Source organism: Mesorhizobium sp. KR9-304 (assembly GCF_040049215.1).
Taxonomy (GTDB): Bacteria; Pseudomonadota; Alphaproteobacteria; order Rhizobiales; family Rhizobiaceae; genus Mesorhizobium_K.
Genome location: NZ_JBDZDN010000001.1, coordinates 502,170 through 731,025 on the forward strand (window position 1 = coordinate 502,170; position 228,856 = coordinate 731,025).

Genomic DNA, 228,856 nt, shown 5'->3' on the forward strand with positions numbered 1-228,856 from the left:
TCGGCCTGATCGATCGGGAAAGCGGCCTGTTCTTTGCAGGAGACGCCATCTATCGCGGCACGCTGGTAGACGACCTGCCCCATAGCGACAAGTCGGCATACCGCGAGACGATGGCCCGGATCGCCGCGCTCGACGTGGCGGTCGCCCATGGCGGGCATGGCGAGGCCCTGTCCGCGCAAGAGATGCGCGAAATCGCGATGGCCTATCTGGCAGCCGCCTGACGTCAGAGGACCTTGCCGGGATTGAGGATCCCGGCAGGATCCAGCGCGGCCTTGATGGCCCGCATCGCGGCAAGTTCGCCGGCGCCGCGGCTATGGCCCAGCCAGTCGCGCTTGAGCGTCCCGATGCCGTGCTCGGCGGAGATGACGCCGCCCATGTCGCGGACGATATCGTAGGCGATGCGGTCCACCGCATGCACATCCGCATCGGAATACCCGGGCACCTCCACCATTATGTGAAGATTGCTGTCGCCGATGTGGCCGAAGAAGAACGAGCGTGCCGACGGCAGCGCCTCGGCGATTGCCACGCGGCAGGCTCGCGCGTAGCTGTCGGCGGAGGCGATCGGCAGGCTCACGTCGAAATTGGCGATGTCGGGCAGATGCGCTTCGGGAAGCGCGCCTTCACGTACTTCCCAGAACCGTCGTGCATCCGCGCGCGACCGTGCGACAAGTGCGTCGAAAATGATCCCGTCCTCAAAGGCACGCTCCAGAAGTGTTTCCAGACCGCCCCCCTCGGTTTCGACAATCACCGTGAAGGGGGGGATGTCGGCGAAGAGACGCCGCCCACCGCATAGTTCGAAATAATCCGCCCACATGGCTTCGAAGGCGCATAGCGTCACCTCGGTCCGAGCCAGGCTCATCAGGGCGAGCACGGCATCGTAGCCTTCCAGGGCGCAGATTGCCGTCTCGACGTTCTTCGGCAAAGGACGCAGGCGCAGCACCGCGCGGGTTATCACCGCGAGTGTGCCTTCCGAGCCGGCGAGGAGATGACGCAGGTCGTAGCCGGTGTTGTTCTTCTGCATCCGCGACAGGTGCGACAGCACGGTCCCGTCGGCCTGCACCGCTTCCAGTCCGAGCAGGTTGTCGCGCACGGTTCCGTGCCGGATCACGCGCAATCCGCCGGCGTTGGTCGCGATGTTGCCGCCGATCTGGCAGGAGCCGCGAGCGCCCAGGTCGATCGGCAGCAGGAAGCCCGCATCTTCAGCGGCGTTCTGTGCCGTTTCCAGCACGGTTCCTGCCCGTATAATCATGGCCCCGGCAAAGGGATCTATCTCCTCGACGCCATCAAAGCGCGCGAGCGAAAGGGCCACGTCTCCGGGGCGGCAGTTCGCCCCGCCGGCAAGCCCTGTCATGCCACCCTGCGGCACGACCGGCTGGTGATGACGATGGCAGATCTCCAGCGCCATTGAGATTTCCGCGACCGAACCCGGTCTCAACAGGGCAAGAGGCAGATCGCGGCCGGTAGCACTTGCGTCGGAGCGATGAGCGATTGCGTCGAGCGTAGGACCCGTCAGGCAGGCCTCGGGTCCGAGAGCAGCTTGCAATTCGGATATGGCGTCCATCCCGGCAATCCTTTGGCGATCGTCGATGTCGCGCCATCGCCTAAGCCATACCGGAGCACCTCACAAGCGCGATGCGTCTCCATCGCCTTTTACACCGCGATGCTGCTTGGCATCGCCGCATGCGCGGTCGAAATCTCCGCGCTGCGCTCGACGCCGTCGCCACGGCAGCGCTAAGGTGCGGAAATGAAGCACCCCATGCTGGCGCGTCTCACCGACTGGTTGATCGTCGTGTTGCTGCTCGCAGGCTGCTCGCCGACGATCGGGCGCACGTCGGTCGATGCTTCCGCATACACGACGATGGGTTGCAACGACTTGAACGACGCGCTGGCGAATGTGGCCAAGGAGATTTCGCGGACCGCCATCGATCGCGGCAGGGTCGCTCGGACTGAAATTCCGAACTGGGTGCCGGGCGGCACACGTGTCGCCACGGCCGTCACCGACCGCCAGACCGCCAAAATCGAGAACCTCCAGGAGCAGGAACGCGCGATCGCCGCGGCGAGAGACCAGGCCTGCGCGAGACGCTAAGCACCCCGACCCACGCCACCTCTCCTGACACGATGAGCTTGCATCGATCTCGCGAGCACCTAGATACCGCCAACACCGGGCGAGCCCAGATGCCTTGCCGTCATGTTGCACTGCAATGCACACTGTGCCAGCCTGAGCCAGACCAAGCGCCATGAGGGATGCATGAGCCGACAGCAAAACGTCTCCGCAGTCGTGCCGAAATTCCAGCTTCGATATCTCGCCGTTCAGGCAGGCCTGCTCGCCGGGATGTTTTTCGCTGGACAGGCGGCGGCGCAGCAGGAGCCGCCGGCCGTGACGGCGGCCAAGCCCGTCGTGAGGGATATCGTCGAGGACGATGAATTCGTCGGCCGCTTCGAGGCGGTGGACGAGGTTGCGATCCGCGCGCGCGTCGGCGGCTATCTCCAGGAGGTCCACTTCACGGATGGCGCGATCGTCAAGGAAGGCGATCTGCTGTTCACCATAGACCAGCGCCCCTTCCAGGCGGCGCACGAGGCGGCAAAATCCCGTGTCGACGTGGCCACCAGCCTGCTCGACTTCACCAAGCTGCAACTGCAGCGCGCGGAGGAACTCGCAAACAGCGGCAATCTGTCGACCGCCACGCTGGACGACCGGCGGCGCGAAAACCTCGCCGCCGAGGCCGGGTTCCAGGGCGCGACGGCCGATCTGAGGACCGCGAGCCTCAACCTCGAATTCACCGAGATCAAGGCGCCGCTTTCAGGCCGCATCGACCGCCGCCTCGTCTCGGTCGGCAATCTCGTGCAACCCGACGCGACGCTCCTCACCACCATCGTGGCGACCGATCCGATCGACTTCTATTTCGACGTCGACGAGCGGCTCTACCTGGCCTACGCGCAGGACGCGCGCCAGCGCGGCGGCGCCCTGCAGGAAGGCGCGGGTGGGCTCGACGTCACCGTGCGGATCGCCGACCGCAACAACGCCGCCTTCACCGGCAAGCTCGACTTCGCGGAGAATCGCATCGATTCCGCGACCGGCACGGTCAGACTGCGCGCGCGCTTCGGCAATCCGGACGGCGTGCTGCAGCCCGGTCTGTTCGGACGCATCAACGTGCCGGGCTCGCTTCCCTACAAGGGCGTCATGCTTCCCGACGAAGCGATCGGCGCTGACCAGGACCGCCGCATCGTCTATGTCGTCGACGCCGAAGGCAATGTCAGCGCCAAGCCGGTGCGGCCGGGACCGCGCAATCACGGCTACCGCGTCATCCGCGAGGGACTGACCGGCGACGAGACCGTCATCATCAACGGGCTGATGCGGGTACGGCCGGGCGTCAAGGTGAAGGCGGAGATCGTCACCCTCCCGCCCGAAGCCGAGGGGGCCGGAGCGCCGCAATGAACTTCTCCCATTTCTTCGTCGACAGACCGATCTTCGCATCGGTCCTGTCGATCGTCCTGCTGATCGTCGGCGGCATTGCCTATACCCAGCTGCCGGTCGCGCAGTATCCTGAGATCGCACCGCCGACAATCGTCGTCCAGGCGAGCTATCCGGGCGCCGACGCCGAGACCGTGGCGGCCACCGTGGCGACGCCCCTCGAGCAGGAGATCAACGGCGTCGAGGACATGCTCTACATGTCGTCCTATTCGGCGGACGACGGGTCTATGCAGCTCACCATCACCTTCGAACTCGGCACTGACCTCGACCAGGCGCAGGTACTGGTGCAGAACCGGGTCGCGACGGCCGAGCCGCGATTGCCCGAGGAGGTGCGCCGGCAGGGCGTCGTCACCAACAAGAGCTCTCCCGACCTGATGATGGTCGTGCACATGCTGTCGCCCGATGACACATACGACCAGCTCTATGTCTCCAATTATGCGCGCTCGCGCGTGCGCGACATCCTGCTGCGCCTCGACGGCGTCGGAAACCTCATTATCTTCGGAGAGCGCGAGTATTCGCTGCGCATCTGGCTCGATCCGGAGAAGCTTTCAGCACTTGGGATGACGTCGGGCGACGTCGTTCAGGCGCTGCGTGAGCAGAACGTTCAGGTCTCGGGCGGCTCGATCGGCGCGCCCCCCAACGATACCGGCACGGCCTTCCAGTACACCGTCACCACGCAGGGCCGATTCGAGGACGCGCGCGATTTTCGCTATGTCATCGTGAAGGCGACCGAGGACGGACGGCTGATCACGCTACGGGATGTCGCGCGCATCGAGCTCGGTGCCAAGGACTACGTCACCAACTCCTACCTCAACGGCAAGAACGCGGTGGCGCTCGGCATCTTCCAGAGGCCGGGCACCAATGCCCTCGCCTCAGCAGACGAGATCAAGGCGACAATCGCGGAGCTCGCCAAGGATTTTCCGCCCGGGCTCGCCTACGACATCGTCTACAACCCGACCGAATTCATCGCCGAATCGATCAACGAAGTCTACAAGACGATCCTCGAGGCGATCGTGCTCGTCGTCATCGTCATCATCGTCTTCCTGCAGTCCTGGCGCATGGCGATCGTACCGATCGTGGCGATACCGGTTTCGCTGATCGGCACCCTGGCGGTGCTCTTCGCGCTCGGCTTCTCGCTCAACATGCTCACGCTGTTCGGCCTGGTGCTGGCGATCGGCATCGTGGTCGACGACGCGATCGTCGTGGTCGAGAACGTCGAGCGCAACATCCGTCTCGGTTTCGATCCCAAGAGCGCAGCGCATCGCACGATGGACGAGGTCGGAACCGCGGTCATCGCGATTTCGCTCGTGTTGATCTCGGTTTTCGTGCCGACGGCGTTCATTCCCGGCATCACCGGTCAGTTCTACCTTCAGTTCGCGATCACCATCGCGGTCGCTACCGCGATCTCGGCGTTGAACTCGCTGACGCTGTCGCCGGCGCTCGCCGCCGTGCTCTTCAAGCCGCATGACGCGCATGCGGCGCCGCCACGCTTCTGGCCAGCACGGGTGGGGCGCGCTTTCGCCGACGGCTTCAACAATGGCTTCGAGAGGATGGCCTCGGCCTATGCGCGGCTCGTCCGCTTTCTCGTCGGCACCTGGACGGCGCTGCTTGCCATGCTCGCCGTCTTCGGCGCCCTCCTCTATGGCACGGTGTACATGGCCCAGACGGTGCCGACCGGCTTCATCCCGACGCTCGACCAGGGCTATGCGATCGTCGTCGTGCAATTGCCGGACGGCGCCTCGCTATCGCGAACCGATGCCGTGGTGCGCAAGGCGTCCGAGATCATCCGCAGCACGCCGGGCGTGAAGGACGCGGTCGCCTTTGCCGGCTTCTCCGGCGCCACCTTCACCAACGCCAGCAATGCCGGCGTTATCTTCGCTGCTTTCGACTCGTTCGAGCATCGGCTGGCCGCCGGCCAGTCGGCGGACCAGATCATCGGCACGCTGTTCGGCTCGCTGCAGTCGATCCAGGAGGCCTTCATAATCGCCGTGCCGCCCCCGCCGGTGCCCGGCGTCGGCAATTCGGGCGGCTTCAAGATGCAATTGCAGGAGCGCAACAGCGCCGACATGCGTCCAATCCTGCAACTCGCCTACGAAATCGTCGGCAAGGCCAACCAGACGCCCGGGCTGTTCGGCGTGTTCACCACCTTCTCGGCGTCGAGCCCGCAATTCTTCCTGCAGATCGATCGCGACAAGGCGCGCATTCTCAATGTCGAGATACCGCAGATATTCGAGACGCTGTCGATCAATCTCGGCACGGCCTATGTCAACGACTTCAACGCCTTCGGTCGCGTCTACCAGGTGCAGGCGCAGGCCGACCAGCAGTTCCGCATCGACCGAGACGACATTCTGAGGCTCAAGGTTCGCTCGGCCAACGGTGCGCTGGTGCCGCTCGGCACGCTGGTCGAGATCCGCGACGTCGCGGGACCGACCCTGGTCCAGCGCTACAACATGTACGTCTCCGTGCCGGTGCAGGGCAACGCCGCGCCCGGCGTCTCCAGCGGCGACGCGCTGACCAAGATGGAGGAGATCGCGGCCCAGACCCTGCCGCAGGGTACGTCCTTCGAGTGGACGGAGTTGGCCCTGCAAGAGAGGCAGACGGGAAACACCGCCATCTTCATCTTCGGCCTGTCGGTGCTGTTCGTGTTCCTCGCGCTTGCGGCTCAGTACGAAAGCTGGACGATGCCGTTCGCCATCATCCTGGTGGTGCCCCTCGGCGTGCTCGCGGCTTTGCTTGGCGTGGCCTTCCGGGGGCTCGACAACAACGTGCTCGTACAGATCGGCCTCGTCGTGCTGATCGGGCTGGCGGCCAAGAACGCCATCCTGATCGTCGAGTTCGCCAGGCAGGCGCAGGAGCGCGGCGAAACGGTCGTGGAAGCCGTCGCCGAGGCGTGCAGGCTGCGGCTCAGGCCCATCCTGATGACCGCCTTCGCCTTCATCCTCGGCGTCGTGCCGCTGGTGATCGCGACCGGCCCCGGCGCCGAGATGCGCCGCTCGCTCGGCACCGCCGTCTTTTCCGGCATGCTCGGCGTGACCATCGTCGGCCTGTTCCTGACGCCCGTCTTCTACGTCGTGTTGAGGCGGCTGTTTCCCGTGCGCGTGAGGCCGGGCGAACCGGTAATCGAAAGCCATCCCGGATAGGGCGCATGGGCGGGATTTCGCAATAATATCAGTAATTTGTTTTTTCTCAGCAATCCAGGATTGCATTGCGGAATATTACATTAGCGGACGCTGCATGAACTCCGGCTTAACCATATGGTGCGATGACGTAATAGCGTCGGGTCGCCTGGCGTGATCCGATCCCTTCGCGGTGGACCACCCTCCGCATGGCCGGCGCCGCCCACTCCCAAGCCCCCAGCTAGGCGCCGGCCCTCGGCGGGGCGCTTCTCCTTCCAATGCAAGCGCGGCCATTTGGCGGCCTCCGCTTTAGCGGTTTGCTCACCGTGCCGGGGAAACTCGCTAGCGCTTGCGACTTCGCGGTTTGCCAAAGCACTGCATCTGTTAAGCTGCCGCATCTTGGCGGAGGCGGCGATGCGTAAAATTCTCGTGGTTGCGGCGTTGTTCCTGGCAGGCGCCTCTTTCACGGCGGCCTATGCGCTGGACAGCGGCGCTGCCGCGCCGGTGGTGGTGACGCCGGTGAAGTCGACCAGCGTGACCTCGACTGGCCAGGCCATCGTGCTGCCGCAGGGCGATGTCGAGGTGACGGCCTCGATTTTCGAGATTGCGCCGGGTGCGAAGCTGCCGGTCCACAAGCATCCGTTCCCGCGCTACGCCTATGTGCTTGCCGGCACGCTCAAGGTGACCAGCGCCGAAACCGGCAAGAGCGATACGTTCAAGGCCGGCGACTTCATCGTCGAGATGATCGACCAATGGCATTGGGGAACCAACATCGGCGCCGACCAAGTCAAGCTGCTGGTCGTCGACCAGGTCGTTGCTGGCTCACAATCGACGGTCTTGAAGCAGTAGGCCTGCGAAGAGGCTTTGCTCGATCCTACAATATCCGCTTGCCGAAGGCGGACATAACAAAGCTCAGCGTCTCCGCCGTGACACGCTCGTCGAGCGAGGCGGTCAGCCCCGACACGTCCATCGAGATCATGCCGGCGCTCAGCGCTATCAGTTCCATTGCCTGATGCGTCTCGCGCACCGTCATGCCGCCGGAGCCTTCGGCCCAGCCCGATATTTCGGTCGCCGCAGGCGTATAGCTGACGTGGAATCCGACGGTGCCCCTGGTAGCGATCCTTATCGCCTCGCGCATGACGTCGCGCATACCCATCGCGTCAATGTCGGCCATGGTGAAGACAGTCACGCGCGACTGCTTCAGCACGGCGGCCTCGGCAGGGCTTGCCTCGCGCAGGCCGAGCAGCACGACGTTCTCCGGCGAGAGCTGCGGCTGCAGCGGGCCTTTCTCGTCCATCCGCCCGAGCGCCTGCGACAGCACCGAATTTTCCATTGCCGCTCCGGCGGCATCGCGCTGCATTTCGAGTGCTGCCCTGGAATCGATTCGGATCAGTCCGAGCGAATGCGTCTCGCCCACCGTCGCGGCGAGCGCCGAAAGCGCGATCCGCCTGTCCCCACCGGCCGACAGCCGCATCAGTCCCGCAGGCAACCGCGCGGCATCACCCGGCTCGACGACGTCGTACTCCATCGCCTCCAGCCGCGCGCCGACACCCTGCTTCGCCAGCACGGCCGCGGCCCGGCGGTCGGCGACGATCTGCACCATCTTCCGGCGCGGCGCGATCTCGACGTCGTGCATCGGCACTTTCTCGACATATTCCGAGGTCATGGCGGAAAGCATGGCTCCGTAGCTCATGCGGAAGGAAACGCGATCACCGACCCCGACAGGCGGATCGGCGTCGTTCACATCCATCACCAGGTGGTCGCTCGACGCACCGAGTACTCTCGTGCCCTTGTGGATCGGCGTCAGCCCCTCGACGAGCACGTCCTCGCGGCCGATATTGGCGATCGCGCGCAACCGGTCGCCCTCATCGGGGAAATAGGGCTGGTTGCCGAAGGCGTCGTAGCCCGACTGGCCGATCGGCCGCGACGGTTTTTTCTTCACCTCGATGACATCCGCCGTCAGCCGGCACGCGTCGAATTCAAGCGCTTCCCACGGTTGTTCGCGGAACGTCTCTATCCCGCCCTGCAGGATCGCCTCGCCAACCCTCAGATTGTTGATGCCTGCGGGCAGCGTGCCATCGAGCAGCAATTGCAGCGACGAAGACGCGCCGCCGGAAACGAAGTCGAGGCTGATGCCCGCAAGCCGCTCGATCTTGTAGGCGTGGGCGACGAGCTGGCCGAGATTGTCCGGCGTCGGCATGATGGCGCCAAAGCAGCCGAGATTGGTGCCTATGCCGGCGATCCGCACGCCCTTCAGCTCGAGCGTCTGCTCGACGGTCGGCAGGAGGTCGTTCGGCCAGATACCCTCGCGCAGGTCGCCGAGGTCGACCATCAGCATGATGTCGTGCACTTTGCCCATGCGCTCGGCGATGCGCGAGATCTCGCGGATGATGGCGAGCTCCGACTGCAGGCTGATATCGACCGACCGCACCACCTCCTCGGCTCGGGCGACCGGCGGGCTGCGCAACAGCATGATCGGCGCGGCTATGCCGCTGTCGCGCAGCCGGCGGATGTTTTCGAAGCGCGATTCGGCCAACCCGACGACGCCGCCGCGCAGCATGGCGCGCGCCACCTGTGGCATGCCGCAGGTGCCCTTGGTGACACCGAACACCTTGACGCCTGCCTCAGCGCACCGTGCGGCGACGACGCGCGCATTGCGCTCGATGCGGCCCAGATCGATGGCGACTTCCGGTCCTGACATAGAAATCTCAAAAGGTGTGTTGCTGCCGGACAACCTCCCCGGCGCCTTCGGCAGCAATGAAGCAGCAGTCGGCGCAGGACGGCAAGAGCAGCCGCCGCGGAATGGTGGCGCCAGATGGTTCTGGATTCATTCAGCCGATTTTGCTAGCGAGCCGGCATGAAAAACCGTTTGCCGCCAACCTGGTCCAAACATCTTAGGACTGCCCAGGGCTCGGCCTCCAAGCCGCCAGTCCACGGCCCGACAGACGACCAACTGCTCAGCCAGGCGGTCGCTTTTCGCGAGCGCGGGCAGTTCCGCGAAGCCGAACAACTGTGCGTAAAGATTCTGCAATCCAATCCACACCATCCGCAAGCGCTCTATCTGGCCGGAACGCTGGCATTCGACAGCGATCAAACCGACCTCGCCATTTTGTATCTCAAGAAGGCGGTCAAAGAGAAACCCAAAGATCCCTATTTCAACCTCGCTCTCGCCGCTTCCTACGAAAAGGCAGTTGACTACGAACTAGCGGTGCAGTCGTTCCATCGTGCGCTGGCGGCAAAGCCGAATCTCGTCGGGGCGCTTTGCGGCCTCGGGATGACCCATGTCAAGGCCGGCAACGCGGAACTCGCCTTGCCCTTTTTCGAGAAGGCGCTCCGGATCGACGCCGACTTCAAGGGGGTTAGGATAGGCTACGCCGATGCGCTTACCAGCCTTGGCCGCATGGACGAGGCAGCGGCCTATCTCAAGGAAGCCATCGCTCGGCGCGCATACATGCCCGCTGCCTACCGCGCCCTGGCCGCCTCAATCAAATTTACCCGTGAGCCCCCCGAACTCAAATCGATCATCGCCGAATTGGCCAATCCGGCGCTTGCTCCTGTTGAAGCGACGCATCTTCACCAGGCGGCCGGCAAGATACTCAACGACCTCAAGCGTTACGACGAAGCGGTCGATCATTTCCAGCAGGCCAAGCAGGTTGCCGGACGCGACTACGATGTCGCGGCTTATCGCCGTTGGGTCGACGCCATGATTGACCTGTTCAGCCCCTTATTGCTGAAAGCGAAGACCGGCCTCGGTGATCCATCGGAAGTCCCTGTCTTCATCCTCGGAATGCCGCGATCCGGAACGACTCTCACCGAGCAGATTTGCGCCAGCCACCCGAGCGTCCACGGCGCCGGGGAAATCTCCAAGATGTGGCACCTCGCCATGTCCATCGGTCTCTCCCGCGCGTCGGTCGGAGCCTTTGGCGAATCTGTCCTGGCCATGGGCAAGGATCGATCCCGCGCCTTGGCAGCGGACTATCTCCGTTTCGTGCGGAAGTCATCTCCCGGCGCTCTGCGCGTTACCGACAAACTGACTCACAATTTCGAGCTGATCGGCCTCATCGCGCTGATCCTACCCAATGCACGCATCATCAACTGTCGCCGCGACCCTATCGACAACTGTGTCTCGTGCTTCACGACCCCCGATTTCAACGACAAGCACGGCTACAATGCGGATCTCGCCAAGCTCGGCCTCTACTACCGGGAGTACGACCGCCTGATGCGCCACTGGAACGCGATCCTGCCCGGTCGTATCCACGAGGTCCGCTACGAAGCGATGATCGCCGACCCCGAGGTCGAAACCCGGCGCCTGATCGACCGTCTCGGTCTACCCTGGGATGACGCTTGCCTGCGCTTCAATGAAAGCAATCGCACAGTCGCGACCCCGAGCCGCTGGCAGGTTCGCCAACCCGTCTACAAAACCTCGGTGAAGCGCTGGAAGAATTACGAGCACAAGATCCAGCCGCTGATCGAGGCACTCGGCGACCTTGCGGAGGTCTAGCCTCGTAGAGCAGCCCCTGCGGGTCGATTTCAGGCTCGCGGCCGGCGACGATGTCGGCAAGTTCGATCTGGATTCATCGGGCCAATTTTGCTAGCGAGCCCGCATGAAAAATCGTTTGCCGCCCACCTTTGCCAAACATCTAAAGACACGATCTCTGGCTGCGGCTCAGCCAACTCCACGGCCATTCAGCGACGATGATCTCCTCAGATTGGCACTCCTGCGTCAACAAGAGGGTCGGCGTAGGGAAGCCGAGCAGCTTTGCATCAACGTTCTGACGCGCAATCCAGGCAATGCGCAGGCGCTTTATCAGGCAGCCACACTGGCCCTTGATGCCAGGGACCTTGGTTTGGCAATCGATTATCTTAGGCGTGCCATTAAGGCAAAACCCACGGACGCGTTCTTTCACGTGGTTCTTGCCGAAACCTATGAGAACAAGGATCAGTTGGAGGCGGCGCAACGACATTTCCGTCAAGCGCTGGTCCTGAAGCCTTCTTCGGTCGAAGCTCTCTGTGGAGAGGGACGGCTGAACGCCAGAGCTGGCAATGCCGAGCTTGGCTTGTCATTCTTCGAAAGGGCCTACGGGATCGACCGCAACCATCGACTGGTCAGGGTAGGCCTCGCTCAGGCGCTGATGAGCCTCGGCCGAATGGAGGATGCGATCAAGCATCTGGAAGCCGCGATCGCCCGGCGGCATCATGTCGGCTGGGCTTGGCACTCCCTCGTCAGCGCACGCGAGTTTTCGGGTGAGCCGCAGGAGCTTCGGCGCCTCGGCGAAGAGCTTTCCAATCCGTCTTTGCCGAGATCCGAGGCGATTTGGGTCCACTATGCCATCGGGAAGATCCTGAACGATCTGAAACGCTACGACGAAGCGGTCGACCATTTCCAAGAGGCGAAAACAATGGCCGGCCGCGGCTTCAATCTCGAAGCGTCCCGTAGCTACTACGATTCGATCATAAGGACCTTCAGCCCCGAATTACTCGGTTCCAAGACAGAGCCAAACGAATCATCCGAGGTACCGGTATTCATTGTCGGCATGCCGCGATCCGGAACAACTCTCGTTGAGCAGATTTGCGCGTCTCATCCAAGCGTCCACGGTGCAGGAGAGCTGCCGACGTTGGGGCGGTTAGGCCAGATGGCGGGACTAACGCGGGGATCGCCAGACCCGTTCAGCAAATTGCTCACCGCGGTGAATTCCGAGCAATTGAGCCGGATGGCAACGGCCTACCTCGTCGATCTCAGAAAAAACGCACCCGAAGCCCTGCGTATCACCGACAAAATGCCGAGCAATTTCGAGTTGATTGGCTTTATTGCGCTGCTGTTTCCCAACGCACGTATCATTCATTGTCGTCGCGACGCCATCGACACGTGTGTGTCATGCTTCATGACGAACTTCGACGTCAGACACGGATACAATGCCGACCTCACCAATTTGGGTCTGTATTATCGCGAGTACAACCGTCTGATGCGTCACTGGAACACCGTACTTCCCGGTCGCATCTATGAATGCAGCTACGAGACGCTCGTTGCGGATCAGGAAGCAGAATCCCGCCGCCTCATCGAGTTTCTGGGCTTGCCTTGGGATTCGGCTTGTCTGCAGTTTTACGAAACGGACCGAACCGTGTTTACCGCAAGCAACTGGCAGGTGCGCCAGCCGGTCTATACGTCGTCCGTCAAGCGCTGGAAGAACTACGAGCACAAGATCCAGCCGTTGATCGAAGCACTCGGCGACCTGGCCGAGATCTAACCCCTGTAAAGCAGCCCGGCCGGGTCGATCTCCGGCTTGCGGCCCGCCACCAGGTCGGCGAGGAACTGGCCGGAACCCGCCGCCATCGTCCAGCCGACATGGCCATGGCCGGTGTCGAGATAGAGGTTCTTGTAGCGCGCCTGCCCGATGACGGGCACAGAATTCGGCATCATCGGCCGCAGCCCCGCCCAGACCTCCGCCCGCTTCTCGTCGAAAGCGCCGGGAAAGAGGTCGCGCGCGGTGTGGAACATTGTGGCGAAGTCGCGCGGCCTATGGCTGCGGTCGAAGCCGGCAAACTCGGCGGTGGAGGAGAGCCTGAGCCGGTCGCCGAGCCGCGAATAGCCAATCAGCCGGTCCTCGTCGGCGCCGCCCATGGTCGGTCCCTTCAAGGGATCGACGAGCGGTATGGTCGCCGTGTAGCCCTTGACGGGATAGACCGGCAGGTCGATGCCGTGGCGGCGGGCGAACACGCCGCTTTCAGGTCCGAGCGACAGCACGAAGGCGTCCGCCGCGATCGGGCCGTTCGCGGTGCGAATCGCGGTGACGCGATCCCCTTCGACGTCCAAACCTTCCACCGCCGTGCCGAAACGGAATTTCACGCCGAGCCTGCCCTCGGCGTAAGCCGCAAGCCGCGTGGCGAACAAGCGCGAGTCGCCGGTCTGGTCTACAGGCGAATAGATGCCGCCCGCGATCTTTGCCGCAGCGCCGGCGAGGCCCGGCTCCAGCTCGACCAGCCGCTTGCGGTCGACGATCTCGATCGGCAGGCCGTGCTCGCCAAGGAAGCGGTAATTGTCGGTGCCGGTGTCGAAACTCTGCTGCGAGCGGAAGAAATACAGGATGCCCTTCTTGCGCTGGTCGTAGCCGATATCAGTCTCGTCCTCGATGCGGTTGATGCAGTCGCGTGAGTGGAGAGCAAGGCGTAGCTTCACCAGCGTGTTGGCGCGCATCTTCGCGGTCGTGCACTGCAAGAGGAAGCGCAGCGTCCAGGCGTAGAAATACGGATCGAGGCTGAACTTCACGCGTATGCCGAGATCGCGCCGATAGAGCGCGCGCATGAAAGTCTTCAGCGCCGCCGGAGAGGCCCAGGCCGTGGCGTCCCCCGGCGACACCAGCCCCGCATTGGAATAGCTCGTGCCCTGCGCGGGGCCCGCATGGCGCTCGACGACCGTCACCTCATGGCCGTCGCGGGCCAGCCAGTAGGCGGCCGCCGTGCCGACCACGCCGGCGCCGAGCACCACGATCTTCACGCTACTCCTCCCCGCATGACGCGTTTCCTCGCCTTACACCCGCCGCTCGACTCCCGGCAACACGCACAGCATCTCGAACAGCAGGTAGGCCGCCGTCAGTGCCGTATTGCCTGATGTGTCGTATGGCGGGGAGACCTCGACGAGGTCGCAGCCGACCAGGTTGAGCCCCCAGCAGCCGCGGATGATCTCCAGCGCCTGAATGGTGGTCAGGCCGCCGATCTCCGGCGTGCCGGTGCCGGGCGCGAAGCCGGGGTCGAGGCTGTCTATGTCGTAGGTCAGGTAGACCGGGCCGTCGCCCATCTGCGCGCGCACCTCCTCCATCAGCGGCGTCAGCGACTTCCACCAGCACTCCTCCGCCTGCACGACGCGGAAGCCTTGCTGACGCGGCCAATCGAAATCGTCGGCCGCGTAGCCCGAGCCGCGCAGGCCGATCTGGATGCAGCGCTTGGTGTCGAGCACGCCGGCTTCCACCGCGCGGCGGAACGGCGTGCCGTGCGCGATCGGCTCGCCGAACATATGCTCGTTGATATCGGCATGCGCGTCGACATGGATCAGGCCGACCGGACCGTGCTTCTTGGCGATGGCGCGCAGGATCGGATAGGCGATCGTGTGGTCGCCGCCAAGCGTCAGCGGAATGCAGTCCTCGGCCAGGATGCGGTCATAGGCGTCGGTGACGATGTCCATGCATTTGGGCAGGTTGAACGTGTCGATGGCCACGTCGCCGATGTCGGCCACCTGCAGGCTGTCGAAGGGGGCCGCGCGCGAGGCCATGTTGTAGGGCCTGACGAAGCAGGATTCGGCCCTGATCTGGCGCGGCCCGAAACGCGTGCCGGGACGGTTGGAGGTGCCGATGTCCATCGGCACGCCGACGAAGCAGGCGTCGAGCCCGCTTGCCGTCGGCTGCGTGGGCAGCCGCATGAAGGTCGCCGGCGCGCCGAAGCGCGGCATGTCGTTGCCGCCGAGCGGCTGGTTCAATCTTTTCGTCATGTCGCCTCTCCGTGCGTTCCGCGCCTATGACCCGGTGCGGTTGGGCCAATTCTTGGTCGCGAGGATCCGCTCCCAGGAAAGCGCGTCGGACACGATGCCGTCGAGATTGTCGAGCCGCGGCGCCCAACCGAACTCCCTGCGGGCCAGATCCGAGTTCGCCACCACGGCAACCGCGTCGCCGGGCCGGCGTCCAGTGATGCGCACGTCGATCTCGCCGCCATAGACGCGCTTCACGCTATCCATCACCTCCAGCACCGAATAGCCGTGGCCGTAGCCGCAATTGGCGACCAGGCTGCCGCCGCCGGCGCGCAGCCGGTTAAGCGCCAGCCGGTGCGCTGCGACCAGGTCGGTGACGTGGATGTAGTCGCGGATGCAGGTCCCGTCGGGCGTCGGATAGTCGTCGCCGTAGATCTGCATGAAAGGCCGCTTGCCGAGCGCCGTCTCTGCCGCCACCTTGATCAGCAGCGTCGCGCCCGGCGTCGACTGGCCCGTGCGGCCCTTCGGATCGGCGCCGGCGACGTTGAAATAGCGCAGCACCGTGTAGTCGAAGTCGGCATGCGCGGCGGCGGTGTCGCGCAGGATCCACTCTGTCATCAGCTTGGACGTGCCGTAGGGCGATTCCGGCTTGGTCATCGCGTCCTCGCGGACCGGCTCCACGCCGGCGGTGCCGTAGACCGCGGCGGTCGAGGAAAAGATGAAATGCGGCACCTTTTCCCGCACGGCGGTAGCGACCAGGCTGCGCGTCTTGCAGGTGTTGTTCTCGTAGTACTGCAGCGGGTCGGACATCGATTCGGGCACGATCAGCGAGCCGGCGAAATGGATGATCGCATCGACCTTGTGTTCTTGGATGATCCTGGCGACCAGTTCGCCGTCGCCGACGTCTCCAACGTGAAGCGGCGCTTCCGCCGGCACTGCCCAGTCGAAGCCGGAGGACAGCCGGTCGAGCACCACGACCGACTCGCCGTGGTCCAGCAGTTCCCAGACCATGTGGCTGCCGATATAGCCGGCTCCGCCGGTAACGAGGACACTCATTGGGACTCTCCAGGCAAAAATCGCGAGTTCATAACCGGGGCAACCCGGCCGAAACCAGTAAAATCTCGTGAAGGCATCAGGCGGTTACGTGAGGCGCGCATCAACCCGATTGAAATTGACTGGGATCAAGGAAGCAACAGCGGATCGGTGTCGTTATAGACCATACTGGCGTGGCATTTTGACCGTTCTGTTCGGATGGACGAAAAACCGACCGCCTACTATGATCCGCCGCGAACCGGAAGGCCACGATGAACTACCAGCGTTTTTTTGACGAAGCGATAGACCAGGTCCACGCCGAGCGGCGCTACCGCGTCTTCGCCGATATCGAGCGCATTGCCGGCTCGTTTCCCCGCGCCATCTGGCGCTCCGGCGGCAAGGCCGAAGAAATCACCGTCTGGTGCTCCAACGACTACCTCGGCATGGGACAGAATCCCGATGTCATCGCAGCTTTCCAGCAGGCGGCCGGCCGCATGGGGTCAGGCGCCGGCGGCACCCGCAACATTTCCGGCACCAACCATCCGCTGGTCGAGCTCGAGCTGGAACTCGCCGACCTGCACCGCAAGGAGGCCGCGCTCGTCTTCACCTCCGGCTTCGTGTCCAACGAGGCGTCGATCTCGACCATCGCGCGGCTTCTGCCGAACTGCCTCGTCCTCTCCGACGAACTCAACCACGCCTCGATGATCGAGGGCGTGCGCCGCTCGGGCGCCGAGAAGAAGATCTTCCGCCACAACGACGTCGCCCATCTCGAAAGCCTGCTTGCGGCGGCCGGGCGCGAGCGCGCCAAGCTCATCGTCTTCGAAAGCGTGTATTCGATGGACGGCGACATCTCGCCGATCGAGGAGATCGCCGACCTCGCCGAGAAATACAACGCGATGACCTATATCGACGAGGTCCACGCCGTCGGCATGTACGGCCCGCGCGGCGGCGGCATCACCGAGCGGGAAGAACTCGCCCACCGCATCGACATCATCGAGGGGACGCTCGCCAAGGGGTTCGGCACGCTCGGCGGCTACATCACCGGCAACGCGTCCGTCATCGACGCGGTGCGATCCTACGCGCCGGGCTTCATCTTCACCACCGCGCTGCCTCCGGCAATCGCCGCTGCGGCGACTGTCTCCATCCGCCACCTCAAGACGTCGCAGGCCGAGCGCGAGGCGCAGCAGCGCCAGGTCGCGCGCACCAAGGAGGTGCTGACAGCCGCCGGCCTGCCGGTCATGCCGTCCAACACGCACATCGTCCCGGTCGCCGTCGGCGACCCCGAACTCTGCAAGATGGCGACCGACCGCCTGCTCGGCGTGCACGGCATCTACATCCAGCCGATCAACTATCCGACCGTGCCGCGCGGCACGGAGCGGCTGCGCATCACGCCGACGCCGTTTCACGACGGCATCCTGATCGACAGGCTGCGCGACGCGCTGGTCGAGACCTGGGACGCGCTCGGCATTCCCTATGGCTCCGCCGGCCGCCCCTCGGTCGCCACCTCGGAGCGCATCATCCCGCTGCTGGTGCCCAAGTCCGGCGGGTGAGCAGTCGGCACCCGGGCGGGCGACTTTGACGGCCCGCTAGGTCTTCCTAATCCATTCCGCCAGCCTGTCGGCGGCCTCTTCGACTTGGTCGAGGCGGCGGTGGAAACACAGCCTGAGATGGCCTTCGCCGGCCTTTCCGAAGGCGACGCCGGGCGCGAGGCCCACGGAGGCCTTGTCGACGATGTCGAAGGCCGCCCTGGTTGAATCCTTCATGCCTTCCACCGAGAAGAAGAGGTAGAATGCGCCGGGCGGCACGCTGAAGCGCACCTTGCCCGTCTCGGCCAGTTTCCTGCATACCAGATCGCGCGCCCTTTGTGCCCGTTCGACCTGCGACGCCAGGAACGCATCGCCTTCGTCGAGCGCGGCGATCGCGCCGCGCTGCAGGAACTGCGCCACGCCCGAACTCGAATACTGGATGAGGTTCTCGAATGTCCGCCCGAGCGAGGGATGTGCCCGCAGCCAGCCGACGCGCCAGCCGGTCATCGCCCAGTTCTTGGAAAAGGTGTTGACGAAGAGGATTTTGTCTTCCGGCTCCATGATGTCCATGAATGACGGCGCCCGGCGCCCGCCATAGTGGAACAGCGCGTAGATCTCGTCGGCGATGATCCAGAGTCCGTGCTTGCGCGCAAGGTCGAGCAGCGCCTTCAGCGTCTCGATGTCGGCGGTCCAGCCGGTCGGGTTGGCCGGCGTGTTGACGAAGATGACCTTGGTGCGCGGCGTCACCGCCGCCTCGACACGGGCGACGTCGCAATACCAACCATTCGCGCCCTCGATCAGCGGAACGGGCACAGGCACCGCCCCCGCCACGCCGGCCGCGCCGGCGAAATTCGGCCAGGCAGGATCCAGGTAGATCGCCTCGTCGCCGGCGCCGACCGTGGCCTGCAATGCAAGCACGATCGCCTGCATGCCGCCGATGGTGACGATGAATTCGTCCGGCGAGAAAGCGAGCCCGAAATGGCGCTTATGATAGCGGGCAAGCGCGGCGCGCAGTTCGGGTATGCCAGCCTGCCACGTGTAGAACGTCTCGCCGTCGGCAAGCCCTCGCATGGCCGCAGCATTGATGAAGTCCGGCGTCGGCAGGTCGCCCTCGCCGGCCCAGAGCGGGATCAGGCCTTTCCGGTCGCGGCCGTAATTGGCCACCGCCTCGATGCCGCTCACGGGGGCAAGGCGCGCTTCGGCACGCAGCATATCGGTCAGGGACATGGAGTTTCCATCGGATTGGCTGGAAGGCCGGCTTAGCCGGTTTTCGCCCGGCCGCAAACCCGAACCCGGCCGCCAGCGCGGCCGGGTTCTTGATCCAGGGCCTTACGCCCGTTTCGCGAGCAGGTCGCGGATTTCGGTAAGCAGTTGCACATCGGCGGGCGGCGGCGCAGCGGGAGCGGCCTCCTTCTGGCGCTCCAGCCGCTTGCGCATCGTGTTCACCGCCTTCACCATCAGGAAGATGATCCAGGCAAGGATCAGGAAATTGATGAGCACCGTCAGGAAGTTGCCATAAGCGAACACCGCTCCCTGTTTCTTTGCCTCCTCCAGCGAGGCGGCCGTCACGTTGGACGACAGCGGCAGGAAGTAGTTGGAGAAATCGAAGCCGCCAAAGATCGCGCCGACCACCGGCATGATGATGTCGCCGACAAGCGATGACACAATCAGGCCGAAGGCGCCGCCGATGATGACGCCGACGGCGAGATCCATGACGTTGCCCTTGGAGATGAACTCCTGGAATTCCTTGATCATAAAACCCTCCTTGGTTCGGCCGCGATCCCGTGCGGCCGGGATTCGGCATGCCCGCGCGGCGAGCTTAACAAATATCGCCGGGCGCCGAAGCCGATAATTTGCCCGGATAACGAGCGCATTTCATCGTCGCCACGCCCCGTTGCCGGTCTGGCCACTGTCAAAGAACTGACCCTTCGCGGCTCGCTTCGCTCGCCCCTCAGGATCGGGAAGACGGGCGGCCGTTCGGACGCCAATCTAAATAAACAACGCGACCTCGCGGCCGCCCGTCCGGCGATTTCTGTTCCAGTCCGTTCCGCTCCGCCCAGATACTCTTTGCCTTGCGGCATTGGCCTCTAGGCTATGTGCTCGTCCAGCACGCACCGCCCGTAGTGGCGGCAGGGGAACCCTTGGACTAGACCTCCCCGGCCCCGCAGCCACGTTAGCCGCAAGACGGAGGCGCCGTCTCCTCCCCACCTGACCACCGTCGCGACCGGCGTTCCCGCGGGAGGAGCAAGCGCAAGGATAAGGGAGACGGAAACGGTGTTGGTCGATTCCTACGAGCTAATTTTATGATCAAACGGGATCAATGGGTTGGCGGCTAAAGAGCGGAGAACTATCCACGTATCAGATACGCTCAATAGGATTGTCACAAGAAACGCAGCGCAGGCAACGCTTGGATTCGGGTGATGATGCGGTCGACCGGACCGGCAATCATGGCGTTGGCCTGCCGGTCGGCCATGGACTTCGATCTCAAGCTATGATTGCGTCTGCCGGACAATCGAGCATGACCGCGCAGGGAGGAGTTTCGGGCGTGCAAGGCTTCCTCATCGTCATCATAGCCGTTGCCTATGTGACGCTGCTCTTTCTCATCGCCAGCATCGGCGACCGCCGGTCGGCGCGGCGGGGACCTGCACGCAAGCGCCCCTACATCTACGCGCTCAGCCTTGCCATCTACTGCACGTCCTGGACCTTCTTCGGCTCGGTCGGCCTCGCCACCGAGCGGGGGCTCGAATTCCTCGCCATCTACATCGGTCCGGTTCTGGTCTTCGTCTTCGGCTTCCCGCTGCTGCGCCGCATCATTGCGCTCGCCAAGGCCGAGAAGATCACCTCGATCGCCGACTTTCTCGGCGCCCGCTACGGCAAGAGTTTCGCCGTCGCCTCGATCGCCACGCTGATCGCCGTCGTCGGAGCGGTCCCCTATATCGCGCTTCAGCTCAAGGCCATTTCGGGCTCGGTGAGCCTGATGGTCGAGCATTACAACGGCACGCCGCTGTCCTTCGATCCCTTCGTCAGCGACGTCTCGCTGATCATCGCCATGCTGCTGGCGCTGTTTGCCGTACTGTTCGGCACGCGCCACGCCGACGCCACCGAGCACCAGGACGGGCTGATCCTCGCCGTCGCCGTGGAATCCGTCGTCAAGCTTGCGGCTTTCCTCGCCGTCGGCGTTTTCGTCTTCTTTTTCCTGTTCGAGAGCCCGCAGGGCCTGTTCGACGCGCTCGGCGCCAACGCGCAGGTGCAGGCCTCGCTCGACTACCGCACCTCGCTCGGCACCTGGCTGGTGATGACGGCGCTCAGCGGCTTCGCCATCATCATGCTGCCGCGCCAGTTCTACGTGATGATCGTGGAGAACCGCGCCGAAACCGAGCTTCGCACCGCGACCTGGGTTTTCCCGCTCTACCTGATCGCCATCAACCTCTTCGTCCTGCCCGTCGCACTCGCCGGGCTCGTGCTCGTCGGCGACGCCACAGGCAGCGACCTTTACGTGCTTTCGCTGCCGCTGCTCCACGGCCACGACCTGCTTGCCATGGCAGCCTTCATCGGCGGCCTGTCGGCAGCGACCGCAATGGTCATCGTCGCCAGCGTCGCGCTGTCGATCATGGTTTCCAACGATCTCGTCATCCCGCTGTTCGTGCGGCGGCTGCTCAAGGGCGAGCCCGCCGAAAACGGCGACTGGTCGAACCTGATCCTCAACATCCGCCGCGCGTCTATCTTCATCGTCCTGTTCGTCGCCTTCCTGTATTATCGCGAGAGCACCAACAATGCGCGGCTGGCATCCATCGGGCTGATGTCCTTCGCGGCTATCGCCCAGTTCGCGCCATCCTTCTTCGGCGGACTGATCTGGCGCCGCGCCAATGCGCGCGGCGCGGCGCTCGGCATGGCCGCTGGCATCGTCGTGTGGGCCTACACGCTGCTCCTGCCGTCGCTTGCCGCGCCCGATACAGGCATCCTGATCAATGGGCCTTTCGGCATCGACGCCCTGCGACCGCACGCGCTGTTCGGCACCGAGGCCGAACCGCTCAACCATGGCGTCATGTGGAGCTTGTCGATCAATCTCATCTTCTTCATTCTCGGTTCGCTCTCCCGCGCGTCGGTGCCGCTGGAGCGCATCCAGGCCGCGATCTTCGTGCCGCGCGACTCAGGCCCGATGCCGAGCCTTAAGCGCTTCCGCACGGCGATGACCGTCAACGACCTCAAGGACACGATTTCGCGCTATCTTGGCGTCGAGCGCACCGAGCGCTCGTTCCAGACCTTCGAGGCCAACAACGGCGCGCTGAACGGCAACGAGCAGGCGGGAATGGACGTCATCCGCTTCTCTGAACAGCTGCTCGCCAGTGCGGTCGGCTCCTCCTCGGCGCGGCTTATCCTGTCGCTGCTGTTCAAGCGCGGCGACAGCGCCTCCAAGGACACGTTCAGGCTGCTCGACGATGCGACCGAGGCGCTGCAGCAGAATCGCGACCTCCTGCAGATCGCGCTCGATCAGATGGAGCAGGGCATCACCGTCTTCGACCAGGATTTCCGCCTGACCTGCTGGAACCGGCAGTACCGTGCCCTGTTCGACCTGCCCGACGAGATGGGCCAGGTTGGCGTCTCGCTCGTCCAGATCCTGAGGCATCTGGCGCGGCGCGGCGACATAGCTTCGGACGCCCAGGTCGCGATCCTCGACCGCATGACAACCTTCGGTACCCCCTGGCAGATGGAGCTGAAGACCAGCGGCCGCATCATCGAGCTGCGCTCCAACCCGATGCCGGACGGCGGCATCGTCGCGACCTATACCGATATAACGCAGCGGGTGGAGGCGGACCTTGCGCTGAAGCGCGCCAACGAATCGCTGGAACAGCGCGTCGCGCGCCGCACCGCCGAGCTCACCCGCGTCAACGAGGAGCTGGCGCAGGCGCAGATGTTCGCCGAGGAAGCCAACCTCGGCAAGACACGCTTCCTGGCGGCGGCCGGCCACGACATCCTGCAACCGCTCAACGCCGCCCGCCTCTATTGCTCGTCGCTGATCGAGAAGGCCGGCAAGGGGCATGCGGGCGAAGCCGCCGCCAACATCGAATCCTCGCTGGAATCGGTCGAGACCATATTGGGCGCCGTGCTCGACATCTCGCGGCTCGACGCCGGCGCGATGAAACCGGTCGAGACGGCCTTCCGGCTGGACGGGCTCTTGCGCCAGATCGGCACCGATTTCCAGCCGCTGGCGGCCGAAAAGAAGCTCGACCTCAGGATCGTACCGTCCTCGCTGGTGGTGCGCACCGACCGCAACCTGTTTCGCCGCCTGATCCAGAACCTTGTCTCGAACGCGGTAAAGTTCACGCGCAGCGGCCGCATCCTGGTTGGCGTGCGCCGTCGCGGCGAACTCGCCGAGATACAGGTCTACGACACCGGCATCGGCATCCCCGTCGACAAGCTCTCCTCGATCTTCGGCGAATTCACGCGCCTGGAGGAAGGCGCGAAGGAAGCGGAGGGGCTCGGGCTCGGGCTCTCCATCGTCGATCGGATCGCGCGCGTGCTGAGGCTCGAGCTGCAGGTCGATTCGGGCCGCGGCAAGGGCACGCGCTTCTCGGTCATCCTGCCGGTCACGGACGCGGAGGAGCCGGCGGCCGTCGCCGAAGCCGCCCCGCCGGTTCAGGCGGCGGTCGCGCTGAACGGCATGGCGGTGCTCTGCATCGACAATGACCGGCGCATCCTCGAAGGCATGCGGCTCCTGTTCGAGGGCTGGGGCTGCACGGTGTTCACGCATTCAGGCTGGAAATCGATCGAGGACGCCGGCGCGAACTTCACCCCCGACGTCATCCTCGCCGACTACCATCTCGACGGCGAGAACGGGCTCGACGTGATCCGCAAGCTGCGCGCCCGTTTCGGCGCGGCGACGCCGGCCGTCCTCGTCACCGCCGACCGCTCGAACGAAGTGCGCGAGGCGGCCGACCTGATCGACGTGCCCGTCATCAACAAGCCGCTGAAGCCTGCCGTCCTGCGTTCGTTGATGACGCGCTTGCGCCGCATGACGCCGGAGGCCGCGGAGTAGTCGCCTCAGCCCGCTGCCTGCAAGGGATCCGCGCCTATCCTGGAGAGCAGGATCACCGCCTGGGTGCGGCTGTCGACGCCGAGCTTGTGCAGTACAGCCGAGACATGCGCCTTTATCGTCGCTTCGGACACGCCTAGTTCGTAGGCGATCTGCTTGTTCAGGAGCCCTTCCGCCAGCATGCCCAGCACACGCGTCTGCTGCGGCGTCAGCGACTGCAGCCGCTTGATCAGGTCGGATATCTCCGGGTCGCGCTCGACGCCGAGGTCGATGCCCGCCGGCGCGGTCACGCCGCCGCCAAGCACCGTCTCCACCGCGCCGCGTATATCCTCCATGCTGGCCGACTTCGAGATGAATCCGGACGCACCGAGTTCCAGCGAGCGGCGGATGGTCTCGGGATCGTCATGCGCCGAAACCACCACCAGCGGAACCGCTGCGTTGATTCCCCTCAGCGAAATCAGGCCGGACAGGCCCGCGGCGCCCGGCATGGCGAGATCGAGCAGCACCAGGTCGATGTCGTCATTGCCCGCCACGATCGCCTTGGCGCTGTCGAAATCGCCGGCCTCGAGGATCGTCGCGACGTTGCTCACCCCCGCCAGCGCCTGCTTCAGCGCGCCGCGGAACAGCGGATGATCGTCCGCGATCACGAACTTGTAGCCAGGCGACAAATACCCCTCCCGCTGCGCCGCGCCTTGTGTCTCGTGTGGACGCTTCCGCCGATTATGCGGCGGCTGGCCCCTTCAGGCAAGAATGCCGGCGTTCCAAGCTTACGTCTTGTCCGCGCCGGGCTCGGCCGGCTTCGAATTCTCGTTCTCGAAATCCCTGACGATGCCCATGAAGCTGCGGAAGAAGCGCTCCATATAGCTCATCGTCTTGTTGAAATCCTCCTCCGTGGGCAAGGTCTTCTCGATTTTCGCCGTCAGCGAGTTTTCGAGCGCCGCGACCCGATCCTCCAGCACATTTACACCCGCCAGGCGGTCTTCGAGCGCCTTGATGTCGTTCTGCAGCCGCTCGATCTCGTCCTGCACGGCGGTCCGCTCGTCGGCCGCCATCTTGCAGACGAGCTCGCCCCATTTCTCCTGGCAGACCGACATCTCGCCGGTCCTGGTGTCCATGCGGACATAGCCGTTGGGCGTCTTTTCCAGCCGGTAGCGATCGGGCTCGGTCGCGGACGCTCCGGTCAGCAGTGACAGAAGCAGAAGCGGGGAAATGATGGCGATACGGGACATGGCATCCTCCACTCGCTTGATCTGGCCGAAGCCGTAGTCCACCCAAGCGGCATTCTACACGATTCTCGAACTGCTTTGCGCCGAAATTGGGGACTTGACGAAGGCAGCGCCTTCCGCGCCCGCCGCAATCGGCCTATAGCCGCGTCATGACTGACATCATCTACAAGATCTGCGCGGAGGCCTTGTGGCGCGAGGCCGAGAAGGCCGGCCGCTTCGGCGGCGCGCCGGTCGATCTCGCTGACGGATACATCCATTTCTCGACCGCCGGGCAAGTCAGGGAAACCGCCGCCAAGCACTTTGCCGGCCAGCGCGACCTGCTGCTCGTCGCAATCGACGCCGAACCGCTCGGAGAGGCGCTCAAATGGGAGGTTTCGCGCGGCAGGGCGCTGTTTCCGCACCTTTACGCCCCGCTCGATCCTGGTGCGGTCCTCTGGACCAAGCCGCTGCCGCTCGGCGCGGACGGCGCCCACGTCTTCCCGGCAGAGCTCGCATGATGCTCGGCGTGCTCGAAAAGCTTGGGCGCCGGGCGCTGTTCTGCCTCGACCCCGAAACCGCGCACGGCCTGTCGATCCAGGCGCTGAAGTCGGGCGTGCCTGTCGCCTTGTCGCCGCACTACGATCAACGGCTGAGGACGACCGTGGCCGGGCTCGCCTTCGACAATCCGCTCGGCATGGCGGCCGGCTATGACAAGAACGCGGAAGCGCCGGATGCGCTGCTCAGGCTCGGCTTCGGTTTCGTCGAGGTCGGCACGATCACGCCGCTGCCGCAATCGGGCAACCCGAAGCCGCGTATCTTCCGGCTGACCGAGGACCAGGCGGTGATCAACCGGCTCGGCTTCAACAACGAAGGCCACGATGCGGCGGAGCGGCGGCTGGCGGCGCGTGCCTGGCGAGCGGGTACGGTCGGCGTCAACATCGGCGCCAACAAGGACAGCGCCGACCGCATGCGCGACTACGAGCTCGGCGTCGAACGCTTCGCGGCGCTCGCCTCCTATCTTACGGTCAACATCTCCTCGCCCAACACGCCCGGCCTGCGCGACATGCAGGCGCGCGCCAGCCTTGCCGAGCTGCTTTCGCGCGTGGTGGCGGCGCGGGACGCGGTAATCCTGAAGGCCGGGCGCAAGGTGCCCCTGTTCCTGAAGATCGCGCCCGATCTCCATCAGGCCGACCTCGAGGACATCGCCGCCGAGGTGCTGGAGAACAGGCTCGAAGGGGTGATCGTGTCGAACACCACGATCGCCCGCCCTGCCCTCAAATCCTCGGCGCATGCGGCGGAGGCGGGCGGCCTGTCAGGCCGGCCGCTGTTCGAGCGCTCGACCATCGCTCTGGCCAAGATGCGCAAGCTGCTTGGACCCGATGTCGCGATCATCGGCGTCGGCGGCGTCGACAACGCAGAGACGGCGCTCGAAAAGATCCGCGCCGGGGCAAATCTCGTCCAGCTCTATACCGGCATGATCTATGCGGGACCCGCCCTGCCCGGTCGAATCCTCAAGGGATTTTCGCGGTTCCTAGACAAGGAAGGACTGCGCTCGCTGGCTGAAATCCGAGATACCCGCCTCGGCCACTGGGCGGACAAGGCGCTTTAGAAAGCCGTCCTCAACTTGAAGCGCAGCGTCGCAAGCAAGCTAATGCCACGGCTCAGCAGAAAGACGTGCAGCGCCGCCCAGAGGCCGCTGTTGCCGAACGCCGGGGCCAGCACGATCAAAGCCGCGGCGAAGACAAGGAACGACGCCAGCATCATGTTGCGCATGTCGCGCGACCAGGTCGCGCCGATGAAGACGCCGTCCATCTGGAAGGCAAGCACGCCGCTCAGCGCCGTGAAGGCCGCCCAGGGCAAATAGGTCACGGCAGCGGCCTTGACGTCCTCGGCGGTTGTGATGACGCCGATCAACTCCGTGCCAAAGGCAAGCGCGACCAGCGTCGCCGCGGCTGCCAGCGCAAGGCCCCAAAGGACGGTCAGCCAGACCGCGCGCCGGAAGGCGCCGACATCGCGCGCTCCGACCGCGCGGCCGGCAAGCTGCTCGGCCGCCGTGGCGAAGCCGTCGAGGAAGAAGCCCGCGACCATGAAGAAGTTCATCAGCACGGCGTTGGCGGCGAGCGTCACGGTGCCGAACTGCGCGCCCTGTCTGGTGAAAAGCGCGAAGGCCGCCAGCAGCGTGAACGATCGGATCATGATGTCGCGATTGAGCGAGATCATCCTGCCGAACGCCCGGCGATCGAAGAGACGGCCCCGCGCGATTGGCTGCCCGCCGGCAAAGCGGCGCAGCACGATCGCCAGTCCGAGCAGCATGGCGGCGAGTTCGCCGCCGAACGTGCCCCAGGCGACGCCTGCAATGCCCCAGCCGAGCTTCAGGCCGAAAAGGATCGACAGCAAGATGTTGATGCCGTTGAGGACCAATTGCAGCATCAGCCCCAGAGTGCCCTCCCCGCGCCCGAGCACGTAGCCGAGGATGGCGTAGTTGATCAGCGAGAGGGGCGCCCCCAACAGGCGGATGCGGACATAGGTTTCCATTGCGTCGCCAACGCCCTGGTCGGCGCCCATGAACCACCGGCCGAACCAGACGAAAAGCGGAGCCAGCGCGGCAAGCACAAACCCGGCGATCAGGGCAATGGCAAAGGCGCGCCAGAACACTGCCTGCTGCTCGACCTCGTCGCCGCGGCCAACAGCCTGCGCCACCAGGCCGGTCGTGCCGGAGCGGACGAAATTGAAGGTGGTGAAGACGATGTCGAAGACCAGAGCCCCCGTTGCGAGGCCGCCGAGCAGCGCCGCGTCGCCGAACTGGCCGACGACAGCCGTGTCGACCAGACCAAGCAGCGGGGTCGTCAGATAGGCGAGCGTCATCGGCACGGCGATCGCCAGCACCGTGCGATGGGTCACCGAAAACGGCCGGACCGCCATTGAAGGGTGCGAGGTTTGGTCCATTTCCTGCCTTCCGGAGACCGGTCTGCATCAGTCCCAGGCCCGGAGCAATCGTCCGGCCGCTTGCGGCCAAGCAAAAAACCGGCAGTCGCGAACCGCGGTCAGCGCCGGTAGCTGAATAGCCTGAGCAGGATGAAGGCCGGAACGACGATGGCGGCTCCGAGCAGGAAGTAGCCTAGGAAACGCTCGATCGCCGAAAAGCCCATGTTCCAGATGTCGAGGAAGAAGTCGCGAATGCCTTCCAGAACGTCGAACGGCGACCAGCCGAAGGCGTGCATGACCACGCCGACGAGAAAGGAAATGACGATGAGCTTGATCAGCACGCGAAGCGGCGAATCGCCGAGAAAACGGTCCAATGCCGACAAGATGGTTCTCCAATGCTGCCGTCACGACATACGCATTCGGCCAACCGCGTTCAAGCCATGGCGTCTGCCTCGGCGGCTGTTACTTCACGAAGGGCCTGAGCACGTCGCGGGCAAGCAGGAAACCGCGCTTCACGGCAGCGTCGCTGCCCTCGAACCTGCGGTCCTCGTGCTCGATGATGACAGGGCCGTCGTAGCCGACGCGGTAAAGACCCGAGAAAAAGCCGTTCCAGTCGACCTCGCCGAGGCCCGGCATGCGCGGGATCTGCCAGCCAATGCCTACCGACATGATGCCCCGCTCGTAGAGCCCGTCGCGATCGATCATGAGGTCCTTGGCGTGGACATGGAACATATGCGGCCCGAACTCGCGGATGAATCGTCCCTGGTCGATCATCTGCCAGACCAGGTGCGACGGGTCGTAGTTCATGCCGACCTCGCCTTTCCACTCCTCGATGATGCGGCGCCAGACATAGGGCGAATACGCGATGTTGTGCCCGCCCGGCCACTCGTCATAACTGAAGATCATCGGGCAGTTCTCGAAGGCGAGCCTGACACCGTTGTCGCGCGCGAAGGCGATGATGTCCGGCCAGACCTTGCGGGCCTCCTGCCAGTTGGCCTCGACGTTTTGCGAGGCGTCGCCGCCGCAGAAGGTGTTGACTAGGCCGACGCCCATCCTGCCGGCTCCGGCGATGACCTTCTTGAGGTGCTCGATGACCGCCTTGCGGTGCGCCTTGTCGGGATGCAGCGGGTTCGGATAGTAGCCGAGCGCGGAGACCTCAAGGCCTTTCTTCTTCAACTTTGAGACGATGGCCTTGCCTTGCGAAGCGGTGATCGAGGCCACGTCGATATGGCTGGTTCCGGCATAGCGGCGCGTGGGACCCGACGATTTCGGCCAGCAGGCGATCTCCAAAGCCTCGAAACCCGACAAACTCGCCCAATCGGCGATCCCATCGAGCGGCGTTTCCGGAAAGGGTGCGGTCAGCAATCCGAGCTTCATGACAATCTCCCGATCTATTGATCCCAACGAGGCCGCTGAACGCTTTCCCCCGCGCACCACGCTTATCAAAGGAAGACGCGCCGCTGGCAAGGCAGTTTCCCACCGGCGACTCGATGGCCGGCGAGTTGGGGATGTCACCCACAAGTCAGCCAGGGAACATTTGCCGCCGTTGCGCGTTTGCAGTTTTTGCGCGCGTCTTGCCGGCGTCGCGTAAGCGTGGCCGCCGGCTTCGCGGACGGTCGCGCCAAGCATCGGGAGCGCCGCGTGAGCCACGAAAGCATCGATCGGACGCTGGTCAGGGCTGCGATGCGAGCGCCTTATCTCGAACGCGGCGAGGAGCACGACCTCGCCGTCCGCTGGAAAGAGAATCGCGATCAGCAGGCGCTCCACCAAATCACAACGTCTCACATGCGGCTCGTCATATCGATGGCCTCGAAGTTCCGTCATTTCGGCCTGTCGATCGGGGATCTGATCCAGGAAGGCCATGTCGGCCTGCTGGAGGCCGCGGCCCGCTTCGAACCGGAGCGCGACGTGCGTTTTTCGACCTATGCGAGCTGGTGGATACGGGCTTCGATCCAGGACTACATATTGCGCAACTGGTCGATCGTGCGCGGCGGCACGAGCTCGGCGCAGAAGGCCCTGTTTTTCAACCTCAGGCGGCTGAGGGCACGTCTGGCGCAGGGATCGGAGTCGCTGTCGAACGTCGCCATCCGCCGGGAAATCTCGATGGCGCTCGGCGTGTCGGAAGCCGATGTCGCGCTTATGGATTCACGCCTTTCCGGATCCGACACCTCGCTCAATGCGCCAATGCTCGACGACAGCGCATCTTCGGCCGATCGCTCCGACTTCCTCGTCTCGGACGGTCCGCTGCCGGACGAAATCGTCGAGGAGACGATCGATATCGAACGCCGCGCAGTGTGGCTCAAACACGCGCTTGGCGTGCTCAACGAACGCGAGATGAAGATCATCGAGCAGCGGCGCCTGTCGGAAGACGGCGCGACGCTGGAAGCTCTCGGCGAAACTCTCGGCATCTCGAAGGAACGCGTACGCCAGATCGAAAGCCGTGCGCTGGAAAAGCTCAAATCCGCGCTGATCAAGCAGGGGTCCGGCTTCATCGCCGCATGACCGAATCCTTGTTTGTCGCAATTCCTAGGGAAAACCGGTTTCCACTTTTCCTGGAATTGCTCCGGGCGCCGTCAGCTATCCGTGATGATCTTGACCTTGTCGCCGGCAGAGACGGCGGCGCCGGGCGAAAGCGCGTTCAGGACCCGGAAAAGCTCGAGCTTCCGGTCGACGCCGACCATCGACGCGGCGATCGACCCTACCGTCTGGCCCGGCCTGACTGTCACGATGCGCACCCTCAGCGGCTTCAGCGAAGCCTTGTCGCGGGCGGACAGCACCTTGAAGCTGCCCCCGACCGTCTGGGCTGTCGCGTCAAGCTGATCGCTCGCCATGGGCGCGGCCGTGAGCAGCCTGTACACTTGGCCCGAAGCCCTGATTACCGTGATGTCGAATTTCCAGCCGTCAGCGGCGGCGCGGGCGGTGGCGGCCTCATTGCCGTTTATTGTCAGCGTGCGAATGCTCGAAGGATCGAGACCGGCAACCCAGCCTGAGCGGATGTAGTCGGCCAGTTGCGTGCGCCCGTTAAGCGTTACCCCGTCGAAACGCACTGCAAGCTCGCCCGGTCCCGTCGCCGTCACGGCAGCGGCGCTGTTGTCGATGACGAAGCCCGGCGGCACCGAGAAGGAGATGCCGAGGCGCGGGTGCAGGAACGTGTTGCCGCGCACGAAACCTTCCTCCGGCGTATCGCCGTAGAGTAATCCGTCAATGCCGGCGAGGAAGGAATCGCGATCGCGCGCGCCCTGCCCGGGTGGCCCGAACTGGCGGGCATGCCGCTGTGCCAGCTCGATGCGCTGGGGGGCGTTCGGATGGCTGGCCAGGAAGTCGAGGCTGGCGTCGGTCGCGCCACTCACCGAGCGGAAATCAGTATAGGCCGACATGGACTGAAGGAAACGTCCCGCCGCATTGGGGTCGAAGCCGGCCTGGCCGCTGGTCCGGATGCCGATGGCGTCGGCCTCCAGCTCCTGGTTGCGCGAGAACTGCGCCAGCCGGAGCTTGCCGCGGATCAGCGCCATGCTCGCGTTCGGATTCGTACTGAGCACGTCGGTCACCACCTTGGTGGCAAGCACCTCCTCGGCTTCCTTCTGCTGGCGCTGCAGGCCGTGATTGGCGGTGACATGGCCCATCTCGTGAGCGACAACGGCGGCAAGTTCGGCTGAATCGTTGGCCAGAGCCAGCAAGCCGCGGGTGATGTAGAGATAACCGCCAGGCAGCGCGAAGGCATTCACGTTCGGGGAATTCAGGATCGTGATGCGGTAAGCCTGCTGGGGATTGCCGGACACGGTGGTGAGGCTGCCGACGACCTTGGCGACCATGCGCTCGAGCTTGGGATCGGAATATTCGCCGCCATAGGTCGCAAGGATGCGCGGATGCTGGGCCTTGGCGAGCTCGGCCAGCCTGTCGTTGCGGGAAACGGAATCGACGGTAACGGGTGTCTCGGACGGGCGGAATGCCGATTCCTTGATCTGGCCGCCCGTCGAGAGGCTGGAGAGCGCCTGGCAGCCGGCAAGCAACGCCATCAGCCCCACGGCGGCGGCAAGGCGCGCGACGTGGTTCAGCGGGCGGGACGGCCGCGAATTGGTCCCTCCTCGGCTGATCTTGCAGAACGGCAGCACAATGTCCTTTCGGTTGACGGCGCGCCGGCCTTTGGGAATCGGCGCCGCCTCAATCTGCTCTCGGTTTGCCAATACCATAAAATGGCCCCTAAAGCGTGATTTGATCGTAAATTATGTCCGCTTCCGGGCAAATTCCGTGATGTCGGTTCCGATATAGCGTCGAAACGCTTCAGGACCAGTCTCGTCGAAGAAGGTTTCGACAGCTCCAGTCGCCGCGACGGCGCCTTCCTCCAGGAAAACCATGTCTTGCGCAATCAGCCTGGCGTCCCCAGGCTGGTGCGTCACGAACAGCACGGTCATGGCCCGCTCCGCCTGGACGCCGACGAGCAGTTCCAGCATGTCCTCGCGAAGGGCCGGCCCGAGCGATCCGAACGGCTCGTCGAGCAGGAGAACGGGGCGGTTGCGAACCAGGATGCGCGCGAGCGCCACGCGCTGCCGCTCGCCGCCCGAGAGTTCACGCGGCAGACGATGGTCCTTGCCGGCAAGGCCGGTGCGCTCCAGCGCGGCGGCGACCGCCGCCCTGTCGGCCGGCGTGAGGCGCAAGGACGGCGACCGCCCCAGCCCTACATTGGCGGCGACGTCGAGATGAGCGAACAAATTGTTCTCCTGGAACATCATGGAGACCGGCCGGGCGGCTGGCGGAACCGCCGTCACGTCGTTGTGGCCGATGAACACCCGGCCCGAATCCGGCTTCTCGAACCCGGCGACCAGGTTGAGCAGCGTCGACTTTCCCGAGCCGCTCGGTCCCATGACGGCGGTGATTGCCGCGGGCCTGATCTCCACGTCGAAGCGCATCTGCGCTTCGCCGTAGCTGAAGCGCACATCGTCGAGGCGGACGGCCGCGCCGGCCTGCTGAACATGTTCACTCAAGCGGCCCGCTCCTTCCCGAACCAGTCGGCGAGAAATACCAGCACCAGGCAGAGCAGGCCCAGCATTAGCGCCAACCCCGCGGCGTCGTCGGTGCGGTAGGAGCCGAGGCGGGCAAGCAGGAGATATGGCAGCGTCTGGACGGAATCGCTGCCGAACAGCGCAATCACACCGAGATCTCCGAGCGACAGCGCCATGGCGAAGGCGAAGCCGGTGGCTATCGGCCTGCGCACCACGGGCCAGTCTATCAGCCTCGCCCGGTTCCAGCCGCCGATGCCGAGCTGGGCGCACAGCCGGTCGTTGCGCTCAGCCGCAGCATCGTAGGCCGGGCGGATGGCCCGGATGGCGAAGGGCATCGCCATCACGGCGTTGACGGCGACGACCATGACCGGAGCAGCGGCGAAGAGAAATTCGGTGTGCCGGAGCAACACGAACCAGCCCGCCCCGATGACGACTGGCGGCACGACCAGCACGAAGCCGGCCCCGGTGCCCGCCGCGCTTTCGAGGAAGCCCGCCCCCTTGGCGTGTCGTCTGGCAAGGGCCTGGCGCGCAGCCGCCAGAGACAGGGCGATGGAGACGGACAGAACCGCCGAAAGGACGGCCAGAACAATGCTGGTCGCCGTCGCCCGCCGGACCGTGGGGTCCGTCGCAAGACGGCCAAGGTCGGCCGCCAGGCCGGCAATCAGCGTGGCGGCCATGGGCGCGGCGACAAAGAGCAAGGCCAGGACGACAAGCGCGGCATTGAAAGCAGTTTCCGTTCTTCCGATCGTGACGAATTTGCGCGACGAGACCGGCAAGCTCGCGTCGATCGCGGCATTGGCGCCAAGGCGGGCCAGCACGGCCAGGACGATGGCCGTCAGCGCGATCTGCAAAACGGTAAAGGTCACCGCCCGCGCCGGATCGAAATCGAAGCGCAGCGCTTGGTAGATGGCGACCTCGAGCGTCGTCGCGGCGGGTCCGCCGCCAAGCGTCAGCACGATGGTGAAGGAGGTAATGCAGAGCATGAAGACCAGGCCGGCGACGCCCGGCAGAGCCGCGCGCATGGCCGGCCACTCGATCAGCCGGAACGAGGCCGCCGGCCCCATGCCGAGCTGGCTCGCCAGCCGCCATTGATCGGCAGGCAAGGTATCGAGCGCTTCGAGAAAGAGCCTCGCCGCCAGCGGCAGATTGAAGAAGAAGTGGGCGACCAGAATGCCGGAAAGCCCATAGATGCCCGGCCAATCGCCGCCGACCAGCGTCGACAGCGGCGCGGCGAGGATGCCGGCGCGCCCGAGCAACGCGAGGATGCCGAGCGCGGCGACGATCGCCGGAAGCGCGAGCGGCAGGGCGAAAAGCCTGAGGATGAAGGCACGGCCCGGAAAGGCCGGATGACGCGACAGCGCGCGCGCCACGAAGATAGCAGGCACCACCGACAGGGCCGTCGACAGCGCGGCCTGACAAAGGGTGAAGCGGACGGTCCTGCCCAGATAGGAATCGAAGGCGGCCGCCGCGCCGCCGACGTCGCGCAGTCCCTCGGCCAGCAGCCCCGCGAATGCGCCGCCTATCAGCAGTGCGATGGCGGCAAGGGCGAGGATGCCGGCGAGGATGCGGGGATCGCGCGATCCGCTCACCGCGGCGGAGCCTTCATGGCAGCAGCAACTTCATTTGCTCATCGCGCCCAGCCATTCATCCACCCAGGCCTTGCGGTTGGCAGCCACTTCGTCGGCCGAAAAGAGCAGCGTCTTCGACGGCTCGACCAGTTTGCCGAAGGCGGGGTTGAGCGGCTTGTCGGTCTTGCCGGCCGGGAACATCCAGTTGGTCTCCGGAATGACGTCCTGGAACCCCGGCCCCGTCATGAAGCCGATGAACTTCGCCGCCAGCGGGTTCTTCGCCCCCGTCGTGGTGATGCCGGCCACCTCGATCTGCAGGTAGTGGCCTTCGTCGAAAGCCGCCGCCTTATACCTTTCCGTATCCTCGGCGACCATGTGGTAGGCCGGCGACGTCGTGTAGGAGAGCACCATCGGCGCCTCGCCCTTGGTGAACAACCCATAGGCCTCGCTCCAGCCGGGCGTCACCGTGAGCACGCGGTTCTTGAGCTTCGCCCAGGCTTCCGGCGCCTTGTCGCCGTAGACGACCTTCACCCATAGAACCAGGCCGAGGCCCGGCGTCGAGGTGCGCGGATCCTGCAGCACGATCTTCTCGTTCGGATCGCCCTCGACCAGCTCATGCAGGCTCTTTGGCGGCGTCTTCAGCTTGTCGGAATCGTAGATGACCGCGAAATGGGCATAGTCGTACGGCACGAAGACATCGTCGCTCCAGCCGCCCGGAACCTCGATCGACGCAAGATCGGCGCCGGAAGGCGCAAAAAGGCCCGTAGCCTTGGCTTCCGCCGTCAAATTCGTGTCGAGACCAAGCACGATGTCGGCCTTGGTCGAACCGCCTTCGAGCTTCAATCGGTTGAGCAGCGCCACGCCGTCCGCCACCGCAACGAACTCGACGTCGCAGCCGCATTCGGTCTCGAAAGCCTTCTCGACTTGCGGGCCGGGTCCCCATTCGGAAGTGAAGCTTTCGTAAGTGTAGATGGTGAGCTTTTCCTGCGCGGTTGCGGGCGGCGCAGCCAGGCCAAGGGAAAGAGCAATCAGGGGCAGAAATCTCGTGCGCATCAGCGCCTCCTTCGTTCGAGTGAAGGGAAACCAGGCGCCGGATGCTTCCGAAACGTCTAATCCCTCCGCCGGTACAAACCGGATCAGGTTCAGCGGGTTGGCAATCGCCTCTCAGCCGGTCGAGCCGGCACCCCGTTAGAGCGTCATCAGAAATAGTGCCCAAGCCTTAGGCACGCAAGCTTTTGTTTGCTCCAGCGCGGCTTTGCGCCTTCCACTTTTGATATGCCGCGTGGTAAGGGCCTCGCCATGAGCCGATTCATCATCCTCCTTGGCGGCAAGCTGGTGCGCACGCCGCGTCTGGATGCCCAAGTGGCGGGTGCCCGCGTGATCGCCGCGGACGCCGGGATGAACCATGCCAAGACGCTCGGCATCACCCCGGAGCTGTGGGTCGGCGACTTCGATTCGGTGAGCGACGAGATCGCGGCGGAGTATGCTCATATCCCGCAGGACCGCTACCCGCACGAAAAGGACAGCACCGACGGCGAACTGGCCGTCGCCGAGGCGCTCAAACGCGGCGCCACCTCGCTCGTGCTTGCCGGCGCTTTCGGCGGCCGCGCCGATCACGCTTTCCTGCACGTCGCACTGGCAATCCGGCGCGCCAAGGAAGGCCTGCCGGTCATCATCACCAGCGGCAACCAGGAAGCCTATCCGCTGCTGCCCGGTTCGCGCGACTTCGACTTCGAGGACGGCACGCTGTTCAGCATCCTCGGTTTCTCGCATCTGTCCGGCGTGTCGGTTCTCGGCGCGAAATGGCCTCTCGACAGCGTCGAGGTTCCGTTCGGAACGTCGCGCACCATCTCCAACGAGGTGCGCGGCGATCTTCGCATTTCCATCGCCGTCGGCCGCGCCCTGCTCCTCGCCCACCCTTATCCGGGCCTGAGCTTCTAACGGAACAATGGCCGCCCCTCCGCTTCTGACGCTGGACGGCATCGTGCTGACCTTCGGCGGCACCCCGTTGCTCGAAGGCGCCGAGCTTTCGGCGTCCGCTGGCGACCGCATCGCGCTGGTCGGCCGCAATGGCTCGGGCAAGTCGACACTGCTCAAAATCGCCGCCGGGCTGATCGAACCGCAGGACGGAAAGGTCTTCCGGCATCCTTCCGCGACCGTGCGCTATCTCCCGCAAATGCCGGACATGGATGGCTTCGCGACGGTCCGCTCCTATGTCGAGGCCGGCCTCGGACCCGCCGACGACCCGCACCGCGCGACATATTTGCTCGACCATCTCGGCCTGACCGGAGACGAGAAACCGGAGGAGTTGTCGGGAGGCGAGGCGCGGCGGGCAGCACTCGCGCGCGTGATGGCGCCCGAACCCGACATACTGCTGCTCGACGAGCCGACCAACCACCTCGATCTCGCCGTGATCGAATGGCTGGAGGAGGAGCTAAGCCGCTCGTCGTCGGCGCTGGTCGTCATCTCGCATGACCGCCGCTTCCTGGAGCGGGTCAGCCGCGCGACCGTCTGGCTCGACCGCGGCAAGACACGCCGATTGGAGAAGGGCTTCGCCCATTTCGAGGAATGGCGCGACACGATCCTCGAAGAGGAAGAACGCGAGCAACACAAGCTCGGCCGGCAGATCGTGCGCGAGGAACACTGGCTGCGCTACGGCGTGACCGCGCGCCGCAAGCGCAACATGCGCCGGCTGGGCGAGTTGCAGACGATGCGCAAGTCGTTCCGCGGCCACCGCGGCGCGGAGGGGGTCGCCACGATGGCGGCAAGCGACGCCGCCGAATCGGGCAAGCTTGTCATCGAGGCAAAATCGATCTCGAAGAGTTTCGGCGATCTCGTCGTGGTGAGGGATTTCTCGACCCGCATCCAGCGCGGCGACCGGGTCGGGCTGGTCGGCCCCAACGGCGCCGGCAAGACGACGCTCCTGAAGATGCTGACCGGCGCGCTTGCGCCGGACCAGGGCTCCGTCCGGCTCGGCGTCAATCTGGAGATCGCCACGCTCGACCAGAAGCGCGCGGCAGTCGACCCGCAGGAGACGCTGGCGCACTTCCTGACCGACGGCCGAGGCGAGACGGTCGTCGTCAACGGCGAGGAGCGGCACGTCGTCTCCTACATGAAGGACTTCCTGTTCAAGGCGGAAGCGGCGCGCACACCGGTGCGCGAGCTTTCAGGCGGCGAGCGGGCGCGGCTGATCCTTGCCCGCGTGCTCGCGAGGCCGGCCAATCTGCTGGTGCTCGACGAGCCGACAAACGACCTCGACATGGAGACGCTGGAGCTCCTGCAGGAACTGGTCGCGGGTTTTGCCGGAACCGTGATCCTCGTCAGCCACGACCGCGATTTCCTCGACCGGACGGTGACGAGCATAATCGCGCCGGACGGCGGCGGACGCTGGGTCGAATATGCCGGCGGCTATTCCGACATGCTGGCGCAGCGCGGCGGAACAAAGCTCCAGGACCGGAAATCGGCCGCGAAGCTTGCGTCGCCCGGTGGCCAGTCTGCGGCTGCGGATTCGCCAAAGGCGGGCACGCCGAAGGTTGCCGCGAAAAAACTCTCCTTCAAGCAGAAATTCGCGCTGGAAAACCTGCCGAAGAAGATAGCTGCCATATCCGCTTCGATCTCGTCGCTGGAGAATCAGCTCGCCGATCCGGCCTTCTACGAGAAAAACCCGGCCTCCTTTGCCAAGACCATCGCCGCGCTCGACAAGGAACGGCAGGCGCTTGCCGCCATGGAAGAAGAGTGGCTGGAGCTCGAAATGCTCAGGGAAGAGCTGGAAGGATAAGGCTTCCGGCTTAGCCCGGCGCCGTGGTCGAACCGGCGCTGGGCGTCGCCCAGGCCTTCAGCGCCTCGTCGAACACCTGGTCGCCGGGAATGCCCTTTTCCATGGTGAAGAGCGCGCGGCGGCCGGATTTGTAGACCACCGGGATGTCGATCCAGCTCTGACGGCGCAGCAGCGTCAGGTTGGCGTCGGTCTCCGCCTTGCTGTCGTTCAGAGCCACCAGGAAGAAGCCGTCGGCAATCTTGGCCGGGATGCCGATCAGCGGATTGCCCGCTTCCTGCTCGGAACCCTTCATCGCGACGCGCAAGATGTTGTCTATGCCGCCGCCGGGAAAGCCCTCGGGCGTGAGAAAGATCATCTCGATGATGTGGCTCGCCGGAAGCGACTGGTCGGCATTGCGCTTGATCGTCATGCGCAGTTGCACATCCTTGCCGGGAATCGTCGCCTCGGCGCGGATTGCCGGCTCGGGCGGCAGGCTGCCGCCTGGCGATTCCTGCACCAGCGACCAAACGATCGAGCCGGGCTCGGCGGAACCCTCGGACGCGCTGGTGCGCTCCTCGTAGAAGATGGCTTTCTGGCCTACCGCGAGCGCCGGATCGGACGCGGTGGCAGGGGGCGTCGCGGCAGCCTCGTTCGTGGTACCGGGCGCTGCCTCTTCGCCGCCAGGCGCAGCTGTTTCGCCCGGCTGCGCAGCGATCGGCGGCGTCGCGCCTGGCGGCTGGGTCAGCGCGGCGACCGAGGTGCCCTCGCCGACGGTTGCGCCTCCATTGGCCGGACCGGGATCTGTCTCGGCGCCCTCCGGCGTCAGGCGTTGCGTGAATTTGGGCGTTTCGCTCGTCGCGGGAGCCGGCGATTCGGCAGCAGGCGTGTCCGCCGCGGGGGCCGATTCCGACGGCGGAGCCTCGGCCGTGCTGGAGCCCCCGCCAAGGCCGAGCAGGTCGCCGAAGGCATCGCGGTTGAGCCATATGCCATAGCCGCCGCCGGCGATGACCGCCAGCATGACGGCGGCGACGAGCAGCGGTCCGTAGCTGCGCCTGCGCACGGCGTCGGGCCGCTGCCGGACGAACGCTTCAGGCGCATCGTCGTCACCAAGATCGACCGGCGCGGCGGGTGCAGCCGCCGGCATCGGCTGGCGCAGCGGCGGCGCCTGCCTTGCGGCCGGTTCCGCATGCCTTGGCGCTGCCGGCGCTGGAGATGCCTTCGGCCAGGCCCCGGTCTTGACGGACGGCTGCTCCAGAACCTTCGGCTGCGGATTCTTCAGCGACGCGAAGACGTCCTCGAGTTCGGACAGCGGATCCGAGTTCGCGGCATATTCCCTCTCGATCGACGTTATCGCATCCTCCAGCGCGCGGCGCTGGCGCTCGGCAACGCTGGGCGGCGGCGGCGGATTGATGGCGGCAAGCTTCGCCGCGACGGTCGCGCGCGCCTTCCCATAGACGCGCTCCCGGATCGCCGGAGTGGTTTCCCCCATCCCGTCGAGCGTCTTCTTCAGAACCGCTACGAAATCTGCCATTCTCTATCGACCTATACCGGTTCCCGGTTCGCGTTAAGCCTTTGACAGCCTTATACCGGGACGCCCATTAACTAATCTTGAAACGGGTCGGTCACAAGTATCGTGTCGTCCCGCTCCGGACTGGTGGAGAGGAGCGCGACCGGCGCGCCGATCAGCTCCTCGATGTAGCGGACGTATTTCACCGCTTGCGCAGGCAGCGCGTTCCAACTGCGCGCGCCCGCCGTCGTGCCCTTCCAGCCTTCCAGCGTCTCGTAGACCGGCTCGACGCGCGCCTGCGCGCCCTGGCTTGCCGGCAGGTAGTCAATGATCTCGCCATCGAGCCTGTAGCCGGTGCAGATCTTGATTTCGTCCAGCCCGTCGAGCACGTCGAGCTTGGTCAGCGCAATGCCCTTGATACCGTTCACCGCCACCGCCTGACGCACCAGAACCGCGTCGAACCAGCCGCAGCGGCGCTTGCGGCCCGTCACCGTCCCGAACTCGTGCCCGCGCGTTCCGAGAAACTCGCCGATCTCGTTCTGCTGCTCGGTCGGAAAAGGCCCCTCGCCGACCCGCGTCGTATAGGCCTTGGTGATACCAAGCACGTAGCCGATCACACCGGGGCCGACCCCGGATCCCGCCGCCGCCTGTCCGGCGACCGTGTTCGACGAGGTAACGAACGGATAGGTGCCGTGATCGATGTCGAGAAGTGTTCCCTGAGCACCCTCGAACAGGATTCGCTTGCCGGCGCGGCGGTGGTCATCGAGGACCTTCCAGACGCGATCCACATAAGGCAGAACCTTGTCCGCGACCGAGATCAGTTCGTCGAGGACGGCCTTCGGTTCGAGTTCGCTCTCGCCAAGGCCGCGCCTGAGCGGATTGTGATGGGCAAGCAGGCGCTCGATCTTTGCCGGCAACGCATCGGCGTCGGCCAGATCCAGGACGCGAATCGCACGGCGCCCGACCCTGTCCTCATAGGCAGGTCCGATGCCGCGACCGGTCGTTCCGATCTTGGTACCCTTGGCCGCGTTTGCTTCGCGCATCCGGTCCAGCTCCCCATGCAGGGAGAGGATAAGCGCCGTGTTTTCGGCTATTTTCAGGCGCTCCGGTGTCACTTCCACGCCCTGGGCGCGGAGTTTTTCGAGCTCGGCGACAAAAGCATGGGGGTCGAAAACGACGCCGTTGCCGATGATCGACAGCTTGCCTTCGCGCACCACGCCGGACGGCAGCAGCGACAGTTTGTAGACCTTGCCGTCGATGACCAGAGTGTGGCCGGCATTGTGACCACCCTGGAAACGCACCACGACATCGGCACGCTCCGACAGCCAGTCGACGATCTTGCCCTTGCCCTCGTCGCCCCACTGCGAGCCGACGACCACCACATTGGCCATAATTCTTCCCTTCGAATGCTTCCGAAACCGCTTGTGCCCAAGCGAACGACAGGCCTCTATAGCCGCAAGGCCTTTCGAGCGCGACATTTCTTTGCCCGTAGGCAGCGTCAGGCACAACAAGTCGCGCCTTTCGCATCATTTACTTGGTTCATCGGACGCACTAGGCCCGAAATCCCGCCGTGAATAGGCCTACATGCACAAGACAGCCTACCCGCTTCTGCTTTTGACGACGCTCTTCTGGGGCGGGAACGCCGTCGCGGGCAAATTGGCGGTGGGCCATATCTCGCCCATGCTGCTGACGACCGCCCGCTGGGGGTTTGCGCTTGTCCTCCTGTGCCTGATCGGCTGGTCGAGGCTCGCCTCCGACTGGCCGACGGTGCAGCGGAATGCTCTGTACCTCATCGTCCTCGGCGCGTTCGGCTTCACGGCATTCAACGTCGCGCTCTATTCGGCGGTCGTCTACACCTCGGCAATCAATGTCAGCATCGAGCAGGCCGCGATTCCGATGCTGATCTTCCTCGCCAATTTCCTGCTTTTCAGGCTGCGCGCCACATGGGCGCAGATCGTCGGCTTCGTGGTCTCGATCGCCGGAGTGGCTCTCACCGCCTGCCATGGCGATCCGGCGCGGCTTCTCGCCCTCGACCTCAATTTCGGCGACGTGCTGATGCTGGTGGCGGTGGCGGCCTATGCGGGCTACACGGTGGCGCTGCGCTTCAAGCCGGACATCCACTGGCAGACCCTGATGATTGCGATGACGGCAGGCGCCTTCATCACGTCGCTGCCGTTCGCCGTCGCGGAGCTTGCAACCGGCGCCGCCATCCCGCCCGACGCGCGCGGCTGGAGCGTCGTCGTCTACACGACGATCTTTCCCTCGATCCTGGCGCAGCTCTTTTTCGTAAAGGGCGTCGAGTTGATCGGCGCGAACCGGGCCGGCCTGTTCGTCAACCTTGTGCCGGTCTTCGGCACGCTGATGTCGGTGCTTCTGCTCGGCGAGGATTTCTACCTCTATCACGCCGTCGCGCTGATGCTGGTGCTCGGCGGCATCTGGCTCGCCGAGACGAGCGGCCGTAGGGCGGCGGCCGATAGCGCTAGATGAGCTTCGCCCTGGCGAGGTCGCGCATGAGGTGGCTGGCGCCATAGGTCCAGGGCGCGCAGTCGGGCGACAGTTGCACGCGATTGACCAGCGCGCCGAGCTTTTCCGACGAGATCGTGACGATGTCGCCGACGCTGTGGGTGAACCCTTTCCCCGCCTCGCCGCGGTCCTTCACCGCTGCGAACATCGTGCCGAGATAGAGGGCGAACCCATCGGGGTACTGGTGATGCGGACCGATGGCCGCGGCCACCAGCTCTTCCGGCGAGCGGCTTATCTCGGCCATCGAGCTCGCCCCGTCGAGCACGAAGCCATCTTCGCCCTCCACCCTCAGCCCGACCACCGCCGACTTCACGTCGGCAAGCGTGAAGTCCCTGTCGAACAGCCGTATGAAGGGCCCGAGCGACGCCGACGCGTTGTTGTCCTTGGCCTTGCCGAGCAGCAGCGCGGAGCGGCCTTCGACGTCGCGCAAATTGACGTCGTTGCCGAGCGTCGCGCCGACAATGCTTCCCTTGCTCGATGAAATCACGGCGATTTCCGGTTCGGGATTGTTCCAGGTCGAGACCGGATGCAGACCGACATCGGCGCCGAAACCGACCGATGCCATCGGCTGGCATTTGGTGAAAATCTCGGCATCCGGGCCGATGCCGACTTCGAGGTATTGCGACCAGACACCACGCTCGATCAGTTTCGCCTTGACGCCGGCGGCCTCGGCCGAGCCGGGTTTCAGTTTGGAGAGGTCATGGCCGATCAGCGAAGCGATATCGGCGCGAATCGCTTCAGCCTTCGCGGACGAACCCCTTGCCTGCTCTTCGATGACGCGTTCCAGCAGAGAGACGACGAAGGTGACGCCCGCGGCCTTCACTGCCTGAAGGTCGACGGGCGACAGCAGATAAGGTTTCGCCGGATCGCGCGTGGCGGAAAAGCTGTTCTTCGCGATGTCGGCGAGCGCGCCGACAGGCTTGCACTCGGCCTTCGCCACGAAACCCGCCGGATCGGGCTGCTCGCAGACGTCGCGCGAAGTCGGCGCGGCCTTGGTTGTGATGTCGACCACCATCCCCTCGCGCACGGTGACGACGGCGGGATGCGTCCAGCCCTCGGCAAAAGCCCGGCCCAGAAAAACGCCTTCAGTCGGTAGCCGCATGCCATAGGTCGTCATCTCTTGCTGCTCTTCGTTGTTATGCTTCGCTTGAAATGGGTGCTCAGAACCCTTTGGGTAGCCCCGCCTGCTTGAGAACGGCGTTGGCCGTGTGGCGAGACTTCATGGAGTTGTCGACCGTGACTTTGCGACCAGTTGGCGGATGGTGCCAAATTTCATGGTCGCCTTTGCCCTGACGGAAATAGCGCCAACCACCGTTAGACAAAGCTTCCTTCAACGCCTTCGAGAAGTTGTTCAATTGCCCGCTCCGAGTGTCCCGATTTGCCGCTGCAGGTCATTCTTACGGGCGTTTAAACGTGTTACGTTTTACGCGCAAAGCACAGGTTGTCAGGCGGCGGCAACCGTCTGATGGCTCCGGGCGATCAATTCGATCTCGAATGGCCCTTGATGCTCGTCTCCGAGAAGGTCGGGAACGAGGACTGCCAATCTGCGCTGGAGATCCTCAATCGTATCCGCTTCGGTCGCGATCCCAATTCCATCCCGCGCCGAGGCGACCCAGACGTTGAACTCGTCATCCCAAAAAGCGTCGATGACAATCCTCATGAGCAGCACTCCGACGTGGAAAATTATCCTACTGCATATTGGTACAAAGAAAAAGGCGCGGAGAATGCCACGCCCTTTTCGCGAGTTGTCGATGCCGCGGTCTCACATCGCTCCGACATCGAACTGCAGCCGCTTGGCCGAGTCGATCGCCTGGTGCGCCCTAACCTGTTCAAGCACCTTCTCCGGAAACGGCGCATCAAGATAGAGAAGAGCGATGGCGTCGCCGCCGGGCCGGTTGCGGCCGAGCTGGAAGTTGGCGATGTTGACGCCGTTCTCGCCGCACACCGTGCCGAGCAGGCCGATGATGCCCGGCGCGTCGGCGTTGGTCGTGTAGAGCATGTGCTGGCCGACCTCGGCGTCGAGGTTGATGCCCTTGATCTGGATGAAGCGCGGCTTGCCATCGGAGAAGCAGGTGCCGGCGATGGAACGCGTCATGTGCTCGGTCTTGACCTTCAGCATGATGTAGCCGTCGAACACGCCCGACTTGTCGCGCTTAACCTCCGACAGCATGATGCCGCGCTCCTTCGCCATGATCGGCGCCGACACCATGTTGACGTCGGCGACCTGCGGCCGGATCAGCCCGGCGAGTGCTGCGCTGATCAGCGCGCGCGTGTTCATCTGCGCGGTTGCGCCATCAAAGATGATCTCGACCTCCTTGATCGGATCTTCCGTCACCTGGCCGACGAAGGAACCGAGCACTTCGGCGAGCTTGACGAAAGGCTTCAGCCGCGGCGCTTCCTCCGCCGTGATCGAGGGCATATTGATGGCGTTGGAGACCGCGCCCTTGACCAGATAGTCCGACATCTGTTCGGCGATCTGCAGGGCGACGTTCTCCTGCGCCTCCGTGGTGGCGGCGCCGAGATGCGGCGTTGCGATCACGTTCTCAAGCTCGAAGAAGGGGCTCGACGTCGCGGGTTCGACCTCGAACACGTCGATCGCCGCGCCCGCCACCTTGCCGCTCTTCAGCGCCGCCGCAAGATCGGCCTCGGCGATCAGGCCGCCGCGCGCGCAGTTGATGATGTAGACGCCCTTCTTCATCTTCGCGATCGAACCGGCGCTAATGATGTCCCTCGTCTTGTCGGTCAGCGGCGTATGCAGCGTGATGAAGTCCGCGCGGGCGAGGAGTTCATCGAGCTCGACCTTGGTGACGCCCAACTCCGAGGCGCGGTCTTCCGACAGGAACGGGTCATACGCGATGACATGCATCTTCAGGCCGACGCCACGGGTGGCTACGATCGAGCCGATGTTGCCGCAGCCGATCACGCCGAGCGTCTTGCCGGTGATTTCGACGCCCATGAAGCGGTTCTTCTCCCACTTGCCGGCCTTGGTCGAGGCATTCGCCTCAGGCAGTTGCCGGGCAAGCGCGAACATCATCGCGACGGCATGTTCGGCCGTGGTGATCGAATTGCCGAAGGGCGTGTTCATCACGATGATACCCTTGCGCGAAGCGGCGGGTATGTCGACATTGTCGACGCCGATGCCGGCGCGGCCGACCACCTTGAGATTGGTCGCAGCGGCGATCAGCTTCTCGGTGACCTTGGTGGCGGAACGGATGGCAAGGCCGTCATACTGGCCGATGATCGAGAGCAGCTTTTCCTTGTCCGGGCCGACCTCGGGTAGATAGTCGACCTCGACGCCGCGATCCTTGAATATCTGCACGGCGGTGGGCGAAAGCTTGTCGGAAACGAGTACGCGAGGCATGGGGTTTGTCCTTGCATTGGCTGTCAAAGCAGCCGGATCAGAGATGATTGTCGGGAAGCTCAGGCCGCCGCTTTGAGGGCGGCCTTCTGCGTTGAAAAGGCCCAGTCGAGCCAAGGAATCAGCGCCTCGACGTCGGAGGTTTCCACGGTCGCTCCGCACCAGATGCGAAGGCCGGGGGGCGCATCGCGATAGCTGGCGATGTCGTAAGCCACCTTTTCCGCTTCGAGCAGCGCGACGAAACCCTTCACGAAGGCCTGCTGGCCCGCATCGTCGAGGTTGGCGACGGCCGGATCGGCAAAACGCAGGCAGACCGAGGTGTTGGAGCGCGTATCTTCCTTAGATGCCAGGAAGGCGACGGCCGGCGTCTTCGCCACCCAGTCGGCGATCGCCTTGGTGTTGGCGTCCGCCCGCGCGACCAGCCTGTCCAGCCCCCCGATCGACCTCGCCCACTGCAAGGCGTCGATATAATCCTCGACGCAGAGCATCGACGGCGTGTTTATCGTCTCGCCTTTGAAGATGCCCTCGATCAGCTTGCCGTTCGACGTCAGGCGGAAGATTTTGGGAAGCGGCCAAGCTGGCTTGTAGCTTTCGAGCCGCGCGACAGCGCGGGGGCTCAGGATCAGCATGCCGTGGGCGCCTTCGCCGCCCAGCACCTTCTGCCAGGAGAAGGTCACGACATCGAGCTTCTGGAAATCGAGTTTTTGCGCGAATGCCGCCGAGGTGGCGTCGCAGATGGTGAGACCCTTGCGGTCGGCCGGGATGAAGTCCGCATTCGTGACGCGCACGCCGGAAGTCGTGCCGTTCCAGGTGAAGACGACGTCGCGGTCGAAATCGATGGATGCGAGATCAGGCAACTCGCCATAGGGCGCCTTGATGGTGCGCGCATCGGCAAGCTTCAACTGCTTCACCACGTCGGTGACCCAGCCCTCGCCGAAGCTTTCCCACGCGACCATGTCGACGCCGCGCTCGCCCAGCAGCGACCACATCGCCATCTCGACGGCGCCGGTGTCGGAAGCCGGCACGATGCCGATGCGGTAGTCGGCCGGCACTCGCAGCACTTCGCGGGTGAGGTCGATCGCCTGCTCGAGCTTCGCCTTGCCGATCTTGGCGCGATGAGAACGCCCTAACGCAGCATTCTTCAGCGCCTCCGGCGACCAGCCGGGACGTTTAGCGCAAGGCCCTGAGGAGAAATTGGGGTTTGCCGGACGGAATCCGGGCTTGGTGGCCGTCGTCATCGTGGCTATCCTTCCAGATAGAAAGCCCCTCGTTGGGGAGGGGTGTCCCACGGACGGCGATATTCCCTGGAGGCCGGGGCGTCAAGAGGATTGTTTTTGTCGCAAGCCGGATATTGGCCGCACAAACGAAAACGGCGGGCCGCGCCCGCCGTTCAACTTGTGGACGATCAAACCGCCTACCAGAGTTCGTAGCGCAGGCCGAGCCTGACCTCATGCGTTTCGATGTTGCCGTACGTGCCGTCGCCGAACGTATCGCCCGAATCCCAGCCGAACATGTCACCGCCATCGATGTTGCGGTACTTGTAGCCGACGTCGAGCTTGAAGTTCTTGCTGATGTCGTAGGCGACGCCTGCCATCAAAGCGTAGGTAAACCGCCAGCCATCCTCGCCGCCATGGCTCGTGCTGCCGACCGCATCGTCGCTTGCGCAAAGCGCCAAACCGTCGACGCAATAGGTTCTGTCATTCAGATCGTGCCAACTCACATAGGACATGCCGGCGCCGGCGCCGACATAGGGCGTGAAGCCGACATAGGTGCCGAGGTCGACATAACCGTTGGCCATGACGCTGATCGCGGAGACTTCGGAGCTGTTTTCCGACCGGCAGGTCGTGCCGACGTCGGGATCGGCAAGGCAAGGAACGCCGCTCGACGTCGATCCATCGAAATCCGCGCGGAAGCCGTCGATGGTTGCGTCGGCGCGGAAGTAGTCGGTGAAGCGGTAGCCGAAGCCGCCGCCCCATGTGAAGTCGGTGTCGATCGACGCGGAGTTGAATGAGGCCGATACGTCGCCGACGCCGTCGAAAGCCGTATAGTCGACACCATCTATGCTCGAATCAAAAACGTATCCAACATCGCCGCGCAGGTACCAGCCAGAACCGACCTCGACGGGCACATATTCGGCGGCCTCCTCGACGAAGATCGGCGGGTCGTAGTCGGCCGCTTGGGCCGCAAGCGGTGCAGTTGCCGCAAGCAACAAGGCGATTCGCAGGCTCAAATTCATGGCGCGGACTCCCCGAAATGGCCGGGCCGGAGAACGATCCGCCTGCCCGTTTCGAGAGTGCATTGTTAACCATAGAGGTTAAGTGCCGGTTAACCACCGTCGGCCGATGCACATTGTAATTTCAATGACTTGCCGTCTCGACGCTGGATCCATGTGCATCGCTGGCGACAAGATGGAATCCGAGACTGACGCAGGAGAACGAAGGGTTAAGACGGCCCTTTGACAACCCATGGCAAAACGACGAAAGGCCCCGCTGCCGGGGCCTTTCCATTGATAACGGTGAATTGGATCAGTACAGGCTGTAACGCACGCCGAGTTTGAAGTCGTGCGAATATATGTCGTTGAACTGGATGCTTTCGTTCTCGCCCTCCGGGAATGACACGCCGTCGTCATTGTGAAGCGTGCCGGTGGACGCGTCGCCGAGCGAGATGAAGCTGTAGCCGAGATCGATCGTCATGCGCTCGGTGGCCTGGAACCCAAGGCCGGCATGCAGCGCCCAGGCGAGATTCCATTCCGAATTGTCGTCGGCATAGCCGCCGGCACCCACGATTATGTTGGTGTCGCGGAAATTCGAGATCGTGTTGTAGGAAGCGCCGATGCCGGCGCCGACATAGGGCGTGATGCCCGAGAATTCGCCGATGTCGTAGTAGCCATTGGCCATGAACACCAACTCCGACTTCTTACCGGAGTAGTCGTCAGTCGTAATTGGATCGCCGTCTTCCGCGATGAGCCAGTTCACCGCGTTGAAATCGGACTTGCCGCGCCATTCGACTGTCAGGTCGCCACGCAGATGATCATTGAACTGGTAGCCAACGCCGCCGCCAAAGATCGGCGCCGCGGAGAAGCCGCCCTCGTCGTACCAGCCGAATTCGAAGGGAATGTCGAACAGGTCCGACTCCAGTTCGTCGAAAAACTGGTTGCTCATGCCGATGTGGCCGCGGATATACCAGCCGCCAACGACCTCCGGCACCACCTCAATCGGTTCGATATAGTCGGCGGCGAGCGCCGGACCGGCTACGCCGGCCAAAAGCGCGGCGAAGAGGGCCTTCTTTGCGAATCCATACATGCTTAGTCACCCCTGGTCTCTCGGGACACACCACCCGCCCGAATCTGGATTGGTTCGTAGTTCGTTAGGGATAATGAATTGCAAAGGTTAAGGGCCACTTAACCCTGTTGCTTAACCACGATTGCCGGGGGCGGCCTGCCGGATATGCGGCGGGCGGATTGATTGCGCCGAAGCGGAACGCCTTCGGCCTGCGTGAGCCAAACCGGATTTCGATGGCGGACAGGCGTCGCCGCGCCTATATTGGCCTTGGCGATCTGCGCTTCCCGGCAGGAGAGACATTTCCCCGGGGCCTTATTGATCCCTAGGGAGCTGTCCCTGGCCAGACCCGTGGGTTTGGTCACACGGTGCCCACCTACTTTGTAGGTTCCCGGGATCGACTTCTCCACCGGTTGCGTGGATCGCCACTTCGCACTTTACCTTCACCACGCCATGAATTCTCCAAAAGAGCTGAAACGAGAACTGCGCCGCTCCGCGCTCGAGCGCCGCGATGCGCTTGATCCGTGCTGGCGCATCGAAGCCTCGCTCGAGATGGCCGAGGTTGCGAAAACCGTGATCGACATCAAGCCCGGCGGCATCGTCTCCGGCTTCTGGCCGATGCGATCCGAGGTTGACGTGCGTCCGGCGATGTTTGCGCTGCGCGAAAACGGCGCCCGGCTCTGCCTGCCTGCCATCCTCGACAAGTCGACGATCGTATTTCGCGAACTCGTCCGCGGCGCGGCGCTTGTCGACATGGGTTTCGGCACAGCCGGGCCGGGCGAAGAGGCCGAAACGCTCGACCCAGACATCATGCTCGTGCCGCTCGCAGCCTTCGATGCGCGCGGCCACCGCATCGGCTACGGCGCCGGCTTCTACGACCGGGCGATCGCCAGGCTCACCGCCGCCGGCCACGCGCCACGCCTCATCGGCATCGCGTTCGACTGCCAGGAAGTGCCCGAGGTTCCGGACGAACCACACGACGTGGTCATTCCCGAAATCCTGACCGAAAGCGGTTTGCGCCGCTTCGAGCCCCCTCTATAGAGGAACGATGAGGCTTCTCTTTCTCGGCGACATGGTTGGCAAATCGGGACGGACCGCGGTCTGGGAGCAGCTTCCCGGGCTGATTTCCGATTTCCGCCTCGATTTCGTCATCGTCAACGGCGAGAACGCGGCCGGCGGCTTCGGCATCACCGAAGAAATCTTCCAGACGACACTCGCGGCCGGCGCCGACGTTGTGACCACCGGCAACCATGTCTGGGACCAGCGCGAGGCGCTCACCTTCGCCGCGCGCGAGGACCGTTTCCTGCGTCCGGCCAACTATCCCCGGGGCACGCCCGGGCGCGGTTCCGGCGTCTATGTGGCGAGGAATGGCGCGCGCGTGCTGGTCGCCAACATCATGGGCCGCATCTTCATGCATCCCGAACTCGACGATCCGTTCGTCGCCGGCGAACGCGAGGTGGCCGCCTGCCCGCTCGGCCATCAGGCCGACGCGGCGGTGATCGATTTTCATGCCGAGGCGACGTCGGAGAAGATGTGCTTCGGCCACTTTCTCGACGGCCGCGTCAGCCTCGTCGTCGGCACGCATACGCATCAGCCGACCGCCGATCACCAGATTCTCAACGGAGGCACCGCCTACATTTCGGATTCGGGCATGTGCGGCGACTACGATTCCTCGCTCGGCATGGACAAGGAAGAGCCGCTCAACAGGTTTCTCTCGAAGGTGCCGAAGGGCCGCTTCGAGGCCGCCAACGGCCCGGCCACGCTCTGCGGCGTCGGCGTGGATATCTCCGACCGGACCGGACTGGCCGAAAGAATCGCGCCGTTTCGCCGCGGCCCCCGGCTCGAGGAAACTGCACCTTCCTTCTGGGCCTGACATTGACGCCGGTGCACGCCGACCCTACTTGGCGACGAAGCCGATCCTGCTGACATGCCGAGGGGACTGCCGACATGCCGATCATCGACTTTCTGGCGCCGCATTTCGACTGGTTCAACGACCCCACGGCCTGGGTCGCGCTGCTGACGCTGGTGGTGCTGGAGATCGTGCTCGGCATCGACAACCTGATCTTCATCTCGATCCTGACCAACAAACTCCCTCCCGAACAGCAGCCCCGCGCCCGCTTCCTCGGCATCAGCGCGGCGCTGGTGATGCGCCTCGTCCTGCTCGCCACCATCTCCTTCATCGTCCAACTGACCGCGCCGCTCTTCACGCTGTTTGGCCATGGTTTCTCATGGCGCGACCTGATCCTCATCGCGGGCGGGCTGTTTCTCGTCTGGAAGGCGACCAAGGAAATCCATCACACGGTCGATCCGAACGACCACAAGGATTCGATGGTCGGCACGCTGCAGATGTCGCTCGGCGGCGCGATCTTCCAGATCCTGCTGCTCGACCTCGTCTTCTCGATCGACTCGATCATCACCGCGGTCGGCATGACCGACGAGATTGCCATCATGTACATTGCCGTCATCGCCGCGGTCACCGTGATGATGCTCGCCGCGACGCCGCTCGCCAACTTCATCGCCAAGAACCCGACCATCGTCATGCTGGCGCTGGGCTTCCTCTTGATGATCGGCATGACGCTGATCGCCGACGGCATGGGCTTTCACGTGCCCAAGGGCTACATCTACGCGGCGATGGGCTTCTCGGCCCTGGTCGAGGGCCTGAACATGCTGGCGCGGCGCAGGAAAAAAGGCGGCTCGGGCGAAGCGCATTAGCTACGCCGCGGAGGCTACACCCCTTCCAAAACGATGATGGTCGGGCGGCTGGGCAGCGTCTTCAGCGATACTTTCAGCGATCGGCTCGGGCGGAACTCGACGGCAAAGCCCTCGCCCATCAGGCCGGTGAACTCGCCGATCGGCGTCGCATGCCGGTGCATCGGCAGGATCATCGACGAATAGAGCCGCGTGGTGATCTCGGTCATGGAGCCTATGGACTGCGTCATGCCGCCGTCGATCGGCACCATCAATATGTCCAGCCGCCCGATCTGCCCGTACTGCGCGTCGCTGAGCTTGGTGTGCAGGTGGCCGAGATGGCCAATGCACAGGCCAGCCACCTCGAAGATGAAAATCGAATTGCCGTCGCGCTCAAGGCCGCCGCCCCAGTTGCGGATATCCGTCGGCACGTTGCGGATATAGACATCGTCCACGACCACCGTGTGTTTCGCCGGGCCTCCCTTCGGGTTCCAGCCGCGAAGCACAAATTCGATACTCGAATCCGGATGATCCGAAAAATGGGTGCGATGCGCCTTGTTCATGGTGACGACGCGCGGCAGCGGCTCGGAGCCGTAGACGCCCGAGAAGTCGGTCGCGATGCGCACGCCGGCCGGTGTCTCGATCACATAGGTCGAATGGCCGGCATAGGTGATCGTGACGTCACCTTCGACGAAGGTCTGGGCGAGGATCGGCGCGGCGGCTTTCGACGCGGTGAAGCTGGCGTGGGTCGCATGGGGCAGTGCATTCGCGATGGCGACGCATCTGGATGGCGGCGCTTCCTCCTGCGCCGCGGCGGCGAACGGGCACGACAGGAAGGCGAGGAACGCGGCGGCGGAAAGGCGGAGCATGACGGTCTTCCGGGGGCGAACTGGCGCGGTTCCTCACGATAGCGCGCAGCGCGCCGATGGCCAGCCGGGGCCGCTTCCCCAAGGTCACGTTTTCGCGAGGGCGGCGGCTCATCCGGGAGGCTCCGGCCGGCCTGAACAGCCCTGAACAGCCGCTCCTGCTGGACTTTTTTCCCGACCTGTCTATAAGGCGCGCCATTCCGAAAATCCTGACCACGACGACGGGGGCTCAATGGCCGGCCATTCACAGTTCAAGAACATCATGCACCGCAAGGGCCGGCAGGATGCGGTGCGTTCGAAAATGTTCTCCAAGCTGGCGCGCGAAATCACGGTGGCGGCCAAGCACGGTATGCCCGACCCCAACATGAACCCTCGCCTGCGGCTGGCGATCCAGAACGCCAAGGCCGAATCCATGCCCAAGGACAACATCCAGCGGGCGATCAACAAGGCTGTCGGCGGCGACGCCGAGAACTACGAGGAAGTGCGCTACGAGGGCTATGGGCCGGGCGGCGTCGCGCTCATCGTGGAGGTGCTGACCGACAACCGCAACCGTTCGGCATCGAATGTGCGCGCGGCCTTCACCAAGGCTGGCGGGGCGCTTGGGGAAACCGGCTCGGTGTCCTTCATGTGGGACCGCGTCGGCGAGATCTACTACCCGGCTTCGGCCGGCAGCGCCGAGAAGGTCATGGACGCGGCGATCGAGGCAGGAGCCGACGACGTGCAATCGGACGAGGATGGCCACACGATCCTCTGCGCCTTCGAAGGCCTCGGCGACGTGTCGAAGGCCCTCGAGGCGTCGCTCGGCGAGGCCGAGTCGGTGAAGATGATCTGGAAGCCGCAAAACAACATTCCCGTCGACGAGGAACGCGCGCAGTCGCTGATGAAGCTCGTCGCCACGCTCGAGGACGATGACGACGTGCAGAACGTCTACGCCAATTTCGAGGTCGACGACGCAACCTTGGCCAAGCTCAGCGCGGCATGAACGGCAAAGCCCTGCCCGCCATCCGCATCAGCTACTGCACGCAGTGCAACTGGCTGCTGCGCGCGGGATGGATGGCGCAGGAACTGCTCTCGACCTTCGGGACGGAGCTCGGCGAGGTCGTCCTGGCGCCCGGCGCCGGCGGGATATTCACCATCACCTGCAACGATGAGCTGATCTGGGACCGCAAGCGCGACGGCGGCTTTCCCGACGCGGCGAAGCTCAAACAGCTCGTCCGCGACGTGATCGACCCCGAGCGCGACCTCGGCCATGCCGACCGCAAGGGGCATAGCAAGGCGCAGACCCCGAGCGATTAACACAGCGGGTCCGCTCGCAGCTTCACGGATTGCGCAGCGCCCGCCGGCCATGATACTCAACCTTGCGTCGCGGGTATGATGTAATGGTAGCTTGTCAGCTTCCCAAGCTGAACGCGAGGGTTCGATTCCCTCTACCCGCTCCAGCTTGCACCGCAAAGGTTTGAGCCCGATTTCCGGCATCGGCGAGGTCGGCTTTACAGCCGGTTTTGCGGCACATGTTCTCGCTCTGGCCCCATCGAACTCCCTGACGCGCTGCTGAACGCTGCAACGCGGCGGACAGTAACCGCGGAGGATAAGCCCGACTTTCCCTTCCTCCCGAGTTCATTCGGTGACGAAACGGTAGCCGACGCCGGGCTCCGTGCGAATGATCTTCGGGTTCGCCGGGTCGCGTTCGATCTTCCCGCGCAACTGGCTGACGAATATGCGCAGGTAATGCATGTCCTCGCCGTGGGCCGGGCCCCAGACGGAGGTCAGCAAAGTCTTGTGGGTGACGACCCGGCCGGCGTGCCGCGCCAACAGCACGAGCAGGTCGTATTCTTTCGGAGTCAGCTTCACCGCCGTCCCGTCGCGCTCGACGACCCTTCGGACCGTGTCGATGGTCAGGCCGTCGACGCTGACCGCGGTGAGGCCGCCATCCTCCTGGATGCGATGGCGTAGCGCCGTGCGCATGCGGGCCGTCAACTCCCCGATACCGAACGGTTTCTCGATGTAGTCGTCGGCGCCAAGATCCAGGGCGGCGATCTTCTCCGCTTCGCGGTCCCGCGCCGAGAGGATGATGACCGGAACCTGCGACCAGGCGCGCAGCCTTGCGATGACGTCCTTGCCGTCCATGTCCGGCAGGCCGAGATCGAGAATGATGAGCGACGGGGCTGCCGTCGCGGCAGCCCTCAAAGCATCGGCGCCTGTCATCGCCTCCACGACGTCATAGCCCGCCGCTTCCAGCGCAGGGCGCAGGAAGCGCTGTATCTGCGGCTCGTCGTCGACGACGAGGATGCGCTCGCGGCTCATGTTTCCTCCACGGGGTCGGCGCCGGCCGGGACGACCGGAAAGCGCAGTGAGATGCGCGTGCCGCGCCGCTTCACCGCCGGGCTTTGCGCGCTTATCGTTCCGCCCATCGCTTCGACGAACCCCCTGGCGATGGCAAGGCCGAGGCCGGTCCCGGGCGTTCTGCCGTCCGGTTTCCCGTGCCTGACGAACTTTTCGAAGATGTTGCTCATGTCCTCGGGAGGGATGCCTCTGCCGAGATCGGTAACGGAGATGACGACATGGTTCGCCTCGACGCGCGCATAGATGCTGATCGGCTCGCTGCCGCCATATTTCACCGCATTGTCGATGAGGTTGAACAGCACCTGCCCCAGGAGAACGCTGTCGCCCCGGATCAGCGGGAGTCCGTCGGCAATGCTCGTCTCGATGTTCCGCTCGGGAAAATAGCGTGCCGCTCGTTGCAGGGTGACGTGGATGACATCCCCGACATCTACCCAGTCGCGTTTCGCGCCGACTGTGCCAGACTCGACCCTGGTCATGTCGAGGAGATTTGCGACGAACCGTGCCAGCCGGTCACTCTCCTCCCCAATGGAAGCCAGCAGGTCGTCGCGGACCGCCGGTTCCATCCTGTCGCCTAGCTCGCGCAGGCTGGAAACGGCTCCGGTGATCGTCGCCAGCGGTGTTTTCAGATCATGCGAGATCGACGACAGCAAAGCGGAGCTGAACCGCTCGCCTTCAAGCTTCGCCGCCTGTTCGAGGCTATCCTTGGAGAGGCGCGCGCGGTCAATGGCAATCGCGGTCTGGTCGAGTATGGAGCCGAGCACCTGCTCTTCCTCCGCGCCCAGTATCCTGCCTGCCTGCCGATAGCCGACGACGGCCGCCACGCCGGCGGACGCGCCGAGCGGACGGAACTGGAACGGGCTGTTGGGCAGCGTGCCGGTGCCGTTGCCTGCCGTCTCGTTCTTCTCAAACGCCCAGCGCGCCGCCATCATGTCGGTGACGTCGAGTTCGGTGTCCGGGGGCCAGGCGCCGGACAGGGAAAGATCGCCGCCGGTCACCGACAGCAGCATGACGTCGCGCCTGAGCGAAGCCCGCAGTTGCGCGACCGCCGCCCAGACCACGTCTTCGTAATTGACCGTGCCCGACAGTTTTCGCGAGAAATCGTAGAGCGCCTGCGTCGAAGCGGCGCGTCGGCCGGCGGTCGCCGCCTGGTCGCTCAGCCGCGACGCCAGTCCACCGGCGATCAGAGCCGCGATGATAAAGATGAACAGTCCGAATACCTCATGCGGCGACGCTATCGTGAATGTGTAGAAAGGCGGGATGAAGAAGAAATTATAGGCCAGGCCCGAGAGGGTCGCCGCCAGCAGCGCCGCCACATAACCGGCATAGACCGCCGACAGGAGCACGGTAAGCAGATAAAGAAGCGACACGTTGGGAAGATCCACGAAACGCTCGATCAACGTTCCCAGGTAGGTTGCGGCCGAGACGGCGGCCAAGGGAAAGCCAAGCTCCCATTTGGGGTCTTTGAGATTGAACCAGCCTGGCCAACGCCGCTCCGGGCTGCGCGGCGGGGCGGGCTCTTCGCTGGTGACGACATGGATGCCGAGGCCGGACACTCGCTCGATCAGCGCATCCGGCAGCGACTTGCGCAGAAGACCCGCAAGAAAGCCCTGGCGGCGTCCGCCGATGACGATCTGCGTGACATGCTCGCGGCGCGCGGTTCGGAGGATTTCCTCCACGAAATCCCGCCCGGTCACCCGGCGCGTCTCGGCCCCCAGGCTTTCCGCCAGTTTGAAGGTCGCCGCCAGCCGCTGCGTGATCTCGGGACGCGGGGGCGGGCTGTCGGCGCGTTCGATCGAGATCACCAGCCAGGGCGCGTTCAGTCCCGACGCCAGGCGGGCCGCCGTGCGCACGACCTTTCCGGACAGCAGGTCCGCGCCGATGCAGACGAGCAGCCGCTCGGTCGTCTGCCAGGGGCCCTCGATCGCGTTCTGTTTCAGATAGTCGACCATCTGGTCGTCGACGCGGTCGGCGGTGCGGCGCAACGCCATTTCACGCAGCGCCGTCAGGTTGCCGAGCCGGAAGAAGCTGTCGACGGCGCGTTGGGCATTCTCGGGAAGATAGACCTTGCCTTCCTTCAGCCGCTCGATCAGTTCGGCCGGCGCGAGATCGACCAGCAGCACTTCGTCGGCGCGCTGCAGGATGATGTCGGGCACGCGCTCGCGCACGGGAATACCGGTGATCTCCGCGACGACATCGGACAGGCTCTCCAGATGCTGGATGTTCATCGCCGACCAGACATTGATGCCGGCGGCGAGCAGTTCCTCTACATCGAGATATCGTTTGGGATGGCGGCTGTCGGGCGCATTGGTATGCGCGAGTTCGTCGACGATGATGAGGTTGGGCCGGCGGCCCAGCGCGGCGTCGAGGTCGAATTCCTCGATCTGCCGGCCCTGATGGATGATCTGCCGGCGCGGCACCACTTCAAGCCCTTCGAGCAGGGCCGCGGTCTCGCTGCGGCCATGCGTCTCGGCGAGGCCGACGACGACATCGACACCGTCGGCCCTGAGGCGGCGGGCGCGCGTCAGCATGGCGAAGGTCTTGCCGACTCCCGGCGCGGCGCCGAGAAAAAGCGTCAGCTTGCCGCGGCCTTCGCCGCCGGCAAGCGCAAGCAGAGCGTCGGGATCGGGTCGGTTTTCGGCTCTACGGTTTGCGTCGCCCATGATCCATTTCAGGACTTCGGCGCATCGAGCGCCAGGTTGAGCCGCAGCACGTTGACGCGCGGCTCACCGACAATACCGAGCAAGCGGCCTTCCGTGAAGCGATCGACCAGGGCGACAAGCTCCGTTTCCGCAACGCCGCGCGCGGCGGCGACACGCTTTATCTGCGCGGCCGCGAATTCCGGCGAGACGTCGGGATCGAGACCGGAGCCCGAGGCAGTGGCGCCATCGGCCGGCACCGGTCCGGCAATGCCCGCGGCGGCAAGCCGTTCGACATCGGTCTTCACGCGGGCCGCGAGATTGGCCGAGGTCGGGCCGAGATTCGACCCGGTCGACGCGCCGGCATTGTAGGGCGCATCGGCGGTGACCGACGGCCGCGGCCAGAAATAGCGGTCGGACACGAAATTCTGTCCTATCAGCGCCGAACCGATGACCGTTTCGCCGTTTCGGATCAGGCTTCCGTTGGCCTGCGCCGGGAAGGCGATCTGACCGATGCCGGTGATCGCAAGCGGATAGGCCAGTCCCGTCAGCACGATGAAAGCGAGGGTGAGCACGATTGCGGGGCGCAGTTGAGTGAGCATGGTTACACCAGATGAAAAGCTGAGATGGCGAGGTCGACAAGCTTGATGCCGGCAAAAGGCAGGATCAGGCCGCCGAGCCCGTAGACCAGAAGATTGCGGCGCAGGAGAGCGGCGGCGCCGACCGGACGGTAGGCGACGCCCTTCAGGGCAAGCGGGATCAGGGCAACGATGATCAGCGCGTTGAAGATGACGGCGGACAGGATGGCCGATTGCGGCGAGGCCAGCCCCATAATGTTCAGCGCCGCCAGCGCCGGATATGTGGTGACGAACAGCGCCGGGATGATGGCGAAATACTTGGCGACGTCGTTGGCGATGGAGAAGGTCGTCAGCGACCCGCGCGTCATCAGGAGTTGCTTGCCGATCTCGACGATCTCGATCAGCTTGGTCGGGCTGGAGTCGAGGTCGACCATGTTGGCGGCCTCGCGCGCGGCCTGCGTGCCGGACTGCATGGCGACGCCGACATCGGCCTGCGCCAGCGCCGGCGCGTCATTGGTGCCGTCGCCGCACATGGCGATCAGCCGGCCGCCCTTTTGTTCTTTGCGGATGAAGGCAAGCTTCTGCTCGGGCGTGGCCTCGGCAAGAAAATCGTCCACGCCGGCTTCCGAGGCGATCGCCGCGGCCGTCACCGGATTGTCGCCGGTCACCATGACCGTGCGGATGCCCATGGCGCGGAGCGCCGCGAAGCGCTCCTTGATGTCGGGCTTCACCACGTCCTTCAGGTGAATGACGCCGAGCAGGCGCGTACCGTCGACCACGGCGAGCGGGGTGCCGCCGGTGCGGGCGATCCTGTCGACGGCCTGCCGGAATTCGGCGGGCGCATCCCTTCCGTCGACGCCGGCGAACCTCAGTGCGGCGTCGACCGCGCCCTTGCGCAGCCGCCGCCCACCCACGTCGACGCCGGACAGTCTCGTCTCGGCGGCGAAGGGCACGACGGCATCGGGTGCTGCTTCGGGCTGCTTGCGCCCGAATTCGCCCATGGCGAGCGCCACGATCGAGCGGCCTTCCGGCGTCTCGTCGCCGAGGCTGGCAAGCATGGCCGCATCGGCCAGTTCGACCTGCGTGACGCCGTCGACCGGCAGGAAGTCGCTGGCCATGCGGTTGCCGAAGGTAATCGTACCGGTCTTGTCGAGCAGCAGCGTATCGACGTCGCCGGCGGCCTCCACGGCCCGTCCGGACGTCGCGATGACGTTGAAGCGCACCAGGCGGTCCATGCCGGCGATGCCGATCGCCGAGAGAAGCCCGCCGATCGTGGTCGGGATCAGCGTGACCAGCAATGCCGCCAGCACGGTCACGGTGAGCACGGTGCCGGAATATCCGGCCAGCCCCCACAGCGTGACGACGGCGATCAGGAATATCAGCGTCAGGCCGGACAGCAGGATCGACAGCGCGATCTCGTTCGGCGTCTTCTGCCGCTCGGCGCCTTCGATCAGCGCTATCATGCGGTCGACGAAGCTGGAGCCCGGCGCCACGGTGATGCGGATCCTGAGCCAATCGGACAGGACCTGGGTGCCGCCGGTCACCGCCGAACGGTCGCCGCCCGACTCGCGGATGACAGGCGCGGACTCGCCGGTGATGGCGCTTTCGTTTACCGAGGCCACGCCTTCGACGACTTCGCCGTCGCCGGGGATCAGCTCGCCGGCCTCGACGATGACCATGTCGCCGACCCTGAGGTCGGTGGCAGGAATCTCGATCACCTCGATGCCGTCCGGCTTGGTCAGCTTGCGCGCGGTGAGCTGCGTCTTGGCACGGCGCAGGCTGTCGGCCTGGGCCTTGCCGCGCCCCTCCGCCACAGCCTCGGCGAAAGTGGCAAACAGCACGGTGAACCAGAGCCATACGGCGATCTGACCGGAGAAGGACGCTCCGCCGTTTCCGACAGCGAGATCGCGCAGGAAGAACAGCGTGACCAGCGCCGCGACCACTTCGGTGACGAAGATGACCGGATTGCGCATCAGTTGGCGCGGGTCGAGCTTCAGGAAAGCCTGCCTGACAGCCGGCAGCAGGATTGCCGGATCGAAAAGGCTTTGGGCCATTGCGGGATGTCTGGACATGGAATGGGTCCTTTAGAAAGTCTGGCCGTTGAGCATCGCGAAATGCTCGACGATGGGTCCGAGCGCGAGCGCCGGGAAGAACTGCAGGCCGCCGAGGATCAGGATGACGCCGATCAGCAGGCCGACGAAGAGCGGCGTATGGGTCGGGAACGTCCCGGCGGAGGCCGTGCCGCGCGTCTTGGCCGCCAGCGCGCCGGCGATCGCCAGGACAGGCACGACATATGCGAAGCGTCCGAGCAGCATGGCGATGCCGAGCGTGGTGTTGTACCAGGCCGTGTTCGCCGACAGGCCGCCGAAGGCAGAACCGTTGTTGCCCGCCGCCGAGGTGAAGCCGTAGAGGATTTCCGACAGTCCGTGCGGCCCGGCAGTGCCGATACTCGCAACGGCAAAGGGCAGCATCGCCGAGACCGCCGTGAAGCCAAGGATCGCCAGCGGCAGGACGAGCACGGCGAGCATGGCGTATTTCATCTCGCGGCTCTCGATCTTCTTGCCGAGCAGCTCTGGCGTACGGCCGACCATGAGGCCGGCGACGAAGACCGCGAGGATCGCGAACACCACCAGACCATAGAGGCCCGAGCCGACGCCGCCGGGCAGCACCTCGCCCAGTTGGATCAGGAACATGGGCACGAGGCCGCCGAGGCCGGTGAAGGAGCCGTGCATGCCGTTGACGCCGCCGTCGGAGAGGCCGGTCGTGGCAGCCGCGTAGGCGGCCGTCATGGCTTGGCCGAAGCGAACTTCCTTGCCCTCCATGTTGCCGAGCGCCGGGTCGACACCGAGCGTCGTCAGGATTGGATTGCCTGATGTCTCCGCCCAGTAGATCGAGCCCATCGCGACGACGAGCATGATTCCGGTCACGGCCAGGAACGCCCAGCCCTGGCGACGGTCGCCGACCATCTGGCCGAAGGCATAGACCAGCGCCGCTGAAACTCCGAGCATGCAGACGATGTTCAGATAATTCGACAGCGCTGTCGGGTTCTCGAACGGATGCGCGGCATTGACGTTGAAGAAGCCGCCGCCATTGGTGCCGAGCTGCTTGATCGCCTCCTGGCTGGCGACCGGGCCGAGCGCGATCGTCTGTTGCGCGCCTTCGAGCGTGGTCGCGGTGACCGACGCGTCGAGCGTCTGCGGCAAGCCCATCGCGACGAAGGCGATGGCCACGATGATCGAGAGGGGCAGAAGCACGTAGAGGGTGGCGCGGGTGAGATCGACCCAGAAATTGCCGACGGTCTGGACCGCCGAGCGCGCAAAGGCGCGCGTCACGGCGAGCGCCATCGCGATGCCGGCGGCGGCGGAGACGAAATTCTGCACCGTCAGGCCGGCCATCTGGCTGAAATGACTGAGCGTCGTCTCGCCGCCATAAGCCTGCCAGTTGGTGTTGGTCACGAAGCTGACCGCCGTGTTGAAGGCGAGATCGGGCGCCATGCCGGCAAAGCCCTGCGGGTTGAGCGGCAGGTAGAATTGCAGGCGCAGGATCGCGTAGAGCGCGGCGAAGCCCGCCATCGAGAAGGCGAGCACGGAGAGTGCATAGGCGAGCCAGCCCTGCTCCGTCTTCGCATCGACGCCGGCAGCGGCATAGAACCCCCGCTCGACCGGGGCGAGCACGGGGGAAAGGAAGGTTCGTTCGCCGGAAAAGACGCGCGCCATGAAAAGGCCGAGCGGCTTCACCAATGCGGCGACGACGACGAAAAGAAGGCCGATCTGCAGCCAGCCGATGAGTGTCATGAAATTGCTCCGGGAGCGGCGATCAGAAGCGCTCGGGCCTGATCAGCGTAATGAGAAGATAAATGCCGAGCCCTAGCGCGACGGCGAGACCGAGGAGGGGTTCAATCATCGCGCCACCTCAGATGCGGCCGAGGCTGCGCGCAAAAAGCGCGAGCAGGACGAATGTGCCGAGCCCAATCGCGAGGTAAAGAATGTCGAACATGGTGGTCTCCGAAACTGGTTTCAGCTTCGGGATATGGGCTCGACCGGCGTCAAATCTCTACTGGGAATCGCGCAGCCGGGGATAAGGAAAACATAAGGACCGGCCGCCCCGCACGGCGCGGGAGGGGTGTGTAGCCGGGCTAAGCCTTGAAATGCTTCGACAGCTTCAGACCCTGCGCCTGATAGTTCGAGCCGAGGTCGGTGCCATAGAGCGCCTTCGGGCGCGCCAGCATGTGCTCGTAGACCAGCCGTCCGACGATCTGGCCGTGCTCGAGAATAAAGGGAACCTCGTGGCTCCTGACCTCCAGAACGGCGCGGCTGCCGGTGCCGCCGGCCTGCGAATGGCCGAAGCCCGGATCGAAGAAGCCGGCATAGTGGACACGGAACTCGCCGACCAGCGGATCGTATGGCGTCATCTCGGCGGCGTAGAGCGGGGGCACGTGCACCGCCTCCTGGCTGACCAGGATGTAGAATTCGTCGGGATCGAGCACGAGTTCCGGCGCACCATGATTGTAGAGCGGCTCCCAGAAGTCGAGCACCTCGTGGACGGCGCGCCTGTCGACGTCGACCAGCCCGGTGTGATGCTTGCCGCGATAGCCGATCAGGCTGTCCTTCTCGCCGCTGAGGTCAATCGACAGCGCGATGCCGCCGCCGGAAATGTTCGGCGGCTCGGTGGCGACCAGCGTCTCGGCGCGATGCAGGATCTCAAGCTCGCCTCCGGAGAGCAGCGCGTTGCCGGTGCGGAAGCGTATCTGCGACAGCCGCGAGCCGGTGCGCGCGACGATCGGGAAGGTTCGCGGACTGACTTCGAGATAGAGCGGGCCGGAATAGCCTGCCGGTATCTTGTCGAACTCGCGGCCCATGTCGGTCATGACGCGGGTGAAGATGTCGAGACGGCCGGTCGAGCTTTTCGGGTTGGCCGAGGCCGAGATATGACCCGGCAGGTTCAGGCCTTCGAGCAGCGGTACGATATAGACGCAACCGGTTTCCAGGACAGCTCCATCGGCGAGGTCGATCTCGTGCAGCTTCAGCCGGTCGAGCTTGTCGGCAACCTTGCTGGCCGGACCCGGCAAAAAACTCGCGCGCACGCGCCAGGCCTTCTCGCCGAGCCTCAAATCGAGGCTGGCTGGCTGGATCTGGTCGCCGTCGCGCGGACGCGCCGACGCCAGCGCGCCGGATTGGAACAGCGCCGCGATCTCGGTGTCGGGAAGGATGCCTGTCTGGCGCAACGCCCGCGTCTCCATGCAGCGCAGCCGGCCCGGAAACGTCCCGGCATGCCGCGCTGGCCCAGTGGTTTAGCAACCGGCGCGATTGACGCAAGCCGGCGACAGGTCTAAAGGGCTCTTTATCCCGTGGTGATTTGGCCGGTCGGCTTGCAGCCACGTTAAACAAGTCGCTAAAGGACCGTCGGGCCGCAAGGCTATATGGACCGGTTGCGACTTTCGCGGCCGGTTTTTTGTTGTTGGGGCATGTCGATGACCAAAGAGAAGCGCAACTGGAAGCCGGCGACGCAGCTCGTGCATTCGGGCACGCTGCGCTCGCAGCATGGCGAGACCTCGGAAGCGATCTATTTGACGCAGGGCTATGTCTACGAGACGGCGGAAGCCGCCGAAGCCCGCTTCAAGGGGGAAGAACCCGGCTTCATCTATTCGCGCTACGCCAATCCCACCGTCGACATGTTCGAGAAGCGCATGTGCGCGCTCGAAGGCGCGGAGGACGCGCGCGCCATGGCGTCGGGCATGGCGGCTGTGACAGCCGCGGTCCTGTGTAGCCTCAAGGCCGGCGACCATATCGTCGCGGCGCGGGCGCTGTTCGGCTCCTGCCGCTGGGTGATCGAGACGCTGGCCCCCAAATACGGCATCGAGTCGACGCTGGTGGACGGCACCGACATCGCCAACTGGGAAAAGGCGGTCCGCCCGAACACGAAGATCTTCTTCCTCGAAAGTCCCACCAACCCGACACTCGAAGTGGTCGACATCGCGGCGGTCGCTTCGCTCGCCAATTCGATCGGCGCGCGGCTGGTCGTCGACAATGTCTTCGCCACCCCTCTGCAGCAGAAGCCGCTCGAACTCGGCGCGCATATCGTCGTCTATTCGGCGACCAAGCATATCGACGGCCAGGGGCGGTGCCTCGGCGGCGTCGTGCTTTCCGACAAGGAGTGGATCGACAAGAATCTGCACGACTATTTCCGCCACACCGGCCCCAGCCTCTCGCCCTTCAACGCCTGGACGCTGCTGAAGGGGCTGGAGACGTTGCCGGTGCGGGTGCGCCAGCAGACCGAGAGCGCGGCCAGGATCGCGGATTTCCTCGCCACGCGCCCTGAGATTTCTCGCCTGATCTATCCCGGCCGGGCCGACCATCCGCAGGCGGCAATCGTGAAGAAGCAGATGACCGGCGGTTCGACGCTGGTCTGCTTCGACCTCAAGGGCGGCAAGAAATCGGCGTTCGGGCTCCAGAACACGCTCGACGTCATCAAGATTTCCAACAATCTCGGCGACGCCAAGAGCTTGATCACGCATCCGGCCACCACGACGCACAAGAATTTGACCGACGAGGCGCGCGCCGAACTCGGCATCGGCGGCGGCACGCTGCGGCTTTCGGTCGGGCTGGAGGACGCGGACGACCTGATTGCGGATATTGGCGAGGCGCTGGAGAGGGCGGCGTAGGCCGTCAGCGGCCAACAAGCTTCTTCGGCGCGACGGAACGCCAGGCCATGGCCATGGCGTGACGGACGGTTTCGGCCTCGGCGCGGTCGAGCACGACCCGCGTCCAGCCCTTCATGCCCCACGCGCCCTTGATCGGCTCGAACATGCCTGATGAGGTCGCCATGACGAGCTGCTGCTCGTCGGGTGACAGTTTCAGCACCGCGCGGCCGTCGGACTCGCGCAGCGTCGCGAAGATTTTGTTGCGCACGCGAAAATCCGCCGTTTCGAAGTGGCTGGACTCGGTCGCTTCGGGGAATGTCAGCGCCAATGCGCGAAACTCGTACTGCTGCATCGTCGTGTCTGCCCTATCTGTCGTCGTCAAAGCGTGCGACGGAGGTCACAATCCGGCCTATGATGTCTTGAACAAGACTAACCGAACTTGTTTCGCGCGCCAGCCGTGCGGCGCCATTGGAGATTGACCCTCTGCCGACGAACCGGAAATGTGCAGCACCGATGGCCGGAGCCTGATCCATGTACAGCGCCGTTACGCGCAACATCGCCGTCAGCGTGGTGCCCTTCTATCTGGAGGACCGGTCGGATCCCCAAGAGAACCGCTATGTCTGGGCCTATCGCATCACCATCGACAACCAGTCCGACGAGCCGGTGAAGCTCATCTCCCGCTACTGGCACATCACCGATGGAAAGGGGCGGGTCGAGGAAGTGCGCGGGCCGGGTGTCGTCGGCGATCAGCCGGAACTCGATCCGGGCGACAGCTACCAGTACACGTCGGGCTGCCCGCTTTCGACGCCGTCCGGCATTATGGTCGGCCGCTACACGATGCGCAACGGCAAAGGCGAGCTCTTCGATATCGACATTCCCGCCTTCTCGCTCGACCTGCCGGGCAAGCCGCGCAGCCTGAACTGAGGGAACGTCCAGGAACCGCGACGCGTCCAGAAGCGCAGTCGCGAGACTTGAAAGGATGCGAAGGATGGAATGCTGCAATGGATAATGTCGCGAAGGAGGGGGGCTGCCACTGCGGGCGCGTTCGCCTCAAAGTGACGAAGCGGCCTTTGCTGACGATGGCGTGCCACTGCACGGGCTGCCAGCGCATGAGTTCCAGCGCGTTTTCGCTGAGCGCCGCCATTCCCGCAGACGGTTTCGAAGTAACCCGGGGCGAGACGGTCATCGGTGGGTTGCACGGCGCGTCCAGGCATTATTTCTGCGGCTGGTGCATGAGCTGGATGTTCACGCGGCCCGAAGGCATCGACTGGTTCATCAACCTGCGTCCGACCATGCTCGACGATGCGAGCTGGTCGACGCCCTTCGTCGAGACATGGACCAGCGAAAAGCTGCCATGGCGACGACCGCGGCCGTGCACAGCTACGAGGCGCTGCCGCCGATGGACGCCTATGAGGGATTGATCAGCGAGTATGCGCGGCGGGTGGAGGTGTAGCTACTTCGGCTTGCTCGGCGATCCCTCTCCCCCGGTGCGCGGGAGAGGGATCGCGCCTTGTCAGTTCGCGGCCAGGAATTCGGCCGGGTCGAACTCATAGCCTTTAGAGCAGAACTCGCAATTGATCGCGATCCTGCCGTCCTCGGTGCTCTCCACGATCTCCTCGGCGGAAAAGCCTTCGAGGATGCCGCGGATGCGGTCGCGCGAGCAGGAGCATTCGTCGGCGACATGCACGCCCGGGAAGACACGCACGCCGTGCTCGTGGAACAGCCGGTAGAGCAGCCGCTCGGGCTCGATGGTCGGGTCGATCAGCTCGCCCGGCTCGATCGTGCCGGTCAGCGCCTGGACTTCGCGCCACGCATTGTCGATCGGCGCCTCGGCCTCCGGCGCGCCGTCGCCGCCTGGCAGATCGCCCATGCGTAGCCGTTCCGGCGCCTCGGGCAGGAACTGCGCGATCATGCCTCCGGCGCGCCAGTGCTCGCCTTGGCCCGGACGAACCAGCTTAGCGACCTGCAGCCTGATCTCCGTCGGGATCTGCTCGGACTGGCGGAAATAGCTGTGCGCGGCGTCCTGCAGGGTCGTTCCGTCGAGCTCGACGATGCCCTGGTAGCGCTGCGTATGCTCGCCCTGGTCGATGGTGAGCGCGAGAATGCCTTGTCCGAGCAGGGTGCCGGGCGCGGTCTCGCCGGCGGCCGTCAACGCATCGAGCCGGTCGGCGTCGAAGCGCGCATAGGCGCGCAGCGAGCCGGGCGTGCTGAAATCGGCGACCAGCATGTCGACCGGACCGTCGGTGCGCGTCTGCAGGATGAACTTGCCCTCGAACTTCAGCGACGAGCCGAGCAGCACCGCGACGACGCAGGCTTCCGCCAGCAGCCGCGCCACGGGCTCGGGATAATCGTGACGGCCAAGAATGCCGTCGAGCAGCGGGCCGAGCTGAATGACGCGTCCGCGCGCGTCGAGCGGGCCGACCTCGAAGGGAACGACATGATCGTCGCCGGCATAGCCGAAGTCGCCGAGTTTTCTGGTTCGATCAGACAATTGCGCGGTTTCCAACATGGCACATCGCCAGCGTCCCGCGATGCCGCCGTCGCGGAAGCATGCGCGCTACGCCCTGGTTTTCTGGGATGCGCGTGAGATAGGCATGACCGACCGTCGGTTCAAGCGCCGAGGCACCAGGCCAGCACCGCCTTCTGGGCGTGCAGGCGGTTCTCGGCCTCGTCGAAGACGACCGAATGCGGCCCGTCGATCACCTCGTCGGTGACCTCCTCGCCGCGGTGCGCCGGCAGGCAATGCATGAACAGCGCCTCGGGCCGGGCCTTGGCCATCAGCGCGGCATTGACCTGGTAGGCGCCGAAGACGTTGTGGCCGCGCGCGCGGTGCTCCTGGTTCATCGAGACCCAGCAGTCGGTGACGACGCAGTCGGCGCCGGCGACGGCTTCCTCCGGCACGTGCGACATCTGGACGACGCCGCCATTGGCGCGGGCCCAGCCGACATATTTCTCCCGCGGTTCGCTGCCTTCGGGCACCGCGACATTGAGCTTGAAGGAGAAGCGCGCCGAGGCTTCGAGCCATGAATGCAGCACGTTGTTGCCGTCGCCGGTCCAGGCGATCGTTCGGCCGGCGACCGGACCGCGATGCTCCTCGAAGGTCATGATGTCGGCCATCAGCTGGCAGGGGTGCGTGTCGTCGGTGAGGCCGTTGATGACGGGCACCGTCGCATGCTCGGTGAGTTCAAGCAGCCGCGCGTGATCGGTGGTGCGGATCATGATGGCGTCGACATAGCGCGACAGCACCTTCGCCGTGTCGGCGATGGTCTCGGAGCGGCCTAGCTGCATCTCCGTACCCGTCAGCATGATCGTCTCGCCGCCGAGCTGGCGCATGCCGACGTCGAAGGAGACGCGGGTGCGGGTCGAAGGCTTGTCGAAGATCATCGCCAGCACCTTGCCGTCGAGCGGCTTGGAGCGCTCGCCGGCCTTGAGCCGCGCTTTGCGCGCCGCGGCGTCGTCGAGCATGCCGCGCAGGTCGGCAGCCGGAATAGCCGAAAGATCGGTGAAGTGGCGGATGTCACCCGGCATTCGATCGCTCCCGGTTCAGTTCGCGGCGGCGGCGAACGAAGCCGACACCGCCGCGGCGCCGGCACGGATGCGGTCGAGCGCTTCGCGGATGTCCGCATCGGTGACGGTCAGCGCAGGCAGCAGGCGAATGACGTTGTCGCCGGCCGGCACGGCCAGGAGCTTCTCCTGGCGCAAAGCCGCGTTGAGGGTCGTGTTCGGCACCTTGCATTTGATGCCGAGCAAGAGGCCCTGGCCGCGGATTTCGGCGATCACGCCGGGAAACTCGTCGGCGATCGATGCGAGGCCCTGCTTCAAGAGCAGCGCCTTGCGGTTGACCTCGTCGAGGAAACCGTCGGCCAGCACCACGTCGAGCACGGCGTTGCCGACCGCCATGGCCAGCGGATTGCCGCCGAAGGTGGTGCCGTGGATACCGGTCGTCATGCCCTTGGCTGCCGCTTCCGTGGCGAGCACGGCGGCCATCGGGAAGCCGCCGCCGATGCCCTTGGCGACCGCCATGATGTCGGGCGCGACGCCAGACCAGTCATAGGCGAAGAACTTGCCGGTGCGGCCGACGCCTGTCTGCACCTCGTCGAAGATGAGCAGCAGGCCATGCTTGTCGCAGAGCTCGCGCAGGCGCCTCAGCGACTGTGTCGGGAAGGCGCGGATGCCGCCCTCGCCCTGGATGGGCTCGAGCATGATCGCGGCGGTCTCGGGGCCGATCAGCTTCTCGGCGGCGTCGATGTCGTCGAAGGGGACCTGGTCGAAGCCGTCGGCCTTAGGCCCGAAACCCTCCAGATATTTCGCCTGTCCGCCGGCGGCGATGGCCGCGAGCGTGCGGCCGTGGAAGGCGCCTTCGAAAGTGATGGTGCGGAACCGCTCGGGGTGGCCGTTGACATATTGATAGCGGCGCGCGGTCTTGATCGCGCCCTCGACCGCCTCGGCGCCGGAATTGGTGAAAAATACCTTGTCGGCGAAGGTCGACGCGACGAGCCGCTCGGCAAGGCGTGTCTGGCCGGGTATCTCGTAGAGGTTGGAGAGGTGCCACAGCTTGGCCCCCTGCTCGGTAAGCGCGGCGACCAGGTGCGGATGGCTGTAGCCGAGCGAATTGACGGCGATGCCGGCGCCGAAATCGAGGTATCGCTGGCCGTCGTTGGCGACCAGCCAGCTGCCCTCGCCCCGGTCGAATGACAGGGGCGCACGCGCGAAGGTATCGAAAAGCGCCGAACCGCTCATTATATGCGTCTCCGGAACCGGTATCCGGGCAATGCCGCGAAGGCGGCTTCTCGCCCGCGTAGCGGCCAAAAAATCAAAAAGCCGCCCACGCGGCGGCCGTCCGGGATCATATTGTGGGTTTCGGCGGTGAAGTCAACGAAAACGTCGCGCATCCGGGCGCGTGGCAAGCTTTCCCCGCTAGTCCGGACATGCACCCGGGCAAGTTGGGGAAAACCGAAAAAACCGATTCGTGTTGCATTTCGGACTCTTGTCACCGAGTCATGCAATAGGGTAATTTGAAGCCAACAAAAAACTATATCTCGTGCGGCAACCCTAATCCGAAGCGTATATGTGGTGTCGAACCCGGCAGCGCCGGGCGCTGATGGATTCCGGATTCCGCACGCCCACTGGAGCGATCTAGCCATGAACTGGACAGACGAACGGGTCGAACTTCTGCGCAAACTGTGGTCGGAGGGGCTGAGCGCCAGCCAGATCGCCGCCCAGCTCGGCTCCGTCACGCGCAACGCCGTCATCGGCAAGGTCCACCGGCTGAAACTGTCGAGCCGTGGCCGCACGACGACGGCGTCGCCGCGGCAGAAGAAGACCGCCTCAGCGGCGGCCGGCACGAAAAGCGTCAGCCGCGCGGCAACCGTCACGCGCTCCATCACCACGATCGGCGCAACCGCCCTGCAGGCGCAGTTCGACACCGAGCCGGTCGCGCGGTATCACACGCGGCCGACCGAGAACGTGGTGGTGCCGATCTCGCGCCGTCTTCAGCTCGTGCAGCTCTCCGAGCGGACCTGCAAATGGCCGAACGGCGACCCGCTGACCGAGGAATTTTCCTTCTGCGGCAATGATGCCGCCGAGACGGGCCCCTACTGCACATATCATTCGAGGATCGCGTTCCAGCCGGCGGCCGAACGGCGGCGGAGCCGCTGACAGGGCAATATGGCGATAGGGCGCCGCGGCGCCCTGCCCCGCGCTTCTACGCTTCGGGAAGAACGACCTTGTGGCTCTTGTCTTCCTTGGGCCGTTCGATCGGCAGCTGCTCGCCGGTGACGACATAGTAGATCGTCTCGGCGATGTTGGTGGCATGGTCGCCGATGCGCTCGATGTTCTTGGCGCAGAACAGCAGGTGCGTGCAGGGCGTGATGTTGCGCGGGTCTTCCATCATGTAGGTCAGCAGCTCGCGAAACAGCGAGGTGTACATCGCATCGATCTGGTCGTCGCGATCGCGCATGAAGGTGAGGCGCTCGACCGAGCGCGAGGCGTAGACGTCGAGCACTTCCTTAATTTGCGTCAGCGCGAGTTCGGCCAGCGCCTGCAACCCGCGAAACAGGCTGAGCGGCTGGCGCGCCTCGGTGACCGCGACGACCCGCTTGGCGATGTTCTTGCCGAGATCGCCGACGCGTTCGAGATCGGCCGCGATGCGGATCGCACCGATCACCTCGCGCAGATCGTCGGCCATCGGCTGGCGCCTGGCGATCAGCAGGATCGCCTTGTCGTCGATTTCGCGCTGCGTATCGTCGAGGAACTCGTCGTCGGCGATGACCTTCCTGGCAAGGCCGGCATCCGAGTTGACGAGCGCCAGCACCGCCTGGTCGACCATGCGCTCGGCATGGCCGCCCATCGCCGCGAGGCGGTTGCCGAGGTATTTCAGATCCTCGTCATAGGAGCGGACGATATGCGTGTTCATTGCGGCGACTCAAAGCGGCAGGGTTGTCGATCGTTCCTGATAGGCTAACCAGATGACAGAAAAAAGAAACCGGCTGAGAGCAATTCCCGTTTCGAACGGCACCGTCCCGCAACAAAACTACGATAGCCTGTTGCGCGTTGTGGGCCGCCGTGAGGAGGGCCGATGTCGCGTTGTGGGGACATCTACGAGAACCGGGTCACCGGCGAATATGCCATCGTCCTGCGCGGCAGCGATGACCGCGGCGGCGGACCCGGCATTGCACACTTGACCGCGCGCCCGGGCGCCGCCGTGGTCGGCGAGCACTTTCACCCGTTCATGATCGAGAAATTCACCGTCTTGGAAGGCACGCTGGACACACGCATCGCTGGCCGGACGATGGCGCTGAAGGCCGGTGAGTCGGTGCTTGTCGAACCTGGCGTAGTCCATGACTGGTGGAATTCGAGCAAAACCGATGAAGCCTATGTGCTCGTCGAAGTCGACGCCGCTCCGGGCGCCGCCCACATCGACCCCAACCGCTTCGAGATGCTGATCGGCATGCTGTTCGGCCTCGCCAATGACGGGAAGGTCGACCGCAAGGGGCGGCCGGGACTACTTCAGGGCGCGGTGATCGCCAGCGAATTCGCCGATGTCATCGTCTTCACCAATCCACCTCCGGCGGTTCAGAAGATCGCGCTCGGCATTCTCGCGCCGCTCGGCAGGCGTCTCGGCTATCGGGCCATCGATCCGCGCTATGTAAAGCCGCATGGGCACGTTACGCCGCCTGCCGAGATACTCGCGGCCGCCGGACTTTCCGGCTAAATACTTCCGACCATCTGAGTCTGCCCGCCCGACCTCGCTGTCCGGCGTCGGCGGATATTCCCATCGAGCGCCGAGCGGGCCACATCATCGAATGCGTCAGCGGAGGATTCTGAATGAACAACATCGATTTGGGCGGCCAGACCGCGGTCGTCACCGGGGGCGCGCAAGGCATCGGCTTCGCCATTGCCCGGCGGCTCATCGCCTCCGGCGCCAAGGTCAGCCTGTGGGATCTGAACGCCGAAGCGCTCGCCGCGGCCACGTCGGCGCTCGGTGACGGATCTGCCACCAAGATCGTCGACATCACCGATCTCGAAGGGCTGAAGAGAGCCCACGCCGAGACCGAGGCGGAGGTCGGGCCGGTGTCGATCCTGGTCAATTCCGCCGGCGTCGCCGGCAACAACGCCACGCTCGAAGACTACGATCCGGACGAGTGGCGCAGGGTGGTCGAGATCAACCTCAACGGCACATTTTACGTGAACAAGGTGGTGATCCCGTCGATGAAGGCCAGGAACTACGGCCGCATCATCAACATCTCGTCGGTCGCCGGCAAGGAAGGCAATCCGAACCTCTCGGCCTATTCCGCCGCCAAGGCCGGCGTCATCGGCCTCACCAAGTCGCTCGGCAAGGAACTCGCGAAGTTCGACATCGCCGTCAACGCGGTGACGCCCGCCACCGCCAACACGCGGATCCTCGAAACCCTGACCAAGGAATTCATCGACTATATGCTAGTGCGCATACCGCGCGGGCGTTTTCTCGAAGTCGACGAGGCCGCTGCCATGGTCGCCTGGCTGGTCAGCCGCGAGAACAGCTTCACCACCGCGTCGGTCTTCGATCTTTCGGGCGGCCGCACGACCTATTGATCGCCTCGCTTCACCGGCAGATGCACAGTGAATGAAGCCCCCTCGCCGACCGTGGATTTGATCGCCAGCCGCGCGTTGTGGCGGGTCAGAATATGCTTGACGATCGAAAGCCCCAGCCCGGTACCCTTCTGCGCGCGGCTGTTGTCCACGTCCGCGCGGTAGAAGCGCTCGGTGATGCGCGGGATGTGCTCCTCCGGTATGCCTAGTCCGAAATCGCGGATGGTGACGGCGATTTCCGGGTCCAGCGCGTTCGCCCGCTCGATCGAAACCACCACTCGCCCGCCGGACTGGCCGTATTTGCAGGCGTTTTCGAGCAGGTTCTCGAATACCTGGAACAGCTCGTCACGGTCCCCGTGCGCCTGGATAGGGTCGTCGCCGAAGGCCCGCTCGATGACGACACCGGATTCCCTGGCGAGCGGGGACAGGGAATCGATCACGCTCTGGACGATCTCGCGCACGTCGACGCTCGCTCCCGGCGGCAGGTAAGGCTTCATCTCCAATCGCGACAGCGACAGCAGATCGTCGATCAGCCTTGCCATGCGGGCCGTCTGGTTCTGCATGATCTGCAAGAAATGGTCGCGCGCGGCGGCGTCGTTCCTGGCCGGACCGCGCAACGTCTCGACGAAGCCCGAAATGGAAGCGAGCGGCGTTCTGAGCTCGTGGCTTGCGTTGGCGATGAAGTCGGCGCGCATGCGGTCGATGCGGCGCGCCTCGCTCTGGTCCTTGAAGACCATGACGAAAAGCCCGGTGCCGCGCCCGATCGCCGAAACGGTGACCTTGTAGACCCGTTCGATCGGCACACGCTCGACATAATCGACGACCTCGGAGACGGCCGCACCCGTGCGAACGCGTTCAATCGCTGGCTGTATCTCGGGGGCGCGGAACTTCATCAGCAGCGACAACCCGGGTGCGAGGGGCCCGAAGGCCGAACGCGCCGCGTCATTGACATGGACGGCGACGCCTGCCGTATCGAAGATGATCAGTGGATCGCCGACCGCCTCCGCCAGGCTCTGCGCCGACAGGCCGTCCAGCCTGCCGGTCTCGCTTGCGGCGGCCCGGTCGGCCTGGCGTTCCCTGCGCGTGCGGCGGGGCGCCAGCAGGGCGACGACAAGCAGGAACAGAAGCGCCGCGGCGGCGAGGGAGGCGGAGACGCCCGCCGCAAGGCCGACCGCGATCACGGCCGCGGCGCCCGCCGCCAACATCCAGCGGTTGTGCGCCAGCCGCCCGGCGGCAAGGCTCAACAAGCGGCGCGTCCGTTCTTCCCGTCTGGTATCGGCCATCGGCTTCCAATCGGCGCTCGACGGTCAGAATTTGGCTCTGGACCGCCCCGGAGGCTCCCAATAGCATGACTCCCGCTACAGGAAAGGGTTCACCACCGATGGCAACCGCAAAGACCCAGGACGAGCCGAAGGCAACGGGGCCGCTGAAGATAAGGGTGGCGGGCGTCGAGCGCGTTTTCGACATAGACAATCCCGTGCTGCCCGACTGGGTCGAAAACAATGCGCTGACCTCGGATCGCTATCCCTACGACAAGAAGCTGAAGATGGAGGATTACGAGAAAACGCTGGAGCTGCTGCAGACCGAGCTAGTGAAGCTGCAGGCATGGCAGCATTCCTCGGGCAATCGCGTGCTCATCCTTTTCGAAGGCCGCGACGCCGCCGGCAAGGGCGGCACGATCGGCGCGATGCGCTACTACATGAACCCGCGCACGGCCCGCAACGTGGCGCTGACCAAGCCGACCGAAACGGAGCGCGGCCAGTGGTACTATCAGCGCTATGTGGCGCATTTCCCGACCGCGGGCGAGTTCGTCACTTTCGACCGCTCCTGGTACAACCGCGCGGGCGTCGAGCCCGTCATGGGCTTCTGCACGCCGGAGCAGCACAAGCAGTTCCTGAAGGAAACTCCGCGCTTCGAGAAGATGATCGTCAGCGAAGGCATCCGCTTTTTCAAGGTCTGGCTCAATCTCGGGCAGGAGATGCAGCTGAAGCGGTTCCACGACCGCCGTCACAGCCCGCTGACGAACTGGAAATTCTCGCCGATGGACATAGCCGGCATCACGCGCTGGGACGACTACACTAGGATGCGCGACCTGATGCTCAAGGAGACCCACAGCGGGCACGCGCCGTGGACCGTGGTGCGCTCCAACGACAAGAGGCGGGCGCGCATCGAGGTCATCCGCCATGTGTTGAGGGCGCTCGACTATACGGGGCGCGACCTCGACGCAATCGGCAAGCCGGACCCCAAGATTGTCGGCGAGGGGCCGAAACTGATGCTCGGATAGCGATCAGGCCGGTTCGGGAGGAACCGCGCCCCGCACCGGACGGTGCGGCGTCTTCTCCCAAAGATGGGGCTTGCGCCAAAGCTGCCAGACGGCGCGCCAGGCGGCCGCCGACATCATCAGCCAATACACCGGCGTGAACAGCACCACCTTCCAGAAGCCGAGCTTCTCGCGCAATCCGAGAACCTGCCAGCCAAGCAGCAGGAAGGAGAGATAGCCGCAGGCGACGTTGACGACGTCGACGGTCAGGAGCATCGACTTCCACGCGCCGGTGGGGCGGGCAAGCGCCAGATCGACGACCAGGATCAGCCCGGTCACGAGAAGGAACGGATGGGCCAGCGCCGACAGCACCATGCCGGCGAACAGGATCTGCCCGATGAGGAACGACCCGGCTCCCAGCTCGCGCATCAACAGAAGCGGGTCGCGCATGTGGACCAGCCATGTCTGCATCCAGCCCTTGAATTAGAGTCCAGCTCTGTTTTCTGGTGTCTTGGCCGGAGCCTATTCGGCAACATAATCCATATGTTACCGTCCACAGCTGTTTTTCGGTGTCCACTCGCTTCCAGAAAAATTGTTGCTATGATGTTGCTACGGCTAAGGCTTCGAACGAATGGGCACTGCAACTACCAAGCGAATGACAGCCACATCTCTGGCCGCGCTGCGTCCACGGACTACGGCATACTATGTCCCCGACATAGGCCAGGTCGGGTTGCGCGTACGGGTAGCACCTTCCGGGGGCATGACATGGAATATGGCCTATCGCATCAAGGGCAAGCACACCAAGAGTGTCTCACTTGGGTCTTGCGATCCGAACGGCCGGAAAGGGCTGTCGATAGTGGAGGCGCGTGAGCGGGCAGCAGCCGTTTTGAGGGCTGCGCGGCTTGGTATCGACCTATTGTTGGAGGAGTCAAAGGAGCGTGCTGCGCAAGACGCGTCGATGACCATTGATCAATTCATTACTCTCTATGCTCAGAGCATCGCCAGCCCCAATCGAAAAGGTGGAATGCTGCGGACAGCAGCTGACATGGAGCGGCGACTAAAGCGAGCACTGTCCTCCAAACTCAATACGTTAGCAGAAAATCTCACGCGGGGAGAAATCAGCCGGTTGCTCGACCCTGTGGCCGACCAGTATCCGCGTGAAGCAGAAAAGCGTCGGCAGGTCATCGGAGCGATGTATCGGTGGGGTGTCGCAAAAGGATTCGTTGAAACCGACCCAACTGCAGGAAGCGAAAGCTATGGGCGCGGTGAACCGCGCGATCGAGTTCTATCGCCCGATGAGATCAAGGCTCTATGGGATTGGCTCGATGACGGTGCAGGAAATATGCCTCAGGATTGCATCACAGCCTTACGGCTGCAGCTGTGTACTGGTGCTCGTATTGGCGAAGTCGCAGGTATAGATGTCGCAGAACTCCGCTTTGAAGGGGACAATCTGATCTGGATTCTTCCCAAAACACGATCGAAAAATAAGCAGGAGCGGATTACACCTCTGGTAGGTATGGGACGCGACATTGTGGAAAAGGCGTTCCGGGTTCGTAAGAACGGCCCATTGTTCCGAACGGCTGTTTCCGGCCGGCCACTAGCTGCCACAGATGTGGGTCAGGCGCTCAAAAAGAGGAAGCTCCCGTGCGCTCGCTTCAGTTCACACGATATTCGTCGGACAGTCGTGAGCGCCATGGATGAATTAGGAATTTCTCTCGACACCATAGCTGCTGTTGTCGGGCACCAGCGTGGGTCGAGGGACACTCGCACATTGGTGAGACACTACAGCCGACCCCAGTTAAGTGATCGTGTTCAGAACGCGCTCCTCGTTTGGGACAGGAAGCTGATCGAGCTTATTAGTGGTCGTGTCACCCCCGCGGGAGAAAAAATCTTGCAGTGGCGCGCTTAGCGAGATTGTGGAGACCGCAACGGCGCAAGCGGCGTCTCTTTCACGGCGGCAGAGTGGCTCGATTCCCCCTTGGGCGTACCAAAACTTACAAGCACTTAGGTTGCTCCATCGTTCATCTGTCTTATATTTGGCCAATATCGATCCGCGTGTTGAGCACGATGCGCGTGAATCTCGGTCCCAATGTGCTGATTGGCAAGCGTTCGAAACGTAATGTCAGCATTGGGCCGAGAGCGGCCCGACCGTTATGGCGGCAGCGGTGGCGATAACTGACCCCGTTCCCATGAGCCGTTGCCTAGCGGACCGGTAGCTTTCGGGACGTTAGATTGGGTGGGCGAATGACCTGAACGAGGCGCGTTGCTGAATCCGGTCCCGCGATGTCTAGCGAGGCCGGAGGTTTTAGATTTCCGTCGTCTCGGCGAGCGTCAGCGCGTCGTCGATATCTACCCCGAGATATCGAACGGTGTTGTCAATCTTGGTGTGGCCAAGCAATATCTGAATAGCTCTGAGATTGCCGGTAGCCTTGTAGATCAAGGCAGCCTTGGTGCGGCGTAGTGAATGCGTTCCGTATTCGTCGGGACGCAGTCCAATCGCTGAAACCCATTCATCGACCAGTCGTGCATACTGTCGCGTGCTGAGGTGCCGGTCGCGATCAATTCGGCATGGAAACGCGTAGTCATCGACACTACCACCACGACGCTCGAGCCACGCGAGCAGACTGCCCTCGTGTCTGCGGTGATCTCGAACTGCACCGGCCGACCGGTCTTCTGCTGGATCACCATTGATCGGGTCCGTATTACCGGGCCGGAGACAAGCGATCCGATTTTCATTTTGACGAGATCACAGCCGCGAAGTTTGCTGTCGATTGCGAGGTCAAACAAAGCCCGGTCCCACATCCGTCCTTCACGATCCAGGAAGAACCGGATCAGCCAGATTTGCTTCACTTTGAGCGGTCGTTTGACGCCGACTTGTTTGCCTGCGTTCCAGGCTGGCCGACCTTTGGCGATTGGGTCATACTGTGAAATACCCAAAACACTTCTCCCATTGGCCAACATGGCCAATTAAGAGATAGTGCGGGACCGGGTGCCGACTGGCCGCTTAGCATTGCGAAAACATGGAATGCGGACATCCGACCCCAGGTGTTGACGTTCAGAAAGGGCACAAGGCTGAAGGTGCCAAATTCTGATCGGGCTACTGCCCTTTGCGCGTTCGCTCGGGCGATCTTTCTGCAGCTCAACGAAGCCCGAGCGTGGCCGCCACGAGGTCAGCGGCGTCCGCTATCGCCCGATAGTGGCGTTCTCGTCCACTACCTTCACGCCAATAGAGACCGACATCGCGCTGTTCGTTCCAGTCCTCGAACTCAAGCAGCGTCACGTCGTCCTGCGCGCGGAACTCGGCTTTGGCGTACAGTTCCGGGAACAGGGACAGTCCCATTCCGATGGATACCATTTGGCGAATCGCATCTAGGCTTGTTCCTTCGAAGTCGTCGATGATGCGCGCGCCGGACGCTTCCGCGAGGTGTCGGACATTTTCCAGCAGTCGGTGACCACGGCCAAGCGCGAGCAGTTTTTCACCGGCGAGCGCGCCCAGGCTGACACTGGACTTCGCCGCGAGCGGATGCTCCGCGGGCACTCCGAGATAAAGCCTCTCCCTTCCAATGCGCCAGAAAGCCAATCCAGGGCGCTCCGGCGAAGGGCCAACGCCGCAGTCGAGGCTGCCATCGGCCACCGAAGCTTCCAGGGCAGCCGGGTTGTCCTCGCGGACGTAGATCTGAAGTCCTGGATACTGCTCGTGCAGCCTTGGCAGAAGCCTCGACAGGAAATAGGGACCAAACGTAGGCGGCGTTCCGAGCCGTATGGCTCCCCCCAGTGCGGCGGCCTGTGTGGACAGGTCATTCAACAGGTCGTCTAGGGATGAGAGCAGGAGACGTGCCCCCTTCGCGAGCTTTTCGCCTGCGGGGGTGGCAGCGACATGCGAGGAAGTTCGCTCGAAAAGCGGCATTCCGAGCCCTTGCTCCACCAGCGAGATCTGAACCGACAGCGTCGGCTGGGAGACGTTGCAGTGTCGAGCGGCTCGGCCGAAATGCTTCAGATCGTGGACGGCGACGACATATTCGAGCTGGCGGAGCGTCGGACGAAACGGCATGACCCTTAGGTATAGACTATCGATTGAATTGCAACAATCAATTGGAACTATCGAGCGGACGGCGCCATCTCTTCGTCATCAACAGGTAGAGGAGGACATCCTATGGACCAGTTCATAAAGTCGCTTCGCCATCGAAGGGCCACCGTCCAGGCCCGGATCGAAGACGAGCAGGCCCGGCCCGCGCCCGATCACGTTCGACTGAGCGCGTTGAAACGGCTGAAGCTCCGGTTCCGTGACCAGATCGAGCTCATCGAGCGGATGAACCGGCTCGGCGAAATGAAATCCATCCCCGTCGTTCGTCGCCGTACGTTCCGTCCACTTATTTCAGGGAAAACCTGACGTGACCGCCATGCAGGCAAAGGAAACTCCTCGACCGGATCAGGGCAGCAGCGGTCTGCGCGCGACGGGGGCCAGATTGTTCGGCAGCGTCGCCGGGCAATATCGAGCCCTTAAATGGCGTCTTGGCGACATGCTGATGCGGGGCGATCGCGACTACGCCATGCTGAGCGCGCTCTCCCAGGAGATCGGCAGGATGCGCCATAAAATCCGCGCGGATCTACAGCGACGCCGGGACGAGCGGAAGCGGAGAATGGCCGCGAAAAAGAAGACGCCGGGAACGCTCTACGACGGAAGAGGAAATCGCCATGAACCTTAACCCGCGCAGCACGGTCAAGCTTGCCCGCATCGTCCGCTACGGCGCTGTCGCACTGATAACGGCGTGGTCGCTGTTAGCTCTCGCGAGCTACGCCGTACTCGCAGCAATTTCGGGTTGGATGGCGTCGCTTAACGCAGCCGATGGATGGATCGCCTGGAGCGGCCAGCTCCTGAGAGAGGTCGGTGGACCTGTCATCGGAATCCTCTGGCTCGGAGGCACGCTCGTTATTATTGGCGCGATGGCGGTGATCCGTCGTTTCGCCGCCTGACAGACTTCTGAGACCGCCGTCCGGTCAAACCGGCCAGCGACGTTGACCTTCTAACTCGAAGTCCGAGCCCTCTGGCTTAGAGAGTCTGGTGTTTTTGTGATGTCGGACGCGACCTTCATTGCGTGCCGGTTGGAGATTGCGGACCATGGATCTTGCGTTCTTCTTCGTCGAATGGATGGGAAAGCCGGTTTGGATGTGGCTTTCCTTCCTCTCGATCGTTGTTGCGCTTCTAGTGTTTGATCTTGGGGTGCTACACCGCGACAACCACGAGATCGAGGTCAAGGAAAGCCTCCTCCTCTCGGCCATGTATATCAGCCTCGGCCTTGCCTTTGGCGGCTGGCTCTGGTGGCAGCTCGGTGCTGAGCCAGGCATGAACTACCTGACCGGTTTCGTGGTCGAGAAGACGCTGGCGCTCGATAACGTCTTCGTCATCGCGCTTATCTTCTCGTTCTTTGCAGTTCCGCGCATCTACCAGCACCGAGTGCTGTTCTGGGGCATTCTGGGCGTCATCGTACTGCGCGCGATCATGATCGGCGTGGGTGCGACCCTGGTCGCCGAATTCTCATGGGTGCTCTACATCTTCGCGGCCTTCCTCGTTGTCACCGGCATCAAGATGCTCGTGATGGGCGACAAGGAGCCCGAGATCGGCCAGAACCCGCTGGTACGCTTCCTGCGGCGCCGCTTCAACGTGACCGACGAGCATCACGGCCAGGACTTCTTCGTGAAGAAGCCCGACCCGCGGACCGGTAGGATGGTCTGGTTCATGACGCCGCTCTTTATGGCGCTGGTCATGGTCGAGATCGCCGACGTCATCTTCGCGGTCGACTCCGTGCCTGCGATCTTCGCGATCACGACGGACCCGTTCATTGTCTACACGTCGAACATCTTCGCCATCCTCGGCCTTCGCGCGCTCTACTTTGCGCTCGCCGCGATGATCCACCGCTTCCACTACCTGAAGCCGGCGCTGGCGATCGTGCTGATCTTCATCGGCGCAAAGATCTTTGTGGCCGACCTGCTTGGGCTTGAGAAGTTCCCCGCCTCGATCTCGCTCGGGGTAACTCTCGCAATCATCGCCGCAGGCATCCTCTACTCGCTGTGGCGGACACGCAGGACGGAGGTTCCTGCGTGATCGCGGCACTGCTCTCCCCGATGGTGCTGTTCTTCGGGCTGGGCGCCTTCGCGGCGCTGGCGCGATCGGATCTGGCCATCCCGGAGGCCGTAGGCAAGGCGATGGCGATCTACCTGATGGTCGCCATCGGCCTCAAGGGCGGCGTCGCCGTCGCGGCGGAGGGCTTCACGACGGAGCTTGCGGTCGCGACCATCCTCGGCCTCCTGCTTTCGGTAGCCCTTCCGCTGCCAGCATTTTGGCTGCTCCGCCGTCTTGGGCGGCAGTCGGCGACGGACGCCGCGGCGATCTCCGCGCACTACGGCTCCGTGAGCGTGGTGACCTTCGTCGCCGGCATCGAGATGCTCAAGCTGGCCGAGCTTCCCGCCAGCGGCTACATGATCGCGGTTCTGGCACTCATGGAGACACCTGCCATCGTGATCGGCCTCCTGCTCGCAAGATGGGCCACCCAGCAGGGCGGGGTCGCCGCAAGCCGTCTCGCGCACGAAACCTTCTTTAACGGTTCCGCGGTGCTTTTGGTCGGCAGCATCATGATTGGCCTCGTGGTCGGCAACGATGGCTACGCCCAGGTGGCATCGGTCTTCGAGGCCGGTTTCCGCGGCGTGCTTTGTCTCTTCCTTCTGGACATGGGGCTGATCGCGGCGCGGCGCCTGCGCGAGACGCGGTCTCTGACCTTACGACTCGGGATGCTCGCGATCCTCGTGCCGATCATGAACGGGTCGGTCGGCACGGCTCTCGCAGCGATGGTGGGGCTGGGGATAGCAAATGCGGCCGCCTTCGGCATCCTCGCAGCAAGCGCCTCCTACATCGCCGTGCCCGCCGCGATCCGCATGGCCCTACCGGAGGCCAATGCCGGGACGTCGCTCGCCATGTCGCTGGGCGTCACCTTCCCGTTCAACGTCACGCTCGGCATCCCTTTCTACATATGGCTCGCGAGGAGCATCACAGTCTCATGAAGGCAACCATCGAACGCGTGAAAGTCGAGATCCTGCTTGACGCCCCTCTGGTCGATCTTGTCACCAGGATCGTCGGGGCGCAGGCGGATATACGCTGTTTTCGGCACTTGGCGGCTCGGGAAGCAACGGAACATGGAGCGAGGACCGGGTATCGGTCGCGTACACCAAGCTGCTTGTGCTCGCCATCGCGACTAACGAGATTGCCGGGACGATCGTGCGCGTACTTCAGCCGCTGCTCGATTCCCACGGCCTGATCGTCATGACGACCCGCATTGGGGTGGTGCGCGGAGCGAAATTCTAGTCCGGCCCACTGCCCCGACCGTTATTGAGATTCGATGTGCGAGTCTCACGTGCGCTGTCGGCATGACTGTATGGGGGCCGGAAGCAGACCGGCGGAACCGGAGGTCGATCCGTCGACAGCGGACCTTTAACTCTCGCAGGTACCGACGAAATTCTGAACTGATGTTGCGTGCCTGGGTGATCCAAACACGATGCCGCCACGTATTCCGTCCCGGAGGTACAGTCATGCGCAAGATTGCTGTCTCGCTTGCACTCGTTGTTTTTGCAGGAACTGCGATTGCAAATGAAACTGCGATCGAGGGGAAATGGATGCGTGGCGACGGCAATGCGCTGGTGCGTATCGCACCTTGCGGCGCCAAGATATGCGCAACCAACCTCTGGATCGGCGATACGGGGAGGGGCGAAGAGGTTGGCGACAAACTGGTTATGTCTTTGACGCCGGGTTCATCGAACACGTACTCGGGCACGGCGTACGACCCCAAGCGCAAGATGCGCTATTCTATCGTCGTAACGGCGCGGGTAGGTGGGCTTACGACACGCGGTTGCTTATTCGGCAAGCTGCTTTGCAAGGACGTAATGTGGACGGCTGCAAAATAGGATGCCGACCGCCTCCGAGCTGAACATCGTTTTGTCCCGCCACAACCAGAGGATATTTGACAATACGGCGCTTGCGGCAAGGCGTCGCAGCGTGGGGCTGATTTTGCAGTGGCCACTGATCCAATGCGGCCCCCAGCGCGTACCGAAGAAAGTACAGATAAGGTATCGCCATGACCCATCTCGTCGCTTACGTCGCATCGCTGATCGTATTCGGGATACTCGACGCCATTTGGCTGACGACGATGTCGAGCAGGCTTTATCGCCCGGCGCTCGGCGAGATATTGCTCGACGATCTCAGAATCGCGCCGGCAGTCCTGTTCTATTTCCTGTATCCGATCGGGCTGGTCGTATTTGCCGCAATGCCTGCAGTCCGCAGCGGATCGGCCGGGATGGCGCTCGCATATGGCGCGCTTTTCGGCCTTCTCGCCTACGCGACCTACGATCTCACCAACTACGCGACGTTGCGCATCTGGACGTTTCAGATCACCGTCATCGATCTGATCTACGGAACGGTCGTTGCCGCGTTGACTTCGGTTTCGGCATATTATGCGGCGCGCTGGTTTGCTGGCTGAAGGGTTGCCTTCATTGCTGTGCGCGTGATGGGGCGAGCCTGTAGTGGCTGATGCCCCAGGCTTTTCCGCCGGAATGGCCAAACAGTCCTGACGTCGTAAGGAAGAACAGCCGCCAGCGGCGACGCCAGAGTGCCGCGTCCCTGCCGTATACGTCGCGCAGTATGACCTCTAATTCGTCGGCGTTCCGGTCGTAGTTGGCGAGCCACGCGTCGGCGGTCCGCCGATAGTGGTCGCCGCTCCAACGCCAGTCCTGTTCGACCGTGAAGCTCTGCGGGAACTCCCGCATCAGCCCGTGACTGGGCATGATACCGCCGGTGAAGAAGTGTTTCGCAATCCAGTCGGCGGGATTGTCGCGGTCGAAGCGGTAAGGCGTCATTGCATGGCTGAAAACGTGGATGAAGGCGCGACCGTCCGAGACGAGCCATCGTTTCATGCGCTCCAGAAGCCGCCCCCAGTTCGCCATGTGCTCGAACATCTCTACCGAGACGACGCGGTCAAAGGTCATGTCGGTCGAAAAATCGTTCATGTCGGCCGTCACGATCGTCAGGTTCGACAACCCTCGCTTCGCTGCCTCGGCGTCTATGAATGCGCGTTGTGAATGCGAGTTGGAAACCGATGTTATGCGAGCGTTGGGGAACCGCTCTGCCATCCAGAGCGACAGTGAGCCCCAGCCGCAGCCGAGTTCGAGGATCGCCTGCCCGTCCTGGAGCTCGGCATGCTCGGCGGTCTGCGCAAGCGCGTGTTCCTCCGCTTCATCGAGCGAGGTTTCAGGCGTCGGGAAAAGACAGCACGAATATTTACGGCGAGGCCCGAGAACCAGACTGAAGAAGCGCTCGGGAAGTTCGTAGTGCTGCGCGTTTGCGTCGGCGGTGTGTGTCGCGACGGGATAGTTCGCCATGCCTTCGGCAAAACGTCTGCCGGATTCCGGCTGCGAGGCCGTCATCCGCCGGTCGGTGCGCGCAACCAGAACGCCGATGGCACTCCTCAATATAACATCAGGCCACGAAAACGCCTCGCCCAGTTGAGTTGTCCGATCGATCAATCCCATTCGGATCATCCCCGTTTCTGGCCCGGCGGTAGAGGAAAAAAGACGCTGGTCCTCGCCTGGTAGCCGCGATAGGCGTCGCCGCGCGTGGCCAGCATATGGTCCTCGAGCGGCGGCACGCCGGACACATAGGCGAGCAGCCAGTACATGCATGCCGGCGCGGCAAGCGCGAGCCAGCCCCAATCCCACGCGCCGATCGCCAGCAGGGGATAGGCGAGCCAGCCAAGCCACTCAAAAAAATAGTTTGGATGTCGCGACCAGCGCCAAAGGCGGACATCGCATACCTTGCCGCGATTTGCCGGGTCGGCGGAGAATTCGCGCAACTGCCGGTCCGCCAGCGCCTCGCCACCGATTGCCACTGCCATGACGACGATGGCAAGCCAATCCTGCAGCCGCAGCTCCTGCTCGGGATTTGCCGCGGCGAGGACCATGGCGGCGCCGAGGGGAATGCTGACCAGAGCCTGCTTCTGCAGCAGCAAGAACATCTGGCGCGGCGCGGCGCCGCTCCAGCCTCTGATCAGCGCAGCGTAACGGGGATCATCCGCGATGCCGCGCGTCCTGCGCGCTATGTGAAGGCCGAGCCGAACCGCCCATAGACCAGCAAAGACGGCGACCAGCATCCGTCGCGACAAAAGTGCATCGGAACCGGTGGGCGGCACAATCGCGCCTGCAATCCCGACGAACCCCACGCTGAAGGTCCAGACCGTGTCCACCCATCCCGAATTCCCGGTCCGCCGCCACGCAAGCCATGCGAGCGTCATGCCGGCGCAAAGCGCGAGGGCGATGCAAAGCAGCGTTAGCAGAAGGATTGAAATCGTCACCGGGCCAATAACCCTCAAAGCCTGATCAGCGGCTGCAACAGCCGGCCTAGTCGGCTCTGCAGCCGAATCCCGCCCTGCAAGGCGACGATGCAGATGCATGGCACGCCCTCGCAGACGGTCGGCTTGTGCTCCATCGTCTCGTCGGCCTCGTCGAAATCGCCGGGACCGAAACGGCCGAACTGATGTTCGAATGCGCCTTCAAGTACGCAGGTCCACTCATAGCCAATGTGCTTGTGATGCGGCAGCTTCGTTCCGGGCGCAGCCTTCAGCATGAAGACCTTGATGCCGTCCGCTTCGGGAACCGAAACAGATCGCTGATGCACGCCCGGCCCGACCCAGCGCCACGGTCCCAGCTCATAGCGGTCGAGCGGGTCGCGTTCGGACGAGGCACCGGGCGGCACCGTATCGTCACCTATCTGCCGCAGCGCATTCTCCAGCGCGTCGCTCCTCAGCGGAACCGCAGTTGCCAGCTCCAGCAGGGCACCGCCGACCGCCTCGTACCGGGCGACCTGAAGATCGCACGCGGCGCAGCGGGCAACATGCATCGACACGACCAATCGGCGCGCCTCGTCAAGCGTACCGGCGGCATAACCGGCAAGCGTTTCATCAGTCGGGTGATGGGTAGCGGCATTGGTCATTTCAGTTCACCAAGTCGATCGCGCAGGCGCTGCAAGGCAAGCCTGATTCGCGACTTCACAGTTCCGAGCGGAATCTCCAGAAGATCGGCGATCTCCGAATGCGCCAGCCCGTCGAAAAACGATAGACGGATGACCCGCAGCTGCTCGTGCGGCAGCGTTGCGATGGTCGCCCGGACGAGGCCCTCGCGTTCGGCAACCAGCAGGTGCAACTCGGGCTCGTCCAAGTCTTCTTCCTCTGGTTCGCCCTGTTCCTTAAGCCATGCGGCTGCCCTGGTCTCGCGTCTCATCAGGTCGACGCTGACGTTCCTCGCGATCGAGTAGACCCAGGCCGATGCGCTCGCACGGCCGGGATCGAACTGCGCCGCCTTGCGCCAAATACGCAGCAGCGTTTCCTGTGCAAGGTCTTCTGCACGGTCCGTGTTTGCGCCCCTGCGCATCATCATCGCCTTCAGCCGCGGCGCGTAGTGCATGAACAGCTCCGCGAACGCCCCACGGTCCTGGGTCGCCGCGATCCGCGTGATCAGCCGGGCTGGATCAAATTCCACCATCGCTGTGCAGTATACGTTCAAGCGTGCTCCGGCTGGCAAGAAAGCGCCGCGATTTCGCTTTCCGTCAATTTGTGATGGTTACGAATGAGGAGTCGGATTGGATCACAAGCTATGATCCGACCGCGAGTTTCAGTCGTAACCTCTGAGCATCGGCGGCAATTGCGACCGGCGGCCAGGGGTCAGGAATGAACTTGCACGAGGGACGGAAGCGTATCGCGGTTGTCGGGGCGGGTATTTCCGGCCTGTCTGCCGCCTGGCTGCTTGGAACGCGGCATGAGGTCGTACTGTACGAACGAGACACCAGGCTTGGCGGCCATTCGAACACGGTGTTCGTGAATGGCCGGCACGGGCCATTGTCCGTCGATACCGGCTTCATTGTTTACAACGAGACGACTTATCCCAACCTCACGGCGCTCTTCGGTCATTTGGGTGTCGCCACGAAAACCTCGGAAATGTCGTTCGGCTTTTCGCGCGACGGGGGACGGCTCGAATATTGCGGCGCCGGCCTCCGCGGGCTGTTTGCGCAGAAACGCAACCTCTCCAATCCGCGTTTCTGGTCAATGCTGCGCGACCTCGTCCGCTTTTACAAATCGGCCGCGGCCGACATCGCACGCCTGCCGGCATCCCATACGCTCGGCGACTATCTGCAGCAGGGTCGCTACGGGGTGGCTTTCCGTGACGATCACCTGCTGCCGATGGCCGGCGCAATCTGGTCGGCGCCCAGTTCTGCTATTCTCGGCTATCCTGCCATCGCCTTCATACGCTTCTTCGACAACCACGGCCTCCTCATGTTGAGCGGCCGGCCGCAATGGCGGACCGTCGAGGGTGGCAGCATTGCCTATGTCCGCAAGCTGGCGGACGCGTTCGCTGGGTGCGTCCGCCTCGGGGCCGAGATCGCTTCGATCCGCCGCCAGGAAGGCGAGGTCGTCGTCCAGGATCGATTGTCCGGCGCCGAGCGGTTCGACGACGTGATCATCGCCGCGCACGCCGACCAGGCGCTCGGCCTGCTGACGGATGCGTCACGTGAGGAACGGGAATTGCTGGGCGCATTCCGCTACAGCCGCAACGAGGCTGTGCTGCACACAGACACCTCCACCATGCCGCGCCGTCGTTCGGTGTGGTCGAGCTGGAACCACGTCGACGGCCGGGCCGATGACGAGGCCGTCCGCGTGACCTACTGGATGAATCGCCTGCAAGCCCTTGAGACCGACGAACCGATGCTGGTCACGCTCAACCCACGTGCTCCGATCAGCGAGGATCTGGTCCTGCATCGCGAGACCTACCGGCACCCTCTGTTCGACCGTTCCGCCATCGAAGCGCAGCAGCGGCTGTGGTCGCTGCAGGGCCAGCGTCGAACTTGGTTCTGCGGCGCGTATTTCGGTTCTGGCTTCCACGAGGACGGGCTGCAATCGGGGCTCGCCGTCGCAGAAGCGCTCGGCGGCGTGAAGCGTCCGTGGACAGTGGCCGGGGAATCGTCGCGCATTACGCTGCCGGAGACGTGGCCGACGATCCGCGCCGTTCCGCAGAGGCTGCGGGAGAATGCCGCATGACCGCCTCGGCGCTCTATTTAGGAACGGTCTTGCATCGCCGGTTGCGGCCGTGCGTACACGCATTGCGCTATCGGCTTTTCTGGATGCTTTTCGATCTCGACGAGCTTCCCGAACTGCCCAAGCAAAGCATCCTTTTCTCTTACAACCGCTTCAACATCCTCTGCTTTCACGACCGGGATCACGGAGACGGGAGCGGAGCCGCGCTTCGCCCGCAGCTCGAAAGGACGCTCGCGGAACACCACATAACCCTAGACGGCGGCTCGATCCGCCTGTTCTGCATGCCCCGCGTATGCGGCTACGGCTTCAATCCGATAAGCGTCTACTTTTGTCATCACGCAGAGGGACCGCTCGCGGCAATCGTCTACGAGGTGCACAATACCTTTGGTGAAAGGCACAGCTATGTTTTCGACGCGCGCGCCCATGCCGCGCCCGCAATGCATGGCTGCCACAAGCATCTCCACGTGTCGCCCTTCATGGACATGGATATGCGATACGAATTCAGGACCCTGCTTCCCGGGGAACGCTTCGCGCTTGCCATACGCGGCTCGGATGATGGCGGGACGCTGATCCATGCATCGCTGGCAGCCGTGGCCAGGCCGTTTACAACCGCCAACCTACTGCTCGCGTTGCTGCTCTATCCGCTGCTGACGTTCAAGGTCACGGTATCGATCCACTGGCACGCCTTGCTCCTGTGGCTCAAAGGCGTTGCAGTTCGGCCGAAGCCGTCGCCGCCCACCCACCCCACTACCCCCGTTCGAGCGGCTTGAATCATGACAGGGAAATCCGAGGCTAGAGAGATTAACGCCGTCGACGCTCACCCAAGCGGCCTTCAAGCCCGGCTTGCGTCGCGGCTGGTCCCCCCGATTGCCGCAGGAAGACTCGTCGTCGAGTTCTCGTCGGGAGCTTGCATCGAACGCGTCGGCAGGAAGCCTGGTCCGGACGTCCGGATTCGATTGCATCGCTGGCGGGCGCTCATACGCTTTGTGGTTGGCGGCCAGGTCGGCTTCGCGAGTTCCTATCTCGATGGCGACTGGTCGACGTCTGATCTGGTGCGCCTGTTCGAACTCTTCATGCTAAACGAGGAATGCTTGCAGCCTCCCCCGTCCGCGACGCTGGCGGCACGGATTCTAGCCCGCCTGCGCCACGGCTTGCACAAGAACACCAGACGCGGAAGCAAACGCAACATCGCCGAGCACTACGACCTCGGCAATAATTTCTACGCCCCGTGGCTCGACCGGGGCATGACCTATTCAGCGGCGATGTTCGACGGCAACGAAACGCTCGAGGAAGCCCAGGAAAACAAGATCCGGCGTGTCGCCGACTTTCTGGAGCTTGAGGGTGGCGAGCGCGTGTTGGAGATCGGCTGCGGCTGGGGGGCACTTGCCGAGCACCTAGTACGGCGGCGCGGATGCCACGTAACCGGCATCACGCTTTCCCAAGAGCAGTTTTCCTACGCCTGCGACCGACTCCGGCCTGAAATTGGTTTGGGCGCCGCCGAGCTGCGTCTGCAGGACTACCGCGACGTCGACGGGCGTTTCGACCGGATCGTTGCCGTCGAGATGTTCGAGGCTGTTGGTGAAGCATACTGGAGGATATATTTCGACGCGCTGCGGCAGAGGCTCGTTCATGGCGGCACAGCGGTCCTCCAAGTAATAACGATCGCGGAGGAGCGTTTCCAGCGCTATAAGAGCTCGCCGGATTTCATCCAGCGCTATATCTTTCCGGGCGGCATGCTTCCGACAAAGGCGCACCTCCACGAGCTGGCGGCCAACGCCGGTCTGAGCGTCACTTCAGAGATTGCGTTCGGACACGGCTATGCGCGCACGTTAGCCGAATGGCGAATGCGTTTCCGACAAGCCTGGCCGCGACTGGAACCGTTCGGCTTCGACGAACGATTCCGCCGCATGTGGGAATACTACTTGTCCTACTGTGAAGTAGGTTTCAACGTGAACGCTACTGACGTAGTACTACTTCAACTCAAGGCGCCAAATTGACAGACGAACATAAACAGCGCCCCCTCTGTAGACGGCAGGCTGTCTCCGTTTTGCGAGCTGTAGGTCGGAAGTTGATCGACTGCTAGCTGTCGCTTAGTCCAAATCTGGGTAATGCAGGTGTTGTGGATGGCCGGGATGGGCCGTGAACGGACTGGCGGCTTCCAGGCGCAGAACTTGAATTGCGGACATTCCGATCGGCGAACGGCGCTCCAGTACGGCGACGTTGCCGAGCAGCCTGATCAGCCATTCGTGCGGGACCGGGCCGCTGCCGGAAAGAACAGCGTGCTCCTCAACTAGGGCGCCGATGGACTGCGCTGGGCTTGCAATCCTGAGAAATTAAGCAGCTTCGGCCCGAACGGGCACGCCGGCCGCTGGTACGGCCCAGACCAACACGGGAACTGACCAGCAAGGTCGGATCGAAACGATAGCGGAAGTTCACCTTGTGCTCCTCCAGTGGGCCTGGGATGTCACCTGGCTGCAACTGCAGACCGCCACGCGGCAGCATACCGACGGAACGTTTCCAAACCGACTCCCACATCCTCTCGATCGCTCGATGCGATGACCGAGCGCGCCTTCCTAGCGAGCAACGCAGCGCCCATACTTGTACCGGTGCTCTCCCGCTCGCCGGTCACCACGGGCCGCTGCCCTGCTGCCTCCAGCATGGTCAGGTATGGCTTGTTTCCAGAGAAAGGACCTTCCACGACCACGATTCCCTCTGCGCCAATGAGGTCCAGGCAAGTCGTCGTCATTAGGGCGAGATACAACGAAACGGCCGCGTGACGGGCGCCGCCATGCGGTTCGGCGCCGACCCATTGCGCATGACGCCCCGGAAATGGCCCCGAACCTGCGATGGCCGAAGGCAACAGCATCGTATGTCCGTCCAGCACCGCCGCGAGGTCGTCATCCGAGGGTTGCTCCGAATGGCCCTCCATGAGCAGTTCGAACTCCCGTCCGCCCATGAAGCGCGCCGACGGTACCAGGTCGCCGAACGCGTTGACATTGATCAGCGTGTCGCGCGCCGGGTCGAGCGGCGTGGAGGCGGCGCCGATGGCCATCGCAACGACCCAGGTGCCGGTCGAGACGACGGCGAAGGGCGGCTTGCGTGCCAAGAGATGCGGCAGCAGCGAGGCGTTGGAATCGTGGATGCCGCAAAGGACGGGCGTGGCCGGATCGAGGCCGGTACGGACTGCGATGGCGGGCAGCAGCGGGCCGAGTTCGTCGGACGCCTTGCGCGGCGGAGGGAAAAGTTCGCGCCAGCCCATCCGCTCGACGAGGGAGGAGAAGTCGCGCGCCCCGGGGTTCCAGAGGTCGGTATGACAGCCGAGCGAGGTGACCTCGCTTGCGACGACGCCGGTAAGCTTCGCGGCCCAGAATTGCGGATAGGGGAGGATGACGCGCGCCTTCGCGAAGGCTTCCGGAAAGGTCTTCTGAAGCCAGAAGAGCTGCGCGCCGAGATTGAGGCCGGCGGGCAACGCGGGCGTGCCGGTCTCCGAAAAAGGCGGGCGCACGGCTTCGTAGGCGCCGCGCAGCCGATCGGGACCATCGAATTCGTAGTCGAGGGCAGGCAGCGCGAGATCGCCCCCCGCGTCGACCAGCGCGGCGGTCGCGCCGTGCGTCGTGACCGAAATCGCATCGACGGGATGCTCGCGACCCAGCCCCGCCAGCCCGTCGAGGATGAAGGCCCAGAGTGCTTCGACGTCGTGGTGCGGATAGGGGCCGTCCATGCGCGGCCGGTTGGGCTGCCGGCGGGACGCCACTTCGCTCGACGTGTCGAGATCGACCAGAGCGACCTTCGCATTGGTCTTGCCGATGTCTATGACGGCGACGTGGCGGACGTCGGTCATTTCATGTGGAAGACGGTTTCGAGCGGCACGGCGACCGGCTCATGGTCTGGCTTCGTTTCCATGATGTCCGCCATATGCGCCCACCAGCGTTTCATCACCGGATGGTTGGGAAGGTCCGCCATACGATGATCGCCGCGCCGCCACAAAACGCCGAAGAGGGTGTTCGTCTCCTCGTCGAGGTGGATCGAATAGTCGGACATGCCGGCATCCTTCAGGAGCGTGACCAGATCCGGCCAGATCTCGTCGTGCCGTTTGATGTATTCGGCCTTCATGCCCGGATGAAGCTTCATCCGGAACGCGTATTTCTCCGCCGTCATGCCAAGCTTCTCCCGGCGACACGCTTCCACACGATGGGTAGCGCGATGACGACGATCAGCAGCAGGCCGATGAAGATCGACATGACGATGCCGGGCACGTTGAGCAGGCCGAGCCCGAAGGTGACGAGCCCCATGATGAAGGCGGCGAGGACGACGCCCGGGATGCTGCCCGAGCCGCCGAGGATCGAGACGCCGCCGAGCACGACCATGGTGATTGCCTCGAGCTCGTAGCCCTGCGCGATCGAGGGGCGGGTCGAGCCAAGACGTGAGGTGATGAGCACCGAGGCAATGCCGGCCATCAGCCCGGTGAGGCAGAACAGGATGAACTTGATGCGTCCGACGCGGACGCCCGAGAACTGCGCGGCTATCGGATTGTTGCCGATAGCGAAGATGCGGCGGCCGAAACTCGTGCGATGAAGCAGGAAGCCGTAGACAACCGCGGCGGCGAGGAACAGCACCAGCTCGACGGAGACCACCCACCAGACATAGCCCTGGCCGAAGAAGGCGAAGTCGGCCGGATAGCCCTTGTAGGCCTGGTCGCCGAGGATGATGTAGGAGATGCCGCGGAAGAGGCTCATCGTGCCGATGGTGACGACGATGGACGGCAGGCCCAGCCTGGTGACCATCGCGCCGTTGAAGGCGCCGCAGGCGAGCCCGACCGAAATGCCGATCAGGACGAGCCCCGGCGTGCCGACGCCGGCCTGGACCGCCATGCCCATTAAAGTGGAAGCGAGCGCGATGATGGCGGCGACCGACAGGTCTATCTCGCCGGAGATGATGAGCAGCGCCATGGCGAGCGCAATCAGCGCCTTCTCCGTGAAGTTGAAGGTGAGGTCGGAGAGCGACCAGGCATTCAGGAAATACGGCGACGCAAAACTGTTGAGGATGAAGATGGCGATGGCGACGACGACCAGCAGCGCCTCCCAGGAGAAGACAGCCGAACGGAGCGGGTTGTCGAGCCGGTTCGGGATGTTGCGGGGCGAGTGGACGACGTCGCTCATGCGGCCCCTGCTTTCCTGAGGATGATGCGGCCCTGCTTGCGTTCGCCGCGCGCGTTGAGCACGACGGCAAGGATGATGGCGCTGCCGGAGATCGCCATCTGCCAGAAGGGCGATACGTTGATGACCGGCAGCGCGGACTGGATGATGCCGAGGAAGATCGCGCCGAGAACCGCGCCGCCGACAGAGCCGATACCGCCGGCAATCGAGATACCACCGATGACGCAGGCCGCGATGATGGAGAGTTCGTAGCCGTTGGCGACCTCGACGGAAGCGATGACGTAGCGCGACACCCAGAGATAGCCGGAAAGGCCGGCAACCATACCGGAGATGCAGAAGGTGATGAATTTGGTGCGGCCGACGTCGATGCCGGCATAGACGGAGGCGGTGGGGTTGACGCCGATGGCGTAGATCGAGCGGCCGAGCGGCGTGCGGGTCATCAGCAGAAAGAAAGCAGCGATGACGAGGATGGCGATCCAGGATAGCACCGGAATGCCGGCGAGGCTCGCGCGCTGGAAGTTGATGAAGGCCGGGCTCATCTGGTCGGCATTGACCCAGGCGCCGCCGGAAAGGACGAAGGTTGCGCCGCGATAGATGGTGAGCGTGCCGAGCGTGACGACGATCGAGGGAATGTCGAGCTTCCAGACGAGCAGGCCGTTGACCGAGCCGAGCACGAGGCCGATGGCGAGTGCGGCGGCGATAATGAGTGGGAGCGGCAGGGCAGGGAAGGCGGCGTTGAGCATCGCCACCGCCATGCCGGTGAAGGCGAGGTTCGCCGCCATCGACAGGTCGATCGAGCGCGTGAGGATGACAGCCATCTGCCCGAGCGCCAGGATCATCAGGATCGAGGTGTCATTGAAGACGGTGGCGAGGTTGCCCGGCCGCGCGAAGCCGGGGAAGCGCGCGGCAACGAGGCCGATCATCGCGGCGATGGCGGCGACCAGCCAGACCTCGCGGTTCTTGAACAGCGCTCTCATGCGGCGATCCCCGCAGCAGTCTGCACGAGCGTTTCGGCGTCGAGGTTCTTGTTGTCGTAGATCGCGGCGATACGCCCCTCGCGCATGACCACTACGCGATCCGACATGCCGAGGATTTCCGGCAGTTCGGACGAGACCATGATGACGGAAAGCCCTTCGGCGACGAGTTCCGCCATGAAACCGTGCACGGCGGCCTTGGATCCGATGTCGATGCCCTTGGTCGGCTCGTCGAGGATGATGACCTTGGGCGTGGTGGCAAGCCACTTGGCGATGACCACCTTCTGCTGGTTGCCGCCCGACAGCGTGCCGACATCCTGGCTGAGAGAGGAGGCGCGCAGGTCGAGCCGGCCGGTGTAGCGCCGCGCGAGGTCGAACTCTTCCTTCAGGCGAAGAACGCCGGATTTCGAGGTGCGCTGGAGCGACGGCAGCGAGACATTCTTGAAGATCGGCATGCCGATCACGACGCCCTGCTTGCCGCGCTCTTCCGGTACGTAGACGATGCCGGCTTCGATCGCGTCGGCGGCGGATTTCGGCTGGATGGCCTTGCGGTCGAGTGAGATCGCGCCGCGGCTCGTCCTTGTGATGCCGAAGATCGCCTGCATGACTTCGCTTCGCCCGGCTCCGACCAGCCCGTAGAAGCCGAGGATTTCGCCCCTGCGAAGCTCGAAGGAGATGTCGTCGAACTCGGTCGGATGCGACAAGTTGGAGACGGCGAGCACCGGCGCACCGATGTTGGGAGTGCGCTCGGGAAAGATGTGGTCGACCGCGCGGCCGACCATCATCTTGACGATGCCACCTTGCGTGGCGTCGGCGAGCAGACCTTGGCCGACCATCTCGCCGTCGCGGAAGACGGTGTAGCGGTCGGCGATGTGGAAAATCTCATCGAACTTGTGGCTGATGAAAAGGATGGCTTTGCCCTCGCTCTTCAGGAACTCGATGAGCAGGAAAAGCTCCTCGATCTCCTTGGCGGAGAGTGCGGCGGTCGGCTCGTCCATGATGACGATCTGCGCGTCGATCGACATGGCGCGCGCCACCGCGACGAGATGCTTGTTGGCGATGCCGAGGTCGCGCAGCCGCGCGTTCTCGTCGATATGGCCGGCATGCATCGTGTCGAGCACTTCGCGCGCATTGGCGCGCATCGTCTTCCAGTCGATCGTGCCGAAACGCGTACGCGGCGCATGGCCGAGGAAGATGTTTTCGGCGACCGACAGATCGTCGAACAGCACGGTCTCCTGATGGATGGCGGTGATGCCGTGCTCGAAAGCCTTGTGAGCGGTGGAGAGCACAACGTCTGTGCCGTCGACGCTGATCTCGCCGGTATCGGGTTGATAGATGCCAGTCAGGATCTTGACTAGGGTGGACTTGCCGGCGCCGTTTTCGCCGATCAGCGCGGTGACCTGGCCCGGATAAAGCGACAGGCTGACATTGTGGAGCGCGCGCACGCCGGGAAAGGATTTCGACACGCCGGCAAGCACGAGCCGCGGCGCGGTGGCCGGCGGGGGCGCTTTCAGATCGGCTGTCGGGGCTGTGGTGTGCATATCCATATCCGCCCCGGCGGGGTCGAGAGGGGCGGCGGGTGAAAGATCCCGCCGCACCGGTGAGAATAGACCCAGATCAGTAGATCTTCGAGAATTCCTCGATGTTGGTCTTGTCGAACTGGAAGGGCGCAGCCATCGCAGCCGAATTGGTGTCGTCGAGCGTGATCGAGCCGACACGGCCGATCGAGATGGTTGCGCCGGGCTTCGCCTCGGCCTTCTTGGTCGCGAGCTGATACGAGATCTGCACGGCCGAGTAGCCGAGGTCGATCGGGTTCCAGAGCGCGACGGCCTGCGACGAGCCGTTGTCGATGAACTTCTTGAACTCGGACGGCAGCGCGAGGCCGGTGACGTTGATCTTGCCGATCAGGTTCTGGTCGGTCACGACCTGCGCCGCCGCGACGACGCCGACCGTGGTCGGAGCGATGATCGCCTTAAGGTTCGGGTACGAGGAGATCAGGCCCTTGGCCTCGTTGGTCGACTTCACCGAGTCATCGTCGCCATAGACGGTGGCGACGAGGTTGATCTTCGGGAACTTCTCCGGCAGCACCTTCTTGGCCGCTTCGATCCAGGCGTTCTGGTTGGTGGCGGTCGACGAGGCCGACAGGATTGCGACGTCGCCGCCTTCCGGCAGGTAGTCGGCCGCGAGCTTGATGATCGTCTCGCCGATCAGATTGGTATCGGATGGGTTCAGGTGAACCTGGCGGCCTTCCTGAGCGACGCCGGAGTCCCATGAGATCACGGTGATGCCGCGGTCCATCGCCTTCTTCAGCGCCGGAACCAGCGCGTCGGGATCGTTGGCGGAGATGGCGATGGCATTCACCTGCTGCGCGACCAGTGAGTTGATGATTTCGATCTGGCCTTCGGCGGTGGCCGAGGTCGGGCCGGTGTAGATCACCTCGACGTCGCCGAGCTCCTTGGCAGCTTCCTGGGCGCCCTTGTTGGCGGCGTCGAAGAAGCCGTTGCCGAGCGACTTCACCACCAGGCCGATCTTGATCGGCTCGGCATTGGCAGCCGTCGCGAACATCGCCACGGAAATCGCTGCCGTCATCATCAGCTTTTTCAAAATGCTCATCGAATATCCTCCCTTGAGCGTTGCATTACCATCAGCACTGCGGCGCGGGATTTCCCTAAGCCTGCAGCGAAGATTCCTCCCGGCCAGCTGCCGACTTGCGCGCCACGATGAGCGCGACGCCGGCCGTTTCGAGCATCTTTGCCTCGCGGTCGTCGATGCCCTCGTCGGTGATGACGGTCGCGATGCGCGACAGGCCGCACAGGATCAGGCTCGACCGCAGTCGGAATTTCGAGGAATCGACCAGCACGACGAGTTCGTCGGCCTGGTCGACAAGCTTCTGCTCGGCCTGGATGAGCAGCGGATCGGCCTCCATCAGGCCAAGCGGCCCGAGGCCCTGCGCGCCCATGAACATACGCCGCGCGTAGAAATTGCGCGTCACGTCGTTGTCGAAGGGCGAGAGAATGATGTTCTGCTCGCGATAGATCGTGCCGCCCGACAGCATCACCGTGTTCTTGGAGTGCTTGAGCAGGTGTTCGGCGATCGGAAACGAATTGGTGAAGATCGGCATGCGGCGGCCGGTGAGGAAATGCACCATCTGGAAGGTGGTGGTGCCGCCATTGATGATGATCGGCTCGCCGTCCTTGCAGAGCTCAACCGCCTCACGGGCGATCGCGCGCTTCTGCGCGGCGTGCAGCGTCTCGTTGACGGAGAACGGCCGGCCGGCGAGGCCGACGAATTGCGGCGGGGAGATCGCCTCGGCGCCGCCACGCACGCGGCGCAGGCGTTTCTGGACATGCAGGGCGGCGATGTCGCGCCGGATGGTCGCCTCGGACGATTCCGTCAGGTCGACCATCTCCTGCACCGTCACCACAGGCTTTTCCTGGACGGCGGACAGGATCAGGCGATGGCGCTCTTTTTCGTGCATGGTTCCTCCCGTGCAGGCTCATCTACGCATCAGGCGCAAGCAGTGTCAATCATTTCCGATCATGATTTCTCTTTGTGCAGTGCAGTGTGATCGGATTTGATCGTTTGTGATTGACAACAACCCAGCACGGTGTGATTTTGCGGAAAACAGCGCGCTTGCCATTGGCGCGTTCTACGGGAGGTTTCACCGATGCTCGACAAGCGCACCCCCGCGCGCCTCGCCAATCTTTGGGACGACGAAAAAGCCTCAGACCTGAGCGAGCCGGAGCGTCTGGTATACCGCTCCAATACGCTCGGCTCCGACAAGCGCGTGACCAATTACGGCGGTGGCAACACCTCGTCGAAGGTCCGGCAGAAGGACCCGCTGACCGGCGAGGATGTCGAGGTGCTCTGGGTGAAGGGATCGGGCGGCGACAGCGCCTCGATCAAGCTCGACGGTTTTGCCACGCTCTACATGGACAAACTGCGCGCGCTGAAGGGGCTCTATCGCGGCGTCGAGCACGAGGACGAGATGGTGGGCTATTTGCCCCACTGTACCTTCGCGCTGAATCCCCGCGCGGCCTCCATCGACACGCCGCTGCACGCCTATGTGCCGCGCGCGCATGTCGATCACATGCACCCGGACGCAATCATTGCGATCGCGGCAGCGAAGAATTCCAAGGAACTGACCAGGGAAATCTTCGGCGACGCGATCGGCTGGCTGCCATGGAAGCGGCCGGGCTTCGAGCTCGGCCTGTGGCTGGAAAAATTCTGCAAGGAAAACCCCGAGGCCAAGGGCGCGATCCTTGAAAGCCACGGCCTGTTTACCTGGGGCGACACGCAGAAGGAATGCTACGAAACCACGATCTCGGTGATCAACGAGGCGATGGCCTGGTTCGAGCGCGAGAGCAAAGGCAAGGCGATTTTCGGCGGCGCGGTGGTGCCGTCGCTGGAGCCGGAGGCGCGGCGTGCCATCGCAGCGCGGCTGATGCCTGAGATCCGCGGCCTTATCTCGAAGACGAGCCACAAGGTCGGCCATTTCGACGACTCGCCTGAAGTGCTGGAGTTCGTGAATTCCAGGGATCTGCGGGTATTGGCGCCGCTAGGCACCTCCTGCCCCGACCATTTCCTGCGCACGAAAATCCGGCCGCTCCTGATCGAGTTCGATCCGGCCAAACCCGATGTCGATGCGGTGATCGCTAGGCTGCCCGAGGACGTCGCCGCCTATCGTGTGGGCTACCAGGCCTACTACGACCGCTGCAAGCATCCGGATTCGCCACCCGTCCGTGACCCGAACGCCGTGGTCTACCTGATGCCGGGCGTCGGCATGGTCACCTTCGCCGGCGACAAGGCGACGGCGCGCATCTCCGGCGAGTTCTACGTCAACGCGATCAACGTGATGCGCGGTGCGTCGACCGTCTCGTCCTATGTCGGCCTGCCGGAGCAGGAAGCCTTCGACATCGAATACTGGCTGCTCGAGGATTTGAAGCTGCAGCGGCTGCCAAAGCCGAAGTCGCTGGCGGGCAGGATCGCGCTGGTGACCGGCGGCGCCGGCGGCATCGGCCGCGCCACGGCGACACGCCTGCTCGGCGAAGGCGCCTGCGTCGTGCTCGCCGATATCGACGAGCAGGCGCTCTCCGCCGCGCATGAAGAGCTCGGCAAGCGGTTCGGAGCCGACTTCGTCCGCTCGGTCAAAGTGGACGTGACGAAGGAAGACGCCGTCATCGGCGGCTTCGCCGAAATGGCCGTCGAATATGGCGGCATCGACATCCTCGTGTCGAATGCCGGACTCGCCTCATCCGCCCCGATTGAGGAAACCACGCTGGCGCTCTGGAACAAGAATATGGACATTCTCGCGACCGGCTATTTCCTGGTCAGCCGCGAGGCGTTCCGGCTGTTCCGTGCGCAGGAAATTGGCGGCAATGTGGTGTTCGTCGCGTCGAAGAACGGGCTCGCGGCCTCGCCCAACGCCGCCGCCTATTGCACCGCCAAGGCGGCCGAAATCCATCTCGCCCGCTGTCTCGCACTGGAAGGCGCGGAAGCCCAGATTCGCGTCAACGTGGTCAATCCCGACGCTGTGCTGCGCGGTTCGAAAATCTGGACCGGCGAGTGGAAAGAACAGCGAGCCGCGGCCTATAAGATGTCGACCGACGATCTGGAGGAGCACTACCGCTCGCGCTCGATGCTGAAGCGCTCGGTATTTCCCGAAGACATCGCCGAGGCGATCTATTTTTTCGCGTCGGAAATGTCGGCAAAATCGACCGGCAACATCATCAACGTCGACGCGGGCAACGCGCAGAGTTTTACGCGCTAGCCAGTCCGGCGCGGGAGGAAAGCGATGAGCGAAACGATTATCCCGGCCGATGTCGTAGAAAAGGGCAATGCGGCGCGTGAAAACGATCTCCGGCGCGACTACGCATCCCTCGGCGAGCGGCTCGACCGGCGCGGCATTGCCATCGACGCCATCCGCGACAGGATCGCCGCCTTCCACGTCGCGATACCGTCCTGGGGCGTCGGCACCGGCGGCACGCGTTTCGCACGCTTTCCGGGCGAAGGCGAGCCGCGCGACATATTCGACAAGATCGAGGATTGCGCGGTCATCCAGCAACTCACCCGCGCCACGCCTGATGTCTCGCTGCACATCCCCTGGGACAAGGCAGACCCGAAGCGGCTGAAGCAGGCGGCCTCGCGCTTCGGTCTCGGCTTCGACGCGATGAACTCCAACACCTTCGCCGACGCCAAGGACCAGGCGCTGTCCTACAAGTTCGGCTCGCTCAGCCACGCCGACGCCGGCACGCGCAAGCAGGCGGTCGAGCACAATCTCGAATGCATCGAGATCGGCAGGACGCTGGGCTCGAAGGCGCTGACGGTATGGATCGGCGACGGCTCGAATTTTCCAGGCCAGGTCAATTTCGCCAGGTCGTTCGAGCGCTATCTGGACTCCATGCGCGAGATCTATGCCGAGCTGCCTGACGACTGGCGGCTTTTCACCGAGCACAAGATGTACGAGCCGGCCTTCTATTCGACCGTCGTGCAGGACTGGGGCACCAACTACATCATTGCGCAGGAGCTTGGGCCTAAGGCCTATTGCCTGGTCGACCTCGGCCACCATGCGCCGAACGTCAACATCGAGATGATCGTGTCCAGGCTGATCCAGTTTAAGAAGCTTGGCGGCTTCCACTTCAACGATTCGAAATATGGCGACGACGACCTCGATACGGGGTCGATCGATCCCTACCGGCTGTTCCTCGTCTTCAACGAGCTGGTCGATGCCGAGTTGAACAAGGCCGAGGGTTTCGACCCCGCGCATATGCTCGACCAGAGCCACAATGTGACCGACCCGATCGAGAGCCTGATGCTGTCGGCAGTCGAGGTGCTGCGCGCCTATGGCGCGGCGCTTCTGGTCGACCGGGCGGCGCTTGCCGGCTACCAGGATGGGAACGATGCGCTGATGGCGACCCAGACGTTGAAGGCAGCGTTCCGCACGGACATTGACCCGATCCTTGCCATGGTGCGGCTGCTGGCCGGCGGCGCGATCGATCCGGTCGCAGCGTATCGAGCGAGTGGCTATCGCAAGAAGGTGGCGGCGGAACGGCCGACGGTGGCGTCCGGAGGCGGCGGTATAGTCTGAGATCGCGCCCCATGGAAGACATTCTGCGACGAGGCATCAATCGTCGCTTATTTCCCATTCAGTTTTCCATTTTGCTCGCCTAGGATGTCTGCTCTCAGCATGCAACAAATCTGATCTGGGTGGCCGATATGAGGCGCATAGCTGTCGGGCAGCTTTGCGAGGTCTTCCTCGCTGCGGAGGCTGTTCCCTCCATCCGCAACGCCCCGGTCGCCAAACAGCATCTCTTGATCAAACTCGCGAACAATCCGATACCAAATGTTCGTACAGCACCAAGTCTGTTTGAGGTCTTCCAATATGCAGTTGACCATCGAAGTTAAGATCAACCTACACGTACCCATCAGAAACATGGGTGGAAACCACATATATCCGGGAGTTTCACACACCGAAAAGACGATCAGCCCCGTGGCTGCTGCTAGCGCGCTTCGCAACAGGCAGATGAAAAGGGATGGGCTTACCAAAGGGCAGTTTAGGGCGCGGCGCATTAGAGAGATTGAGCGGGCCAAAAAAGAATACAAGGAGTCACATGAGCGCGCGGACGGAGTGCAACTCGAGGAGTTCGTCACCAAGCATATGGTTCAATACGACCAGCAAGTCGTTGATGATCTGGTCGCGTACAGGAAATTCCCGGACAAGCTTTGGGCAGCATGGAAGGCTGGGACCCTCAAGCTCTACTACGAAAACACGAGTTCCCTCGACTCTATCGCGCATGGAATGCGTGAGGTGCGTGGGCTGAACTCGAAGAAGGAGTTCTTGCAGGCCACGCGCCTCCTAAGGCTCGATTCAACGGCAAGTGCCATTGTTTTTGATTTGGCAAAGCGCTGCAGAACCTTCTTCTTAAAGGCGGATCTGGAGATGTGGCTTGCAAATGCGCTGGACGGGGACGACGACGCAATCCTGCAGGCTACGGAAGCCCTTTCGGCAAGCCTTGCCTCGGACCAGGAGATGCCGAAAGAGAGCGCGCGCGAATTTGTAAGGCAGAATTTCACAAACATATCCGAACGCCGGTTCGCTGGGGAAGTGTGGCCAAACGCGCGAGAGGCAGTAGGGCTGGCACGGATGGGGCGACCGGGTCCGAAGAGGAAGCTCAAACTGCACTGATCCTCACCTTTTGTGAATTCGTGACACTGAATACGGAGGTGGAAATCAGCTAGGGCCATCGTCTGACAAGCTTGCTCAGAGATGGACAATGACGCCCGCAGCTGAATTGCTAGAGTCCTTCCTCGGCCATCGCGATGCTGCCGAAATTGAGAGCGATCGCCGGCTCCAGGAAAAGCATGGTCTGCCGACGGACCGCGCCGCGCTCTCGGTCAAGGAGTTCTGCGCCTGGGCCGGAATAAGCCGCAGCACACTGTACAACATGATAGCTGCGCATGAGATCCGTGTTCGCAAGGTCGGCAACCGGACCGTCGTGTTATGCCGCGATGCTTTGGCATGGCTCGAGGCTCTTCCTGAACTTCGTGTCGAAGAAGTCTCCCTCGCCCCTCCCCGATTACAGCAGTTGGCGAAGCTCCATCACCCTCACCGCGCTACCTCTCAGCACACGAAGTCTCGCGTCGCTTCGATTGTTCCGTCCGCACCGTCCGTCGCTGGATCGCCGACGGAGAGCTTGCAGCGGTGACTGTCGGCGGTCTCTGCCGGATCGCCGAAACCGACCTCGAAGCGATGATTAATAAGCAAGCGTGAGCAGTGTCCATTTGTTCAATGAAAACAACGTCTCAGCCTATATTCGGGAATACACTGGCAATACAGACGTTCCAGTTATTCTAATGTAGTATTCCCGAATGTCACTGTCTGTCATCTCTTGGCATTTATGGAGTTCAAGCCATGAAAATCGATCCGGAAATCGCTGGTCGGTCCATCGCGTATGCCGAACTCGTCCAGATGATCGAGTCCAGCCGGCACTCCGACACCCGCAAGAGAGACATGGTGTCTGCCGTCAACCGGGTTCTCAAGATGGGCGGCTTCTGGGGCAACGGGTTTGTCTTCTCGGTCGACGCCGTGCGCTCTTTGACCGCTTCTATAAGGCCGGCAGCGCATGGCGTGTCGCCAAAATCATTGGCCAACATCCAATCGAACCTAAGGGCAGCACTAAGGCTGGTCGGCATCATCGATGCCGCCGGCGGTTACCGGACAAAGCGCGATCCTCATTGGTCACTGCTGCACACCGTATTCCAAGACAAGTCGCTCCTGGGGCTGAGCCGCTTCATCAACTACTGCGCGGAGCAATCGGTTCATCCGGAAACGGTGAATGACGATATCGTGCTTGGCTTCCACGCCTGGCTGAAGACGAGGACGATCGAGCCCCGGCCAGACACTGTGGCAAGGGCAATACCCCGGCTCTGGAACCGGGCCAGCGAACGTGTGGCCGGCTGGCCAACTACACGGCTGAGGTCACTGCAGATCGGAATCAAGCCGCGCAAGACGGCTTGGGCCGATCTACCCGACGCGCTGCGTCGGGAGGCTGAGGCCTACCTCGCCATGCGTGCCAACCCGGATATCTTCGACGAACGCCTTGGCGCGCCTGTGCGCCCGCTTGCGCAAGGAACCTTGCGACTGCAGCGCGAACATATCCGGCTGGCCTTCGATGTAGTTAGCAAGGCGGCCACCCCTGTCGAAACGCTTGCCGATCTCGTTGCTTCGGAAAACTTCAAGGCCGTCCTGCGCCACTACCTTGGGGAAACAACCACGAAGCCAAATGCTTTTGCGACTGCGATCGCCAAGACACTGATTGCGGTCGCCACGCACCACGTCCGGGTCGAAGCCGGCGAGCTTGCCCGTCTGAACAAGCTTGCCGCAAAGCTCCCCGCCGTGCCTTTCGACCTGACCGCCAAAAACAAGGCGCTCATTCAGGCCGTGCGTGACGAGAATGTTCTGGGTGCACTTGTCGGCCTCCCCTCACGTTTGTTCGTTGAAGCCAGGCGCCGTTTGGCCCATGGCAGGTCCGCTCATGCTGTCGCACATAGCGGCCTGGCCATCGCCTTGCTGCTCATTGCTCCGATGCGTCCGCAGAACCTTGTTGCGCTGAACTGGCGGCGTCACGTTAGAGAGTTCCATGGACCTCGCGGAGTCTTGACACTGCTCATCCCGGCTACAGAGACCAAGACAAGGCGTGCTGACCTGCTCTACGAGCTCGATGAAACGACATCGGCCATGTTGCGCTGGAACCGCAAGGTGCTGCCGTCGATTGGCGCCGATCCGGAAGGCGACGTGTTTGCCAAGCCCGGTGGAAAGCGGCTGGGCCAGTCGAGCCTCAGCAGAGCCATCACCGTTGCCATCGAGAAGCGCGTCGGGATCGAGATGACCGCGCACCAGTTCCGGCACCTTGCGGCTTACCGCTATCTCGAAGCCCGCCCGGAGGACTTTGAGACAGTGCGCCAGCTTCTCGGACACTCCTTTGGCAAGACAACCCTGATCTACGCCGGTCTGTCGGGCGAACGGGCCAGCCGTGCCTATGGGGAAATTGTGGTCGCCAAGATGGCAGCATTGGAGAAGAGAAGGTCGAGGAAGATCCGCCGGAAGCGGTTCGGCAATGCCCAGGAAATCTGAAGTCCATCGACCCTTGAAACACCTCCCGAAAGACCAATGGCCCTCGGGCGACCGCCTGCGTTTTGAGTTGGCCCGTCAGCCTCGCGATATCTTCGACGAATCTGCTCCATCGTGTTCCAACTGGTCCGAAGGTACTTGGCGCCGCGTGGAAACGCCCTACCGCAGGTGGCTTGGCTTTTTGGCGCTCGAGTTCCCGGCCGATCTCCTGCTGCCCGCGGAGAAGAGGATCATACCTGAACGAGTGAAAGGTTTTGTCGAGCATCTCGTTGAGACCATTCGCGATACATCCATAGTGATAAATCTCGAAGGTCTTCTCATGGCCGCTCGTCTGCTTGCGCCTGATGACGATTTTGATTGGCTGTCAGCTTTGAAGAACCGCTTGGCCATAAGAGCGCGCCCAATGGAGCGGCTCTCCAAACTCAAGATGCCCTGGGATACCTTGGCGCTTGGGTTGTCGTTGATGGACGGCGCGATGATCGCCTCGCCGCGCAATCACCTGCTCAATGAAATCGAATACCGGGACGGATTGATCATTGCCCTTTTGTCGCTGTGGCCGATCCGCCGCAGGAGCATGGCGGCGCTAACCGGCAGCAGGCACATTGTGCGCAGCTGCAACACGCTGACCATAAACCTGTTCGGCGCCGATACGAAAACCGGCAGGCCGCACTCGTTCGTCGTACCTGCAAAGCTGAGCCCGTACTTGATTTACTATCTCGACGTCGTACGCCCACGTCTTCTAAAATACGTGCCCCATGACGCGCTCTGGGTCTCCCAGCATGGAAAAGAGCTTACAGCCGGATCCGTCTACCTGACCATCCGCAAGCACACGCGCGAACACTTCGGCGCGGCAATGGGAATGCATGACTTCCGTCGCGCCGCGGCAACCTCGCTTGCCCTCGAGGCCCCTGACAAGGTCGGACTCGCGAGCAGCCTGCTTCAACACGCCAAGCAAGATACGACCGGCCGGCACTACAACCTCGCCGGAATGGCGCATGCAAGTAGAAGGTTTCGAGAGGCAATTGATCCTTAGTGGTTTCAGAGCGCTAGAATGGCTATCGAAAAGGGCCTCGGATCTGCTGCCCGTGGGATTTGTGTCCGTTGGGAGGATGTCCGCAAAGCGTGTGCACACTCTATTGGACTGGCTTTTTTGGTCAAAATTGGTGTCCGCAGGCCTATACCTCAATGGACGCGTAACAATCCCCCAGTCGTCATCCCGAATAGCAGAAAGGCGCCTCGTTGCGGACGCTGAGAGCAGTTTGCCGGCTTGCTGAAAGCCGACGTTCTAATTGACGCGCTGACTGCCGCAGTTGTGCTGTTGGGAACATTGGCAAGATCACCGGCATGGAAATTGGCATCGCATCATCGGCTCGCTGGCGAAATCGAACCGGACACCAGCATCGGCCTAGGATACCCTCTCACCCGCTGCAATTTAGGTCTCCTTTACGCTTCGACAGATGCCGCGTATTATTCAGTCGAAGGCGGGGTCGGAGACATGGACCGCAAGCTTGCCGCCATTCTGGCGGCCGATGTGGTTGGCTATTCCGCTCAAATGGAGCGTGATGAGGCGGGCACGTTTGCACGGCTGAAAGCTGGTCGCACTGAGCTTTTCGAACCAGAAATCGCGAGGCATCACGGTCGCATTTTCAAGCTCATGGGCGATGGAATGCTGGCTGAGTTCGCCAGCGTTGTCGATGCGGTGGAATGTGCCGTGTCATTGCAACGTGGCCTAACCGAGCGCAATGCTTCGCTGCCCGAGGCCGAGCAGATCTTGGTCAGGATGGGAATCAATCTCGGCGAAGTCATAATTGACGGTGACGACCGCTATGGCGACGGGGTCAATATTGCCGCCCGCCTCGAACAATTGGCGGAACCCGGTGGCATATGTGTATCGGGGAAGGTGGCGAAGGAGGTTGAGAAGAAGCTCGCCTTCGGCTTCGAACCTATGGGTGAAAAGAAGGTCAAGAACGTCACCGAGCCGGTACAGGTTTTCCGAATAACATTGGAGAAGCAAGGTATCCGCCGTCGCTCGATCTGGTCTCGTCCGCGTTGGGCTTTGGTGGGGACTGCGGCCGTCGTGGCGGTTCTACTTGCCGCCGGATCAGCTTGGCAATTCTGGCAGGCGGCGCCAGTGAGTGTCCGGCCATCGGTGGCTGTGCTACCGTTTGAAAATTATGGCGGCGATGAGGCTACTGGGCGGCTGGCTGACGGCCTTACGGAAGACATCATTACTGACCTTGCGCGCTTCCCGGAAATGGAGGTGGTGGCGCGTAATTCAACGGAAGCATACAAGGGCAAGCCAGTGGATGCCCGAGAGGTCGCCAAAGAGCTCCATGTCGGCTACGTGCTCGAAGGCTCGATCCAGCGCCAGGGCGGTCGCGTCCGGATCACCACGCAGCTGATCGACGCGCAATCCGGCAACCATCTTTGGTCGGAGCGCTGGGACCGACCGACTGAGGATGTGTTCGCGGTACAGACCGAGATATCCGAACAGGTCACCAACCGGCTCGGCGGCGGCGCGGGGCTGATCCAGGAAGCAGGGCGGGCAGCAGCCAAACGTAAGTCGCCAGAAAACCTGAACGCCTACGAACTATATCTGCTTGGCACCGAGAAACTTGAGCAGTTCACCAAGGAGGATATCCAGGAGGCCATCAACCTGCTCAACCGCGCCGTCGAGCTCGATCCAGGCTTGGCCCGCGCCTGGGTCGAACTTTACCACGCGCACTCTGTGTTGGCGAACTTCGGCGTCGATCCCGAGAAGGGAGCGCATGCGGCTGCAGATGCAGCCCAACGCGCCGTTCGACTCGATCCGAGCGACGCTGAGGCTCACGCCGCGCTCGGCATGAGCCTGGGCGATCGGGGTGACCTCGCCCGCGCCAAAATTGAGCTGGACACGGCGTTGCGCTTGGCTCCCGGTTCGGCAGAAATCTTGACCTTTTATGCCGGCTGGGCGGTATCCTTTGGCGAACCAGAACTTGGTGCGGAAATGGTCGATCGGGTGATCCGGCTCGATCCGAACTATCCGATGTGGGCCACGGGACCCTTTTCGTATGCTTACTATATGGTGGGGCGATACGACGACGCGCTGAAGATGCTGGAAGGCCTGACACCGGAAAACTACAATAAGTTTAGGTGGATAGTGCGCAGTGGTTCGCTCGCCGGCTCCGGACGGATAGAAGAGGCGCAAGCCTCGGTCAAGGAAGCGCTTAAGAGGTACCCCGATATGACCGTCGAGGGTATAATCAACGCGCCGGGGATCAGCGCCGCCGAGCGCGACCGCTACTTGGCAACCTTGCTGCCGGCAGGTTTCCCGCCATGCGCCTCCGCCGAGCACCTGTCTAAGACAACCGATCCGGAACGTCTTCCCGAATGCTTGAGGTAGTTCAGCGAGCTTCCAGAACGGCGCGACATCGACAACGAATACATCCTTGCTTCTAACGCCAAGCGGACCCACTGCTTCCCGCAAAACTGCTGGTCGGCAATGCGCCTCATTTCGGTCATTGAGGGCGCATCGGCCGCTTCATAAAAGCTGACTTCGCCGACGGCGAAGCTGGAGGCCGAGGTAGCGTCAATCCCAGTCATTCGTGGCGCAATCCGAAGCGGACATTTCTTTTGCTGCCTCGTATGTGGGCAACGCGAGAGCGCCATGTCGCCGACCACCGCCCTGCCGAACTTGTACGCCATCCCTGCGCGTGCTATTTGTGGACATGCGTGGGCTGTTGGCACTTCTTGTGTTGGCATTCGCGGCAACGACGGCGGCCGCAGGCGATTTGCTGTTTGATGCGGTAGCTGCGGGGGATAAGCCCGCGGTCGAGCAGGCCTTGGCAAGTGGCGCTGATATCGATAGCCGGGCTCCTGATCAGGCAACCCCCCTCATCGCTGCTGCCCTGGCCGATCAACTCGCCATTGCAGAATTCCTGCTGAGCAAGGGCGCCGAAGTCATGGCGCGCAATTCCGGTGGGTTTACCCCCCTCCACGCGGCTGCTTTTTCTGGGAGCCTTCCGATCGCCAAGCTGTTGCTCGAGCAGGGGGCAGTGCTCGAAGACTCAGCCAATAAGTCGGGGGTCACACCCTTGATGATAGCAGGTGAAGAAAACCATGTCGAACTGGCAGAATTCCTCATTGAGCAAGGTGCGGATGTGAACCGTGCCGAGGGTCATGGCTACATGCCGATTACTCGCGCGTTCTGGAAGGGTAATACCGACATCATAAAACTATTCAAACGGCATGGCGCCACTTGCCAGGCGAAAGTCCTTGGCGAAGCGGGCGCCGCGAAGTGCGCAGCGATCCACGATTGATAAGGAGAGCGCAGATGGCCATAGCAATCATAAGGAATCTAATTCGCTGTTCATTGTCGACAGCCGCATTTGCGGCCGCGGCGATTGTCGGCACAGGACCGGCTTTCGCCGACGATTCAGTGAACACCGGTTATTTCGGCGGAGTGGCGATCATGGGCTACGACACGGTCGCCTATTTCACCGAGGGCAAGGCCGTAAAGGGTTCCGAAGATTTTTCCTATGAGTGGCTTGGTACGCCGTGGCATTTCGCTAACAAGAAGCACCAAGAAATGTTTATGAGCGAGCCTGCCAAGTACGCTCCTCAATACGGTGGTTACTGCGCGGGCGAGGTCGCACTCAATGAATCGGTCACCGTCAATGTCGATCCGGAAGCGTTCAAGATTATAGATGGCAAGCTCTACCTGATCTATGACGAAGGGAATGCGGCCGCTTTTGCGGACAATGCCGATGATCTTGTTCCGAAGGGCGATTCTAAATGGCCAGTCGTCGAAGCAAAGTTGGCAGTCGATGAACCGGATTGGAACTTGATCAACAACCCATGAGACTTGCGAGCCTAGTTCACCACGAAGTGAAACACCTTACCTGAATTGACGTAGGTATAACCTTCGCCGGAAGGGTCGCTGCGCCTGTAGACGGGACCACAGTCGGGGCGTCCAAACATATTCTCGCTCTGCTCGCACAAGAGGTCGCGATCGACGTAGACTCTCTCGGTGAGCATTCGTGTTATCGTCCGAAAGACTGCGGTGCCGTCTGGCTCTATCTGCATAATGGCTAGAAGCCCGTTGGGTTCGAGTTTGCCTTTCAAGGTCTTGCCAGCAACAACAGATGCGATTTCAGCGCCGTTCAACCGGTCCTGTTCATCAGCGGTGAAGCCGAACGGCCATTCGGGCAGTCCTGCCTGGCGTAGCGCGGCGATGATCGGCGCCAAGTCTTGGGCGTTGCGAAGGTGAGCATAATGATTTCGAAACGCGTCCAACGACCGCAGTCGAGCCAAGGATTCGGTCCTCGTCACCAGCCGGAGGCCGTCTGCAATCGCCGCTTTGGCGTCTGCTAAGCGGCCGGCGCGGGCATAGGCCGCTGCGAGTAAAATCCTAAGGCTGCCGGCCTCTGGAGCATCGTCGCGAGCGCGTTCGAGTGTCTCAATGGCTTTCTTGGTGTCCCCGAGCAAAAGTAAGACAGCCCCGACAACCTCCCGGTCTATCGGAGCCAGATTGGGATCAAGTTTCGTTGCCGTTTCGACGGCTAATGCCGCTTCGTTATGATTTCCGGCGAACACCTGGATGTAGCCAACAGCAATTTGCGTTTCAGCGTCTCCGGGGCCCAATGCGACAGCACGCTCCGCTGAGGTGATCGCATCTTCATAGCGGCGATCCATGACCTGCATAATCCCGAGAACGGCGTAGGGCGATGAAAACTCCGAATCGAGCTCCAAAGCACGGCTTGCCTTCTCATAGGCTCTCTTTCGCGCAAGCGCGCTCTGAATGATATCGTCGGAGGCAGTGCGCCAAAGATAGACACTCAGCCGTGCATCGGCGGCGAAGGCCTCGGCGAAGGTGGGGTCGATATTCTGCGCCTTCTCATAGAGCGCAAGCGCCTCGCGGAATCCGTCGCCTCGACCGGTGCGCGCCTCCCGCTCCGCACGCAGGTAGGTATCGTAGGCTTCGAGATTTGCGGTCGGTGGGCGTGCCATTCGCTCGCTCTCGGCTGCCGAAGCGTGGACATCGAGCGCCTTGGCGATCTCCCGGCTCATCTCGTCCTGGACAGCAAACACGTCCGCGATGCCGCGATCGAACCGGTTAGCCCATAGGTTGTCGCCAGTGGCGATATCGATCAGCTGCGCGTTGAGGCGAATTTGATCGCCGGTGCGCCTGACGCTCCCGTCAACGACAAAGCGCACGCCAAGTTCACGCCCGACATCCGCCAAAACGATGGGTTCTCCTTTGTAGGCGAAGACGGAGTTGCGAGCGATTACATCGAGGCCGGAAAGCTTTGCAAGGTCGGTGATCAAATCTTCGGTGATGCCGTCGGCAAAATAGTCCTGGCCAGGATCGCCGCTCAGGTTCGTAAACGGCAGGACTGCAACTGATGGCTTTCCGAGCGCGGAGGGCTTTTGCCATTGCCATGCAAAAATGCCTGCAAGCATGACGATGAGCAGCGCTGCTACTCCTGCCAAAATCATGATGGGCGAACCTGGTCGGCGCGGCGCCACCAGGATCTTCCCCGCTTCTCCGGGATGGAGCAGAACCCGATAGGCGCGAACCGGATCGGCGATATTCTTGAGGCGCTGCTCTCCGAGGTCCGCAAAGCCGACATCCACTTTGTGCACCGCGTGATCGAACGCCGTGCCGGAGATGCAAACACCGCCCGGCTCGGCCATCGCTTCCAAGCGCGCCGCGATATTCACACCATCTCCATAGATGTCGTCGCCCTCGACGATAACGTCGCCGAGATTGACGCCGATGCGAAACCGGAGCTTCCGGGCTTCGGCGGTGTTCTTGTTGCGGTCGGCCATTCGGCGCTGGATCACAGCAGCGCACTGGACGGCCTCGACGACGCTGGCGAACTCAACGAGCGCGCCGTCGCCCATGAGCTTGATCATGCGGCCGTGGTGCTTCTTGATCTCGGGATCGATCAGCTCGCGACGGCAGCTCTTCAGTCCCTCGAGCGTTCCTACCTCGTCCTCGCCCATGAGGCGGCTGTAGCCAACCACGTCGGCAGCAAGTATTGCGGTAAGCCGTCGCTCCATAGGTGCCCTGCGCCTTCCCTGTCGGTCTAAGCGGCTTTGCCTTCAGCCTATTCTAGTCCTGCTTCGGACGCGAGTGTGCGCGACCGACTGTCGGCTAGGGGTCACATCGGATCGGATCGAAAGACTCGCGAATCGAGTGAAGGGACCGGGACCTGTGAAGGGCGGCGGAACACGGCGCGGAGCCCAGGCAGAAGCCGGCATCGATGCTTTCACTGATCACGTTGACACCCCGGAAAGGTCCCGCTTCTGAATATCCGAGCCTCAAAGCGCTGGGCTGCTCTCTGCCCCCCAACCTGCCAGTCAGCAAGGCGCCCCCGAAACGGTCATTCAGTCAAGGTGAATTATTGTCCAAAGCTGCCATCCTCGTGGGAGTCGACGAGGCTGAAGCCCGATGTCTCACGCACTGCTGGTCGCGCCGCTTTGCTGCTTCCTCCGTTCTAACCGATCGCCGTCGCAAGATTGGTCCGGAGCTCGAAGGCCAGCATTGATCCGTCGGTGTAGGATTGCTGTATCGGCACGCTTTCGCCGACGATCTCCTCAACAAGATCCTTGCGCGCCTGATCATTCAAAGCCTTGCCAGCGGCGCTCATGCCGACGAGTGCCATCGCGTTCAGCCGCAAAAACGGGGTGTCTGCGTTGAAGCGGATCTTGCGCGTAAGAACCTTCGATCGGACATCACTGAAACCCGCGTCCCGAAGCAGCGTCTCAAGCGGGGCAGCATCTCCCAAGGCGTAACGCTGATCCGAGATGGCGCCCAGATGCCGTTCCGCCACATGGCGAAGCTCTCGAAAGAATGGAATCTCCTCGTCGGAACGCCACGTGGCGACAGCCAGCCTTCCGTCCTTCGCCAATGCTCGACGCATCTGCGCCGCGGCCGCTGGCTTATCGGGAAAGAACTGCAGTCCCTGTTGACAGACGACGACGTCGAACTGTTCGCCGTCCTTGAGCGGCAAGGCGCTGGCATTGCCTTCGCGCCATTCGATGCTTGGCGCGACAGCGCGTGCAACCGCAAGCATGTCGGGACTGATGTCGATGCCAACAACATGCCCAGCATCGCCGATCCGTTCCCTTGCGACGCGCGCAAGTATTCCCGTTCCGCAGGCGATGTCGAGAAAGCGGTCTCCCGAGCCCAGCACTTCTTCGACAGTCATTTCGGCCCAAGGCCGGAACAGCGGTCCTACGAGCCACTGCTCGTACATCTGAGAGAAACTAGTCTGGTTCATTGCATAGCTGGGAAGGTTCATCGTCTCCTCCTCTAGGCCAGTGCACCAGGCTTGCGAGCGATAAGGCTGGTGTAGGCGATGTGCCCGAAAAATGTTCCAGCATTCGCCCGGCGGCGCGCCTCCGCCCTCAACGCCGCAGCGGTCTCTTCCCCAACAGAGCCGGAGGCGCGCAGAATGTCGGTGCCTCTGTCGACAACGGAGAGCATGTAGGCACCCCCCGTCGTCTCCGAGAAACCGTGGCTGCGAAAACCAACAAGCTCGAAACCTGAATTCCGAACGAGCGCGCAGAGCCGACGCATCAGCCAGCGGTCGTTCACAGAGCTGTCCATCATCGTATTCACGCAAGCTTGCAGCGGATCGTGATCGCCGAGCGCCACCGTCGCGGTTGCGTAGTCGCCGTCGAACACGGCGAGCCTGCCAGCCGGACGAAGCATGCGATGAGCCTCGGCAAGAGCACGTTCCGGTCCCGGCACGTGCGAGAGGGTTGAATCGAAGATAGCGACGTCGAACGCTTCGCTGTCGAAGGGGAGCGACCGTCCATCAGCTTCGTTGAAAGTCACATTGGCAAGGTCCGGAGCCAGCTTTCTCGCTTCCCGGATAAGGGAAGCCGCCGGATCGACGCCCACCACTGTCTCAACATTCGGCCATTGTGCGAGCATCCGCGTCAGCACGCCTGTCCCGCATCCAATGTCCAAAACATGCGCGCCCGCCGGAAAATCGATCCCGGAAAGAAAAGCGCGCCGCATCGCCTGCTGCTGCGGGTCGGCGCCTCTCGCCTCCAGCACGCCCGCAAGGCGCTCCAGCATGGATGAATCGAGGTCGGCAACGGTCGCCCACACATCCTGCATCGTTCGCGCTCCTTCTCCCATCAAGGCGGGCGAAACATACCGGAAACGCTCTTGTCCTGGACCACCGGACGCAAAACCGCGCGATCAGCCGGTCCAACCGCTTCGGATAACCAAGCCGAACCGGGAGCTTCCCGTGCTCCGGCTGCCGAACTAGGGTAGGCTCGTTCAGCAGATGCAGCAATTACCGAGAATTTATCGACTCGATGAATGACGAGCATCAGGAGGACTATCCAAGGTGGAAATGCATGAGGTTCGATATTTTCTGGCCGCATGCGAAACCTTGAACTTTCGCAAGGCGGCGGCGCAATGCCACGTCACGCAGCCGGCGCTGACCCGCGCCATCCAGAAGCTGGAGGCCGAGCTTGGGGGCGCCTCTTCAGCCGGGAGCGTAGTCACGTTCAGCTCACCGATTTCGGGCGTCTCATACGACCGCACCTGGACGACGTCCTGCGTCGCACCAGCGATGTCGAGCAGGTCGCCCGACGCTTTCTCAAGCTCGAGGCAGCTTCCTTGACGCTCGGCGTCATGTGCACGATCGGGCCGGTGCGCTTCGTGGGGTTCCTCAACGACTTTCGCACCGATCATCCCGGCATCGCGGTCACGGTGACCGAGGGCGTGCCGGCCCGGCTCACCGAACTTCTTCTGGAAGGAGAGCTGGATATCGCACTAATGGCCCAGCCGTTGCCTTTCGACAAGCGTCTCGACGCGGAGCCGATCTACGCCGAGCGCTTCGGCGTTGCCTTCTACGCCGGGCATCCGTTTGAGCGGCAGAACACGCTTCAACTTGGCGACGTCGAGGGCGAACCATACCTCGATCGCATCAAATTGCGAATTCGCCGGCCACATCGACGAACTCTGCGATGCGCGCGGCATCAAGATAGAGATCGCCTATCGAAGCGAGCGCGAAGACTGGATCATGGCCATGGTCGCGGCCGGTATGGGCGTCTGTTTTGTGCCCGAATTCTCCGCCCTCACTCACGGTGTCCGCCATCGACCGGTTGCCGATCCGGCCATTGTTCGCCAGGTCTCGCTCGTTTCAGTCCACGGCCGCCCGCTTTCGCCTTCCGTCGCGGCTTTTGCCAAAGCTGTAAGGTCGTACGACTGGAATCCGACAATCGATCAGCATGTCTGATGGAGCATCTGACGGCGGGCGGCGATCTCAGCGGCTTATTTCGATCTGACCCCGCCACAGGTGTTGAACGACTGGTATGCGCCTCGAGGTAGTCATTCAGACGGTGCAGTCCCTTCACCAAAAGCGGACTCACTGATGCACAGGCTTAAGGCAGCTGTGTACCCAAGGGACAGTTGGTTCACCGAGGCCGCGGCCTTAAACGCGAGAAGGCCAGCACGGTTCGATCTCCCACTACAGGACAAACATCGCCAGCGCCGCAGAGGTCATCACGGCCGTTGCGAGCCAGCCCATGATTTTGAGCCCAAGAGGGGCGACAAAAGAACCAAGATGCTTTCGGTTAGAGACCACGATCATCGTCGCTGTCATCAAGGGCACGGCGATTACCCCGTTCAGCACGGCACTCCAGAACAAAGCCTTGATCGGGTCGAACGGCAGAAACAGCATCAGGAGCCCGAGGGCAAAAGCGAGCGCGATTACACCATAGAAGGCTTTGGCGTTCTGCGGCGTTTGCTCGAGCCCGATGCGCCAACCGCGCAACTCGCCTATCGCATAGGCGGCCGAGCCTGCCAGAACCGGTAGCGCTAAGAGCCCGGTTCCGATGATGCCCAGACTGAACAGCAGGAAGGCGAACTCGCCCGCGATTGGCCGCAGAGCCTGAGCGGCATCGGCCGAGGTGGCGATATCGGTGATCCCGGCGGTGTGTAGCGTAACGGCGGTGGTCAGGACGATAAAGAACGAGATCAGACTGGAGAACCCCATGCCGATAGAGGTGTCCCAGGCGATCCGGTCGAGTTCAGATGGCGCCTGATCGGGATGATCGAGAAGCGAGCCATCCCCGGCCAGCATCTCGTCCTCCACCTCCTCGGCACTTTGCCAGAAGAACATGTAAGGGCTGATCGTCGTGCCGAATACGGCGACGATCGCGACCATGGTTTCCCGTGAAAAAGCGACCTGCGGCCAGAACATCCCTCGCACGACCGCACCCCAGTCGATGGCAACAGTGAAAACGACGCCGACATAGGCGAGCAGGCTGAGCGTGAGCCATTTGAGAATATGCACGTAGCGGTGATAGGGCATGAGGACCTGCAACAGCAGCGAACCCACTGCAAAGGCGACCGCGAAAGCGACTTCGCCCCAACCCAAAACCAGCCGCGCTGCCGCGCCCATCGCCGCGAGATCAGCGCCGATGTTCACTGTGTTGGCCAGGAACAATAAAGCGACAATGACGTGCACCAGAGACCGCGGCAGCACACGCGCCATGTTGACGGCGAGTCCCTCGCCAGTAACGCGCCCTATCCGAGCACAGATGGCCTGGATCGCCGTCATCAGTGGATAGGTCAGCGCAACCGTCCACATCAGGCTAAGGCCAAACTGCGCGCCTACCTGCGAATGGGTGGCGATACCACCCGGATCGTCATCTGCCGCGCCGGTGATGAGCCCTGGCCCCAAAGACCGAAACCACGAGGTGCGAGGCGGCCCGGTCTTACTCACTCCGCTGCCTCCTTGGTAGCTGATGGCGCACTGATTTCAGACGTATTTGCTCAACAAGCTTCGTGAACTAGGATTTCTGGAATTAACGTGATTGGTCCATATGACACGGCCCGGATCGATCGTCGCCGTCACTCACCTTCAGTCGAGCGCAAGCCAAATTTGTCCGGCCTCCTCGCGCCAGGGAATGAGTTTTAAAGGCGCGCGGTTTTTCGAAATGTCCCCTAGCATCGGCATCTGTTGGGACACTCCGTCATCATTAAGCGCCTCGCACCAGGATACGATTTCACCAGAAGCGAGATCGAAGCAACTCTCATGCCAGCGGCATCTGATGGTCCCTTCGTCATCAATGCGGCTGGCAGGCGGTGTCGTGCCAGCCGCCGCGGCCTCGAAGAACGGCAACTTCAGATGCGGGCAGGCATTATTGAAAGCGAAGATCTTTTCACCCTTCCTCAGAACTACCGCATAAAGGCTCGGGAATCCCAGCACCGTCGGCTCACCCTCAACGAGGGAATCAAGACGTATAGCCTTGTGCCAAGTTTTGCCGCCGAGGCGTACCGTGTCGCGAACCACGACAGCGTTCAACGCGCGTTCAGCCTCCGGCTGCAACTTCACGATCTCATACAGCGTAATGCGATCCGTTGTGCCGGGGAGCCGCACACGGACGAAATCGGTCATCTCGACATCGTCTTTTACGCGATTGTACAGCGCCTCGGAGACGAGGAGCCGAGTGCCGGCTTCCTTGTTGGCTGCCTCAACGCGGCTTGCGACATTAACGGTGTCGCCAATCGCGGTAAGGCGCTCGTTACCGGGCGAGCCGATTGAACCGATGACCGCGTCCCCCAAATGCAGGCCAATACGTATGTCGAACTCTATTCCGTACATCGACGCAAAGAAGGGCTTCATCCGGTCGACAGCGGCAAGCGTCTGCAGCGCTGCATTGACCGCGCGGATCGGCGCGTCGGGTTGACCGTCGACGCCAAATATCGCCATCAGTCCGTCGCCGACGAACTTGTCGATATAGCCGTCGTTCCGTTCGATCAACTCGCCGACCTGCGCGAAATACCGGTTAAGGAGATACATCACGTCATAAGGCGTTAGCGTCTCGGAGAAACGGGTGAAGCCGGCAACGTCGGAGAAGAAAAGAACGACGGACTTCAATTCGCCGGACTTTGTGTTGGCGCCCCGCTGCAATTGGTTTGCGATGAGGAGATCCGTCTCGTCAAGCACGAGGCGACGGAACACTATATCGCCGGTTGGGCGAAGCTGGCAGGCCAGGCGGATGTCTTCGGTCAGGTGCAGTCGGCCGGTCAGGTCGCGTTCTAGTTCACCCTGTACTGGACAAGCTTCCACGCCATCCAGGATCCAGATACGGCAAGTGGAGCATTTTGCTTTGCCGCCGCAAGCATGCGTGATTGGCAGATGCGCCCGTCGTGCGGCCTCGAGTACCGACTCGCCGGTGGCGCAATCGATTGCGATGTTGTCTGGAAGAGATCGAAGAGTCGGCATGAACTGAACGGCCCCCGCTGAAGGATCCAGCCCGCACACCTCGAAGCGGTCCGAAAAGGCTTGGCCGACGCGGCTTTCAACAGCGCCTAGTTTGCCGATCCGCATCCCCGTGACTTCAAGAACTGTAACCACCGCCATCGGTCGCGACGGGGCGGCTGCCTGCGGCTGGTTTGGTCGGCGGGGCGGCTACCCTTTCGATTCGACCAGGATCACCAGTGACTCCGGTACCACGCCATCGAAGGCCATTGCGTCGGCGGCTGCTTTGCTCTGCATCATTGCCGACAGCTTATCCATATCCGGCACGTCCATCATCAGCGCCACACGTTTGGGGTTCTGCGGATCGACGAAGGTGCGGATGTTGGTAATCCCGAGCGCGCCGAACAACTCTTTGCGCTTCGGGGAACTGAGCCAGTGCTCGGCACCTTTTGTAATGTTGTGATGGCCAATAATTGTTGGCATGGCATCCTCCCACGCCGACGGTTGAAATCGCGCCGAATGCCGCGATCCATCTGCGCAAGGCCAATGAGCGCCGTTTCCAATGGACTGTCAATTAGCCATTGCTGATGGCAACCTCCGGTTTGAGACCTCAAGTCGACACCTGAAAATCTACAAGGGCTCGATACAGGAACAGCCGCTTTAGCCATTTGGCTCTCGATTGCGGACAGTCAGGTTACGGCCCCATAACTGCCAATCGGCTACGCGCCTCATTGCGGTCGCTCAATATCATTTGATCAAACCGAAGAGCGGTCATTCAAATCGTAAACGAAAGGCTGCGTGCGACAGAGCGACCCTGAAGGCAGGATGCCACTCGATGAAAGCGTGTTAGGCACATCCGACGTGATTAAACGTGCTTGTTGCAGCGATGATCTCCGACCTTCTTCTACTAGGAAGGAGGTGTTAGGAAGCGGGTATGAAAGCGTTTATCCCATTTCAAACCCCCGTCTTCGTCAGGCAAGTCGAGGCCGGCCGTTACGTCATCCGCGAGGTTTTGGATGTCGCTACGGCTTGTGAGGTGCATCGCTCGTGGATTGGCCGCGAGAAGGCGTGGCGGCGAGCCGCCGAAACGCTTTCCGAGTGCTTACATGGCAGGGGAACGTCAGAAGCAGCCTGTGCAGCATTCCGCGCCGCCGCAATTGAGGCTGGCTTCTACGTGGAACGGGATGCGGTGGCGTACTGGCCCAGATCTACGCGCGTCAGGCCGGACGATGACGCCATGTCCCCAATCGAGTCTGAAATTGCGGCATCGGGCATCGTCGACCCCGACTGGTATGTCGAGTGTAACCCCGATGTTCGCCGCGCGGGCATCGATCCGGTCTTCCATTTTGCGAGGTACGGCTATCGCGAGGGCCGGCAGCCCAACCCTTCGTTCACCGGGCGCTGGTACGAAAATGCAACGAAAATCATCGAGGCGCCGGCGCGAGAGTTAGGTGCGTCAGTTAGAGACGTAATCGAACGCTCACAAATAGTCGATCGTGACTGGTACCTGCTGCACCATCCTGACGTAGCAGCGGCTGGCTTTGACCCCGTCCAGCACTTCGCCGAATACGGGATGAGCGAAAACCGACAGCCGAACGCATTTTTCAGCCCTAGCTGGTATCTCGCAAATCATCCCGAGGTTTCGGATTCCGGGCTCGATCCGGCGCTGCACTATGTCCAGCATGGATCGCACAAAGGTTTGGACCCACATCCTCTTTTCGACAGCCGGCTCTATTTGCTTGACCGGCCCTATCTTGCGAAGGGCGATGCACTTAAGCACTTTCTGTTCAGTCGCCGCGCTGGGCAGGCAATCTCCATGCGGTTTCCTGCACCGCCTGTGCCAATTGAACGCTATCCGGAAGCCACGCAGTGGAGGATCGTCACGTCTCCGATTCTCACCAGACTTCCGGCCATACACTATCTCGCGCCCTACCTGCGGCCTGCTGGTTCGCCCGACGACGGGCCCCGGTCGATTGATGAGTTCGTCGAAAAGTCTCGTTCAGCGCCAATCCAAATCGGGGCATCACTTCGCCAGAGCGACCTCAACTTCGTTGTGGAGACGGAGCGTCGGAAACGAAGTCTCGTCGCCGAATATTCGGCTCGGCGGCAAAGCGAGTTGGTCTCTGTAATCATGCCGACTCGTAAGAAGACTGACACGATCGTGGATGCGATCAATTCTCTGATCGTGCAAACGTATCGCAATTGGGAACTTATCGTGATTGAAGATGGCCCCGATAGTGGGATCGAGGTGCTCCTCTCGGCCTATTATGATGACGACCGCATCAGCGTCGTACGCCATGACGTTCCGCGCGGCGTTGCGGCGGCGCGCAACACCGGGCTCGATCATGCATCGGGAACCGCAGTCGTTTATCTTGACGATGACGACCAATATGATCCCGACTTCCTGCTGATATCGCTCAACGCGATGCGCGATTCCGGCAAAAGAATGTTCTATTCCGCCCAGATGTTGTGGAACGGCTTCGACCAGCTTACCATGCTCGGCAGGAGGTTTCTGGGCGTCCTCTATTGCGATTTCGAGCGCGGTCTCCTTGAGCGGCAAAATTATCTATCGATGTCGGTGGTCATACACAACCGCGACTTGGTCGACATATGCGGTCGATTCGACGAGACTCTGACCAGGTTTGTCGATTGGGATTTTTTCCTGCGCATGACCGAAGTAGAAGTGCCCGCACGCCTGCCATTGATCCTGCATCACTACTATCAGTTCCGCACGCCCGGCAGTATCTCGGCGACGCACTCGATCGAGACCAATATCGACCGGGTTCGCTCGAAACTTAAAGACCGGCGCGCCCGCAGCGGGATGGAACAGGTAAATCTCAACTGACGCGCCGGGCGCGATCACGCGTTCTGCGAGACTGTGGTGGCGGCCATTGATCTCTGCCTGTCAGAACGCCAGTGTGTGTTCAGGTAGGTCCGCCCCGGCCGTTCGATCGTGTAGTAGCTGACCAGGGCCAGAATGACGCAAGCGGCGAGGCCTAGCCAGACGCCGATCGATGCCCGCTGAACATAGAATGGCTGCTGCCAGAGATAGAGCGAGAACGAGACGTTTCCTAGCCAGGCGAGCGGCCTCGTCCCCAGCAGCCCGAGCAAGGGCTTTGCCGTCGCGTCGAGCGTGACGACCGCTATCGAGAGCGACAACGTGCCTAAGCTATAGTGCATCCATTCCGGGAACGAATTCAGGCTAAAGCAAAAGCCGAGCGCAAAGCCAACCGGTGAAACCCACATCAGCCACCGCCCCGCCTTGAGTGCGAGTAGTTCCTTCAGGGCGAGATATAGGCCGAAGGGAACAAGCACCGACGCAGCGCGCACGTCGGTTCGCCAATAGAGATCGTGTCCTCCTATATCCAGAAGGTTCGCTTGCAGAACGCCTGAAATCATGCACGCAAAGCCGAGGGCAAGGGCAACACCCGTCGCATGTCTGCGATTGCGTGTGGTCAGGATGACGACCGCTGCTAGCAGCATGTAGCAATGCTCCTCGACCGACAGCGACCACAAATGATTGAACCACCACGCACCGCCGAAGAAAAAGTCGTAGTAATTGTAAAGGAAAAGCCAGGCGGCCAGAAAACTCGGCCAATCGGCGAAGCCGCTGTAATCCTTTCCGAAAAAGGGAAATAGCTGCGCAAATAGGACCGTTGCAGTCGTGAAAACGAAAAGCGCTGGCACAATGCGCGATATCCGGCGACGGACGAAAGTGCCGATGTCGATTCGGCAGAAGAACAATATCTCCGCCATTAGCCGGCCGCTGAGCACAAAGAACAATTCGACGCCGAACGCACCAAGGTTGATGTAGGCGGTCTCGAAGAAATGCCCCCACAAAAGGCTAACTATGGCGAGGGCACGCCATCCATCGAGATACCCAAGGCGCTCGGGCGCGTCGCCTGTCAATTCAACCGAACCTGTCACGCTTCATTCCACAGGCAGGGCCACAATCTGGGCTTCATAGTCGACATAGTGTCTGTAGGCGCTGATTTCGCCATATAGCAAAGTTCTGGTGCCTATCGGCAAATAGGGTCGGGCACAATCCAACGCGGACCAGGTGAGCTGTCTTTCTTTCCAACCGGCACCATCGCGCGTCTCCATGCGGAATATCTGCCTACGCTCACCCGCTTTGCGCGAGGCATAGACTATGTCTATGTCGTCGAGATCGAAACAGCAGCCGCCGGTGAAGTAGAATTCTCCCGCGGATGCGTCTGCAAAAGTCGGTCCGGCCGGACAGATTTCGCTGTCATCCCATCGATCGCCCGTCCACAGCGCCCTGCGATAGCGGTGGTCTGCGTCGCGTTCCGGAAACACGGCATAAAGCAAGGCCGGATGACCCTTTGCATCAATGCCGACCTGCCAGATCGAACTTTCGCCGGCTGGCGTAGAGCCGTCCCAAACCCTTATAAGGTCGTTTCCTGGCGTCAGGGGCAAATCGCCCAGATTCCGCCCGTCGCTTGCGCGAAAAGCCTCGCCGCCAGCGCCGTCCATTTCCATGTAGAAATGATAGAGGCTGTTCGGCGGCTGCTCGGCGTTTGGATGCCCGTCATTGCAGGCGATATCGATACGGGTAGGCCCGTTTCTGGCAACGCAGAAGTACGGCCGCTGTCCGGTGAGCACCCGCTTCGCCAACTTCCAGGTAGTTCCGCCGTCTGTGGACTTCGTATAGTGCAGCGACAGACTATCCACAGTCCTTGCCCGTAGGAACAGATAGATCGTGCCATCGCCCATCTCGACAGGCTGTGCGTAGGTGTATTCCGACCCGCCGAGTTGCAGGGCGATATCGACCGGTTTCGACCAGTCCGCGGCTGATTTCGGGTCGTCTACAAGTGATGCGGCGACGAAGAACCGATTGTCACTGTGGTGGCAAAAAAAGGCAAGCACCTGCCCGTCCTTTACCCTGACCAGCAGCGCCGCTTGATCGTGATCATCGAGATGTTTTGATTTGCCCAGGATCACCGGCTCGCCAACCGCTCCACCCTCATGCCTTGTGAGAATGGTTTCACCGCCGCCGTCCGTGCTCCGCGCGACGGAACTTGCAAGGATGCCAGATCTTATCCTGACCGCACTGGGCTGCGTGTACCAGACCCAGAAGCCCGGCTGCCTCCCGAGCCGGTGCTCGGGCTGCGGACGCAGATGCCGGTATAGCCATGCGCCACCGAACAGCGCGGCGGCCGAGAGGATAGCGTTCCGGCGTGTCAGCATCGCCTGCAAACTATTAGCACAGGTGCGGAAAAGCCAGTTGCAGAGGTCGCGCCGCCGGTTGACTATCTGCCGAATGGTACAAAGCGGGTGCCGCTGATCCCCCCGCCGTTTTGATCGATGGTGTGGCAGACGAAAAACGATCTTTGCACCTCGTCGATGGTCGGGTAGTCGAACATCCAGACGTGAGGCCACCCGTGGTCGTGGATGGTCTGCAGAAGGGAATCCTTCGTCTGCCACCAACTTGTCGGGTTAATGAACGACGACAGTAACGCCATGGATTTCCGGGTGTTCTCGTCTAGATCAGGCGCTTCCTTGAAGTCGGCGCCCGTCTCGCCATTGAGTTCGTAAACGTCGCCTAGCCCATAGCCGTTGATAGTGCCAGCGGGGTTGGCGAAGTGGGTATCGATGATTAGGGGTTTCCCCCTACAGCGTCTCAGCAGCGCGTGCTGCATCGTCTGATCTAGATGGTAATAGACGCCGAGGCATAGAATCAGATCGTAGTCGTCCGGGTTCCACGCCTCGGAGTTCAGATCGGCATGGATGAACGCGATCTCCGGAGGAAGGTCCGGCCGTCGCGCTGTTCTGACGTCGAGCGCCGTCGCTTTCCACCCCATGGCATTTGCGATCCGTGAGAAGCCGCAGTGCCCAGCACCCAAATCAATCAATGTGCCTTTTCTGCCAAGCACGTTCTCGATCAGCAGTAGGGCTTGCTCGAAAACCGACTGTCGCAGCAAGGGATAGTCAGGCTTCTGGGGCACGGAAATATTCACCTGATGCGCACATCAAGACTGGCATCAAGACCTCCCATTGCTTTCCGCAAAGCATATAGGACGCGCGGTCGAAACGCGACAAGCGAGGCGCGCCAAGATTAAAACTGGGACACCATCAGATCCGAACTACTCCTAACCGGCGTCTTTCATTTTGCGGATCAGTGCCAGCTAATCGGCGTCGAGTTCTGCTTTCCCCGCAGCACGTCGTAGAAGGGCGGATGTACCGCAAAGGTCGGTTTCGGCCGATCTGGGTCCGCTCTTGAGCAACGCAAAGCCAAGAGCTGCTGTTCCATACACGGCCCCATGTCAGCCGGTCAGATCTATGTTTGGAAGGCCTGTGCTGGGTGAGTTAGACGGTCCGCCGGAAGCCCGTGAAGGCGATACCGTCTTGGGGTTGGCCACAGACCGACCGTTAAAGACAATTGTTGCTATGCAGTTGCTACGAAGGCGAATAAGTTTTATCTTGAGACAAAACTATCATATATATCAATATTTTATCAATTTCTGCTCGAAGGCGCATCCAGCCCTTGAACCAGCGCGTGCGCTGGGGCAGCCAGGTTGCGAACGTCTCGGGCCCGCTCTCATAGGTCGGACAGGCGATGGTCTCGGTGCGATAGCCGAAGCGGGCAAGCCGCATGCCTAGATCGGCGTCCTCGGTGACGTTGTAGGGATCCCAACCGCCGACTTCTTCCAGAACGGCGCGGCGAAAATGGTTGGACGTGCCGCCGAGTGGCAACAGCAGCCGCCTGGCCGAGAGCCAGGGCAGCATGCCTCGGAAGAGCGCCGCGTATTCGAATGCGAACATCCGCGCGACAACGCCCCCGGTCCGGTTCGTAATCTCCAGCGGAGCCTGAACGCAGGCGACCTCGGGCGGCGACTCCCGAAATCTGCGCCAGGCGGCCAAGAGCTGCTTTGGATGCGGATGATCCTCCGCGTCGTAGAGCGCGACGAATTCGCCGCTCGCCGCCGGCAGCGCATAGGCCAGCGCCTTGGGCTTGGTGCGCGGGGAAGACGCCGGCACCTCGATCACCTCGATGTTGCGCGGCAGCGGCAACGCATGGATCGCAGCAAGCGTGGCCTGGTCGTCGGCCTCGCAGACCAGCTTGATCTCGAGCTTGCTCTTCGGCCAGTCGATCTTTCCCAGCGCCGCGACGAGCTCCGGCACCACCTCGGCCTCCTTATAGAGCGCAACCAGTACGGAATAGACCGGCAGATCGGCTGCCGGCACGGCCGGCGGCACGCGCGAGCCCCGCGGCCCCCCCCCGACAGCAGCGCCGCGAAACGCAAGCCCACGCAGGCCAGAAAGAAGAACGAGCCGAAGAAATGCAGCGCCAGCCAGGTGCCCGCCGGCGCCATCCAAAGCGAGGCTGGAAACGCAACAAGGAGCGCGCCGACAACCGAACCCTGCCACGCATTGGCGACAATGCGCGCCGACAGATCCGGGAAACGGTCGAAGAGGTCGGACGTCGCCCGCTTGACCAGAATATTCCTGACCCGCGCGAAAAGCGCGTTCCGGAGAGGTCCGGGCGCCGCGATCTTCAGGCGTCCGGCGATCTTTGGGCGTTCAGCGATCAGCCGGCGCAGATGGCCTATTCCGGTCCCGTCCGGCATGATCAGATAGCTGGTGGCGCCATCCTTCTCGGCGAGCTTGACGGGAATGTGCCATGCGCGGCGGCGCAGAAAGGAAACGGCGAGCTCTTCCGAGACGATCAAGCGGTCCGGATCGACCGACGCGGCAAAGCCGATGCCGATTTCGTCGGCCAGCGCCCGATGGAAGGCCCCCTCCTCGACCAGCCCGGACGACAGGATCTCCGTCTGGAAATCGGTGCCGTTCCTGCTGGCAAGCGCGGCGAAATAGGCGGCGTCGCCGAGCGGCACCGACAGGCGCCGCAGCAGCGGCAGCCAGTCCTCGAGTTCGGGAAACAAGTAGAGGGCGAAAAGAAAGCCGTCGCCGGGCGCCTGCTCTTGCGAAGCAGCGATCCCCTCGAACAGCCTTTCCCGGGGAACCGCCGCATTGTCCCGGTGCGGCAGCTCACCAAACAGCATCGCGCTTCATTGCCGATCCCCCGATCAGCTCATCGCATGGCCTGCCCCGCCCATCGCGGCAGCCATTCAGCTTAGCGCGAATGAAGCCTTAGTCAAACCGGGGGGAAATGCTTGCCGCGCGAGCATGTATATTAGCGCGGCAAGATGTTTCAGGCGGCCATCCGTGCAATGCGGGCCAGGCGGCGCAGCGTCGTTTCGTCCTGCAGCGCCTTGTGGAACAACTCGATCTCCTCGTCGATACGGTCGACGAGGTGCCGCCCGTCGCCGCGCAGCAGCCCGCGCGTCTGGCGCAGTGCCTCGACGGGCTTCTTGGCGAGCTGGCGCGCCCGCGAATGCGTCCACTTCTCTGCATTGACCTCTGCGTTTTCCGGGGCGATCTCGGCCACCAGGCCGAGGTCCTTCGCCTCGGCCGCCGTCAGCGTGTCGCCAAGGCAGAAGAAACGGAAGGCGGCGGCATAGCCGAGGCGCTCCGGCGCGAGGATGCTGGTCGCCGCGTCGGGCACAAGGCCGAGATCGACGAACGGCACCCGGAAAGTGCTCGGCCCGGACGCTATCACCATGTCGCAATGGAAGAGTATGGTGCAGCCGACGCCGACCGCGTCGCCGTCGACGCAGGCGAGGATAGGCTTGGGGAAGGTCGCGAGGGCGCGGAACATGCCGGTGACCGCCTCGATCAGGGCGGCATGCTTCGTCGCGTCGAGGAATTCCTGGAGGTCGCCGCCGAGGCAGAAGCAGCCGGAAAGCCCGCGCAAGACGACGACGCGCGTCTCGTCGTCCCCGGCGGCGGTGCGAAGCGTGGCGGCAAGCCTGTCATAGGCCCGGCGGTCAAGCAGCGGCCTGCCATCGTCGGATGCCACCGTGACCGTCAATACATGATTGCGGAATTCGGTGTGCGGCGGGATGTCCCGGTTCGACCCGACCGCGTCGGGCATGATCTTCTGTGCGATATTCATGACGCCTGCCGCTGCCCGAGTATCTCGGGATAACCGCGAGACAGCACCGGCGCGTGGTGGGCTCGACGGCTGCGCACCACCTCCAGCGTCTGCTCGTTGAAGGTGAGCAGCGTCGCCACGACCTGCTGGCGGCCATAGGTGCGCTGGTAGCCGAGCGGGCGCGCCAGGAAGTGCAACTGCAGCGCGCGCAGCACCCACATCGGCTCGAACTCGATGATCACCTGGTTGACGCCGCGTGGCAGGCCCCATTCGACGAAGCCGGCGATCAGCTCGGTCCCGACCGTCGACACGCCGCGGCGGCCGTCGCGGAAGCCCGGCGCCACCGCGTAGCGGGTGAGTTCGTAGACGTTCGGGCCGGAGGGCGGGTCGTCCACGTAAAGGTCGGTCAACACCTCGGTCAGAAGGTGCGGACGCGTCGTCGGCAGCATGCGCTGATAGCCGGCGAGCTCGCCGTTGCGGATGACGATGTGATGCACCGCCTCCTCATGGTCGAACTGGTCGATCTCCAGGCCGTCGGTCCGATGCAGGTCCTCCCATCCCATCTCCTCGACGAATATCCGATGGCGCAGCCGGTGAACCGCCTCCCAGAGGTCCGGCCGCTGCATCAATTCTTCGGTCGTAAGCGCGTAGAGCACACAAGTCTCCTTGATTTCACTCAAGGCAGACTATGGAGGCGTCCCTTATGGAAAATTACGCGATCGTTTAGGAATGTAACGATCTTCGACTATTTCGCCAAATTTAAATATAACCCCGCCGGATCGCCTCGGCGACCGCCTGGACGCGGTTGACAGCGCCAAGCTTGAACTTGGCGTTGAGCAGATGCTTCTCCGACGTATGCTCGGATATGCCTAGTATCTGCGAAATCTCCCATTCCGACTTGCCGGCGGCAGCCCATGTCAGGCACTCGCGCTCGCGCGGCGTCAGCTCGATATGGTCGATGGCCCGGTTGCCCTCGGTGAGAAGCTGCATGGCGCGACCTATCGCATAGGTCGCGACCAGCGAGATCATGCCAAACTCCTGGTTGGACATCTCGATCCGCTCGCCGCCAAGCGACACCATGACGATCTGACCGTCGAGCGTGACAAGAGGAAAGGCGAGACCGTCCTTCAGCTTGAACTCGCCGGCGTCGCCCATCACGACTTCGCCGTCGCTGTCGATCTTGGTGCCGCCGGCGGCGTCGCTCCACTGGACCGGCGCCGGCAGCTGTTTCATACGGCTGACGACCGGATCATGATCGACATAGTTGCGGGCGACGTAGCGCTCCAGCCATTCGGCCGGCCAGTCGCAGAGCAGAATATGGTCCTTCTGGCGGCCGGTCGGCGTTCCCGAATGCGGAACGGTGCCGGCCATCAGCGCCGTCAGGCCGAAGGCCGACGTCACGCCGATCAGCTTTTCGCAAACAGCGCCCGGCGTGTCGGCTTGCTGAAGCTCGCCGATATAATTCAACGTTCGATCAAAATGACCCATCGCAGCACCCACCCATGTTGCCGCTATCGTGCACCCGCCATCGTGCACTCACCGTAGCCGCCAGAATCGCCCCGCACCATTAACCGTGGATTGCAATATACCACATTCGGTTGCCTTGCGGTAGAAACCTGACTAGGCCAACGAAATGGCGTGGAAGGCCGATGAACAAATCCATTGTGAAACGGCGTGTTTCATAGGAAAAGCGCTTTCCCGGCCGATCCGTTCCGGAGTAAACGCGCGAACCTACCGGCCGGATTTGGAATGAAACTTCGATCCTCAGTCATGGCATTCGCCGCAGCGGCGTTCTTCGCGGTCGCCGCCGGGGCCGCGGAGCAGCCGCCCGCGCCGATGTTCTGGGACGTCAAGGAAAGGCTGCCGAAGCCCAATCTCGGCGAACTGCAGCGCTTGCGCTTCCTGACGACGACGGACTTTCCGCCCTTCAATTATCTCGACCGGGACGGCCGGCTGTCGGGCTTCCACATCGATCTCGTGCGCGCGATCTGCGACGAACTCGGCGTTGCCGACAAATGCCAGATCCAGGCGATGCCGTGGGAGCAGCTCGAAGACGCACTGGAGCGGGGCCGCGGCGAGGCGATCATCGCCGGCATCGCGGTCACCGAGGACACGCGGGCCAAATATGCCTTCTCGCGGCCCTACCTGCAGTTTCCCGCCCGCTTCATGATGCCGAGGACGAGCGCGGCAACCGAACCTGTCTACGAGAAGATCGAAGGCGAGCGGATCGGCGTGATCGCGGGTTCCGGGCACGAGCGGATGTTGCGCGCATATTTCCCTGGCGTGAAGGTGGTCACCTACACGCGCCAGGAATGGCTCTATGCCGATCTCAAGGCGGGCAAGCTCGCCGGCGCCTTCGGCGACGGCATGCGCTTCGCCTTCTGGCTGGCGGGTTCCGAAGCCAGCGGCTGCTGCCGCTTCGCCGGGGGTCCCTATCTGGCGCCGGAATATCTCGGCGTCGGCCTGGCCGTCGCAACCAAGGTCAACGACCCGGCGCTAGCGGCGGCATTCGACTACGCGCTGCAGCAGATCGCTCTCAAGGGGCGCTTCGCCGAACTCTATTTGCGCTATTTCCCGGTGAGTTTTTACTAGCCCTGCCGTCAGGCCCGCTGTCGAGTCCTATGTCAAGCTGCGTCCCCGCGCCTTGTTGGCGCGCTCGATAGCGGCGACCGTCAACGGGTCGATTGCAAGCTCGCGCCGCAGCAGTTGCAGCACGCGCAGCTCCTCCATGCGCATTTCGAGGTCGACGGCGGCAACCTCGAAGGCCGCGGCATAGGCGGTGTCGTGAAGATGCAGCGGCACCGCGTCGCGGGCGAGCGCAATCACCTTCTGGAGGCCGCCATCTTCATGGAGCAGCTTCTGGCAATCCTGCGCGACCTTTACCAGCCGGTCCTCCCTGAAACCCTCGAAGATTGGCCACGACCGCACCACGTCGCCGATCCGCGCCAGCTCGACATCGGTCATGTCGCGGTCGGAGGCGGAGGTCACCACCATCAGATAGATCAACGCCTCGTGGGCGGTCGGTCTCTTCATTGCTTGTCCTCGATTGTAACCGTGTACTAGGAAACCGCCGGGCTGTTCGCAACGAAAAACCCTGAATCGTTGACGTAGCCACATTGGTTACATAGAGCATTGCCGGCAAAGTCCGGCGATGCCGGCGGACAATCGCAACAGCATCGGAAGTCAGTTATGGCGGGTTCGGCCAGCATCGACCTCAATCCTGAGATGCTCGCGGCGGCGGCCGAGAGCCGGGCCTGGCCGTTCGAGGAAGCCAGGAAGATCATCGCCCGCTACAAGGGCCGCGACTTTCCGGAGACGGTGCTGTTCGAGACCGGCTACGGCCCCTCCGGCCTGCCTCACATCGGCACCTTCGGCGAGGTGGCGCGCACCTCGATGGTGCGGCATGCCTTCCGCGTGCTCACCGAAGACAAGGTCAGGACGAAGCTGCTCTGCTTCTCCGACGACATGGACGGCATGCGCAAGATCCCTGATAACGTGCCCGACCGCGCCTTTCTGGAACCCTATCTGCACATGCCGCTGACCTCGGTGCCGAACCCGTTCGGCGGCAGCCACGAAAGTTTCGGGCATCACAACAACGCGATGCTGCGCCGCTTCCTGGACACGTTCGGCTTCGACTACGAGTTCGCCAGCGCGACCGAATATTACAAATCGGGCCGTTTCGACGCGATGCTGCTTAAGGCGGCGGAAAAATACGACGCCATCATGAAGGTCATGCTGCCGACGCTGGGCGAAGAGCGGCAGGCAACCTACAGCCCGTTCCTGCCGATCTCGCCGAAGTCGGGCCGCGTGCTCTACGTGCCGATGAAGGCGGTGGACGCCAGGGCCGGCACGATCACTTTCGACGACGAGGACGGAACGGAGACCACGCTTCCCGTCACCGGCGGCCGGGTGAAGCTGCAATGGAAGCCCGACTTCGGCATGCGCTGGGCCGCGCTCGGCGTCGATTTCGAGATGTTCGGCAAGGATCACCAGACCAACGCCGTGATCTACGACAAGATCTGCGCCATCCTCGGCGGCCGGCCGCCCGAGCATTTCGTGTACGAACTGTTCCTCGACGAGGTCGGGCAGAAGATATCGAAGTCGAAGGGCAACGGGCTGACCATCGACGAATGGCTGACCTATGCGCCGACCGAAAGCCTCGGCCTCTATATGTACCAGCGTCCCCGGCAGGCGAAGAAGCTCTATTTCGACGTCATCCCGAAGGCGGTTGACGAATATTATTCCTTCCTGTCGGCCTATCCGCGCCAGGAGTGGAAGGAGCGGCTCGGCAACCCGGTCTGGCACATGCACGACGGCAACCCGCCGCCGATAGACCTGCCGGTGACCTTCGCGCTGCTCTTGAACCTCGTCAGCGCCTCCAACGCGCATGACAAGGCGGTGCTGTGGGGTTTCATCTCGCGCCATGCGCCGGGCATGACGCCTCGGACGCATCCGGAGCTCGACAGGCTGACCGACTATGCGATCCGCTATTTCGACGACTTCGTGAAGCCCGCGAAGGTCTATCGCGCGCCCGACGAGGTTGAGCGTCAGGCGCTGGCGGCGCTCGAAAAGGCGCTGGGCGAACTGCCGGCCGACGCCAGTGGCGAGGCGATCCAGAACGCGGCGCTCAACGTGGCGCGCCGGATCGAGCGCTACCAGGATCATTCGAAGCAGAGCCCCGAGGGCGGGCCGGGCGTCTCGGTCGCCTTTTTCCAGATGATCTATCAGGTGCTGATCGGCCAGGAACGCGGGCCGCGCTTCGGCTCCTTCGCGGCGCTCTACGGCATTCCCGAGACGCGCGCGCTGATCGGCAAGGCGCTGGCGGGGCAACTCGCCGCTTAAGCGTGATCCCGAAAAGTTGCAGACCTTCTGGATAAGATCATGCGCATGAGGGATTAAGGCGCTGGAGGCGCTGGCGGAAATGCCAGTTGAGGCCCGAGCGTCGGCTGGGGATCGACGCCCTCTTCCGTCATGATCGGCTGGCTCTCCGCCGACGTGCTCACAGGAGCATCGGGGACCTTCGCGACCGAGGAGGTATCGGGCGGCGCACCGAAAATCCCCATCCCGGCATTGCGCGCCTTTTCCTCGGCAACCACGTACGGCCCGTCGGGAGCGGCCCGCGCCCAGCCATTAGCCACCAGCCAGGCGCCGGCATCCTGCTTGGCGAGGCGGCATCTGGCTGATGTCACCGGCTTTTCCTCGTCCGGCAATTGGCACACCAGCGCGCGACCTCTGAGCCACATGCGGAAGGCGGAGCGCGCCCTGACCCCGCAGGGCCACGACACGCCCTCATACACGCAGCTTTCGTCGAGCGGCACGCTTGCGACGCCCGAGATCGCTATGGTGCGACCCATGGATTCGAAGACGGCCGACTGGATCGCCAGCGGCCTGAAGAAAGGCGTGCCCGCCCATTCGTTCTTCACCTCAGGCACCGGCGGCAGGGCGAGGCTGAGCTTGCTCAGTGGCTCGCGCGGCGGCTCGCGCAGTAGCTCCTCGCCAGCGGTAAGCTCGGGCGGGGCGACGATGGCCGGCGCAACCATACGGGAGGGCGCCAGAGGTTTTGGCGGGGGCTGGATTTCCGCAGCCTGAGGAGCCTGTCCTACAGGGACTTGCGACGTCGCTGGAGCTTCGAACGATGGCGACTCCGTGGCGCGGGTTGCCGACTTCGCGGCAGGAACTTCAGCCTCTGCAGCCAGTGGTTCTGCGGCGGGCGAAGCAGCTAACGGCGCTGCCTCGACCCCCGTCATTGCAGCTGCGCCTTCAGCACCGGACTGATCAGGCGCGACCGGTACTACATCTATCGGGCTTTCCACCATCCGCCCGCCGGCGAGCACCACTGCTCCCGCCAACGCCAGCGCCGCGGCCGGCAGCATCAGGGCGCGCACGCCGCCTACTGGCTCGCCCAGACGATGCGGGCCAGCCATTCGACCTCGCCTGCCGCGAGCCTTCTTACCGGATGATCGGGGTTGAGCGAGACGAGATCGACGGCTGCCGCCGTGCGCCGCTCGAGCACCTTGGCCATCACCTCACCGGAGATAGTCTTCACGACCACGCGGTCGCCCTTGCGGACAGCGGCGTTGGGCTGCACCACCAGCATGTCGCCGTGGCGGTAGAGCGGCAGCATGGAATCGCCCTGCACCTGCAGCGCATAAGAGCCGTCGGCGGCGGTCGCCGGCAGTTCGATCAGGTCCCAGCCCTGCCCGGCCGGAAAGCCGGCGTCGTCGAAGAAGCCGCCGGCACCGGCCTGCGCGAAGCCGATCAGCGGCACGGTGGAAGCCTGCGTCGGCAGCGGCCTTGCATCGGGGCGCGGCGACGACTTGCCTTCGATCAGCGAGAAGAACTCGTCGAGCGATGAATTCGTCGCCTCGATGATCTTGGCGAGCGATTCCGTCGAGGGCCAGCGCGGACGGCCGTCCGCCGACTGGCGTTTCGACTTGTTGAAGGCCGTGGAGTCGAGGCCGGCGCGCTTGGCGAGGCCCGACGCCGAAAGCGAATAGCGTGCGGCCAAGGCGTCGATCGCAGCCCAGACGCGCTCATGCGACAGCATGGCTCGTCTCCTTCCAACAGGAAAAAATACCTTTGCGTTCTAGAGCCGCCGCAGGCCGCTGTCCAGCCGAAAGCCGCACTTGCCGTCAGAATTCCCAGGAAGAAACGAGCGCGTTCGTCTCGAGAAGATCAGAGATCGGCTCCATCGTGGTGCGTTCGATCTTTTCGAATCGCCCCCTCCACGTCGATGTCGGCGCTGCCCTTCTCAACGAAGGCGGAAACCGGCGCGCGGCCTTCCTTCGCCAGCGCGCGCAGGCCGGTGTGGGACGCCATGAAAATCCTCTCCGCTTCGCTCGGCGGACGCGGGGCGGCGTCCATGCCGAGCAGCCGTATCACCTCCGCCATGTCCACAAAGCGCCGGGCGGCGCGGTCGTACATGCCGGCGGTGGTCATCACCAGCGCCGCGACTTCGCCATTCTCAAGGATGAAGCGATGGCGGCCGATGATCTGCGAACCGTCCCAGGTTTCCAGCGACGATCAGACTTCAAAACGCTGCCAGAGCCTGATCTCGCGCACGAACACCGTCTGCACGCCGCCGAGCATCGGCGCCCAGCCTTTGTCCCGGGCCAGCCTTACCAGCCCGGTGCGGAAGAACAGGTCTATGCGTCCGACGTCTGCGAGCATCAGGTAGCGGGCATTGTTCAGGTGCCCGTTGAAATCGAGATCGGTCGGCAGGCAGCGGAACGAGAGCCGCCCCTCGCTCCCCGGCAAATAAGGACCGCGGCTCTTGGCCGTCGCGGCCATCCGTGCAAGGCGAAGCCAGACATACATGGCGGGGCGGGATCTTCTCTCACGCCGCCTGTTTCGCGGGGCCCTTCGCATAGGGGTCGAAGCGCTGATAGAAGGTCTCGCCCTTCGCCGCCATGTCGACGAGCAGCTTCGGCGGCTTGAACTCGGCGCCGTATTTCTTCTGCAGCGTTCTTGCGATCGCGACGAACTCCTTGGCGCCGATGCCGTCGATGTAGGACAGCGCGCCGCCGGTGAAGGGCGCGAAGCCGAAAGCCAGGATCGAGCCGACGTCCGCCTCGCGCGGGTCGGTGACGATGCCCTCCTCCATGACGCGCGACGCCTCCAGCGCGATGGTCATGAGGAAGCGCCGCTTCAACTCCTCATAGTCGACGTCCTCGGGCCGCTTCTGGGGATAGAGGTCCTTCAGCCCGGGCCACAGTTTCTTCTTCGCCGGCTTGGGCGGATAGTCGTAAAAACCCTTGCCGTTCTTGCGTCCGAAGCGGCCATGCCTGTCGACCAGCGTGTCGATGAGCTTCATCTGTTCGGAATCGACCGCTTTTTCACCCAGATCCCGCGCAGTCTGCTTCATGATCTTCTGCGCGAGGTCGACCGCCGTCTCGTCGGTCAGCGCCAGCGGGCCGACCGGCATGCCGGCAGCCTTGGCCGCGTTTTCGATCATCGGCGCCGGCACGCCCTCGATCAGCATCTTGTAGGCTTCCGACATATAGCGCAGCACGCAGCGGTTGACGTAGAAGCCGCGCGTGTCGTTGACCACGACCGGCGTCTTCTTGATGGCGCGGACATAGTCGATCGCGGTCGCCAGGGCCTGATCGCCGGTCTTCTTGCCCAAAATGATCTCGACCAGCATCATGCGGTCGACCGGCGAGAAGAAATGGATGCCGATGAAATTTTTCGGCCGCGCGGAATTCTTCGCCAGCGACGTGATCGGGATCGTCGAGGTGTTGGAGGCAAAGATCGCACTGGCTTTCAGAGCGGCTTCGGCCTTCTCGGTCGCGATCTTCTTGACGCCCGAATCCTCGAACACGGCCTCGATGACGAGGTCGGCTCCGGCAAGGTCGGCGTAGTCGGCCGACGGCGTGATCAGCGACAGCAGCTTCTCCTTCTCCTCGGGCTTGGCGCGGCCCTTCTTCACGGCATCCGAGATCAGGCCGTCCGAATGCGCCTTGCCCTTCTCGGCCGCCTCCATGTCGCGGTCGATCAGCACGACCGGAATGCCGGCCTTCGCCGTGACATAGGCGATGCCTGCGCCCATGAAGCCGGCGCCGATGACGCCGATCTTCTTGAACTTGGTCTCCGGCACGCCGGCCGGACGGCGCGCACCCTTGTTCAGCTCCTGCAGCGACACGAAGAGCGAGCGGATCATCGCCGCCGCTTCCTTCGTCTGCAGGATCTCGGTGAAATAGCGCTGCTCGATGCGCAAAGCCGTGTCGAACGGAACCAGCAGGCCCTCATAGACGCATTTCAGGATCGCCGCGGCGGCGGGGTAGTTGCCGTAGGTTTCGCGGCGCAGGATGGCGATCGCCGGCGGCCAGAGGTTGGCGCCGGCCGCCGAATAGATCGGACCGCCGGGCAGCTTGAAGCCCTTCTCGTCCCAGGGCGCCACCGGCTTGAGGCCGTTCCTGATCATTGCCTTCGCCGCATCGATCAGTTTGTCGGCCGGGGCGATCTCGTGGATCAGGCCCATGGCCTTGGCCTTCTGCGGCGATAGCTGCTGGCCCGAGGTCATCATCTGCAGCGCCTGCTGCTGGTCGGTGAGGCGCGGCACGCGCTGGGTGCCGCCGGCGCCCGGGAAGAGACCCACCTTCACCTCGGGCAGCGCCATCTTCACCTTGTCGCTGTCAGCCGCGACGCGACCGTGGCAGGCGAGCGAAAGCTCGAAGGCGCCGCCCATGCAGGCCCCGTTGATCGCCGACACCCACGGCTTGCCTGATGTTTCCAGCTTGCGGCAGAGCGAGCCCATGCGACCGACTCCGTCGAAGAGCAGCTTGGCTGCCTTCTCCGGATTCTTCGCCTTCTCCTTCTGGAACAGGCCAAGCATCTTCTGCAGCATGGCGAGGTCGGCGCCGCCGGAAAAACTGTCCTTGCCGGAGGTGATGACGGCGCCTTTGACGCCGGCATCCGCGACAACCGCGTCGATGATCTTCTCCAGCTCGTCCATCACCTCCTCGGTGATGACGTTCATCGAGCGGTCCGGCATGTCCCATGTAACGAGCGTTATGCCGTCGGCGTCGGTTTCAACGGTGAAATTGAGATAGCTCATATGACCTTCCCCAAAATGTCGGCGCGGCATCAATAGGGTGTGCCGTCCTTGCGTGTGTATCGTGTGGAGCGGCTGTCGACCTCGACCCGCATATCGATGTCGGAATATTCGGCGGTCTCGACCGGTGCGCGGGTCCCGACCTCGAGCAGAACGACCTCGGATCCGCTCCTGTTGACAATGTGGTGGCCGTTGCGAACGCCTGCCTTGAAGCCGGCTGCATCGCCGGCCAACAGAATCGTCTCGCCGCCGTTCTCGACCAACGTCGCCTCACCCGACAGGATGTAGACGAATTCGTCCTCGTTATGGTGCCAGTGGCGATGCGCTGTCGCCGCGCCGGGAGCGAGCGTGGTGAGATTGACGCCGAACTGGGTCAGTCCCACCGCGTTGCCCAGGCGCTTGCGGAAGCGGCCTTCAACCAGCTTACGGAAGGGCTCCGGATAACCGGTGCCACCCTTCCGTTCGATCGCTTCGATCTCGATCTTCGGCATTCCTCAGACCCGCTCGATGATGGTCGCCGTCCCCATGCCGGCGCCGATGCAGAGCGTCACCAGCGCTGTGTTCAGGTCGCGCCGCTCCAGCTCGTCGAGCACGGTGCCCAGGATCATCGCGCCGGTGGCGCCGAGCGGGTGGCCCATGGCGATGGCGCCGCCATTGACGTTCATCTTGTCGTGTGGGACGTCGAAAGCCTGCATGAAGCGCAGCACCACCGAGGCAAAGGCCTCGTTGAGCTCGAACAGGTCGATGTCCGACAGCTTCATTTTCGCGCGCTTCAGAAGCTTCTCGGTCACGTCGACCGGGCCGGTCAGCATGATCGCCGGCTCCGAGCCTATATTGGCGAAGGCGCGAATCCTGGCGCGCGGCTTCAGCCCCATCGCCTTGCCGGCCTTCTTCGAACCGAGCAGCACGGCCGCCGCGCCATCGACGATGCCGGAAGAATTGCCGGCATGGTGGACGTGATTGATCTCTTCCAGCTCCGGATAACGCTGCACCGCAACCGCGTCGAAACCGCCCATCTCGCCCGGCATGACGAAGGACGGGTTGAGGGCCGCCAGAGACTGCATGTCTGTCGCGGGCCGCATGTGCTCGTCGCGGTCGAGGATCATCAGGCCGTTCTGGTCCTTGATGGGAATGACCGAATTCTTGAAGCGGCCCTCTTCCCAGGCCTTGCCGGCGCGCTTCTGGCTCTCCACCGCGTAGGCGTCGACGTCGTCGCGCGAGAAGCCGTATTTGGTCGCGATCAGGTCCGCCGAGATGCCCTGCGGCACGAACCAGCCGGGCAGGCCGACCGACGGATCCATGTACCAGGCGCCGCCCGACATGCCCATGCCGACGCGGCTCATCGATTCCACACCGCCGGCAATCACGATCTCGTCCGCGCCCTGCACGATCTTGGCCGCGCCGAAATTGATGGCGTCGAGTCCGCTCGCGCAGAAGCGCGAGATCTGCATGCCCGGAGCCTTGGTGTCGTACCCGGCCTCGAAGGCGGCCGAGCGCGGAATCACCGCGCCCGCCTCGCCCACGGGATCGACGCAGCCGAAGATGATGTCGTCGACCTGGCCGGTATCCAGCCCGTTACGGTCGCGCAGCGCCTCCAGCACTTTCGCGCCGAGCCGCACCGCCGGCACCTCGTGCAGCGCGCCGTCCTTCTTGCCGCGTCCGCGCGGCGTGCGCACGGCGTCATAGACATAGGCTTCGGCCATCAATGGCTCCTATCGTTAGTCTTTCTTAGGCATCAATCTTTCGAGAAGCGGTATCAGGTCCGCATCTCGTTCGTCCTCGCTCTTCCAGGCAAATGCGGGACTGTTCCAGAGCAGTTCCTCATTCATTGCCTGAACGTCCTCTTGGAGCCGGACCATTTTCGCGTCGCGGTCACATTCTTCGTCGGCAGACGCATCCGGCGAACCGTAAATACGTCTGACGATGTCCGCAGTGCGCCCCGCTTTAATTGTTTCCAATCCCGACAGGATGCCCTTCCGCGTATACGGATGCCATTCCAAGCTGCGGGTCCTAAACGCCGTACAGCCCTGCTCGATCAAGTTCACTACAACTATGTCGTTGTAATAGACGTCTTGGAAGCCCCGCGGAAACATCGGCAAATCGACCCCGAAGCGTCCGAAAAAATCGACATCGATATAGAGCGCCTCCATGGCAACCCTGTAGTTCCCGCGGTGCAGATCGCGGTCCATTGGCCAAAAGTCGAGTGTCGCCGCACCTGCGATCATAGCGACAAATCCTGCCGTGGTCGTTTTCAGCACTACAAGCCCCGCGCGATCAGCAGTTTCATGATCTCGTTGGTGCCGCCGTAGATACGCTGCACCCGCGCGTCGCGGTACATGCGCGCGATAGGGAATTCATTCATGTAGCCATAGCCGCCGAAGAGTTGAAGGCATTCGTCGACGACTTTTCCCTGCAGCTCGGACAGCCAGTATTTCGCCATCGAGGCGGTCGCGGGATCGAGCCCGCCCGCGATGTGTCTGATAACGCAGTCATTGTAGAAGACGCGGCCGATGGTCGCCTCGGTCTTCAGTTCGGCGAGCCGGAACTGGGTGTTCTGGAAATCGATGATCCTCTGGCCGAACGCCTTGCGTTCCCTGACATATTCTATGGTCAGGGCCAGCGCCCGCTCGGCCATGGCGATCGCCGTGGCGCCGATCGTCAGGCGCTCCTGCGGCAATTGTTGCATGAGCTGGACGAAGCCCTGCCCCTCCTCGCTGCCGAGCAGGTTGGCGGTCGGCACACGCACGTCGTTGAAGAACAGCTCCGACGTGTCGTTGGCCTTCAGCCCGATCTTGTCGAGGTTGCGGCCGCGCTCGAAACCCTCGACCTCGCCGGTCTCGACCACCATCAGCGAGGTGCCCTTCGCGCCCCTGTCCGGATCGGTCTTGACGACGACGATCACCAGATTGGCGAGCTGGCCGTTGGTGATAAAGGTCTTTTGGCCGTTGATGCGGTACTGGTTGCCGTCCTTCTCCGCGCGCGTCCTGACGCCCTGCAGGTCGGAGCCGGCGCCGGGCTCGGTCATGGCGATGGCGCCGATCAGCTCGCCGGTCGCCAGCCGCGGCAGCCATCTCCGCTTCTGCTCCTCGGAGCCATAGTGGAGGATGTAAGGCGCGACGATCGCATTGTGCAGTCCGATGCCGAAGCCGTCGACGCCGACATGGGCGATCGCCTCGATGATGACGCTCTCATGCGCGTAACTGCCGCCCGCGCCGCCGTATTCTTCCGGCATCGAGGCGCAGAGCAGGCCGGCAGCGCCCGCCTTCTCCCAACTCGCGCGGTCGACCATCTCGTTCTTTTCGAACTCGTCGTAGCGCGGCGCGATCTCCTCGGCCATGAAGCGATGCGCCATGTCGTAGAGCATGCCGACCTCGTCCGCCGCCCAGGCGGGTTTCGGCAGACCGAGGATTGCGGCGGGGGAGGTCATCAAGAAACACGCTTGGTTGCTTGGTCGGCATGGGCCTCGAGATACCAAACGAAACAAGTGGCGTCTTCAAGATTGCCGAACGAATTCTCTACGTTCAGAGATTTTGGAAGGGCGTTACGTGCCTCGGCTACGAAATCGAACTCTTGAGTGAGTTTAGCGAACTGCCTGAGCGCTTCGGATGCTGCCATGGCAACGCGATCATTCCATGGAAGATTTTTGGGAACCGCGCGAAAAGTATCGACTTGAACCCAATAGCATTCGCAGGTGGCTGCGGGCAGGCGAAGCTGAAGCTGCCCACCAACGTTCAGCAAGTTCGCTCGCATCCCCGCCTCAATGACGTTTGGTATGTCGTGCGGCGGCCATGCGTGTTCGTTTCCGCGCAATGTGGCAGATCGTTGTAACGGCTCCGGCAGCAACTCAACGACGTGATGCCAACTAAGGGTCATTGTTCCCTCAAAACGCCTCCGCCGGCAGCGCCATCATGGCGTCGGCGCCGGTCGAGATGCGCGCGAGATGCGCTGATGTCTCCGGCATGACGCGTTCCATGAAATAGCGGCCGGTGACGATCTTGTTCTCATAGAAGGACGCGCCCCCGTCGGCGCCTTCGGCGAGCTTGCCCTGCGCGACCTTCACCATCTGCGCCCACATGTAGCCGAGCGAAACCAGTCCGAAGAGATGCAGGAAGTCGGTCGAGGCGGCGCCCGCGTTATCGGGCTTCGCCATCGCGTTCTGCATCAGCCACATCGTCGCCGCCTGCAGGTCGTTGAGGCCCTTCTTCAGCGCCTTGGTGAACGGCGCCATCGCCCCAATGGCGCGGTTCTCCTCGCAGAATTCGCCGACCTCCTTGAAGAAGGCCTGCACGGCGCGGCCGCCGTTCAGGCCGAGCTTGCGGCCGACGAGGTCGAGCGCCTGGATGCCGTTGGCGCCCTCGTAGATCATGGCGATGCGGGCGTCGCGCACGAACTGACTCATGCCGTGCTCTTCGATATAGCCGTGGCCGCCGAACACCTGCTGCGCCATCACCGCATGCTCGAACCCCTTGTCGGTGAGCACGCCCTTGACGATCGGCGTCATCAGGCCGAGCAAATCGTCGGCCGCCTGGCGCTCCACGTCGTCACCGGAGCGATGCGCGATGTCCGACTTCAGCGCCGTCCACAGCGCGAGCGCTCGTCCGGCCTCGTTGAACGACTTCATGGTCATCAGCGAGCGGCGGATGTCGGGGTGCACGATGATCGGGTCGGCCTTTTTGTCCGGCGCCTTGGGGCAGGACAGGGAGCGGCCCTGCAGCCGGTCCTTCGCGTAAGCCGCCGCGCCCTGGTAGGCGGCCTCGCCGACCGAAAGCCCCTGCAGGCCGACGCCCAGCCGCGCCTCGTTCATCATCGTGAACATGGCCTTCAGGCCGCCATTGGCCTCGCCGAGCAGCCAGCCCGTCGCCTCGTCGTAGTTCATGACGCAGGTCGAGTTGCCGTGGATGCCCATTTTCTCCTCGATCGAACCGCAGGAGACGGCGTTGCGTGTCCCCGGATTGCCGGACGCGTCGAGCAAGAGCTTTGGCACGATGAAGAGCGAGATGCCCTTGGTGCCCTCGGGCGCGCCCTCGATGCGGGCGAGCACCAGGTGCACGATGTTGTCGGCCATGTCGTGCTCGCCGGCCGAGATGAATATCTTCTGGCCGGAAATCCTGTAGCTGCCGTCTCCATTCGGCACCGCCTTGGTGCGCAGGAGGCCGAGATCGGTGCCGCAATGCGGCTCGGTCAGGTTCATGGTGCCGGTCCAGGCGCCCTTGACCATCTTCGGCAGCCAGGTCGCCTTCTGCTCGTCGGTGCCGTGGGTGATGATCGCGGCGATCGCGCCCTGGGTGAGGCCCGGGTACATCATCAGCGCCATGTTGGCGGAGATCATGTATTCCGAGACGGCCGTATGAACCGCGTAGGGCAGGCCCTGACCGCCGAACTCGGCGGGCGCCGCCAGCCCCATCCAGCCGCCCTGGCGATATTCGTCGAAGGCCTCCCTGAAACCTTTCGGCGTGGTGACCGAGCCGTCGTCATGGCGGACGCAGCCTTCCATGTCGCCGGTCCGGTTTGTCGGCTGGATGACGTTCTCGGCGAGTTTCGCGCCCTCGCCGAGTATCGCTTCGAGCACGTCGGGCGAAGCGTCGGCAAATCCGGCGAGGTTGGAGAAGCGCTCGTAGCCGAGCACTTCGTTGAGCACGAAGAGCGTGTCGCGCACGGGGGCCGTGTAGCTCGGCATGATTTCCTCCAGGACGGTCTTCGCGGCGGGCGGGACGCTTTTTGCAAGCTATCCCCGCCGCTTCGGGAACGTCACCCTAAAATATTGACGTTTACGCAAACGTCAATATTTCGCCGGGTAGAAATTTGCCGCCATGACGATTGTATGCCGATCATTGTGACGCTATTTTGCGTCATAATTTGAGGCATATCGGAGTCGCGTCATGGGACTGACCCAATATTCCGACGGAGGCCTTTTCGCGCCGAACAAGATCGCGGCCGCCTTCCGCACCACCAGCGAGGAAGTCGCCCGCACGGCTGGGCTCGGCAAGGACGCAGTCCAGCGCAAGGACCGCGTCCGCTCCGACAAGACACAGCGCAGGCTGCGCGAGATGGTCGAGATCGTCAACAAGGTCGAGCCGCGCTTCGGCTCGGCACTGATGGCCTATGCCTGGTACCGGTCGGAGCCGCTACCGGGATTTTCGGGGATGACCGCCATGCAGCTTGTGCGCAGCGGCCGCGCGGGGGAGGTGCTCGACTATATCGATGCTGTCGACGCCGGCGTCCACGCCTGACCTCCCGCATGATCTATCGCGGTCCGCTCTGCCGCGCCCTCAATCCGATCTTTGCACGCGAGCCGCTGTCAGGCCGCGGCGCAGAACTCTATGGGGGCCGCTTCAATCCCAATCGGGTGCCGGCGCTCTACACGTCCCTGACGGTGATGACCGCACTCAGGGAAGCCAATCAGGCGGGCAGCCTGCAGCCCACCACCCTGGTCTCCTACGAAGCCGAGATAGAGAATGTCTTCGACGGCCGTGACGAAGCGGCCTTGAAAGCCGAGGGCATGGACGCGGCCAGCCTGGCCGACGCGAGCTGGCGCGATCAGGTGAAAGTTGTCGGAGAAGCGAAGACGCAAGTCTTTGCCCACCGGCTGGCCCAGCGGGGTTTCAACGCTCTGCTGCTCAGGAGCTTTGCCACCGGAACGACCGGAGACGATCTCAATCTCGTGCTCTGGCGCTGGGGTGACGCTGCACCAAGCCGACTCGTTCTGATCGACGGCGAGAATCGCGTGTCGCGCTGAGATGACAGAACCTGCGGCGCGAGGCGACGGCGCCGCAGGTCAGTTCGTCAGTCCGAGGTTCAGCTCGCAACCGCGATCGGAGCGGTGCGCTCGGTCAGCATGTTGCGCACGGTCGCCATCGTGTCGGACAGCTCGGTGATCGCCTCGTCGATCGCGGCGCGCTGCTTCTGCAGGCGGGCAAGCTGCTTTTCCGACTTGTCGAGCGTCAGGCGCAATTGCTTGGTGTTGGCGCCCTTGGGATCGTAGAGATCCATGATCTGCTTAACGTCGCGCAGCGAAAAGCCTACCTTGCGACCGAGCAGGATCAGCTTGAGCCTGGCCCTGTCGCGGCGGCTGTAGAGACGGGTCGAACCGTCGCGCTTGGGGCTGATCAGGCCCTTGTCCTCGTAGAAACGAAGCGTGCGCAGCGTCACGCCGAAGGTTTTAGCCATCTCTCCGATACGTGCGTACTCTTCCTGGGAATCCACAATCGCGTCATCGTTCACGGGCACGGCTTCGCCGGCCTGGTTAAAGCTCATCATCATTGACTTTCCCTTTTGCGGCGCTGGGAGCGCGCCTGACCGGTAAGCGGGCGGGGGGTCGGCTTCCGGTCGTGGTTTCGACATATGCGTCGCAAGCGGTGTCCAAGCCGCCGCTCACGTTAAGGGCAGCCCTATAGTCGTAGTGATTTGGCGATGCAAGCGCGCCATGGTTGCAGCCGGCTGCGGCAGTTTGAACCAGCCTGGGCAGGAAATCGCCGCGCAAACCACTTTTTTTACGAAGTTTGCCAAATCGTAAACGTGGTTAACACCTTGTTTACCACGTTCGGGGAATTGTGCGCCTGTCGGACCGCCGTGTTTATTCTGTAACGACTTTTTCACGGTCTTCGGAGCGAGGGCTTGAGGCCCGGAAGTGCGCTTCCGCCGCCGGATGGCGGCCCTCCCCGGCCCGGCAGGGAGAATTACCGAACTGGTCTCAGGCCAGCAAAGGCAAACGGGCGATGAACAGCAAGCGGTCCTATCTCGACGCGATCAACGCCGGCCGGCAGCGCCGATCCTACGCATCGCTGGAGCAGCTCAACCGGTCGCTCGAGACGCTGGAGCAAAGGATCGAGCGCAACCGCGAGGAAACCGCCGGCCATGCGCGCCAGCGCCCAGGCTCGGCATCTGGCTCGGCATCCAGCCCGGCATCTGGCGCACCATCTGGCCGGCCATACGGCCAAGGCCAGGAGGCCCCCCGCCCGGCGCGGCCCCGTCCGCCCGAATATCGCAGCGCTTACGAGCAGCCCTACCAGTCGATCGCGCGCGACATCGAGCGCGTGCGCAAAGAGGAGGACGGCGTCGCCACCTTCGGCAAGATCGCCGGCGAACTGAAGGGCTTGCGCGAGGAACTGCGCCATCAGATGGCGTCCAGCCTGCGCCGCGAGTTCGATACGCTGCGCAAGGACTTCCAGCTGAGCAATGCCTCCGGCGGCAAGGCCGCGAGCAAGCTCGGATTCGATGTCGAACGCCTGTCGAGCGCCATCCAGGCGCTCGGCGATCGCGGCGACGACAAAAGCATCAACATGCTGCGGCTGGAGATCGAGCAGATGAAATCCGCGCTCGACACGCTGGCGCGCGAGGAGACGGTACTGTCCGTGGATCGCCGCTGGGACGATTTCGACCGGCGCTTCGACGATTTCGAGCATCGCGTCGCGGCCGGCGCCGGCCAGCCTTCCGGCGGCGCGGAACTCGCCGCCCTGACCGACCGCGTCGAGCAGATCAGCCGGGCGGTGGGCAACCTGCCCGAATCGCTGTCGCTGCGCTCGCTGGAGGACAAGGTTCGTACGCTCGCCGGCGCACTCGACCATTTCATCGAGCAGCAGGGCGGCCGCGCCAACGAGACCTTCGCCCAGATCGAGGAGCGTCTCGACGAAATCTCGCATGCGATCGTCGGCGCCACCGTCGCGGCGCAGCAGCAGCACATGGATCCGGTGCCGTTCGAGCGGATCGAGGCGCGCATATCGGCGCTCGCCAGACAGATCGAGGAGGTCGCCGAGGACCGCCCCGGCGCCGAGATGATGGAGCAACTCCAGGCTCTCGCCCGCCGCGTCGACGAATTGGCGGTGCGCAGCGCGATGCCCGACGAGGCCGTGGAGCGCCTCGCCTATCAGATCTCCGTCATCGCCGACAAAGTCGACCACGCGCCGGCGATGCCGAATGCGAGCGAAATCTTCTCCGGTATCGAGCAGCGCTTCGACGTGCTGTCGAGCCTCTTCGAACGCCGTCAGGACGACGCGCTCGAGCAGGGCAACATGCTCTTCCGCGAGTTGGAGCGCCGCCTCAACGAGGTCGCCGAGCGCATCGACCGGCGCCAGGCGGACGCCGTGGTCGACAGCGGCTCGATCATGAAGGCGATCGACGCACGTTTCTCCGCCTTCGCGCAGACGCTCGACAGCGGCAAGCATGACGGGATCGCCGACGAGGCGATCCGCGGCCTGGAGACGAGGCTCGAAAGCATTTCCAAGCGGCTCGACCAGTCCGCCAGCCAGTTTGCCGGCATCGATCCGGACCTGGTGCGCAGCCTGGAGGCTCAGGTCTCCGGGCTTTCCGAGCACCTTGCCAAGCCGAGCGCTCCGCTGCCGGAGTTCGTCGACCTTTCGCCGCGGCTCATGGAGATCGAGAAGTCGATCGCCGACAGCCGCGAATCGGTCATGGAAGCCGCGCGCAGCGCCGCCGAGACCGCCACGAGATCGCTCGCCGGCAGCCAGCCGGAGGCAGGCGCGGCTTCCGGTTTCGCCGAGGAGCTCAAGTCGCTCGAGGAGCTGACGCGCCGCTCCGACGAGCGCAATTCGAAGACCTTCGAGGCGATCCACGACACCTTGCTCAAGATCGTCGACCGCATGAGTTCGCTCGAGCGCGAGGCGCAGCCCCAGGCGCGCAAGCTCGAGGTCAAGGACACGCCGTCGATCGACGGGGACGATGCCTTCCCGGTTCGCGATGCGCAATTCGGGGAGATGGATTCCGCCGTCGCGGCTCCGATGCCGCGCACGACCGTCGAGCGCACCCCGGCGCAAGCGGCAGCCGCGGCCGCGATGGCCGCGCTCGGTTCGGATCATCCGGCCGAACCCGAGCAGAACACCAGCCGCGTGCGTTCCATGCTGGGCGGCCTCACCCGCGCCTTCGGCGGCAAGAAGGAAGCCAAGGAACCGGAGCTGGCAGGTTCGACCGCGCCCGAGCCGGCGGTCGAAATCGACGTGGCGCCCACGGTCGACCTCGATACGCCGCTCGATCCCAAGCTTGCCAACCGCCCGCTGGAGCCCGGCTCCGGCGCGCCCGATCTCAACGCCATCATGAAACGGGTCCGCGACGAACGCAGCCCGCCCGGCGGTGAACGGGCCCGACACAGCGAGACCGACGCCGGCAAGGCAGACTTCATCGCCGCCGCGCGCCGCGCAGCTCAGGCCGCTGCCGCCGACGCGGACGTGAACAAGCGCAAGTCGGACGTCGGCAGCCCGGTCAAGGCGCTGCGGCTCGGCGACATTCTCAAGTCCCGCCGCAAGACGATCCTGATGGTCACGACCGCTCTGATGACCGCGCTTGCCGGCCTGCAGCTCGGCAAGTCCTTCATGAACGACTCCGCCGAGATTGCCGGGCTCGGCGAGGCTGCCCCGCCCGTCGCGGCTCAGCTCGACACTGCACCACTCGGCAGCACGCCGCCGGTCGCGCAAGCCGCGGGCGCCGCATCGTCCGATGCCATCGCGGCGCGCATTGCCGGCGAGCCGGAAGAACCGCCGATGGACGCGGTCGAGACGCCGCGCGACGTATCGGACATGGCCACCATGCCTGCCGAACGGGCTCCCGCGGACGACGCCGCGCTCGCCGACGGCTCGCCGATGGAAGATGCACCGATCGACGGCGTGCCCATGGAGGGCGTCCAGGTCGCGGCGGTATCGCCGGTCGAGCAGATTTCGGAGGCTGGGGCCGCCCTGTCGCCGGTCCCCGGCGCCTGGATCGAGGTTCCGACGGAGATCGGTCCGCTGCCGCTGCGCGAAGCGGCCGCGGCGGGCGACGCCAAGGCGCTGTTCGAGGTCGCCACGCGTTATGCGGAAGGCCGCGGCCTGCCGTCCGACATGGCCGAGGCCGCCAAATGGTACGAGCGGTCGGCCGAACTCGGTTTCGCCCCGGCGCAGTACCGGATCGGCAACATGTACGAGAAGGGGATCGGCGTGACCCGCGACATCGCCAAGTCGCAGGCCTTCTACGAGCAGTCGGCGGTGCAGGGCAACGCCAGCGCCATGCACAACCTCGCCGTCCTCCACGCCATGGGCGCCGACGGCGAGACCGACAACGACACCGCCGCCAAGTGGTTCGTGAAAGCCGCGGAACTCGGTGTGAAGGACAGCCAGTTCAATCTCGGCATCCTCAGCGCCAAGGGCGTCGGCATCAAGCAGAGCCTGGAGGAATCCTACAAGTGGTTCGCGCTTGTCGCCAAGACCGGCGACAAGGACGCCGCCAACAAGCGCGACGAGATAGCCAATGCGCTGCGCCCCGAGCAGCTGGAGCGCGCCCGCGCCGCGGCCGAGCTCTGGAAGCCCAAGGCGCTCGATCCCGAGACCAACACGGTCGAGGTGCCGGATTCCTGGCAGGAAACCGGCGACAAGACCGCCGGCATCGACATGAAAAAGGCCATCCTCAGCGTCCAGGCGGCGCTCAATAAGAACGGCTACGAGGCGGGCAACCCCGACGGCGTGATGGGCGGCAAGACCAAGGCGGCGGTCGTCCAGTTCCAGAAGGACAACGGCATGAATCCGACCGGCGATATCGACGATGCGCTGGTCCGCGCGCTGCTTGCCCGCAAATAATCGCGCAAAGGTCGCAGATCGGCCTGCCGCGGGCTGGTAACGTCTGCTTTAACTGATTGAGATACAATTTATTTCTACAAATCCGGTGAGGTTTGACTTCGCCGCATTGTCGGCGCAAGTGCCGGCTAACTCGCCTGGGCCATCCCGCTTCAACGGACGGCCAAGGCTACTGGCATTGGGACGAGTCTCGGGTGGGCATTTATCTGCCGATCGCTGAACTGTCGGTGAACCTGTTCGTGCTGCTCGCAATGGGGGCGGCGGTCGGGTTCCTGTCAGGCATGTTCGGTGTCGGCGGCGGCTTCCTGATCACGCCGCTGCTCATTTTCTACAACATTCCCCCGGCAATCGCGGTTGCGACTGGCGCCAACCAGGTGGTCGCCTCTTCGTTCTCAGGCGCGCTGTCGCACATGAAACGCGGCACGCTCGACTTCAAGCTCGGCACGGTGCTGCTCGCCGGCGGCGTGGTCGGCTCGACCATCGGCATCTATGTATTCTCGATCCTGCGCGAAATGGGCCAGCTCGACCTGTTCATCTCGCTGCTCTATGTCGTGCTGCTCGGGACCGTTGGCGGGCTGATGCTTGTCGAAAGCGTCAACGCGATCCGCCGCTCGCGCGACGGCGCGGCGCCGACGCTGAAGAAGCCCGGCCAGCACAACTGGATCCACCGCCTGCCCCTGAAGATGCGCTTTCGCACCTCGAAGCTCTTCGTCAGCGTCATTCCCGTGATCGGCCTTGGCATCGGCATCGGCTTCCTGTCGTCGATCATGGGCGTGGGGGGCGGCTTCATCATGGTGCCGGCGCTGATCTACCTGCTCAAGGTGCCGGCCAACGTCGTCGTCGGCACGTCGCTCTACCAGATCATCGTTGTCGCCGCCTACACCACCATCGTGCATGCCGCGACCAACCAGACGGTCGACGTGGTGCTCGCCTTCATGTTGATGATCGGCGGCGTGGCCGGCGCTCAATACGGCGCCAAGGCCGGGCAGCGGCTGCGCGGCGAGCAACTGCGCGCCCTGCTCGCGCTGCTGGTGCTCGCCGTGGCGCTCAGGCTCGGCTTCGATCTCTTCGTGCGCCCGCTCTCGCTCTATTCGCTGGCCGGACCGGTGATCTGACATGCGTCTGCCGGCGGTTGCAGCACTGGTTTTCGCCGCCGCGCTGGCCGCGGCCAGCCCCGCCGCCGCGCAGCGGCCAGAGGGAGGACCCGCCCGGCCGCCGCAGGATCAGCCGACACAGGATCAGCCGCCGCCGGTTCGGAACCGGGAATCCATCCAGATCGGCCTCTCGACCAACAAGGTCGCGATCACCGCCGATTTCTCCGGCGCCGACCTCACCATCTTCGGCTCGCTCGAAAATGCCGACCCGCTGGTCACGCGCCAGGGGCGGTACGACATCATCGTCGTGCTCGAAGGGCCCGCCCAGGAAGTGGTGGTCCGGCGCAAGGAGCGCGTGCTCGGCATGTGGATCAACATGGAGTCGGAGACCTTCACCAACGTGCCGGTGTCCTATTCGGTTGCGACGACGCGCCAGCCGCAGGACATCACCGACGCGAGCAGTTACAAGCGGCTCTCGCTCGGCGCCGACAATCTCCATATCGAGCCGGTGGACCGCAACGGCACGCCAGCTACCATAGAGGAGTTCCGCCAGGGCCTGCGCGACCGCAAGGCGGCGGCCGGGCTCTTCAGCATGAGGGTGGGCGGCGTCGAATTCCTGTCGCAGAGCCTTTTCCGGGCTTCGCTGCCGCTGTCGCCCAGCGTGCCCGTGGGAACCCACAAGGCGCGCGCCTTCCTGTTCAAGAACGGCGTCTTCATCCAGGAGAGCTCGGCGCAGCTTTCGATCGTGAAGTCGGGCTTCGAACAGACGATCTACCGTTTCTCGACCAATCACGGCCTGAGCTACGGCATCCTCGCGACGCTGCTTGCCGTCGTGACCGGCTGGCTTGGGCGGATCGTGTTCCGGAAGGACTAGCGCGGACCGAAATTTCAGGTCAGGCCGAGCCGAATGGTGGGTTTCGAGAACCGGAGCGGAGCGTACTTTTGGGTACGTGAGCACCGGGAGCGCAGAAAGCCCGCCATTTGCAGGCCGGCATCACCTGAATTTAACCCGGCCTGAGCATCGCGCCGGGCATGGCGAAGATGCGGCTCGCCCCGATCATGTAGGCGATCAGCCCGTCGGCGCGGAACAGGCCGGCATAGGCGCGGTCGAGTACGTTGAGAGAACCCGTATAGGCGCCGAAGGCCGGCATGACGATGCGCGTCCCGTCGGCGGCAAAGCAGCGGCGGCGCACCGAGCGCCCGCGCTGCACGATGCGCGCACAGGGATGCAGGTGCCCGGCGATCTCGCCAGAGATGTCGCCAGTCGGAGATTTCTTCGACGGCTCGTGGCGGAAGGTCAGCGCGCCGACCGCCAGCGCCTCGACGGTATCGCCCGGCAATCCGGCGGGCGGCTGCGGATCGTGATTGCCTGAGACCCAGAACCAGTCGCGCCCCGCCATCATCGCCGACAGGTCGAGCCGCATCTGGCTCGGCAGGCGCGATGCTCCTTCCCCGTCATGAAAACTGTCGCCGAGGCTAACCACGATTCTCGGCCGGTAGTGATCGATGATCGCCTGCAGCCGAAGCAGCGTCGCGACCGTATCGTAGGGCGGCACCAGCATGCCGCGCTTTGCCAACGACGAGCCTTTTTCCAGGTGCAGGTCGGACACGCACAGCAGGCCGAGATCAGGAAAATAGAGAGCGCCGCGCCGGTCGCAGAGCGCGGCTTCACCTCCGACCGCGATCTCGGCCTGATCCGGCGCGCCCGGAAGGAATATCGGTTCGGCCCCTCTCACTGCTCGTCTACTTCCCCTTTGGCCTTCCCGTCGCCGTCGCGATCAGTTCTTCCGCCTCCGACAGAAGCGAATCGCCAGCCTCGCCGTCGACCCTTTCGCGGCCCACTTCCAGCATGATCGGCACGGCCAGCGGCGATATCCGGTCGAGATCCTTATGCATGATTCGGCCTTTTATACGCGACAGCATGTCGGCAAGCCTCCTGACATCGAGCAGGCCGGCCGCCGCGTCGGAGCGCGTCGCCTGCAAGAGAATGTGGTCAGGCTCGTGCGTCCTCAGCACATCGTAGATCAGGTCGGCCGACACCGTCACCTGCCGCCCGCTCTTTTCCTGGCCGGGGAAGCGCTTCTCGATCAGCCCGGATATCTGCGCGCAGGCGCGGAAAGTGCGCTTCAGCATCCAGGAATCCGCCAGCCAGGCGTCGAGGTCGTCGCCCAGCATGTCCTCGTCGAAGAGCGTGCCAAGCGACGGCTTGCCCTTCTTGAACAGCGCCCCCATGTCGCCGAGCGCCCAGACGCCGAGCACATAGTCGGTCGCCACGAAGCCGAGCGGCCTTGCGCCCGCCCGCTCCAGCCGGCGGGTCAACAGCATGCCGAGCGTCTGGTGCGCTAATCTTCCCTCGAACGGATAGGCGACCATGTAGAAGCGGTCGCCATAGGGAAAGGTCTCGACCAGCAGGTCCTCGCGCTTCGGCAGCACCGAGAATTCGGCCTGCAATCTCAGCCAGTCCGCCACCTGTTCGGGCAGCGCCTTCCAGCGCTTCGGGTCGGCAAGCATGCCGCGCACCTGGTCGGCCAGATAGGTCGAGAGTGGAAACTTGCCGCCGCCGTAATAAGGCACCTTGGCGTCCGCGCCCGGCGCGTTGGAGACAAAACATTCGTTCTCGCGGATGCCCTCGAAGCGCAGCACCTTGCCGGCGAAGAGGAAGGTGTCGCCATGAACCAGCGTTTCCAGAAACGCCTCCTCGATCTTGCCGAGCACCGGCCCGCCGCGCGTCGCGACGACGCCCTTGCCGGCGCGCACGTAGCGCACGTTCAGCGCCGGCACCTCGATGATCGTGCCGACGTTGAGCCTGTACTGCTGCGCGATGCGTGGATGGCTGACGCGCCACAGTCCCTCCTTGGTCTTGCGGATGCGGGCATAACGCTCGTAGCTCCTGAGCGCATAGCCGCCGGTGGCGACAAAATCGACGACGCGGTCGAAGGTCTGCCGATCGAGCCCGGCATAGGGCTCGGCGGTCCGCACCTCGCGATAGAGGTCGTCGGCGTCGAACGGCGCGCCGCAGGCGACGCCGAGCACATGCTGCGCCAGCACGTCGAGCGCCCCTTCGGCGAGCGGCGGTGTGTCCTGCGCGCCGACGGTGGAGGCTTCCAGCGCCGCCCGGCATTCCAGCACCTCGAAGCGGTTCGACGGAACGAGAATCGCCTTGGACGGCTCGTCCATGCGGTGGTTGGAGCGGCCGATGCGCTGCGCCAGGCGGGAAGCGCCCTTCGGCGCGCCGACATGGATGACGAGGTCGACATCGCCCCAGTCGATGCCCAGGTCGAGCGTCGAAGTGGCGACGATGGCGCGCAAGGCATTGCTCTCCATCGCCTTCTCGACGCGGCGGCGCTGGCTGACGTCGAGCGAGCCGTGATGCAGGGCGATAGGTAGAGAGTCCTCGTTGATGCGCCAGAGTTCGGCGAACAGAAGCTCGGCCTGGCTCCTCGTGTTGACGAAGAGCAGCGTCGTCCTGTGCGCCTTCACCAGTTCGTAGATTTCGGGGATCGCATAGCGCGACGAATGCCCCTGCCACGGCACGCGCTCGCGCGAATCCAGCACCGTGACGTTGGGCTTGGCGCCGCCGGCGACGGTGATGAGTTCGGCCATCGGGGATGCGCTCGCGCCCCCTCCACCGCCTTCGGCGGTCCCCCTCCCCCGCTTCGCAGTGGAGGAGCCCGAGACGTCGCCGCCGAATCCTCCCCCGTTTACAGGGGAGGGGGACCACGCGGAGCGTGGTGGAGGGGGCGCATTCCCGGAACCACCCTGCGCCACCAGCCAGCGGCGCAGCTCGTCCGGATCGGCGACGGTCGCCGACAGCCCGATCGCCTGCAGGCCCGGCACGATGGCGCGCAGCCTGGCCAGCCCGAGCGACAGCAGATGCCCGCGCTTTGACGTCACCAGCGAATGCAGTTCGTCGAAGACCACATAGCGCAGGTCCTCGAAGAAGCGTTTCGCGTCCGAGGTCGCGATCAGCAGCGCAAGCTGCTCGGGCGTGGTGAGCAAAATGTCGGGCGGAACGAGCTTCTGGCGCTGGCGCTTGTGCGCGGGCGTGTCGCCGGTGCGGGTCTCCAGCGTCACCGGCAGGCCCATCTCGCCGACGGGTTTGGTCAGGTTGCGCTCTATGTCCACCGCCAGCGCCTTGAGCGGCGAGATGTAGAGCGTGTGGATGCCGCGCCTGGCTTCGCCGGGCTTGCGCTTCGGCCTGCCGGCCAGATCCGTCATCGTCGGCATGAAGCCGGCGAGCGTCTTGCCCGCGCCCGTCGGCGCGATCAGCAGCACCGAGCGGCCGGCCTGGGCCTTCGCCAGCAGCTCGATCTGGTGCGCGCGCGGCGACCAGCCGCGCTCCGCGAACCATTTTACGAACTGGTCCGGCAGGATCGCGGCCGACGTTCCCAGGTCGGTCTTGAGGTTAAGCTGGCGCGTCACGCCTCAGACGTAGCGCGGGGGCTTTCCGCCGCCAAGCGAAATCTGGAACAAAAAGGGATCAAGCTTCCGCTCTCCGGGAAGAGAACTCAGGTTCTCTCGAACCGCATCACCCAGTTCTTTTCCCAGCTTTTCCCGTCATCGGTCGAGAAGGACTGTTCCCAGACCGGCCGTTCGCCCGCCGTCCAGTCGAAGCGCACACGCACCGGCACGCCACCTTCGACATCATCGCCGAAGAATTCGCCGCGTCCGTTCTCGAAGCGGCCGATGGTCGGCGGGAACAGCCTGAAACTCTTGGTGTCCGACCAGTAGATCGACCATTGGCCTGCCTGGGGATCGAAGAGGCGCAGCGTCATGCCGGTGAAACCTCGCGACGGCACGAACATCGTATCGAGATTGCCGCCATGCCCGCCCGCAAAAGCACCCTCCGGGATCGGCATCACCTTCTCGACCTTCGACGTCGCCGGGAACGTCTCCCAATCGGTCGAGCCGACAAGCCGCTCCTTCAGGAACGCATTGGTGATCTTCCATTCCCCGATCAGAAAATCGAAATCGTCGAACCCGCTCATCTCGTCCCTCCGGTTGAGGCCAGTCTTATAGCGGTCGCCTGCTGACAGGGCGTGTCAGCAGGCTGGTCGCGAACGTGCGTGTGTGGGGATGATCGTCTCAAAGAGGACGCGCGGTTACGATCAGCCCCGTCACCGGCTCATTCCGATCCTGCCGGATGGTCTTTTCCTCGATCGACACCACCGCCAGCCCCGCTTCCCCTATCACCCGCCGCACATAGGCTTCCGCGTGCGCATAACGCCGTGACGGCTGCAACGCGAACCCGTCCGCCGCCTCCAGCCGCTCAACCGAGAAAGCGAACAGCCCATCCTCGGTGAGCAACCCCGCGACCGTCCTTACGATGCCCTCCAGCGCGCCGACATACATGAAGACGTCCGCCGCCGTGACGAGGTCGGCCTTCGGCCCGTCATACGAAAAGGCCTGCAGGTCGGCTTTCTCCAGCCGATCGTAGACGCCCTTGGCGCGCGCCTTGCGCAGCATCTCGGCGGAGATGTCGAAACCTTCGAGCCGGTCGCAGAACGGCCTGAGACGTTCGCCCATCAGGCCGGTGCCGCAGCCAAGGTCGAGCGCGAGCCCGAAGCGGCCCCGCCGCGCCTTGGCGATCGCCTCGGCCAGAAATTCCGGCACCCGGTAGCCGAGCGTATCGACCAGCGCGTGGTCGAATTTTTCCGCATACTGGTCGAACAGCGCCTCGACGAAAGCGCTCGGCGGCGCGTCGCCGGCTTCGGCCTTTCCGATAACCGCCAGCTTCAGCGCCGCGCCGGCGCGGTCTGCCGGATCGAGTTCTTGCGCCATACGCCAAGCCTCGGCCGCCGCATTCATGTCGCCCGCAGCCTCGTGAAACTCGCCGAGCCGAAACCAGCCCATCGCCCAGCCGGGAGCGAGTTCCAGCGCGCCGAGCATGAGTTCCGCCGCCGGCCCAGCTTCGCCCGAGCCGAACAGCATCTCGGCATAGTCGGCGCGGCGGTCGGCCAGTATGTCGCCCGAGGACGTGTTTAGCGGTTTCGCCATGCGGCGCTTATCCGCCACCGGCTCCACCGCCACAAGTCCTTCTTTAAGCTGCCATTCTTGTCAGCATCCGAGTGCGCCCACCCTTCCCCACACGCCGCAAATGTCTACATTCGCGCCATGCGTCCACGCGACCTGCTTTGCCCGAAACCCGGCGGCCTCTACTGCGCACCCGGCGATTTCTACATCGACCCGGTGCGGGCCGTGCCACGCGCGCTGGTCACGCACGGCCATTCCGACCATGCCCGCTCGGGCCACGGCTCGGTGCTGGCGACGCGCCAGACGCTCGACATCATGGGGCTGCGTTACGGCGAGGATTTCGCCGGCTCGATGCAGGAGGCCGTGCTTGGCGAGACGGTCCACATCAACGGCGTCGCCGTCACCTTCCACCCGGCCGGCCATGTGCTCGGTTCGGCGCAAATCTCGGTGGAATATGACGGCACGCGCATCGTCGCCTCGGGCGACTACAAGCGTCAGCCCGACGCCACCTGCCAGCCTTTCGAGCCTGTTCGCTGCGACGTCTTCATCACCGAGGCGACGTTCGGCCTGCCGGTCTTCCGCCATCCGCCCGACACCCACGAGATCGCCAAGCTGATCAAGTCGACCGAACAGTTCCCCGAGCGCGCGCACCTTGTCGGCGCCTATGCGCTCGGCAAGGCGCAGCGCGTCATCCGCCTCATCCGCGATTCCGGTTACGGCAAGCCGGTCTATATCCACGGCGCAATGGCGACGCTCTGCGAATATTATGAATCGCAAGGCATCGACCTCGGCGATCTCCGACCCGCAACGGTCGAAGGCGGCTCGAAAAGCGATTTCGCCGGCGCCATCGTCGTCGGCCCCTCGTCCGCCTTCGCGGACCGCTGGGCGCGGCGCTTTCCCGATCCGATCTCCTCTTTCGCGTCGGGCTGGATGCGCATTCGCCAGCGCGCCAAGCAGGGCGGCGTCGAGCTGCCGCTCATCATCTCCGACCATTCCGACTGGGACGAACTGCTCGAGACCATCGTCGAGACGGGCGCGGGTGAAATCTGGGTCACCCATGGCCGCGAGGAAGCGCTGGTGCGCTGGTGCGAACTGCAGGGCATTTCCGCCAAGGCGCTGCACCTCGTCGGCTACGAAGACGAGGGGGATTGATGCAGCGCTTCGCCGAATTGCTCGACCGCCTGGTGCTGACGCCGGCCCGCAACGGCAAGCTGAAGCTGCTCGTCGATTATTTCCGCGCCGTCGAGGACCCCGACCGCGGGTTGGCGCTTGCCGCCATCACCGGCGACCTGTCGATCGCCTCGGTGAAGCCGGCCATGCTGCGCGCGCTGATTGCCGACCGCATGGATCCGGTTCTGTTCGGCTATTCCTACGATTATGTCGGCGACCTCGCCGAGACCGTGTCGCTGGTCTGGCCCGATCCGCCGCCGCATCAAAGGCCTAACCACGAGCCGACGCTCGGCGACGTGGTCTCCGCGCTGCAATCGGCCAGCCGCTCCGACGGGCCGAGCGTGCTCGCCCGGCTGCTCGACAGCGCCGGTATCGAGGCGCGCTTCGCCATCATCAAGCTCGTCACGGGGGGCCTGCGCATCGGTGTGTCCGCCAGGCTCGCCAAACAGGCGCTCGCCGAGTTCAGCAAGGTCGACGTATCGGAGATCGAGGAACTCTGGCACGGGCTCAAAGCCCCCTACGCCGATCTGTTCGCCTGGCTGGAAGGCAACGCGCCGAAACCCGAGAAGGCGGCCAGGGCGCTGTTCCGGCCGGTCATGCTGTCCAACCCGGTGGAGGAGCGCGACCTCGAAAAGCTCGACCCGGCGGACTACGCCGCCGAGTGGAAATGGGACGGCATCCGCGTGCAGGCGGCCTCCGAGGGCGGCATCCGCCGGCTCTATTCGCGCACCGGCGACGACGTGTCGGGCGCATTCCCCGATCTCGTCGAGGCGATGGATTTTTCCGCCGCGCTCGACGGCGAGCTCCTGGTCGGCGATCCCCGCGCAGCGACCGGAACCTTCTCGGACCTGCAGCAGCGACTCAACCGCAAGACCGTATCGCCGAAGATCCGCGAAAAATTTCCGGCCTTCATGCGCTGCTACGACCTGCTGCAGCTCGGCGATGAAGACCTGCGGCCGCTGCCCTTTACCGAACGGCGAACCTGTCTCGAAGCTTTGGTGGCGAAGCTCGACCCGACACGGTTCGACCTGTCTCCGCTGGCGCCCTTCTCGGACTGGCGGGCGCTGAACGAGATGCGCACCCACCCGCCGCATCCTGTCATCGAGGGCGTCATGCTGAAGCGGCTGGATTCGCCCTATCTCGCGGGGCGGCCGAAAGGGCCGTGGTTCAAATGGAAGCGCGATCCGCACACGGTCGACGCCGTGCTGATGTATGCGCAGCGCGGCCACGGCAAGCGTTCGAGCTTCTATTCGGACTACACGTTCGGCGTCTGGCAGGGAACGCCGGGCGAGGAGGAGCTGGTTCCCGTGGGCAAGGCCTATTTCGGCTTCACCGACGAGGAGCTGAAGCAGATCGACAAATATGTGCGCGACAACACGATCGAGCGTTACGGCCCGGTGCGCTCGGTGCGCGCCGACCGCGAAAACGGCCTGGTGCTGGAGGTAGCGTTCGAGGGGCTCAACCGCTCGACGCGGCACAAGTCGGGCGTCGCCATGCGCTTTCCACGCATCTCGCGCCTGCGCTGGGACAAACCATCATCCGAAGCCGACCGCATCGAGACGCTGCAGGCGCTGCTGGATTGAGTCGCGCTAACTAGGGTTTGTTGAGATTCAGCTCAGGCGGAGCCGAAAATGGTGGATTTCGAGAACCGGAACGGAGCGTACTTTTGGGTACGTGAGTACCGGAAGCGCAGAAAGCCGCCATTTGCAGGCCCGCATCAGCTGAATCTCAACAGACCCTTACTCGACCACCGAGACGCGGATCTCGTAGATGTCGACCGCCTTGCCCTCGTTGGAGAAGTCGGAGATCACGGCGATTGAGCCTCCCGCGCCCGGCCGCAGCGCCGGCAGCTGGACGTCGAACAGATATTCGCCGCGCTCGTAGCCGACCGCGTAGCGCTGGCGGCCGCAATCGCCGAGTTCGCCGAAGTCGCAGTTGATGGAGATCTGCGTCTGCGTACCGTCCTCCGCGCGGGCGGAGATGTCGAACACCGCCTTCTTGCCGACGATCTGCTCCAGTATGCCCTGCCCCACGTCGAAGACCACCGCCGCGCCCGTCGTGCCCGAGCGGATGCGCATGAACTCGCCGGACTCGTCCTCGCTGACGTCCGCGGTGGCGCCCGTCGGGGCGTTCACGCCAGACGGATCGTCGGGCGAGAAGACGGTGATCCAGCTGCGCAATTCCAGCGCGCCGCCGGGCTCGCCCGGCGGCAGCGGGGTTTCGTCGGCCGGGTCGAACTCCTCGACGATCTGGGGCGGGGCGGGAGGAGGCGACTCCGGCAGTTCGAAAAGACCGAGCTGAAAGGCCCACCAGCCGCCGATCGCGGCCGCGCAGAGCAGCGTCACGGTGACGAACATGGCGGCCAGCGGACGCCGCTTCCGCGCCCGCCTCTCGTCGCGGTCGGGCGCCACCGCCGCCGCCTGGGAGCCAGCCAGTTCGGGCTCCGCGGCGCCTGCGCCGAGATCGACCGCGGGCGCGTTTGCGCCAGGCCCGTCCGCCGCCGGGCGTTGCGCGTCGTCGAGCGCGACCGACGGGGCCGCGCCCTGCTCGGTGCCGGGCGACGACGGCGTCTCCACGGCGGGAGCCTCGGCTTCGGGCTGCTCCATACCGAGCGAAACAGAGGGCACTTCGCCCGGGTGGATGGGCAGCGCCGGCGCTGCCGGCAGATATTCCGATTCGATGCTGGTGATCTTGGCCTGCAGGTTCTGCCGGCGCCTGATGGCCATCTCGACCGTCAGCTCGGGCTGCGAGGCCGTCGCGCGCTCAAGCGCTGCAAAGGCCGCCCGATACACCTTCTCGCGGAAGGCGCGGTCCTCTGCATCCCCCTTCTCGAGCGCGTTGCGGATCGCTTTTTCGACCGGATCCAATTACGGTTTTTCCCCATTGCGGCGTTCGCGTTGCTGATCGTTAGCCTTAGCCGGACGATCAAGCAACGTCTGCCCGCCGCAATGCCCCGCAAATTGCCGCGCCAGGGCCTTGTCTGGTCGCAATTCCGGACGGAAAACCGGTTCCCACTTTTCCTGGATTTGCCTTGTTTGCTCGCAATTCCGGACGGAAAACCGGTTCCCACTTTTCCTGGATTTGCCCTGTTAGATCGCAATTCCGGACGGAAAACCGGTTCCCACTTTTCCTGGAATTGCTTCAGGCGACGGTCACCCGGCGGTCCGAGGCCGAGCTTTCGAAAGCCGCGTCGATCAGCTTCTGGATGTCGGCGGCGCGGCGGAAGGACGGATCCCCGTTCTCGCCGGAAATCAGCGCATCGGCGAAACGCCTCGCGTTGCGCCGGACTTCCGGCAGTTGAAGCTCGCGCCATTCGCCCTTGTCGACATCCGCGCGGAGGCAGGCCGAAAGCGTCGACCGATTGCCGTCCGTCTCGACCTTCAGCGCGCCCTTGGTGCCGTGCAGCGAAAGGCTGAGATCGTTGGCGTACCCGGTTGCAAAGCGCGTCGCCAGCACGATCGCCAGCGCGCCGGATTTCAGCCGCGCCGACATCGCTACGCTGTCATTGGCGTCGAGCACATATTCGCCGACCCGGCCGCCCTCGACCTTCGGGAAGGTGACCAGCTCGGCCTTGAGGCTCACGAAATCCTCGGCCGCGCCGAAACTCGCGAAGTCGAGTATGTGGATGCCGACATCGCCGAGCACGCCGGTCGAGCCGTGCGCGGTCGATTGCCGCCACAGCCATTGCGGCTCGGTCATGGCGTCGCCCCAGGCTTTCGACACCAGCCAGCTCTGCCGGTAGGCCGCCTCGACATGGCGCAGTTCGCCGACCTCGCTCGCCTCCACCATCTTGCGCGCCAACTGGATCGCGGGCGAATTGCGGTAGCTGAGGTTCACCATGTTGACGAGGCCCGCACTTTCGGCCGCCTCGGTCATGGCGAGCGCATCCGGATAGCTCGGCGCCAGCGGCTTCTCGCACAAGATATGCTTGCCGGCGCCGATAAGCGCCAGCGTGGTGGCCTTGTGGACGCCATCGGGCGTCGCATTGATCGCGGCGTCGAAACCGCCCCAGCCGATCGCCTCCTCCAGGCTCTCGAAATGGCGCGCTATGCCGTTCGCCTCCGCAAAGGCCTTGGCCTTGCCGGGCAGGAGATCCACGCAGGCGACGATCTCGCATTCGGGAATCCGGGCAAATTCCTCGATGTGATGCGCGGCGATGCCGCCGGTGCCGAGCAGTAGCAGACGATGCATCAACTCCTCCTTGGAGAACGTTTCAAAATCCGCTCCGGCGAGGCAGATCGCGTGGATTTCGAGAACCGGAGCGGAGCGTACATTCAGGTACGTGAGCACCGGAAGCGCAGAAAGCCGCGCCAGATGCCCGCTGGAGCAGGATTTTCAAACGTTCTCAGCTCAGCCCCTTGTCGCCGTCGGCATGCAGCCGCGCGCCCTTCTGAACGATCTTCTCCTTCGCCTTGTCCACCGGAACGTTGGGCGCCTCCGATATCGCCGCCCAGGCCGGCGCGGGATTGTGCGCCCAGCGCGCGGCGTTGCGCAGCACCTGGCGCACGCCCTCATTGTGATAGATCGGGTAGGTCTCGTGGCCGGGCGAGAAGTAGAAGATTTTTCCGGCGCCGCGCTGCCAGGTCATGCCGGAGCGGAAGACCTCGCCGCCCTCGTACCAGGACACGAACACCGTCTCCATCGGCTCGGGCACGGCGAAGGGTTCGCCATACATCTCCGTCTCGGCGATCTCGATGCATTCGCCCACCCCTTGCGCGATCGGGTGTCCGCGGTTGATCGCCCAGGCGCGCTCGCGCTCGCCCGCCTCGCGCCATTTCAACGAACAGGGCGTGCCCATCAGCCGCTTGAAAATCTTCGAATAATGCCCTGAGTGGAGCACGATCAGCCCCATGCCCTCCCAGACGCGGCGGGCGACCCGCTCGACCACCTCGTCGCCGACTTCGCCATGCGCCGCGTGGCCCCACCACAACAGCACGTCGGTCGAGGCCAGGCGCCGTCCGGTCAGCCCGTGCTCGGGCTCCTGCAGCGTCGCCGTCGAAACCTCCAGCCCCTTGTCCTCGCGCAGCGCGGCGGCGATCGTCGCATGCATGCCGTCAGGGTAGATGGCGCGCACCACTTCGCTGGTCTGCTCGTGGACATTCTCACCCCAGACCACAGCCTTGATCGTCATTCTGTCCTCCAAAGCGCTTTGAGTGCATTCAATAGATCGGTACTGCCAGGAAGTTAAGCGCGCCGAATCGGCGGTTAAGGTGAATTTTCGAATGCCGCAGCCGGCGGCTTGAATTCGGACGGCAATGACGATATCACGCGCTCAAGCCGCCGGCATCGCGCCGATCGCGGTCGCCGCTTTAGCTCAGTTGGTAGAGCACATCATTCGTAATGATGGGGTCAGGTGTTCGAGTCACCTAAGCGGCACCAGATTTCCCGTCGATTTGTCGTGGATTGTTGCGAACCTTGGCTTGTCGAATGGCGCCTAGACCAGAAGATGTGCCGGCGCGGATCTTGGCGCAGCCGGAAGAACGCATCCGGGAAGGATTCGAGTTGCCCAGCCCGACAGACACCCCACAGCTTGAACTTACAGTCCTGATGCCATGTCTCAACGAGGCGGAAACGCTCGCAAGCTGCATTCGGAAATCGAAGCGCTTTCTTACCGAGAGCAATATCGATGGCGAGGTGCTCATCGCCGACAACGGATCGACGGACGGCTCCCAAGACATAGCCCGCGCCGAGGGCGCGGAGGTACTCGACGTGTCGATGCGCGGCTATGGCGCGGCTCTGCTTGGCGGCATCGCGGCCGCCAAGGGACGTTTCGTCATCATGGGAGATGCCGATGACTCGTACGACTTCTCGGCGCTGCAACCGTTCATGAATCGACTGAGGGCGGGCAGCCAGCTTGTCATGGGCAATCGTTTCAAGGGAGGCATTGCCCCCGGCGCGATGCCTTTTCTGCACAAATACTTCGGCAATCCGGTCCTAAGCTGGCTGGGACGCCTGTTCTTCAACATAGACGCTGGCGACTTTCATTGCGGGTTGCGCGGTTTTGAGACAGCAAGCATCCGCCGGCTCGGCCTACGCACCACCGGAATGGAATTTGCGTCGGAGATGCTCGTCCGTTCCGCGCTGGCCGGCTATCGTATCGATGAGGCACCGACAACGCTTCGGCCCGACGGGCGCTCCCGCCCACCCCATTTGCGACCATGGCGCGACGGCTGGCGCCACTTGAGCTTCCTGCTCATGTACAGTCCACGTTGGCTATTCTTCTATCCCGGTGTTTTTTTGCTTACCACAGGTGTCGCCGGAGCAATATTGCTGCTGCCTGGCCCGGTTAGGGTCGGAACCATCCATTTCGACCTGCATACATTCCTTGTCGCGTGTATCGCGGTCCTCTTAGGCACCCAAAGTATTTCATTCGCCTTGATTGCGCGTCAATTCGCAACCGCTCACGGGCTTACACCGCCGTCGAAGCGTTTCGGCGCCATTCTCGACGATTTGACGCTCGAACGTCTGCTTGTCGCCGGCGGAGTAGTCGCGACAGTGGGGATCGTTGGTTTTGTCTGGTGTATCGTTCAATGGGCATCGGCCGGGTTTGGGGTGCTGCAATATGCCCAATTGGTGCGGGTTCTGACCCTCTCGCTAACTGCCTTGGCTATCGGTTTTCAGCTGGCCCTCGCAGCATTCCTTTCCGCGATAACCGCAATTCCGACCCGATGATCATAACGGGCAAATCGCCCATAGCGGACCGAGGCCCTGTCACAATGAAAGATATTCCGGAAAACCACAGGCGGATGGGTATCGGGTCGAAGGCCAGGTTGGCCACGATTGTTATCAGGGAAAACGGCTTTGCCTATTTGTTCTACCTAGGGCTTTCCTATATCGGCAACAGCCTGGCAGAGTTCGGCTTTCGCAAGTCGGATGCGATGAGGCGGGCGAACAGTCTTCCCGGCGTCAACAGTCCCGAGGCAAACAAGCATATCTGGGACAATTGGGACTGGAGCGCCCAAGGCGACGAATGGACTCCCAGTGCCGAGTGGAAGCAATCGGTCGTCAGTAAATTCTTAGATCCTTACTTCGCGAATGCCGATTTCATCCTTGAAGTCGGTCCGGGTGCGGGACGGTGGACGGAATACCTTATCCCTCGGGCGGAAAACTTCCTCGGCGTGGATATCTCGGAAACCTGCATCGAGGAATGCCGGAAACGCTTCGCCAAATCGTCAAACGCCACCTTCGAAGTTGGAAACGGGAAAGACCTTCGAACCCTCGCCGCTGCATCCGTGGACCGGATCTGGTCTTTCGATGTGTTCGTTCATATCAACCGCGCCGAATTTTCGTCATATGTTTCCGAATTCAACCGTGTGCTCAAGCCCGACGGCCTCGGTGTAATCCACCATGGGTCGTTCGGTGGAAGCACCGGCGGATGGAGATCGAACGTGACGCTGGACGATGTAATTGCGTTCATGTTCGAAAATTCTCTGGAGGTGGTATCTCAGACCCAGGCCTGGACAGACAATGATCAAGAACATCACGCTGGTTTGTACGGGGACACGATAACCGTCTTCAGAAAACCCTCATGAAGTCTTTGTCGCATAAATTCCTTAGGTTCTTTATTGTTGGAACAACCTGCTCTACGTTGTTTTTTGCTACCTATTTTTTTCTTTTACACTTTGCCAAATTATCATTAAGCGTAACTACCGTATTAACATACTCTATCTGTTTCTTCGTTGGGTACTTTCTACAGAGAAATTTTACCTTCCGGGCCCGAGGAGTGCATGGCAAGTCCGTGCTGAGATATCTCGCGCTTCATTCGTTCGCGATGATCTTCGTCTATTTCACGACGCAACGGATGGAAACCGTATATGGTTTCGGGCCATTTGCTGCATCTCTAAGCGCTACAGCGATTGCTGGCATTGTCAGCTTTGTGATTTCGCTGACCTGGGTGTTTGCCGAGCGGAACGAGGGCGATCAATCTCTTCTGGAACGTCCGTGAGAATTGAACGCACCTCGCGGACCGCGAATGCCCAGTACAATCGGGCCAACCCCGATTCCGTGGCGATCAGCATCGCCACGGAGGTACGTGCAGACATGTATCGCATGGCAACCACTCGTTTCCCATTCACCAAAAGCGACCTCGTGCTGGATGTGGGCGTCACGTCCGACAGGTCCTATGCTTCCTCGAACTATTTCGAGCAGTTTTATCCTTGGAAAAACAAGATCGTCGCAGCCGGAATAGACGATGCACGCTTCCTGGAGGAGCTTCATCCGGGCGTTCGTTTTGTCCACGCCGACGCGCTTGATCTGCCTTTTGAGGACGCGTCTTTCGACTATGTGCACTCGTCCGCCGTTCTGGAGCATGTCGGCAGCTTCGAGAACCAGCGGCGGATGATCGCCGAGTGCGCTCGGGTGGCGCGCAAGGGCATATGCCTGACCACTCCCAACCGCTGGTTTCCGGTCGAGTTCCACACACAGCTGCCGCTGCTGCACTGGTTGCCCAAACCCCTGGTTCCGGCGCATTCTCTCAGGCATGGGGCAGGAGGAACTGGCCAGGGAAGAGAACCTCAACCTGATGACGGAGCGCAAGCTTCAGGAAGCAGCCGAGGGTATCGAGGACTGGTCATTCCGCGTCGAACATGCGCGGCTTTTCGGACTAAAGAGCAACCTGATCCTCTTCGGTCACCGCGGCGTTCGAACTGCGATCGCGCCGTCTCTCGAAACCATGGCGCTTATTGAAACGATGGCTGCAAGCCCGGCCAGCGGAAGCGCGGGCGCCAAGTAGACCATACTCAGCGCGTCGAACGACGAGACCTCCACCAACGCAATCAAAGTTGCACGTGCAAGCACAAGCACCCACGCGGCCGTCGCGATGATCAGCAGCGTCGATATCCTACGCTTCCGCAGATCGAGAGCAAGCCTTGCTCCCCAGCAGGCCAGCCCAAGAAGCAGTGTGGCAGGGTACAGAATGCGGTAGATATCGACCATTGCTTTGCTGAAACGCAGCGCCACCAGGCTGCGGGGGTCCTGCCGGCTTGTTTGCGACTCCGGATCATTCGAATCGACGTATAGGCGTCGCTGGTTTTCAGACAGGCTGACCGAGCCCGATGACAGCCCCAGACGCATCTCGCTTCCATCGGGAAACGCTGCGACCAGGGTACAATTTGTCGTGCATCGATGCGTGATTCTGAATCTGTTGAGCGTCGCGTTCGTATCCCCGAAGAATTTCGCAATGTCGGGGCTGTCGACACGGTTGGCCAGGACTGTCGCCTCACCAGCATCTCCGGATTTCACGCGAAGCGCCGGCCAGTCGCTGGATGTCTTGTCATAGAACCAGCCCGACACGGCAGATACATCGGGGCCCGGGGGGAGAATTCTGGGATAGTTGAGAAATTGCCAAAACCGGCCGAATTCTTGATGGGTGGTCGCCGCCCCCCAGGCTTCAGTGAAGGCTGTGGAGCGTGCACGACTGATCAGGGCGATTGCGCTGCCGATAGTACCGGGGACCGACAGCCATTGCTCCATGCTCATTGGAGGAATGCTGTCTGAAAGGGTGAAGCGGCACCTGAGTTGGCCATTGTCGCACGCTTGCCTGATGTCGTCAGCCACTTGTCCAAACTTGCGTGATGCAGCCGCGGGAGAAGAATAAAATCCATTCAACGCCCCTGCATCGCGAAGCGCCCATACGAAATGAGCGCCGATGATTTTCCCGCATGTCTCGGGGTAGCGTCGGCACCCGGTATTTCTCCAGTTCTCCAGAGGTCCACCAGGCCGGAAAGAAGCGGCGAGCGGGCTAAATGCGGGGCTGACCTCGGCCACGAGCCTCAACGTCTCGTCCGAGACGGGAACGTATGGTACGCGCGCGTCATCCACAACGTTCTGCAGGCCTGCGAGAGCCGACTGAAAATTTCGTTCTTTGAAATCGACGTCGGCAAATCGGTCGTAGACGAACAGGTTGGTGGTCATGAACGCAATCAAGACCGCGGCAAATCCAGAGGCAACGATCGCCGAGCCTGCGGCTGCGTCGCCCATGGACCGCTTCTCAAGCCAGCTCTGCAGCGCCTTTCCGACTAGCAGGATAACAATGGCAGGAGCAAACCAGACGCCTTCTTCGCGCGTCAGCCACGCCCAGCCAAGGACGCAGCCGCAGACAACCGCGAGTCCGTGACGTTTCCAGCGCTGGTCCAGTGGCGCAAACAAAATCACCGAGAACGTCGAGAAGAAGATCAGCGTCTGGCCCCAATAGATCTGGTCCCTGGTGACTCTGTTAAACCCGGGCTGGAAGCTGCTCGGAAGCGGAAGCAAGGCAAGAAGCAGGAAGACGGCCAGCGCCGCGGCGCGCGATCCTGTGATGCGGAGCACCGCCCAGCTGGTCACAAGTATCGATGTGACCGCGAACAATGCGTGCAAGGCCGACACAGGAAGCCCGCTGGCAGTGCCCAAAGCAAGGAAGACGGGGTAGCCAGGCCCTTTCATCAAGGTGTATTGGCTGAAGGGTCCCAGCCATTCGCCCTTCGCTATGTGTTGGGCCAGCCGAATGAAATGAGCGTCATCATGCATGGCGAACGACAAGAGATTGGTTGGCGTGTTGATTTCCCAGGCCAAACGCAACAGCGAGACGAACACGACCAGGAGCATGGTCGTGGCCGGAACGGTCCTTGCACGGTTCGTCAGCATCGGGCTTTTTCGGGAATGGGCGGTTGTCGCGGTTTCTGCCACGGCCGCCGTGGATAGACAACGGGCGTCAGCGTGCCGATGAGCGTCTACGATAGCGCCGCCGACACCGGGGCGGCATCGGGCACCGCCCGGAACTCCCTCAGGCCGCCGCCTTCTTCGCCAGCCGAGCCTTGATGCTCTCGACATCGGCGCGCGGCGTCGCCGCAAACAGCGTCTTGGTATAGCTGTGCTGCGGGTCGGAGAACACCGCGTCGCGGCTGCCGTATTCGACCGCCTCGCCGTAATACATCACCATCACGTCGTCGGCGATGTAGCGCACCACCGAAAGGTCGTGGCTGATGAAGACGTAGGTGAGCTGGAACTCGTCCTGCAGGTCGGCGAGCAGGTTCAGCACCTGCGCCTGCACCGAGAGGTCGAGCGCCGAGACCGGCTCGTCGAGCACCAGAAGGCTTGGGTTCAGCATCAGCGCGCGGGCGATCGCGATGCGCTGGCGCTGGCCGCCGGAGAACATGTGCGGGTAGCGGTGGTAGTGCTCGGGCTGCAGGCCGACCTTCTGCAACATCGCCATCGCACGCTCGCGCCGCTCGTCTGCGGGAACGTCTGTGTTGATCTTCAGGGGCTCGCCGAGCACGTCGCCGATCTTCTGGCGCGGGTTGAGCGAGCCGTAGGGATTCTGGAACACGATCTGCACCTTGCGGCGCATCTCCGGCGTCAGGCTCTGCCTGGCGATGTCGATCTTGTTTCCGTCGATGAAAAGGTCGCCCGATGTCGCCGGGTCGATCAGCGTGACGATGCGCGCCAGCGTCGACTTCCCGCAGCCCGACTCGCCGACGATGGCAAGCGTCTTGCCCTTCTCCACCGAGAAGCTCACGCCCTTCACGGCATGGATGGTGCGCGCCGTGGAGAACAGCCCGCCGCCGACATGGTAATCGCGCACGATGTCCTTCGCCTGGAGAACGGTCTGGCTCATAGCGGCGGCTCCATCATCGGCGTGTTCACGGCAACGGCCTCGGCCTCCAGCAGGAAGCCGTCGATGGTCGGCAGGCGGTCGCCGGTGGCGTTGTCGGGAAGCGCTGCGAGCAGCGCCCGCGTGTAGCTGCTCTGAGGAGTCTCGAACAGCGACAGCACGTCGGCCTCCTCCATCTTCCTGCCCTTGTACTGCACAATGACGCGGTCCGCCGTCTCGGCCACCACGCCCATATTGTGGGTGATCATGATCAGCCCCATGCCGTATTCGGACTGCAGGCGCACAAGCAGGTCGAGGATCTGCTTCTGGATGGTCACGTCGAGTGCGGTGGTCGGCTCGTCGGCGATCAGAAGCTTCGGATTGCAGGCAATAGCAATCGCGATCATCACGCGCTGGCACTGGCCGCCCGACATCTGGTGCGGGTAGCTGCCGAGGCGCTCGGCCGGCTCGGCTATGCCGACCAGCGTGAGCAGTTCGATGGCGCGGGCGCGGCGCTGGGCGCGGTCCATGCCCATGTGCACCTTCAGCACCTCCTCGATCTGGAAGCCAACGGTGAAGCACGGGTTGAGGCTCGCCATCGGCTCCTGGAAGATCATCGCCATGTCCTTGCCGACGAGCCTGCGGCGTTCCTTCGGCGTCAGCTTCATCAGGTCCGTGCCGTCGAACATCATCCTGTCGGCCGTCACCTTGGCGGTCCAGGGCAGCAGCCCCATGACGGCCAGCATCGAGACGGACTTGCCCGAGCCGGACTCGCCGACGATCGCCAGCACCTCGCGCTTGTCGACCTTGATCGACACACCGTCCACCGCCCGGAACATGCCGGTCGCGGTTTCGAACTCGACGACCAGGTTTTCGATTTCGAGAAGGGCCACCGGTCAGCTCCTCTTCAGCTTCGGGTCGAGGGCGTCGCGCAGGCCGTCGCCCATCAGGTTGATCGCCAGCACGGTGACCAGGATGGCAAGGCCGGGCAGCGTCACAACCCACCAGGCGCGCAGGATGAATTCGCGCGCTTCAGCAAGCATCGTGCCCCATTCGGGCGTCGGCGGCTGCGCGCCCATGCCGAGGAAACCCAGCGCCGCGGCGTCGAGGATGGCGTTGGAGAAGGACAGCGTCGCCTGCACGATCAGCGGCGCCATGCAATTGGGCAGGATGGTCGAAAACATCAGCCTCAGCGGGCCGGCGCCGGCGACCTTGGCCGCCACGACATAGTCGCGGCTCTTTTCCCCCATGACGGCGGCGCGCGTCAGCCTGACGAAATGCGGCTGGAACACCAGCGCGATGGCGATCATCGCGTTGGTGAGGCCGGGCCCGAGCACGGCGACAAGAACAAGGGCCAGAAGCAGCGACGGGAAGGCCAGGATGATGTCCATCAAACGCATGATGACCGTGTCGACCCAGCCGCGGAAATAGCCGGCGAAGACGCCGATCGCGATGCCGCCGACCAGCGAGATCACCGTCACGATGACGCCGATGAAAAGCGAATAGCGCGTGCCGTAGATCAGCCGCGAGAGAATGTCGCGCCCGACGGCATCGGTGCCGAGCAGATAGGCCGCGCGGCCACCCTCCTGCCAGAAGGGCGGCACTAGAACCGCATCGCGATATTGCGCGTTGGGCGCATGCGGCGCGATCAGCGGCGCGAAGACGGCGACGAAGACGAGGAATACGAAGAACCAGAAGCCTACCACGGCGCCGCGGTTCTCGGAGAAATAGTACCAGAATTCGGCGAAGCGCGCGCGGCGCGACGGATCGACGGAGACCGGACCGGGGGTGTTCGCGAGAGTCTCAGCCACTGTCGCCTCCTAGTGCCGGATGCGCGGGTTGATCAGGCCGTAGAGCAGGTCCACGACAAGGTTCACCAGCATGATGATGCAGGCGATGATCAGCAGTCCGCCCTGGATGACGGGATAGTCGCGCCTGAAGACGGAATCGACCATCCACTTGCCGATGCCCGGCCAGGAGAAGATGGACTCCGTCAGGATCGCGCCGGCGAGCATGACGCCCACCTGGAGGCCGATCGTGGTGACGACCGGGATCATGGCGTTGCGCAGCGCGTGAATGCCGACGACGCGGAACGTCGACAACCCCTTGGCGCGGGCCGTGCGCACATAGTCCTCGCTGAGAACCTCGAGCATCGCCGAACGCGTCTGCCTGGCGATCACGGCGAGCGGGATGGTGCCGAGCACGATGGTCGGCAGGATCAGGTGGCTGGCGGCGGATCTGAAGGCGCCCTCTTGGCCCGACAGGGCAGAGTCGATCAGCATGAAGCCGGTGACGGTCGGAAAGAAGAACATCAGCGAGATTCGGCCCGACACCGGCGTCCACTGCAGGATGCCCGAGAACAGTATGATCAGCAGAAGACCCCACCAGAAGATCGGCATCGAGAAGCCGATCAGCGCGGTGCCCATGATCAGCTGGTCGAAGATCGAGCCACGCTTGATGGCGGCGAAGATGCCCGCCGGAATGCCGAGCACGATGGCGAAGAGGATGGCGCAGAGCGACAGTTCCAGCGTCGCCGGAAACAGCTCAAGAAACTGCGCCAGCACTGAATTCTTGGTGGTGATCGACGTGCCGAAATCGCCGTGCAGGATGCCCCACAGATAGTCGAGATACTGGATCACGATGTGCCGGTCGTAGCCGAGCTGGTGCGAGATCTCGGCATGGCGCTCGGGCGACATGACGCGTTCGCCCGAAAGCAGCGCGACGGGATCGCCCGGCAAGAGCCGGATGAAGGAGAAGGCGATGATCGAGACCCCGATGAAGGTAGGGATCAGGACCGCCAGCCGCCCGAGAAGAAAACGAAACATAGACATCAGCCCCAATGCCGCATCCGCGGCAGCCGGCTCCCGTTATGGGTGTTCCTGACCGGCCAAGCTATAACAAAAGGGGCGCCCGCGTCGCGAGCGCCCCTTTCCACTATCTGTCCGGCATCATTCGACGATGTCGACGCCGTCAAAGGCGAAGTCGCCGAGCGGGCTCTGGACGAAGCCCTCAACGTTCTTGCGCATCGGAACGATCGCCAGCGAATGGTCGATCGTCGCCCACGGAGCCTCGCGCTTGAAAACGACCTGCGCCTGTTCGTAGAGCTTGGTGCGCTCGGCAAGGTCGCTCGTTTCCTTCGCCTTGCTGACGAGGTCGTCGAACTCCTGGTTGCACCACTGGGCGCGGTTGTTGCCGCCCACCGCGTCGCAGCCAAGCAGCGTGTCGAGGAAGTTGTCCGGGTCCCCGTTGTCGCCGGTCCAGCCGAGCATCACCGCGCCGTCGCGGTCCTTGGCCTTGGACTTGTCGAGGTATTCGGCCCATTCGTAGGAGACGATCTCGACCTTGACGCCGATCTTCTCGAAGTCGGACTGGATCAGCTCCGCCGCGCGGCGGGCGTTGAGCATGTAGGGACGCGCAACCGGCATCGCCCAGACCTTCATCTGGAGATCCTTGACGCCGGCGGCCTCGAGAGCAGCCTTCGCCGCTTCCGGATCATATTTGTCGTCCTCTATGGCGTTGTTGTAGGACCACATGGTCGGCGGGATCGGGTTCTTGGCCGGCGTCGCCGCGCCCTGGAACACGGCGTCGACGATCGCCTGCTTGTTGATCGCCATGTTCAGCGCCTTGCGGACTTCCGGCTTGTCGAACGGCGCCTGGGTCGTGTTGTAGGCGAGATAGGCGACGTTGAGGCCTTCCTGCTCGATGACCTTGAGGTCCGGATCGGCCTTCATCGCGGCCACGTCCGCCGCGTTCGGATAAGGCATCAGGTGGCATTCGCCGGCCTTCAGCTTCTGATAGCGGACCGATGCGTCGGTGGTGATGGCGAAGACGAGATCGTCGATCGGCTGCTTGCCGCCCCAGTAGTCGGGGTTCGCCTTGTAGCGGATGACCGCGTCCTGCTGATAGCCGACGAACTGGAACGGACCGGTGCCGAGCGGCTGCTGGTTCATCTGGTTCATCTTGCCGTCAGCCACGAGCTTGTCGGCATATTCCTTCGACAGGATGGAGGCGAACGGCATCGCAATGTTTGCGAGGAACGGAGCTTCCTTCTTCTTCAGCGTGAACTTCACCGTCAGGTCGTCAACCTTCTCGATCGAGGCGAGCAGGTCAGGCATGCCCATGCCGGCGAAATACTCCCAGGAGCCGCCCTCGACATATTTGTTCCAGGCGTTGTCCTCTTTCCACTGGCGCTCATAGGAGAAGATCACGTCGTCGGCGTTGAAATCGCGCGTCGGGGTGAAGAACTCGGTGGTCTGGAACTTGACGCCCGGGCGCAGCTTGAAGGTGTACTGCAGGCCGTCGTCGGAAACCTCGTAGCTCTCGGCCAGGCCCGGTTCGACCTCGGTCGTGCCCTTCTTGAACTCGAGCAGGCGGTTGTAGATCGGGTGGGCGGCGGCGTCGAATGTGGTGCCGGCGGTGTAGAGGCCGGGGTCGAAGCCTTCCGGAGATGCTTCGGAGCAGTAGACGAACGTCTTTGCGCTCGCTACGCCGCTGATCACGGTTGCGGCCAACAACGCGGCCGCAAAAGTGGATTTCTTGAACATAGAAGTCTCCCTGATTGTGTTCCAAGCCCCTCTAGGCCGGAAAGCGCGCATATAATCACCCTTTTCCCGGCTTTGGAACTCCCCGCCTACTTGCCGCACCGTCAGGGGAAAAATTTCGCGGAAAAAGCGGCGGTTATGGTCAAAACGAGCTTTGGTGACGAGCGTGGGGCATCGACCGGGACTGCGCCGCCAAGGCTTGCTTGTGATGCGATGGTGACCCTACATATGCAGGCAGCGGTTTTCGGATTCCCTCCCGAAGCTGGCCGGGGATAACAACAAGACCGGCACGCGGGCGACAAGGATCGCAAACCGTCCAGGGAGGAAGAATTGGCGACATCGACCCGAAAGCCGCCGGCAGCCGGCAAGGCCGGCACAATCAAGGACCCGAAGACCAAGGCATCAGCAAAAGCGACAGACGCGGCCGAAACCAGCGCCGCCAAGGCGCAGTCCGCTTCTACCGTCTCCTCCCTCGCTGCTGCGCAAGCCGCGGCAAAACCCTGGCTGAGCAGCTACCCCGCCAACATGCCGGCCGAAATCCAGCCGCCTACAGGCTCGATCGGCGACGTTCTCGTCAGATCCTGCAAGGAGTTCGCCGGCCGCCCGGCCTTCACCTGCATGGGCAAGTCGATCAGCTTCGGCGATCTCGAGCGGCAGTCGGCCGCGCTCGGCGCATGGCTGCAGGCAAAGGGCCTGGCCAAGGGCGCGCGCGTGGCGATCATGATGCCCAACGTGCTGCAGTATCCGGTCGCGATGATGGGCATATTGCGCGCCGGCTACACCGTCGTGAACGTCAACCCGCTCTATACGCCGCGAGAACTGGAGCACCAGCTCAAGGATTCGGGCGCGGAGGCCATCATCGTCCTCGAGAATTTCGCCAAGACGCTGCAGGCCGTTGTCGCGAAGACTCCGGTCAAGCATGTCGTGGTCGCAACGATGGGCGACATGCTGGGCGTCAAGGGTTACGTCGTGAACTTCGTGGTCAGGCGCGTGAAGAAGCTCGTCCCGGCCTGGTCGCTATCAGGCCATGTCGCCTTCAACGCCGTGCTGAAGGATGGCGCAGGGCGCCAGCTGAAGCCGGTCAAGGTCAGCGCCGACGATGTCGCCTTCCTGCAATATACCGGCGGCACGACCGGCGTCTCCAAGGGCGCAACGCTGCTTCACCGCAATGTGATCGCCAATGTCGAGCAGTTGGGCGTCTGGGTGGAGGACGCCTACACGGTGAGGCCGAAGCCGCCCAGCCAGGTCTTCATCTGCGCGCTGCCGCTCTATCACATCTTCGCGCTGACGGTGAACGCGCTGATGGGCATGCGGATGGGCGCGCGGAATATCCTCATCCCCAACCCGCGCGACATTCCGGGCTTCGTCAAGGAATTGGCGAAATACAAGTTCCACATCTTCCCCGGCCTCAACACGCTGTTCAACGCGCTGCTCAACAACGAGGATTTCCGCAAGCTCGACTTCAAGGAGCTCGTCCTGTCGCTTGGCGGCGGCATGGCGGTCCAGCGTGGCGTCGCCGAGCGCTGGAAGAAGGTCACCGGCAACAAGATCACCGAAGGCTACGGCCTGTCGGAAACCTCACCGGTCGCCACAGCCAACAGGGTGAGCGGCGGGGAATTCACCGGCACGATCGGCCTGCCGCTGCCGTCGACCGACATCTCCATCCGCGACGATGACGGCAACGCCCTTCCGACCGGCGAGGTCGGCGAGATCTGCATCCGCGGCCCGCAGGTGATGGCCGGCTACTGGAACCGGCCCGACGAGACGGCCAAGGTGATGACGCCGGACGGCTTCTTCAAATCCGGCGACATGGGCTTCATGGACGACAAGGGTTTTACCAAGATCGTCGACCGCAAGAAGGACATGATCCTGGTCTCCGGCTTCAACGTCTATCCGAACGAGTTGGAAGAGGTCGTGGCGCTGCATCCGGGCGTGCTGGAGGTGGCGGCTGTCGGCGTGCCGGACGAGCATTCCGGCGAAGTGCCCAAGCTCTTCGTCGTCAAGAAGGACCCGAACCTAACGGCGGAGGCGCTCGACGCCTACTGCAAGGAGAACTTCACCGGCTACAAGCGCCCCAAGTACATCGAGTTCCGCACCGAACTGCCGAAGACGCCGGTGGGCAAGATCTTGCGCAGGGAGTTGCGGGGGTAGCTAAACCTCTAGCGGTCGGGACAGCTTGCCGCGCAAAAGGAGCGCCGATGCATGTCAGGAAGGAGAACTTCCCGGTCGGCCGCGTGCGCCAATATCTGGAGCCCGGCCCGATCGTGCTGGTCTCGTCGCGGTGGCGGGGCAAGAACAACATCATGACCATGGGCTGGCACATGGTCATGGAGTTCACGCCCTCGCTTCTGGGTTGCCTGATCTCCAGCGGCAATCACAGCCATCACATGATCCGCAACAGCGGCGAATGCGTCATCAACCTGCCGACCACCAGGCTAACCGACGAGGTCATCGCCATCGGCAATTCCTCTGGCGCCGAGATCGACAAGTTCGAGCAGTTCGGCCTGACCGCGGAAAAGGCCGCGGAGGTCGGCGCGCCGCTCATCGGCGAATGCCACGCCGGTTTCGAGTGCCGCATCCATGACGACGCGCTGGTCGACAAGTACAATCTCTTTATCTTCGAGGTGGTGAAGGCGCATGTGGCCAAGTCGCCAAAACATCCCGAGACGCTGCACTACACCGGCGACGGCGTGTTCATGATTGCCGGCGCGATCATCCACCGCAAATCGCAGTTCCGGCCGGGCATGCTGTGAAGCGAGGTGGCGGCCGCTCAGCCGCCCTCGCCCTCGCGCGTGAACGAGAACACGCCGGCCGGCTTCGTCGCGCTAGTTTCGCCGAAATCCGCCACCTGATAGTCGGCAACCGGACGAAGCCGCTGATACGGAAGGAAGGCGCGGCCGGGATCCCCGACCAGCACTTCGATGCCTGCGGCCAGGCATCGATCGAGGAAGGCCGTGACCCGCAAAGCAAGGTCTTGGTCGTAGAAAAGGTCGCCGACGGCGACGACATCGACCGCCGGCGGAGGGCCCATGGTCAGGTCGTCTTGAACAACCAACACATCGGCGCCGTTCGCCACGGCGTTGAGCTTCGTTGCGACGGCGGCGAGCGGATCGATGTCCGCGGCGGTCACGCTCGCCGCGCCGGCCTTCGCCGCGGCGATGGCGACGAGGCCGCCGCCGGCCCCGAGGTCGAGCACGCGGCGCTGCCACACGATTTCCGGGTGGGCAAGAAAATGCATGGCGAGCGCGATGCCGCCCGCCCATGGATAGGCCCAGTATGGCGACAGCGCACCGGCGCCCCTGCGAGACTCGAGAAGACGCCAGAGGCCGGTCGACGGCTGGGCCGTGTGCACCCTGATCCCGGCTATCGACGGCGCCGCGACGAGCGGAATGTTGGCTCGGATGAACGCCTCCGCGTCGTAGCCCGATATGCCGGCCGGGTTGATCATCCCGGAACGCCGACCGGCGGGCGGGTCGAGGCTGTCCATTGGGCCCGTGGCCGTCACCGTCCTGCCGCGAGGAAGGCGGGCAGGTCGACGATGGAGTCCAGCACGACATCGGCCAGCGGCGCCAGCGATTCGCGCGTGCCGGTGCCGGAAAGCACGCCGATGGCGAGCCCTGCTCCGCCGGCCTTCGCCATCTCCAAATCGTGCCTGTTATCGCCGACCATGGCGACCTCGGAGGATTTGAGCCCGGTCAGGTCGCAGAAGGCGATGATCGTGTCCGGTGCCGGTTTCGGATTGGCGACCGCGTCGTAGCCGTAGGCGGCGTCGAACATCTGCGCGATGCCGAGCGCCAGCAGCGTCTTTTCCGCGCCGCCGGTGGAATCGTTGGTCGCGACGCCGAGCCGGAAGCCCGAGCGATGCAGGCTGGCGATGGCATCCCGGCTGCCCGGCAGCGCAACCGACTGAAGCGCGCCCTGCTCGGCTGTGAACGTGTCGAAATAGGCAGTCATCTCCCTGCGGCGCGCCTCGTCGGCCTGCGGATACCAGAGCGCAACGATGTCGGCATTGGTGCCGGCGGCGAAGACCGAATCCCCGCGAAAGCAATGGCTGTGGTAGTCGTAGCCGGCCTTGACCATCAGCGCGTCGGCTCGGGCGCGGTCGCCGTCGGCCGCATGCAGCGCCATCAGGTCGGCCAGCACGTACCAGGTCTTCTGGAAATCGACCAACGTCCCGTCCTTGTCGAACAGGATGCCCTTTATGTCCGCCAAGATTCTGATGCCCCCGATGTTGATGCAGCGCCGTTGACGAATGTCGTCAGCCGAAGCTTCTCATATGCCGCACCAGCCCCGCCGTCGAGGCGTCGTGCGTGGCGGCGTCCTCCTTGCCCTCGACGACGGGCAGCAGTCCGGTCGCGAGTTCCTTGCCGAGCTCGACACCCCACTGGTCGAAGGAATTGATGTTAAACAGCGCGCCCTCGACGAAGACGCGGTGCTCGTAGAGCGCGATCAGCCTGCCGAGCGTCCTCGGATCGAGCGAGCGGTAGAGGATCGTCACCGAGGGACGGTTGCCGGCGAACACCCGGTGCGGCGCGATCTTTTCCACGTCCTCCGGCTTCATGCCCTTGGCCAGCATCTGCGTCCTGGCCTCGTCCAGCGTGCGGCCCTTCATCAGCGCCGCCGACTGCGCCAGCACATTGGCGAGCAGCAGGTCGTGGTGGTGCTTGAGGTCGGGCTCGTGGCCGACCGCCGCCGCCAGGAACTCGATCGGGATCACGTCGGTGCCCTGATGGAGAAGCTGGAAGAAGGCGTGCTGGCCGTTGGTGCCGGGCTCGCCCCAGACCAGCGGCCCGGTTGGCGTCGCCGCCTCGCCGCCCTCCAGCGTCACGTGCTTGCCGTTCGATTCCATGTCGAGCTGCTGCAGATAGGCGGGAAAGCGCGACAGCCGCTGGTCGTAGGGGATGACCGCGCGCGCCGGATAGCCGCAGACCACGCGGTGCCACCAGCCGACCAGCCCCATCACCGCTGGCAGGTTCTGCAACAGAGGTGTGGTGCGGAAGTGCTCGTCCATCTCATGCGCGCCGGCGAGGAAATCGCGGAAATTCCTGGCGCCGACGGCAATCATGATCGGCAGGCCGATCGCCCCCCACAGCGAATAGCGGCCGCCGACCCAGTCCCAGAAGCCGAAGACACGGTCGGGAGCGATGCCGAACTTCGCCACCAAATCGAGCGCGGTCGACACCGCCGCGAAATGATTGGCGACCGCGCCATCGCCTAGCCTGGAGACGATCCAGCGCTTGGCCGTCTCGGCGTTGGTCATCGTCTCGACGGTCGTGAAGGTTTTTGACGCGACGATGAACAGCGTGGTCTCCGGCTCCAGCCCCTTCAGCGTGTCGTGCATGTGCGCGCCGTCGATGTTCGACACGTAGTGCGCGCGCGGCCCGTCATGCCAGGGCGCCAGCGCCAGCGTCGCCATAGCCGGGCCGAGGTCGGAGCCGCCGATGCCGATGTTGACCACGTCGGTGATTGCCTTGCCCGTGGCGCCCCTGGCCTCGCCCGAACGCACGGCGTCGGAGAATTTCGCCATCGCGTCGAGCACGGCGTGCACGTCGGGCACCACGTCATGGCCGTCGACCAGCACCTTCGCGCCTTTCGGCTGCCGCAGCGCGGTGTGCAGCACGGCGCGGTTTTCGGTGATGTTGATCTTTTCGCCGGCGAACATGGCGTCACGGCGCTTCTCCACGCCGGCGGCCAGCGCCGCCTCGGCGAGCAGCGCCATCGTCTTCTCCGTCACCGCGCACTTCGACCAGTCGAGCAGCAGGTCGCCGTCGATCAACGAGAACTTGGCGAACCGCTGCTGATCGCCTGCGAAGGCGGCGCGCATGTCCTTCGGCACGTCCGCGTGATGGTTTCTGAGCGCTTCGAGCCTTGCCTGAAACGAGCCGTCTGCCACTGTCGCACTCCTGAGATTTCGCGCGCGCACCATAGCAGAGCTTTTCGCATCTGCGAGAGGCAGCTTCTCGTAGCCTCCGTCCGACCGCGCCGCTTGCGGAACCGCTGGGCCAGCGATGATGCATCACTGGCATAAATCATAACGATTAGAAAAATTCATTGGCGCAAGCGTTTGGACCACGAATACAAATCGCTGGGCCAGAATTCGGGGCGGCTTCGGGGGAGCGTTCGCGCAAGGAGCGATCATGCCACAGCGTAACGACACGGCAATTTGGTCCGGACTTTTCCGCATCTCCGCGGAGTCCGGCCAGACGCTGCAGGCGCAGATCCGCCAGGCAATCGTCGCCGCCATCCTCGACCGCCAGATCGCCGCCTCCATGCCGCTTCCCTCCTGCCGCATCCTGGCGGAGAAGCTCGGCGTCGCGCGCGGCACCGTGGTGCTGGCGTTCCAGCAGCTCGTCGACCAGGGGTTCCTCGTGGCGCGCGAGCGGCGCGGCCATTTCGTCAATCCGGAGGTGCTCGCCACGCCGGCCCGGCCCGCCCAGAAGGCCAACGACAATTCCAACGACATCGACTGGAAGGCGCGCCGCCAGATCGCCGCCTCCGACATGCCGCCGCCCGCCAAGCACGGCAACTGGATCAAGTCGTCCTATCCCTTCGTCTACGGCCAGTTCGACCCGGCGCTGTTTCCGACCGCCGAATGGCGCGAGTGCAACCGCATGGCGCTCGCCGTGCTCGAGATCCGCAACTGGGCGGCCGACATGGTCGACCGCGACGATCCGCTGCTGATCGAGCAGATCCAGGCGCGGCTCTTGCCGCGGCGCGGCATCTTCGCCAATCCCGACGAGATCATCGTCACGCTCGGCGCGCAGAACGCGCTCTACATGCTGGCCACGCTGCTGATGGCCAAGGGTTCCAGGGTCGCGATGGAGGATCCCGGCTATCCCGACGCGCGTTCGATCTTCCGGCTCGCCGGCGCCGAAACCGTGCCCACCCCGGTCGACGAACAGGGCATCGTCACCTCCTCGATATCAAGCGACGCTGATTTCGTCTTCGTGACGCCGAGCCACCACTGCCCGACCATGGTGCCGCTGTCGGCCGAACGCCGCCAGGACCTGCTCGCCCGCGCCATCAGAAACAACCAGATCATCATCGAGGACGGCTACGACAGCCAGCTCATCGACGAGGCGCCGCAGCAGGCGCTGAAGAGCATCGACCGTTCGGGGCGCGTCGTCTATGTCGGCTCCATGTCGAAGACGCTCGCGCCGGGGCTGAGGCTCGGCTACATCGTCGCCTCGGCCGGGCTGATCGCGGAACTCAGGGCGCTGCGCCGCTTCATCCTGCGCCACCCGCCGGCCAACAACCAGCGCGCCGTCGCGCTGTTCTTGTCGCTCGGCCACCACGAGGCGCTGGTGCGCCGCCTGTCCTCCGCCTTCGAGGAACGCCGCAAGCGGCTGGTCCAGGCGATCTCGGCCTTCCTGCCCGAATGGCGCGCGACCGATTCGGCCGGCGGCGCCTCGCTCTGGCTCGAAGGCCCGCGCAACATAGACGCCCGCGATCTCGCCTCGGCGGCCGCGGCGCGCAGCGTCATCATCGAGCCCGGCGACCGCTTCTTCGACCGCGCCGACAAGCCGACGCGCTTCATGCGGCTCGGCATTTCGTCGATCGCGCTGCAGCACATCGAGCCCGGCATCCGCGAACTCGCCACCGCCGCCGGCAGGCGGCCGGCCGCCGCCTGAACCACACGAACTTACCTTGAGGAAGGCCGCCGCCGGGCGGCTTTCTTGGCATATCCGCCGAAATGCGCTGGCCCTAGGTGCCAACGTGCGCCATTGCATAGTCGAGCGCGAAGCGTGATCATGTTGGCGTAGCTCTGGACCAACCGGAGTGCGCCAAGGTCGGCAATGGGGAACGTCGGCATGTCGGTCGCAATCGAAAAGCAGGAAGCCCAGGAACCCGTCGCCGAGCGCGGCTCGCGGCGCTCGGGCGGTCGCGAAGCGCGGCGCGCGATGCGCGCGGCTCCGCTGGCCGACGATGTCAGGCCGATCCGCCCAGGCCTCGAGGGCGGCACCTACAAACCGCTCGCCGAAGCCGACCTCGCGCGTATCCACGAGGCGGTGCTTACCCTGCTTGAAACCGTCGGCTTCGCCAACGCCATCCCGTCCTGCATCCAAGCGCTGACCGGCGTCGGCGCCCTCCTCGGGGCCGACGGCCGCATCCGTTTCCCGCGCGGGCTGGTCGAGGACACGATCAAGCGCGCGGCGCGCAATTTCACGCTGCACGGCCAGGACCCCAGGCACGACATGCTGATCCAGGGCAAGCGCGTGCATTACGGCACGGCGGGCGCGGCGGTGCATCTGGTCGACGTCGAGAAGCGCGAATACCGCGAGTCGCTTCTACAGGACATCTACGACGCCGCCCGCATCGTCGACGGCCTCGACAATATCCATTTCTTCCAGCGGCCGATGGTGCCGCGCGACATCCCCGATCCGCTCGATATGGACTTCAACACGCTCTACGCCTGCGTGTCGGGCACGTCGAAGCATGTCGGCACGTCGTTTACCGTGCGCGAGAACGTCGCCCCGGCGCTGGAGATGCTTTATGCGATTGCCGGCGGCGAGGAGAATTTCCGCGCCAGGCCATTCGTCTCCAACTCCAACTGCTTCGTCGTGCCGCCGATGAAATTCGCCGAGGACGCCTGCGGCGTGCTCGAAGCCTGCATCGAGGGCGGCATCCCGATCCTGCTTTTGTCGGCCGGCCAGGCCGGGGCCACCGCGCCCGCGGCCATCGCCGGCGCGGTCGTCCAGGCGGTGGCGGAAGTGCTTGTCGGCCTGATCTACGTCAACGCGCTCAAACCCGGCCATCCCGCGATCTTCGGCACCTGGCCCTTCGTCTCGGACCTCAGGACCGGCGCCATGTCGGGCGGCTCGGCCGAGCAGGCGCTGCTCACCGCCGCCTGCGCGCAGATGGCGCAGTTCTACGACCTGCCCGGCGGGTCGGCGGCGGGCATGGCCGACTCGAAGCTGCCCGACATCCAGTCCGGCTACGAAAAGGGCATCACCAACGTGATGGCCGGGCTGTCCGGCCTCAACCTGGTCTATGAATCCGCCGGCATGCATGCCTCGCTGCTCGGCTTCTGCCTGGAAAGCCTGATCATCGACAACGACATGCTCGGCCACTGCCAGCGCTGCGTGCGCGGCATCGAGGTGACCGACGCCGCACTCTCCATCGACACGATTTCCGAAGTTTGCCTCAACGGTCCCGGCCACTATCTCGGCAACGAACAGACGCTGCGGCTGATGCAGACCGAATATTTCTATCCCGCCATCGGCGACCGCTTTTCGCCGAAGGAATGGAACGAGAAAGGCAAGCCCGACATCCTCTCGCGCGCGATTGCCGAGAAGAAGCGCATTCTCGCCGAACGTTTCCCGCGCCATGTGCCCAAAGCGATCGACGACCGCCTGCGCGCCCGCTTCGGCGACCTCGTCAAGCTGCCGAGAAGCGGGATGGGGCATTGATCCCCGGGGGCGCTGGCCGCCATCACGGTGAAGCGCCGGACAAGGCCGTCCTGAGCCGTGGTGTGGCGAAATCCAGAAACGCCCTGAGCTTGAGTGGCAGCAAACCCTGCCCGCCATGAATCAGGCTCACCTGCCACGGTTCGGGTTCGAACTTCCGCAACGCCGTCTCGAGCAGTCCAGCCCGAATGGCCCCGGCCACCTGATAGGAAAGTACGCGCGTCACACCCAGGCCGGCAATCGCGGCATCGATCGCGGCCTCGGCGGTATTGACGACAAGGCGGCATCTAACTCCGATTGTTTGCTCGGTCGTACCCGCCAGAAAGTTCCAGCCATTTGCCGATGTCAGGCCGTCGAAGCCGATGCATGAATGCGACGACAACGCCTGTGGCGTCTCCGGCATGCCTTTGCCGGCGAAATAGGCCGGACTGCCGCAGACGACGCGGCGTATCTGGCCGAGCCTGATCGCGACGAGGCTGCTGTCTGGCAGGGCGCCGATGCGCAACGCAACGTCGACGTGATCGTCGAGAAGGTGAAACACCCTGTCGGCGAGCACGAGCCTGATGTTGATCTCGGGATAGGCGTCAAGAAACGCGACGACCAACGGCAGCACGTGAAGGCGCCCGAATACGACAGGGGCGGTAATGACCAGGTCGCCCCTCGGCGCCTTGTATTCGCCGGAGGCCGCGCGCTCGGCCTCCTCGATATCGGAGAGGATGCGTTTGCAAGCGGCAACGTAGGACTGACCGGCTTCGGTGAGTACGATCCGGCGGCTGGAGCGGCTGAACAGCTTCGCACCGAGCAAAGTCTCGAGGTCCGAAATCTTGCGGCTCACGGTCGACAGCGGCGTGCCCAAGCGCCGCGCCGCGGCAGACAGGTTTCCTGCCTCGACCACTGCCAGCAACACTGACATTGCCTCGAGGCGATCCATAATTCCTTCCAATTAATGGGAGCTACGTTCCATATACTGGCGGGTAGTTCTGATTTTTGGAAGGGGCTATCTCGATCCTGTCGATCAAACGCGGTCGATTGCAACAGGAGAACACCATGTCCCGCCTCCCCATTCCCGCCAGCATCGACCAGGCCCCGGAAAAATCGCGGCCGCTGCTCGAAGCGGTCAAGAAGCAACTCGGCGTCGTGCCTAACCTGTTTCGCATGGTCTCGACCAGTCCGGCGGCGCTCGAAGGCTATCTCGGCCTCTCAGGCGCACTCGGCAAGGGCAACCTTCCGGCGCCGACGCGCGAGCGCATCGCGCTGGCGGTCGCGGAGATCAATGGTTGCGACTATTGCCTGTCTGCACACAGTTATTTGGGCAAGCATCTCGCCAAGCTCGACGAGGCCGAGATGGCCGCCAACCGCAACGGCCACTCGAACGACCCGAAGGCCGACGCGGCGGTCGTCTTCGCCACCAAGGTGGCAAGACAGCGTGGCCGCGTCAGCGATGATGACCTGCGCGCCGTCCGGCTTGCCGGGTACGAGGACGCCCAGATCATCGAGATCGTGCAGCACGTCGCGCTAAATGTCTGGACCAATTACCTGAACAATGTCGCCGAGACCGATATCGACTTCCCGATCGTTAACGCGCGGGCGGCAGCCTGACGCCGATACCAACCGCGTCAGGAACATCCCATGGATCGTCCGCCCCTGCCGCCATTCACTGCGCAGACCGCCGCCCGGAAAGCGCGCGGGGCGGAGGACGCGTGGAACTCTCGCGACCCCGCCAGGGTTGCCCTCGCCTATACCGAGGACAGCACCTGGCGGAACCGCGCGGAGTTCCTGACCGGCCGCAAGGCGATAGAGGAATTCCTGACGCGCAAGTGGAACAGGGAACTCGACTACCGCCTGGTTAAGGAGGTCTGGTCGTTCCATGAGAACCGCATCGCAGTGCGCTTCGCCTATGAATGGCACGACGACAGCGTGCAGTGGTTTCGCGCCTACGGCAACGAGAACTGGGAATTCGACGAACATGGCCTGATGCTGCGGCGCATCGCCAGCATCAACGATCTGCCGATCGCTCCTTCGGACCGCAAGTTTCGCTGGCCGCTCGGCCGCCGTCCCGACGATCATCCGGGCCTCACCGCCCTCGGCCTTTAGCGAAAGGTGGGGCAATGACTGCCATCTATTCAAGCGACGTTGCTTTCACGCCGACCGTGAAGGCGATACAGACGCGAAAGGGCTCACGTCAGGGGTATGCGCATATGGAGGAGAAGGGCGGCTGGGCGACGTATATTCCGACCGACCTGAAGTCTTTCATCGAAGCACAGACGAGCGCATTCCTGGCGACGGTGAATGCCGAGGGCCAACCCTATATACAGCATCGCGGCGGCCCGGCGGGCTTCCTGAAGGTGCTCGACGAGCAGACCATCGGTTTCGTCGATTTCTCTGGCAACCGGCAATATATCACGGCGGGAAACCTTGCCGAGAACGCCAGGGCGCATCTGTTCCTGATCGACTACGCCAACCGGCGGCGGGTGAAGATCTGGGGCACGGCGCGAATCGTGGAAGACGATGCGGCGTTGACGGGAAGGTTGATGCCCGGGGATTATCGCGCGCGGGCCGAACAGGTGATCCTGTTCACCGTGACCGCGTGGGACGCCAACTGCCCGCAGCATATTCCGCAACGTTTCGAGGCGGCCGACGTCGCTGCGGCGCTTGCCGAACGGGACAAGCGCATCGCAGCGCTGGAAGCGGAAGTGGCGAGGTTGAGCGCAACTCGCTGAAACGGCAACGCGGCTCTCAGGCCGGGCCAGCGCTGAGGTCGAAACGCTCGATAACGTCGGCATTCATCAGCTTGGCGTGTAAGGCCAGAAGCACGATCTCGGCGTCTAGATCATCAGGCGCATCAAGCGCGCTCTCGATCCGGCGTTCCGCATCATCTTTTGCGTCTCGGCCGTTCGCCTGTTCGAAAGTTTCCGGCCCGGCCACGCAATAGGCGAGCAGGCCGGCGACACGTGGATATGCGGAAGCCGGCGGCTGCTCGGGCCAATGATCCTTCATCAGATTGACGATGTTGAGCTTCACCCCCTCCGGCACCAGCGCCGGATGCAGGTCGGCCGCCCTCAGCGCTGCATCCAGCTGGCGCAGGTCGCCCGAGCGACCGAACAGACCAAGAAAACCAAGCGACGAACGGCGGGCGGCCACGACAGGGAACGCCGCGCTGGCCGCAGCGCTTAGTGGTTGTCGCGTGGCACGCCGCTGGTCTGGGCGATGTGCTGGTATTTCACCGCCGGCTTCAGCACCATGCCATGGTCGAACTGGTCGACCATGCCGCGCTGGATCTCCTGCCACGGCGTCTGGTGCTTGGGATAGTGAAAGCCGCCATCGCCGTTGAGCGCGGCACGGCGCGCCGCCAACTCCTCGTCGGAGATGAGGATATTGGCCGTGCATTTCCTCAGGTCGATGCGCACGCGGTCGCCGGTCCTGACCAGCGCCAGCCCGCCGCCGACGGCGGCTTCGGGCGAGGCGTTGAGGATCGAGGGCGAACCCGACGTGCCCGACTGCCTTCCGTCGCCGACGCAGGGCAGCGCATGGATGCCCTTCTTGATGAGGTAGGCGGGCGGCTGCATGTTCACCACCTCGGCGCCGCCGGGATAACCGACCGGCCCCGCGCCGCGCATGAACAGGATCGTGTGCTCGTCGATGGCTTCGGCCGGATCGTCGATGCGGGCATGATAGTCCTCCGGCCCCTCGAACACGGCGGCCTTGCCCTCGAACGCCTCCGGGTCCGCAGGATTGGACAGATAGCGGTCGCGAAACTCGTCGGAGACGCCGCTCAGCTTCATGATGGCGCTGTCGAAAAGATTGCCCTTGAGGTTGATGAAGCCGGCATTGACCTTGAGCGGATCGGAGACCGGATGGATGACGTCGGGATTCTCGTTGGCGACGCCCTTGCAGTTCTCGCCCATGGTCCTGCCGTTGACGGTCAGCGCATCAGGATGCGGCAGCAGGTTCGCCTTCATCAGCTCGGCGACAACCGCGGGCACGCCGCCGGCATGGTGATAATCCTCGCCGAGATATTCACCCGACGGCTGCAGGTTGACCAGCAGCGGGATTTTGTGGCCGACCGCCTGCCAGTCGTCGTTGTCGAGCTTGACGCCGAGATGGCGGGCGATGGCGTTGAGGTGGATCGGCGCGTTGGTGGAGCCGCCGATCGCCGAATTGATGACGATGGCGTTCTCGAAGGCGGCGCGCGTCATGATCTCGGAGGGCTTCAGATCCTCATGCACCATGCCGACGATACGCTTTCCGGTCGCGTAGGCGATCTGTCCGCGCTCACGGTAGGGCGCGGGAATGGCGGCCGAGCCTGGAAGCTGCATGCCGAGCGCCTCGGCGAGCGAGTTCATCGTGGTCGCCGTGCCCATCGTGTTGCAGTAGCCGACCGACGGCGCCGAGGAGGCGACGATGTCCATGAACTCGTCGTAGCCGATCTCGCCGGCCGACAGGCGCTGGCGCGATTCCCAGACGATGGTGCCCGAGCCGGTGCGCTTGCCCTTGTGCCAGCCGTTGAGCATCGGCCCGACCGACAAAGCGATCGCCGGAATGTTGACGGTGGCGGCGGCCATCAGCAGCGCCGGCGTCGTCTTGTCGCAGCCGATGGTCAGCACGACGCCGTCCAGCGGATAGCCGTAGAGCACCTCGACCAGAGACAGGTAGGCGAGATTGCGGTCGAGCGCGGCGGTCGGACGCTTGCCGGTCTCTTGGATCGGATGGCAGGGGAACTCGAACGGCACGCCGCCCGCCGCCTCGATGCCCGCGCGGACGCGTTTCGCAAGTTCCAGGTGATGCCTGTTGCAGGGCGACAGGTCGGAGCCGGTCTGCGCGATGCCGATCAGCGGCTTGCCCGACTGCAGTTCCTCGCGGGTGAGGCCGTAATTCAGGTAGCGCTCCAGGTAGAGCGCGGTCATGCCCGGGTTGTCGGGATTGTTGAACCATTCCTGCGAGCGGAATTTTTTCGTGGTCGTCGGGCCTGACATTGGATTCTCCGGAAATGCGGTCGAGCATCGATATGCCAACGTCCGAACAGCGGCAAGAGGCTTTTGTCAGACAAATACGCGGGATCGGCGACTATCCCTTGGGCCAATGGACACGACGAATGTGCTGCGCTACGGCTCTCGGACCCGCTGGCAGGAGGTTCCCATGGCTTTGAATATGGAAGGCGAGGAGCGCATCGAGGCCCCGATCCAAAAGGTTTGGCAAGCGCTGAACGACCCGGAGGTGCTGAAAGCAAGCATTCCAGGGTGCCAGAGCCTGGAGAAGAAATCGGACAATGAGCTGGCCGCGACCGTCGTGCTCAAGATAGGACCGATCAAGGCGACCTTCCTGGGCGAGGTCACGCTGTCCAACCTCAATGCGCCGAATGGCTACACGATTTCCGGCGAGGGCAAGGGCGGCATCGCCGGCTTCGCCAAGGGCGGAGCGGATGTGACGCTGACCGAGGACGGGCCGAACACGACCGTGCTCAAGTACACCGCCAGGGCAGACGTGGGCGGCAAGATCGCGCAGCTTGGAAGCCGGCTGATCGAGTCGACGTCGAAGAAGCTCGCTGGACAGTTCTTCTCGACGTTCAACGAAACGGTAAGCGGAAGCTGACCGTCTATTCGAACACGATCGCGGGAACCGCGCCTTCCGATTTGGCGCGCTCCTCGTCGAGCCGCTGCCAGACCTTGCTTGCGATATCGCGGTAGATTTTGGCTTCAGGCCCGTTCGGCTTCGAAACAACCACCGGCTCGCCGGAATCCGACGTCTCGCGGATCTCCATCTGAAGCGGCACCTCGCCGAGGAAGAAGACGCCAAGCCGTTCGGCTTCGCGCCTCGCGCCGCCATGGCCGAAGATGTCGTAGCGCTTGCCGGTGTCGGGCGCGATGAAATAGCTCATGTTCTCGACGATGCCCAGGAGCGGCACGTCGACCTTCTTGAACATGTTCAGCCCCTTGCGCGCATCGATCAGCGCCAGGTCCTGCGGCGTGGAGACGATGACCGCGCCGGCCAGCGGGACCTGTTGTGCCATGGTCAATTGCGCGTCGCCGGTGCCGGGAGGCATGTCGACGACGAGCACGTCGAGTTCGCCCCATTCGACCTCGCGCAGCATCTGGGTGAGCGCCGACATGACCATCGGCCCGCGCCAGATCATCGGCGTCTCCTCCTCGACGAGGAAACCCATCGACATCACCTTCAGGCCGTAATTCTCCATCGGCCGCAGGATCTTGCCGTCCACCGTTTGCGGCTTGCCGCGGATGTTGAGCAGCCGGGGCATCGAGGGCCCGTAGATATCGGCATCGAGCACGCCGACCTTCTTTCCCATGGCGGCAAGGCCGAGCGCCAGGTTGATGGCGGTGGTGGACTTGCCGACGCCGCCCTTGCCGGAAGCGACGGCGATGATCGAGGCGATGCCCGGGATGCCGCGCTTGCCCGAGGATCGCGAAGCGGGGGCATGGGAATGCGGAGCAGGACGCGCCTGGGCGGGAGCCGGCGGCCTCGGTTCGCCTGATACGGGAACCCGCTGCGCCGGGCGCGGCGGAACCGGAGCTTCCATGCCGCCGCCCTTCTTCTCAGCGGTCAGCGCCACCATGGCGCCGGCAACGCCGGGGATGGCCTTGACGACGCGCTCGGCCGCCGCACGCAGCGGTTCCATCTCCTGCGCCCGCGCGGCAGGCACCGTGATCGAAAAGAACACCTTGCCGTCGGCGATGAAAATCTCGGACACCAGCCCGAGCTCGACGATGTTGCCGGTGAAATCCGGGCCGTTCACCGTCTTCAGGCGTTCGAGGACGGCTTCCTTGGTGACTGACATTTATGTTCCCTGGCGTTTCGCGCCTCAGATAATGCAGTTTGGCCGGGGAACCAAGCGGCGGAATTCTTGCGCTCACGCAAAACGGTCGATTCCGTAGGGCAGAAGCAATGGATCGCGGCGCCCGGAGAGGATTTCATCGGCGGCCATCCGGCCAATGGCGGGCGCCAGCGTAATGCCGGAATGCATGACCGCGATATAGAGGCTGCCTAGCCCGGGCGCGCGTCCTATGGCGGGAAAGCCGTCGGCGGGCGTCGGCCGGTATCCGACCGTGTGGAAGTCCAGCTTCAGGTCGTCGGCGCCGACGAGCATCGACCTGACCTCGGCAAATAGCTCGCGTGCCGTTTCTTCAGGGTTGGTACCCGGTTCGGTGCCGCCGAAATCCGCGCCGGCGACGATGCGGCCTTCGGTGGTCTGCCTGACATGCGCTTTCTCGCCGATGACGAGGCCGTTGAGCAGATGTCGATGCGGTTTGGAATGAACCAGCAAGCCCGGCGGCGTATCAATCGGCAGGGCCACGCCGACCGTGGCAAGCAGGGCCGGACTGCCGGCGCCGGCGGCCAGCACGACATCGTCCGCTTCCAAGCGACCCTCATCGAGGTCAACGCCAGCGATCCTGTCGTTGCCAAGAACGAGAGACTTCACCGGCGCAGCGATCATGATCCGGGCGCCCAGGCGTTCGGCATCAGCAAGCAGCGCCAGGGTGGAAGCGACCGGTTCAGCCGCGCCCTCCTCTGCCACGTGCAGCGCCAACTCGGGAAGTTCGGCGAGTGCGGGCTCGATGCGCGCGGTTTCGGCACGATCGACGCGCCGGATGCCATAGCCCCATGACGCATGTTCGGCGGCGAAGGCCTCGAGTTCGGCCCGCGGCAGGTCCCAGCACAGCGCACCGTTCCGGCGGAGCGGGATTTCAGGCACCCCGGCCTTCAGGCGCGTCCATTCGGCCATGGAGCGGAGGCGCAGATCGAAATAGGGTTTCGGGTTGCCCCAGCTGGCATTGATCCAGGCAAAGGACGAGGGCGTCGCGACGCCGCCCGGCCCGCTCGCCGCCACCATGGTGACGCGCGCGCCAGCCTTCGTGAGATGCCAGGCGATCGATGCGCCGACGATGCCTGCGCCAACGACGATGATGTGTTTTTGAGCGGGCATGGTTCCTCGGGTGCCGTTCGCTTGGGGTCACGATGCGCATAGCAGACGTGGCCGGCACATGTGTATGCTTGTTGCCATGATCGACAAGCTCGAATTCTTCATCGCGCTCGCCAAGGAAGAGCATTTCGGCCGAGCTGCCGAGCAGCTCGGCATCACGCAGCCGACGCTTTCGGCGGCGATCAAGCAATTGGAGGGGCAGCTCGGCGTGATGCTGGTGAAGCGCGGCTCGCGCTTCCAGGGGCTGACGCCGGAGGGCGAGCAGGTGCTGGTCTGGGCGCGGCGCATTACCGGCGACGCGCGCACCATGCGCCAGGAGATGCGTGCCGCGCGGCACGGCCTTTCGGGCCATATCCGGATCGCGGCGATCCCCACGGCACTCGCGATGGTGCAGCGGCTGACCACGCCGTTCCGCGAAAAGCATCCGGGCGTCACGTTCTCTGTGCTGTCCAGGACGTCGATCGAGGTGCTGACGCTGCTCGGCAATTTCGACGTCGACGCCGGCATCACCTATCTCGACAACGAACCGCTCGGCCGCGTCACCAGCGTGCCGCTCTATTCCGAGCGCTACCAGCTCATCACGGCGGCGGGTAATCCGCATTCGGATCAAACCACCGTGACCTGGGCGGAGGTGAGCCGGCTGCCGCTCTGCCTGCTCACGCCCAACATGCAGAACCGGCGCATCATCGACCAGCATCTGGCCGAGGCCGGCGTGGTGGCGAGGCCGACGCTGGAATCGAACTCGATGATCGTTCTGTTTTCCCACATCCGCACCGGGAAATGGTCGTCGATCATGCCGCTCAACCTCACGGAAACATTCGGCTTCGCCGAGCCGATCCGCGCCATTCCGATCGTCGAACCGGACGCCAGCCACACGGTCGGGCTGGTGGCGGCACCGCGCGAGCCTCATACGCCGCTGGTCGCGGCGCTGCTGGACGAGGCGATGGCGCTGGCGGAAGGGTTCAGGCCAAGCCCTCGAGCTAATGATGCCTAAGGCGTCTTTGATAGATCATTTCTATCAAACGACGAAACCGCTTTATTGATTCGACGCTATTCGTCTGGTTTGGTGACGACTTGGCGATCAATTCGCTCGATAGGGAGGGCGCTGCTTGACCATGCAGCCCGCAAGTACCGAAATCGTATCGCGCGCGAGCGCGGTGATCAACGAGTTGAAGGGCCTCGAAGGCCCGCTCTTGCCCATCCTGCACGGCATCCAGGAAGAGTTCGGCTATGTGCCGGGCGAATCGCTGCCTGTCATCGCCGATGCGCTCAACCTCTCCAGGGCCGAAGTGCATGGAGTCGTTACGTTTTATCACGACTACCGCAACCATCCGGCCGGCCGGCACGTGCTGAAGCTCTGCCGCGCGGAGGCCTGCCAGTCGATGGGCGGCGACGCCATCGCGGCGCAGCTCCAGCAGCTGCTCGGCATAGGCTTCCACGAGACGACGAAGGACGGTTCCGTCACGCTGGAACCAGTCTACTGCTTGGGCCTCTGCGCGTGCGCGCCGTCGGCGATGCTCGACGGCGAGGTGATCGGCAGGCTCGACGCCGAGAAGATCGAAGCGATCGCCGCTGAGGTCAGGCTATGACGGTAACCCTTTATATTCCTTGCGATTCCGGCGCCCTGTCGCTCGGCGCGGAGAAGGTCGCCAGGGCGGTCGAGAAGGAGATTGCCGCGCGGGGTATCGATGCCAGGATCGTCCGCAACGGCTCGCGCGGAGCGTATTTCCTGGAGCCGATGGTCGAGGTCGAGACCGATTCGGGACGTGTCGCCTATGGTCCGGTCAACGCGAAGGACGTGCCGTCGCTCTTCGACGCAGGTCTGGTGTCCGGCGGAGCGCATAAGCTATCTCTCGGAAATCCCGAAGAAATTCCGTTTCTGGCGAAGCAGACGCGGCTGACCTTCGCGCGCTGCGGCGTCACCGATCCGCTGTCGCTCGACGATTACAGGGCGCATGGCGGCCTCAGAGGCCTGGCGAATGCGGTGGCGACGACGCCGGCAGAGATTGTGCAGACGTTGATAGATTCCGGGCTGCGCGGCAGAGGCGGCGCTGGATTTCCCACTGGAATCAAATGGAAGACGGTTTTGGAGACCGTTTCCGACCGAAAATTTGTTCTCTGCAACGCCGACGAGGGCGATTCCGGCACTTTTGCCGACAGAATGATCATGGAAGGCGATCCTTTCGTGCTCATCGAGGGCATGGCGATCGCGGGCATCGCGACAGGCGCGACCAAGGGCTTCGTCTACATCCGCTCCGAGTACCCGCATGCGGTCGCAACCATGACGCGCGCCGTCGAGATCGCCCGCAGGAACGGCGTGCTCGGGACGAACGTACTGGGGTCGCCAAACGCCTTCGACATCGAGATCAGGACCGGCGCCGGGGCGTATGTCTGCGGCGAGGAAACCTCGCTGATGAATTCGCTCGAAGGCAAGCGCGGCGTGGTCAGGGCAAAGCCTCCGTTGCCGGCGATCCAAGGATTGTTCGGCAAGCCGACCGTCATCAACAACGTCATCTCGCTGGCGTCCGTGCCCATCATCATGGACAGGGGCGGCGCGTACTACAAAGACTTCGGCATGGGCCGTTCGCGCGGCACGATCCCGATCCAGATCGCCGGCAACGTGAAGCATGGCGGCCTGTTCGAGGCGGCCTTCGGCCTCACGCTCGGCGAGATCGTCGACGAGATCGGCGGCGGCACGGCGACCGGCCGGCCGGTGAAGGCGGTGCAGGTCGGCGGGCCGCTCGGTGCCTATTTCCCCCGCGCCCTGTTCGACACGCCGTTCGACTATGAGGCGTTCGCAGCCAAGGACGGGCTGATCGGGCACGCGGGCATCGTGGTGTTCGACGACACGGCAGACATGCTGAAGCAGGCGCGTTTCGCCATGGAATTCTGCGCCATCGAAAGCTGCGGCAAGTGCACGCCCTGCCGCATCGGCTCGCAGCGCGGCGTCGAGACGCTGGACAGGATCGCGCAGAATATCGAGCCACAAAGGCAGCTCGAGCTCGTCACCGATCTCTGCAACACGATGAAGTTCGGATCGCTTTGCGCGCTCGGGGGTTTCACTCCCTATCCGGTGATGAGCGCGATCAATCACTTCCCCGACGATTTTCGGCCATCGCCGATCGCGCAAGCCGCGGAATAGGAGCGGACGACCATGAACGCCTTGCCCGAGTTCAAATCGCTGATCCAGGAAACCGACTACGGCACGCCGGCCTCTTTGTCCGAGACGCAGGTGACGCTTGTTGTCGACGGCAGGCCGATCACCGTGCCCGAAGGCACGTCGATCATGCGGGCGTCGATGGAGGCCGGCGTCGAAATCCCGAAGCTCTGCGCCACCGACATGATCGACGCATTCGGCTCCTGCCGCGTCTGCCTGGTCGAGATCGAGGGGCGCGGCGGCACGCCGGCATCCTGCACGACGCCGGTCGGCGAGGGCATGGTGGTGCACACGCAGTCCGACCGGTTGAACGCCATCCGCCGTGGCGTGATGGAACTCTATGTTTCCGATCATCCGTCGGCCTGGGGCGGACCCGCCGCGCCGGGCGCCCGTACGGGCGCCAGCGAATTCGACCAGGTGGTGGCGTCGGTCGGCCTGACCGAGAACCGCTACGGCACGCAGGGCCGCAACCACGTCCAGCCCGACGGCGGTGTCGCGCCGGGTCACGGCTCGCTGATGGTCGACTACATCGCCCGCGACGAATCGAACCCGTATTTCACCTACGACCCCGCCCAGTGCATCGTCTGCTCGCGCTGCGTGCGCGCCTGCGAGGAAGTGCAGGGCACTTTCGCGCTGACCATCGAGGGGCGCGGCTTCGAGAGCCGCATGGCGGCCGGCATGCACCAGCCCTTCCTGGAAAGCGAATGCGTCTCCTGCGGCGCCTGCGTGCAGGCCTGTCCGACCGACGCGCTGCGCGAGAAGACCGTGCTCGAAATGGGCATGCCCGAACATTCGGTGGTGACGACCTGCGCCTATTGCGGCGTCGGCTGCTCGTTCAAAGCGGAGATGAAGGGCGAGGAAGTCGTTCGCATGGTGCCGTGGAAGGACGGCAAGGCCAACCGCGGCCATAGCTGCGTCAAGGGCCGCTTCGCCTGGGGCTACACCACTCATAAGGAGCGCATCCTCAACCCTATGATCCGCGAGAACATCGCCGACCCCTGGCGCGAAGTCACCTGGGACGAGGCGTTCAAACACATCGCCGGCGAATTCCGCCGCATTCAGTACCAGTACGGACGCGGCTCGGTCGGGGGCATCACCTCGTCGCGCTGCACCAACGAGGAGACCTATCTCGTCCAGAAGCTGGTGAGGCAGGGTTTCGGCAACAACAATGTCGACACCTGCGCCCGCGTCTGCCATTCGCCGACCGGCTACGGGCTCGGCCAGACCTACGGCACGTCGGCCGGCACGCAGGACTTCGACTCGGTCGAACACACGGACGTTGCTGTCATCATCGGCGCCAATCCTGTTTCGGCGCATCCGGTGTTCGCATCGCGGCTGAAGAAGCGGCTGCGCGGCACTCCCGGAAAACCGGGCGCCAAGCTGATCGTCATCGACCCGCGCCGCACCGAAATGGTGAAGTCGGTTCACATGGAGGCCGACTACCATTTGCCGCTGAAGCCCGGCACCAATGTCGCCGTGATCACCGCGCTGGCGCATGTCATCGTCACCGAGGGCCTGTTCGACGAGGCCTTCATCCGCGAGCGCTGCGACTGGGCCGAGTTCCAGGACTATGCGGCGTTCGTCTCCGATCCGCGCCACAGCCCCGAGGAGGTCGAGAAGCTGTCGGGCGTGCCGGCCGACGCGATACGCGGGGCGGCGCGGCTCTACGCGACCGGCGGCAATGGCGCGATCTACTACGGGCTCGGCGTGACCGAGCACAGCCAGGGCTCGACCACGGTCATCGCCATCGCCAACCTCGCCATGCTGACCGGCAATATCGGCCGCAAGGGCGTCGGCGTGAACCCGCTGCGCGGCCAGAACAACGTGCAGGGCGCCTGCGACATGGGGTCGTTCCCGCACGAACTGCCGGGCTACCGGCACATCTCCGGCGACGCCGTGCGCGACATCTATGAAAGCCTGTGGGGCGTGAAGCTCGACAACGAACCCGGCCTGCGCATCCCCAACATGCTCGACGCGGCTGTCGAGGGCACGTTCAAGGGCATCTACATCCAGGGCGAGGACATTCTCCAGTCCGATCCCGACACCAAGCACGTCTCGGCCGGCCTTGCCGCGATGGAATGCGTCGTCGTGCATGACCTGTTCCTTAACGAGACGGCGAATTACGCCCACGTCTTCCTGCCCGGCTCGACCTTCCTGGAGAAGGACGGCACATTCACCAATGCGGAGCGCCGCATCAACCGCGTGCGCAAGGTGATGGCCCCGAAGAACGGCCTCGCCGACTGGGAAGTGACCCAGAAGCTCGCCCAGGCGATGGGTCTGCAATGGGACTACCGGCATCCGTCCGAGATCATGGACGAGATCGCCAAGACCACGCCGACCTTCGCCAAGGTGTCCTACGACTATCTCGACGAGATGGGCTCCGTGCAGTGGCCGTGCAACGAAGCGGCGCCGCTGGGCACGCCGATCATGCACATCGACCACTTCGTGCGCGGCAAGGGCAAGTTCATCCGCACCGAATATGTCGCGACCGACGAGAAGACCGGGCCGCGCTTCCCGCTGCTGCTCACCACCGGACGCATCCTCAGCCAGTACAATGTCGGCGCGCAGACGCGCCGAACCGCGAATGTCGTCTGGCATGACGAGGACCGGCTGGAGATCCATCCACACGACGCCGAGAACCGCGGCATACGCGACGGCGACTGGGTGCGGCTGGCGAGCCGTGCCGGCGAGACGACGCTGCGCGCGCTGATCACCGACCGCGTCGCCACGGGGGTCGTCTATACGACCTTCCACCACCCCGATACGCAGGCCAACGTCATTACCACCGACTATTCGGACTGGGCGACCAATTGCCCCGAATACAAGGTGACGGCGGTGCAGGTCTCGCCGTCGAACGGCCCGACCGGCTGGCAGCGGGAGTATGAGGAGCTTTCGCGCAAGAGCCGGCGGATCGAGGGTCATCTGGAGGCGGCGGAGTAAAGTGCGCATCCGCCCTCCCCTCACCCAGGCGACAAGGCTGGCGCGGCGTGCGGCGGGCACGGCCGCGGGCAACCGCATGGTGCCGGAAGAGACGCCCGTGGCGTTCTCCTTTGCAGGCACCACGCATGCGGTGATGATGGCCTCACCCGCCGACTTCGAGGATTTCGCGCTCGGCTTCTCGCTGACCGAAGGCATCATCGATTCTCCCGATGAGATCGAGGCGATCGAGGTGGAGGAGCACGGCGCCGGCGTCGACATCCAGATCCGGCTCAAGGACCAGGCGAACCAGAAATTCCAGGCGCGCCGGCGCAGGCTTGCCGGGCCGGTCGGCTGCGGCCTGTGCGGCATCGAATCGATCGAGGAGGCGATGCGCTCGGTCGACAATGTCGAGCGCGCGGCGATCACGCTTTCGGCCGCCGACATCGTGCAGTCGGTGAAGCTGTTGTCCAAGGTGCAGCCGCTGCACGCCGAGACCGGCGCAGTGCACGCCGCGGGCTTCTATGTGCCTGGCAAAGGCATCGTGTTGGCGCGCGAAGACGTCGGCCGCCACAATGCGCTCGACAAGCTCGCCGGCGCGCTGACCCGCAAGGGTATCGACGGATCGACCGGCGCGGTGGTGGTGACGTCACGCGTGTCGGTCGAGATGGTGCAGAAGACGGCGGCGATCGGCGCGTCCTTCATCATCGCGGTGTCGGCGCCGACCGCACTTGCGATCCGCACGGCGGAAGAAGCCGGCATGACGCTGGTGGCGCTGGTGCGCGGCGAGGATTTCGACGTGTTCACCCACCCCGAACGCGTGACCGACGGAGCAACGCGTAATGTCGCATGACGAAGAGAGCCACGCCGCGCAGGGCATCGCCAAGATCGTGCGCATGGCCAACCAGATCGGCACCTTCTTCGAATCGAAGCCGCATGAGGAAGGCGTGCACGGGGTGGCCGAGCACATCAACAAGTTCTGGGAGCCGCGCATGCGCCGCCACTTCTTCGAAGTGGTGGATTCCGGCGGCGCGGGACTTAAGCCGATCGTGATGGAGGCCGCCGCGCAGGTCCGGCGTCCGACCGCGCACGTGACCGCTGAACAGGCGGCCGAGGCTGGCGCCGTCGCCAGCGGATAAGGTTCAGCGCCCCGCCTTCTTCCAGTGGCTCTTGATGTGCTGGAAGCCTTCCTTGTAGACGGCTTCCGGGCTCTCGGCGAAATCGCGCCAGACTTTTGTCGCCGCGGCGAGATCCTTCAGCCCACGCCCGAAGGATTCGATGGTGAGCCAGTCGTCGTAGCCGCTCTCTCGGATGGCGGCAAAAGTCTTCTTCCACGGGATGTTGCCGCGGCCGGGCACGCCGCGGTCGTTCTCCGAGATGTGGATGTGGCAGATGTTCCCGGCATGCTTCGTATAGGCGCCGATCGGGTCGGCTTCCTCGATGTTGGCGTGGAAGGTGTCGTACATCGCCCTGATGTGCGGACGGTCGATCTCGTCGACATGGGCGGAGAGGTCGGCCATGGTGTTGAGCAGGTAGCATTCGAAGCGGTTCAGCGCCTCGAGGCCGATGGTGACGCCCTTGTTGCCGGCATGGTCGCCGATGGCACGCTGCGAGGCCACCGAACGCTTCTTCTCGGCCGGAGTAGGGCCGGCACCTGAGAAGGCGCCCAAGGTCGAATGCATCGGACCTGAAAGGCTGTTTGCGCCAAGCGCGGCAGCGCAGTCGATCGCCCATTTCATGTAGGCGATGCCCTTCTTGCGGGTCGCGGCGTCGGGTGAGATCAAATTCATGCCGGGGTCGCCCATGGCGGTGACGGCGGTGCGCTCCAGCCCGATCCTGTCCAGCATGTCGCCGAGGCGCTTGTAGTCATCGGGCGCGCCCTCGAAGATCGGGATCTCGACGCCGTCATAGCCGGTCGCCTTGATGTCCTTGAGCAGCCTTGTGTGCTTCCCGGTGACGTTGGTCGTCCACAGGAACATGCAGAACCCGATTTTCATGCGTCCTCCCTCTGTTGCGCGCCAAGCTAGCCGGAAAACTCTGGTCCTACCAGATGGAATGGAAGGACGCCTGCGAGGCTACGTGCGGCGTTCGCAGCGGTCTGATAGGATCCTTGCTGTCCTGGGTCGCCGACACGGGAGCGCGCATCGTGCGCCAGTTCATTGTCCAGGCTTGGGGACGGGCGAACAACGAGAGTTCGACAACATCAATCGTGGGAGACGAGCATGTTCAGTGCGAGATGGCAGATCGACGCGAAGTTCGGAAACAAGCAGCGCGTGCTGGAACTCATGCGGCAGTGGGAACGCGACGTCGGCTCGCAGGTCGGCCTCGCCGAGATGAAGTTCCAGATCATGACCGGCTCGATCGGAGCGCGGGAGGCCACCGTCGAGGCGCATCACCAGGTTGAAAGCCTCGCCAAACTGGAGGATTTCTTCGCCCGCATCGGCAAGCTCGACGCGCACGCGAGATGGGGCAAGGAGATGGAGCCCTTCGTCGTCTCCGGCACCAGCCAGTGGCAGATATTCCGCGTCGTCGAATAGCAGCGCCGACATGAAGGCGGACGCCAAACGGCGCCCGCTTTCTCCCACGCTCTCCCGAGAGCGATGCTACCCGTGTGCGATCATGACGTGGCGCACGGCGGTGTAGTCCTCCAGCGCATAGAGCGACATGTCCTTGCCGTAGCCGGACTGCTTGAGGCCGCCATGCGGCATCTCGTTGGTCAGCATGAAATGCGTGTTGATCCAGGTGCAGCCGTACTGGAGGCGCGCGGCGGTCGACATGGCGCGCGACACGTCCTTGGTCCAGACCGAGGAGGCGAGGCCGTAGTCCGAATCGTTCGCCCAGGTCACCGCCTCGTCGACGTCGGAGAAACGCGTTACCGAGACGACCGGGCCGAACACCTCGCGGCGCACGATCTCGTCTTCCTGCAGCGCGCCGGCGACCACCGTCGGCTGGTAGTAGAAGCCGGTGCCGTCGCCGACCTTGCCGCCGGTGGTGATCTCGATGTGCTTGAGCTCGGAAGCGCGCTCCACGAAGGACGCCACACGGTCGCGCTGGCGCTTGGAAATCAGCGGGCCGATCTCGTTCTCGGTGTCGTCCTTCTTGTCGTAGCGGATAGTCGAGACGGCGGACGAGAGATCGGCGACGAGCTTGTCGTAGATCTTCTTGCCGGCATAGACGCGGCAGGCGGCGGTGCAGTCCTGGCCGGCATTGTAGTAGCCGAAGGCGCGCAGGCCGCCCACCACCGCGTCGACGTCGGCGTCGTCGAAGACGATGACCGGGGCCTTGCCGCCGAGCTCCAGATGGGTGCGCTTGACCGACTTGGCGGCGGCCTCCAGCACCTTCTTGCCGGTGGCGACATCGCCGGTGATCGAGATCATGTTGACCTTGGGGTGGTTGATCAGCGCATTGCCGACCGTATTGCCGCGGCCGAGCACGACGTTGACGACGCCTTCGGGCAGGATGCCGGCAAGGATCTTCGCCAGCTTAAGCGCCGTCAGCGGCGTCTGCTCGGACGGCTTGAAGACGACCGTGTTGCCGCCGCCGATCGCCGGTGCGAGCTTCCACGCCATCATCATCAACGGGTAGTTCCACGGCGCGATGGAGGCGACGATGCCGATCGGGTCGCGGCGCACCATCGAGGTGTGGCCGGTGAGATATTCGCCGGCGACTTGGCCGGGCATGGAGCGCACCGCGCCGGCGAAGAAGCGGTAGCAGTCGACGATCGCCGGGATCTCATCGTTAAGCACGGCGTTGACCGGCTTGCCGCAGTTGAGAGCCTCGAGCGCGGCGAACTCTTTTGCCTCGGCCTCGATGCGCTCGGCGATCTTCAGCAGATAGACGGAGCGCTGCGCCGGCGTGGTGCGCGACCAGGTGGCGAAGGCTTTTCCGGCCGCTGCAACGGCCTTGTCGATCTGGCCCTGGGACGCCTCCGGCATGTCGAGGATGGTCTTGCCGGTGCGCGGGTTGAGCACGGCTTCGGCGGTCTCGGTGCCGGCTTCGAATTTCGAGCCGATGAGCATCTGGGTGTCCATGAATTCCTCCTTGAGCGTGCTATTTGCCGGAACCGGCGATCTGGTCGCCGTCGCGGGTAAGGTAATAGGCGGCGAGAATCGGCAGCAGCGTCACCAGAACCACGACCATGGCCACCACATTGGTGACCGGGCGCTGGCGTGGCCGCACGAGTTCCTCGAGCATCCAGATCGGCAGGGTCTGCTGCTGGCCGGCGGTGAAGGTGGTGACGATCACTTCATCGAAAGACAGCGCGAAGGCGAGCATGCCGCCGGCGACGAGCGCGGTGCCGATGTTGGGCAGGATGCAGTAGCGGAACGTCTGGAAGCCGTTGGCGTCGAGGTCCATCGAGGCTTCGACGAGCGAACCCGAGACGCGGCGGAAGCGCGCTACCGCATTGTTGTAGACGACGACCACGCAGAAGGTGGCGTGTCCCAGGATGATTGTCCACATGGAGAACGGGATTTCGGCCAGGCTGAAAGCCGAACGCAGCGCTATGCCGGTGATGATGCCGGGAAGCGCGATCGGCAGGATGACCAGCAGCGAGATGGTCTCGCGGCCGAAGAATTTCGAGCCGCTGACGGCGGCGGCACAGAGCGTGCCGAGCACCAGCGCGATGGCGGTGGAGATCGCCCCGACCTGCACCGAGAGGCCGAGCGCCTGCCAGACATCCGGCCGGTTCCAGGTGACGGCGAGCCACTGGGTTGTGAAGCCGGGCGGCGGCCACTGGTAGCTCTTTTCCTCGGTGGTAAAGGCGTAGACGAAAATCAACAGGATGGGCAAATGCAGGAAGAGCAGGCCTGCGGCGGCGGCGATCTTGAGAGAAAGGGGGGCGGACTGGAGGTCAGAGCGCATCGAACGCTCCCATACGCTTGGCGCCCCAAAGGTAGAAACCCATGACGACGATCGGCACCACGGTGAAGGCGGCGGCGAGCGGGATGTTGCCGGCCGTGCCCTGATGTGCGTAGACGGCCATTCCGATGAAAAGCTGCGAATTGCCTATGATCTGAGGGATGATGTAGTCGCCCAGCGTCAGCGAGAAGGTGAAGATCGAGCCGGCGACGATGCCGGGCAGCGCCAGCGGGAAGAGCACGTTGCGGAAGGTTTGCGCGGGCGTCGCGCCGAGGTCCGACGAAGCCTCGACCAGATTGGCCGGCACGCGTTCGAGTGAGGCCTGAACCGGCAGGATCATGAAGGGCAGCCAGACATAGACGAAGACGATGAACGTGCCGGTGAAGGAAAAGCTCAGCGAATTGCCGCCGACGATGGGCAACGACAGCCACGCGTCGACGAGCCACATCAGATGCACCTTCTCGAAAAACCAGGTGAGGATGCCTTCCTTGGCGAGGATGAGCTTCCAGGCGTAGATCTTGACGAGATAGCTCGACCACAGGGGCAGCATGATGCCGAGATAGAACAGCGCCTTCCATTTACCGCGCGCGTAGCGGGCCGCGTAATAGGCGATCGGGAAGGCGACGACTACCGAGGCAAGCGTAACCACGGCCGCCATGACGACGGTGCGCAGGATGATGTCGATGTTCGACGGCTGCAGCAGGTCGGCATAAGTCTTCAGCGTGAACTGCCGGTTGATCATGCCGGAGAACTCGTCGATCGAAAAAAAGCTCTGCAGCAAGAGCGCGAACAGCGAGCCGAGATAAACGATGCCGAGCCAGAGCACCGGTGGCGCCAGCATCAGGAAGAGAAGCAGCTTCGGCCTGCGCCAGAAGGTGTCGGACAGGTGTCCCCATAGACCGCCGCGATCGGGGAGGATCGCACCCTTCGCGCCAACGCGGTGCGCTACGTCCGCGGCGGTCATCCCGCGTCATCCATCAGATGGAGGTCAGCCGGCGTGAAGCCGATGCGGACGGACTGGCCTTCGGCGGGCAGTGGCTGGCCGGCGGGCAGAAGCGCGTTGATGCGTTGGCCCTCGACGTCGAGGCCGAGACGCGTCGTACCGCCGAGATAGGAGCGCGAGACAACGGTTGCGGCGATCGCGCTGCCTTCGCCGTCGACGATGCGCACCGCTTCCGGGCGCAGGCTCGCCCAGCGGCGCTGACCGCCGTGGCGGGCGACGAAGTCGGGCGGCAGCACGTTGGAAGAGCCGACGAAATCGGCGACGAAGCGCGAGTTCGGCCGCTGGTAGATATCCTCGGGCGAGCCGACCTGCATGATGCGGCCATCGTTGAAGACAGCGATGCGGTTCGCCATCGACAGCGCCTCGCCCTGGTCGTGGGTGACGAAGACGAAGGTGATGCCAAGCGCCTTTTGCAGCGACTTCAGTTCCTCCTGCATGTTCTCCCGCAGCTTGAGGTCGAGCGCGCCGAGCGGCTCGTCCAGCAGCAGCACCTTCGGCCGGTTGACCAGCGCGCGGGCAAGCGCGACACGCTGGCGCTGGCCGCCGGAGAGCTGGCCGGGACGGCGCGCGCCGTAACCCGGCAGCTTGACCATTTCGAGCGCGGTTTCGGCCTCGCGCTCGCGTTCCGTCCTGCCAACGCCCTTGACCATCAGGCCGTAGGCGACGTTGTCGAGCACGTTCAGATGCGGGAAGAGCGCATAGTCCTGGAAGACTGTGTTGACGTTGCGCCTGTAGGGCGGGACGCCCTCGGCTTGGCTGCCGAAAATCTCGATGCTTCCCGATGTCGGCTGCTCGAAGCCGGCGATGAGGCGCAGACAGGTCGTCTTGCCGGAACCGGAGGGTCCGAGCATGGCGAAGAATTCGCCCTCGCCGATATCGAGGTCGACGGCATCGACGGCCTTGACCTGGCCGAAGTGACGCGAGACCTGCTTGAACGAGACAGCTGGGGTCATCCGCGAAGTTCCATCGCTATTCCGCAGCGGAGCGCCGCCCCTCACCTGCCTGCCGGCATCCCTCTCCCGTAAGAACGGGGAGAGGAGAGATGGCCGCAACGTCGGCGCCCCCTCTCCCCGTTCTTACGGGGAGAGGGTAAGGGTGAGGGGCAGTGCCGAGCCTGCGATTCTTAACGTCCGCCGATGACGCCGATATAGTCGGAGACCCAGCGGTAATAGGGTACGCACTGGTTGTTCTGGGTGGCGCAGTTGGTGGTCGGCGTCTTCCAGAACCTGATCTTCTCAAAGTTCTCGTAGCCGTTTGTCTTGCAACCCTCGTCGGTCAGCAGCGCATTGCCCTTGCATGCGGCGGGAACGGACGGAACGGTGCCGAACCAGGCCGAGACATCGCCCTGCACCTTCGGCGACAGGGAATGCTCCATCCACATATAGGCGCAATTGGGATGCGCGCTGTCGGCATGCAGCATGGTCGTATCCGCCCAGCCGGTGATGCCTTCTTCCGGGAAGACGGAAGCGACGGGCTGCTTTTCGGACGCAAGCAGGTTGACCTGGAACGGCCAGGAGCCCGACGCGACCACGCCCTCGTTCTTGAAGTCGTCGATCTGGATGAAAGCGTCGTGCCAGTAGCGGCCAACCAGCGTGCGCTGGACGCGCAGCAGGTCCAGCGCTGCCTTGTACTGGTCCTCGGTGAGTTCGTAGGGATCCTTGATGCCGAGTTCCGGCTTGTGGAACATCAGGTAGTTGGCGGCGTCGGCGACATGGATAGGGCCGTCATAGGCCTGGACACGGCCCTTGTTCGACTTGCCGTCGCCGAGCGTCATCTCCTCGAAGACTACGTTCCAGCTCTTGGGCGCTTCCTTGAAGACATTGGTGTTGTACATCAGGACGTTGGCGCCCCACACATAGGGAGTGCCGTAGTGCACGCCGTCGACGGTGTGCCAAGGCGCGTTCTGGAGCCGCTCGTCGATGGTCGACCAGCTCGGGATCAGCGCGGTGTTGATCGGCTGGACACGCTTGCCGGCGACGAGGCGGAGCGAGGAATCGCCGGAGGCGGTGACAAGGTCGAAGCCGCCCTCGTTCATCAGCGCGACCATCTCGTCTGAGGTCGCGGCGGTCTTGACGCTGACCTTGCAGCCGGTCTTGGTCTCGAACTCCGTCACCCAGTCGTAATTCTTGTCGGTCTCGCCGCGCTCGATATAGCCGGCCCAGGCGATAATCGACACTTCGCCTTCGCCGGTGCCGAGCGACTGGAGCATTTCCTGGGCGACCGCCTGGCCTGAGAAGCTGACGGCGAGCGCGATAGCAGTGCAGGATTTCAGGAACGATTTCATCGTGACATCTCCCATTGACAGGGGCGGCTCTCTAGCGACCGCATGATCCCTGGATGAAACGTGCCGTGAAAGCGCCGCTTTCGCAAATTCATTTATCAGAAGGGCGTTATCGGAAATTCCGATAACGCTACGGCATCAGGCGAGCGCCTTAACCAGCCAGCAGGCTGCATTGAAGCGGGCTGCTCCGTCCTTTCGAAAGCCGGCAAACGCGGGGGGCAGGGACGCCATGATCTTTTCGGCGGTCGCGCGGTCAACCTCGCGCAGCGCGGCGCCGACCGGCCCGAGCCGCGTAACATAGGTCATCAGATTGTCTTCGGAGGTCTCGCACCGGACGTCTGCTCGCTCAACCTCGATCGAGGACCAGCCGCTCGCTTCGAGTATCCGCGAGACCTTGGCGCCGTCCGCGAACGCGAACTGTCCGGGCGCATTCGGGTCAGGCGGCGGCGCAGGCGGCAGGAAGGGGGCGGCTGCGCGCGCAGCGGCGGTCATGAAGTCGTTCTCGGCAGGGCTACGCCAAGCGACGAAGGCAAGCCTGCCACCCGGCCTCGCAGCGCGCCGGATATTGGCGAAGGCGGCCACGGGATCGTCGAAAAACATGACGCCGAAGCGCGAAACAACCGCGTCGAAGCGACCGGGCTCGAACGCATAGGTCTGCGCATCGGCTGCGACGAATTCGGCATTCGCGGTTCGTTCCGCCTGTGCGCGCGCTGTCGCCAGAGCCACAAGCGGCTCAGAGATGTCGACGCCGACGCAGCGCCCGGACTTGCCGACGCGGCGCGCCATCGCCAGGGTCGTGGCCCCGGCGCCGCAACCTATGTCCAAAACAGCGCCGCCCTCGCCGGGGTAGCCGGCATCGACCACCAGCCGTTCGAACGGCGCCAGCACCTCGTCCAGGACCGGTTGCAGATCGACCCAGGCTTTGCCGCTGCCGTCGTTCCAGAGCGCGGCCTGCTGCAAGTTCGGCTGCGAAGACTGTTCCATGGCGGACCTCGTTTCCTGTTGCTCCGGCCTGTCTTCGCGAGCACTCTACGAGTTCAAGCCGACTTGAGGTCAAGCATGAAAGATCTGGATATCGTCGAAGTGTCGCGCCACACGGGCGTGCCCGCCTCGACACTGCGCTACTACGAGGAAAAGGGCCTGATCGCCTCGATCGGCCGGCGCGGCCTGAAACGGCTGTTCGACCCGGCCGTGCTGGAACGGCTCGCCCTGATTTCTCTCGGACGCGCCAGCGGATTCGCGCTGGCCGAGATTGCAGAGATGCTGACGCCCGAAGGCCTGCCGCGGATGGACCGCGCGCGCCTGGAGGCCAAGGCGGCGGAACTCGACCGCACCATCCCGCGCCTGACCGCGATGAGGGAAGGATTGCGGCATGCCGCCAAATGCCCGGCCGAGCGGCCAATGGATTGCCCGACATTCCGGCGGGCCGTCCGACTTGCCGGCGCCGGCCGCTTCGAGGCGGCTCCAATCGCGCCGTTCAAGGCGGAAGAGGTGGGGTCCGGACCGCGCGCGCGGCACTAACGGCGCGCCATGTGCTGCGTTTGCGCGATGCCGATGAAGTCGCGCGCCGCCTGCGGCAGGCCGGAGCCGCGCCGCCAGACCATGCCAACCTGGACGACGGGAAGCGAGCCGGAGATATCGCGCGATTCGATGCGATCGCCTTCCAGCGACCAGGGGCGGTAGACGAGGTCGGGAAGCAGCGCGACGCCGGCGCCGGTGGCGACGAGGCTGCGGACGGCCTCCACCGAGCGGGTGCGAAAGGCAACGTGCGGGCGGGCGCCAAGCGCGTTGAGGAGCTTGCCGGTATTCTCCTCGATCTCGTCGACCGTCAGCATGATCAGCGGCTCGGCCGCGATGTCGCCGAGATTGATAATCTCGGCGCTGGCCAGGCGATGGCCGAGCGGCAGCCAGAGCCGGTAGGCGGAGACCTCCAGGATCTCGGACTGCAGCGCCATGCGGTCGCGCAGGTTGGATGTGACCATGACGGCGATGTCGAGCTTGCCGCCGACGAGCAGATGCTCGAGGTAGTCGCCATTGTCCTCGATGGCCGATATCTCGACGGCGGGGTGGGCGCGCCGATAGCGCGCCAGGAGATCGGACAGCACATAGCCGGCGACGAGTGAGGTGACGCCGAGTTGAAGCCGGCCGGTGGTCGTCTCGCGGTCGCTGAAAAATGTACGCCGCGCATCCGAGACGTCAGCAAGAATCTTGGTGGCATGGCGCAGGAACTGGTGGCCCTTGTGGGTGATGTTCAGCCCGCGCGGATGGCGTTCGAACAGTTCGACGCCGAGGTCGCTTTCCAGCTCCTTGATCGCTTCGGTGACGGCCGACTGCGAGATCGACAGATTCTGGGCAGCCCGCGAGACCGTGCCCTGTTCGGCGACGGCGACGAAATATTGCAACTGCCTGATGGTGAAGGCCATGGCCTCAGATAGCAGCGCGCCAAGCCGATGGGAACGGGCCGGGCAGAGCGCTTGACAGTCCGATCTTTCGTAACTATAAAAGTTGCATGAAACGAAACGGCAAGCTTTCCGCCTCCCTGCACGCGCTCGTCCACATGGCGCAGATGCCCGGGCGCGCCATGACATCGGAAGAGATCGCCTCCTGGCTGCATACAAATCCGGTGGTCGTGCGCCGCATGGTGGCGGGTCTCAGGGACGCCGGGATCCTTTCCTCTACGCGCGGGCACGGCGGCGGCTGGACGATTGCGCGTCCGGCGGACAAGATCACGCTGGCCGAGGTCGCAGCCGCGCTCGACGAGCGGCTGATCCCGTTCAGCACCGAACCCGAGAACCCCCGCTGCCTCGTGGAGCGCGCCGTCAACGAGGCGCTCGACGGGGTTCGCGACGAGATCGAACAACTGCTTTCACGTCGCCTGGCCAAGGTGACGCTGGCGGACCTGGCCGCCCGCTGCGGCCCCGGCATCACAGCCTATCTGGAGAACAACCATGCACATTGACGTCGCCGTGATCGGCGGAAGCTTCGCCGGCCTGTCCGCCGCCCTGCAACTGGCGCGCGCCCGGCGCAGCGTAACCGTGTTCGACGCCGGCGAGCCGCGCAACCGCTTCGCCGCGGCTTCGCACGGCTTCCTGACGCGCGACGGCGCGCGGCCCGCCGACATGCTGGCCGAGGCGCGGCGGCAGCTCGCGGCGTATCCCACCGCGCGCTTCGAACCGGTGCGCGTGGAGACGGCGACCGGAAACAGCGACGCGTTCGCGCTGATCTGTTCGGACGGCCGCAGCATGACCGCGCGACGCATCGTGCTTGCCCATGGCGTCATCGATTCCCTGCCGGACATTCCGGGGCTCGCGGACGAATGGGGCAAGCGCGTCGCGCACTGCCCCTACTGTCACGGCTACGAGTTCGGCGGCGAAGCGCTCGGCGTGCTCGCCGCCAACGGGCCGGTCGCACTGCACCAGGCAATGCTGGTGCGCGAATGGGGTCCGGTGACGCTGTTCCTGAACGGCATGCTTGAGCCGAACGCCGACGAGGCGAAGCTGCTCGATGCGCATGGCGTGACCATCGAACGCGCCAAGGTCGAAGCCGTGGTCTCGGGCGCCAATGGACTGACGATGCGGCTTGCGGGAGGACGCGGGGTCGAGATCGCCGGGCTGTTCACACAGCCTCGCGCGCGGCTGTCGAGCGCCATCGCGGAGCTGCTCGGCTGCGCGCTGACCGAGGGGCCGTTCGGTCCGTTCGTCACGGTCGACGACCGCAAGCGCACGACGGCGAGCGGGGTGTTCGCGGCGGGCGACCTTGCCCGGCCGGCGCCCAGCGTCGCGCTTGCGGTGGCCGACGGCGCACTGGCCGGGGCGACGGCCCATCAGTCGCTGGTGTTCGACCAGGCTGTCGCGGCGTGACTGTGAACTCCGGCCTAGCGCGGATTGGCGACCAGCAGCGTGGCGCCTGCCTTTTCGATGGCGGCGGCGATGTCGCGCGGCGGCGGCAGGTCGGTGGCGAGCTCGCCGAAGGCATCGAAGCCGCAGACCTGGACGAGGCCCTGACGGCCGAATTTGGTGTGGTCGGTGACGACCACCGCCCGCGAGCCGCGCGTCAGCACGACACGTGCGAACTCCGCCTCCTCCAGGACATAGTCCATGACGCCGTGCTCCACGTCGATGGCGCCGGCGGTGATGACGGCGTGGTTGACGCTGAAGCGGCTGATGAACTCGATCGCCGAGACGCCGAAGGCGGCGCCTGAATCGCTGCGCAATTCACCGCCGGCCATATAGACCTTGTTGCCGTTCACGGTGGCCAGCGTGCGCGCGATGTCGGAAGAATTGGTGACCACCGTCAGGCGGCGGTGGTTGAGCAGTTCACGGGCGAGGAAGCTGGTCGTCGTGCCGGTGTCGAGCATCACGGATTCGCCGTCGCCGATCGTCGCGGCGACGAGTTTGGCAATCGACCGCTTGGCGTCGGCCTGCTCGCGCATGCGCCGCTCGAAAGGCGCCTCGCCGACCACCGACGGCAGGCCGATCGCACCGTGCATTTTGAGCACCGAGCCGTCCCTGGCGAGCGGCTTCACGTCCCGCCGTACGGTTTCCAGCGAGACGCCCAGCCTGTCGGCCAGGCGGGCGATCGTAATCGTACCCTCATCCTGAAGCAGCTTCAGGATCTCGGCGTGCCGTTTGGAATAATTCATCCGCCTCGTTGCGCCTCGTACGCCCGGGTCCGCCGTCCCCTTGGCCGCCGCTTCTACACCTTTTCGATGCCGATTAAGGGAGAAATCGTCGCCGATGTCGACTCGATCTTTTACACGATTTGCACCAATTCCTGCCTGTTTAAGCCTTAGCATGCGATATTTGCGGCTATGAAGACCTCAAACGGGCACAAATGCAGGAAAAGCCACAAAATCGCGTTGACAGGACTTCACGCCTATTCGACAGTGCCGGCTCGTCTCGGGGAGCCCCTTCGACCGCCGACGTTTCACGGCCGGAGCCTGTCGTCAAGGAATCACACAGTTGGAAACACGGCTCTCAACAACGCACCATGAGGCAGGCTCGTGAGAGCGGCGGAATACCGCATCCGCGCACTGCCGGTATGGAATGGAGCAATCTCGATCGAGCCACTGAAAGGCGGCCTGAGCAATGAAAGCTTCCTGGTCGCCGACGCCGACAGCAAGCATGTCGTGAGGTTCGGGAAAGACTTTCCGTTTCACCATGTCTTCCGCAAGCGCGAGATCATGGCCGCGCGAGCAGCCGCCGACGCAGGCTTCGCGCCCAAGGTGGAATTTGCCGAGCCCGGAGTCATGGTGTCGGCCTTCATCGAGGCGAGAACGTACGGGCCGGAGGACGTGCGCGCAAACCGGCTGAGGATAGCCAGGCTGGCGCGCGCGTTTCACAAGGAGATGCCGAAGCACGTGTCGGGCGCCGGCTTCATGTTCTGGGTGTTCCATGTCAACCGCGACTATGCGCGGACGCTCGATGCCGGCAAGAGCCGCATGGCGGACAGGCTGCCGGAGTTCATGGCGCTCAACGAAGCGCTGGAAGCCGTGCAGCAGCCGCTGCCTGTTGTCTTCGGGCACAACGACCTGTTGCCGGCGAATTTCCTCGACGACGGAACGAAGCTCTGGCTCATCGATTTCGAATATGCGGGCTTCAATACAGCGATGTTCGACCTCGCCGGAGCGGCGTCGAATGCCGGCATGACCGCGGGAGAGTCGGAAGAACTGCTCGCCGAATATTTCGGGCACGCGCCCGATGAACGGCTTCGCCGTTCCCACCTGGCCATGCAGTGCGCCTCGCTGCTGCGCGAGGCGATGTGGAGCATGGTTTCGGAACTGCACCTCTCCGCGCCCGGCGCGGACTACGTGACCTATACGGCAGAAAACCTGGCGCGGCTCGACGCGGCGCTCGAAACCTATCAAACGACATACGGAAAGCTCGCCTCATGACATTGCCAAGCCAGGCCGCGATCGTCGTCATCGGCGGCGGCATCATCGGCTGCTCGACCGCCTATCACCTGGCGCGCGATCACAAGGCGGACGTCATCCTGCTCGAGCAGGGCAAGCTGACCTCGGGCTCGACCTGGCATGCGGCGGGGCTGGTCGGGCAGCTCCGCTCGTCGGCTTCGATCACGCGGGTGCTCAAATATTCGGTCGAGCTGTACAAGGGGCTGGAGGCAGAGACAGGACTGGCGACCGGCTGGAAGATGACCGGTTGCCTGAGGCTCGCGACCAACCAAGACCGCTGGACGGAGTTCCGCCGGCTGGCGACGACGGCGAAAAGCTTCGGCATGGACATGCAACTCATCTCGCCGGCCGAGGCGAAAAAGATGTGGCCGCTGATGGACGTGTCCGATCTCGTCGGCGCCTCCTGGCTGCCGACCGACGGCCAGGCGAGCCCCTCCGACATCACCCAGTCGCTCGCCAAGGGCGCGCGCATGCACGGCGCAAGGATTTTCGAGGGCGTGCGCGTCACCGGCTTCGAGATGAAGGACGGCCGCATCGTCAAGGTGAGGACCAATCAGGGCGCCATCGCCTGCGACAAGGTGGTGAACTGCGCCGGGCAGTGGGCGCGGCAGGTGGGGGCGATGGCCGGCATCGACGTGCCGCTGCAGCCGGTGAAACACCAGTACATCATCACCGAAAAGCTCGACGGGCTGGCGAACGACGCGCCGACGATCCGCGACCCCGACCGGCGCACCTACTTCAAGGAGGAGGTCGGCGGGCTGGTGATGGGCGGCTACGAGCCCGACCCGCAGCCCTGGCAGACCAATCTTCCCGGCGGCGACGTGCCCGACGAATGGGAGTTTCGCCTGTTCGACGACGATTACGACCATTTCGAGCAGCATATGAGCCAGGCGATCGCGCGCGTGCCGGCGCTGGAGACGGCTGGCGTCAAGCAGATGATCAACGGTCCCGAAAGCTTCACGCCAGACGGCAACTTCATCCTGGGCTCGGCGCCCGAATGCAAGAACATGTTCGTGGGCGCCGGCTTCAACGCCTTCGGCATCGCATCGGGCGGCGGCGCCGGATGGGTGCTGGCGCAATGGGTGGTTGACGGCGAGGCTCCGCTCGACCTTTGGGTTGTCGACATCCGACGCTTCTCGGGCCTGCACCGCGACCGGCAATGGGTCCGCGACCGCACGCTGGAGGCCTATGGCAAGCACTACACGATCGGCTTCCCGCATGAGGAGTACGAGAGCGGGCGTCCCAGCATCGTCTCCCCGCTCTACGAGCGGCTGAAGAAGCACCGCGCGGTGTTCGGCTCGAAGCTCGGCTGGGAGCGGCCGAACTGGTTCGCGCCTGCCGGCGTCGAGCCGAGGGATGTCTATTCGATGGGCCGGCAGAACTGGTTCGAGGCGGTCGGGGAGGAGCACCGGCATGTGCGCGAGAAGGTCGGCATCTTCGACCAGTCGTCCTTCGCCAAATACGAGCTGTCGGGCAGGGACGCACAGAGGGCGCTCGACTGGATCTGCGCCAACGACGTGGCGAAGGCGGCGGGGCGGCTGACCTATACGCAGCTTCTCAACACGCGGGGCGGCATAGAGGCGGACCTGACGGTGGCGCGCCTGGCGGAGGACAAATTCTACATCGTTACCGGCACCGGCTTCCGCACGCACGACCTCGCCTGGATCGGGGACCATATCGGAGCCGGGCTCGACGCGAAGCTTGTAGACGTGACGGAAGACTACGGCACGCTGTCGCTGATGGGACCGAAAGCACGGAACGTGCTGGCGAAGGTGACCGAGGCGGATGTCTCCAACGCCGCCTTCCCATTCGGCCATGTCAGGGAGATCGCCATCGCCGGACATGTGGTGCGGGCTCTGCGCGTGACCTATGTCGGCGAACTCGGCTGGGAGCTGCACGTGCCGATCGCCGCCACCGGCGAGGTGTTCGACGCGCTGATGGCGGCGGGAGCCGCGCATGACATAAGGCCAGTCGGCTACCGCGCGCTGGAATCGCTGCGGCTGGAAAAGGGCTACCGCGCCTGGGGCTCCGACATCACGCCGAACGACACGCCTTTCGAGGCAGGTCTCGGCTGGGCAGTGAAGCTGAGGAAAAACACCGACTTCCTCGGCCGGCGCGCGCTGGAGAAAGTGGCCGGCGACACGCTGAAAAAACGCTTTGCCGGCTTCACGGTGGACGATCCCGATATTGTGCTGCTCGGCCGCGAAACGATCCTGCGCAACGGCGAGCCGGTCGGCTACCTGACCTCCGGCGGCTACGGCTACACGATCGCCAAAAACATCGGCTACGGCTATGTGCGCAACGCCGATGGCGTCAGCGACAATTTTCTGACCGCCGGGGACTATGAGTTGGTGGTGGCGATGGATCGCACGCCGGCGAAGATCTGGCTGGAGCCGATGTACGATGCGACGGCGGAACGTGTGAAGGGGTAGGGCGATCCCTCGAGGGGTAAGGCTCAGCGCTGCTTCAGCACCAGTCCCCGGCTCGGCACGGTACCGGTTTCGCCGGGCATAGAGACATAGGGCTCGGTTTCTTCGGCGCTGACAACCAGCCCCTGCCCTTCGAGTTCGGCGATGCGGGCGGCGAAGCCGCCCTCCCAGAGCGTGTTCTTGACGGTCAGCACGATGACGCCGCCCGGACGGCAGATGCGGATAAGCTCGTCGAGCCCCTCGACGCCGACATGGCCCGAGGTGAAGACGCCGGCCGAGACGATGCCGGCGAAATGGCCGTCGGCGAAAGGCAAGGGGCCGCCGAGCGCCAGGCGGTGGAATGCCTTGTAGGCGCCCTTCCCCGCCGCCTTGGCGAGCATGCCCTCGGAAATGTCCAGCGCCTCGACATGCGGGTATCCGATGATGCCGAGCCATTCGCCGATCAGGCCGGTGCCGGCGCCTGCGTCGAGCAGGGGCGAGGCGCCGCGCGGCAGATGGCGCGCCAAGAGCGCCAGGCAGATCGAGGGGTGGCGATAGCCGGCGACCGCCATCTCATGGTCGTAGGTTTCCGACCAGCGGTCGTAGAGGGCCGCGACCTCGTCGGCGCCCTTCGCTTCATAGACCGCGCCGAGCGCGCCGCCGTGCTTGCCGTCCGCCATCGACCGTTTCCCCTGTGTCCGCTGGATCATAGCCAAGGGACCAAAACTGTGGAACGGTTTGGCGGAAGAAAAGGCGGGAGTCGGGCGAATTCATGAGCGACGATCTGGCACTGGCGCGGGTGGCTATCGCCGGCGTGCCTTTCCTGAAGGGCTATGACGGGCCGATCGTCAGGCTGGGCGGGCTGACCAACCTGGTCTTCCAGGCAGGCGAACATTGCATCCGCGTGCCGGGCAAGGGCACGGAGGAATATATCAACCGCGCCAATGAGGCGGTCGCGGCGCGCGAGGCGGCGAAGGCAGGCGTCAGCCCCGAAGTGCTGTATTTCGACGACAAGGGCGTGATGGTGACCCGTTTCGTCGACGGTGCGCAGACCATGTCGCCGGCGGCCTTCAAGCTGAACGAAGGGGCGCCGGGACGAGCGGGCCAGGCATTCCGCAAACTGCATGTTTCAGGCGCCGTCTTTCCGTTCCGCTTCTACCTCTTCTCGATGATCGACGACTATCTGAAGGTGTTGTCGACCAAGGACGTGGTGCTGCCGAAGGGGTACCACGACGTGCTCAGGGAAGCCGAGGACATCAGGACCGCGCTGTCGCGCCACCCCGCGCCGCTCACGGCCTGCCACTGCGATCCGCTGTGCGAGAACTTCCTCGATACGGGCGAGCGCATGTGGATCGTCGACTGGGAATATTCGGGAATGAACGACCCGATGTGGGACCTCGGCGACCTGTCGGTGGAGGGCAAGTTCGACGACCGCCAGGAGGAAGAGATGCTGCGCGCCTATTTCTCCGGCGAACCTCGGCCGGCGGAGCGCGGGCGCGTGGTGATATACAAGGCGATGTGCGATCTCCTGTGGACGCTCTGGGGCCTGATCCAACTCGCCAACGGAAACCCGGCCGATGATTTCCTGGCATATGCCGACAGCCGCTTCGGCCGCTGCCGGAGACTGATGCAGACGAAGGATTTTTCGCGGCATGTCGAAGCGGTGCGCAAGGGGTAGTTTCAAAACCTTCGGACGCCGCCGCGCGATCTCAGTTCACGCCTTTGGGAACATCCTCCGGCGGCACCGTCGAAACGGTCTTCTGGCGGTGGAAGATGAAGAGGCCGGCGAGCACGACGATGGCCGATCCCAGAAGGATGCGCGTGCCCGGCACGTCGCCGAAGAAGACCCAGCCGAAGACCACGGCCCACAGCAGCAGCGTATAGTGGAGAGGAGCGAGCAGCGCGGCGGGCGCGAGCTTCAGCGCGCGCACGATCATCAGATGCGCGACGCAGGATACGACGCCCAGCAGCAGCATCCCGCTCCATTCGACCGATGTCGGCGATTTCCAGCCGCCGAACGCCAGGACCATGCCCGCGCCGAGGACCAGCGAGCAGATCGTCTGCCATGTGACCAGCGTGGTGTCGCTCGTGCCCCGCAGCATGCGGCCGAGAATGATCGTCAGGGCGAAAAGAATGCTGCCTGCGACGGCGTAGATCGATGCCAGCGAGAAGGAGCCGGTCGGCTGCAGCATGACCAGCACGCCGCAGAAACCGACGACAATGGCCGTCCAGCGGCGCCAGCCCACGGCCTCGCCGAGCAGCAGGTGAGAGAGCGCCGCGACGTAGATCGGCCCGGCCATGTAGAAGCTGAACACGTCGGCAAGCGGCAGATAATACACCGAAGCATAAAACAGGATGGTCTCGATCGCGGTCAGCGTGGCGCGGGCGACCTGCAGCCAAGGCCGGTCGACGTCGAACAGCGCGCGCGGACCCTGGCGGGCGATCATCGGGCCGAGGACGATAAAGGCGCCTATGGAGCGGATGAAGACGACCTGGCCGACCGACAGCGTGACGACGAGCCATTTGCCCATCGCGTCGTTGAGCGAGAACATGAAGTCGCCGCCAAGCATCAGGAGGACGCCGAGCAGGATCTGGTTTGCAGGATTGCGGAGAAAAGTCATCATGTCCGCCGCGGGTGGGGCAAGCGGGTTGGTAGACGCGATCAGGCCGTGTGGCGAGAGGAATTCAACCGCGCCCTTGGGCCAGGCGAGATTGTTTTGGTGACAGCAAGCGCGACGACCATTCGCGGGCTTTGGCAAAGGCTGCGGATTTTAATCAAAACACGAGTTTCCTGGATCCTGTGGTTCACCCTCGGCGGACTCAGTGATATGGTCCGCCGCGATGAAGCGTCTGTCGGTACTTGTCGGTGCGTTTATGCTGTCCGCGCTCAGCGGGCTTGCATGGGGATTCGACTACCGGATCGATCCGAACGCCTCGCATGGTTCCCAGTTCCGCTTTGCCTTCGCCTCGAAATCTCCGCTGAAGGCAAGCCCCGGCCCCGTTGAAGCGGTGGATGCCGGAATCCCGCATGAATATGCCTCGGCGATGACCTGGTATCGCGTGGCGCTGGCGCAGGGCTACGAACCGCCGCTGGTGGTGCGGTCCTGGGTCTATAGCGACCAACTGCCGGAGCCGCTGCAATGGGCCTGGAGCGCGCCGAATGGCGACCTCGTCGCCCGGACCGGCAAGGGTTCGTTCCTGCTGTCCTTCGAGGACAGCCGCAACAACTGGTTTCGCGAATTGAACTGCCGGCTGGTGCAGTGGCCGGGCGGCGACGCGCAGGCAATCATGAACTGCAACGACGGTACGCAGCGCACCATGCTGATCCCCGAGGAGGGCGGCGTCGTGATCGGCAACGTGCAATACCAGCGTGCCTTCCAGCAAGCGCCTGTCAATTTCGAGGACGCCCTGCCAGAGGGCTACGTGCCGGCTGAATACGCAACGTCCCCCGAAGAGCCGGTCGAATAGAAAATCAGTTGGGCCGGTTGTGGCGCCGGTTGACCTGGCCGGGGCGGCCGGGAAGCGAAAGCCGCGTGTCCCGGCGCGGGCGTTCGGCCACGACCTTGCCCCTGGCGACGACGCAGAGCCGTTCGGCGCGCAGGCGTAGCGCTTCGACCGGGTCGCCGGCGTCGAGCACGATGAAGCTGGCGCGCTTGCCGACCGCGAGGCCCAGATGGTCGAGGCCCATGATGGCGGCGTTGACATTGGTCACCATATCGAAGCAGCGCGCCATGTCTGATGGCGAGGACATCTGCGCGACATGCAGCCCCATGAAGGCGACGTCGAGCATGTCGGCGGTGCCGAGCGAATACCAGGGGTCAAGCACGCAATCCTGGCCGAATCCGACGCGGATACCCAAGGCCAGCATCTCCTTCACCCGCGTCATGCCGCGACGCTTGGGGTAGGTGTCGTGGCGGCCCTGCAGCATGATGTTGATCAGCGGGTTGGGGATCGCCGAGACGCCCGCTTCGGCAATCAGCGGCAAGAGCTTGGAGACGTAATAATTGTCCATCGAATGCATGGACGTCAGGTGCGAGCCGGCCACCCTGCCGGCCAAGCCGAGCCGCTGCGTCTCGTAGGCGAGTTGCTCGATATGGCGCGACAGCGGATCGTCGGTCTCGTCGCAATGCATGTCGACCATCAGGCCGCGTCTCGCGGCGATCTCGCAAAGCTCGGTCACGGAACGCGTGCCGTCCGCCATGGTGCGCTCGAAATGCGGGATGCCGCCGACGACATCGACGCCGAGATCGAGCGCGCGGATGGTGTTTTCGCGCGCCGTCGGCGAGCGGTAGAGACCGTCCTGCGGAAAAGCGACGAGCTGGAGGTCGATATAGGGCGCGATTTCCTTCTTGACCTCGAGCAAAGCCTCGACGGCGAGCAGCCGGTCGTCGCAGACATCGACATGGGTGCGGATGGCGAGCAGGCCCATGGAGACGGCCCAGTCGCAATAGGCAAGCGCCCTTTCCTTCACCGCCTCGTGGGTCAGGAGCGGCTTCAACTCGCCCCAGAGCGCGATGCCTTCGAGCAGCGTGCCCGACGCGTTGATGCGCGGGATGCCGTAGGAGAGCGTCGCGTCCATGTGGAAATGGGGATCGACGAAGGGCGGTGAGACAAGGCAGCCGGAGGCGTCGACGACACGGCCGGCCTCGGCCGAAATCGAAGGCTCGATGGCGGCGATGGTTTCGCCGCTGATGCCGATGTCGGCCGATGTGCCGTCGGGCAGGACGCCGCCCTTGACGATAAGGTCAAAACTCATCTTTCGCCTTTCTGGTAGGGCATCATCAGCGCCTTGGGATAGGTCGCGCGGCGGGCGACCAGGATCAGCGCCAGGATCGACAGCGCGTAGGGCATCATCAGGAAGATCTGGTAGGGCACCACGCCGCCGGTGAGCTGCTGGAGGCGGACCTGGTAGGCATCGAAGGCGGCGAAGAGGATGGCGCCAAGCAGCGCCTTGCCCGGGCGCCAGGAGCCGAAGACGACGAGCGCGATGCAGATCCAGCCGCGGCCATTGATCATCTCGAAGAAGAAGGAGTTGAAGGCCGACATGGTGAGGAAGGCGCCGCCGATGGCCATCAGCGCGCTGCCGGCGACCACCGCGCCCATGCGGATGGCGGCGACGCTGATGCCTTGCGCCTCCACGGCCGACGGGTTCTCGCCGGCGGCCCGGACCGCGAGGCCGAGCGGCGTGCGGTAGAGCACCCAGGCGGTGAGCGCGACGGTGAGGAAGGCGAGATAGGTGAGCGGCGTCTGCGAGAACAGCGCCTCGCCGACGACGGGTATCTGCGACAGGCCCGGGATCGGCAGCGGCTGGAAGGGCTCGATCTTGGGCGGCGAGGTGACCTCGGGCAGCGCCAGCCGGTAGGTGAAGTAGGTAAGGCTGGTGGCAAGCAGGGTGACGCCGATGCCGACGACATGCTGGGACAGGCCGAGCGGCACGGTGAGCGTGGCATGCAGCAGGCCGAACATGGCGCCGGCAAGGGCGGCGACCACAACGCCCATCCAGAGATCGCCGCCGGCATAGACGGTGAACCAGCCGGCGAAGGCGCCGGCCGTCATGATGCCCTCGATGCCGAGATTGAGCACGCCGGCGCGCTCGCAGATCAGCTCGCCCATGGTGGCGAAGATGAGCGGCGAGGCGATGCGGATGGCGGCGACCCAGAAGGAGGCGGTGAGGAGAATGTCGAGCGCTTCCATCACCTCCACCTCAGACGGTAGCGCGTGAAGAGGATCGCCACGACCATGGTGAGCAGCGCTGTCGCGACCATGACGTCGGCGATGTAGCTCGGCACGCCGGCCGATCGGCTCATGGCGTCGGCGCCGACGAAGATGCCGGCAACGAAGATCGCCGAGGCGACGACGCCGACAGGATTGAGCATGGCGAGCATGGCGACCACGATGCCCGAATAGCCGTAGCCGGGCGACAGATCGAGGGTAAGGTTGCCCTTGAGGCCGGAAACCTCGCAGAAGCCGGCGAGCGCTGCGAGCCCGCCCGAGAGAAGCGCCGTCTTCATCAGCACCGTGTTGACCGGAATGCCGGCGAAGGAAGCCGCCTGCGGATTGTGGCCCACGGCGCGCATCTCGTAGCCAAGCACCGTCTTCTTCATGACCACCCAGACGATAACCGCCGAGACGATGGCCAAGACGAAACCATAGTGCAGCCGCTTGCCCTGGATGATGCGCGGAAGCTGCGCTTCCGCGATGACCTTGGAAGACTGCGGCCAGCCGAGCCCCATCGGATCCTTCAGCGGACCTTCCAGCAGCATGGAAACGAAGAGGAGGACGATGAAATTGAGAAGCAGCGTGGTGACGACTTCGTCGACGCCGAAGCGGGTCTTCAGAACGGCCGGTCCAAGCAGGAGCAGCGCACCGGCCGCCATGGCGACCGCCATGATGACCGGTATGAGCAGGAAGGACGGCAATGGCAGCGCGCCGGTGCCGAGCACGACGGTGACGACACCACCGATATAGAGCTGGGCTTCGGCGCCGATATTCCAGAGCTTGGCCCGGAAGGCGACCGCGACGGCAAGGCCGGTGAAGATGAGAGGGGTCGCGCGGGTCAGCGTCTCCAGCAGCGCGAATTGCGAGCCGGCGGCGCCCTTCCAGACGAGGTAGAAGACGGAAAACGGAGAGGCGCCGGCGGCAAGCACCAGCAGCGACGCGATGACGACCGTCAGGATGATCGCCGACACGGGGAAGAGCAGCGTGGCTACGATGGACGGCGCGGGCTTCGGCTCAAGGCGCATGGAAGTGACCCATTTCAGGCGGCCTCCATGCCGTGGCCGGCCATGAGCTCGCCAAGCTCGCGCACGCTGCGTTCGCCGCGCGCCGAGGACGGGGAAAGACGCCCTTTGGACATCACGATGATGCGGTCGGAGAGAGCCAGAATCTCTTCGAGGTCTTCGGAAATCAGCAGGATGGCGGCGCCGCGCTCCCGCGCCTCGACGAGCTTGCGGTGGACGTAGCCGACGGCGCCGACGTCGAGCCCGCGCGTCGGCTGGTTGGCGAGGATCACCGTCGGATCGGGATCGAGCGCCCGGCCGAGGATGAGTTTCTGCATGTTACCGCCGGAGAGCAGTCGGATACGCGCTTCCGGCGAAGGACATTTGACGTCGTAGTCGGCAATGATCTGCTGCGCGAAGCCACGCGCGGCAGCCCAGTCGAGGAAGCCCCGCCGGCTGAAGCGCGGCGTGCGGTAGCGTTCCGCGATCACGTTCTCGGTGACGCTCATGTCGGCGATCGTGCCGACGGCGTGGCGATCCTCCGGGATGCGCGCAATGCCGGCCGCAAGTGCGGCGCGCGGTGACCAGTCGTGAACGGCGGCTCCGCGCACGATGATCTCGCCCGAGGCCGGCGCCTCAGTGCCTGATATCAGCGCGGCGAGTGCGGCCTGGCCGTTGCCCGAGACGCCGGCAAGTCCGGTGATCTGGCCGCCGCGCAACGACAGCGAGATGCGGTCGAGCGACACGCCGGCGCCGCGCCTGATGGTGGAGACGGCGTTGAGGACGAACTGCAGCGGGCCGGGCTCGGACGGCGGCACGGACGCCTGTTCGACCTCCTGCCCGACCATCAGCGCCGCAAGCTCGGCGCGATTCGTTTCGGCGGTGACGCGCTCGCCGGTCAGGCGGCCGGCTCGGAGCACCAGGACGCGGTCGCTGACCGCCATGACTTCGTTCAGCTTGTGCGAGATGAATATGATCGACAGCCCCTGACCGACAAGAAGCTTCAGCGTGGCGAAGAGCGCGTCGGTTTCGGCGGGCGTCAACACTGCCGTCGGCTCGTCCAGGATCAGGATCCTGGCGTCGCGGTAGAGCGCCTTCAGGATCTCGACGCGCTGGCGTTCGCCGACCGAAAGCGATGACACCTGGGCCTTGGGATCGACCGCGAGGCCGTACTCCCAGGACATCTTCTCGATGCGCTCGCGCGCGCCGAGGCGGTCGAGCTTCCAACTCCGCAGCCCTTGCGTGCCGAGCGCGATGTTCTCCAGTACCGTCAAGTTGTCGGCCAGCGTGAAATGCTGGTGCACCATGCCGATGCCGGAACCGATCGCGGCACTGGGATCTCCTGATGGAAGCGGTTTGCCTGATACCTCGACCGTGCCCTCGTCGGCGACATAGTGGCCGAAGAGGATGTTCATCAGCGTGGTCTTGCCGGCGCCGTTCTCGCCGAGCAGCGCTACCACCTCGCCGCGCGCGAGCTCGAAGGAGATCGCGTCGTTGGCGACGAGCGGACCGAAACGCTTGGTGATGCCGGAGAGGCGAAGGACGGGAGACATGGGCTGAATTCCTTCCTTCTCACTTCAAGAGCATGATCATTTCCGAAAACCGGTTCCCACTTTTCGGGATCATGCACATGAGGGAGAAGGTGGCCGAGCAAAGCGAGGTCGGATGAGGGGTGTCAAGCGATCTCACCCCTCACCCGGTTTGCCAGCCTCGCAGCAAACTGCTGGGGGCAAACCGACCTCTCCCTCAAGGGGAGAGGTTACCCTATCACGACGACTTAGGCTCTTCGTCGTTGACGACGGTGACCAGCGAGCCGTCCTTGATCGCCTTTTCCTTCTCGGCGACCTTGGCCATGACTTCGGCCGGCACCTTGCCCTCGAAAGTGCCGAGCGGTGCGAGCGAGCAGCCGCCCTCCTTCATGAAGGAATAGACGCCGTAGTCGGCCGCCTTGAAGGTGCCGGCCTTGACCTCGGCGATTGCCTTGTCGAGCGTCGGCTCGAAGTGCCATAGCGCCGAGGCGACGACCGTCTCGGGATAGTCTCCCTGAGTGTCTATGACGTTGCCGATGGCGAGCACGCCCTTTTCCTTGGCCGCGTCCGAGACGCCGAAACGCTCGGCGTACATGACGTCCGCGCCGCCGTCGATCTGCGCGAAGGCGGTCTCCTTGGCCTTGGGCGGATCGAACCAGGAGCCGATGAAGGCGACCTGGAACTTCGTGTCGGGCGCGGTCTCCTTAACGCCCGCCATGAAGGCGTTCATCAGGCGGTTGACCTCGGGGATCGGAAAGCCGCCGACCATGCCGATGTTCTTCGACTTGGTCATGGCGCCGGCGATGATGCCGGTGAGGTAGGAGGCGTCCTGGATATAATTGTCGAAGACCGAGAAATTCGGGTTCTTGTCGTCGGGCTTGAAGGAAGAGCCCATCAGGAACGCAGTTTCCGGATAGTCCGCCGCTACCGTCCGCGCAGCCTCCTCGACGCCAAAGACCTCGCCGACGATCAGCTTGTTGCCGGCCTCGGCATATTCGCGCATAACGCGCTCGTAGTCGGTGTTCGAGACGTTCTCGGTGGCGACATATTCGATGTCGCCGCGGTCCTTGGCCGCGTTGGCCGCCTTGTGGATGCGGCTGACCCACTGCTGCTCGAACGGGACCGTATAGATGGCTGCAACCTTAAGCTTCTCCTGCGCGAACAGGCGCGAGGGAGCGCCGACGGCGGCGAGCGCCGCCGCCGCTCCCGAAGCCTTCAGCAACTGCCTGCGGGAGAACGCCGGGAGGCCGGCAAGAAACTGATTTCTGGGCATATTTTGACCACCTCTGGTTGTTTCAGGTTCAGGTTCATCCCGTCCTGTTTTTATCGTTTGGTCAAGATTAGGCTAAATCCTTCACACCGGCAATCGACCGCTGGGCGCTGCCCAAGGGTAAATTCGACGCCGCCCTGGCGCCGCGACTTTCCCGCCGCGATGCGGCGGCGGGACCTTTCAATCGTGACTTGACCGAATCCTTCCTATATAGGCCGCCTGCACCCCATTCCTGGTCCCGGGACGTCGTCGATTGCTCAAGTTTTTCCGCTCCTCCGCGAACCAGCGCCTGGTCGGCCGGCTGCTCAGAGAGTCGTTCCGAATGCATGCCGGACTCTACGGCATTGCAATCATCGCAATGATGGTGATGGCGGCCATGACGGCCGGAAGCGCCTGGATCATGCGCGACATCGCTAACGAGTTTGCCGGCCCCAAGAGCATCGAAAACATCTACTTCATCGCCGGCGCCGTCGCCGCGATCTTTATCATCAAAGGCGCCGCAACCTACATTCAGGCGCTGTATCTCAGCCGCGCCGGCAACTCGATCATCGCCGACCGGCAGCGCAAGATATACGACCGCCTGCTGGAGCACGGAATCGAGTTCTACCATTCGTATTCATCGGCCGATCTGATTACGCGCATGACGCAAAGCGCCCAGAAAGCCAGAAGTGTCGTGGATATCCTGGTCACGACCTTCATCCGCGATCTGTTCTCCGTCGTCGGACTCGTGCTGGTCATGGCAATTCAGCAGCCCGTCCTGTCGCTTGTCGCCTTCATCTTCGGTCCGATCGCAATCCTAGCGGTCAACAAGCTCCTCAAGAAAACACGGCGGATCGCGGAGAAGGAAATGGCTTCCATCTCCACGATCATGCGCGTGATGCAGGAGACGGTGTTCGGCGCGCGCATCGTGAAATCCTTCAACCTGGAAGGCATGATGCGCAACCGCATGTACAAGGCGGTGGCCGACGTCGAGAATCGCGCGAACAGCATCGCGGCACTCGAAGCCGTCACCAACCCGATCATGGAAACGCTGGCCGGACTGGCGATCGCCGGCGTGATCCTGATCAGCGGCTACCTGATTGTCGAGGAAGGTCATACGCCGGGATCGGTCATGGCTTTCATCACCGCGATGCTGCTCGCCTACGAGCCCGCCAAACGGCTGGCGCGCGCGCGCGTCTCGCTGGAAAAAGGCATGGTGGGCGTCAGACTGATGTACGAGATCGCCGACCGCCCGCTGAAGCTCGAGGAAGCGCCAGACGCCAAGCCGCTGTCGGAGGGGCCCGGCGAAATCCGCTTCGAGGACGTGTCGTTCTCCTACCGCGACGGCGAGGCGGTTCTGTCCGACCTCGACATGGTGTTCCCCGCCGGCCAGATGACGGCGCTGGTCGGCGCGTCGGGCGGCGGCAAGTCCACGGTGCTCAACCTGATCATGCGCCTCTACGATCCGGACAAGGGCCGGGTGCTTTTCGACGGCGAGGACATAAAATACGCGACGCTGCATTCGCTGCGCGAGAAGTTCGCCTATGTCAGCCAGGACACGTTCCTTTTCGAAGGAACCGTGATGGACAATATCCGCATGGGCAGGCAGGAGGCGACGGACGAGGCGGTCGTCGCGGCGGCGAAGGCGGCCAACGCGCATGCCTTCATCAAGGCCATGCCCGAGGGTTACGCGACGCATATTGGCGAAAACGGCGTGCTGCTCTCGGGCGGCCAGCGGCAGCGCATCTCGATCGCGCGGGCGATGCTGCGCAACTCGCAGATCCTGCTGCTCGACGAGGCGACGAGCGCGCTCGATGCCGAATCCGAATCGTTGTTCCGCGATGCGCTGGAGAACCTGCAGCAAGGCAGGACGATGATCGTCATCGCGCATCGCCTGTCGACCGTGCACCGCGCCAACAACATCATCGTGCTGGAGGCGGGCAGGATCGTCGAACAGGGATCGCATTCCGAATTGCTGGCCTTGCCGGGCGGCACGTACAAGAAGCTGCACGAGTACCAGCTCCTGCCTTGAAAATGGCCGCACAGGGCCGGGTTCCCGCCGCGCCGCTTTCCGGCTTGACGCCTGGCGCGCGACAATCATCATCGAGCCAAAGGAGACCTTGATGCAGCTCGTTTTCGACGGCCACAACGACGTGCTCTACCGCCTGTGGAATCATGCGGCCAAGGACACAGATCCCGTCGCCGAGTTCATCGAAGGTCCGGAAAAGGCCGGCTACACGGGATCGCAGCGCGGTCATATCGACATGGCGCGCGCCAAGGCGGGCGGCCTCGCCGGCGGGCTTTGCGCGATCTATATCACGTCCGGCCATCTCGACTTCGGCAAGCCGGACGAGAAAGGCCACTATGCAACGCCGCTCTCGGCGCCGCTCGAGCGGCAGCCGTCGCTCGACATCGCGCTCGACATGGCGGCGATCGCGTTGCGCATCGAACGGACCGGCGGCTGGAAGATCTGCCGCAACTCGGCGGACATCGCCGCCTCGATAAAGGCGGGGGCCTTCGCGGCGGTGCTGCACATGGAAGGGTGCGAGGCGATCGACGCCGAGCTTTCCGCGCTTGAATTGTTTTACGCCGCCGGACTGCGCTCGCTCGGACCCGTGTGGAGCCGCAACAACATCTTCGGGCATGGCGTGCCCTTCGCCTATCCGATGAGCCCCGACACCGGCCCCGGCCTCACCGAGGCCGGCAAACGGCTGGTCAAGGAATGCAACCGGCTCGGCATCATGATCGATCTCGCCCACATTACCGAAAAGGGTTTCTGGGACGTGGCGAAGCTTTCGGACCAGCCGCTGGTGGTGAGCCATTCCAACGTGCACGCGATCACGCCTGTCGCTCGCAACCTGACCGACCGGCAGCTCGACGCGGTGCGCGAGAGCAAGGGGCTGGTCGGCCTGAACTTCGCCGTCGGCATGCTCAGGCCCGACGGAAGAGAGGACGCCAACACGCCGATCTCCGACATGGTCCGCCACATCGATCATCTGGTCGAACGGATCGGAATCCACGGCGTGGCGATCGGATCGGACTTCGACGGGGCGACGGTTCCCGCCGAAATCGGCGACGCCGCGGGCCTGCAGAAGCTCGTTGAAGGCTTGAGGAACGCCGGATATGGTGAAAGGGATCTGGCAAAGATATGCCGCGAGAACTGGCTGAGAATACTGGCCTCGGCCTGGCACGAAACGGCTGCTGCCTGACGGGAGAGCCTCGAAAAAGAGAGCAAATTCAACAACAAGAACAGGGAACCACCGACATGATGATGGGAAAGATGCACGGACATTTCCGCCTGATGCTCGCGGGCGCCGCGATATCGACGCTGGTTTTCGCCACCCAGCCCGCCTGGGCTGAAACGCCCGCCGACACGCTGGTCCAGGCCTGGGCTATCGACGACATCATCACCATGGATCCCGGCGAAGCCTTCGAGATCAGCGCCGGGGAGATCACCGGCAACACCTACGACATGCTGGTGCGCCTCGACATCAACGACACCACCAAAGTGGTCGGCGGCGTCGCGGAAAGCTGGACCGTCTCCGATGACGGCATGACCTACACGTTCAAGATCAAGCCCGACCTGAAATTCGCCTCGGGCAACCCGATCACCGCCGAAGACGTCGCCTGGTCCTTCGAACGCGCGGTCAAGCTGAACAAGAGCCCGGCCTTCATCCTGCAGCAGTTCGGCCTGACCGCCGACAACGTCACCGAAAAGGCGAAGGCGGCGGATGCGTCGACCTTTGTGTTCACGGTAGACCAGGCCTACGCGCCGAGCTTCGTGCTGAACTGCCTGACCGCAACCGTCGCTTCCGTCGTCGACAGCAAGCTGGCGAAAGAGCATGCCGCGGTGGTGACGGCCTCGGCCGATTACAAGTTCGACAATGATTTCGCCAACGACTGGCTGAAGACCAATTATGCCGGCTCCGGCCCCTACAAGCTGCGGGAATGGCGCGCCAACGAGGTGGTCGTGCTGGAACGCAACGACAACTATTATGGGCCGAAGCCCGGTCTTGCCCGCGTCATCTATCGTCACGTGAAGGAGAGCGCCACCCAGCGTCTCATGCTGGAAAAGGGCGATATCGACGTCGCCCGCAACCTGGAGCCGGGCGACTACGAGGCGATCTCGCAGAACGCCGACTTGACGACGACTTCGGCGCCCAAGGGCACGGTCTACTACATCAGCCTGAACCAGAAGAACGAGACACTGGCCAAGCCCGAGGTGCGCGAGGCGTTCAAATGGCTGGTCGACTACGATGCGATCGGCTCGACCATCATCAAGGGCATCGGCGAGATACACCAGGCCTTCCTTCCCAAGGGCGTGCTCGGCGCGATCGACGATAATCCCTACAAGCTGGACGTGGCCAAGGCCAAGGAGCTGCTCGCCAAGGCGGGGCTGCCGGACGGTTTCACCATCACGATGGACGTGCGCAACACACAGCCGGTGACGGGCATTGCCGAGTCCATCCAGCAGACGACCGGGCAGGCCGGCATCAAGATGGAACTCATCCCGGGCGACGGCAAGCAGACGCTGACCAAGTACCGCGCCCGCAATCACGACATCTATATCGGCCAGTGGGGCGTGGACTATTGGGACCCGAATTCGAATGCGGAAACCTTCACGTCGAACCCGAACAATGCCGACGACTCGCCGAACAAGACGCTGGCATGGCGCAATGCCTGGGACGTGCCCGAGCTGACGAAGGAGACGAAGGCGGCGCTGCTGGAGCGCGACAGCGCCAAGCGCGCCGACATGTACAAGGCGCTGCAGAAGACGGTGCTTGAAACCAGCCCGTTCGTCCTGATCTTCCAGCAGACGGAAGTGGCCGGCCTGCGCAAGGACGTGAAGGGCTACAAGCTCGGCCCGACATTCGACACCAACTTCGTCGGCCCGGTGACCAAGTGAGGCGCTAGACGCGGCCGCGAGGCTCGCGCTTGACCGCTATCGAGGCGAGAACGGAGGCGAGGCGCAGACGCGCCAGCGCCTCCGTCATCGCATGGGCGGTGGCGCGCTTCATCGGCATCGTTGTCATCACCTATCTCGGACTCCTCGCGGTCACCTTCTTCATCGGGCGCGTCGTTCCGGTCGATCCGGTGCTAGCGATCGTCGGCGACCGCGCGCCGGCGAGCGTCGTCGCGCAGGCGCGCAAGGAATACGGGCTCGACCTGCCGCTCTACGAGCAGTTCGTGCTTTATGTGAAGAATGCGCTGACCGGCAATTTCGGCCGCTCGGTCCTGTCGACAAATCCGGTGATGACCGACATCGCCCGGGTGTTCCCCGCGACGATAGAACTTGCGACGCTCGGGACCATCATCGGGGCAGTGCTCGGCGTGCCGCTCGGCGTGCTCGCGGCCGTGAAACGCGGAACGATTGCCGACCAGATCGTGCGGGTCGTCGGGCTTGTCGGCTATTCCGTGCCGATCTTCTGGCTCGGCCTTATTGCGCTTCTGATCTTCTACGCACGGCTCGGCTGGACCGAGGGGCCGGGCCGCATCGGTATTGCCTACGAGTTCACCTTCACGCCGATCACAGGCTTCTACCTGCTCGACGCAATCCTGCAGCGCGACTGGGGGGCGTTCCGCGACATCTTCTCCCACATCATCCTGCCGGCTTCGCTGCTCGGCTATTTCTCGCTCGCCTATATCAGCCGCATGACCCGCTCCTTCATGCTGAACGAGCTGTCGCAGGAATACATCGTGGCGGCGCGCGCCAAGGGGCTGAGCGAGACGCGGATCATCTGGCGGCATGCGCTGCGCAACGCCGCCGTGCCCCTGGTGACGGTGATCGCGCTTTCCTACGCCGGCCTGCTCGAAGGGTCGGTGCTGACCGAGACCGTGTTCGCCTGGCCGGGGCTCGGGCTCTACATCACCAATTCCCTGCAGAACGCCGATATGAACGCCGTTCTGGGCGGCACGATCGTCATCGGCTCGGTCTTCATCGGCATCAATCTCCTGTCGGATGTTCTCTACCGCCTGCTCGACCCAAGGACGCGCGAACGATGAGCGCAGTTCCGTCCTCGCGCCGCGAATGGCTGCTCAGCGACCGACCGCAGTCGCGGCTGCAGGCCAAGCTCGGCCGCGCCTACGTCACCTGGCGGAGCTTCTCCGCCAACTGGCTCGCCGTGGCCGGGCTCGGCATCATCATCGCACTGATCCTGGTGGCGATCTTCGCCGATCTCATCGCGCCCTACTCGCCGACCATCGGCAACCTCAAGGATGCGCGGCTGCTTGCGCCGAGCGCGACGCACTGGTTCGGCACGGACGACCTCGGGCGGGATATCTTCTCGCGTGTGATTTACGGCTCGCGGCTGACGCTTTTCGTCGTCATCCTCGTCGCCATCATCGCCGCACCCATCGGCTTGCTGGTCGGTACCGTCGCAGGCTACGCGGGAGGCTGGGTCGACGCGATCCTGATGCGGATCACGGATATTTTTCTGGCCTTCCCGAAGTTGATCCTCGCGCTTGCCTTCGTTGCGGCGCTGGGGCCGGGCATCGAGAACGCGGTGCTGGCCATCGCCATCACCTCCTGGCCGCCCTATGCGCGGATTGCCCGCGCCGAGACGCTGACGGTGCGCAATTCGGACTACATCGCCGCCGTGCAACTGATGGGCGCCTCGCCATTCCGCATCGTGCTGCGCCACATCATGCCGCTCTGCCTGTCGTCGCTGATCGTGCGTGTCACCCTCGACATGGCCGGCATCATCCTGACGGCGGCGGGGCTCGGTTTCCTCGGCCTCGGCGCCCAGCCTCCCCTGCCCGAATGGGGCGCGATGATTGCATCCGGCCGCCGCTTCATCCTCGACCAGTGGTGGGTGGCCGGCATGCCGGGCATCGCCATCCTCGTCGTCAGCCTCGGCTTCAACCTGCTCGGCGACGGCCTGCGCGACGCGCTCGATCCCAGGAGCGGAGAGCAATGAAGCCGCTGCTCGACGTGGAGAAGCTCAGCGTGCGCTTTCCGACGCGTACCGGCGTGATCGAGGCTGTGCGCGGCATATCCTTCACACTCGGCCGCGAACGTCTCGGCATCGTCGGCGAATCCGGCTCCGGCAAGTCGCAGACCGGACGCGCCATCATGGGGCTGACGCCCGCGAATGCAGAGATTTCGGCGGAACGGCTAGATTTCGACGGCAT

Annotated in this window: 204 protein-coding genes, 2 tRNA genes, 1 other RNA gene, 4 pseudogenes and 2 riboswitches (2 of these 213 only partly in view); of the genes and pseudogenes, 96 read left to right on the forward strand and 115 right to left on the reverse strand. The window is 63.7% G+C overall.

The features are described 5' to 3' along the window. A protein-coding gene (locus ABLE71_RS02440) for an MBL fold metallo-hydrolase (RefSeq protein WP_348781781.1) crosses the window boundary here: on the forward strand, positions 1-221 show its end. The gene continues 508 nt to the left of window position 1, outside the view; 221 of the gene's 729 nt are visible here — the last part of the coding sequence; the start codon falls outside the window, past its left edge; it ends in the stop codon at positions 219-221. A gap of 2 nt (positions 222-223) precedes the next feature. Here the strand turns inward: ABLE71_RS02440 and ABLE71_RS02445 are convergent, their stop codons facing one another. After that, positions 224-1,561: an FAD-binding oxidoreductase gene (locus ABLE71_RS02445; protein ID WP_348781782.1), complete on the reverse strand. Its 1,338-nt coding sequence runs from the start codon at positions 1,559-1,561 to the stop codon at positions 224-226. Positions 1,562-1,744: 183 nt separating this feature from the next. Here ABLE71_RS02445 and ABLE71_RS02450 point away from each other — a divergent pair, with 183 nt between their 5' ends. The 4 genes from ABLE71_RS02450 (at position 1,745) to ABLE71_RS02465 (ending at position 7,437) form a co-directional block, all read left to right on the forward strand. Next, positions 1,745-2,086: a hypothetical protein gene (locus ABLE71_RS02450; protein WP_348781783.1), complete on the forward strand. Its 342-nt coding sequence runs from the start codon at positions 1,745-1,747 to the stop codon at positions 2,084-2,086. A 246-nt stretch (positions 2,087-2,332) separates the two neighbouring features. Next, entirely contained in the window at positions 2,333-3,436 is a 1,104-nt protein-coding gene (locus ABLE71_RS02455; RefSeq protein ID WP_348783635.1) for an efflux RND transporter periplasmic adaptor subunit, read from the forward strand. Beyond that, complete coding sequence (locus ABLE71_RS02460; protein ID WP_348781784.1) at positions 3,433-6,612, forward strand: multidrug efflux RND transporter permease subunit; 3,180 nt, start codon at positions 3,433-3,435, stop codon at positions 6,610-6,612. Before ABLE71_RS02455 ends, ABLE71_RS02460 begins: the two co-directional genes overlap by 4 nt. A gap of 390 nt (positions 6,613-7,002) precedes the next feature. Further along, on the forward strand, positions 7,003-7,437 hold the full coding sequence (locus tag ABLE71_RS02465) for a cupin domain-containing protein (RefSeq protein ID WP_348781785.1): 435 nt from the start codon (positions 7,003-7,005) through the stop codon (positions 7,435-7,437). Positions 7,438-7,462: 25 nt separating this feature from the next. On the opposite strand, the gene ABLE71_RS02470 is transcribed toward ABLE71_RS02465, so the two are convergent. Next, positions 7,463-9,289: an alanine racemase gene (locus tag ABLE71_RS02470; RefSeq protein ID WP_348781786.1), complete on the reverse strand. Its 1,827-nt coding sequence runs from the start codon at positions 9,287-9,289 to the stop codon at positions 7,463-7,465. Positions 9,290-9,445: 156 nt separating this feature from the next. Here ABLE71_RS02470 and ABLE71_RS02475 point away from each other — a divergent pair, with 156 nt between their 5' ends. After that, positions 9,446-11,089, forward strand: a complete 1,644-nt coding sequence (locus ABLE71_RS02475) for a sulfotransferase (protein ID WP_348781787.1) — start codon at positions 9,446-9,448, stop codon at positions 11,087-11,089. 103 nt (positions 11,090-11,192) lie between these two features. Next, on the forward strand, positions 11,193-12,833 hold the full coding sequence (locus ABLE71_RS02480) for a sulfotransferase (RefSeq protein ID WP_348781788.1): 1,641 nt from the start codon (positions 11,193-11,195) through the stop codon (positions 12,831-12,833). On the opposite strand, the gene ABLE71_RS02485 is transcribed toward ABLE71_RS02480, so the two are convergent. Genes ABLE71_RS02485 through galE form a run of 3 tightly spaced genes read right to left on the reverse strand, consistent with a single transcriptional unit; the run spans position 12,830 to position 16,099 of the window. After that, on the reverse strand, positions 12,830-14,080 hold the full coding sequence (locus tag ABLE71_RS02485) for a D-amino acid dehydrogenase (RefSeq protein ID WP_348781789.1): 1,251 nt from the start codon (positions 14,078-14,080) through the stop codon (positions 12,830-12,832). The two genes, ABLE71_RS02480 and ABLE71_RS02485, sit on opposite strands and share 4 nt — an antisense overlap. 33 nt (positions 14,081-14,113) lie before the next feature. Continuing rightward, positions 14,114-15,067, reverse strand: a complete 954-nt coding sequence (speB, locus tag ABLE71_RS02490; RefSeq protein WP_348781790.1) for an agmatinase — start codon at positions 15,065-15,067, stop codon at positions 14,114-14,116. Positions 15,068-15,091: 24 nt separating this feature from the next. Continuing rightward, a complete protein-coding gene (galE, locus tag ABLE71_RS02495) occupies positions 15,092-16,099 on the reverse strand; it encodes a UDP-glucose 4-epimerase GalE (protein WP_348781791.1) in 1,008 nt (335 codons plus the stop codon). Between the two features lie 248 nt (positions 16,100-16,347). On the opposite strand from galE, the gene hemA reads away from it, so the two are divergent. After that, positions 16,348-17,625 (forward strand): 5-aminolevulinate synthase, encoded by a 1,278-nt coding sequence (hemA, locus tag ABLE71_RS02500; RefSeq protein WP_348781792.1) that lies wholly within the window; start codon positions 16,348-16,350, stop codon positions 17,623-17,625. Between the two features lie 36 nt (positions 17,626-17,661). Here the strand turns inward: hemA and ABLE71_RS02505 are convergent, their stop codons facing one another. Together ABLE71_RS02505 and mscL are read right to left on the reverse strand one after the other, a co-directional pair. Beyond that, positions 17,662-18,828, reverse strand: a complete 1,167-nt coding sequence (locus ABLE71_RS02505) for a pyridoxal phosphate-dependent aminotransferase (protein WP_348781793.1) — start codon at positions 18,826-18,828, stop codon at positions 17,662-17,664. 102 nt (positions 18,829-18,930) lie between these two features. Further along, positions 18,931-19,356, reverse strand: coding sequence for a large conductance mechanosensitive channel protein MscL (gene mscL, locus ABLE71_RS02510; RefSeq protein ID WP_348781794.1), 426 nt, complete (start codon positions 19,354-19,356; stop codon positions 18,931-18,933). A gap of 790 nt (positions 19,357-20,146) precedes the next feature. On the opposite strand from mscL, the gene ABLE71_RS02515 reads away from it, so the two are divergent. Then, a complete protein-coding gene (locus ABLE71_RS02515) occupies positions 20,147-23,638 on the forward strand; it encodes a PAS-domain containing protein (RefSeq protein WP_348783636.1) in 3,492 nt (1,163 codons plus the stop codon). Positions 23,639-23,643: 5 nt separating this feature from the next. On the opposite strand, the gene ABLE71_RS02520 is transcribed toward ABLE71_RS02515, so the two are convergent. Both ABLE71_RS02520 and ABLE71_RS02525 read right to left on the reverse strand, forming a co-directional pair. Next, entirely contained in the window at positions 23,644-24,303 is a 660-nt protein-coding gene (locus ABLE71_RS02520; RefSeq protein WP_348781795.1) for a response regulator transcription factor, read from the reverse strand. Between the two features lie 99 nt (positions 24,304-24,402). After that, positions 24,403-24,864, reverse strand: a complete 462-nt coding sequence (locus ABLE71_RS02525) for a hypothetical protein (protein ID WP_348781796.1) — start codon at positions 24,862-24,864, stop codon at positions 24,403-24,405. Positions 24,865-25,010: 146 nt separating this feature from the next. Here ABLE71_RS02525 and ABLE71_RS02530 point away from each other — a divergent pair, with 146 nt between their 5' ends. Beyond that, positions 25,011-25,358, forward strand: a complete 348-nt coding sequence (locus tag ABLE71_RS02530; protein WP_348781797.1) for a DUF952 domain-containing protein — start codon at positions 25,011-25,013, stop codon at positions 25,356-25,358. Further along, entirely contained in the window at positions 25,358-26,449 is a 1,092-nt protein-coding gene (locus ABLE71_RS02535; RefSeq protein ID WP_348783637.1) for a quinone-dependent dihydroorotate dehydrogenase, read from the forward strand. The genes ABLE71_RS02530 and ABLE71_RS02535 overlap by 1 nt, the downstream gene beginning before the upstream one ends. On the opposite strand, the gene ABLE71_RS02540 is transcribed toward ABLE71_RS02535, so the two are convergent. The 3 genes from ABLE71_RS02540 to ABLE71_RS02550 form a co-directional block, all read right to left on the reverse strand. Then, positions 26,446-27,786, reverse strand: a complete 1,341-nt coding sequence (locus ABLE71_RS02540) for an MATE family efflux transporter (protein ID WP_348781798.1) — start codon at positions 27,784-27,786, stop codon at positions 26,446-26,448. The genes ABLE71_RS02535 and ABLE71_RS02540 overlap by 4 nt on opposite strands. A 98-nt stretch (positions 27,787-27,884) precedes the next feature. Then, positions 27,885-28,151, reverse strand: coding sequence for a DUF6460 domain-containing protein (locus ABLE71_RS02545; protein WP_348783638.1), 267 nt, complete (start codon positions 28,149-28,151; stop codon positions 27,885-27,887). A gap of 76 nt (positions 28,152-28,227) precedes the next feature. After that, entirely contained in the window at positions 28,228-29,142 is a 915-nt protein-coding gene (locus ABLE71_RS02550; RefSeq protein ID WP_348781799.1) for a sugar phosphate isomerase/epimerase, read from the reverse strand. A 264-nt stretch (positions 29,143-29,406) separates the two neighbouring features. Here ABLE71_RS02550 and ABLE71_RS02555 point away from each other — a divergent pair, with 264 nt between their 5' ends. Continuing rightward, positions 29,407-30,267, forward strand: coding sequence for an RNA polymerase factor sigma-32 (locus ABLE71_RS02555; RefSeq protein WP_348781800.1), 861 nt, complete (start codon positions 29,407-29,409; stop codon positions 30,265-30,267). A 71-nt stretch (positions 30,268-30,338) separates the two neighbouring features. On the opposite strand, the gene ABLE71_RS02560 is transcribed toward ABLE71_RS02555, so the two are convergent. The 4 genes from ABLE71_RS02560 to thiB form a co-directional block, all read right to left on the reverse strand. Continuing rightward, complete coding sequence (locus ABLE71_RS02560) at positions 30,339-31,781, reverse strand: M48 family metalloprotease (protein ID WP_348783639.1); 1,443 nt, start codon at positions 31,779-31,781, stop codon at positions 30,339-30,341. Between the two features lie 207 nt (positions 31,782-31,988). Beyond that, entirely contained in the window at positions 31,989-32,747 is a 759-nt protein-coding gene (thiQ, locus tag ABLE71_RS02565) for a thiamine ABC transporter ATP-binding protein (RefSeq protein ID WP_348781801.1), read from the reverse strand. Continuing rightward, a complete protein-coding gene (gene thiP, locus ABLE71_RS02570; RefSeq protein ID WP_348781802.1) occupies positions 32,744-34,354 on the reverse strand; it encodes a thiamine/thiamine pyrophosphate ABC transporter permease in 1,611 nt (536 codons plus the stop codon). Before thiP ends, thiQ begins: the two co-directional genes overlap by 4 nt. Before the next feature lie 30 nt (positions 34,355-34,384). Beyond that, positions 34,385-35,386: a thiamine ABC transporter substrate binding subunit gene (thiB, locus tag ABLE71_RS02575; protein WP_348781803.1), complete on the reverse strand. Its 1,002-nt coding sequence runs from the start codon at positions 35,384-35,386 to the stop codon at positions 34,385-34,387. Between the two features lie 43 nt (positions 35,387-35,429). After that, a riboswitch (TPP riboswitch) is annotated at positions 35,430-35,531 on the reverse strand. Between the two features lie 101 nt (positions 35,532-35,632). Here thiB and ABLE71_RS02580 point away from each other — a divergent pair. Further along, complete coding sequence (locus tag ABLE71_RS02580) at positions 35,633-36,274, forward strand: thiamine diphosphokinase (protein ID WP_348781804.1); 642 nt, start codon at positions 35,633-35,635, stop codon at positions 36,272-36,274. Between the two features lie 7 nt (positions 36,275-36,281). Next, positions 36,282-38,111, forward strand: coding sequence for an ABC-F family ATP-binding cassette domain-containing protein (locus tag ABLE71_RS02585; RefSeq protein ID WP_348781805.1), 1,830 nt, complete (start codon positions 36,282-36,284; stop codon positions 38,109-38,111). A gap of 10 nt (positions 38,112-38,121) precedes the next feature. Here ABLE71_RS02585 and ABLE71_RS02590 read toward each other — a convergent pair whose 3' ends face one another. Together ABLE71_RS02590 and ABLE71_RS02595 are read right to left on the reverse strand one after the other, a co-directional pair. Then, positions 38,122-39,621, reverse strand: a complete 1,500-nt coding sequence (locus ABLE71_RS02590; protein ID WP_348781806.1) for a hypothetical protein — start codon at positions 39,619-39,621, stop codon at positions 38,122-38,124. Positions 39,622-39,692: 71 nt separating this feature from the next. Beyond that, positions 39,693-40,988 (reverse strand): adenylosuccinate synthase, encoded by a 1,296-nt coding sequence (locus ABLE71_RS02595; protein WP_348781807.1) that lies wholly within the window; start codon positions 40,986-40,988, stop codon positions 39,693-39,695. Between the two features lie 193 nt (positions 40,989-41,181). Here ABLE71_RS02595 and ABLE71_RS02600 point away from each other — a divergent pair, with 193 nt between their 5' ends. Then, positions 41,182-42,084, forward strand: a complete 903-nt coding sequence (locus ABLE71_RS02600) for a DMT family transporter (RefSeq protein ID WP_348781808.1) — start codon at positions 41,182-41,184, stop codon at positions 42,082-42,084. On the opposite strand, the gene ABLE71_RS02605 is transcribed toward ABLE71_RS02600, so the two are convergent. The 7 genes from ABLE71_RS02605 to ABLE71_RS02635 form a co-directional block, all read right to left on the reverse strand. Continuing rightward, the gene (locus tag ABLE71_RS02605) at positions 42,077-43,222 is read right to left on the reverse strand and encodes a fumarylacetoacetate hydrolase family protein (RefSeq protein WP_348783640.1); all 1,146 of its coding nucleotides are present in this window, start codon (positions 43,220-43,222) and stop codon (positions 42,077-42,079) included. The two genes, ABLE71_RS02600 and ABLE71_RS02605, sit on opposite strands and share 8 nt — an antisense overlap. Positions 43,223-43,280: 58 nt before the next feature. After that, complete coding sequence (locus ABLE71_RS02610; RefSeq protein WP_348783641.1) at positions 43,281-43,454, reverse strand: type II toxin-antitoxin system HicA family toxin; 174 nt, start codon at positions 43,452-43,454, stop codon at positions 43,281-43,283. Between the two features lie 110 nt (positions 43,455-43,564). Beyond that, on the reverse strand, positions 43,565-43,780 hold the full coding sequence (locus ABLE71_RS02615) for a DUF1902 domain-containing protein (RefSeq protein ID WP_348781809.1): 216 nt from the start codon (positions 43,778-43,780) through the stop codon (positions 43,565-43,567). A 102-nt stretch (positions 43,781-43,882) separates the two neighbouring features. Continuing rightward, complete coding sequence (gene serA / locus ABLE71_RS02620; protein ID WP_348781810.1) at positions 43,883-45,481, reverse strand: phosphoglycerate dehydrogenase; 1,599 nt, start codon at positions 45,479-45,481, stop codon at positions 43,883-43,885. A 59-nt stretch (positions 45,482-45,540) separates the two neighbouring features. Next, positions 45,541-46,716, reverse strand: coding sequence for a phosphoserine transaminase (locus ABLE71_RS02625; protein ID WP_348781811.1), 1,176 nt, complete (start codon positions 46,714-46,716; stop codon positions 45,541-45,543). A 176-nt stretch (positions 46,717-46,892) separates the two neighbouring features. Next, positions 46,893-47,714 (reverse strand): outer membrane protein, encoded by an 822-nt coding sequence (locus ABLE71_RS02630; protein WP_348781812.1) that lies wholly within the window; start codon positions 47,712-47,714, stop codon positions 46,893-46,895. A 289-nt stretch (positions 47,715-48,003) separates the two neighbouring features. Continuing rightward, positions 48,004-48,780, reverse strand: a complete 777-nt coding sequence (locus ABLE71_RS02635) for an outer membrane beta-barrel protein (RefSeq protein ID WP_348781813.1) — start codon at positions 48,778-48,780, stop codon at positions 48,004-48,006. 248 nt (positions 48,781-49,028) lie between these two features. Here ABLE71_RS02635 and ssrS point away from each other — a divergent pair. The 4 genes from ssrS to ABLE71_RS02655 all read left to right on the forward strand — a co-directional run bounded on the left by ssrS (position 49,029) and on the right by ABLE71_RS02655 (position 51,468). After that, a non-coding RNA gene (gene ssrS, locus ABLE71_RS02640) (6S RNA) lies at positions 49,029-49,184 on the forward strand. A 25-nt stretch (positions 49,185-49,209) separates the two neighbouring features. Further along, positions 49,210-49,797 carry a 5-formyltetrahydrofolate cyclo-ligase gene (locus ABLE71_RS02645; protein WP_348781814.1) on the forward strand — a complete coding sequence of 196 codons (588 nt, stop codon included), beginning with the start codon at positions 49,210-49,212 and terminating at the stop codon, positions 49,795-49,797. Positions 49,798-49,804: 7 nt separating this feature from the next. Next, positions 49,805-50,629 carry a TIGR00282 family metallophosphoesterase gene (locus ABLE71_RS02650; RefSeq protein ID WP_348781815.1) on the forward strand — a complete coding sequence of 275 codons (825 nt, stop codon included), beginning with the start codon at positions 49,805-49,807 and terminating at the stop codon, positions 50,627-50,629. Between the two features lie 74 nt (positions 50,630-50,703). Continuing rightward, entirely contained in the window at positions 50,704-51,468 is a 765-nt protein-coding gene (locus ABLE71_RS02655) for a TerC family protein (protein WP_348781816.1), read from the forward strand. A gap of 14 nt (positions 51,469-51,482) precedes the next feature. Here ABLE71_RS02655 and ABLE71_RS02660 read toward each other — a convergent pair whose 3' ends face one another. Beyond that, a complete protein-coding gene (locus ABLE71_RS02660; RefSeq protein ID WP_348781817.1) occupies positions 51,483-52,313 on the reverse strand; it encodes an MBL fold metallo-hydrolase in 831 nt (276 codons plus the stop codon). 229 nt (positions 52,314-52,542) lie between these two features. Here ABLE71_RS02660 and ABLE71_RS02665 point away from each other — a divergent pair, with 229 nt between their 5' ends. From ABLE71_RS02665 to ABLE71_RS02675, 3 genes are all read left to right on the forward strand, one after another. Beyond that, positions 52,543-53,292, forward strand: a complete 750-nt coding sequence (locus ABLE71_RS02665; protein ID WP_348781818.1) for a YebC/PmpR family DNA-binding transcriptional regulator — start codon at positions 52,543-52,545, stop codon at positions 53,290-53,292. Next, entirely contained in the window at positions 53,289-53,606 is a 318-nt protein-coding gene (locus tag ABLE71_RS02670; RefSeq protein ID WP_348781819.1) for a SelT/SelW/SelH family protein, read from the forward strand. The genes ABLE71_RS02665 and ABLE71_RS02670 overlap by 4 nt, the downstream gene beginning before the upstream one ends. A gap of 69 nt (positions 53,607-53,675) precedes the next feature. After that, a tRNA-Gly gene (locus ABLE71_RS02675) sits at positions 53,676-53,749 on the forward strand. Positions 53,750-53,927: 178 nt separating this feature from the next. Here the strand turns inward: ABLE71_RS02675 and ABLE71_RS02680 are convergent. From ABLE71_RS02680 to ABLE71_RS02705, 6 genes are all read right to left on the reverse strand, one after another. After that, positions 53,928-54,614, reverse strand: coding sequence for a response regulator (locus ABLE71_RS02680; RefSeq protein ID WP_348781820.1), 687 nt, complete (start codon positions 54,612-54,614; stop codon positions 53,928-53,930). Then, positions 54,611-57,313, reverse strand: coding sequence for a sensor histidine kinase KdpD (locus ABLE71_RS02685; RefSeq protein ID WP_348781821.1), 2,703 nt, complete (start codon positions 57,311-57,313; stop codon positions 54,611-54,613). Before ABLE71_RS02685 ends, ABLE71_RS02680 begins: the two co-directional genes overlap by 4 nt. Before the next feature lie 8 nt (positions 57,314-57,321). Next, positions 57,322-57,891, reverse strand: coding sequence for a potassium-transporting ATPase subunit KdpC (gene kdpC / locus ABLE71_RS02690; protein ID WP_348781822.1), 570 nt, complete (start codon positions 57,889-57,891; stop codon positions 57,322-57,324). A 2-nt stretch (positions 57,892-57,893) separates the two neighbouring features. After that, the gene (kdpB, locus tag ABLE71_RS02695) at positions 57,894-59,939 is read right to left on the reverse strand and encodes a potassium-transporting ATPase subunit KdpB (RefSeq protein WP_348781823.1); all 2,046 of its coding nucleotides are present in this window, start codon (positions 59,937-59,939) and stop codon (positions 57,894-57,896) included. A gap of 12 nt (positions 59,940-59,951) precedes the next feature. Next, a complete protein-coding gene (gene kdpA, locus ABLE71_RS02700; RefSeq protein WP_348781824.1) occupies positions 59,952-61,661 on the reverse strand; it encodes a potassium-transporting ATPase subunit KdpA in 1,710 nt (569 codons plus the stop codon). A gap of 341 nt (positions 61,662-62,002) precedes the next feature. Beyond that, on the reverse strand, positions 62,003-63,106 hold the full coding sequence (locus ABLE71_RS02705; protein ID WP_348781825.1) for a 2'-deoxycytidine 5'-triphosphate deaminase: 1,104 nt from the start codon (positions 63,104-63,106) through the stop codon (positions 62,003-62,005). 98 nt (positions 63,107-63,204) lie between these two features. Beyond that, positions 63,205-63,282, forward strand: a riboswitch (SAM riboswitch). A gap of 55 nt (positions 63,283-63,337) precedes the next feature. On the opposite strand from ABLE71_RS02705, the gene ABLE71_RS02710 reads away from it, so the two are divergent. Continuing rightward, the gene (locus ABLE71_RS02710; RefSeq protein WP_348781826.1) at positions 63,338-64,528 is read left to right on the forward strand and encodes an O-succinylhomoserine sulfhydrylase; all 1,191 of its coding nucleotides are present in this window, start codon (positions 63,338-63,340) and stop codon (positions 64,526-64,528) included. Positions 64,529-64,532: 4 nt separating this feature from the next. Here the strand turns inward: ABLE71_RS02710 and ABLE71_RS02715 are convergent, their stop codons facing one another. Further along, on the reverse strand, positions 64,533-64,859 hold the full coding sequence (locus ABLE71_RS02715; protein WP_348781827.1) for an MmcQ/YjbR family DNA-binding protein: 327 nt from the start codon (positions 64,857-64,859) through the stop codon (positions 64,533-64,535). A gap of 179 nt (positions 64,860-65,038) precedes the next feature. Here ABLE71_RS02715 and apaG point away from each other — a divergent pair, with 179 nt between their 5' ends. Then, complete coding sequence (gene apaG, locus ABLE71_RS02720; protein ID WP_348781828.1) at positions 65,039-65,431, forward strand: Co2+/Mg2+ efflux protein ApaG; 393 nt, start codon at positions 65,039-65,041, stop codon at positions 65,429-65,431. Between the two features lie 77 nt (positions 65,432-65,508). Further along, positions 65,509-65,960: pseudogene (locus ABLE71_RS02725) on the forward strand (GFA family protein). Positions 65,961-66,020: 60 nt separating this feature from the next. Here ABLE71_RS02725 and ABLE71_RS02730 read toward each other — a convergent pair. The 3 genes from ABLE71_RS02730 to ABLE71_RS02740 form a co-directional block, all read right to left on the reverse strand. Continuing rightward, positions 66,021-67,016 (reverse strand): Hsp33 family molecular chaperone, encoded by a 996-nt coding sequence (locus tag ABLE71_RS02730; RefSeq protein WP_348781829.1) that lies wholly within the window; start codon positions 67,014-67,016, stop codon positions 66,021-66,023. Positions 67,017-67,117: 101 nt separating this feature from the next. Beyond that, positions 67,118-68,035, reverse strand: coding sequence for an ornithine carbamoyltransferase (argF, locus tag ABLE71_RS02735; protein WP_348781830.1), 918 nt, complete (start codon positions 68,033-68,035; stop codon positions 67,118-67,120). Between the two features lie 15 nt (positions 68,036-68,050). Next, entirely contained in the window at positions 68,051-69,247 is a 1,197-nt protein-coding gene (locus tag ABLE71_RS02740; protein ID WP_348781831.1) for an aspartate aminotransferase family protein, read from the reverse strand. Between the two features lie 402 nt (positions 69,248-69,649). Between ABLE71_RS02740 and ABLE71_RS02745 the strand changes: the two genes are divergently transcribed. Next, entirely contained in the window at positions 69,650-70,165 is a 516-nt protein-coding gene (locus tag ABLE71_RS02745; protein WP_348781832.1) for a GcrA family cell cycle regulator, read from the forward strand. 46 nt (positions 70,166-70,211) lie between these two features. Here the strand turns inward: ABLE71_RS02745 and phoU are convergent, their stop codons facing one another. Continuing rightward, entirely contained in the window at positions 70,212-70,922 is a 711-nt protein-coding gene (gene phoU / locus ABLE71_RS02750; protein ID WP_348781833.1) for a phosphate signaling complex protein PhoU, read from the reverse strand. A gap of 162 nt (positions 70,923-71,084) precedes the next feature. Between phoU and ABLE71_RS02755 the strand changes: the two genes are divergently transcribed. Further along, complete coding sequence (locus ABLE71_RS02755) at positions 71,085-71,720, forward strand: cupin domain-containing protein (protein ID WP_348781834.1); 636 nt, start codon at positions 71,085-71,087, stop codon at positions 71,718-71,720. A gap of 113 nt (positions 71,721-71,833) precedes the next feature. Next, positions 71,834-72,580: an SDR family NAD(P)-dependent oxidoreductase gene (locus ABLE71_RS02760; protein WP_348781835.1), complete on the forward strand. Its 747-nt coding sequence runs from the start codon at positions 71,834-71,836 to the stop codon at positions 72,578-72,580. Here ABLE71_RS02760 and ABLE71_RS02765 read toward each other — a convergent pair. After that, complete coding sequence (locus ABLE71_RS02765; protein WP_348781836.1) at positions 72,574-73,860, reverse strand: ATP-binding protein; 1,287 nt, start codon at positions 73,858-73,860, stop codon at positions 72,574-72,576. The two genes, ABLE71_RS02760 and ABLE71_RS02765, sit on opposite strands and share 7 nt — an antisense overlap. A gap of 98 nt (positions 73,861-73,958) precedes the next feature. Here ABLE71_RS02765 and ppk2 point away from each other — a divergent pair, with 98 nt between their 5' ends. After that, positions 73,959-74,861, forward strand: coding sequence for a polyphosphate kinase 2 (gene ppk2 / locus ABLE71_RS02770; protein ID WP_348781837.1), 903 nt, complete (start codon positions 73,959-73,961; stop codon positions 74,859-74,861). Between the two features lie 3 nt (positions 74,862-74,864). On the opposite strand, the gene ABLE71_RS02775 is transcribed toward ppk2, so the two are convergent. Beyond that, entirely contained in the window at positions 74,865-75,287 is a 423-nt protein-coding gene (locus ABLE71_RS02775) for a hypothetical protein (RefSeq protein WP_348781838.1), read from the reverse strand. Positions 75,288-75,492: 205 nt separating this feature from the next. On the opposite strand from ABLE71_RS02775, the gene ABLE71_RS02780 reads away from it, so the two are divergent. Further along, on the forward strand, positions 75,493-76,746 hold the full coding sequence (locus ABLE71_RS02780; protein ID WP_348783642.1) for an integrase family protein: 1,254 nt from the start codon (positions 75,493-75,495) through the stop codon (positions 76,744-76,746). 396 nt (positions 76,747-77,142) lie between these two features. On the opposite strand, the pseudogene ABLE71_RS02785 reads toward ABLE71_RS02780, so the two are convergent. Together ABLE71_RS02785 and ABLE71_RS02790 are read right to left on the reverse strand one after the other, a co-directional pair. Beyond that, positions 77,143-77,774 (reverse strand): annotated as a pseudogene (locus tag ABLE71_RS02785) (tyrosine-type recombinase/integrase). A gap of 202 nt (positions 77,775-77,976) precedes the next feature. Further along, a complete protein-coding gene (locus ABLE71_RS02790) occupies positions 77,977-78,888 on the reverse strand; it encodes a hydrogen peroxide-inducible genes activator (RefSeq protein WP_348781839.1) in 912 nt (303 codons plus the stop codon). Positions 78,889-78,990: 102 nt separating this feature from the next. Between ABLE71_RS02790 and ABLE71_RS02795 the strand changes: the two genes are divergently transcribed. The 7 genes from ABLE71_RS02795 to ABLE71_RS02825 all read left to right on the forward strand — a co-directional run bounded on the left by ABLE71_RS02795 (position 78,991) and on the right by ABLE71_RS02825 (position 83,362). Next, positions 78,991-79,227 carry a YdcH family protein gene (locus ABLE71_RS02795; protein WP_348781840.1) on the forward strand — a complete coding sequence of 79 codons (237 nt, stop codon included), beginning with the start codon at positions 78,991-78,993 and terminating at the stop codon, positions 79,225-79,227. Between the two features lies 1 nt (position 79,228). After that, entirely contained in the window at positions 79,229-79,543 is a 315-nt protein-coding gene (locus ABLE71_RS02800; protein ID WP_348781841.1) for a hypothetical protein, read from the forward strand. Further along, positions 79,533-79,811 (forward strand): hypothetical protein, encoded by a 279-nt coding sequence (locus tag ABLE71_RS02805; protein ID WP_348781842.1) that lies wholly within the window; start codon positions 79,533-79,535, stop codon positions 79,809-79,811. Before ABLE71_RS02800 ends, ABLE71_RS02805 begins: the two co-directional genes overlap by 11 nt. 145 nt (positions 79,812-79,956) lie before the next feature. Continuing rightward, positions 79,957-80,940 (forward strand): TerC family protein, encoded by a 984-nt coding sequence (locus ABLE71_RS02810; protein ID WP_348781843.1) that lies wholly within the window; start codon positions 79,957-79,959, stop codon positions 80,938-80,940. Continuing rightward, positions 80,937-81,893, forward strand: coding sequence for a sodium-dependent bicarbonate transport family permease (locus ABLE71_RS02815; RefSeq protein WP_348781844.1), 957 nt, complete (start codon positions 80,937-80,939; stop codon positions 81,891-81,893). Before ABLE71_RS02810 ends, ABLE71_RS02815 begins: the two co-directional genes overlap by 4 nt. A gap of 525 nt (positions 81,894-82,418) precedes the next feature. Further along, positions 82,419-82,790 (forward strand): DUF2147 domain-containing protein, encoded by a 372-nt coding sequence (locus ABLE71_RS02820; protein WP_348781845.1) that lies wholly within the window; start codon positions 82,419-82,421, stop codon positions 82,788-82,790. 170 nt (positions 82,791-82,960) lie between these two features. Beyond that, the gene (locus tag ABLE71_RS02825) at positions 82,961-83,362 is read left to right on the forward strand and encodes a DUF2177 family protein (protein ID WP_348781846.1); all 402 of its coding nucleotides are present in this window, start codon (positions 82,961-82,963) and stop codon (positions 83,360-83,362) included. A 10-nt stretch (positions 83,363-83,372) separates the two neighbouring features. On the opposite strand, the gene ABLE71_RS02830 is transcribed toward ABLE71_RS02825, so the two are convergent. Genes ABLE71_RS02830 through ABLE71_RS02845 form a run of 4 tightly spaced genes read right to left on the reverse strand, consistent with a single transcriptional unit; the run spans position 83,373 to position 86,435 of the window. Beyond that, entirely contained in the window at positions 83,373-84,410 is a 1,038-nt protein-coding gene (locus ABLE71_RS02830) for a cyclopropane-fatty-acyl-phospholipid synthase family protein (RefSeq protein ID WP_348781847.1), read from the reverse strand. A gap of 5 nt (positions 84,411-84,415) precedes the next feature. Further along, positions 84,416-85,228, reverse strand: a complete 813-nt coding sequence (locus ABLE71_RS02835) for a DUF1295 domain-containing protein (RefSeq protein WP_348781848.1) — start codon at positions 85,226-85,228, stop codon at positions 84,416-84,418. Positions 85,229-85,242: 14 nt separating this feature from the next. Beyond that, positions 85,243-85,866, reverse strand: a complete 624-nt coding sequence (locus ABLE71_RS02840; RefSeq protein ID WP_348781849.1) for a ChrR family anti-sigma-E factor — start codon at positions 85,864-85,866, stop codon at positions 85,243-85,245. Continuing rightward, the gene (locus ABLE71_RS02845) at positions 85,863-86,435 is read right to left on the reverse strand and encodes a sigma-70 family RNA polymerase sigma factor (RefSeq protein WP_348781850.1); all 573 of its coding nucleotides are present in this window, start codon (positions 86,433-86,435) and stop codon (positions 85,863-85,865) included. Before ABLE71_RS02845 ends, ABLE71_RS02840 begins: the two co-directional genes overlap by 4 nt. Before the next feature lie 164 nt (positions 86,436-86,599). On the opposite strand from ABLE71_RS02845, the gene ABLE71_RS02850 reads away from it, so the two are divergent. From ABLE71_RS02850 to ABLE71_RS02860, 3 genes are read left to right on the forward strand one after another with little or no spacing between them, the layout of a single operon-like run. After that, the gene (locus tag ABLE71_RS02850) at positions 86,600-87,964 is read left to right on the forward strand and encodes an FAD-dependent oxidoreductase (protein ID WP_348781851.1); all 1,365 of its coding nucleotides are present in this window, start codon (positions 86,600-86,602) and stop codon (positions 87,962-87,964) included. Beyond that, a complete protein-coding gene (locus ABLE71_RS02855) occupies positions 87,961-88,731 on the forward strand; it encodes a DUF1365 family protein (RefSeq protein WP_348781852.1) in 771 nt (256 codons plus the stop codon). Before ABLE71_RS02850 ends, ABLE71_RS02855 begins: the two co-directional genes overlap by 4 nt. A gap of 3 nt (positions 88,732-88,734) precedes the next feature. Then, positions 88,735-89,958 (forward strand): cyclopropane-fatty-acyl-phospholipid synthase family protein, encoded by a 1,224-nt coding sequence (locus tag ABLE71_RS02860; protein WP_348781853.1) that lies wholly within the window; start codon positions 88,735-88,737, stop codon positions 89,956-89,958. Positions 89,959-90,425: 467 nt separating this feature from the next. Here the strand turns inward: ABLE71_RS02860 and ABLE71_RS02865 are convergent, their stop codons facing one another. From ABLE71_RS02865 to ABLE71_RS02895, 7 genes are all read right to left on the reverse strand, one after another. Beyond that, the gene (locus ABLE71_RS02865; RefSeq protein ID WP_348781854.1) at positions 90,426-91,802 is read right to left on the reverse strand and encodes an FGGY-family carbohydrate kinase; all 1,377 of its coding nucleotides are present in this window, start codon (positions 91,800-91,802) and stop codon (positions 90,426-90,428) included. Continuing rightward, a complete protein-coding gene (rhaM, locus tag ABLE71_RS02870) occupies positions 91,799-92,119 on the reverse strand; it encodes an L-rhamnose mutarotase (RefSeq protein ID WP_348781855.1) in 321 nt (106 codons plus the stop codon). The genes ABLE71_RS02865 and rhaM overlap by 4 nt, the downstream gene beginning before the upstream one ends. Then, positions 92,116-93,120, reverse strand: a complete 1,005-nt coding sequence (locus ABLE71_RS02875) for an ABC transporter permease (protein WP_348781856.1) — start codon at positions 93,118-93,120, stop codon at positions 92,116-92,118. The genes rhaM and ABLE71_RS02875 overlap by 4 nt, the downstream gene beginning before the upstream one ends. Beyond that, complete coding sequence (locus ABLE71_RS02880) at positions 93,117-94,094, reverse strand: ABC transporter permease (protein WP_348781857.1); 978 nt, start codon at positions 94,092-94,094, stop codon at positions 93,117-93,119. Before ABLE71_RS02880 ends, ABLE71_RS02875 begins: the two co-directional genes overlap by 4 nt. Next, positions 94,091-95,632: a sugar ABC transporter ATP-binding protein gene (locus ABLE71_RS02885; protein WP_348781858.1), complete on the reverse strand. Its 1,542-nt coding sequence runs from the start codon at positions 95,630-95,632 to the stop codon at positions 94,091-94,093. Before ABLE71_RS02885 ends, ABLE71_RS02880 begins: the two co-directional genes overlap by 4 nt. Before the next feature lie 76 nt (positions 95,633-95,708). Further along, on the reverse strand, positions 95,709-96,704 hold the full coding sequence (gene rhaS, locus ABLE71_RS02890; protein ID WP_348781859.1) for a rhamnose ABC transporter substrate-binding protein: 996 nt from the start codon (positions 96,702-96,704) through the stop codon (positions 95,709-95,711). A 55-nt stretch (positions 96,705-96,759) separates the two neighbouring features. After that, the gene (locus ABLE71_RS02895; RefSeq protein ID WP_348781860.1) at positions 96,760-97,569 is read right to left on the reverse strand and encodes a DeoR/GlpR family DNA-binding transcription regulator; all 810 of its coding nucleotides are present in this window, start codon (positions 97,567-97,569) and stop codon (positions 96,760-96,762) included. A 189-nt stretch (positions 97,570-97,758) separates the two neighbouring features. Here ABLE71_RS02895 and ABLE71_RS02900 point away from each other — a divergent pair, with 189 nt between their 5' ends. From ABLE71_RS02900 to ABLE71_RS02940, 9 genes are all read left to right on the forward strand, one after another. Then, positions 97,759-99,861, forward strand: a complete 2,103-nt coding sequence (locus ABLE71_RS02900) for a bifunctional rhamnulose-1-phosphate aldolase/short-chain dehydrogenase (RefSeq protein WP_348781861.1) — start codon at positions 97,759-97,761, stop codon at positions 99,859-99,861. Positions 99,862-99,885: 24 nt separating this feature from the next. Beyond that, positions 99,886-101,178 (forward strand): L-rhamnose catabolism isomerase, encoded by a 1,293-nt coding sequence (gene rhaI, locus ABLE71_RS02905; RefSeq protein ID WP_348781862.1) that lies wholly within the window; start codon positions 99,886-99,888, stop codon positions 101,176-101,178. A 294-nt stretch (positions 101,179-101,472) separates the two neighbouring features. Next, positions 101,473-102,276 (forward strand): hypothetical protein, encoded by an 804-nt coding sequence (locus ABLE71_RS02910; protein ID WP_348781863.1) that lies wholly within the window; start codon positions 101,473-101,475, stop codon positions 102,274-102,276. A gap of 88 nt (positions 102,277-102,364) precedes the next feature. Continuing rightward, the gene (locus tag ABLE71_RS02915; RefSeq protein WP_348781864.1) at positions 102,365-102,796 is read left to right on the forward strand and encodes a helix-turn-helix domain-containing protein; all 432 of its coding nucleotides are present in this window, start codon (positions 102,365-102,367) and stop codon (positions 102,794-102,796) included. A gap of 206 nt (positions 102,797-103,002) precedes the next feature. Further along, entirely contained in the window at positions 103,003-104,724 is a 1,722-nt protein-coding gene (locus tag ABLE71_RS02920; protein ID WP_348781865.1) for a site-specific integrase, read from the forward strand. Beyond that, positions 104,708-105,754, forward strand: a complete 1,047-nt coding sequence (locus ABLE71_RS02925) for a hypothetical protein (RefSeq protein ID WP_348781866.1) — start codon at positions 104,708-104,710, stop codon at positions 105,752-105,754. The genes ABLE71_RS02920 and ABLE71_RS02925 overlap by 17 nt, the downstream gene beginning before the upstream one ends. Before the next feature lie 462 nt (positions 105,755-106,216). Further along, complete coding sequence (locus tag ABLE71_RS02930) at positions 106,217-108,103, forward strand: tetratricopeptide repeat protein (RefSeq protein WP_348783643.1); 1,887 nt, start codon at positions 106,217-106,219, stop codon at positions 108,101-108,103. A 325-nt stretch (positions 108,104-108,428) separates the two neighbouring features. Further along, the gene (locus tag ABLE71_RS02935) at positions 108,429-109,019 is read left to right on the forward strand and encodes an ankyrin repeat domain-containing protein (RefSeq protein ID WP_348781867.1); all 591 of its coding nucleotides are present in this window, start codon (positions 108,429-108,431) and stop codon (positions 109,017-109,019) included. A gap of 14 nt (positions 109,020-109,033) precedes the next feature. Next, positions 109,034-109,561 carry a YHS domain-containing (seleno)protein gene (locus ABLE71_RS02940; protein WP_348781868.1) on the forward strand — a complete coding sequence of 176 codons (528 nt, stop codon included), beginning with the start codon at positions 109,034-109,036 and terminating at the stop codon, positions 109,559-109,561. 11 nt (positions 109,562-109,572) lie between these two features. On the opposite strand, the gene ABLE71_RS02945 is transcribed toward ABLE71_RS02940, so the two are convergent. From ABLE71_RS02945 to ABLE71_RS02955, 3 genes are all read right to left on the reverse strand, one after another. Further along, positions 109,573-111,765, reverse strand: a complete 2,193-nt coding sequence (locus tag ABLE71_RS02945; RefSeq protein ID WP_348781869.1) for an adenylate/guanylate cyclase domain-containing protein — start codon at positions 111,763-111,765, stop codon at positions 109,573-109,575. Between the two features lie 437 nt (positions 111,766-112,202). Then, positions 112,203-113,009 carry a methyltransferase domain-containing protein gene (locus tag ABLE71_RS02950; RefSeq protein WP_348781870.1) on the reverse strand — a complete coding sequence of 269 codons (807 nt, stop codon included), beginning with the start codon at positions 113,007-113,009 and terminating at the stop codon, positions 112,203-112,205. Positions 113,010-113,020: 11 nt separating this feature from the next. Continuing rightward, entirely contained in the window at positions 113,021-113,827 is an 807-nt protein-coding gene (locus ABLE71_RS02955) for a methyltransferase domain-containing protein (protein WP_348781871.1), read from the reverse strand. A gap of 250 nt (positions 113,828-114,077) precedes the next feature. Here ABLE71_RS02955 and ABLE71_RS02960 point away from each other — a divergent pair, with 250 nt between their 5' ends. Together ABLE71_RS02960 and ABLE71_RS02965 are read left to right on the forward strand one after the other, a co-directional pair. Beyond that, positions 114,078-114,350, forward strand: coding sequence for a LysR family transcriptional regulator (locus ABLE71_RS02960; protein ID WP_348783644.1), 273 nt, complete (start codon positions 114,078-114,080; stop codon positions 114,348-114,350). An 11-nt stretch (positions 114,351-114,361) separates the two neighbouring features. Beyond that, a pseudogene (locus ABLE71_RS02965) lies at positions 114,362-114,577 on the forward strand (LysR substrate-binding domain-containing protein); the annotation flags it as partial. Here the strand turns inward: ABLE71_RS02965 and ABLE71_RS02970 are convergent. Continuing rightward, the gene (locus tag ABLE71_RS02970) at positions 114,503-114,682 is read right to left on the reverse strand and encodes a hypothetical protein (protein WP_348783729.1); all 180 of its coding nucleotides are present in this window, start codon (positions 114,680-114,682) and stop codon (positions 114,503-114,505) included. The pseudogene ABLE71_RS02965 and the gene ABLE71_RS02970 overlap by 75 nt on opposite strands. Between ABLE71_RS02970 and ABLE71_RS02975 the strand changes: the two genes are divergently transcribed. Next, positions 114,621-114,968 (forward strand): LysR family transcriptional regulator substrate-binding protein, encoded by a 348-nt coding sequence (locus ABLE71_RS02975; RefSeq protein ID WP_348783645.1) that lies wholly within the window; start codon positions 114,621-114,623, stop codon positions 114,966-114,968. The genes ABLE71_RS02970 and ABLE71_RS02975 overlap by 62 nt on opposite strands. Before the next feature lie 231 nt (positions 114,969-115,199). Here the strand turns inward: ABLE71_RS02975 and ABLE71_RS02980 are convergent, their stop codons facing one another. From ABLE71_RS02980 to ABLE71_RS02990, 3 genes are all read right to left on the reverse strand, one after another. Continuing rightward, positions 115,200-116,459: a divalent metal cation transporter gene (locus ABLE71_RS02980; RefSeq protein ID WP_348781872.1), complete on the reverse strand. Its 1,260-nt coding sequence runs from the start codon at positions 116,457-116,459 to the stop codon at positions 115,200-115,202. Between the two features lie 138 nt (positions 116,460-116,597). Further along, positions 116,598-118,070, reverse strand: a complete 1,473-nt coding sequence (locus ABLE71_RS02985; protein WP_348781873.1) for an adenylate/guanylate cyclase domain-containing protein — start codon at positions 118,068-118,070, stop codon at positions 116,598-116,600. An 81-nt stretch (positions 118,071-118,151) separates the two neighbouring features. Continuing rightward, positions 118,152-118,424 (reverse strand): hypothetical protein, encoded by a 273-nt coding sequence (locus ABLE71_RS02990; protein ID WP_348781874.1) that lies wholly within the window; start codon positions 118,422-118,424, stop codon positions 118,152-118,154. A gap of 451 nt (positions 118,425-118,875) precedes the next feature. Between ABLE71_RS02990 and ABLE71_RS02995 the strand changes: the two genes are divergently transcribed. Next, positions 118,876-120,786 carry a glycosyltransferase gene (locus tag ABLE71_RS02995; RefSeq protein WP_348781875.1) on the forward strand — a complete coding sequence of 637 codons (1,911 nt, stop codon included), beginning with the start codon at positions 118,876-118,878 and terminating at the stop codon, positions 120,784-120,786. A 14-nt stretch (positions 120,787-120,800) separates the two neighbouring features. Here ABLE71_RS02995 and ABLE71_RS03000 read toward each other — a convergent pair whose 3' ends face one another. The 4 genes from ABLE71_RS03000 to ABLE71_RS03015 all read right to left on the reverse strand — a co-directional run bounded on the left by ABLE71_RS03000 (position 120,801) and on the right by ABLE71_RS03015 (position 125,159). After that, positions 120,801-121,868 carry an acyltransferase gene (locus ABLE71_RS03000; RefSeq protein WP_348781876.1) on the reverse strand — a complete coding sequence of 356 codons (1,068 nt, stop codon included), beginning with the start codon at positions 121,866-121,868 and terminating at the stop codon, positions 120,801-120,803. 3 nt (positions 121,869-121,871) lie between these two features. Then, positions 121,872-123,149: a BNR-4 repeat-containing protein gene (locus tag ABLE71_RS03005; protein ID WP_348783646.1), complete on the reverse strand. Its 1,278-nt coding sequence runs from the start codon at positions 123,147-123,149 to the stop codon at positions 121,872-121,874. 62 nt (positions 123,150-123,211) lie between these two features. Next, a complete protein-coding gene (locus ABLE71_RS03010; RefSeq protein WP_348781877.1) occupies positions 123,212-123,907 on the reverse strand; it encodes a class I SAM-dependent methyltransferase in 696 nt (231 codons plus the stop codon). Positions 123,908-124,358: 451 nt separating this feature from the next. Further along, positions 124,359-125,159, reverse strand: a complete 801-nt coding sequence (locus tag ABLE71_RS03015; protein WP_348781878.1) for a glycosyltransferase — start codon at positions 125,157-125,159, stop codon at positions 124,359-124,361. 83 nt (positions 125,160-125,242) lie between these two features. Between ABLE71_RS03015 and ABLE71_RS03020 the strand changes: the two genes are divergently transcribed. After that, complete coding sequence (locus tag ABLE71_RS03020; RefSeq protein ID WP_348781879.1) at positions 125,243-126,040, forward strand: hypothetical protein; 798 nt, start codon at positions 125,243-125,245, stop codon at positions 126,038-126,040. A gap of 74 nt (positions 126,041-126,114) precedes the next feature. Here the strand turns inward: ABLE71_RS03020 and ABLE71_RS03025 are convergent, their stop codons facing one another. From ABLE71_RS03025 to ABLE71_RS03035, 3 genes are all read right to left on the reverse strand, one after another. Continuing rightward, entirely contained in the window at positions 126,115-126,897 is a 783-nt protein-coding gene (locus tag ABLE71_RS03025) for an enoyl-CoA hydratase-related protein (RefSeq protein WP_348783647.1), read from the reverse strand. Between the two features lie 17 nt (positions 126,898-126,914). Continuing rightward, positions 126,915-127,553 (reverse strand): acyl-homoserine-lactone synthase, encoded by a 639-nt coding sequence (locus ABLE71_RS03030; protein ID WP_348781880.1) that lies wholly within the window; start codon positions 127,551-127,553, stop codon positions 126,915-126,917. A 103-nt stretch (positions 127,554-127,656) separates the two neighbouring features. Beyond that, a complete protein-coding gene (locus ABLE71_RS03035; RefSeq protein ID WP_348781881.1) occupies positions 127,657-128,364 on the reverse strand; it encodes a LuxR family transcriptional regulator in 708 nt (235 codons plus the stop codon). 369 nt (positions 128,365-128,733) lie between these two features. Here ABLE71_RS03035 and ABLE71_RS03040 point away from each other — a divergent pair, with 369 nt between their 5' ends. After that, entirely contained in the window at positions 128,734-129,489 is a 756-nt protein-coding gene (locus ABLE71_RS03040; protein ID WP_348783648.1) for a transporter substrate-binding domain-containing protein, read from the forward strand. Positions 129,490-129,516: 27 nt separating this feature from the next. On the opposite strand, the gene ABLE71_RS03045 is transcribed toward ABLE71_RS03040, so the two are convergent. Continuing rightward, entirely contained in the window at positions 129,517-129,930 is a 414-nt protein-coding gene (locus ABLE71_RS03045; RefSeq protein WP_348781882.1) for a tellurite resistance TerB family protein, read from the reverse strand. A gap of 156 nt (positions 129,931-130,086) precedes the next feature. Between ABLE71_RS03045 and ABLE71_RS03050 the strand changes: the two genes are divergently transcribed. Beyond that, a complete protein-coding gene (locus ABLE71_RS03050) occupies positions 130,087-131,739 on the forward strand; it encodes a lysine--tRNA ligase (protein WP_348781883.1) in 1,653 nt (550 codons plus the stop codon). Between the two features lie 53 nt (positions 131,740-131,792). Here ABLE71_RS03050 and ABLE71_RS03055 read toward each other — a convergent pair whose 3' ends face one another. The 10 genes and pseudogenes from ABLE71_RS03055 to ABLE71_RS03100 all read right to left on the reverse strand — a co-directional run bounded on the left by ABLE71_RS03055 (position 131,793) and on the right by ABLE71_RS03100 (position 142,127). After that, complete coding sequence (locus ABLE71_RS03055) at positions 131,793-132,437, reverse strand: thermonuclease family protein (RefSeq protein ID WP_348781884.1); 645 nt, start codon at positions 132,435-132,437, stop codon at positions 131,793-131,795. A 350-nt stretch (positions 132,438-132,787) separates the two neighbouring features. Further along, positions 132,788-133,444 (reverse strand): helix-turn-helix transcriptional regulator, encoded by a 657-nt coding sequence (locus ABLE71_RS03060; protein ID WP_348781885.1) that lies wholly within the window; start codon positions 133,442-133,444, stop codon positions 132,788-132,790. A 230-nt stretch (positions 133,445-133,674) separates the two neighbouring features. After that, positions 133,675-134,214 (reverse strand): annotated as a pseudogene (locus tag ABLE71_RS03065) (thioesterase family protein); the annotation flags it as partial. 19 nt (positions 134,215-134,233) lie between these two features. Continuing rightward, positions 134,234-136,453, reverse strand: a complete 2,220-nt coding sequence (locus ABLE71_RS03070) for an FAD-dependent oxidoreductase (RefSeq protein WP_348781886.1) — start codon at positions 136,451-136,453, stop codon at positions 134,234-134,236. Positions 136,454-136,482: 29 nt separating this feature from the next. Beyond that, a complete protein-coding gene (locus ABLE71_RS03075; RefSeq protein ID WP_348781887.1) occupies positions 136,483-136,941 on the reverse strand; it encodes a cupin domain-containing protein in 459 nt (152 codons plus the stop codon). Between the two features lie 3 nt (positions 136,942-136,944). After that, a complete protein-coding gene (locus ABLE71_RS03080; protein WP_348781888.1) occupies positions 136,945-138,153 on the reverse strand; it encodes an acetyl-CoA C-acetyltransferase in 1,209 nt (402 codons plus the stop codon). Between the two features lie 15 nt (positions 138,154-138,168). Then, positions 138,169-138,708 carry a hypothetical protein gene (locus tag ABLE71_RS03085; RefSeq protein WP_348781889.1) on the reverse strand — a complete coding sequence of 180 codons (540 nt, stop codon included), beginning with the start codon at positions 138,706-138,708 and terminating at the stop codon, positions 138,169-138,171. Beyond that, positions 138,708-139,877: an acyl-CoA dehydrogenase family protein gene (locus ABLE71_RS03090; protein WP_348781890.1), complete on the reverse strand. Its 1,170-nt coding sequence runs from the start codon at positions 139,875-139,877 to the stop codon at positions 138,708-138,710. Before ABLE71_RS03090 ends, ABLE71_RS03085 begins: the two co-directional genes overlap by 1 nt. Further along, on the reverse strand, positions 139,877-140,323 hold the full coding sequence (locus ABLE71_RS03095; RefSeq protein ID WP_348781891.1) for a hypothetical protein: 447 nt from the start codon (positions 140,321-140,323) through the stop codon (positions 139,877-139,879). Before ABLE71_RS03095 ends, ABLE71_RS03090 begins: the two co-directional genes overlap by 1 nt. 7 nt (positions 140,324-140,330) lie before the next feature. Further along, positions 140,331-142,127, reverse strand: coding sequence for an acyl-CoA dehydrogenase (locus ABLE71_RS03100; RefSeq protein WP_348781892.1), 1,797 nt, complete (start codon positions 142,125-142,127; stop codon positions 140,331-140,333). 202 nt (positions 142,128-142,329) lie between these two features. On the opposite strand from ABLE71_RS03100, the gene ABLE71_RS03105 reads away from it, so the two are divergent. After that, positions 142,330-142,680 carry an antitoxin Xre/MbcA/ParS toxin-binding domain-containing protein gene (locus ABLE71_RS03105; RefSeq protein ID WP_348781893.1) on the forward strand — a complete coding sequence of 117 codons (351 nt, stop codon included), beginning with the start codon at positions 142,330-142,332 and terminating at the stop codon, positions 142,678-142,680. A gap of 8 nt (positions 142,681-142,688) precedes the next feature. Beyond that, positions 142,689-143,186, forward strand: coding sequence for an RES family NAD+ phosphorylase (locus ABLE71_RS03110; protein WP_348781894.1), 498 nt, complete (start codon positions 142,689-142,691; stop codon positions 143,184-143,186). 59 nt (positions 143,187-143,245) lie between these two features. On the opposite strand, the gene ABLE71_RS03115 is transcribed toward ABLE71_RS03110, so the two are convergent. After that, entirely contained in the window at positions 143,246-143,710 is a 465-nt protein-coding gene (locus ABLE71_RS03115) for a MerR family DNA-binding transcriptional regulator (RefSeq protein WP_348781895.1), read from the reverse strand. A gap of 455 nt (positions 143,711-144,165) precedes the next feature. Here ABLE71_RS03115 and ABLE71_RS03120 point away from each other — a divergent pair, with 455 nt between their 5' ends. From ABLE71_RS03120 to ABLE71_RS03130, 3 genes are all read left to right on the forward strand, one after another. Then, positions 144,166-148,008 carry a peptidoglycan-binding protein gene (locus tag ABLE71_RS03120; RefSeq protein ID WP_348781896.1) on the forward strand — a complete coding sequence of 1,281 codons (3,843 nt, stop codon included), beginning with the start codon at positions 144,166-144,168 and terminating at the stop codon, positions 148,006-148,008. Positions 148,009-148,199: 191 nt separating this feature from the next. Beyond that, positions 148,200-149,120 carry a sulfite exporter TauE/SafE family protein gene (locus ABLE71_RS03125; RefSeq protein WP_348781897.1) on the forward strand — a complete coding sequence of 307 codons (921 nt, stop codon included), beginning with the start codon at positions 148,200-148,202 and terminating at the stop codon, positions 149,118-149,120. Between the two features lies 1 nt (position 149,121). Next, on the forward strand, positions 149,122-149,973 hold the full coding sequence (locus ABLE71_RS03130; protein ID WP_348781898.1) for a TIGR02186 family protein: 852 nt from the start codon (positions 149,122-149,124) through the stop codon (positions 149,971-149,973). Positions 149,974-150,103: 130 nt separating this feature from the next. Here the strand turns inward: ABLE71_RS03130 and pdeM are convergent, their stop codons facing one another. The 4 genes from pdeM to ABLE71_RS03150 all read right to left on the reverse strand — a co-directional run bounded on the left by pdeM (position 150,104) and on the right by ABLE71_RS03150 (position 155,096). Then, a complete protein-coding gene (gene pdeM / locus ABLE71_RS03135; protein ID WP_348783649.1) occupies positions 150,104-150,817 on the reverse strand; it encodes a ligase-associated DNA damage response endonuclease PdeM in 714 nt (237 codons plus the stop codon). A 25-nt stretch (positions 150,818-150,842) separates the two neighbouring features. Next, complete coding sequence (locus ABLE71_RS03140) at positions 150,843-153,521, reverse strand: ligase-associated DNA damage response DEXH box helicase (protein ID WP_348781899.1); 2,679 nt, start codon at positions 153,519-153,521, stop codon at positions 150,843-150,845. Positions 153,522-153,607: 86 nt separating this feature from the next. Continuing rightward, positions 153,608-154,087 (reverse strand): hypothetical protein, encoded by a 480-nt coding sequence (locus ABLE71_RS03145; protein ID WP_348781900.1) that lies wholly within the window; start codon positions 154,085-154,087, stop codon positions 153,608-153,610. Positions 154,088-154,184: 97 nt separating this feature from the next. Beyond that, a complete protein-coding gene (locus tag ABLE71_RS03150; protein WP_348781901.1) occupies positions 154,185-155,096 on the reverse strand; it encodes a methyltransferase domain-containing protein in 912 nt (303 codons plus the stop codon). A gap of 117 nt (positions 155,097-155,213) precedes the next feature. On the opposite strand from ABLE71_RS03150, the gene ABLE71_RS03155 reads away from it, so the two are divergent. Then, positions 155,214-156,224: a ligase-associated DNA damage response exonuclease gene (locus ABLE71_RS03155; protein ID WP_348781902.1), complete on the forward strand. Its 1,011-nt coding sequence runs from the start codon at positions 155,214-155,216 to the stop codon at positions 156,222-156,224. Continuing rightward, entirely contained in the window at positions 156,224-157,825 is a 1,602-nt protein-coding gene (locus tag ABLE71_RS03160; protein ID WP_348781903.1) for a cisplatin damage response ATP-dependent DNA ligase, read from the forward strand. The genes ABLE71_RS03155 and ABLE71_RS03160 overlap by 1 nt, the downstream gene beginning before the upstream one ends. Positions 157,826-157,981: 156 nt before the next feature. On the opposite strand, the gene ABLE71_RS03165 is transcribed toward ABLE71_RS03160, so the two are convergent. The 3 genes from ABLE71_RS03165 to ABLE71_RS03175 form a co-directional block, all read right to left on the reverse strand. Further along, complete coding sequence (locus ABLE71_RS03165) at positions 157,982-159,109, reverse strand: hypothetical protein (protein ID WP_348781904.1); 1,128 nt, start codon at positions 159,107-159,109, stop codon at positions 157,982-157,984. A 274-nt stretch (positions 159,110-159,383) separates the two neighbouring features. Continuing rightward, positions 159,384-160,433: a Gfo/Idh/MocA family oxidoreductase gene (locus ABLE71_RS03170; RefSeq protein WP_348781905.1), complete on the reverse strand. Its 1,050-nt coding sequence runs from the start codon at positions 160,431-160,433 to the stop codon at positions 159,384-159,386. A gap of 154 nt (positions 160,434-160,587) precedes the next feature. Next, the gene (locus ABLE71_RS03175) at positions 160,588-161,373 is read right to left on the reverse strand and encodes a ThuA domain-containing protein (RefSeq protein ID WP_348781906.1); all 786 of its coding nucleotides are present in this window, start codon (positions 161,371-161,373) and stop codon (positions 160,588-160,590) included. 172 nt (positions 161,374-161,545) lie between these two features. Between ABLE71_RS03175 and ABLE71_RS03180 the strand changes: the two genes are divergently transcribed. The 5 genes from ABLE71_RS03180 to ABLE71_RS03200 all read left to right on the forward strand — a co-directional run bounded on the left by ABLE71_RS03180 (position 161,546) and on the right by ABLE71_RS03200 (position 164,927). After that, a tRNA-Thr gene (locus ABLE71_RS03180) sits at positions 161,546-161,621 on the forward strand. An 84-nt stretch (positions 161,622-161,705) separates the two neighbouring features. Then, positions 161,706-162,914 carry a glycosyltransferase family 2 protein gene (locus ABLE71_RS03185; protein ID WP_348781907.1) on the forward strand — a complete coding sequence of 403 codons (1,209 nt, stop codon included), beginning with the start codon at positions 161,706-161,708 and terminating at the stop codon, positions 162,912-162,914. A 44-nt stretch (positions 162,915-162,958) separates the two neighbouring features. Continuing rightward, the gene (locus ABLE71_RS03190) at positions 162,959-163,774 is read left to right on the forward strand and encodes a class I SAM-dependent methyltransferase (RefSeq protein ID WP_348781908.1); all 816 of its coding nucleotides are present in this window, start codon (positions 162,959-162,961) and stop codon (positions 163,772-163,774) included. Continuing rightward, on the forward strand, positions 163,771-164,187 hold the full coding sequence (locus ABLE71_RS03195) for a GtrA family protein (protein ID WP_348781909.1): 417 nt from the start codon (positions 163,771-163,773) through the stop codon (positions 164,185-164,187). The genes ABLE71_RS03190 and ABLE71_RS03195 overlap by 4 nt, the downstream gene beginning before the upstream one ends. Next, positions 164,184-164,927, forward strand: a complete 744-nt coding sequence (locus ABLE71_RS03200; RefSeq protein WP_348781910.1) for a class I SAM-dependent methyltransferase — start codon at positions 164,184-164,186, stop codon at positions 164,925-164,927. The genes ABLE71_RS03195 and ABLE71_RS03200 overlap by 4 nt, the downstream gene beginning before the upstream one ends. Here the strand turns inward: ABLE71_RS03200 and ABLE71_RS03205 are convergent. The 6 genes from ABLE71_RS03205 to ABLE71_RS03230 form a co-directional block, all read right to left on the reverse strand. Next, positions 164,871-166,865, reverse strand: coding sequence for a hypothetical protein (locus tag ABLE71_RS03205; protein ID WP_348781911.1), 1,995 nt, complete (start codon positions 166,863-166,865; stop codon positions 164,871-164,873). The genes ABLE71_RS03200 and ABLE71_RS03205 overlap by 57 nt on opposite strands. Before the next feature lie 139 nt (positions 166,866-167,004). Continuing rightward, entirely contained in the window at positions 167,005-167,835 is an 831-nt protein-coding gene (locus tag ABLE71_RS03210; RefSeq protein WP_348781912.1) for a dipeptide ABC transporter ATP-binding protein, read from the reverse strand. Continuing rightward, on the reverse strand, positions 167,832-168,704 hold the full coding sequence (locus ABLE71_RS03215) for an ABC transporter ATP-binding protein (protein WP_348781913.1): 873 nt from the start codon (positions 168,702-168,704) through the stop codon (positions 167,832-167,834). Before ABLE71_RS03215 ends, ABLE71_RS03210 begins: the two co-directional genes overlap by 4 nt. Positions 168,705-168,707: 3 nt before the next feature. Then, complete coding sequence (locus ABLE71_RS03220; RefSeq protein ID WP_348781914.1) at positions 168,708-169,622, reverse strand: ABC transporter permease subunit; 915 nt, start codon at positions 169,620-169,622, stop codon at positions 168,708-168,710. A 9-nt stretch (positions 169,623-169,631) separates the two neighbouring features. Further along, positions 169,632-170,636: an ABC transporter permease subunit gene (locus tag ABLE71_RS03225; RefSeq protein WP_348781915.1), complete on the reverse strand. Its 1,005-nt coding sequence runs from the start codon at positions 170,634-170,636 to the stop codon at positions 169,632-169,634. 123 nt (positions 170,637-170,759) lie between these two features. Then, a complete protein-coding gene (locus tag ABLE71_RS03230) occupies positions 170,760-172,355 on the reverse strand; it encodes an ABC transporter substrate-binding protein (protein WP_348781916.1) in 1,596 nt (531 codons plus the stop codon). A gap of 501 nt (positions 172,356-172,856) precedes the next feature. Here ABLE71_RS03230 and ABLE71_RS03235 point away from each other — a divergent pair. Both ABLE71_RS03235 and ABLE71_RS03240 read left to right on the forward strand, forming a co-directional pair. Continuing rightward, the gene (locus tag ABLE71_RS03235) at positions 172,857-174,503 is read left to right on the forward strand and encodes a long-chain-fatty-acid--CoA ligase (protein ID WP_348783650.1); all 1,647 of its coding nucleotides are present in this window, start codon (positions 172,857-172,859) and stop codon (positions 174,501-174,503) included. Positions 174,504-174,550: 47 nt separating this feature from the next. Next, positions 174,551-175,105, forward strand: a complete 555-nt coding sequence (locus tag ABLE71_RS03240; protein ID WP_348781917.1) for a flavin reductase family protein — start codon at positions 174,551-174,553, stop codon at positions 175,103-175,105. A 17-nt stretch (positions 175,106-175,122) separates the two neighbouring features. Here ABLE71_RS03240 and ABLE71_RS03245 read toward each other — a convergent pair whose 3' ends face one another. Genes ABLE71_RS03245 through pgi form a run of 3 tightly spaced genes read right to left on the reverse strand, consistent with a single transcriptional unit; the run spans position 175,123 to position 178,245 of the window. Then, complete coding sequence (locus tag ABLE71_RS03245) at positions 175,123-175,839, reverse strand: 50S ribosomal protein L11 methyltransferase (protein WP_348781918.1); 717 nt, start codon at positions 175,837-175,839, stop codon at positions 175,123-175,125. Positions 175,840-175,853: 14 nt separating this feature from the next. Beyond that, a complete protein-coding gene (locus ABLE71_RS03250; RefSeq protein WP_348781919.1) occupies positions 175,854-176,564 on the reverse strand; it encodes an HAD family hydrolase in 711 nt (236 codons plus the stop codon). 46 nt (positions 176,565-176,610) lie between these two features. Beyond that, positions 176,611-178,245: a glucose-6-phosphate isomerase gene (pgi, locus tag ABLE71_RS03255; protein WP_348781920.1), complete on the reverse strand. Its 1,635-nt coding sequence runs from the start codon at positions 178,243-178,245 to the stop codon at positions 176,611-176,613. Between the two features lie 244 nt (positions 178,246-178,489). Here pgi and ABLE71_RS03260 point away from each other — a divergent pair, with 244 nt between their 5' ends. Next, entirely contained in the window at positions 178,490-179,983 is a 1,494-nt protein-coding gene (locus ABLE71_RS03260; protein WP_348781921.1) for a PLP-dependent aminotransferase family protein, read from the forward strand. A gap of 180 nt (positions 179,984-180,163) precedes the next feature. After that, positions 180,164-181,762 carry a trimethylamine methyltransferase family protein gene (locus ABLE71_RS03265; RefSeq protein ID WP_348781922.1) on the forward strand — a complete coding sequence of 533 codons (1,599 nt, stop codon included), beginning with the start codon at positions 180,164-180,166 and terminating at the stop codon, positions 181,760-181,762. Positions 181,763-181,784: 22 nt separating this feature from the next. On the opposite strand, the gene ABLE71_RS03270 is transcribed toward ABLE71_RS03265, so the two are convergent. Then, positions 181,785-182,690, reverse strand: a complete 906-nt coding sequence (locus ABLE71_RS03270; RefSeq protein ID WP_348781923.1) for a LysR family transcriptional regulator — start codon at positions 182,688-182,690, stop codon at positions 181,785-181,787. A gap of 116 nt (positions 182,691-182,806) precedes the next feature. Between ABLE71_RS03270 and ABLE71_RS03275 the strand changes: the two genes are divergently transcribed. Genes ABLE71_RS03275 through ABLE71_RS03285 form a run of 3 tightly spaced genes read left to right on the forward strand, consistent with a single transcriptional unit; the run spans position 182,807 to position 184,479 of the window. Beyond that, entirely contained in the window at positions 182,807-183,358 is a 552-nt protein-coding gene (locus ABLE71_RS03275) for a peroxidase-related enzyme (protein WP_348781924.1), read from the forward strand. A gap of 30 nt (positions 183,359-183,388) precedes the next feature. After that, positions 183,389-183,853 carry a DUF1348 family protein gene (locus tag ABLE71_RS03280; RefSeq protein WP_348781925.1) on the forward strand — a complete coding sequence of 155 codons (465 nt, stop codon included), beginning with the start codon at positions 183,389-183,391 and terminating at the stop codon, positions 183,851-183,853. A 14-nt stretch (positions 183,854-183,867) separates the two neighbouring features. Continuing rightward, positions 183,868-184,479 carry a pyridoxamine 5'-phosphate oxidase family protein gene (locus ABLE71_RS03285; protein WP_348781926.1) on the forward strand — a complete coding sequence of 204 codons (612 nt, stop codon included), beginning with the start codon at positions 183,868-183,870 and terminating at the stop codon, positions 184,477-184,479. A gap of 16 nt (positions 184,480-184,495) precedes the next feature. On the opposite strand, the gene ABLE71_RS03290 is transcribed toward ABLE71_RS03285, so the two are convergent. Next, positions 184,496-184,900: a hypothetical protein gene (locus ABLE71_RS03290; RefSeq protein ID WP_348781927.1), complete on the reverse strand. Its 405-nt coding sequence runs from the start codon at positions 184,898-184,900 to the stop codon at positions 184,496-184,498. 29 nt (positions 184,901-184,929) lie between these two features. Then, positions 184,930-186,732, reverse strand: coding sequence for an IlvD/Edd family dehydratase (locus ABLE71_RS03295; protein WP_348781928.1), 1,803 nt, complete (start codon positions 186,730-186,732; stop codon positions 184,930-184,932). A gap of 163 nt (positions 186,733-186,895) precedes the next feature. Between ABLE71_RS03295 and ABLE71_RS03300 the strand changes: the two genes are divergently transcribed. Next, on the forward strand, positions 186,896-187,348 hold the full coding sequence (locus ABLE71_RS03300) for a carbon monoxide dehydrogenase subunit G (protein ID WP_348781929.1): 453 nt from the start codon (positions 186,896-186,898) through the stop codon (positions 187,346-187,348). A 4-nt stretch (positions 187,349-187,352) separates the two neighbouring features. Here the strand turns inward: ABLE71_RS03300 and ABLE71_RS03305 are convergent, their stop codons facing one another. Both ABLE71_RS03305 and ABLE71_RS03310 read right to left on the reverse strand, forming a co-directional pair. After that, complete coding sequence (locus tag ABLE71_RS03305; protein WP_348781930.1) at positions 187,353-188,549, reverse strand: Mrp/NBP35 family ATP-binding protein; 1,197 nt, start codon at positions 188,547-188,549, stop codon at positions 187,353-187,355. Between the two features lie 72 nt (positions 188,550-188,621). Continuing rightward, on the reverse strand, positions 188,622-189,695 hold the full coding sequence (locus ABLE71_RS03310; RefSeq protein WP_348781931.1) for an FAD-binding oxidoreductase: 1,074 nt from the start codon (positions 189,693-189,695) through the stop codon (positions 188,622-188,624). Positions 189,696-189,771: 76 nt separating this feature from the next. Here ABLE71_RS03310 and ABLE71_RS03315 point away from each other — a divergent pair, with 76 nt between their 5' ends. The 6 genes from ABLE71_RS03315 to ABLE71_RS03340 all read left to right on the forward strand — a co-directional run bounded on the left by ABLE71_RS03315 (position 189,772) and on the right by ABLE71_RS03340 (position 196,904). Beyond that, complete coding sequence (locus ABLE71_RS03315; protein WP_348783651.1) at positions 189,772-190,686, forward strand: LysR family transcriptional regulator; 915 nt, start codon at positions 189,772-189,774, stop codon at positions 190,684-190,686. A 115-nt stretch (positions 190,687-190,801) separates the two neighbouring features. Further along, the gene (locus ABLE71_RS03320; protein ID WP_348781932.1) at positions 190,802-191,281 is read left to right on the forward strand and encodes a formate dehydrogenase subunit gamma; all 480 of its coding nucleotides are present in this window, start codon (positions 190,802-190,804) and stop codon (positions 191,279-191,281) included. After that, positions 191,278-192,834, forward strand: a complete 1,557-nt coding sequence (locus ABLE71_RS03325) for an NADH-quinone oxidoreductase subunit NuoF (protein WP_348781933.1) — start codon at positions 191,278-191,280, stop codon at positions 192,832-192,834. The genes ABLE71_RS03320 and ABLE71_RS03325 overlap by 4 nt, the downstream gene beginning before the upstream one ends. A gap of 12 nt (positions 192,835-192,846) precedes the next feature. Continuing rightward, a complete protein-coding gene (gene fdhF / locus ABLE71_RS03330) occupies positions 192,847-195,789 on the forward strand; it encodes a formate dehydrogenase subunit alpha (RefSeq protein ID WP_348781934.1) in 2,943 nt (980 codons plus the stop codon). 1 nt (position 195,790) lies between these two features. Beyond that, positions 195,791-196,618, forward strand: a complete 828-nt coding sequence (gene fdhD / locus ABLE71_RS03335; RefSeq protein ID WP_348781935.1) for a formate dehydrogenase accessory sulfurtransferase FdhD — start codon at positions 195,791-195,793, stop codon at positions 196,616-196,618. Then, positions 196,608-196,904, forward strand: coding sequence for a formate dehydrogenase subunit delta (locus ABLE71_RS03340; protein WP_348781936.1), 297 nt, complete (start codon positions 196,608-196,610; stop codon positions 196,902-196,904). The genes fdhD and ABLE71_RS03340 overlap by 11 nt, the downstream gene beginning before the upstream one ends. A 3-nt stretch (positions 196,905-196,907) precedes the next feature. Here the strand turns inward: ABLE71_RS03340 and ABLE71_RS03345 are convergent, their stop codons facing one another. After that, positions 196,908-197,762: a sugar phosphate isomerase/epimerase gene (locus ABLE71_RS03345; RefSeq protein ID WP_348781937.1), complete on the reverse strand. Its 855-nt coding sequence runs from the start codon at positions 197,760-197,762 to the stop codon at positions 196,908-196,910. Positions 197,763-197,987: 225 nt separating this feature from the next. Between ABLE71_RS03345 and ABLE71_RS03350 the strand changes: the two genes are divergently transcribed. Beyond that, positions 197,988-198,302, forward strand: coding sequence for a hypothetical protein (locus ABLE71_RS03350; protein WP_348781938.1), 315 nt, complete (start codon positions 197,988-197,990; stop codon positions 198,300-198,302). Between the two features lie 66 nt (positions 198,303-198,368). Here the strand turns inward: ABLE71_RS03350 and ABLE71_RS03355 are convergent, their stop codons facing one another. From ABLE71_RS03355 to ABLE71_RS03380, 6 genes are all read right to left on the reverse strand, one after another. Further along, positions 198,369-199,796, reverse strand: coding sequence for a gamma-aminobutyraldehyde dehydrogenase (locus ABLE71_RS03355; protein WP_348781939.1), 1,428 nt, complete (start codon positions 199,794-199,796; stop codon positions 198,369-198,371). 19 nt (positions 199,797-199,815) lie between these two features. Next, a complete protein-coding gene (locus ABLE71_RS03360; RefSeq protein WP_348781940.1) occupies positions 199,816-200,628 on the reverse strand; it encodes an ABC transporter permease in 813 nt (270 codons plus the stop codon). Next, positions 200,618-201,589: an ABC transporter permease gene (locus ABLE71_RS03365; protein WP_348781941.1), complete on the reverse strand. Its 972-nt coding sequence runs from the start codon at positions 201,587-201,589 to the stop codon at positions 200,618-200,620. The genes ABLE71_RS03360 and ABLE71_RS03365 overlap by 11 nt, the downstream gene beginning before the upstream one ends. After that, positions 201,586-202,581 (reverse strand): ABC transporter ATP-binding protein, encoded by a 996-nt coding sequence (locus ABLE71_RS03370; RefSeq protein WP_348781942.1) that lies wholly within the window; start codon positions 202,579-202,581, stop codon positions 201,586-201,588. Before ABLE71_RS03370 ends, ABLE71_RS03365 begins: the two co-directional genes overlap by 4 nt. Before the next feature lie 170 nt (positions 202,582-202,751). Beyond that, a complete protein-coding gene (locus ABLE71_RS03375; RefSeq protein ID WP_348781943.1) occupies positions 202,752-203,912 on the reverse strand; it encodes an ABC transporter substrate-binding protein in 1,161 nt (386 codons plus the stop codon). Between the two features lie 135 nt (positions 203,913-204,047). Beyond that, on the reverse strand, positions 204,048-204,893 hold the full coding sequence (locus ABLE71_RS03380) for a class I SAM-dependent methyltransferase (protein WP_348781944.1): 846 nt from the start codon (positions 204,891-204,893) through the stop codon (positions 204,048-204,050). A gap of 75 nt (positions 204,894-204,968) precedes the next feature. Between ABLE71_RS03380 and ABLE71_RS03385 the strand changes: the two genes are divergently transcribed. Further along, positions 204,969-205,430 (forward strand): helix-turn-helix domain-containing protein, encoded by a 462-nt coding sequence (locus ABLE71_RS03385; protein WP_348781945.1) that lies wholly within the window; start codon positions 204,969-204,971, stop codon positions 205,428-205,430. On the opposite strand, the gene ABLE71_RS03390 is transcribed toward ABLE71_RS03385, so the two are convergent. Next, positions 205,427-206,332 carry a LysR family transcriptional regulator gene (locus tag ABLE71_RS03390; protein WP_348781946.1) on the reverse strand — a complete coding sequence of 302 codons (906 nt, stop codon included), beginning with the start codon at positions 206,330-206,332 and terminating at the stop codon, positions 205,427-205,429. The genes ABLE71_RS03385 and ABLE71_RS03390 overlap by 4 nt on opposite strands. Positions 206,333-206,418: 86 nt before the next feature. Between ABLE71_RS03390 and ABLE71_RS03395 the strand changes: the two genes are divergently transcribed. Next, entirely contained in the window at positions 206,419-206,868 is a 450-nt protein-coding gene (locus tag ABLE71_RS03395; RefSeq protein ID WP_348781947.1) for an Rrf2 family transcriptional regulator, read from the forward strand. Further along, on the forward strand, positions 206,858-207,769 hold the full coding sequence (locus ABLE71_RS03400; RefSeq protein WP_348781948.1) for an NAD(P)/FAD-dependent oxidoreductase: 912 nt from the start codon (positions 206,858-206,860) through the stop codon (positions 207,767-207,769). Before ABLE71_RS03395 ends, ABLE71_RS03400 begins: the two co-directional genes overlap by 11 nt. A 14-nt stretch (positions 207,770-207,783) precedes the next feature. Here the strand turns inward: ABLE71_RS03400 and ABLE71_RS03405 are convergent, their stop codons facing one another. Beyond that, positions 207,784-208,551, reverse strand: a complete 768-nt coding sequence (locus tag ABLE71_RS03405; RefSeq protein ID WP_348781949.1) for a DeoR/GlpR family DNA-binding transcription regulator — start codon at positions 208,549-208,551, stop codon at positions 207,784-207,786. Between the two features lie 360 nt (positions 208,552-208,911). Between ABLE71_RS03405 and ABLE71_RS03410 the strand changes: the two genes are divergently transcribed. Together ABLE71_RS03410 and ABLE71_RS03415 are read left to right on the forward strand one after the other, a co-directional pair. Next, complete coding sequence (locus ABLE71_RS03410) at positions 208,912-209,802, forward strand: phosphotransferase family protein (RefSeq protein WP_348781950.1); 891 nt, start codon at positions 208,912-208,914, stop codon at positions 209,800-209,802. Beyond that, positions 209,799-212,252: an FAD-dependent oxidoreductase gene (locus tag ABLE71_RS03415; protein WP_348781951.1), complete on the forward strand. Its 2,454-nt coding sequence runs from the start codon at positions 209,799-209,801 to the stop codon at positions 212,250-212,252. Before ABLE71_RS03410 ends, ABLE71_RS03415 begins: the two co-directional genes overlap by 4 nt. 23 nt (positions 212,253-212,275) lie before the next feature. Here ABLE71_RS03415 and ABLE71_RS03420 read toward each other — a convergent pair whose 3' ends face one another. Beyond that, positions 212,276-212,908 carry a methyltransferase domain-containing protein gene (locus ABLE71_RS03420; protein ID WP_348781952.1) on the reverse strand — a complete coding sequence of 211 codons (633 nt, stop codon included), beginning with the start codon at positions 212,906-212,908 and terminating at the stop codon, positions 212,276-212,278. 92 nt (positions 212,909-213,000) lie between these two features. Between ABLE71_RS03420 and ABLE71_RS03425 the strand changes: the two genes are divergently transcribed. Beyond that, on the forward strand, positions 213,001-213,906 hold the full coding sequence (locus tag ABLE71_RS03425; protein ID WP_348781953.1) for a phosphotransferase family protein: 906 nt from the start codon (positions 213,001-213,003) through the stop codon (positions 213,904-213,906). A gap of 31 nt (positions 213,907-213,937) precedes the next feature. Here ABLE71_RS03425 and ABLE71_RS03430 read toward each other — a convergent pair whose 3' ends face one another. Beyond that, positions 213,938-214,849 carry a DMT family transporter gene (locus ABLE71_RS03430; protein WP_348781954.1) on the reverse strand — a complete coding sequence of 304 codons (912 nt, stop codon included), beginning with the start codon at positions 214,847-214,849 and terminating at the stop codon, positions 213,938-213,940. Positions 214,850-215,051: 202 nt separating this feature from the next. Here ABLE71_RS03430 and ABLE71_RS03435 point away from each other — a divergent pair, with 202 nt between their 5' ends. Then, positions 215,052-215,696: a hypothetical protein gene (locus tag ABLE71_RS03435; RefSeq protein WP_348781955.1), complete on the forward strand. Its 645-nt coding sequence runs from the start codon at positions 215,052-215,054 to the stop codon at positions 215,694-215,696. Positions 215,697-215,700: 4 nt separating this feature from the next. Here ABLE71_RS03435 and ABLE71_RS03440 read toward each other — a convergent pair whose 3' ends face one another. The 5 genes from ABLE71_RS03440 to ABLE71_RS03460 all read right to left on the reverse strand — a co-directional run bounded on the left by ABLE71_RS03440 (position 215,701) and on the right by ABLE71_RS03460 (position 221,749). Then, positions 215,701-216,984, reverse strand: a complete 1,284-nt coding sequence (locus tag ABLE71_RS03440; protein ID WP_348781956.1) for an amidohydrolase family protein — start codon at positions 216,982-216,984, stop codon at positions 215,701-215,703. After that, the gene (locus ABLE71_RS03445) at positions 216,981-217,922 is read right to left on the reverse strand and encodes an ABC transporter permease (protein WP_348781957.1); all 942 of its coding nucleotides are present in this window, start codon (positions 217,920-217,922) and stop codon (positions 216,981-216,983) included. The genes ABLE71_RS03440 and ABLE71_RS03445 overlap by 4 nt, the downstream gene beginning before the upstream one ends. Then, positions 217,922-218,971: an ABC transporter permease gene (locus ABLE71_RS03450; RefSeq protein ID WP_348781958.1), complete on the reverse strand. Its 1,050-nt coding sequence runs from the start codon at positions 218,969-218,971 to the stop codon at positions 217,922-217,924. Before ABLE71_RS03450 ends, ABLE71_RS03445 begins: the two co-directional genes overlap by 1 nt. Positions 218,972-218,985: 14 nt before the next feature. Beyond that, positions 218,986-220,500, reverse strand: a complete 1,515-nt coding sequence (locus ABLE71_RS03455) for an ABC transporter ATP-binding protein (RefSeq protein ID WP_348781959.1) — start codon at positions 220,498-220,500, stop codon at positions 218,986-218,988. 214 nt (positions 220,501-220,714) lie between these two features. Continuing rightward, positions 220,715-221,749 (reverse strand): BMP family protein, encoded by a 1,035-nt coding sequence (locus ABLE71_RS03460; protein ID WP_348781960.1) that lies wholly within the window; start codon positions 221,747-221,749, stop codon positions 220,715-220,717. A gap of 250 nt (positions 221,750-221,999) precedes the next feature. Between ABLE71_RS03460 and ABLE71_RS03465 the strand changes: the two genes are divergently transcribed. From ABLE71_RS03465 to ABLE71_RS03490, 6 genes are all read left to right on the forward strand, one after another. Next, positions 222,000-223,757, forward strand: coding sequence for an ABC transporter ATP-binding protein (locus ABLE71_RS03465; RefSeq protein WP_348781961.1), 1,758 nt, complete (start codon positions 222,000-222,002; stop codon positions 223,755-223,757). Positions 223,758-223,848: 91 nt separating this feature from the next. Further along, positions 223,849-224,934: a dipeptidase gene (locus tag ABLE71_RS03470; RefSeq protein WP_348781962.1), complete on the forward strand. Its 1,086-nt coding sequence runs from the start codon at positions 223,849-223,851 to the stop codon at positions 224,932-224,934. Positions 224,935-224,993: 59 nt separating this feature from the next. Next, complete coding sequence (locus tag ABLE71_RS03475) at positions 224,994-226,631, forward strand: ABC transporter substrate-binding protein (RefSeq protein ID WP_348783652.1); 1,638 nt, start codon at positions 224,994-224,996, stop codon at positions 226,629-226,631. A gap of 38 nt (positions 226,632-226,669) precedes the next feature. After that, entirely contained in the window at positions 226,670-227,728 is a 1,059-nt protein-coding gene (locus ABLE71_RS03480) for an ABC transporter permease (RefSeq protein WP_348783653.1), read from the forward strand. Then, complete coding sequence (gene nikC, locus ABLE71_RS03485) at positions 227,725-228,642, forward strand: nickel transporter permease (RefSeq protein WP_348781963.1); 918 nt, start codon at positions 227,725-227,727, stop codon at positions 228,640-228,642. Before ABLE71_RS03480 ends, nikC begins: the two co-directional genes overlap by 4 nt. Next, a protein-coding gene (locus tag ABLE71_RS03490; protein ID WP_348781964.1) for an ABC transporter ATP-binding protein crosses the window boundary here: on the forward strand, positions 228,639-228,856 show its beginning. It continues 616 nt past the right edge of the window; only the first 218 of its 834 coding nucleotides appear in the window; its start codon is at positions 228,639-228,641; its stop codon lies beyond the right edge, outside the window. Before nikC ends, ABLE71_RS03490 begins: the two co-directional genes overlap by 4 nt.

Coding starts and splice junctions, on each gene's coding strand:
- ABLE71_RS02445 (WP_348781782.1), bottom strand. CDS start 1,561: ATGGACGCCATATCCGAATTGCAAGCTGCTCTCGGACCCGAGGCCTGC.
- ABLE71_RS02450 (WP_348781783.1), top strand. CDS start 1,745: ATGAAGCACCCCATGCTGGCGCGTCTCACCGACTGGTTGATCGTCGTG.
- ABLE71_RS02455 (WP_348783635.1), top strand. CDS start 2,333: ATGTTTTTCGCTGGACAGGCGGCGGCGCAGCAGGAGCCGCCGGCCGTG.
- ABLE71_RS02460 (WP_348781784.1), top strand. CDS start 3,433: ATGAACTTCTCCCATTTCTTCGTCGACAGACCGATCTTCGCATCGGTC.
- ABLE71_RS02465 (WP_348781785.1), top strand. CDS start 7,003: ATGCGTAAAATTCTCGTGGTTGCGGCGTTGTTCCTGGCAGGCGCCTCT.
- ABLE71_RS02470 (WP_348781786.1), bottom strand. CDS start 9,289: ATGTCAGGACCGGAAGTCGCCATCGATCTGGGCCGCATCGAGCGCAAT.
- ABLE71_RS02475 (WP_348781787.1), top strand. CDS start 9,446: ATGAAAAACCGTTTGCCGCCAACCTGGTCCAAACATCTTAGGACTGCC.
- ABLE71_RS02480 (WP_348781788.1), top strand. CDS start 11,193: ATGAAAAATCGTTTGCCGCCCACCTTTGCCAAACATCTAAAGACACGA.
- speB (WP_348781790.1), bottom strand. CDS start 15,067: ATGACGAAAAGATTGAACCAGCCGCTCGGCGGCAACGACATGCCGCGC.
- galE (WP_348781791.1), bottom strand. CDS start 16,099: ATGAGTGTCCTCGTTACCGGCGGAGCCGGCTATATCGGCAGCCACATG.
- hemA (WP_348781792.1), top strand. CDS start 16,348: ATGAACTACCAGCGTTTTTTTGACGAAGCGATAGACCAGGTCCACGCC.
- ABLE71_RS02505 (WP_348781793.1), bottom strand. CDS start 18,828: ATGTCCCTGACCGATATGCTGCGTGCCGAAGCGCGCCTTGCCCCCGTG.
- mscL (WP_348781794.1), bottom strand. CDS start 19,356: ATGATCAAGGAATTCCAGGAGTTCATCTCCAAGGGCAACGTCATGGAT.
- ABLE71_RS02525 (WP_348781796.1), bottom strand. CDS start 24,864: ATGTCCCGTATCGCCATCATTTCCCCGCTTCTGCTTCTGTCACTGCTG.
- ABLE71_RS02530 (WP_348781797.1), top strand. CDS start 25,011: ATGACTGACATCATCTACAAGATCTGCGCGGAGGCCTTGTGGCGCGAG.
- ABLE71_RS02535 (WP_348783637.1), top strand. CDS start 25,358: ATGCTCGGCGTGCTCGAAAAGCTTGGGCGCCGGGCGCTGTTCTGCCTC.
- ABLE71_RS02540 (WP_348781798.1), bottom strand. CDS start 27,786: ATGGACCAAACCTCGCACCCTTCAATGGCGGTCCGGCCGTTTTCGGTG.
- ABLE71_RS02550 (WP_348781799.1), bottom strand. CDS start 29,142: ATGAAGCTCGGATTGCTGACCGCACCCTTTCCGGAAACGCCGCTCGAT.
- ABLE71_RS02560 (WP_348783639.1), bottom strand. CDS start 31,781: ATGGCGTTGCTTGCCGGCTGCCAGGCGCTCTCCAGCCTCTCGACGGGC.
- thiB (WP_348781803.1), bottom strand. CDS start 35,386: ATGCGCACGAGATTTCTGCCCCTGATTGCTCTTTCCCTTGGCCTGGCT.
- ABLE71_RS02580 (WP_348781804.1), top strand. CDS start 35,633: ATGAGCCGATTCATCATCCTCCTTGGCGGCAAGCTGGTGCGCACGCCG.
- ABLE71_RS02585 (WP_348781805.1), top strand. CDS start 36,282: ATGGCCGCCCCTCCGCTTCTGACGCTGGACGGCATCGTGCTGACCTTC.
- ABLE71_RS02590 (WP_348781806.1), bottom strand. CDS start 39,621: ATGGCAGATTTCGTAGCGGTTCTGAAGAAGACGCTCGACGGGATGGGG.
- ABLE71_RS02595 (WP_348781807.1), bottom strand. CDS start 40,988: ATGGCCAATGTGGTGGTCGTCGGCTCGCAGTGGGGCGACGAGGGCAAG.
- ABLE71_RS02600 (WP_348781808.1), top strand. CDS start 41,182: ATGCACAAGACAGCCTACCCGCTTCTGCTTTTGACGACGCTCTTCTGG.
- ABLE71_RS02605 (WP_348783640.1), bottom strand. CDS start 43,222: ATGCGGCTACCGACTGAAGGCGTTTTTCTGGGCCGGGCTTTTGCCGAG.
- ABLE71_RS02615 (WP_348781809.1), bottom strand. CDS start 43,780: ATGAGGATTGTCATCGACGCTTTTTGGGATGACGAGTTCAACGTCTGG.
- serA (WP_348781810.1), bottom strand. CDS start 45,481: ATGCCTCGCGTACTCGTTTCCGACAAGCTTTCGCCCACCGCCGTGCAG.
- ABLE71_RS02625 (WP_348781811.1), bottom strand. CDS start 46,716: ATGACGACGGCCACCAAGCCCGGATTCCGTCCGGCAAACCCCAATTTC.
- ABLE71_RS02630 (WP_348781812.1), bottom strand. CDS start 47,714: ATGAATTTGAGCCTGCGAATCGCCTTGTTGCTTGCGGCAACTGCACCG.
- ABLE71_RS02635 (WP_348781813.1), bottom strand. CDS start 48,780: ATGTATGGATTCGCAAAGAAGGCCCTCTTCGCCGCGCTTTTGGCCGGC.
- ABLE71_RS02645 (WP_348781814.1), top strand. CDS start 49,210: ATGAATTCTCCAAAAGAGCTGAAACGAGAACTGCGCCGCTCCGCGCTC.
- ABLE71_RS02650 (WP_348781815.1), top strand. CDS start 49,805: ATGAGGCTTCTCTTTCTCGGCGACATGGTTGGCAAATCGGGACGGACC.
- ABLE71_RS02655 (WP_348781816.1), top strand. CDS start 50,704: ATGCCGATCATCGACTTTCTGGCGCCGCATTTCGACTGGTTCAACGAC.
- ABLE71_RS02660 (WP_348781817.1), bottom strand. CDS start 52,313: ATGCTCCGCCTTTCCGCCGCCGCGTTCCTCGCCTTCCTGTCGTGCCCG.
- ABLE71_RS02665 (WP_348781818.1), top strand. CDS start 52,543: ATGGCCGGCCATTCACAGTTCAAGAACATCATGCACCGCAAGGGCCGG.
- ABLE71_RS02670 (WP_348781819.1), top strand. CDS start 53,289: ATGAACGGCAAAGCCCTGCCCGCCATCCGCATCAGCTACTGCACGCAG.
- ABLE71_RS02680 (WP_348781820.1), bottom strand. CDS start 54,614: ATGAGCCGCGAGCGCATCCTCGTCGTCGACGACGAGCCGCAGATACAG.
- ABLE71_RS02685 (WP_348781821.1), bottom strand. CDS start 57,313: ATGGGCGACGCAAACCGTAGAGCCGAAAACCGACCCGATCCCGACGCT.
- kdpC (WP_348781822.1), bottom strand. CDS start 57,891: ATGCTCACTCAACTGCGCCCCGCAATCGTGCTCACCCTCGCTTTCATC.
- kdpB (WP_348781823.1), bottom strand. CDS start 59,939: ATGTCCAGACATCCCGCAATGGCCCAAAGCCTTTTCGATCCGGCAATC.
- kdpA (WP_348781824.1), bottom strand. CDS start 61,661: ATGACACTCATCGGCTGGCTGCAGATCGGCCTTCTTTTCGTCGTCGTC.
- ABLE71_RS02705 (WP_348781825.1), bottom strand. CDS start 63,106: ATGGAGACGCGGGCGTTGCGCCAGACAGGCATCCTTCCCGACACCGAG.
- ABLE71_RS02710 (WP_348781826.1), top strand. CDS start 63,338: ATGACCAAAGAGAAGCGCAACTGGAAGCCGGCGACGCAGCTCGTGCAT.
- ABLE71_RS02715 (WP_348781827.1), bottom strand. CDS start 64,859: ATGCAGCAGTACGAGTTTCGCGCATTGGCGCTGACATTCCCCGAAGCG.
- apaG (WP_348781828.1), top strand. CDS start 65,039: ATGTACAGCGCCGTTACGCGCAACATCGCCGTCAGCGTGGTGCCCTTC.
- ABLE71_RS02730 (WP_348781829.1), bottom strand. CDS start 67,016: ATGTTGGAAACCGCGCAATTGTCTGATCGAACCAGAAAACTCGGCGAC.
- argF (WP_348781830.1), bottom strand. CDS start 68,035: ATGCCGGGTGACATCCGCCACTTCACCGATCTTTCGGCTATTCCGGCT.
- ABLE71_RS02740 (WP_348781831.1), bottom strand. CDS start 69,247: ATGAGCGGTTCGGCGCTTTTCGATACCTTCGCGCGTGCGCCCCTGTCA.
- ABLE71_RS02745 (WP_348781832.1), top strand. CDS start 69,650: ATGAACTGGACAGACGAACGGGTCGAACTTCTGCGCAAACTGTGGTCG.
- phoU (WP_348781833.1), bottom strand. CDS start 70,922: ATGAACACGCATATCGTCCGCTCCTATGACGAGGATCTGAAATACCTC.
- ABLE71_RS02755 (WP_348781834.1), top strand. CDS start 71,085: ATGTCGCGTTGTGGGGACATCTACGAGAACCGGGTCACCGGCGAATAT.
- ABLE71_RS02760 (WP_348781835.1), top strand. CDS start 71,834: ATGAACAACATCGATTTGGGCGGCCAGACCGCGGTCGTCACCGGGGGC.
- ABLE71_RS02765 (WP_348781836.1), bottom strand. CDS start 73,860: ATGGCCGATACCAGACGGGAAGAACGGACGCGCCGCTTGTTGAGCCTT.
- ppk2 (WP_348781837.1), top strand. CDS start 73,959: ATGGCAACCGCAAAGACCCAGGACGAGCCGAAGGCAACGGGGCCGCTG.
- ABLE71_RS02775 (WP_348781838.1), bottom strand. CDS start 75,287: ATGCGCGACCCGCTTCTGTTGATGCGCGAGCTGGGAGCCGGGTCGTTC.
- ABLE71_RS02780 (WP_348783642.1), top strand. CDS start 75,493: ATGACAGCCACATCTCTGGCCGCGCTGCGTCCACGGACTACGGCATAC.
- ABLE71_RS02790 (WP_348781839.1), bottom strand. CDS start 78,888: ATGCCGTTTCGTCCGACGCTCCGCCAGCTCGAATATGTCGTCGCCGTC.
- ABLE71_RS02795 (WP_348781840.1), top strand. CDS start 78,991: ATGGACCAGTTCATAAAGTCGCTTCGCCATCGAAGGGCCACCGTCCAG.
- ABLE71_RS02805 (WP_348781842.1), top strand. CDS start 79,533: ATGAACCTTAACCCGCGCAGCACGGTCAAGCTTGCCCGCATCGTCCGC.
- ABLE71_RS02810 (WP_348781843.1), top strand. CDS start 79,957: ATGGATCTTGCGTTCTTCTTCGTCGAATGGATGGGAAAGCCGGTTTGG.
- ABLE71_RS02820 (WP_348781845.1), top strand. CDS start 82,419: ATGCGCAAGATTGCTGTCTCGCTTGCACTCGTTGTTTTTGCAGGAACT.
- ABLE71_RS02825 (WP_348781846.1), top strand. CDS start 82,961: ATGACCCATCTCGTCGCTTACGTCGCATCGCTGATCGTATTCGGGATA.
- ABLE71_RS02830 (WP_348781847.1), bottom strand. CDS start 84,410: ATGGGATTGATCGATCGGACAACTCAACTGGGCGAGGCGTTTTCGTGG.
- ABLE71_RS02840 (WP_348781849.1), bottom strand. CDS start 85,866: ATGACCAATGCCGCTACCCATCACCCGACTGATGAAACGCTTGCCGGT.
- ABLE71_RS02850 (WP_348781851.1), top strand. CDS start 86,600: ATGAACTTGCACGAGGGACGGAAGCGTATCGCGGTTGTCGGGGCGGGT.
- ABLE71_RS02855 (WP_348781852.1), top strand. CDS start 87,961: ATGACCGCCTCGGCGCTCTATTTAGGAACGGTCTTGCATCGCCGGTTG.
- ABLE71_RS02860 (WP_348781853.1), top strand. CDS start 88,735: ATGACAGGGAAATCCGAGGCTAGAGAGATTAACGCCGTCGACGCTCAC.
- ABLE71_RS02865 (WP_348781854.1), bottom strand. CDS start 91,802: ATGACCGACGTCCGCCACGTCGCCGTCATAGACATCGGCAAGACCAAT.
- rhaM (WP_348781855.1), bottom strand. CDS start 92,119: ATGACGGCGGAGAAATACGCGTTCCGGATGAAGCTTCATCCGGGCATG.
- ABLE71_RS02875 (WP_348781856.1), bottom strand. CDS start 93,120: ATGAGCGACGTCGTCCACTCGCCCCGCAACATCCCGAACCGGCTCGAC.
- ABLE71_RS02880 (WP_348781857.1), bottom strand. CDS start 94,094: ATGAGAGCGCTGTTCAAGAACCGCGAGGTCTGGCTGGTCGCCGCCATC.
- ABLE71_RS02885 (WP_348781858.1), bottom strand. CDS start 95,632: ATGCACACCACAGCCCCGACAGCCGATCTGAAAGCGCCCCCGCCGGCC.
- rhaS (WP_348781859.1), bottom strand. CDS start 96,704: ATGAGCATTTTGAAAAAGCTGATGATGACGGCAGCGATTTCCGTGGCG.
- ABLE71_RS02895 (WP_348781860.1), bottom strand. CDS start 97,569: ATGCACGAAAAAGAGCGCCATCGCCTGATCCTGTCCGCCGTCCAGGAA.
- ABLE71_RS02900 (WP_348781861.1), top strand. CDS start 97,759: ATGCTCGACAAGCGCACCCCCGCGCGCCTCGCCAATCTTTGGGACGAC.
- rhaI (WP_348781862.1), top strand. CDS start 99,886: ATGAGCGAAACGATTATCCCGGCCGATGTCGTAGAAAAGGGCAATGCG.
- ABLE71_RS02910 (WP_348781863.1), top strand. CDS start 101,473: ATGCAGTTGACCATCGAAGTTAAGATCAACCTACACGTACCCATCAGA.
- ABLE71_RS02915 (WP_348781864.1), top strand. CDS start 102,365: ATGACGCCCGCAGCTGAATTGCTAGAGTCCTTCCTCGGCCATCGCGAT.
- ABLE71_RS02920 (WP_348781865.1), top strand. CDS start 103,003: ATGAAAATCGATCCGGAAATCGCTGGTCGGTCCATCGCGTATGCCGAA.
- ABLE71_RS02925 (WP_348781866.1), top strand. CDS start 104,708: ATGCCCAGGAAATCTGAAGTCCATCGACCCTTGAAACACCTCCCGAAA.
- ABLE71_RS02930 (WP_348783643.1), top strand. CDS start 106,217: ATGGACCGCAAGCTTGCCGCCATTCTGGCGGCCGATGTGGTTGGCTAT.
- ABLE71_RS02935 (WP_348781867.1), top strand. CDS start 108,429: ATGCGTGGGCTGTTGGCACTTCTTGTGTTGGCATTCGCGGCAACGACG.
- ABLE71_RS02940 (WP_348781868.1), top strand. CDS start 109,034: ATGGCCATAGCAATCATAAGGAATCTAATTCGCTGTTCATTGTCGACA.
- ABLE71_RS02945 (WP_348781869.1), bottom strand. CDS start 111,765: ATGGAGCGACGGCTTACCGCAATACTTGCTGCCGACGTGGTTGGCTAC.
- ABLE71_RS02950 (WP_348781870.1), bottom strand. CDS start 113,009: ATGAACCTTCCCAGCTATGCAATGAACCAGACTAGTTTCTCTCAGATG.
- ABLE71_RS02960 (WP_348783644.1), top strand. CDS start 114,078: ATGCATGAGGTTCGATATTTTCTGGCCGCATGCGAAACCTTGAACTTT.
- ABLE71_RS02970 (WP_348783729.1), bottom strand. CDS start 114,682: ATGTGGCCGGCGAATTCGCAATTTGATGCGATCGAGGTATGGTTCGCC.
- ABLE71_RS02985 (WP_348781873.1), bottom strand. CDS start 118,070: ATGCGGATCGGCAAACTAGGCGCTGTTGAAAGCCGCGTCGGCCAAGCC.
- ABLE71_RS02990 (WP_348781874.1), bottom strand. CDS start 118,424: ATGCCAACAATTATTGGCCATCACAACATTACAAAAGGTGCCGAGCAC.
- ABLE71_RS02995 (WP_348781875.1), top strand. CDS start 118,876: ATGAAAGCGTTTATCCCATTTCAAACCCCCGTCTTCGTCAGGCAAGTC.
- ABLE71_RS03005 (WP_348783646.1), bottom strand. CDS start 123,149: ATGCTGACACGCCGGAACGCTATCCTCTCGGCCGCCGCGCTGTTCGGT.
- ABLE71_RS03020 (WP_348781879.1), top strand. CDS start 125,243: ATGCAGCGCCAGCCAGGTGCCCGCCGGCGCCATCCAAAGCGAGGCTGG.
- ABLE71_RS03025 (WP_348783647.1), bottom strand. CDS start 126,897: ATGCCCGACGCGGTCGGGTCGAACCGGGACATCCCGCCGCACACCGAA.
- ABLE71_RS03040 (WP_348783648.1), top strand. CDS start 128,734: ATGTTCTGGGACGTCAAGGAAAGGCTGCCGAAGCCCAATCTCGGCGAA.
- ABLE71_RS03045 (WP_348781882.1), bottom strand. CDS start 129,930: ATGAAGAGACCGACCGCCCACGAGGCGTTGATCTATCTGATGGTGGTG.
- ABLE71_RS03050 (WP_348781883.1), top strand. CDS start 130,087: ATGGCGGGTTCGGCCAGCATCGACCTCAATCCTGAGATGCTCGCGGCG.
- ABLE71_RS03055 (WP_348781884.1), bottom strand. CDS start 132,437: ATGGTTGCGCCGGCCATCGTCGCCCCGCCCGAGCTTACCGCTGGCGAG.
- ABLE71_RS03060 (WP_348781885.1), bottom strand. CDS start 133,444: ATGCTGTCGCATGAGCGCGTCTGGGCTGCGATCGACGCCTTGGCCGCA.
- ABLE71_RS03070 (WP_348781886.1), bottom strand. CDS start 136,453: ATGAGCTATCTCAATTTCACCGTTGAAACCGACGCCGACGGCATAACG.
- ABLE71_RS03075 (WP_348781887.1), bottom strand. CDS start 136,941: ATGCCGAAGATCGAGATCGAAGCGATCGAACGGAAGGGTGGCACCGGT.
- ABLE71_RS03080 (WP_348781888.1), bottom strand. CDS start 138,153: ATGGCCGAAGCCTATGTCTATGACGCCGTGCGCACGCCGCGCGGACGC.
- ABLE71_RS03090 (WP_348781890.1), bottom strand. CDS start 139,877: ATGACCTCCCCCGCCGCAATCCTCGGTCTGCCGAAACCCGCCTGGGCG.
- ABLE71_RS03095 (WP_348781891.1), bottom strand. CDS start 140,323: ATGACCCTTAGTTGGCATCACGTCGTTGAGTTGCTGCCGGAGCCGTTA.
- ABLE71_RS03100 (WP_348781892.1), bottom strand. CDS start 142,127: ATGCCGAGCTACACGGCCCCCGTGCGCGACACGCTCTTCGTGCTCAAC.
- ABLE71_RS03105 (WP_348781893.1), top strand. CDS start 142,330: ATGGGACTGACCCAATATTCCGACGGAGGCCTTTTCGCGCCGAACAAG.
- ABLE71_RS03110 (WP_348781894.1), top strand. CDS start 142,689: ATGATCTATCGCGGTCCGCTCTGCCGCGCCCTCAATCCGATCTTTGCA.
- ABLE71_RS03115 (WP_348781895.1), bottom strand. CDS start 143,710: ATGATGATGAGCTTTAACCAGGCCGGCGAAGCCGTGCCCGTGAACGAT.
- ABLE71_RS03120 (WP_348781896.1), top strand. CDS start 144,166: ATGAACAGCAAGCGGTCCTATCTCGACGCGATCAACGCCGGCCGGCAG.
- ABLE71_RS03130 (WP_348781898.1), top strand. CDS start 149,122: ATGCGTCTGCCGGCGGTTGCAGCACTGGTTTTCGCCGCCGCGCTGGCC.
- ABLE71_RS03145 (WP_348781900.1), bottom strand. CDS start 154,087: ATGAGCGGGTTCGACGATTTCGATTTTCTGATCGGGGAATGGAAGATC.
- ABLE71_RS03150 (WP_348781901.1), bottom strand. CDS start 155,096: ATGGCGAAACCGCTAAACACGTCCTCGGGCGACATACTGGCCGACCGC.
- ABLE71_RS03155 (WP_348781902.1), top strand. CDS start 155,214: ATGCGTCCACGCGACCTGCTTTGCCCGAAACCCGGCGGCCTCTACTGC.
- ABLE71_RS03160 (WP_348781903.1), top strand. CDS start 156,224: ATGCAGCGCTTCGCCGAATTGCTCGACCGCCTGGTGCTGACGCCGGCC.
- ABLE71_RS03170 (WP_348781905.1), bottom strand. CDS start 160,433: ATGCATCGTCTGCTACTGCTCGGCACCGGCGGCATCGCCGCGCATCAC.
- ABLE71_RS03175 (WP_348781906.1), bottom strand. CDS start 161,373: ATGACGATCAAGGCTGTGGTCTGGGGTGAGAATGTCCACGAGCAGACC.
- ABLE71_RS03190 (WP_348781908.1), top strand. CDS start 162,959: ATGAAAGATATTCCGGAAAACCACAGGCGGATGGGTATCGGGTCGAAG.
- ABLE71_RS03195 (WP_348781909.1), top strand. CDS start 163,771: ATGAAGTCTTTGTCGCATAAATTCCTTAGGTTCTTTATTGTTGGAACA.
- ABLE71_RS03205 (WP_348781911.1), bottom strand. CDS start 166,865: ATGCTGACGAACCGTGCAAGGACCGTTCCGGCCACGACCATGCTCCTG.
- ABLE71_RS03210 (WP_348781912.1), bottom strand. CDS start 167,835: ATGAGCCAGACCGTTCTCCAGGCGAAGGACATCGTGCGCGATTACCAT.
- ABLE71_RS03225 (WP_348781915.1), bottom strand. CDS start 170,636: ATGTTTCGTTTTCTTCTCGGGCGGCTGGCGGTCCTGATCCCTACCTTC.
- ABLE71_RS03230 (WP_348781916.1), bottom strand. CDS start 172,355: ATGTTCAAGAAATCCACTTTTGCGGCCGCGTTGTTGGCCGCAACCGTG.
- ABLE71_RS03240 (WP_348781917.1), top strand. CDS start 174,551: ATGCATGTCAGGAAGGAGAACTTCCCGGTCGGCCGCGTGCGCCAATAT.
- ABLE71_RS03245 (WP_348781918.1), bottom strand. CDS start 175,839: ATGGACAGCCTCGACCCGCCCGCCGGTCGGCGTTCCGGGATGATCAAC.
- ABLE71_RS03260 (WP_348781921.1), top strand. CDS start 178,490: ATGCCACAGCGTAACGACACGGCAATTTGGTCCGGACTTTTCCGCATC.
- ABLE71_RS03265 (WP_348781922.1), top strand. CDS start 180,164: ATGTCGGTCGCAATCGAAAAGCAGGAAGCCCAGGAACCCGTCGCCGAG.
- ABLE71_RS03270 (WP_348781923.1), bottom strand. CDS start 182,690: ATGGATCGCCTCGAGGCAATGTCAGTGTTGCTGGCAGTGGTCGAGGCA.
- ABLE71_RS03275 (WP_348781924.1), top strand. CDS start 182,807: ATGTCCCGCCTCCCCATTCCCGCCAGCATCGACCAGGCCCCGGAAAAA.
- ABLE71_RS03280 (WP_348781925.1), top strand. CDS start 183,389: ATGGATCGTCCGCCCCTGCCGCCATTCACTGCGCAGACCGCCGCCCGG.
- ABLE71_RS03285 (WP_348781926.1), top strand. CDS start 183,868: ATGACTGCCATCTATTCAAGCGACGTTGCTTTCACGCCGACCGTGAAG.
- ABLE71_RS03295 (WP_348781928.1), bottom strand. CDS start 186,732: ATGTCAGGCCCGACGACCACGAAAAAATTCCGCTCGCAGGAATGGTTC.
- ABLE71_RS03300 (WP_348781929.1), top strand. CDS start 186,896: ATGGCTTTGAATATGGAAGGCGAGGAGCGCATCGAGGCCCCGATCCAA.
- ABLE71_RS03305 (WP_348781930.1), bottom strand. CDS start 188,549: ATGTCAGTCACCAAGGAAGCCGTCCTCGAACGCCTGAAGACGGTGAAC.
- ABLE71_RS03310 (WP_348781931.1), bottom strand. CDS start 189,695: ATGCCCGCTCAAAAACACATCATCGTCGTTGGCGCAGGCATCGTCGGC.
- ABLE71_RS03315 (WP_348783651.1), top strand. CDS start 189,772: ATGATCGACAAGCTCGAATTCTTCATCGCGCTCGCCAAGGAAGAGCAT.
- ABLE71_RS03325 (WP_348781933.1), top strand. CDS start 191,278: ATGACGGTAACCCTTTATATTCCTTGCGATTCCGGCGCCCTGTCGCTC.
- fdhF (WP_348781934.1), top strand. CDS start 192,847: ATGAACGCCTTGCCCGAGTTCAAATCGCTGATCCAGGAAACCGACTAC.
- ABLE71_RS03340 (WP_348781936.1), top strand. CDS start 196,608: ATGTCGCATGACGAAGAGAGCCACGCCGCGCAGGGCATCGCCAAGATC.
- ABLE71_RS03345 (WP_348781937.1), bottom strand. CDS start 197,762: ATGAAAATCGGGTTCTGCATGTTCCTGTGGACGACCAACGTCACCGGG.
- ABLE71_RS03350 (WP_348781938.1), top strand. CDS start 197,988: ATGTTCAGTGCGAGATGGCAGATCGACGCGAAGTTCGGAAACAAGCAG.
- ABLE71_RS03355 (WP_348781939.1), bottom strand. CDS start 199,796: ATGGACACCCAGATGCTCATCGGCTCGAAATTCGAAGCCGGCACCGAG.
- ABLE71_RS03360 (WP_348781940.1), bottom strand. CDS start 200,628: ATGCGCTCTGACCTCCAGTCCGCCCCCCTTTCTCTCAAGATCGCCGCC.
- ABLE71_RS03365 (WP_348781941.1), bottom strand. CDS start 201,589: ATGACCGCCGCGGACGTAGCGCACCGCGTTGGCGCGAAGGGTGCGATC.
- ABLE71_RS03370 (WP_348781942.1), bottom strand. CDS start 202,581: ATGACCCCAGCTGTCTCGTTCAAGCAGGTCTCGCGTCACTTCGGCCAG.
- ABLE71_RS03375 (WP_348781943.1), bottom strand. CDS start 203,912: ATGAAATCGTTCCTGAAATCCTGCACTGCTATCGCGCTCGCCGTCAGC.
- ABLE71_RS03380 (WP_348781944.1), bottom strand. CDS start 204,893: ATGGAACAGTCTTCGCAGCCGAACTTGCAGCAGGCCGCGCTCTGGAAC.
- ABLE71_RS03385 (WP_348781945.1), top strand. CDS start 204,969: ATGAAAGATCTGGATATCGTCGAAGTGTCGCGCCACACGGGCGTGCCC.
- ABLE71_RS03390 (WP_348781946.1), bottom strand. CDS start 206,332: ATGGCCTTCACCATCAGGCAGTTGCAATATTTCGTCGCCGTCGCCGAA.
- ABLE71_RS03395 (WP_348781947.1), top strand. CDS start 206,419: ATGAAACGAAACGGCAAGCTTTCCGCCTCCCTGCACGCGCTCGTCCAC.
- ABLE71_RS03400 (WP_348781948.1), top strand. CDS start 206,858: ATGCACATTGACGTCGCCGTGATCGGCGGAAGCTTCGCCGGCCTGTCC.
- ABLE71_RS03405 (WP_348781949.1), bottom strand. CDS start 208,551: ATGAATTATTCCAAACGGCACGCCGAGATCCTGAAGCTGCTTCAGGAT.
- ABLE71_RS03415 (WP_348781951.1), top strand. CDS start 209,799: ATGACATTGCCAAGCCAGGCCGCGATCGTCGTCATCGGCGGCGGCATC.
- ABLE71_RS03420 (WP_348781952.1), bottom strand. CDS start 212,908: ATGGCGGACGGCAAGCACGGCGGCGCGCTCGGCGCGGTCTATGAAGCG.
- ABLE71_RS03425 (WP_348781953.1), top strand. CDS start 213,001: ATGAGCGACGATCTGGCACTGGCGCGGGTGGCTATCGCCGGCGTGCCT.
- ABLE71_RS03430 (WP_348781954.1), bottom strand. CDS start 214,849: ATGACTTTTCTCCGCAATCCTGCAAACCAGATCCTGCTCGGCGTCCTC.
- ABLE71_RS03440 (WP_348781956.1), bottom strand. CDS start 216,984: ATGAGTTTTGACCTTATCGTCAAGGGCGGCGTCCTGCCCGACGGCACA.
- ABLE71_RS03445 (WP_348781957.1), bottom strand. CDS start 217,922: ATGGAAGCGCTCGACATTCTCCTCACCGCCTCCTTCTGGGTCGCCGCC.
- ABLE71_RS03450 (WP_348781958.1), bottom strand. CDS start 218,971: ATGCGCCTTGAGCCGAAGCCCGCGCCGTCCATCGTAGCCACGCTGCTC.
- ABLE71_RS03455 (WP_348781959.1), bottom strand. CDS start 220,500: ATGTCTCCCGTCCTTCGCCTCTCCGGCATCACCAAGCGTTTCGGTCCG.
- ABLE71_RS03460 (WP_348781960.1), bottom strand. CDS start 221,749: ATGCCCAGAAATCAGTTTCTTGCCGGCCTCCCGGCGTTCTCCCGCAGG.
- ABLE71_RS03470 (WP_348781962.1), top strand. CDS start 223,849: ATGCAGCTCGTTTTCGACGGCCACAACGACGTGCTCTACCGCCTGTGG.
- ABLE71_RS03475 (WP_348783652.1), top strand. CDS start 224,994: ATGATGGGAAAGATGCACGGACATTTCCGCCTGATGCTCGCGGGCGCC.
- nikC (WP_348781963.1), top strand. CDS start 227,725: ATGAGCGCAGTTCCGTCCTCGCGCCGCGAATGGCTGCTCAGCGACCGA.